Source organism: Paenibacillus sp. H1-7 (genome assembly GCF_022354825.1).
In the GTDB taxonomy this organism is placed as follows: domain Bacteria; phylum Bacillota; class Bacilli; order Paenibacillales; family NBRC-103111; genus Paenibacillus_S.
On sequence record NZ_CP031168.1, the window covers coordinates 3,340,766 to 3,571,451 of the forward strand.

The 230,686-nt window shown below is 51.0% G+C and carries 217 protein-coding genes, 1 pseudogene and 2 riboswitches (2 of these 220 cut by a window edge); of the genes and pseudogenes, 170 read left to right on the plus strand and 48 right to left on the minus strand.

What is annotated here, in order from left to right; all coding sequences use genetic code 11:
• Nucleotides 1–471, plus strand: the 3' portion of a protein-coding gene (locus tag DVH26_RS14875; RefSeq protein ID WP_239634453.1) for a bifunctional 5,10-methylenetetrahydrofolate dehydrogenase/5,10-methenyltetrahydrofolate cyclohydrolase. Its footprint begins 384 nt before the window's first position; the window shows 471 of its 855 coding nt (coding positions 385–855); its start codon lies off the left edge, out of view; it ends in the stop codon at nucleotides 469–471.
• 166 nt (nucleotides 472–637) lie between these two features.
• Here the strand turns inward: DVH26_RS14875 and DVH26_RS14880 are convergent, their stop codons facing one another.
• A complete protein-coding gene (locus tag DVH26_RS14880; protein WP_239634454.1) occupies nucleotides 638–862 on the minus strand; it encodes a hypothetical protein in 225 nt (74 codons plus the stop codon).
• A 197-nt stretch (nucleotides 863–1,059) separates the two neighbouring features.
• Here DVH26_RS14880 and DVH26_RS14885 point away from each other — a divergent pair, with 197 nt between their 5' ends.
• Together DVH26_RS14885 and DVH26_RS14890 are read left to right on the plus strand one after the other, a co-directional pair.
• Nucleotides 1,060–1,788, plus strand: coding sequence for an ABC transporter ATP-binding protein (locus tag DVH26_RS14885; protein WP_239634455.1), 729 nt, complete (start codon nucleotides 1,060–1,062; stop codon nucleotides 1,786–1,788).
• A gap of 35 nt (nucleotides 1,789–1,823) precedes the next feature.
• Nucleotides 1,824–2,579, plus strand: a complete 756-nt coding sequence (locus tag DVH26_RS14890; protein WP_239634456.1) for an ABC transporter permease — start codon at nucleotides 1,824–1,826, stop codon at nucleotides 2,577–2,579.
• A 122-nt stretch (nucleotides 2,580–2,701) separates the two neighbouring features.
• Here the strand turns inward: DVH26_RS14890 and DVH26_RS14895 are convergent, their stop codons facing one another.
• From DVH26_RS14895 to DVH26_RS14905, 3 genes are all read right to left on the minus strand, one after another.
• A complete protein-coding gene (locus DVH26_RS14895) occupies nucleotides 2,702–3,409 on the minus strand; it encodes an RluA family pseudouridine synthase (RefSeq protein WP_239634457.1) in 708 nt (235 codons plus the stop codon).
• Between the two features lie 3 nt (nucleotides 3,410–3,412).
• On the minus strand, nucleotides 3,413–4,276 hold the full coding sequence (locus DVH26_RS14900) for a class I SAM-dependent methyltransferase (protein WP_239634458.1): 864 nt from the start codon (nucleotides 4,274–4,276) through the stop codon (nucleotides 3,413–3,415).
• A gap of 181 nt (nucleotides 4,277–4,457) precedes the next feature.
• Complete coding sequence (locus DVH26_RS14905; protein WP_239634459.1) at nucleotides 4,458–5,585, minus strand: peptidylprolyl isomerase; 1,128 nt, start codon at nucleotides 5,583–5,585, stop codon at nucleotides 4,458–4,460.
• Nucleotides 5,586–5,841: 256 nt separating this feature from the next.
• Between DVH26_RS14905 and glgB the strand changes: the two genes are divergently transcribed.
• The 5 genes from glgB to DVH26_RS14930 all read left to right on the plus strand — a co-directional run bounded on the left by glgB (nucleotide 5,842) and on the right by DVH26_RS14930 (nucleotide 12,606).
• Nucleotides 5,842–7,773, plus strand: coding sequence for a 1,4-alpha-glucan branching protein GlgB (glgB, locus tag DVH26_RS14910; protein ID WP_239634460.1), 1,932 nt, complete (start codon nucleotides 5,842–5,844; stop codon nucleotides 7,771–7,773).
• A gap of 5 nt (nucleotides 7,774–7,778) precedes the next feature.
• A complete protein-coding gene (locus DVH26_RS14915; RefSeq protein ID WP_239634461.1) occupies nucleotides 7,779–8,942 on the plus strand; it encodes a glucose-1-phosphate adenylyltransferase in 1,164 nt (387 codons plus the stop codon).
• Nucleotides 8,943–8,948: 6 nt separating this feature from the next.
• Entirely contained in the window at nucleotides 8,949–10,058 is a 1,110-nt protein-coding gene (glgD, locus tag DVH26_RS14920) for a glucose-1-phosphate adenylyltransferase subunit GlgD (protein WP_239634462.1), read from the plus strand.
• 172 nt (nucleotides 10,059–10,230) lie between these two features.
• Nucleotides 10,231–11,658, plus strand: coding sequence for a glycogen synthase GlgA (gene glgA / locus DVH26_RS14925; protein ID WP_239634463.1), 1,428 nt, complete (start codon nucleotides 10,231–10,233; stop codon nucleotides 11,656–11,658).
• Nucleotides 11,659–11,769: 111 nt separating this feature from the next.
• On the plus strand, nucleotides 11,770–12,606 hold the full coding sequence (locus DVH26_RS14930; RefSeq protein ID WP_239634464.1) for an HAD hydrolase family protein: 837 nt from the start codon (nucleotides 11,770–11,772) through the stop codon (nucleotides 12,604–12,606).
• A gap of 49 nt (nucleotides 12,607–12,655) precedes the next feature.
• Here DVH26_RS14930 and DVH26_RS14935 read toward each other — a convergent pair whose 3' ends face one another.
• Together DVH26_RS14935 and DVH26_RS14940 are read right to left on the minus strand one after the other, a co-directional pair.
• Nucleotides 12,656–12,880 (minus strand): hypothetical protein, encoded by a 225-nt coding sequence (locus tag DVH26_RS14935; protein ID WP_239634465.1) that lies wholly within the window; start codon nucleotides 12,878–12,880, stop codon nucleotides 12,656–12,658.
• Nucleotides 12,881–12,995: 115 nt separating this feature from the next.
• Entirely contained in the window at nucleotides 12,996–13,610 is a 615-nt protein-coding gene (locus tag DVH26_RS14940; protein ID WP_239634466.1) for a TetR/AcrR family transcriptional regulator, read from the minus strand.
• Nucleotides 13,611–13,839: 229 nt separating this feature from the next.
• Between DVH26_RS14940 and DVH26_RS14945 the strand changes: the two genes are divergently transcribed.
• Nucleotides 13,840–14,592 (plus strand): SDR family NAD(P)-dependent oxidoreductase, encoded by a 753-nt coding sequence (locus DVH26_RS14945; protein ID WP_239634467.1) that lies wholly within the window; start codon nucleotides 13,840–13,842, stop codon nucleotides 14,590–14,592.
• Between the two features lie 114 nt (nucleotides 14,593–14,706).
• Here the strand turns inward: DVH26_RS14945 and DVH26_RS14950 are convergent, their stop codons facing one another.
• Both DVH26_RS14950 and DVH26_RS14955 read right to left on the minus strand, forming a co-directional pair.
• Complete coding sequence (locus DVH26_RS14950) at nucleotides 14,707–16,206, minus strand: HAMP domain-containing sensor histidine kinase (protein ID WP_239634468.1); 1,500 nt, start codon at nucleotides 16,204–16,206, stop codon at nucleotides 14,707–14,709.
• On the minus strand, nucleotides 16,203–16,922 hold the full coding sequence (locus tag DVH26_RS14955; RefSeq protein WP_239634469.1) for a response regulator transcription factor: 720 nt from the start codon (nucleotides 16,920–16,922) through the stop codon (nucleotides 16,203–16,205). Before DVH26_RS14955 ends, DVH26_RS14950 begins: the two co-directional genes overlap by 4 nt.
• Before the next feature lie 256 nt (nucleotides 16,923–17,178).
• Between DVH26_RS14955 and DVH26_RS14960 the strand changes: the two genes are divergently transcribed.
• Nucleotides 17,179–17,400, plus strand: a complete 222-nt coding sequence (locus DVH26_RS14960; protein WP_239634470.1) for a hypothetical protein — start codon at nucleotides 17,179–17,181, stop codon at nucleotides 17,398–17,400.
• A gap of 248 nt (nucleotides 17,401–17,648) precedes the next feature.
• Here the strand turns inward: DVH26_RS14960 and DVH26_RS14965 are convergent, their stop codons facing one another.
• Together DVH26_RS14965 and DVH26_RS14970 are read right to left on the minus strand one after the other, a co-directional pair.
• A complete protein-coding gene (locus DVH26_RS14965; protein WP_239634471.1) occupies nucleotides 17,649–18,257 on the minus strand; it encodes a nitroreductase family protein in 609 nt (202 codons plus the stop codon).
• Between the two features lie 486 nt (nucleotides 18,258–18,743).
• Nucleotides 18,744–18,992: a hypothetical protein gene (locus DVH26_RS14970; RefSeq protein WP_239634472.1), complete on the minus strand. Its 249-nt coding sequence runs from the start codon at nucleotides 18,990–18,992 to the stop codon at nucleotides 18,744–18,746.
• A gap of 139 nt (nucleotides 18,993–19,131) precedes the next feature.
• On the opposite strand from DVH26_RS14970, the gene DVH26_RS14975 reads away from it, so the two are divergent.
• The 10 genes from DVH26_RS14975 (at nucleotide 19,132) to DVH26_RS15020 (ending at nucleotide 26,497) form a co-directional block, all read left to right on the plus strand.
• Nucleotides 19,132–19,830, plus strand: a complete 699-nt coding sequence (locus DVH26_RS14975; protein ID WP_239634473.1) for a PIG-L deacetylase family protein — start codon at nucleotides 19,132–19,134, stop codon at nucleotides 19,828–19,830.
• A 29-nt stretch (nucleotides 19,831–19,859) separates the two neighbouring features.
• The gene (locus DVH26_RS14980) at nucleotides 19,860–20,030 is read left to right on the plus strand and encodes a hypothetical protein (protein ID WP_239634474.1); all 171 of its coding nucleotides are present in this window, start codon (nucleotides 19,860–19,862) and stop codon (nucleotides 20,028–20,030) included.
• Nucleotides 20,031–20,277: 247 nt separating this feature from the next.
• Nucleotides 20,278–20,454, plus strand: coding sequence for a hypothetical protein (locus tag DVH26_RS14985; RefSeq protein ID WP_239634475.1), 177 nt, complete (start codon nucleotides 20,278–20,280; stop codon nucleotides 20,452–20,454).
• 36 nt (nucleotides 20,455–20,490) lie between these two features.
• Complete coding sequence (locus DVH26_RS14990) at nucleotides 20,491–21,051, plus strand: GNAT family N-acetyltransferase (protein ID WP_239634476.1); 561 nt, start codon at nucleotides 20,491–20,493, stop codon at nucleotides 21,049–21,051.
• Between the two features lie 155 nt (nucleotides 21,052–21,206).
• Nucleotides 21,207–21,653: an 8-oxo-dGTP diphosphatase gene (locus tag DVH26_RS14995; protein ID WP_239635379.1), complete on the plus strand. Its 447-nt coding sequence runs from the start codon at nucleotides 21,207–21,209 to the stop codon at nucleotides 21,651–21,653.
• Nucleotides 21,654–21,688: 35 nt separating this feature from the next.
• A complete protein-coding gene (locus tag DVH26_RS15000) occupies nucleotides 21,689–22,240 on the plus strand; it encodes a GNAT family N-acetyltransferase (protein ID WP_239634477.1) in 552 nt (183 codons plus the stop codon).
• A 34-nt stretch (nucleotides 22,241–22,274) separates the two neighbouring features.
• Nucleotides 22,275–22,994 (plus strand): FAD-dependent thymidylate synthase, encoded by a 720-nt coding sequence (gene thyX, locus DVH26_RS15005; RefSeq protein ID WP_239634478.1) that lies wholly within the window; start codon nucleotides 22,275–22,277, stop codon nucleotides 22,992–22,994.
• A gap of 88 nt (nucleotides 22,995–23,082) precedes the next feature.
• Nucleotides 23,083–23,520 carry a GNAT family N-acetyltransferase gene (locus tag DVH26_RS15010; protein ID WP_239634479.1) on the plus strand — a complete coding sequence of 146 codons (438 nt, stop codon included), beginning with the start codon at nucleotides 23,083–23,085 and terminating at the stop codon, nucleotides 23,518–23,520.
• 284 nt (nucleotides 23,521–23,804) lie between these two features.
• Nucleotides 23,805–25,994 carry an ABC transporter ATP-binding protein gene (locus DVH26_RS15015; RefSeq protein ID WP_239634480.1) on the plus strand — a complete coding sequence of 730 codons (2,190 nt, stop codon included), beginning with the start codon at nucleotides 23,805–23,807 and terminating at the stop codon, nucleotides 25,992–25,994.
• Nucleotides 25,994–26,497 (plus strand): DUF1854 domain-containing protein, encoded by a 504-nt coding sequence (locus DVH26_RS15020; protein ID WP_239634481.1) that lies wholly within the window; start codon nucleotides 25,994–25,996, stop codon nucleotides 26,495–26,497. Before DVH26_RS15015 ends, DVH26_RS15020 begins: the two co-directional genes overlap by 1 nt.
• Before the next feature lie 72 nt (nucleotides 26,498–26,569).
• Here the strand turns inward: DVH26_RS15020 and DVH26_RS15025 are convergent, their stop codons facing one another.
• Complete coding sequence (locus DVH26_RS15025; protein WP_239634482.1) at nucleotides 26,570–28,282, minus strand: methyl-accepting chemotaxis protein; 1,713 nt, start codon at nucleotides 28,280–28,282, stop codon at nucleotides 26,570–26,572.
• A gap of 81 nt (nucleotides 28,283–28,363) precedes the next feature.
• Nucleotides 28,364–28,447: riboswitch (cyclic di-GMP riboswitch) on the minus strand.
• A 277-nt stretch (nucleotides 28,448–28,724) separates the two neighbouring features.
• Here DVH26_RS15025 and DVH26_RS15030 point away from each other — a divergent pair.
• From DVH26_RS15030 to DVH26_RS15060, 7 genes are all read left to right on the plus strand, one after another.
• On the plus strand, nucleotides 28,725–29,756 hold the full coding sequence (locus DVH26_RS15030; RefSeq protein WP_239634483.1) for a BMP family protein: 1,032 nt from the start codon (nucleotides 28,725–28,727) through the stop codon (nucleotides 29,754–29,756).
• A 459-nt stretch (nucleotides 29,757–30,215) separates the two neighbouring features.
• Nucleotides 30,216–30,638: a VOC family protein gene (locus DVH26_RS15035; protein WP_239634484.1), complete on the plus strand. Its 423-nt coding sequence runs from the start codon at nucleotides 30,216–30,218 to the stop codon at nucleotides 30,636–30,638.
• A gap of 140 nt (nucleotides 30,639–30,778) precedes the next feature.
• Nucleotides 30,779–31,300 (plus strand): DUF4241 domain-containing protein, encoded by a 522-nt coding sequence (locus DVH26_RS15040; RefSeq protein WP_239634485.1) that lies wholly within the window; start codon nucleotides 30,779–30,781, stop codon nucleotides 31,298–31,300.
• Nucleotides 31,301–31,474: 174 nt separating this feature from the next.
• Nucleotides 31,475–33,115 (plus strand): helix-turn-helix domain-containing protein, encoded by a 1,641-nt coding sequence (locus DVH26_RS15045; RefSeq protein WP_239634486.1) that lies wholly within the window; start codon nucleotides 31,475–31,477, stop codon nucleotides 33,113–33,115.
• A 144-nt stretch (nucleotides 33,116–33,259) separates the two neighbouring features.
• Nucleotides 33,260–34,240: an ABC transporter substrate-binding protein gene (locus tag DVH26_RS15050; RefSeq protein WP_239634487.1), complete on the plus strand. Its 981-nt coding sequence runs from the start codon at nucleotides 33,260–33,262 to the stop codon at nucleotides 34,238–34,240.
• 83 nt (nucleotides 34,241–34,323) lie between these two features.
• Entirely contained in the window at nucleotides 34,324–35,349 is a 1,026-nt protein-coding gene (locus DVH26_RS15055; protein ID WP_239634488.1) for a FecCD family ABC transporter permease, read from the plus strand.
• The gene (locus DVH26_RS15060) at nucleotides 35,346–36,386 is read left to right on the plus strand and encodes a FecCD family ABC transporter permease (protein ID WP_239634489.1); all 1,041 of its coding nucleotides are present in this window, start codon (nucleotides 35,346–35,348) and stop codon (nucleotides 36,384–36,386) included. Before DVH26_RS15055 ends, DVH26_RS15060 begins: the two co-directional genes overlap by 4 nt.
• Nucleotides 36,387–36,464: 78 nt before the next feature.
• Here the strand turns inward: DVH26_RS15060 and DVH26_RS15065 are convergent, their stop codons facing one another.
• The gene (locus DVH26_RS15065) at nucleotides 36,465–36,866 is read right to left on the minus strand and encodes a substrate-binding domain-containing protein (RefSeq protein ID WP_239634490.1); all 402 of its coding nucleotides are present in this window, start codon (nucleotides 36,864–36,866) and stop codon (nucleotides 36,465–36,467) included.
• Nucleotides 36,867–37,188: 322 nt separating this feature from the next.
• Here DVH26_RS15065 and DVH26_RS15070 point away from each other — a divergent pair, with 322 nt between their 5' ends.
• The gene (locus DVH26_RS15070; RefSeq protein WP_239634491.1) at nucleotides 37,189–37,872 is read left to right on the plus strand and encodes a DUF7002 family protein; all 684 of its coding nucleotides are present in this window, start codon (nucleotides 37,189–37,191) and stop codon (nucleotides 37,870–37,872) included.
• A gap of 9 nt (nucleotides 37,873–37,881) precedes the next feature.
• Here the strand turns inward: DVH26_RS15070 and DVH26_RS15075 are convergent, their stop codons facing one another.
• The 3 genes from DVH26_RS15075 to DVH26_RS15085 all read right to left on the minus strand — a co-directional run bounded on the left by DVH26_RS15075 (nucleotide 37,882) and on the right by DVH26_RS15085 (nucleotide 39,784).
• Complete coding sequence (locus tag DVH26_RS15075) at nucleotides 37,882–38,091, minus strand: hypothetical protein (protein WP_239634492.1); 210 nt, start codon at nucleotides 38,089–38,091, stop codon at nucleotides 37,882–37,884.
• A gap of 12 nt (nucleotides 38,092–38,103) precedes the next feature.
• On the minus strand, nucleotides 38,104–38,595 hold the full coding sequence (locus DVH26_RS15080; protein WP_239634493.1) for a GNAT family N-acetyltransferase: 492 nt from the start codon (nucleotides 38,593–38,595) through the stop codon (nucleotides 38,104–38,106).
• Nucleotides 38,596–38,665: 70 nt separating this feature from the next.
• Nucleotides 38,666–39,784 carry an AraC family transcriptional regulator gene (locus tag DVH26_RS15085; RefSeq protein ID WP_239634494.1) on the minus strand — a complete coding sequence of 373 codons (1,119 nt, stop codon included), beginning with the start codon at nucleotides 39,782–39,784 and terminating at the stop codon, nucleotides 38,666–38,668.
• 236 nt (nucleotides 39,785–40,020) lie between these two features.
• Here DVH26_RS15085 and uidA point away from each other — a divergent pair, with 236 nt between their 5' ends.
• The 4 genes from uidA to DVH26_RS15105 all read left to right on the plus strand — a co-directional run bounded on the left by uidA (nucleotide 40,021) and on the right by DVH26_RS15105 (nucleotide 45,597).
• The gene (uidA, locus tag DVH26_RS15090) at nucleotides 40,021–41,814 is read left to right on the plus strand and encodes a beta-glucuronidase (RefSeq protein WP_239634495.1); all 1,794 of its coding nucleotides are present in this window, start codon (nucleotides 40,021–40,023) and stop codon (nucleotides 41,812–41,814) included.
• 44 nt (nucleotides 41,815–41,858) lie between these two features.
• Nucleotides 41,859–43,271 carry an MFS transporter gene (locus DVH26_RS15095; protein WP_239634496.1) on the plus strand — a complete coding sequence of 471 codons (1,413 nt, stop codon included), beginning with the start codon at nucleotides 41,859–41,861 and terminating at the stop codon, nucleotides 43,269–43,271.
• Nucleotides 43,272–43,904: 633 nt separating this feature from the next.
• Nucleotides 43,905–44,384: a DUF6530 family protein gene (locus tag DVH26_RS15100; RefSeq protein ID WP_239634497.1), complete on the plus strand. Its 480-nt coding sequence runs from the start codon at nucleotides 43,905–43,907 to the stop codon at nucleotides 44,382–44,384.
• A gap of 1 nt (nucleotide 44,385) precedes the next feature.
• Nucleotides 44,386–45,597 carry an MFS transporter gene (locus tag DVH26_RS15105; RefSeq protein ID WP_239634498.1) on the plus strand — a complete coding sequence of 404 codons (1,212 nt, stop codon included), beginning with the start codon at nucleotides 44,386–44,388 and terminating at the stop codon, nucleotides 45,595–45,597.
• A 63-nt stretch (nucleotides 45,598–45,660) separates the two neighbouring features.
• On the opposite strand, the gene DVH26_RS15110 is transcribed toward DVH26_RS15105, so the two are convergent.
• The 4 genes from DVH26_RS15110 to DVH26_RS15125 all read right to left on the minus strand — a co-directional run bounded on the left by DVH26_RS15110 (nucleotide 45,661) and on the right by DVH26_RS15125 (nucleotide 47,293).
• Nucleotides 45,661–46,527, minus strand: coding sequence for a DUF4405 domain-containing protein (locus DVH26_RS15110; protein WP_239634499.1), 867 nt, complete (start codon nucleotides 46,525–46,527; stop codon nucleotides 45,661–45,663).
• 189 nt (nucleotides 46,528–46,716) lie between these two features.
• Entirely contained in the window at nucleotides 46,717–46,878 is a 162-nt protein-coding gene (locus DVH26_RS15115; RefSeq protein WP_239634500.1) for a hypothetical protein, read from the minus strand.
• Between the two features lie 26 nt (nucleotides 46,879–46,904).
• Complete coding sequence (locus DVH26_RS15120) at nucleotides 46,905–47,063, minus strand: hypothetical protein (RefSeq protein WP_239634501.1); 159 nt, start codon at nucleotides 47,061–47,063, stop codon at nucleotides 46,905–46,907.
• A 65-nt stretch (nucleotides 47,064–47,128) separates the two neighbouring features.
• The gene (locus DVH26_RS15125; RefSeq protein ID WP_239634502.1) at nucleotides 47,129–47,293 is read right to left on the minus strand and encodes a hypothetical protein; all 165 of its coding nucleotides are present in this window, start codon (nucleotides 47,291–47,293) and stop codon (nucleotides 47,129–47,131) included.
• 203 nt (nucleotides 47,294–47,496) lie between these two features.
• Between DVH26_RS15125 and DVH26_RS15130 the strand changes: the two genes are divergently transcribed.
• A complete protein-coding gene (locus DVH26_RS15130; protein WP_239634503.1) occupies nucleotides 47,497–48,372 on the plus strand; it encodes an AraC family transcriptional regulator in 876 nt (291 codons plus the stop codon).
• A gap of 152 nt (nucleotides 48,373–48,524) precedes the next feature.
• Here the strand turns inward: DVH26_RS15130 and DVH26_RS15135 are convergent, their stop codons facing one another.
• From DVH26_RS15135 to DVH26_RS15145, 3 genes are all read right to left on the minus strand, one after another.
• A complete protein-coding gene (locus DVH26_RS15135; RefSeq protein WP_239634504.1) occupies nucleotides 48,525–51,464 on the minus strand; it encodes a stalk domain-containing protein in 2,940 nt (979 codons plus the stop codon).
• The gene (locus tag DVH26_RS15140; RefSeq protein ID WP_239634505.1) at nucleotides 51,445–52,788 is read right to left on the minus strand and encodes an ABC transporter substrate-binding protein; all 1,344 of its coding nucleotides are present in this window, start codon (nucleotides 52,786–52,788) and stop codon (nucleotides 51,445–51,447) included. The genes DVH26_RS15135 and DVH26_RS15140 overlap by 20 nt, the downstream gene beginning before the upstream one ends.
• Nucleotides 52,789–53,141: 353 nt before the next feature.
• On the minus strand, nucleotides 53,142–53,351 hold the full coding sequence (locus tag DVH26_RS15145; RefSeq protein WP_239634506.1) for an alpha/beta-type small acid-soluble spore protein: 210 nt from the start codon (nucleotides 53,349–53,351) through the stop codon (nucleotides 53,142–53,144).
• Between the two features lie 239 nt (nucleotides 53,352–53,590).
• On the opposite strand from DVH26_RS15145, the gene DVH26_RS15150 reads away from it, so the two are divergent.
• The 6 genes from DVH26_RS15150 to DVH26_RS15175 all read left to right on the plus strand — a co-directional run bounded on the left by DVH26_RS15150 (nucleotide 53,591) and on the right by DVH26_RS15175 (nucleotide 59,378).
• Complete coding sequence (locus tag DVH26_RS15150; protein ID WP_239634507.1) at nucleotides 53,591–53,860, plus strand: spore germination protein; 270 nt, start codon at nucleotides 53,591–53,593, stop codon at nucleotides 53,858–53,860.
• 287 nt (nucleotides 53,861–54,147) lie between these two features.
• Entirely contained in the window at nucleotides 54,148–56,229 is a 2,082-nt protein-coding gene (locus DVH26_RS15155; protein WP_239635380.1) for a thioredoxin domain-containing protein, read from the plus strand.
• Nucleotides 56,230–56,301: 72 nt separating this feature from the next.
• Nucleotides 56,302–56,495: riboswitch (cobalamin riboswitch) on the plus strand.
• Between the two features lie 139 nt (nucleotides 56,496–56,634).
• Nucleotides 56,635–57,405 (plus strand): energy-coupling factor ABC transporter permease, encoded by a 771-nt coding sequence (locus tag DVH26_RS15160; RefSeq protein ID WP_239634508.1) that lies wholly within the window; start codon nucleotides 56,635–56,637, stop codon nucleotides 57,403–57,405.
• Nucleotides 57,402–57,686: an energy-coupling factor ABC transporter substrate-binding protein gene (locus DVH26_RS15165; protein WP_239634509.1), complete on the plus strand. Its 285-nt coding sequence runs from the start codon at nucleotides 57,402–57,404 to the stop codon at nucleotides 57,684–57,686. Before DVH26_RS15160 ends, DVH26_RS15165 begins: the two co-directional genes overlap by 4 nt.
• Nucleotides 57,683–58,477: a cobalt ECF transporter T component CbiQ gene (cbiQ, locus tag DVH26_RS15170; protein ID WP_239634510.1), complete on the plus strand. Its 795-nt coding sequence runs from the start codon at nucleotides 57,683–57,685 to the stop codon at nucleotides 58,475–58,477. The genes DVH26_RS15165 and cbiQ overlap by 4 nt, the downstream gene beginning before the upstream one ends.
• Before the next feature lie 10 nt (nucleotides 58,478–58,487).
• A complete protein-coding gene (locus tag DVH26_RS15175; RefSeq protein ID WP_239634511.1) occupies nucleotides 58,488–59,378 on the plus strand; it encodes an energy-coupling factor ABC transporter ATP-binding protein in 891 nt (296 codons plus the stop codon).
• Between the two features lie 65 nt (nucleotides 59,379–59,443).
• On the opposite strand, the gene DVH26_RS15180 is transcribed toward DVH26_RS15175, so the two are convergent.
• The 3 genes from DVH26_RS15180 to DVH26_RS15190 all read right to left on the minus strand — a co-directional run bounded on the left by DVH26_RS15180 (nucleotide 59,444) and on the right by DVH26_RS15190 (nucleotide 62,301).
• Nucleotides 59,444–61,375 carry a glycosyl hydrolase family 18 protein gene (locus tag DVH26_RS15180; RefSeq protein WP_239634512.1) on the minus strand — a complete coding sequence of 644 codons (1,932 nt, stop codon included), beginning with the start codon at nucleotides 61,373–61,375 and terminating at the stop codon, nucleotides 59,444–59,446.
• Nucleotides 61,376–61,560: 185 nt separating this feature from the next.
• Entirely contained in the window at nucleotides 61,561–61,836 is a 276-nt protein-coding gene (locus tag DVH26_RS15185; protein WP_239634513.1) for a YxcD family protein, read from the minus strand.
• A gap of 24 nt (nucleotides 61,837–61,860) precedes the next feature.
• On the minus strand, nucleotides 61,861–62,301 hold the full coding sequence (locus DVH26_RS15190) for a hypothetical protein (protein WP_239634514.1): 441 nt from the start codon (nucleotides 62,299–62,301) through the stop codon (nucleotides 61,861–61,863).
• Nucleotides 62,302–62,455: 154 nt separating this feature from the next.
• Here DVH26_RS15190 and DVH26_RS15195 point away from each other — a divergent pair, with 154 nt between their 5' ends.
• From DVH26_RS15195 to DVH26_RS15215, 5 genes are all read left to right on the plus strand, one after another.
• The gene (locus DVH26_RS15195) at nucleotides 62,456–62,992 is read left to right on the plus strand and encodes a DUF309 domain-containing protein (protein WP_239634515.1); all 537 of its coding nucleotides are present in this window, start codon (nucleotides 62,456–62,458) and stop codon (nucleotides 62,990–62,992) included.
• Nucleotides 62,989–63,732 (plus strand): response regulator transcription factor, encoded by a 744-nt coding sequence (locus DVH26_RS15200; RefSeq protein ID WP_239634516.1) that lies wholly within the window; start codon nucleotides 62,989–62,991, stop codon nucleotides 63,730–63,732. The genes DVH26_RS15195 and DVH26_RS15200 overlap by 4 nt, the downstream gene beginning before the upstream one ends.
• Nucleotides 63,725–65,164: a sensor histidine kinase gene (locus tag DVH26_RS15205; protein WP_239634517.1), complete on the plus strand. Its 1,440-nt coding sequence runs from the start codon at nucleotides 63,725–63,727 to the stop codon at nucleotides 65,162–65,164. The genes DVH26_RS15200 and DVH26_RS15205 overlap by 8 nt, the downstream gene beginning before the upstream one ends.
• Before the next feature lie 130 nt (nucleotides 65,165–65,294).
• Nucleotides 65,295–65,912, plus strand: coding sequence for a hypothetical protein (locus DVH26_RS15210; protein ID WP_239634518.1), 618 nt, complete (start codon nucleotides 65,295–65,297; stop codon nucleotides 65,910–65,912).
• Nucleotides 65,913–66,063: 151 nt separating this feature from the next.
• The gene (locus DVH26_RS15215; RefSeq protein WP_239634519.1) at nucleotides 66,064–66,618 is read left to right on the plus strand and encodes a beta-class carbonic anhydrase; all 555 of its coding nucleotides are present in this window, start codon (nucleotides 66,064–66,066) and stop codon (nucleotides 66,616–66,618) included.
• Between the two features lie 87 nt (nucleotides 66,619–66,705).
• Here DVH26_RS15215 and DVH26_RS15220 read toward each other — a convergent pair whose 3' ends face one another.
• The gene (locus DVH26_RS15220) at nucleotides 66,706–67,029 is read right to left on the minus strand and encodes an iron-sulfur cluster biosynthesis family protein (protein WP_239634520.1); all 324 of its coding nucleotides are present in this window, start codon (nucleotides 67,027–67,029) and stop codon (nucleotides 66,706–66,708) included.
• A 130-nt stretch (nucleotides 67,030–67,159) separates the two neighbouring features.
• Between DVH26_RS15220 and DVH26_RS15225 the strand changes: the two genes are divergently transcribed.
• The 21 genes from DVH26_RS15225 (at nucleotide 67,160) to DVH26_RS15325 (ending at nucleotide 93,069) form a co-directional block, all read left to right on the plus strand.
• The gene (locus DVH26_RS15225) at nucleotides 67,160–68,680 is read left to right on the plus strand and encodes a carboxypeptidase M32 (RefSeq protein ID WP_239634521.1); all 1,521 of its coding nucleotides are present in this window, start codon (nucleotides 67,160–67,162) and stop codon (nucleotides 68,678–68,680) included.
• Between the two features lie 196 nt (nucleotides 68,681–68,876).
• Nucleotides 68,877–69,884, plus strand: a complete 1,008-nt coding sequence (locus DVH26_RS15230) for a FecCD family ABC transporter permease (protein ID WP_239634522.1) — start codon at nucleotides 68,877–68,879, stop codon at nucleotides 69,882–69,884.
• Between the two features lies 1 nt (nucleotide 69,885).
• Nucleotides 69,886–70,929, plus strand: a complete 1,044-nt coding sequence (locus DVH26_RS15235) for a FecCD family ABC transporter permease (RefSeq protein WP_239634523.1) — start codon at nucleotides 69,886–69,888, stop codon at nucleotides 70,927–70,929.
• A 24-nt stretch (nucleotides 70,930–70,953) separates the two neighbouring features.
• Nucleotides 70,954–71,823, plus strand: a complete 870-nt coding sequence (locus tag DVH26_RS15240; RefSeq protein ID WP_239634524.1) for an ABC transporter ATP-binding protein — start codon at nucleotides 70,954–70,956, stop codon at nucleotides 71,821–71,823.
• A gap of 144 nt (nucleotides 71,824–71,967) precedes the next feature.
• Entirely contained in the window at nucleotides 71,968–72,981 is a 1,014-nt protein-coding gene (locus tag DVH26_RS15245; RefSeq protein WP_239634525.1) for an ABC transporter substrate-binding protein, read from the plus strand.
• A 55-nt stretch (nucleotides 72,982–73,036) separates the two neighbouring features.
• Nucleotides 73,037–73,828, plus strand: a complete 792-nt coding sequence (locus DVH26_RS15250) for an ABC transporter ATP-binding protein (protein WP_239634526.1) — start codon at nucleotides 73,037–73,039, stop codon at nucleotides 73,826–73,828.
• Nucleotides 73,821–74,687, plus strand: coding sequence for an ABC transporter permease (locus DVH26_RS15255; protein WP_239634527.1), 867 nt, complete (start codon nucleotides 73,821–73,823; stop codon nucleotides 74,685–74,687). The genes DVH26_RS15250 and DVH26_RS15255 overlap by 8 nt, the downstream gene beginning before the upstream one ends.
• 172 nt (nucleotides 74,688–74,859) lie before the next feature.
• On the plus strand, nucleotides 74,860–75,825 hold the full coding sequence (locus DVH26_RS15260) for an aromatic acid exporter family protein (protein ID WP_239634528.1): 966 nt from the start codon (nucleotides 74,860–74,862) through the stop codon (nucleotides 75,823–75,825).
• Between the two features lie 160 nt (nucleotides 75,826–75,985).
• Entirely contained in the window at nucleotides 75,986–76,552 is a 567-nt protein-coding gene (locus DVH26_RS15265; RefSeq protein ID WP_239634529.1) for an outer spore coat protein CotE, read from the plus strand.
• A gap of 145 nt (nucleotides 76,553–76,697) precedes the next feature.
• The gene (locus DVH26_RS15270; protein ID WP_239634530.1) at nucleotides 76,698–78,137 is read left to right on the plus strand and encodes a putative amidoligase domain-containing protein; all 1,440 of its coding nucleotides are present in this window, start codon (nucleotides 76,698–76,700) and stop codon (nucleotides 78,135–78,137) included.
• Between the two features lie 212 nt (nucleotides 78,138–78,349).
• Nucleotides 78,350–81,163 carry a DNA mismatch repair protein MutS gene (gene mutS / locus DVH26_RS15275; RefSeq protein WP_239634531.1) on the plus strand — a complete coding sequence of 938 codons (2,814 nt, stop codon included), beginning with the start codon at nucleotides 78,350–78,352 and terminating at the stop codon, nucleotides 81,161–81,163.
• Nucleotides 81,164–81,191: 28 nt separating this feature from the next.
• Nucleotides 81,192–82,646 (plus strand): S41 family peptidase, encoded by a 1,455-nt coding sequence (locus DVH26_RS15280; protein WP_239634532.1) that lies wholly within the window; start codon nucleotides 81,192–81,194, stop codon nucleotides 82,644–82,646.
• 6 nt (nucleotides 82,647–82,652) lie between these two features.
• A complete protein-coding gene (gene mutL / locus DVH26_RS15285; protein ID WP_239634533.1) occupies nucleotides 82,653–84,737 on the plus strand; it encodes a DNA mismatch repair endonuclease MutL in 2,085 nt (694 codons plus the stop codon).
• Nucleotides 84,738–85,535: a class I SAM-dependent methyltransferase gene (locus tag DVH26_RS15290; RefSeq protein WP_239634534.1), complete on the plus strand. Its 798-nt coding sequence runs from the start codon at nucleotides 84,738–84,740 to the stop codon at nucleotides 85,533–85,535. It abuts the gene before it with no gap.
• Complete coding sequence (gene miaA / locus DVH26_RS15295; RefSeq protein WP_239635381.1) at nucleotides 85,529–86,500, plus strand: tRNA (adenosine(37)-N6)-dimethylallyltransferase MiaA; 972 nt, start codon at nucleotides 85,529–85,531, stop codon at nucleotides 86,498–86,500. The genes DVH26_RS15290 and miaA overlap by 7 nt, the downstream gene beginning before the upstream one ends.
• An 11-nt stretch (nucleotides 86,501–86,511) precedes the next feature.
• Complete coding sequence (hfq, locus tag DVH26_RS15300; RefSeq protein ID WP_239635382.1) at nucleotides 86,512–86,751, plus strand: RNA chaperone Hfq; 240 nt, start codon at nucleotides 86,512–86,514, stop codon at nucleotides 86,749–86,751.
• Between the two features lie 235 nt (nucleotides 86,752–86,986).
• Nucleotides 86,987–89,797 carry a transglycosylase domain-containing protein gene (locus tag DVH26_RS15305; RefSeq protein ID WP_239634535.1) on the plus strand — a complete coding sequence of 937 codons (2,811 nt, stop codon included), beginning with the start codon at nucleotides 86,987–86,989 and terminating at the stop codon, nucleotides 89,795–89,797.
• A 270-nt stretch (nucleotides 89,798–90,067) separates the two neighbouring features.
• A complete protein-coding gene (locus DVH26_RS15310; RefSeq protein WP_239634536.1) occupies nucleotides 90,068–90,772 on the plus strand; it encodes a peptidylprolyl isomerase in 705 nt (234 codons plus the stop codon).
• A gap of 310 nt (nucleotides 90,773–91,082) precedes the next feature.
• Complete coding sequence (locus DVH26_RS15315) at nucleotides 91,083–92,039, plus strand: ADP-ribosylglycohydrolase family protein (protein ID WP_239635383.1); 957 nt, start codon at nucleotides 91,083–91,085, stop codon at nucleotides 92,037–92,039.
• Entirely contained in the window at nucleotides 92,039–92,437 is a 399-nt protein-coding gene (locus tag DVH26_RS15320) for a VOC family protein (RefSeq protein WP_239635384.1), read from the plus strand. Before DVH26_RS15315 ends, DVH26_RS15320 begins: the two co-directional genes overlap by 1 nt.
• A 2-nt stretch (nucleotides 92,438–92,439) precedes the next feature.
• The gene (locus tag DVH26_RS15325) at nucleotides 92,440–93,069 is read left to right on the plus strand and encodes a YdcF family protein (protein ID WP_239634537.1); all 630 of its coding nucleotides are present in this window, start codon (nucleotides 92,440–92,442) and stop codon (nucleotides 93,067–93,069) included.
• A 79-nt stretch (nucleotides 93,070–93,148) separates the two neighbouring features.
• On the opposite strand, the gene DVH26_RS15330 is transcribed toward DVH26_RS15325, so the two are convergent.
• Nucleotides 93,149–93,958 carry a GNAT family N-acetyltransferase gene (locus DVH26_RS15330; protein WP_239634538.1) on the minus strand — a complete coding sequence of 270 codons (810 nt, stop codon included), beginning with the start codon at nucleotides 93,956–93,958 and terminating at the stop codon, nucleotides 93,149–93,151.
• Nucleotides 93,959–94,271: 313 nt separating this feature from the next.
• Between DVH26_RS15330 and DVH26_RS15335 the strand changes: the two genes are divergently transcribed.
• From DVH26_RS15335 to glnA, 7 genes are all read left to right on the plus strand, one after another.
• Nucleotides 94,272–95,483, plus strand: a complete 1,212-nt coding sequence (locus DVH26_RS15335; protein ID WP_239634539.1) for a GTP-binding protein — start codon at nucleotides 94,272–94,274, stop codon at nucleotides 95,481–95,483.
• A gap of 181 nt (nucleotides 95,484–95,664) precedes the next feature.
• Entirely contained in the window at nucleotides 95,665–96,333 is a 669-nt protein-coding gene (locus DVH26_RS15340) for an HAD family hydrolase (protein WP_239634540.1), read from the plus strand.
• A gap of 274 nt (nucleotides 96,334–96,607) precedes the next feature.
• On the plus strand, nucleotides 96,608–97,606 hold the full coding sequence (locus DVH26_RS15345) for an AAA family ATPase (protein ID WP_239634541.1): 999 nt from the start codon (nucleotides 96,608–96,610) through the stop codon (nucleotides 97,604–97,606).
• A complete protein-coding gene (gene hflX / locus DVH26_RS15350; RefSeq protein WP_239634542.1) occupies nucleotides 97,603–98,925 on the plus strand; it encodes a GTPase HflX in 1,323 nt (440 codons plus the stop codon). Before DVH26_RS15345 ends, hflX begins: the two co-directional genes overlap by 4 nt.
• Nucleotides 98,918–100,165: a methionine gamma-lyase family protein gene (locus tag DVH26_RS15355; protein ID WP_239634543.1), complete on the plus strand. Its 1,248-nt coding sequence runs from the start codon at nucleotides 98,918–98,920 to the stop codon at nucleotides 100,163–100,165. Before hflX ends, DVH26_RS15355 begins: the two co-directional genes overlap by 8 nt.
• A gap of 96 nt (nucleotides 100,166–100,261) precedes the next feature.
• Nucleotides 100,262–100,672 (plus strand): MerR family transcriptional regulator, encoded by a 411-nt coding sequence (locus tag DVH26_RS15360; protein WP_239634544.1) that lies wholly within the window; start codon nucleotides 100,262–100,264, stop codon nucleotides 100,670–100,672.
• 41 nt (nucleotides 100,673–100,713) lie between these two features.
• A complete protein-coding gene (gene glnA, locus DVH26_RS15365) occupies nucleotides 100,714–102,093 on the plus strand; it encodes a type I glutamate--ammonia ligase (protein WP_239634545.1) in 1,380 nt (459 codons plus the stop codon).
• 155 nt (nucleotides 102,094–102,248) lie between these two features.
• Here glnA and lexA read toward each other — a convergent pair whose 3' ends face one another.
• A complete protein-coding gene (gene lexA / locus DVH26_RS15370; RefSeq protein WP_239634546.1) occupies nucleotides 102,249–102,872 on the minus strand; it encodes a transcriptional repressor LexA in 624 nt (207 codons plus the stop codon).
• 145 nt (nucleotides 102,873–103,017) lie between these two features.
• Here lexA and DVH26_RS15375 point away from each other — a divergent pair, with 145 nt between their 5' ends.
• The 5 genes from DVH26_RS15375 (at nucleotide 103,018) to DVH26_RS15395 (ending at nucleotide 106,128) form a co-directional block, all read left to right on the plus strand.
• Nucleotides 103,018–103,386: a LysM peptidoglycan-binding domain-containing protein gene (locus DVH26_RS15375; protein ID WP_239634547.1), complete on the plus strand. Its 369-nt coding sequence runs from the start codon at nucleotides 103,018–103,020 to the stop codon at nucleotides 103,384–103,386.
• Between the two features lie 130 nt (nucleotides 103,387–103,516).
• On the plus strand, nucleotides 103,517–103,711 hold the full coding sequence (locus DVH26_RS15380; RefSeq protein WP_239634548.1) for a DUF896 domain-containing protein: 195 nt from the start codon (nucleotides 103,517–103,519) through the stop codon (nucleotides 103,709–103,711).
• An 18-nt stretch (nucleotides 103,712–103,729) separates the two neighbouring features.
• Nucleotides 103,730–104,719 (plus strand): aldo/keto reductase, encoded by a 990-nt coding sequence (locus DVH26_RS15385; protein WP_239634549.1) that lies wholly within the window; start codon nucleotides 103,730–103,732, stop codon nucleotides 104,717–104,719.
• Nucleotides 104,720–104,756: 37 nt separating this feature from the next.
• Nucleotides 104,757–105,260 (plus strand): hypothetical protein, encoded by a 504-nt coding sequence (locus DVH26_RS15390; RefSeq protein ID WP_239634550.1) that lies wholly within the window; start codon nucleotides 104,757–104,759, stop codon nucleotides 105,258–105,260.
• 52 nt (nucleotides 105,261–105,312) lie between these two features.
• On the plus strand, nucleotides 105,313–106,128 hold the full coding sequence (locus tag DVH26_RS15395) for an HAD family hydrolase (protein ID WP_239634551.1): 816 nt from the start codon (nucleotides 105,313–105,315) through the stop codon (nucleotides 106,126–106,128).
• Nucleotides 106,129–106,199: 71 nt separating this feature from the next.
• On the opposite strand, the gene DVH26_RS15400 is transcribed toward DVH26_RS15395, so the two are convergent.
• Nucleotides 106,200–106,742, minus strand: coding sequence for a 1,2-dihydroxy-3-keto-5-methylthiopentene dioxygenase (locus DVH26_RS15400; protein ID WP_239634552.1), 543 nt, complete (start codon nucleotides 106,740–106,742; stop codon nucleotides 106,200–106,202).
• Between the two features lie 261 nt (nucleotides 106,743–107,003).
• Here DVH26_RS15400 and metH point away from each other — a divergent pair, with 261 nt between their 5' ends.
• A complete protein-coding gene (gene metH / locus DVH26_RS15405; protein WP_239634553.1) occupies nucleotides 107,004–110,447 on the plus strand; it encodes a methionine synthase in 3,444 nt (1,147 codons plus the stop codon).
• 80 nt (nucleotides 110,448–110,527) lie between these two features.
• Nucleotides 110,528–111,487: a ribonuclease Z gene (gene rnz, locus DVH26_RS15410; RefSeq protein ID WP_239634554.1), complete on the plus strand. Its 960-nt coding sequence runs from the start codon at nucleotides 110,528–110,530 to the stop codon at nucleotides 111,485–111,487.
• A gap of 65 nt (nucleotides 111,488–111,552) precedes the next feature.
• On the opposite strand, the gene tlp is transcribed toward rnz, so the two are convergent.
• On the minus strand, nucleotides 111,553–111,774 hold the full coding sequence (gene tlp / locus DVH26_RS15415; RefSeq protein ID WP_239634555.1) for a small acid-soluble spore protein Tlp: 222 nt from the start codon (nucleotides 111,772–111,774) through the stop codon (nucleotides 111,553–111,555).
• Between the two features lie 137 nt (nucleotides 111,775–111,911).
• Here tlp and DVH26_RS15420 point away from each other — a divergent pair, with 137 nt between their 5' ends.
• The 6 genes from DVH26_RS15420 to DVH26_RS15445 all read left to right on the plus strand — a co-directional run bounded on the left by DVH26_RS15420 (nucleotide 111,912) and on the right by DVH26_RS15445 (nucleotide 116,258).
• Complete coding sequence (locus DVH26_RS15420; protein WP_239634556.1) at nucleotides 111,912–112,268, plus strand: CidA/LrgA family protein; 357 nt, start codon at nucleotides 111,912–111,914, stop codon at nucleotides 112,266–112,268.
• Nucleotides 112,255–112,947, plus strand: coding sequence for an LrgB family protein (locus DVH26_RS15425; RefSeq protein WP_239634568.1), 693 nt, complete (start codon nucleotides 112,255–112,257; stop codon nucleotides 112,945–112,947). Before DVH26_RS15420 ends, DVH26_RS15425 begins: the two co-directional genes overlap by 14 nt.
• A gap of 211 nt (nucleotides 112,948–113,158) precedes the next feature.
• Complete coding sequence (locus DVH26_RS15430) at nucleotides 113,159–113,932, plus strand: GNAT family N-acetyltransferase (RefSeq protein ID WP_239634570.1); 774 nt, start codon at nucleotides 113,159–113,161, stop codon at nucleotides 113,930–113,932.
• Nucleotides 113,933–113,978: 46 nt separating this feature from the next.
• The gene (locus tag DVH26_RS15435; RefSeq protein ID WP_239634572.1) at nucleotides 113,979–114,956 is read left to right on the plus strand and encodes a lysophospholipid acyltransferase family protein; all 978 of its coding nucleotides are present in this window, start codon (nucleotides 113,979–113,981) and stop codon (nucleotides 114,954–114,956) included.
• Nucleotides 114,957–114,967: 11 nt separating this feature from the next.
• Entirely contained in the window at nucleotides 114,968–115,936 is a 969-nt protein-coding gene (locus DVH26_RS15440; RefSeq protein WP_239634574.1) for a metal-dependent hydrolase, read from the plus strand.
• Nucleotides 115,937–116,045: 109 nt separating this feature from the next.
• Nucleotides 116,046–116,258 (plus strand): hypothetical protein, encoded by a 213-nt coding sequence (locus DVH26_RS15445; RefSeq protein WP_239634576.1) that lies wholly within the window; start codon nucleotides 116,046–116,048, stop codon nucleotides 116,256–116,258.
• Nucleotides 116,259–116,460: 202 nt separating this feature from the next.
• Here DVH26_RS15445 and DVH26_RS15450 read toward each other — a convergent pair.
• The 3 genes and pseudogenes from DVH26_RS15450 to DVH26_RS15465 form a co-directional block, all read right to left on the minus strand.
• A pseudogene (locus DVH26_RS15450) lies at nucleotides 116,461–118,755 on the minus strand (Gly-Xaa-Xaa repeat protein); the annotation flags it as partial.
• Nucleotides 118,756–119,461: 706 nt separating this feature from the next.
• Nucleotides 119,462–121,549 carry a sensor histidine kinase gene (locus DVH26_RS15460; RefSeq protein ID WP_239634578.1) on the minus strand — a complete coding sequence of 696 codons (2,088 nt, stop codon included), beginning with the start codon at nucleotides 121,547–121,549 and terminating at the stop codon, nucleotides 119,462–119,464.
• Entirely contained in the window at nucleotides 121,527–122,219 is a 693-nt protein-coding gene (locus DVH26_RS15465; RefSeq protein ID WP_239634580.1) for a response regulator transcription factor, read from the minus strand. The genes DVH26_RS15460 and DVH26_RS15465 overlap by 23 nt, the downstream gene beginning before the upstream one ends.
• Before the next feature lie 308 nt (nucleotides 122,220–122,527).
• On the opposite strand from DVH26_RS15465, the gene DVH26_RS15470 reads away from it, so the two are divergent.
• The 12 genes from DVH26_RS15470 (at nucleotide 122,528) to DVH26_RS15525 (ending at nucleotide 133,110) form a co-directional block, all read left to right on the plus strand.
• Nucleotides 122,528–123,442, plus strand: coding sequence for a DUF4097 family beta strand repeat-containing protein (locus DVH26_RS15470; protein WP_239634581.1), 915 nt, complete (start codon nucleotides 122,528–122,530; stop codon nucleotides 123,440–123,442).
• 133 nt (nucleotides 123,443–123,575) lie between these two features.
• A complete protein-coding gene (locus tag DVH26_RS15475; RefSeq protein ID WP_239634583.1) occupies nucleotides 123,576–125,828 on the plus strand; it encodes a DEAD/DEAH box helicase in 2,253 nt (750 codons plus the stop codon).
• 102 nt (nucleotides 125,829–125,930) lie between these two features.
• Nucleotides 125,931–127,373, plus strand: coding sequence for a ribonuclease H-like domain-containing protein (locus tag DVH26_RS15480; protein ID WP_239634585.1), 1,443 nt, complete (start codon nucleotides 125,931–125,933; stop codon nucleotides 127,371–127,373).
• A gap of 165 nt (nucleotides 127,374–127,538) precedes the next feature.
• Entirely contained in the window at nucleotides 127,539–128,348 is an 810-nt protein-coding gene (locus DVH26_RS15485; protein ID WP_239634587.1) for an Fpg/Nei family DNA glycosylase, read from the plus strand.
• Between the two features lie 12 nt (nucleotides 128,349–128,360).
• The gene (locus DVH26_RS15490) at nucleotides 128,361–129,200 is read left to right on the plus strand and encodes a deoxyribonuclease IV (protein WP_239634590.1); all 840 of its coding nucleotides are present in this window, start codon (nucleotides 128,361–128,363) and stop codon (nucleotides 129,198–129,200) included.
• A 118-nt stretch (nucleotides 129,201–129,318) separates the two neighbouring features.
• On the plus strand, nucleotides 129,319–129,660 hold the full coding sequence (locus DVH26_RS15495) for a cyclic-phosphate processing receiver domain-containing protein (protein ID WP_239634591.1): 342 nt from the start codon (nucleotides 129,319–129,321) through the stop codon (nucleotides 129,658–129,660).
• Between the two features lie 13 nt (nucleotides 129,661–129,673).
• Nucleotides 129,674–130,444 (plus strand): ABC transporter ATP-binding protein, encoded by a 771-nt coding sequence (locus DVH26_RS15500; RefSeq protein WP_239634593.1) that lies wholly within the window; start codon nucleotides 129,674–129,676, stop codon nucleotides 130,442–130,444.
• The gene (locus DVH26_RS15505; protein WP_239634595.1) at nucleotides 130,444–131,478 is read left to right on the plus strand and encodes an SAM-dependent methyltransferase; all 1,035 of its coding nucleotides are present in this window, start codon (nucleotides 130,444–130,446) and stop codon (nucleotides 131,476–131,478) included. The genes DVH26_RS15500 and DVH26_RS15505 overlap by 1 nt, the downstream gene beginning before the upstream one ends.
• Nucleotides 131,479–131,561: 83 nt before the next feature.
• On the plus strand, nucleotides 131,562–131,720 hold the full coding sequence (locus DVH26_RS15510; RefSeq protein WP_239634597.1) for a hypothetical protein: 159 nt from the start codon (nucleotides 131,562–131,564) through the stop codon (nucleotides 131,718–131,720).
• 84 nt (nucleotides 131,721–131,804) lie between these two features.
• Nucleotides 131,805–132,539: an MBL fold metallo-hydrolase gene (locus tag DVH26_RS15515; protein ID WP_239634599.1), complete on the plus strand. Its 735-nt coding sequence runs from the start codon at nucleotides 131,805–131,807 to the stop codon at nucleotides 132,537–132,539.
• A 15-nt stretch (nucleotides 132,540–132,554) separates the two neighbouring features.
• Nucleotides 132,555–132,818 (plus strand): hypothetical protein, encoded by a 264-nt coding sequence (locus DVH26_RS15520; protein ID WP_239634601.1) that lies wholly within the window; start codon nucleotides 132,555–132,557, stop codon nucleotides 132,816–132,818.
• 22 nt (nucleotides 132,819–132,840) lie between these two features.
• A complete protein-coding gene (locus tag DVH26_RS15525; RefSeq protein WP_239634603.1) occupies nucleotides 132,841–133,110 on the plus strand; it encodes a hypothetical protein in 270 nt (89 codons plus the stop codon).
• Nucleotides 133,111–133,180: 70 nt separating this feature from the next.
• Here the strand turns inward: DVH26_RS15525 and DVH26_RS15530 are convergent, their stop codons facing one another.
• Nucleotides 133,181–133,648 (minus strand): hypothetical protein, encoded by a 468-nt coding sequence (locus DVH26_RS15530; RefSeq protein WP_239634605.1) that lies wholly within the window; start codon nucleotides 133,646–133,648, stop codon nucleotides 133,181–133,183.
• A 364-nt stretch (nucleotides 133,649–134,012) separates the two neighbouring features.
• Between DVH26_RS15530 and DVH26_RS15535 the strand changes: the two genes are divergently transcribed.
• From DVH26_RS15535 to DVH26_RS15590, 12 genes are all read left to right on the plus strand, one after another.
• Complete coding sequence (locus DVH26_RS15535) at nucleotides 134,013–135,149, plus strand: AAA family ATPase (RefSeq protein WP_239634608.1); 1,137 nt, start codon at nucleotides 134,013–134,015, stop codon at nucleotides 135,147–135,149.
• On the plus strand, nucleotides 135,136–136,356 hold the full coding sequence (locus DVH26_RS15540) for a TadA family conjugal transfer-associated ATPase (protein WP_239634610.1): 1,221 nt from the start codon (nucleotides 135,136–135,138) through the stop codon (nucleotides 136,354–136,356). Before DVH26_RS15535 ends, DVH26_RS15540 begins: the two co-directional genes overlap by 14 nt.
• A gap of 37 nt (nucleotides 136,357–136,393) precedes the next feature.
• Nucleotides 136,394–137,326: a type II secretion system F family protein gene (locus DVH26_RS15545; RefSeq protein WP_239634612.1), complete on the plus strand. Its 933-nt coding sequence runs from the start codon at nucleotides 136,394–136,396 to the stop codon at nucleotides 137,324–137,326.
• A gap of 22 nt (nucleotides 137,327–137,348) precedes the next feature.
• Nucleotides 137,349–138,206, plus strand: coding sequence for a type II secretion system F family protein (locus DVH26_RS15550; RefSeq protein WP_239634614.1), 858 nt, complete (start codon nucleotides 137,349–137,351; stop codon nucleotides 138,204–138,206).
• Between the two features lie 35 nt (nucleotides 138,207–138,241).
• Nucleotides 138,242–138,469, plus strand: coding sequence for a Flp1 family type IVb pilin (locus DVH26_RS15555; RefSeq protein WP_239634616.1), 228 nt, complete (start codon nucleotides 138,242–138,244; stop codon nucleotides 138,467–138,469).
• Entirely contained in the window at nucleotides 138,435–139,511 is a 1,077-nt protein-coding gene (locus DVH26_RS15560) for a hypothetical protein (protein WP_239634618.1), read from the plus strand. Before DVH26_RS15555 ends, DVH26_RS15560 begins: the two co-directional genes overlap by 35 nt.
• A gap of 49 nt (nucleotides 139,512–139,560) precedes the next feature.
• Nucleotides 139,561–141,831 carry a hypothetical protein gene (locus DVH26_RS15565; RefSeq protein ID WP_239634620.1) on the plus strand — a complete coding sequence of 757 codons (2,271 nt, stop codon included), beginning with the start codon at nucleotides 139,561–139,563 and terminating at the stop codon, nucleotides 141,829–141,831.
• A gap of 53 nt (nucleotides 141,832–141,884) precedes the next feature.
• Nucleotides 141,885–142,553, plus strand: a complete 669-nt coding sequence (locus DVH26_RS15570) for a TadE/TadG family type IV pilus assembly protein (protein ID WP_239634622.1) — start codon at nucleotides 141,885–141,887, stop codon at nucleotides 142,551–142,553.
• Nucleotides 142,550–143,074 carry an A24 family peptidase gene (locus tag DVH26_RS15575; RefSeq protein ID WP_239634624.1) on the plus strand — a complete coding sequence of 175 codons (525 nt, stop codon included), beginning with the start codon at nucleotides 142,550–142,552 and terminating at the stop codon, nucleotides 143,072–143,074. The genes DVH26_RS15570 and DVH26_RS15575 overlap by 4 nt, the downstream gene beginning before the upstream one ends.
• A gap of 25 nt (nucleotides 143,075–143,099) precedes the next feature.
• Complete coding sequence (locus DVH26_RS15580) at nucleotides 143,100–144,773, plus strand: DUF6382 and FHA domain-containing protein (protein ID WP_239634625.1); 1,674 nt, start codon at nucleotides 143,100–143,102, stop codon at nucleotides 144,771–144,773.
• A gap of 66 nt (nucleotides 144,774–144,839) precedes the next feature.
• Nucleotides 144,840–145,664 carry a PP2C family protein-serine/threonine phosphatase gene (locus DVH26_RS15585; protein ID WP_239634627.1) on the plus strand — a complete coding sequence of 275 codons (825 nt, stop codon included), beginning with the start codon at nucleotides 144,840–144,842 and terminating at the stop codon, nucleotides 145,662–145,664.
• 96 nt (nucleotides 145,665–145,760) lie between these two features.
• Complete coding sequence (locus tag DVH26_RS15590) at nucleotides 145,761–146,051, plus strand: Dabb family protein (protein WP_239634629.1); 291 nt, start codon at nucleotides 145,761–145,763, stop codon at nucleotides 146,049–146,051.
• A 43-nt stretch (nucleotides 146,052–146,094) separates the two neighbouring features.
• Here DVH26_RS15590 and DVH26_RS15595 read toward each other — a convergent pair whose 3' ends face one another.
• Both DVH26_RS15595 and DVH26_RS15600 read right to left on the minus strand, forming a co-directional pair.
• The gene (locus DVH26_RS15595) at nucleotides 146,095–146,571 is read right to left on the minus strand and encodes a DUF2269 family protein (RefSeq protein ID WP_239634631.1); all 477 of its coding nucleotides are present in this window, start codon (nucleotides 146,569–146,571) and stop codon (nucleotides 146,095–146,097) included.
• 60 nt (nucleotides 146,572–146,631) lie between these two features.
• Nucleotides 146,632–146,964, minus strand: a complete 333-nt coding sequence (locus DVH26_RS15600; protein WP_239634633.1) for an ASCH domain-containing protein — start codon at nucleotides 146,962–146,964, stop codon at nucleotides 146,632–146,634.
• A gap of 101 nt (nucleotides 146,965–147,065) precedes the next feature.
• Between DVH26_RS15600 and DVH26_RS15605 the strand changes: the two genes are divergently transcribed.
• The 3 genes from DVH26_RS15605 (at nucleotide 147,066) to DVH26_RS15615 (ending at nucleotide 151,820) form a co-directional block, all read left to right on the plus strand.
• Nucleotides 147,066–148,121, plus strand: a complete 1,056-nt coding sequence (locus tag DVH26_RS15605) for a M42 family metallopeptidase (RefSeq protein ID WP_239634635.1) — start codon at nucleotides 147,066–147,068, stop codon at nucleotides 148,119–148,121.
• Nucleotides 148,122–148,136: 15 nt separating this feature from the next.
• Nucleotides 148,137–150,059 (plus strand): ABC-F family ATP-binding cassette domain-containing protein, encoded by a 1,923-nt coding sequence (locus DVH26_RS15610; protein ID WP_239634637.1) that lies wholly within the window; start codon nucleotides 148,137–148,139, stop codon nucleotides 150,057–150,059.
• Between the two features lie 147 nt (nucleotides 150,060–150,206).
• Nucleotides 150,207–151,820: an ABC-F family ATP-binding cassette domain-containing protein gene (locus tag DVH26_RS15615; protein ID WP_239634639.1), complete on the plus strand. Its 1,614-nt coding sequence runs from the start codon at nucleotides 150,207–150,209 to the stop codon at nucleotides 151,818–151,820.
• Between the two features lie 99 nt (nucleotides 151,821–151,919).
• Here DVH26_RS15615 and DVH26_RS15620 read toward each other — a convergent pair whose 3' ends face one another.
• Entirely contained in the window at nucleotides 151,920–152,129 is a 210-nt protein-coding gene (locus tag DVH26_RS15620; RefSeq protein WP_239634640.1) for a hypothetical protein, read from the minus strand.
• Between the two features lie 106 nt (nucleotides 152,130–152,235).
• On the opposite strand from DVH26_RS15620, the gene DVH26_RS15625 reads away from it, so the two are divergent.
• The 9 genes from DVH26_RS15625 (at nucleotide 152,236) to DVH26_RS15665 (ending at nucleotide 159,002) form a co-directional block, all read left to right on the plus strand.
• Nucleotides 152,236–152,754: a hypothetical protein gene (locus DVH26_RS15625; protein ID WP_239634641.1), complete on the plus strand. Its 519-nt coding sequence runs from the start codon at nucleotides 152,236–152,238 to the stop codon at nucleotides 152,752–152,754.
• A gap of 79 nt (nucleotides 152,755–152,833) precedes the next feature.
• Nucleotides 152,834–153,145 carry a thioredoxin family protein gene (locus tag DVH26_RS15630; protein WP_239634642.1) on the plus strand — a complete coding sequence of 104 codons (312 nt, stop codon included), beginning with the start codon at nucleotides 152,834–152,836 and terminating at the stop codon, nucleotides 153,143–153,145.
• 25 nt (nucleotides 153,146–153,170) lie between these two features.
• Nucleotides 153,171–153,554: a kinase-associated lipoprotein KapB gene (gene kapB / locus DVH26_RS15635; protein WP_239634643.1), complete on the plus strand. Its 384-nt coding sequence runs from the start codon at nucleotides 153,171–153,173 to the stop codon at nucleotides 153,552–153,554.
• A gap of 39 nt (nucleotides 153,555–153,593) precedes the next feature.
• Nucleotides 153,594–154,964 carry a sensor histidine kinase gene (locus DVH26_RS15640; protein ID WP_239634644.1) on the plus strand — a complete coding sequence of 457 codons (1,371 nt, stop codon included), beginning with the start codon at nucleotides 153,594–153,596 and terminating at the stop codon, nucleotides 154,962–154,964.
• Nucleotides 154,965–155,618 (plus strand): response regulator transcription factor, encoded by a 654-nt coding sequence (locus DVH26_RS15645; protein WP_239634645.1) that lies wholly within the window; start codon nucleotides 154,965–154,967, stop codon nucleotides 155,616–155,618.
• 207 nt (nucleotides 155,619–155,825) lie between these two features.
• Nucleotides 155,826–156,899: a Gfo/Idh/MocA family protein gene (locus tag DVH26_RS15650; protein ID WP_239634646.1), complete on the plus strand. Its 1,074-nt coding sequence runs from the start codon at nucleotides 155,826–155,828 to the stop codon at nucleotides 156,897–156,899.
• Nucleotides 156,900–156,909: 10 nt separating this feature from the next.
• Nucleotides 156,910–157,566: a trimeric intracellular cation channel family protein gene (locus DVH26_RS15655; RefSeq protein ID WP_239634647.1), complete on the plus strand. Its 657-nt coding sequence runs from the start codon at nucleotides 156,910–156,912 to the stop codon at nucleotides 157,564–157,566.
• A 24-nt stretch (nucleotides 157,567–157,590) separates the two neighbouring features.
• Nucleotides 157,591–158,097: a hypothetical protein gene (locus tag DVH26_RS15660; RefSeq protein WP_239634648.1), complete on the plus strand. Its 507-nt coding sequence runs from the start codon at nucleotides 157,591–157,593 to the stop codon at nucleotides 158,095–158,097.
• A 170-nt stretch (nucleotides 158,098–158,267) separates the two neighbouring features.
• Nucleotides 158,268–159,002, plus strand: a complete 735-nt coding sequence (locus DVH26_RS15665; protein WP_239634650.1) for a YhcN/YlaJ family sporulation lipoprotein — start codon at nucleotides 158,268–158,270, stop codon at nucleotides 159,000–159,002.
• Between the two features lie 93 nt (nucleotides 159,003–159,095).
• Here DVH26_RS15665 and DVH26_RS15670 read toward each other — a convergent pair whose 3' ends face one another.
• Nucleotides 159,096–159,779, minus strand: coding sequence for a response regulator transcription factor (locus tag DVH26_RS15670; protein ID WP_239634652.1), 684 nt, complete (start codon nucleotides 159,777–159,779; stop codon nucleotides 159,096–159,098).
• 264 nt (nucleotides 159,780–160,043) lie between these two features.
• Here DVH26_RS15670 and DVH26_RS15675 point away from each other — a divergent pair, with 264 nt between their 5' ends.
• Together DVH26_RS15675 and DVH26_RS15680 are read left to right on the plus strand one after the other, a co-directional pair.
• A complete protein-coding gene (locus DVH26_RS15675; protein WP_239634654.1) occupies nucleotides 160,044–160,241 on the plus strand; it encodes a Spo0E family sporulation regulatory protein-aspartic acid phosphatase in 198 nt (65 codons plus the stop codon).
• Between the two features lie 85 nt (nucleotides 160,242–160,326).
• Nucleotides 160,327–160,482 (plus strand): hypothetical protein, encoded by a 156-nt coding sequence (locus DVH26_RS15680; protein ID WP_239634656.1) that lies wholly within the window; start codon nucleotides 160,327–160,329, stop codon nucleotides 160,480–160,482.
• A 100-nt stretch (nucleotides 160,483–160,582) separates the two neighbouring features.
• Here the strand turns inward: DVH26_RS15680 and DVH26_RS15685 are convergent, their stop codons facing one another.
• On the minus strand, nucleotides 160,583–160,900 hold the full coding sequence (locus DVH26_RS15685) for a winged helix-turn-helix transcriptional regulator (protein ID WP_239634658.1): 318 nt from the start codon (nucleotides 160,898–160,900) through the stop codon (nucleotides 160,583–160,585).
• Nucleotides 160,901–161,167: 267 nt separating this feature from the next.
• On the opposite strand from DVH26_RS15685, the gene DVH26_RS15690 reads away from it, so the two are divergent.
• The 16 genes from DVH26_RS15690 to DVH26_RS15765 all read left to right on the plus strand — a co-directional run bounded on the left by DVH26_RS15690 (nucleotide 161,168) and on the right by DVH26_RS15765 (nucleotide 179,931).
• On the plus strand, nucleotides 161,168–162,091 hold the full coding sequence (locus DVH26_RS15690) for an ATP-binding protein (protein WP_239634659.1): 924 nt from the start codon (nucleotides 161,168–161,170) through the stop codon (nucleotides 162,089–162,091).
• Nucleotides 162,092–162,138: 47 nt separating this feature from the next.
• Nucleotides 162,139–164,079, plus strand: coding sequence for a vWA domain-containing protein (locus DVH26_RS15695; RefSeq protein WP_239634660.1), 1,941 nt, complete (start codon nucleotides 162,139–162,141; stop codon nucleotides 164,077–164,079).
• 52 nt (nucleotides 164,080–164,131) lie between these two features.
• Entirely contained in the window at nucleotides 164,132–165,319 is a 1,188-nt protein-coding gene (gene purT, locus DVH26_RS15700) for a formate-dependent phosphoribosylglycinamide formyltransferase (RefSeq protein ID WP_239634662.1), read from the plus strand.
• 35 nt (nucleotides 165,320–165,354) lie between these two features.
• The gene (locus DVH26_RS15705; RefSeq protein WP_239634664.1) at nucleotides 165,355–165,849 is read left to right on the plus strand and encodes an acyl-CoA thioesterase; all 495 of its coding nucleotides are present in this window, start codon (nucleotides 165,355–165,357) and stop codon (nucleotides 165,847–165,849) included.
• Between the two features lie 68 nt (nucleotides 165,850–165,917).
• Nucleotides 165,918–166,706, plus strand: coding sequence for a TIGR00266 family protein (locus DVH26_RS15710; protein WP_239634666.1), 789 nt, complete (start codon nucleotides 165,918–165,920; stop codon nucleotides 166,704–166,706).
• Nucleotides 166,707–166,753: 47 nt separating this feature from the next.
• Nucleotides 166,754–167,026, plus strand: a complete 273-nt coding sequence (locus DVH26_RS15715) for a hypothetical protein (protein ID WP_239634667.1) — start codon at nucleotides 166,754–166,756, stop codon at nucleotides 167,024–167,026.
• Nucleotides 167,027–167,107: 81 nt separating this feature from the next.
• Entirely contained in the window at nucleotides 167,108–168,817 is a 1,710-nt protein-coding gene (locus tag DVH26_RS15720) for a sensor histidine kinase (RefSeq protein ID WP_239634669.1), read from the plus strand.
• A 3-nt stretch (nucleotides 168,818–168,820) separates the two neighbouring features.
• Nucleotides 168,821–170,344 (plus strand): response regulator, encoded by a 1,524-nt coding sequence (locus DVH26_RS15725; protein WP_239634671.1) that lies wholly within the window; start codon nucleotides 168,821–168,823, stop codon nucleotides 170,342–170,344.
• A 96-nt stretch (nucleotides 170,345–170,440) separates the two neighbouring features.
• Nucleotides 170,441–171,142: an ABC transporter ATP-binding protein gene (locus tag DVH26_RS15730; protein ID WP_239634673.1), complete on the plus strand. Its 702-nt coding sequence runs from the start codon at nucleotides 170,441–170,443 to the stop codon at nucleotides 171,140–171,142.
• Entirely contained in the window at nucleotides 171,126–172,169 is a 1,044-nt protein-coding gene (locus tag DVH26_RS15735) for an efflux RND transporter periplasmic adaptor subunit (protein WP_239634675.1), read from the plus strand. Before DVH26_RS15730 ends, DVH26_RS15735 begins: the two co-directional genes overlap by 17 nt.
• Before the next feature lie 11 nt (nucleotides 172,170–172,180).
• Nucleotides 172,181–175,120 (plus strand): ABC transporter permease, encoded by a 2,940-nt coding sequence (locus DVH26_RS15740; RefSeq protein ID WP_239634676.1) that lies wholly within the window; start codon nucleotides 172,181–172,183, stop codon nucleotides 175,118–175,120.
• 2 nt (nucleotides 175,121–175,122) lie between these two features.
• Nucleotides 175,123–176,040: an ATP-binding cassette domain-containing protein gene (locus DVH26_RS15745; protein WP_239634678.1), complete on the plus strand. Its 918-nt coding sequence runs from the start codon at nucleotides 175,123–175,125 to the stop codon at nucleotides 176,038–176,040.
• The gene (locus DVH26_RS15750) at nucleotides 176,018–178,144 is read left to right on the plus strand and encodes a hypothetical protein (protein WP_239634680.1); all 2,127 of its coding nucleotides are present in this window, start codon (nucleotides 176,018–176,020) and stop codon (nucleotides 178,142–178,144) included. Before DVH26_RS15745 ends, DVH26_RS15750 begins: the two co-directional genes overlap by 23 nt.
• Before the next feature lie 98 nt (nucleotides 178,145–178,242).
• Complete coding sequence (locus DVH26_RS15755; protein WP_239635385.1) at nucleotides 178,243–178,731, plus strand: metallophosphoesterase family protein; 489 nt, start codon at nucleotides 178,243–178,245, stop codon at nucleotides 178,729–178,731.
• A 31-nt stretch (nucleotides 178,732–178,762) separates the two neighbouring features.
• Nucleotides 178,763–179,104: a bacillithiol system redox-active protein YtxJ gene (gene ytxJ, locus DVH26_RS15760; RefSeq protein ID WP_239634683.1), complete on the plus strand. Its 342-nt coding sequence runs from the start codon at nucleotides 178,763–178,765 to the stop codon at nucleotides 179,102–179,104.
• 23 nt (nucleotides 179,105–179,127) lie between these two features.
• Entirely contained in the window at nucleotides 179,128–179,931 is an 804-nt protein-coding gene (locus DVH26_RS15765) for an alpha/beta hydrolase (protein ID WP_239634685.1), read from the plus strand.
• Here the strand turns inward: DVH26_RS15765 and DVH26_RS15770 are convergent.
• Together DVH26_RS15770 and DVH26_RS15775 are read right to left on the minus strand one after the other, a co-directional pair.
• Nucleotides 179,928–185,078, minus strand: coding sequence for an AAA family ATPase (locus DVH26_RS15770; protein ID WP_239634687.1), 5,151 nt, complete (start codon nucleotides 185,076–185,078; stop codon nucleotides 179,928–179,930). The genes DVH26_RS15765 and DVH26_RS15770 overlap by 4 nt on opposite strands.
• Before the next feature lie 136 nt (nucleotides 185,079–185,214).
• On the minus strand, nucleotides 185,215–185,658 hold the full coding sequence (locus tag DVH26_RS15775) for a MarR family winged helix-turn-helix transcriptional regulator (RefSeq protein ID WP_239634689.1): 444 nt from the start codon (nucleotides 185,656–185,658) through the stop codon (nucleotides 185,215–185,217).
• Between the two features lie 197 nt (nucleotides 185,659–185,855).
• On the opposite strand from DVH26_RS15775, the gene DVH26_RS15780 reads away from it, so the two are divergent.
• The 3 genes from DVH26_RS15780 to DVH26_RS15790 all read left to right on the plus strand — a co-directional run bounded on the left by DVH26_RS15780 (nucleotide 185,856) and on the right by DVH26_RS15790 (nucleotide 189,412).
• Nucleotides 185,856–187,991 (plus strand): S-layer homology domain-containing protein, encoded by a 2,136-nt coding sequence (locus DVH26_RS15780; protein ID WP_239634692.1) that lies wholly within the window; start codon nucleotides 185,856–185,858, stop codon nucleotides 187,989–187,991.
• Between the two features lie 163 nt (nucleotides 187,992–188,154).
• On the plus strand, nucleotides 188,155–189,063 hold the full coding sequence (locus tag DVH26_RS15785; protein WP_239634694.1) for a TIGR01777 family oxidoreductase: 909 nt from the start codon (nucleotides 188,155–188,157) through the stop codon (nucleotides 189,061–189,063).
• A gap of 34 nt (nucleotides 189,064–189,097) precedes the next feature.
• Nucleotides 189,098–189,412 (plus strand): hypothetical protein, encoded by a 315-nt coding sequence (locus DVH26_RS15790; RefSeq protein ID WP_239634697.1) that lies wholly within the window; start codon nucleotides 189,098–189,100, stop codon nucleotides 189,410–189,412.
• Nucleotides 189,413–189,525: 113 nt separating this feature from the next.
• Here DVH26_RS15790 and DVH26_RS15795 read toward each other — a convergent pair whose 3' ends face one another.
• A complete protein-coding gene (locus DVH26_RS15795; protein ID WP_239634699.1) occupies nucleotides 189,526–191,679 on the minus strand; it encodes a DNA topoisomerase III in 2,154 nt (717 codons plus the stop codon).
• 104 nt (nucleotides 191,680–191,783) lie between these two features.
• On the opposite strand from DVH26_RS15795, the gene DVH26_RS15800 reads away from it, so the two are divergent.
• Nucleotides 191,784–193,355: a diguanylate cyclase domain-containing protein gene (locus DVH26_RS15800; protein WP_239634701.1), complete on the plus strand. Its 1,572-nt coding sequence runs from the start codon at nucleotides 191,784–191,786 to the stop codon at nucleotides 193,353–193,355.
• A gap of 94 nt (nucleotides 193,356–193,449) precedes the next feature.
• Here DVH26_RS15800 and DVH26_RS15805 read toward each other — a convergent pair whose 3' ends face one another.
• Nucleotides 193,450–194,286: an AraC family transcriptional regulator gene (locus DVH26_RS15805; RefSeq protein WP_239634702.1), complete on the minus strand. Its 837-nt coding sequence runs from the start codon at nucleotides 194,284–194,286 to the stop codon at nucleotides 193,450–193,452.
• 135 nt (nucleotides 194,287–194,421) lie between these two features.
• On the opposite strand from DVH26_RS15805, the gene DVH26_RS15810 reads away from it, so the two are divergent.
• Nucleotides 194,422–195,426 carry a Gfo/Idh/MocA family protein gene (locus tag DVH26_RS15810; protein WP_239634703.1) on the plus strand — a complete coding sequence of 335 codons (1,005 nt, stop codon included), beginning with the start codon at nucleotides 194,422–194,424 and terminating at the stop codon, nucleotides 195,424–195,426.
• Between the two features lie 15 nt (nucleotides 195,427–195,441).
• Complete coding sequence (locus DVH26_RS15815; protein ID WP_239634704.1) at nucleotides 195,442–196,368, plus strand: aldo/keto reductase; 927 nt, start codon at nucleotides 195,442–195,444, stop codon at nucleotides 196,366–196,368.
• 127 nt (nucleotides 196,369–196,495) lie between these two features.
• Here the strand turns inward: DVH26_RS15815 and DVH26_RS15820 are convergent, their stop codons facing one another.
• Nucleotides 196,496–196,642 carry a DUF4023 domain-containing protein gene (locus DVH26_RS15820; protein WP_239634705.1) on the minus strand — a complete coding sequence of 49 codons (147 nt, stop codon included), beginning with the start codon at nucleotides 196,640–196,642 and terminating at the stop codon, nucleotides 196,496–196,498.
• Between the two features lie 239 nt (nucleotides 196,643–196,881).
• On the opposite strand from DVH26_RS15820, the gene DVH26_RS15825 reads away from it, so the two are divergent.
• From DVH26_RS15825 to DVH26_RS15885, 13 genes are all read left to right on the plus strand, one after another.
• Nucleotides 196,882–198,456 (plus strand): response regulator transcription factor, encoded by a 1,575-nt coding sequence (locus DVH26_RS15825; protein ID WP_239634706.1) that lies wholly within the window; start codon nucleotides 196,882–196,884, stop codon nucleotides 198,454–198,456.
• Nucleotides 198,457–198,461: 5 nt separating this feature from the next.
• Nucleotides 198,462–200,261: a cache domain-containing sensor histidine kinase gene (locus DVH26_RS15830; RefSeq protein WP_239634707.1), complete on the plus strand. Its 1,800-nt coding sequence runs from the start codon at nucleotides 198,462–198,464 to the stop codon at nucleotides 200,259–200,261.
• Between the two features lie 100 nt (nucleotides 200,262–200,361).
• Nucleotides 200,362–201,327 (plus strand): ABC transporter permease, encoded by a 966-nt coding sequence (locus tag DVH26_RS15835; RefSeq protein ID WP_379451440.1) that lies wholly within the window; start codon nucleotides 200,362–200,364, stop codon nucleotides 201,325–201,327.
• Nucleotides 201,321–202,181 (plus strand): carbohydrate ABC transporter permease, encoded by an 861-nt coding sequence (locus DVH26_RS15840; protein ID WP_239634709.1) that lies wholly within the window; start codon nucleotides 201,321–201,323, stop codon nucleotides 202,179–202,181. Before DVH26_RS15835 ends, DVH26_RS15840 begins: the two co-directional genes overlap by 7 nt.
• Nucleotides 202,182–202,299: 118 nt before the next feature.
• Nucleotides 202,300–203,790, plus strand: a complete 1,491-nt coding sequence (locus DVH26_RS15845; protein WP_379453533.1) for an extracellular solute-binding protein — start codon at nucleotides 202,300–202,302, stop codon at nucleotides 203,788–203,790.
• A gap of 47 nt (nucleotides 203,791–203,837) precedes the next feature.
• The gene (locus tag DVH26_RS15850; protein WP_239634713.1) at nucleotides 203,838–204,668 is read left to right on the plus strand and encodes a phytanoyl-CoA dioxygenase family protein; all 831 of its coding nucleotides are present in this window, start codon (nucleotides 203,838–203,840) and stop codon (nucleotides 204,666–204,668) included.
• Between the two features lie 215 nt (nucleotides 204,669–204,883).
• A complete protein-coding gene (locus DVH26_RS15855) occupies nucleotides 204,884–205,534 on the plus strand; it encodes a class I SAM-dependent methyltransferase (RefSeq protein WP_239634715.1) in 651 nt (216 codons plus the stop codon).
• Nucleotides 205,535–205,560: 26 nt separating this feature from the next.
• Nucleotides 205,561–206,424 (plus strand): carbon-nitrogen hydrolase family protein, encoded by an 864-nt coding sequence (locus DVH26_RS15860; RefSeq protein ID WP_239634717.1) that lies wholly within the window; start codon nucleotides 205,561–205,563, stop codon nucleotides 206,422–206,424.
• Nucleotides 206,425–206,439: 15 nt separating this feature from the next.
• Nucleotides 206,440–207,108 (plus strand): GNAT family N-acetyltransferase, encoded by a 669-nt coding sequence (locus tag DVH26_RS15865; protein WP_239634719.1) that lies wholly within the window; start codon nucleotides 206,440–206,442, stop codon nucleotides 207,106–207,108.
• 75 nt (nucleotides 207,109–207,183) lie between these two features.
• A complete protein-coding gene (locus DVH26_RS15870) occupies nucleotides 207,184–207,819 on the plus strand; it encodes a superoxide dismutase family protein (RefSeq protein ID WP_239634720.1) in 636 nt (211 codons plus the stop codon).
• 124 nt (nucleotides 207,820–207,943) lie between these two features.
• The gene (locus tag DVH26_RS15875) at nucleotides 207,944–209,032 is read left to right on the plus strand and encodes a DUF3900 domain-containing protein (RefSeq protein WP_239634722.1); all 1,089 of its coding nucleotides are present in this window, start codon (nucleotides 207,944–207,946) and stop codon (nucleotides 209,030–209,032) included.
• 44 nt (nucleotides 209,033–209,076) lie between these two features.
• Nucleotides 209,077–209,727 carry an HAD family hydrolase gene (locus DVH26_RS15880; RefSeq protein WP_239634724.1) on the plus strand — a complete coding sequence of 217 codons (651 nt, stop codon included), beginning with the start codon at nucleotides 209,077–209,079 and terminating at the stop codon, nucleotides 209,725–209,727.
• A gap of 20 nt (nucleotides 209,728–209,747) precedes the next feature.
• Nucleotides 209,748–210,365, plus strand: a complete 618-nt coding sequence (locus DVH26_RS15885) for a pyridoxamine 5'-phosphate oxidase family protein (protein WP_481857594.1) — start codon at nucleotides 209,748–209,750, stop codon at nucleotides 210,363–210,365.
• Nucleotides 210,366–210,416: 51 nt separating this feature from the next.
• Here the strand turns inward: DVH26_RS15885 and DVH26_RS15890 are convergent, their stop codons facing one another.
• Together DVH26_RS15890 and DVH26_RS15895 are read right to left on the minus strand one after the other, a co-directional pair.
• Nucleotides 210,417–212,129, minus strand: coding sequence for a vWA domain-containing protein (locus tag DVH26_RS15890; RefSeq protein WP_239634728.1), 1,713 nt, complete (start codon nucleotides 212,127–212,129; stop codon nucleotides 210,417–210,419).
• 25 nt (nucleotides 212,130–212,154) lie between these two features.
• The gene (locus DVH26_RS15895; protein ID WP_239634730.1) at nucleotides 212,155–213,456 is read right to left on the minus strand and encodes an AAA family ATPase; all 1,302 of its coding nucleotides are present in this window, start codon (nucleotides 213,454–213,456) and stop codon (nucleotides 212,155–212,157) included.
• 200 nt (nucleotides 213,457–213,656) lie between these two features.
• Here DVH26_RS15895 and DVH26_RS15900 point away from each other — a divergent pair, with 200 nt between their 5' ends.
• The 6 genes from DVH26_RS15900 to DVH26_RS15925 all read left to right on the plus strand — a co-directional run bounded on the left by DVH26_RS15900 (nucleotide 213,657) and on the right by DVH26_RS15925 (nucleotide 219,540).
• On the plus strand, nucleotides 213,657–214,133 hold the full coding sequence (locus DVH26_RS15900; protein WP_239634732.1) for a glutathione peroxidase: 477 nt from the start codon (nucleotides 213,657–213,659) through the stop codon (nucleotides 214,131–214,133).
• A gap of 176 nt (nucleotides 214,134–214,309) precedes the next feature.
• Nucleotides 214,310–216,004 carry a putative bifunctional diguanylate cyclase/phosphodiesterase gene (locus DVH26_RS15905; protein WP_239634734.1) on the plus strand — a complete coding sequence of 565 codons (1,695 nt, stop codon included), beginning with the start codon at nucleotides 214,310–214,312 and terminating at the stop codon, nucleotides 216,002–216,004.
• Nucleotides 216,005–216,178: 174 nt separating this feature from the next.
• Nucleotides 216,179–217,018 (plus strand): ATP-dependent sacrificial sulfur transferase LarE, encoded by an 840-nt coding sequence (gene larE / locus DVH26_RS15910; RefSeq protein ID WP_239634736.1) that lies wholly within the window; start codon nucleotides 216,179–216,181, stop codon nucleotides 217,016–217,018.
• 54 nt (nucleotides 217,019–217,072) lie between these two features.
• Entirely contained in the window at nucleotides 217,073–218,047 is a 975-nt protein-coding gene (locus DVH26_RS15915; RefSeq protein WP_239635387.1) for a 2-hydroxyacid dehydrogenase, read from the plus strand.
• A 115-nt stretch (nucleotides 218,048–218,162) separates the two neighbouring features.
• Nucleotides 218,163–218,804: a Type 1 glutamine amidotransferase-like domain-containing protein gene (locus DVH26_RS15920; protein ID WP_239634737.1), complete on the plus strand. Its 642-nt coding sequence runs from the start codon at nucleotides 218,163–218,165 to the stop codon at nucleotides 218,802–218,804.
• A 94-nt stretch (nucleotides 218,805–218,898) separates the two neighbouring features.
• Nucleotides 218,899–219,540: a DedA family protein gene (locus DVH26_RS15925; protein WP_239634739.1), complete on the plus strand. Its 642-nt coding sequence runs from the start codon at nucleotides 218,899–218,901 to the stop codon at nucleotides 219,538–219,540.
• 49 nt (nucleotides 219,541–219,589) lie between these two features.
• Here DVH26_RS15925 and DVH26_RS15930 read toward each other — a convergent pair whose 3' ends face one another.
• Nucleotides 219,590–219,748, minus strand: a complete 159-nt coding sequence (locus DVH26_RS15930) for a hypothetical protein (RefSeq protein ID WP_239634742.1) — start codon at nucleotides 219,746–219,748, stop codon at nucleotides 219,590–219,592.
• A 109-nt stretch (nucleotides 219,749–219,857) separates the two neighbouring features.
• A complete protein-coding gene (locus tag DVH26_RS15935) occupies nucleotides 219,858–222,014 on the minus strand; it encodes a HelD family protein (RefSeq protein ID WP_239634744.1) in 2,157 nt (718 codons plus the stop codon).
• Between the two features lie 194 nt (nucleotides 222,015–222,208).
• On the opposite strand from DVH26_RS15935, the gene DVH26_RS15940 reads away from it, so the two are divergent.
• The 6 genes from DVH26_RS15940 to DVH26_RS15965 form a co-directional block, all read left to right on the plus strand.
• Nucleotides 222,209–223,165 (plus strand): ABC transporter permease, encoded by a 957-nt coding sequence (locus tag DVH26_RS15940; RefSeq protein ID WP_239634747.1) that lies wholly within the window; start codon nucleotides 222,209–222,211, stop codon nucleotides 223,163–223,165.
• Between the two features lie 30 nt (nucleotides 223,166–223,195).
• A complete protein-coding gene (locus tag DVH26_RS15945) occupies nucleotides 223,196–224,065 on the plus strand; it encodes a carbohydrate ABC transporter permease (protein ID WP_239634749.1) in 870 nt (289 codons plus the stop codon).
• 114 nt (nucleotides 224,066–224,179) lie between these two features.
• Nucleotides 224,180–225,754, plus strand: coding sequence for a type 2 periplasmic-binding domain-containing protein (locus DVH26_RS15950; RefSeq protein ID WP_239634751.1), 1,575 nt, complete (start codon nucleotides 224,180–224,182; stop codon nucleotides 225,752–225,754).
• A gap of 73 nt (nucleotides 225,755–225,827) precedes the next feature.
• Entirely contained in the window at nucleotides 225,828–226,847 is a 1,020-nt protein-coding gene (locus DVH26_RS15955) for a response regulator transcription factor (protein WP_239634752.1), read from the plus strand.
• Nucleotides 226,847–228,664 (plus strand): cache domain-containing sensor histidine kinase, encoded by a 1,818-nt coding sequence (locus tag DVH26_RS15960; RefSeq protein ID WP_239634754.1) that lies wholly within the window; start codon nucleotides 226,847–226,849, stop codon nucleotides 228,662–228,664. The genes DVH26_RS15955 and DVH26_RS15960 overlap by 1 nt, the downstream gene beginning before the upstream one ends.
• A 172-nt stretch (nucleotides 228,665–228,836) precedes the next feature.
• Nucleotides 228,837–230,686: the 5' portion of a DNA topoisomerase 3 gene (locus DVH26_RS15965; RefSeq protein ID WP_239634756.1), read on the plus strand. Its footprint extends 568 nt past the window's final position; 1,850 of the gene's 2,418 nt are visible here — the first part of the coding sequence; it begins with the start codon at nucleotides 228,837–228,839; its stop codon lies beyond the right edge, outside the window.

The following is a 230,686-nucleotide window of genomic DNA, read 5'->3' on the forward strand; positions in this document are numbered from 1 at the left end:
TTCGCCCAGACTGCTTTCGGTTTCGGTCTGTATCCATCGTGTACGCCAGCGGCAATACTGGCTATCTTGGATGCGTATCAGCTGCCGTTGGAAGGAAAGCATGCCGTCGTCATCGGTAGGAGCCCTATTCTAGGCAAGCCCGTATCTCTTATGCTGCTTAACCGGAACGCGACGGTGACGATATGCCATTCCAAAACGAACGGCTTGGCTGATATCGTCAAGCAGGCGGACATCGTTGTGGCTGCCGTCGGCAAGCCGAAATTCGTTCAGGGCGATTGGATCAAACCGGGCGCGGTCGTCATGGATGCCGGGTATAATCCGGGTAACGTCGGGGATGTCGACTATGACGCTTGTCTTGGCAGGGCGAGCGCCATAACACCGGTCCCTGCAGGAGTCGGTCCTGTGACGATTGCCACGCTGCTCAAACATACAGTGGATGCGGCGGAGAGAGCAAGCGCGCGTGCCGTATAACTACTTGCCAAGCAACACTCAAGCCTTCGTGCGGTCGTTCGGATCCGGGCAAAGGCTTGGGTGTTTTTTCTGTTGTGGGAGATACGTCATGAACTGAATCTTGTTCGGCTGCCGCTATCGCTGGGCGGTTCGGTCGGCTCGATGGCCATTCGGCTCCCATGGAAGCTCAGCTCCCGGGCACACCGTGAACCAGGCTGCGTAACCGTTCAATCTCCCTATCTTTTTCGGTTATGGATTGGAGAAGCCGTTCAACCGCAGATTCCGCTTCCACCGCGCGTTCCACGGCCTCTAGCCAGGCTGCCTGCGCTTTCAGGGGATATTCGCTGCCGGGGTTCCATTTGACTCTTAAACACAACAAATCCTCTATCAAGTTTCTCTTATCATTAGCCATCGCTTGTTCCTCCTAAGCTTGGGAAGTCTTCTGACGAATCGTCGGATTATTATATCATTACCCTATCCGCCGCAGTTTGAGTCGTATTCAACTTCTCATGCACCAAGTGTTGGAAATGCGCTATAATAGACAAGTCGTCAAACGGACGCAAGGGTGCGGACACTATTGAACAGAGGGAATCGGGATGTGAACGATACATGTTACTGGAAATTCGGAAGCTGGAGAAAAAGATTCGCCAACAAGAGGAGCAGCGCCTATTATTTGCCGATGTTAACGCGCAAATCATAGCGCCTTCCATCGTAGCTCTGTTAGGCTTGTCCGGACAAGGGAAAAGCACGCTGCTGCGAATTATCGGCATACTGGATGCAGCCGACGAAGGGACGGTATGGTTCAAGGAGAGGAGCCAGCAGCAATGGACGCCCCAGGAGTGGAGGAAGCAGGTTTGCTATGTGGCCCAGCACGCCGTCATGCTACACGGCAGCGTGGAGGATAATTTGCGGGCGGTAAGCCAGCTTCATCGGCAGCCATTCGAGGAAGCCTTGGCTCACAAGCTGCTCCAAGACGTAGGACTTGGCAGCATGGATTGGGGCAAGCGTGCATCCGACCTGTCCGGAGGAGAGAAGCAGCGCGTGGCGCTCGTTCGCTCACTGCTTCTCAGGCCGGAGCTGCTGCTGCTGGACGAGATCACGGCATCCCTGGATTTGCACAGCAAGCAGGCTGTAGAACAGACGCTGCTTGCGTGGCATCGGAACGAAGGGACCGCTATGATTTGGGTGACTCACGATCTGGAGCAAGCGCGTCACACCAGTGACCGGGTATGGTTTATGGCTGAGCATACGCTGATGGAGAACAGCGAAACGAGTATTTTCTTCAACCAGCAGGTGACGGAGGCGGCCAGGCAGTTCATTCCGCGGGACGATGAATAACCGTCGGGGTACGGAACAGGAAGGAAGAGAGCGGCATGTCCAATACAGCACTAATATTGACTCTGCTATTTATTGCGATTACTATCCTTATATCCATGTGGCAAAAGCTTGGCCTCAGCAAGGAGATTACGATAGGCACGGTACGTTCCGCCGTTCAGCTGCTGCTCATCGGCTACGTTTTGCAATTTGTGTTTAACGCGCGAAATCCTGTTTTTCTTCTTCTTATTTTATGCTCCATGATTGCCGTAGCCTCATGGAATGCGGGGAGCAGAGGGAAGGGGCTTCAGGGCATCCGCTGGAGAATCGCCATCGCCATTACGATTACCGAAGCGTCGACTATGGCACTGCTGCTTGGGCTGCGGATCATCGAAACGACTCCTCAATATATTATCCCTATGAGCGGGATTACCATAGGGAGCGCCATGATCGTTTCCGGGCTGTTCATTAACCAAATGATACGGGAGGTGGACGCCTCCAAAGGAGAGATCGAAGCGCTGCTGTCGCTTGGAGCGACGACGCGTCAAGCGATCCATGAGCCATTGAAGCGCTCGGTCAAAGCGAGCATGATCCCTACTATCGACGGAATGAAGACGGTAGGACTCGTACAGCTGCCCGGCATGATGACCGGGATGATCGTGGCGGGCGCGAACCCGGTTGAAGCGGTCCGATACCAGATCCTCATTATGTTTGCGCTGGTGTCGTCGGCTGCGCTGACAAGCATTGTGCTCAGCTTGATCAGCTACCGGCTGTGGTTTACGGAGGGTGACAGGCTGAAGCCGATGAGCTCGTGAATAATTTGGAGCCTTTTGCCGCTATTCGTCGAAAAGGATTGTCGAATTGAAAAAGCCTAACGAAGCCGAAAAGGCTGTCGTTAGGCTTTTTTTCCGCTATGGGGCTGCGGAGCATAGTTTTCTCATTGCAGCTGCATTCGTTCGGCCCACAGAAACCACGGATAAGCTTTAGGCGGCTTGGAGCTGAAGCGAAGCGTTTCTTTCGTCGTAGGATGCTCGAAGTTGAGCTCCGTTGACCAAAGGGCGATCTGCTGTCCCGGCTTGGTCAAATGTGCTCCGTACCGCTGATCCCCTACGAGCGGACAGCCGATAGCGGCGAACTGCACGCGGATTTGATGCGGTCTGCCTGTATGCAGCTCGACTTGCACTAGCGAGAGCCCTTCTTGATGATCGAGCACCTGGTAATCAAGAACGGCATCTTTAGCGCCGGGCTTGTTCGGCGGTACGACCGAAACCATATTCGTCTTCGGATCCTTGAGCAAGTAGTGGGTCAAGGTGCCTTGCGGCTGCTTCGGCTTGCCGTTGATCACCGCCGTATAAACCTTGCGGATGGACCGGGTACGAACCGCATCGGACAGCCGGGAAGCGGCCTTCGACGTTTTGGCGAATACCATCACGCCGCCTACCGGACGGTCCAGGCGGTGGACGAGCCCCAAATACACGTTGCCCGGCTTGTGGTGCCGGTGCTTCAGGTCCTGCTTGATCATCGTAAGCAGGTCGGGATCGTGGGAGTTGTCCTCCTGCGTCGGAACATTGACCGGCTTGACGACGACGATGATATGGTTGTCCTCATACAGCACGGGAACGGAAGGAAGAGAGGCCGGCGCCATCGGCTACGCCTCCCAACGACCCAAAATGCCGCATGGCAGCATCAGCTTGGATGCGGTGATCGGCAAGCCGATCTCTCCGCAAGTAATTTGACCGCCGTAGGATCTGCCCATCGACATGGCCAAAATATTTTTCAATACCGTAGCGGAAATTCCCGTCGTATACGAGTTGATCAGCATGAACAAAGGCCTGTCCGACATGATCTGCATGCAGGACTCCACGAACGGATACAGATTCGTCTCGAGCTTCCACGTCTCTCCGTTCGGGCCCCGGCCGTAGGAAGGAGGGTCCATGATGATAGCATCGTACTTGCTTCCGCGACGCTGCTCGCGCTGGACGAACTTGAATACGTCGTCCGTGATGAAGCGAACGGGACGGTCTCCGAGACCCGACAGCTGCAGGTTATCCTTGGCCCATTGAACGACCCCTTTGGATGCGTCAACGTGGCATACTTCCGCTCCGGCATAGGCGCAAGCGACGCTTGCCCCGCCGGTATAGGCGAACAGGTTCAGCACCTTGATCTTGCGGCCTGAGCCTTGAATTTTGTCGATCATCCATCTCCAGTTGGCGGCTTGCTCAGGAAACAGACCGGTATGCTTGAAGCTGGTAGGCTTAATGTGGAACGACAGCTTGTCGTACGAAATCGTCCAACGCTCCGGAATTTCCTTCTTGTACTCCCACTGGCCGCCGCCGCTGGAGCTTCTATGATAGTGAGCGTCGGCGCCCCGCCATTGGCCTGTCTCTTTAGGCAGCGGCCAAATGATCTGCGGGTCCGGCCGGCGGAGCACAATGTTGCCCCAGCGCTCCAGTTTTTCTCCATCCCCTGTATCGATTAATTCGTAATCCTTCCAATCGTGTGCAGCAAACATGAATTCGGGTACCTTCTTTCTGTCAATATACATCTACCACATTTTACACTAATTGCACGTGCAATGCCATGACGAAGAGACCGGAGGGAGACCGCCGGTCTTTCTTACCAATATAAGCAATGGATTCGGATTGATTCCCAAGCCAAGGCTTTCCTCTGCGGGAGTTCTTAAGCGCAAGCCGTTATTTCGGTATTTCCACGATTTGCAGGAGGGAAGGCAGCTCGCTATTCATAAACTGCTGGTAATGAGAGTCCATGATGGTCTCCGCCAGCTGGGTATCGTTAAATTGGGCATAGGGGATGAAATCCCGCGCTTCCACACGCATAATATGGGTGCCGTATTCCGTCTCAATCGGATCGCTGACGGTATTCAGCGCAAGCGTATGGGCTGCCTTCTTGAACGCTTCCACCCAGCGGGTTATCGGTTCGTCCTTGTAGAGGCCTCCGTTATCCTTCGAGCCCATATCCTCCGAATACTGCTTCGCCAGCGCTGCGAAATCTTCGCCGTTCCGAAGCTTGTCCTGCACTTCTTTCACGATTTGGGCCACGACTTCCTTGGTGCGCGGTTTTTTATCTTTATCCGTGTTCATAATGAGAATATGGCGGACCGAAGCCTTCACGACACTCTCATCATTAGCGGCAACCATTTTATCGTAAGCGGCTCTAAGTCCGGCTTCGTCAGTAAACGACTGCAGCCACTTGTCGAGAATAACTCCGTCGCGAACATACAGTCGGATGTCTTCCTCGGTAACGCCGTGCTTGCTCATCTCTTCGGCGTTCGACTGCAGGAAGTTAGCGGCTCCTTTCATTTGTGCATCCACCGCGGAAGGAATCGCCGCCTTCGCTTCTTCGCTTAGCTTGTCGAGCAGGATTCGCGAGCCGGCAATGCGGTTAATAACACTTTGCTTGTAGGCGTCGGTTTGCTCTGCGCTTTTTTGCTGCGGATCGGCCATTTGGATGATGGCCAAATATGTTTCATAATCGCCACGGGTCACTTGGCCCCCCGGGTAAGTAGCGATAACCGCGCTTCTGTCGATTTTTCTCCCGATCCATGCAGTCTGGGTATCGCCGTCCCACTGAACCTCCTTGCCAAGCGCTTCGCTCACAAACCGGAGAGGAACATACGTGGTGCCGTTGTAAATAAAGCCTTGTCCTTGATCTTCGGCCGGTTTTTTCTCAAAACCGTCAAACATATATTTGATGTTCTGAAAATATACTTCAATCTGGGTTCCGCTCGCATAGGCAACCGTTCCTGTCAGCAGCGTGCCTAGCGATAGTCCAAGCAGCAATCCTTTTACCTTGTCGTTCATGTGACTTTCTTCATCCTTTCCAAGCTCATGTACTTGCAACTGTTGCGTCGAGTATGTCGATGTCAGTTGTCAAAGTTGTGATATGGTCTTCTACAAGTTATTCTAAGTGGATTAGGAATCTCCTGCCTGGAATGGAAAAAGAGGTCGAATTTAGAATTACAAAACAATTTAAAATTTGCGGAAAGGAATTTGCTGCCCGATGTAGTATTTGATTTATAGAGGCCGCAAAATTGAACAATAAGGGGATGGATGACCTATGATGAGCGTAATCCCCGGTCCGGAAGATCTTTACCTGTTCCATGAGGGAAATTTATTCCGAAGCTACCGGGTGTTGGGAGCGCATTTTACGGAACATGAAGGAACCCTTGGCGTTCGGTTTACCGTCTGGGCGCCGCACGCTCGCGAAGTACGGCTTATAGGGGATTTCAACTTCTGGAACGGAAGCCAGCATGTACTTCGCAAAATCAGCACTTGGGGTGTATGGAGCTTGTTCGTTCCCGACGTCAAGGAAGGCGAGTATTACAAGTACGAAATCGTCACATCCCACGGGACGCTGGTATGGAAGGCAGATCCGTATGCTTTCTATTCCGAGCTGAAGCCTGGAACGGCATCGCGAGTCTATTCGCTGGAAGGCTATGAGTGGCAGGACCAGGCTTGGCAGGAGCAGGCCGCAAGGCAGACGCCTTACGACAAGCCGATGAATATTTACGAGGTTCATGCCGGAACATGGAAGAAGAAGACGGGGGACGAATACTACACCTATCGGGAGCTGGCCGATGAGCTGGTCGATTATGTAGTCCATATGGGGTATACCCATATCGAGCTCATGCCCTTGGCAGAGCATCCGTACGACCGTTCCTGGGGCTATCAGGCTACGGGTTACTACTCGGTGACGAGCCGCTTCGGAACGCCCAAAGATTTCATGTATTTCGTCGACCGGTGCCATCAGAACGGCATTGGCGTCATTATGGACTGGGTCCCGGGTCACTTCGTCAAGGACGATCACGGCCTGCGCCATTTCGACGGACAACCGCTCTTTGAGTATAACGATCCGTCGCAGGCGGAGAAGGAGCAGTGGGGTACGCTGTCGTTCGATTTCTCGAAGCCCGAGGTCGTCAGCTTCCTTATTTCCAACGCGTTGTTCTGGATGGATATGTTCCATATCGACGGCTTGCGAGTGGATGCCGTTGCCAGCTTACTGTATTTGAATTTCGGCAAGCCGCGAGAGAAATGGGTCAAGAATGCGCGTGGAGGGGACGAGAATCTCGAGGCCATCGAATTTTTGAAAAAGCTGAACGTCACGGTATTCTCCAACTACCCGCATGCACTGATGATGGCGGAGGATTCCAGCGACTGGCCGCTTGTCACCGCACCGGTTCATGACGGAGGTCTCGGTTTTAACTACAAATGGAACATGGGTTGGATGAACGACATGCTGCGCTATATGGAAACCGATCCTTACTTCCGCAAAGGCCGGCATAATCTGCTTACGTTCTCGTTCATGTACACCTACTCCGAAAATTACGTACTGCCGTTATCTCACGACGAGGTCGTGCACGGCAAAAAATCGCTTCTTAACAAAATGCCGGGTGACTACTGGCAAAAATTCGCCAATCTTAGAGTGCTCTACGGCTATATGATGGGCCATCCAGGGAAAAAGCTGCTGTTCATGGGCGGCGAATTCGGGCAATTCGACGAATGGAAGGATCTTGAAGATCTGGATTGGGAGATGCTTGGCTATGACAGTCACCGGGGAATGCACCAATACGTCCACGATTTAAACCGCCTTTATTTACAGGAAAAGTCACTCTGGGAGCTTGATCACCGGCCGGAAGGCTTCACCTGGATTGATCCGCACGACCGCAACCAGAGCATCGTATCTTTTATCAGACAATCGAACGACCCTAAGGATTTTCTTATTATCGTATGCAACTTCACCCCGGTAACCCATGCAAAATACCGGATTGGCGTGCCGTTTGCGGGTGAATATTCGGAGTTATTTAACAGCGATACTCCTGTGTATGGAGGCTCGGGACAACTGAATACAGGAAAGCTGAAGACGGAAAACGTTACATGGCATTTTCAACCGTGCAGCCTGCATATTACGATTCCTCCGTTAGCAACCGTCGTATTGAAGCCTGTCAAGATCCGACGTAAAGCAACTACTGGAAAAAGAGAAAGGGGATAGGTTCGATGCGCAAAAAAGAATGTGTAGCGATGCTGCTCGCAGGGGGTGAAGGGCGGCGTTTGGGGGTATTGACCAATAAGCTGGCGAAGCCGGCGGTGCATTTTGGCGGCAAATACCGGATTATCGATTTTACGCTCAGCAATTGCACGAATTCGGGGATAGACACGGTGGGTGTGCTGACTCAATATCAGCCTCTGGTGCTTAATACATACATAGGCATTGGGACGCCATGGGATCTTGACCGGAAGAACGGGGGAGTGACCGTGCTTCCGCCTTATATGGAGCAGCAGGGAGGAGATTGGTACAAAGGGACCGCGAACGCGATTTACCGTAATATTTCCTTCATTGAACAGTTCGATCCCGAGTACGTACTCGTTATTTCCGGCGACCATATTTACAAGATGGACTATGATCTCATGCTGGATTTTCATAAAAAGAAGGGCGCGGACGCGACCATTGCCGTGATCGAAGTGAAGTGGGAGGAAGCCAGCCGCTTCGGGATCATGAGCACGGACGATAGCGAACGAATTACCGAATTTGCGGAAAAGCCGAAGGAGCCGAAGAGCAATCTGGCCTCCATGGGCATTTACATATTTAACTGGCAAGTGCTGAAGGCGTACTTGACCAAGGATGAAAGCAACGAGGAGTCGAGCAAGGACTTCGGAAAAGACGTCATTCCGCTCATGCTCCGGGAAAATTTGAAAATGTATGCCTACCCGTTCGAAGGGTACTGGAAGGATGTCGGCACGATCGAGAGCTTGTGGGAAGCCAACATGGACCTGCTGGAAAATGAACCGCAGTTCAACTTAAACGATCGGGAATGGAGAATTTACTCCGTGAATCCGTGCCAGCCAGGGCAGTATGTAGCGCCGACAGCACAAATACGCCGTTCATTGGTTAATGAAGGATGCTGCGTATTTGGTGAAGTGGATCATTCCGTTTTATTCTACGGCGTACAGGTAGGCGAGGGAAGCTTCATTAAAGATTCCGTCATCATGCCGAATGTGCGTATCGGGAACAACGTCAAAATATATAAAGCGATTATCGGTGAAAACACGGTTGTGGAAGACGGCTGCGTCATCGGAGATCCGGAGGACCAGTCCCACATCGTCTTGATAGGCGGCAACGAAAACATCAGTGTGGCGACGATGGCCAACGTGAAAGGGTGAGCTCGTATGAAGCGAATGATGGGCGTTATCAATCTGGTGAATGAGCCGGATGAATTGGAAGAATTGACCTATTCCCGATGCGTGGCCTCGGTTCCGTTCGGAGCGAGATACCGGCTGATCGATTTTACGCTGTCCAACATGGTCAACTCGGGAATCGAGAATGTAGCCGTGTTCACCCAGCACAAGTACCGATCGCTGATGGACCATCTTGGCTCCGGCAAGGAATGGGATTTGGACCGCAAGCGCGGAGGACTGTTTATTTTGCCCGCCATTTTGCACGAAACAACCGGCATGGCCCGCGGCGATTTGTTCCAATTCTACAGCCACCGCGATTACTTCTATCGCGCCCGCGAAGATTATGTCGTCATTTCCCGCAGTCACATCGTCTGCAACATCGACTTGAATGAGGTTCTGGATTACCATCTGGAGAAAAATGCGGATATCACCGTCGTCTACAAGCGTGCCGATGAAGAGGAATTCGCTAAGTTCCGCCGATTGGCCGTCAAGGAAGACGGGCAAGTTACGGTCATGGAGGACCACTCGGGACGGCTGCGCAACGACAACATTTCGATGGAAATTTTCGTCATGCACAAAGAGCTGCTGCTGGATATGGTCGAATCGTGCCTCGCTCAGGGCTATGATCACCTCGTTCGCGACGGCATCATGAAGAATATCGACAAGCTCAGCGTGTACGGTTATTTGCATGACGGTCACACCGGCATTGTGAATACGATTCAAAGCTACTATAAGCACAGCATGCAAATGCTGAACCCGAAAGTTTGGCGGGAGCTGTTTTTCCAAAAGAACCTTATTTATACCAAGGTAAAAGATGAGCCGCCGGCGAAATACGCCGACAACGCGCATGCCCGTAATTCATTGATTGCCAACGGCTGCGTAATCGAAGGCAAGGTGGAGAATAGCATCTTGTTCCGCGGTGTCAAAATACGCAAAGGCGCATATGTAAAAAATTGCATCATTCTGCAAAACTGCGAAATTGAAGAAAACGTCATTATTGAAAATGCCATCCTGGATAAGGACGTATTCATCAGCAGAGGCCGGGTGCTCACCGGTGACAAACAAGCACCGTTTATCGCTTCCAAAACCAAAGTAATCTAATAGGAAATCAGCTTGTTGGGGGATTTCTCCCAACAAGCATAAAAATGAGGGTTCAAAAAGTAGGGTCGAAGGTGAACGGAAGATTCGATGTCGAAATAACTTCATGACCTGCTCCGTGATCAAAAGACTACTTTTTGAACAACCTCTAAAAATAAAGGAGTGGTAGGAAGCCATGAAAGTGTTATTTGCCGCATCGGAAGCCGTACCTTTTGCCAAGACCGGAGGCTTGGCGGACGTAATAGGTTCGCTGCCGAAGGAATTGGCCAAGCAAGGAATCGACGTCAGAGTCATACTCCCCAAGTATGAAGACATACCGGCAGCTTATACGCAAGCCATGGAGACCGTCGCCACGTTTACTTTAGAAATGGGCTGGAGGAAGCTGTACTGCGGGATTTTGAAGCTCGAGCACGAAGGCATTCCGTTTTATTTCATCGACAACGAATTTTACTTTCATCGCCGCGGCTGCTATGGCTACGGGGATGACGCCGAGCGATTCGCGTACTTTTGCCGTGCTGTCATGGATTCCATCCAGCACATCGATTTCATGCCGGACATCATTCACTGCCACGATTGGCAGGCGGGGATGATCCCGGTGCTGTACCGCGCTCATTTCAGTTATCAGCCGGAGTACGCGCATATGAAAACTGTGATGACGGTCCATAACCTGAAATATCAAGGCGTCTTCGCCAAAGAACAGTTCAAAGATTTCTTTGCATTGGGTGACGAGCATTTCACCGGATATGCGCTGGAGCAGTATGGCGGTGGGAGCTTCATGAAGGGCGGACTGCTTTATTCCGATGCTATTACGACGGTCAGCCCGACGTATGCGGAGGAGATCCAAACGCCGTTTTACGGCGAGTATTTGGACAGCCTGATGCGAAGCCAAAGCCAAAGGCTGCACGGGATCGTCAATGGCATCGACTACACGGAATTCGATCCAATGACCGACCCTCATCTGGAGGTGAATTATCGGGATTCCCTGGTGAAGAAGCAGCAAAACAAGGTGAAGCTGCAGGAGAAGCTCGGTCTTCCCGTCAACAAGGACATTCCGATGATAGCGCTCGTTACGAGATTGGTTGAACAGAAGGGGCTTGCTCTAATCGACCGGGTAATCTCCGAGCTGATGGCTCTGGACGCGCAGTGGGTCATCTTGGGGACAGGTGAGCACCGGTATGAGCAGTTGTTCCGTTGGGCGGCCGATCAATATCCGGACAAGCTGTCTGCGAATATTTTGTTCGACGAAGGCTTGGCGCGGCAAATCTATGCAAGCTCCGATTTGTTCCTTATGCCGTCCCAGTTTGAACCATGCGGCATCGGCCAGCTGATCGCCATGAGATATCGTTCCGTACCTATCGTGCGCGAAACAGGCGGTCTGAAGGATACGGTGCAGCCTTATAACGAATCGACAGGGGAAGGCACCGGCTTCAGCTTTGCCCACTATAATGCCCACGACATGCTGTACACGGTGGAGCGTGCCATTGCCACGTATCATGAAGAAGAAGCCTGGGGCAATCTGATGGCGAATCTGAAGAAAAAAGACTTCAGCTGGCGCAAGTCGGCCCAGCAGTATGCTTCCTTATACGAGCAGCTGATCAAGTAGTATAGGACTCTTTCGCCGAAATAACGGCAGAGCGCGAGAACCAAGCCAGTGTCTTTGTAGACGCTGGCTTTCTCCATCTTTCTCCATATCAAGAATAGAGGACGGTCGGTTATGAACAAGCATTACCTCGTTACGGACTTGGATGGAACACTGCTTCAACCGGATGCTTCTCTGTCTCCATTCGCAGTCGATGTAGTTAAGGAGGCACTTGGTAAAGGCATGGTCATCAGCTACGCTACCGCGAGAAGCTATATCAGCTCAAACTCGGTGGCCGGCGCCATTCCTTGGAAGCACCCTTTGCTTCTATATAACGGTGCGCTCCTCTTTGACCCGTTGGAACGCCGTGTGCTGGACGGGGCTTTTTTGGATTCCGATATTACCAATGACTTGATCCGCTATGCCAAATCCGGCTATTTGTTATGCCCGTTACTTTTCGCGTTGGATGACATGGATAACGAAAAGGTGCTGCACGAGCCTTTCATACGAAGCGGGGAGCGGCAATTTGCCGCAAGCAGGCCGAACGACAAGAGGTTCCATGAATTAATGGAGCTTGCTTGTCCCGGTTCATACAGAACGCTCCTGCTTACTTTTATCGGAACCATCGATGAACTGCAGCCATTGGCAGACTGCATCCAAAGAGATTACGGTGAACGGGTTCATCTTCATTTGATGCCCGATGCCTATATCGAGAATCATTATTTTCTGGAAATCAGCCATGCCAACGCGAATAAAAGGGACGGGTTGCTCCTGTGGGCGAAGCATGTCGGCTGTAAGCCGGAGGACATTGTTGTGTTCGGGGATAATCTGAACGATATCGGCTTGTTCCAGGCAGCGGGAAAAAAGATCGCGGTGGCTAACGCCCAGCCTCAATTAAAGACGCTGGCCGATGAAGTGATAGCGGCAAATTCCGATGACGGGGTGGCGAGGTTCATCCAGGCGCTGCAGTAAAGGAAAAAGCCCGATTCGCATCGGGCCTTTCATGGAAGCCATTAATGGTCTAGGAATGGTCTCCCGCCAAATCATCATAATACATCGTTTCATTATTAAAAGACCGGTTGATCGATAAGAATGTATGCAGCAGCTCAAAGAGCTCGGCTTGATCCAATTGAAGCGAAATTTTCTCATTATTCGCTGCATTTGTGGAAACATGAAGCAGAATGGATTTATGATCCTGATCGACCTGAATCTCCCATTGCTCCTTCTTTAATACGCTTTCCCACACGCGCAATCAACTCCCCTTCTCACTATAGGCTCATGCTTGTTCCTATTTGGACATGATATTCATTCTATGCAAGACGAGGATGAAATTATGTCTATTTTTTTGTGATGAGAAGAGTTTATTGAAACGGACTATTTAAGTAAGGGCCCTTGATGACAAGCTTCATCAGATTGGCAGCCATATACTTCGGCGAATAAGGCATATCCTGCTCCAGCCACCATATGATCACGCCCAGGAAGGCGGAGGCCGCATAACGCACCGCCATTTCCTTCGGTACGGTAAGATGATACGCTTCCGACTCCGCTTCCACCGCCGAGATGCCTTCGGAAGCAAAGTCGGACAGCACTTCAGTCATACGCGTCATAAAATGCGGGATTTTCTGTTCGGCCAGTATAACCTGATAGTACTTGGAATGCTGTTGGATGTGCTCGAACATGCGGATAAAGGTCGGGTGCGGCTTGTCCTTGCGGAAGTCAACCCGTTCCGATTCCGTTTGGGAGCGGATGTTGTTGACCAGCTGCTGCAAAACTTCATCCATACCTTGCTGCAGCAAATCATGCTTGTCGCGATAATGCAAATAAAACGTCGCTCTGTTCAATGTAGCACGTTCTGCAATCTGTTGAACGGTAAGTTTATCGAAGCCGCGCTCCCGGATCAGATCGAGTAATGCATCCTGCAAGAGCTGATGTGTTCGGGTTATTCTTGGATCTTGCTTCGGTTTATGGGTAGACATAACGATTCTCCTTGTTTAAGTTTCCCGACATGATCGACATTATACGGTCATATGTCAAGTAGTCGACATCTGCAGAAAACGTGTTGGTTGTACATTTCGCGCTATCAGCTATAATAAATATATCGACACTATGTCGATTATACAACATGATGCAAAACCAAACCACACTTCTCTAAGGAATAGCGTCCGATCACCGGACCCAATTCAACTGCAGAAAGGATGAAGATATATGCCGCGTTTAGAAGGAAAAGTCGCTGTCATTACAGGTGCTGCTATGGGACAAGGAGCCGCTGAAGCCAGATTGTTTGCCCGGGAGGGGGCTAAAGTCGTTGCAACGGATTTGCAGCTGGAGAAGCTGGAGCAAGTCGTCGCAGAGATTCAAGCAGAGGGCGGTCAGGCCATCGCCGTTAAGCATAATGTGGCCTCCGAGGAAGATTGGAAGCATGTGATAGAGGAGGGCGTAAGAGCCTTCGGCAAAATCGATATTCTGATCAATAACGCCGGAATCAGCACGGACCAAACCTTGGATAACCTGACGATGGAAAATTGGAACAAAGTCATGGATATCAATTTGACCGGAGCCGTTCTGGGAATGAAGCTGGTAGTACCTGAAATGAGAAAAGCCGGCGGCGGTTCGATCGTGAACATTTCGTCTGTCGCAGGAATCGTGGCCATGAACCGTACGAACGGATATACAGCCTCCAAGGGAGCGCTGCGGGTTCTATCGAAATCAGCTGCAGCGGAGCTGGCCAAGGATTATATTCGTGTCAATTCCGTTCACCCTGGCGTAATCGAAACTCCTATGACCGTGAAGGAAATTGCCAACGAGCAGGTAAAAGGCTGGTTTCAAGCGGAAACCATGCTGCCTCGTCTCGGAACAGCGGACGATATCGCCTACGGTGTCCTATACTTGGCGTCTGACGAGGCCTCATTCGTTACCGGAGCGGAGCTTGTTATTGACGGAGGCTGGATCGCCAAGTAAACTCCGTAAAGCTGCTGGCAAGGTAAACAACAGAATGCAAGCCAGCTATAATAAAAAGGATAGAGTTCAGATACCTTCTGAGCTCTATCCTTTTTCATTTTGTGCTCATAAGAGTCAATACAGCGGTACTGCCTGGCTGGCGGGAAAATGAAGCACGAACGCCGCACCGCCGTCTTTCTGATTGTAAGCGGAGATTTGTCCGCGGCAGCGCTCCACGATGGCTCGCGAGATGGCGAGACCGAGTCCGGTATCTCCGTTTTTCCCTTTCATAAACCGTTGAAACAGCTGCGGCAGCAGCTCCTCCGGAATTCCTTCTCCATCGTCGGCTATTTCAAGGCAAGTTCCTTTATCATGATGCTGGGTAATTTGGATGCGGATCGTATCTTGAGCATATTTGGCAGCATTGCCGACAATATTAATAAGTGCTTGAAGCAGCTTTTCACGATCCGCATCAATAAACAGCGGCTGAAGTGAGGGAGCGGCATTCTTCACTTGAATGCTCAGTCCTTTTTGCATCAGGAGCGGGTTCATGCGCTCGATCGTCTCCGTCACCAGCTCTTCGACCGGAACGGCTGCCGTCTGGAACAGGCCATCCTCGCTTTCCAGCTTGGCCAACAGGATCATTTCCGTAACGATTTTCTTCAGCCGGTCACATTCGTTGACGATAACATCCAGCCCTTTGTCCGCTTGTTCTCCGATAAATATGCCGTCCCGAATTCCTTCGGCGTACCCCTGGATGGACATCAGAGGCGTCTTGAGCTCGTGGGAAGCGTTTTGAAAAAACTGCTTCTGCGTCCGCTGATGCTTATCCAGCTCGCCGGCAAGCTGAAATACCGTCTTTGCCACATCGCCGATTTCTCCGGCAGATTTCACGAGCCGAACGTCGGAGAACCGCCGGTTCTCGACTTTTTTCAATTCTTTTCTAAGCATGATCAGAGGAGTGACGAGCTTCCGTGTAATGATCACGCTGAGAAGGTAGGCAAGCAGCCCGCCTGCGGATAACAAAATCATCATTCTTTTGAACAGCGCGATTTGCATGAGCTTGATTTTGCTGAGCGGTGACGTTAATACCAAGGTGGATGCCGGAACGGCGGATACGGCTGTTGCTGTTGCTGTTGTATTGTGCACCTGCAGCTTCTCTACGATGTATTGGTCGTCGGAGCCTTGCCAGACGTCGCCGCCCGTAGTCATATTTTTCTTTACGATATTGGCCCATTCCAACGATTGATCTTGAGGCAGCGTACTGAACGATACCTTTTGATCCGGTTCTACCAGCAACGCGTTTGTTTTGATATCCAGCTGGATAGCGGAGGGGATCAATTGAGCGGCAGATTCAGCAAGAGCAGGCTCAGGCTTGGTCGGCGCGGACTCGGTTTTGGGAACAACAGGGTCTGTTTCCGTCCAAGGCGTGCGAGTCGAGTAGGGCGTATTTAGAGCAACCGAGGGCTGCAGCTGAACAATCTGCATCAGCTGCGTTCCTTGCTCGCGCATTTCTTTTCGCTGGCCGTCAATTAACGTTTCCATCATCAGGGGGTAGATAACGACTGCGGCCAGCGCTAGAATGCATACAAGCAAAATGGCGAAGGACAAATGGAGCCTGTACATCAGTTTCATTGTAATTCCTCCTCCTTCATTGTACGGAGACGGTAGCCGTATCCCCACACCGTTTCGATGGGAAGGTCGCTCAGCTTGCGGCGCAGCCGCTTAACCAAATCGTCAATAGCCCTGTCGCTGCCGAAATAATCGTTCCCCCATACCAATGTGAGCAGCTCGTCCCGGGAAAATGCGCGGTTCGGCTGTTCGGCCATCGTCTGGAGCAAGGTGAACTCCTTCACGGTCATCTCCGTTTCGCTGCCGCACCAGAACACTCTTCTTTCATCGAGAGACAGGCGCAGGTCTCCGATTTCAAGCTGCTGCTTTTTACCGCCTTCCATCGTCGGCTTTGCAGCTATATCCTTGAAGCCGGCATAACGATGAAACAGACGCTTGACCCGGGCGACCAACTCACGCGGGCTGAACGGCTTGGTAAGATAATCGTCGCTTCCAAGCTCCAAGCCCAATATTTTATCCACTTCTTCATCTTTCGCGGAGATCATGATAATCGGAACCTCGGCTATATTGCGAATTTGCCGGCAAAAGTCGTATCCATTCATGCCGGGCAGCATGATATCCAAGATCCACATATCGGGCGTATCGGTATTCCATAAGTCCCATGCGGCTTCGGCGGAGCCTAGTCCGACGGTTCGATAGCCCTCCTTGCGCAAATAAGCTTCCACGATGTCTCTAATATTGGAATCGTCGTCCACGACGGCGATGAAATATTGACTCATAGCTATAGTCCTCCATGCGGTTTGTACTCGTTCATTGTAGCAGAAACAGGGATACAGATGGGCTTTTACACACTTTTTCCACACATGTTCCTAAGTTTTGCCGACAGCTGCTTCTACAATGAAAGAGAGAGCGGGCTACAGGGAGGATGATCGGTTGAATGCACGAGAAGAGAGGTCAGGGGCACTGGCGCGGTTACCTGGGATGATGCGCGTTCCTGTGTGTGGGATCCGGAAGACGGAGCAGGAGGTTAGCCTCTTGAGGCAATTCGAGGTATACGCTTACCGTGCAGCCTATTACTTGCTTCAGCAGGAGGAAGCGGCCTCGGCAGCCGCAGCGGACGCCTTGCTGCAATCGTTCCATGACGAAGCGTTTCGTAATGGCGATGAGCTAAGCCGACAGCAAATCATCAAGAAGAGAGTCATTCGAAGCTGCTTGAATCACTTAAGAGAAGCACGGCGAGCAAGGATGGCGGAATGATCAGCGTAAACTAATCCCGCCCGCAAAGTGGGAGCATTGGCTTTGAAATCAATCAGATACTTGCGGGGAGTCCCGATATAAACTCTATATATATGGAAAAAAGCCTGTTCCTACGCGGAACAGGCTTAACTGTATTGCGGGAAGCCGACAGTCATGGTTCTATCAACCTATTGTTCGGATGAGATATCTATTTTACACTCAATACATGGATGGATGCTGCTGGAAAAAACTCCGGCGCTGCCGGAAGATTAGAATCCGCCTTGAATAACGACCTCATTTAAAGGCTTACGCTGATTCGGAATTTCGCGCGCTTGCAGAGCTTCGGGAAGGTCTGCCGCATCTCCTTGATATCCAAGTGTGATTACAGCGTGAAGCTCGATATCGTCAGGTACGTTCAGCGAGGTACGCGCCTTGTTCCTGTCGAACCCTCCGATGGCATGAGTGGCCAAACCAAGCAGCTTGGCTTGCAGCGCCAAATAGCCCCATGCGGTACCGCTGTCGAAGGAGTGGGCACCGTTCGGATCCCCGTTGTCTCTCACTTTCTGCGAAGCAACCAGGATGAGGACAGGAGCCTTCTCAGCCCAAGACCGGTTGAACTCGCTCAGAAAATCGTGAAATACGCTTAATTGCTCTTCCGTTTGAGCCACGATAAATCGCCAAGGCTGATCATTGAAGGAAGAAGGTGCCCAATGAGCCGCTTCCAGTACCGTATACACTTCCTGCTCGGATACTTGCTTGGAAGAGTAGGAGCGAGGCGACCAGCGGTTCAAAAATAAAGGATTGATGGGGTATTCGGACTTTCGATGAGCTTGAACCTCTTCATTGACTTGATTTAGTACAGAAATTGCTTGACTCATGTATAAATACCACCTTTCCAATAGGAATTATTTGTAATATATCACACTTGAAAAATGTTAGCAACCTCATCATTTTCTTTCTCTATACTTTCGTTAATGAGCATTGGAGTCGAAAATGGATGAATTGACATAGTACGAGACGGCCAAGACATTTTGACATCATAATTTTACAATTATTTCACAAAAATCGGCATAATGATCATATTTTCTTCATAAAAATAATGATAATTGGAAGTAACGAGGAATTAAGGGGTGCGCCTAATGTACTACTGTATACTTTGTAAAGAGCTTCATCCGCTTTCCTATAAGGAACAGGAAATGATTTTCAAGAGCGGGTTTCATTATTACAGCTCAGATTTGTATCCGGCAGGCTTATGTAAGCTAGAACCTTATCCACAACCCAAGGAGCAGCCGGCAACGGCTTGAGGATTCCCCGGGCAAAAAAAATCCCTCCGTCAGAGGGATGTACGGACCAAGAACGCAGGATTAGAATATTCTGCGCCGGCTATCCAGTAACACAATAACCAGTAAATCGAACAAGACTAGAGGCAGAATAAAAGGGAAGAAAGACACGGTGGCTTTGTTCCGGCCGGTTTTGCGCTGCATCTGAATATATACTTTGTTCCGGTCTAATTTGACGATTTTTCCTTCGATTTTTTGTCCGTCAACGGTCGTAATGCGAACCTTTTTATTCATGTATCGTTTACATAACGCATAGTTTTGCTTGGCAAACATAATGACGCCTCCTTTCCGGTGGACATGTTATACTATATGCGATTCTAGCAATCTTCGTGCGGGCGGGCCGGTTATTCGCCGCTGCACTCTTATCTCCCGAGTGATCTATTGATATAATAGAAGGGAGGAGGAGATTGTGATGAGCCGAACGGCAGCATTTTTATTCGCCCACCCCGATGACGAAACGTTTCTGTGCGCCAGCTTGATCAGTCGGCTTCAACGGTCCGGCGACCGCACTATTCTGCTTTTGGCAACGAGAGGCGATGCAGGGAAAAAGAATGGCGCAGTAAGCCATTTGTCCAACGAAGAGCTTGGTGCGCTGAGAGAACAGGAGATGGAGCGTGCCGCAGCCATTATCGGGCTTCAAGAGGTGACGCATCTGGGCTACCCGGACGGGAAGCTGAAGGAGGTCGATGAAACGTCGTTCGTAAACCGGGTTATCGACTATCTTAACGACCGTAAGCCGGATGTAGCGGTTACCTTTCCCGAGGATGGCGGCAACTTTCACCCGGACCATATGACGATTTCGAAAATCGTAACGGCTGCCGTATTGAGCGGACGATGTCCATCGGTACAAAAGCTGTATTATGTCGCTTCGGACACTTTATTGCAAAGCGGTCGTCTGCCGTCGGTTACTATCGATACCGAGCAGGATTGGCCTATGAAAGCCGAAGCATTGCGCGCTCATCAATCCCAGATTTATGCCATTGAAAGATATTTCGGGGATCTGCGGGAGCTGCCTGAGAACCGGAGGCTGGAGTCCTTTGTCCTGGCATGGGAACGCGGGGTATCGTATCCAAGTAAGGCGGAAGCGGGCCTTTTTGACGGTATCAACTAAGCTTTTTACAATGGGGGAGCGGATTTCATTTGACGAAGCAATATGCCATAGACATGGCCAAGAAGCTATTCAGAGAAACAGACAAAGCGTATTATGTCATTTGTTATCCCGATTCGAATGAATATGTTGTGATGGACGATGATGAGTTTCAGAGAAATGCCGTCGAATTAAACAAGTGGGTCATATTCCAGATTCGCTAAGCGAAAGCTATAGGAGCTTGTTCACGGTACTATAACATACATATTGCAGCGGAGAGCGTATGCCTGGCCGCAAGGGCCGTATCCGCCTTCGCCCGCAAAAGAAAAGGTCTGCATACGTACAAATCCGGAAGAAAAGCCTAATGCTTCGGCATCAGGCTTTTTTGGTCAGGTGTTCAAGCCGGGGAATCCGTATGATAAGATGGAAATGGATCGGATATCCGCACAGAATACAAAGGAGTATCGCTCGATGAAGAATTCCCCCTATTTGGTGGTAAGCATTATTAATCTGCTCGCTGCCGTTGCATTCGTCTTTGCCGGATGGATTTCCAGCTCGAATTTGGTGAAATACGGATTTATGATCGTGGCCGTACTGTTTCTGATCACATGCTTTTTGAATTATAAAAAGTACAAGAGCGGCAAATAAATAGCCTTTCTTCTATTTTAATGAGGTGATATGGCGATGATCCTGTTTCAAAGAGAGAGGCTGCAGGTTCGGCTGCTTCAAGAAGAGGATGCCGGCCTGCTCGTCAAATGGCTATCGGACCCCGAGGTCCTTGCTTTCTACGAAGGACGGGACCGTCCGCACGACCTGCCGATGGTGCTGGACAGCTTTTATACCGATGATGAAGAGGAAACGAGATGCATGATCGAATACGACGGTCAAGCGATCGGTTATATTCAGTTTTATTTGATTACGGAAGAAGAGCGAGTGGAATACGGATATGAGGATTTCGTAGACAGCGTCTACGGTATGGATCAATTTATCGGAGAAGTCCGGTTCTGGAATCAAGGCATCGGTACGCTGCTCGTGAAGTCGATGATAGATTACTTGCTGCATGAGCGCAACGCCGGGAAGATCGTCATGGATCCTCAAGTGAGCAATGGCAGGGCGTTAAGGGTATATGAAAAATGCGGCTTCCGGAAAAAGAAGCTGCTGCGGGAGCGCGAGCTTCATGAAGGAATATGGAAAGACTGCTGGCTTATCGAGTATGATTTGGCCCTGAATGAATCGCTAGAATAGATCTGGAAAAAGTCTAAAATAGAGAAAGAAAATATGGAAGGATTTCTTGTTTTCCTCCCGAATTCTCCATATACAATGGATCGGTGAGGGATCGAGAGGTTCCGGATATTGGAGGGAATGGCGTGTCTTCCGGTGTAACGTACAAGCTGTTGACGATGTGCATGATTCAGGATCGGGAGCAAGTGCTTCTTATTAACCGACCCGATAATAAAGGATTTCCGGGATACATTGCTCCGGGCGGAAAAGTCGATTTTCCGGAAAGTATAGTCGATGCGGCGATTCGTGAAGTAAAAGAAGAAACCGGTCTTCTGGTAACCGAGATCGTGTACAAAGGCTTGACTGAATTTTGCGATCCCGGCGATAATTTGCGGTATATGGTGTTCAATTACTTGGCTACCTCGTTTGAAGGGGAGCTGCTGCCCAATCCGCCGGAAGGCGAGCTGTTGTGGGTAAACAAGGACCAGGCGTTGGAATTGCCGATGCAGGACTGGTTTAAGGAGCGATTTCCGTTATTTTTCCGGGAGGGTACGTTCGAAAAGAGCTCCGTATGGGACTCCGGCACGGATACGACGTTGAAGGAGACCTTTAAGCTCTACCCGTAGCTTGGCTCCAATGGAAGGATGAAGGAGAGACTCTCATGGACATAAGACCGCTGCAAAGCTACAGCCGGGAGGAGCGGGACCGGCTCGAGGGAACAGGCTACGAGTCCCCCAAGAAATACCGGGTTGCGAAAGAAGCGACGGAGCTGACAACGACGATCCGAGTTGAGCTTATCGATTTGGACGAGCCCTACCGGAAACTATGGGAGGCGGATCCCGACGAGCTGCTGTCGTATGAAAAGATGATTCGGCAAGGCTGCTCGCTGGGCTGCTATGTTAACGACGAATTGGTTGGCGCAGCCATTGCCGAGCCTCAGCACTGGAATCATACCCTATGGCTGCATAACTTCCACGTGTCCGATAAGCATAGGCGAAGCGGTATCGGCACGGAGCTGATGAATCGTCTTACGGACGTTGCAAGACAACACAAGTTTAGGGCGGTTGTGCTGGAAACACAGAATACGAACTTTCCGGCGATTCAATTTTATAAGCACTGCGGCTTCGAGCTGGAAGGAATCGATCTGTCCTTATACACCAACAGCGATATGGTTGATGGTGAAGTAGCCTTTTTTATGAAAAAGAAGCTGTAGCCGAGGTGCTCGGCGGTTATTAGGAGATGATATAATGACGTTTCGCCAAGTTTTGGACCAGGGCTACGTCAGGCTGGTAAATCATATGGGATCCGACTTGTCCGTAGTCAATGCCGCTCGCGTGTCATATGCCAAGGAGTCTTCGGCACTGAGCGAGAGAGACATCCGGCTTATAGCCTTTTTGGCAAGGGAAGGTCACACGTCGCCGTTTCGCCATGTGATTCTGCAGTTCGAGATTTACGCTCCGCTGATGGTGGCGCGGCAATGGTGGAAGTATGTTATCGGTTCCGCACATATGGAAGGTACGGGGGACAGCCTGGAGGCGTGGAACGAATCGAGCCGCCGTTATATTACGGAAGAGCCGGCCTTTTATATACCTCAAGCCGGGGAGTGGCGAAGCAAACCGGAGAACTCCAAGCAGGGCAGCGGAGAGGTACTGCCGGCTGAGAGCGGGGTTAAACTGACGGCGGAATTAAAGGAATATATCGAGCTAGGCATTCAAAAATACGAGGAGGCTCTCTCTTCGGGGGTATGTGCCGAACAGGCCAGACTGTTCCTGCCTTCCTACGGCATGTATGTCCGCTGGTATTGGACAGCTTCGCTTCAAGCCGTATGCCATTTCCTGAATCAGCGGCTGGAGCACGACGCCCAGAAGGAGATCCAGGATTACGCCAAAGCGATACTGGAAATAAGCAGGCCGTTATTCCCTGTTTCGATGGACCAACTGGTATCCCTGGCTTCGCCAAAAGAATAGGTTCCACTTTTAGGAAGCTGTGTTATAATGTAACTACTTTTTTGGGCGTGAACGCCTTATACATCATAATACGGGAAGGTGGTTGCGAATGAACGACGGCCCCGCAGGAGAGCTTCGAATCAGCGATGATAAATCGCTGCTGCATCTGGATACGGTGCTCGGCTTCTTATCCCGCAGCTACTGGGCGAGCAAACGGTCCAAAGGGCGGATTATGAAGTCCATCGACAATTCGATCTGTTACGGAGCCTATATCGGGGACCAGCAGGTCGCTTTTGCCCGGATCGTTACGGATGGAGCCACCATGTATTGGCTTTGCGACGTATTTGTCGATGAGCGGTACAGAGGCATGAATATTGGCAAGAAGCTGATCGAGGCGATAGTGCGGTCCGACGAGCTGAAGGATCTGATGGGAATTCTGGGTACGAAGGATGCTCACAGCCTTTATGAACAGTATGATTTTGAGTTGGATCAGGAGCGAATGATGCGAAGGATGCCAGACTTTATCCGGAACATGACTTCGTCTTGATGCTGGCTTTAACTGCTGCAGAAGAAACTTTGTGACGAATTAGGAAAATAATGGTTTACATGTCTGATAGCTAATGGTAAAATAATCGACGGAGAACATATGTTTGTCTTCCTCGATTTTTTTTATTTTAACGGTTCTTTACCTTGGTGTTTTTTACCATCTACCATATGATGGATAAGGTTAAAGAATCACCGCCTCTTGCTCGGTTCGTAGAACCCGCTCCCTGAAGTGACAGCCGAATCGGTAGAAGGGCAGATGCGCTCAATTAAAGGAGAGAAGAGATCATGTCCATTCTGGAAAAGCTTCCGCAAGCGATTGAGGCGAAGGTGCAGGGGAAGCCTTTGTTCACGGCGATGGCAGACGTGGATGAGAAGGGCCAGTCCGGCGAACGCTGGCTCGTCGTTACGGAGAATGCGGTAACCGTCTACCAGACGGATGGAGAATCGTTAACGAAGCTTGGAGTCGAGGAAATCACCGAGTGCCGTGTCGTCTCAGCAATCGGGGGAGGAACAGTGATCGCGGATACGATGAAGGGTCCTGTCGCTCTAGTCAGGTACACTTCCAGTTTTGCCGGAAAATTTGGATTCGCTTCCAAATTGATTAAAGCGCTTTCCGGCAAAGAGGACATTCCGGCCGCATCGGTCAAGGATTTGCCTCGGCGATGTACTCAGTGCGGTACGCCTCTTCTGGAGGGAACGCAAATCTGTTCGATTTGTACCGATAAGGGGAAGGTCGCCGCACGGCTATTAAGCTACGCAAAGCCATATCGCGTCCAGATGACCGCAGCAGCGGTAATGATGATTTTGGCAACACTGATGGAGCTTGTTCCTCCCTATTTGACGAAGGTTATCGTGGATGACGTGCTTCAGCCTAAGAATATTGGTCTGGCCCTGTTATGGTTCGTGCTGGGGCTAGCAGGCGCAAGGGTTATGCTGTCGCTGATGCAGACGCTGAGGGGATATGTCGGCGTATGGGTAGGCGGCAAGCTGATGGGGGATATACGGAAGGATATTTATTCTTCCTTAATGAGATTGTCGCTAGGCTTCTTCGATCGCAGGCAAACCTCGCAGTTTATCGGCAGGGTGAATAGCGATGCCGAAGCGATGAGGCAATTTTTGACCGATGGGGTCATGTGGATTTCGGGGCAAGTGCTCATGCTGGCGGCCGTCATTACGATGATGGTTAGTCTCGACTGGAAGCTGGCTATATATGCTCTCTTGCCTACGCCGCTGATTGTATTCACATCCATGATCATTTGGCCGACGATCCGCTCCCGCTGGTACCGTCATTGGCGGGCGATCAACCGCCTGAATATGCTCGTAGGCGACGCTCTTCAAGGCATTCGTGTAGTAAAGGCCTTCGGCCAAGAGCCTACGGAGATGTCGCGGTACGGCGATGCCAACAAGGAGCTTGTCGTGCAAAATATTCGTGCGGACGGCATGTGGCAAGGGGTATTCCCGCTGTTCGCGCTAATATCCACATCCGGCGCTATTCTCGTCTGGTATTTCGGGGGCTGGATGGTGCTGCGGGACCAAATATCGCTCGGTACACTGATGGCCTTTTCCGCGTATCTCGGTATGCTGTTCGGACCGCTGCAATGGTTCAGCCAGGCGCTGAACTGGACCAGCCGAGCGATGGCTGCCGCCGACCGCGTATTCGAAATTATGGATACTCCGTCCGATGTGCCGGACGATCTGGAGCCGGTATCGATGGACTGGGTTGAAGGACGCGTCGTGCTGAACCAGGTATCCTATGGATACGAAGCGCATCATCCCGTATTGAAGAATATCGACTTGAACGTCGCTCCAGGAGAGATGATTGGACTGGTGGGGCATTCCGGAGCGGGGAAATCGACGCTGATCAATATGATCTGCCGGTTTTACGATCCGAATCAAGGCACCATTACCATAGACGGCGTGCCTTTGAAGAAGATCAAGCAGGAGGATCTTCGCAAGAAGATCGGCGTCGTGCTGCAGGAAACATTCCTGTTCGACGGGACGATTACCGAGAACATCGCTTATTCCAAACCGGACGCTACGCCGGAAGAAATCATGAGGGCGGCGAAGATCGCCAACGCCCATGATTTCATAGTCAGGCTGCCGGACGGTTACGATACGAAGGTCGGCGAGCGGGGCCATCGGCTCTCGGGAGGGGAGAAGCAGCGGATTGCGATCGCGAGAGCTATCGTTCACGATCCCCGCATCTTGATCCTTGACGAGGCTACGGCTTCCGTAGATACGGACACGGAGCGGCAAATTCAGGAGGCGATATCCCGACTGGTCAAAGGGAGAACGACATTCGCTATCGCTCACCGATTGTCTACGCTGCGCAATGCGGATAGACTCGTCGTGCTGGATAAAGGACAAATTGTCGAGATCGGAACCCACGAGCAGCTGCTGGATAAACAAGGCGCTTACTTTAAGCTGGTGGAAGCACAGCGTGAGCTGTCCAAGATCAAGGGGGTGCAGAGCTAATGCGCGAGCGCGATCCATATGAGATTGTGTTACTCGACAGCCACAACGTGTGGCTGGGACGCAGTCCGGGAGGCGTACTTCAAGCCGTTATCGAAGGTGTGGAGTATCCGGAGGTGCTCCTATACCGGACATACCCCTTCTCCAAACCGACGGAATATATCTCGGTCCGCAATCCGAAGGAGGAGGAGATCGGGATTATCCGCAGCCTTCAAGAGCTCGAACTAGCGAGCAGGGAGGAAGCGGAGAGGGAGCTCAATCTGAGGTATTTGATTCCGAGAATTACTCATATCGAGAAAATTCAGCAGAAGCCGGCTCTATGGATATGGAAAGTGGAGACGACGCTGGGGCCGATGACATTGGCGCTGAGGAATTTGCACGAGCACTTGCAATCCCCGGCACCCGGCAGGTACTTGATATCCGATATCGAGGGCAGACGATGCGAGATCGTAGACATTAACGCGATGGATGCACATAGCCGTAAGCAGTGGAACAAGATCTTGTAATAGCGAAAGACCGCCGTTGGAAGGAACCAACGGCGGTCTTCTGTTTTACAGCTTCCGGTAAACGGGGGGCTATCAGCTTTTGAAACGCAAGGTGATTTCATGCAGCTCTTGGGCCATCCGTGTCAAGGCGTTGACGGATTCCGCTATTTCTTCCATAGTAGCCAATTGTTCTTCCGAAGCTGCTGCTACGCTCTCCGTCTTGGAGAAGGCGGCTTCCGTAATGCTGCTCATGTCGTGGAGCGAAGCGGTAATTTCCTCGGTGCCTGCCGACATTTCCTCGGAAGCGGCAGAAACCTCCTGCATCTGATAAGCGACCTGCTGTACAGCGTTCAATATGTTGCGGAACGCTTCGCCGGCTTCCTGCATGATCACGGTGCCTTGCTCGACTTCTCGGCTGCCTTTTTCCATGGCGATCACCGCGGAGCGAGTCTCGCCTTGAATTTGCTGGATGATCTCCGCTATCTGTTCCGCCGATTGTCTCGACTGCTCCGCCAGCTTCCGGACCTCGTCGGCTACGACGACAAAGCCTCTTCCGTGCTCGCCGGCCCGAGCGGCTTCAATCGCGGCATTCAATGCAAGCAAATTCGTCTGCATCGAAATATCGGTAATTACATCGACGATTTGACCGATTTCATTGGAACGTGTGCCCAATTGATTGACAACCTTGGATGAATCATTGACCGACTCGCGGATTAAGTCCATTTGGGACATTGCTTTCTGAATCGAAATATTGCCCTCTTCAGCTTCTTTGGAAGCCTCCATGGACATGGCGGATACATTGCCCGAGAATTCTGCAATCCGGTTAATACCGGTCGCCATCTCTTCCATAGCTCGTACGCTTTCGGTAGTGCTCTGCAGCTGCTGATCCGCGCCTCCGGCAATGTCCTGAATGGCCGCAACAACGTGATGGGTAGTCTGGGTGGATTGTTCGGAGCTCGCTGCCAATTGCTCCGAGCTTGCGGACAAGTTTTGCGACTCAAGGACGATCTTCGCGATGATTTCTCTCAAGCTTCCGATCATTCCATTGAAATCCTTCGAGAGAAGACCAATTTCGTCTTTGGATTGGTATGCAGCGTTTACGGTTAAATCCCCGTCCTGCGCTTTGGCCATCAATTGCTGGATGCTGCGGACAGGTCTTGTGATCATATTGGCAATGCCATATCCGATCAAGGAGCATAAAATGACGGCTAGCAGCGTTGCGACAACGATGATGGAGGTAGCCATCTTGGAGCTTTCAATGCTTTTCTCGTAAAAGACTTTTGCGTCTTCTTCGTTGAACTTAACAACGTTCTCCAGGCTCTTGATCATTTCCGCACGAATCGGCTTGAACGAATTCACATACTCTTTATGCGCCGCTTCTTTCTGATTGGCAACTGCCAAGTCGTCGACTTTCTTCTTCGCTTCGTTGTTTTTCGGGATTAAGTCGATGAAGTTTTTGTACTGCTCTTGTGCCCTCGGAGATAATGTAATCTGCTCGAGCGTTTTTCGAGTCGCCTGATTTTTGTCGCGAGTCTGGACTATTTGATCTTGGATTTGCTTAATAATCGCTTCGTCTTTGGCCAGCAGCAATTCAAGCTGCAATGAATCCATTTGCGAATTTCCGAACAGCAGTCCCTCAACGAGACTGTTCGGGATTAAAGTTTCCTCGTACATAGCACGGGCATTGCTAGCCATTTTGTCCATAACAAGATAGCCTGTAATGCCGATAATGAGCAGGAACACAATGGAAAGTCCAAGCATTCCCCCAATTTTCGTTTTGATTCGCAAATTTCGGATATACTTCATGCTCCAAGCATCCCCCACCTGAGATAATGTGAAATAAAAAAAGTCCACCCCCAAAAAAAAGGGATGGACGCCCCCCCAATTTTCGGTGGCCCGGCTGCCATAGATCAAATCCTTAGGCCCGTAGCTTTGCGTCCTTCTCTTTCGAGAAGTTTGCCTTTATCGTAATTCCGGGTGTATCTTTTTGCCAAAGTATAATATAGCATTTTGAAAAAAACAAGACCTCTTTACTAAAACTAAATACTTACTTTACGTACCGGAATGTCGGAATTTAGTGCGTTTGTCATGGACGATTTTGCAGGAATAGGTCTGTAGGCGGCGCCACTACACGAATTTTGGATTTATTCCCCATATTTCTTTTCGGCATAATTTGACAAAAAATGAAGTCTAGTTTATTCTCTGATTTGTCCGGACAAAACTACTAATTGGAAACGAGGGGTACATCTTGAGAAAACTTCTTTCGAAATTGGCTTTGTCGAGCTTGGCGATGGCACTTGTATTTTCATCCGGTTTGTCTACTGCAGAAGCTAGCAAGGACCCGTCACACACCAATAATAAAAAAGCAAAAGTCGCCTTGTTGATTCCAGGTTCCTCCAAGGACGGCGGTTTTATGGAATCCGCTTATACCGGTTTGAAGAAGGCGGAAAAGGATTTCAGAATCAAAGCGACGTTTGTGGAAAATATCCCGCATGATACAGCTAAAATTGCGGATGAGCTGAGAAAACTGGCTAAGAAAAAGCCGGATATGATCATTGCCCATGCAGGACAAAGCTCGGAAGCTGTGAAGCTGGTAGCCAAAGAATATCCAAAAATTAAATTTGTTAACACTCAAACGAATTTGACCGGCGATAACCTGTCCAGCTATCAGGTGAAGCAGGAAGAATCCGCATGGCTTGCTGGCGCTGCGGCAGGATTGTTGACCAAAACAAACGTGGTTTCGCATATTTCCGGTGCACGCGTAGGCCCTGGTCTGTTGGGACGCGCGGCCTATGCCGACGGTGTGAAATACACAAACCCTAACGCAAAGCTGCTCACTACGTTTACAGGCAATCAGGAAGATGCCCCTCTGGCGAAACGAGTTGCGCAAGCTCAAATTAACGCCGGATCGGATATGATCTTCACAATGCTGAATACGGCTCGTTCCGGTGTTACGGAGGCAGCACGCGAGAATGGCGTATATCAATTCGCTAACGTTCGCGATTACTATGCCGATGCTCCAGATGTGTTCATCGGATCTGCGATTTCGGACGCCAGCTTGACGGTTTACGGAGCGATTAAAGATTTGACCGAGGGAACCTGGAAGCCGAATACCGTGAAAAAAATCGGACTTGAGAATCCGGATGCCGTTCGGCTTGCTCTGTCACCTAATGTTCCACAAGACGTGAAGGATAAAATCGCTGCGTTCGCAGAAAAAATCAAATCTGGTGAGATTGTTATTCCTTCGGATTATACAGGACCTGAATTTACGAATTATTAAGCCTGGACTCGGGCAGTGATACTATTATAGATTCAGAGTTCGGAGAATGAGTTTAAGCACTTCTTTGCTCCCAAGGGGCAGAGAAGTGCTTTTTTCCTTAGTATGGATAAGTACCTAATTCGGCATCGGGCCGATAATGACAGATTGCGTGATAGGTGCGAACGTCTCTTTCACTTTCGTTTCGAGTCCACACATTGGCAGGGTCAGGCGTAACATGTCGGAGCCAAGAATAACTCCGGAACGGGAGTTTCGAAAATAGCGAGTTTAGGTGCGTATAATCCTATTCCAATTTATGGGATGAATTGCGTTCAACGAGGGGGACATGGATCATTCAGGTGGACTTGGTAGAGGTTGTTTTGTTAATTTTGCATGAATAATAGCCTGTCTATATGTACATACAGTATACTGAGTCATAGAGGTGTCCTTGATTGGCACCATCTTATTGAAAGGGTGATATGCATGTCAGTTGATGTTTATGTTAACTTTAATGGGAACTGTCGCGAAGCCGTGGAATTTTACGCAGAAGCATTTGGTTCGGAGAAGCCGAAGATGATGACATTCGGAGAGGCTCCTCCTAATCCGGAATATCCTCTCCCGGAGGAAGCGAAGAACCTGATCATGCATACGCGCCTTACCATTAGCGGCAGCAATGTCATGTTCTCGGATGTATTCCCCGGCATGCCTTTCACTGCAGGAAACAACATCAGCCTTTCCGTAGTTTCAGAAAGCAAGGAAGAGATCGAGTCCGCATTCAGCAAGCTGAAGGAAGGCGGAACGGTGATCATGGAGTTGCAAGAAACCTTTTGGAGCAAAAGTTACGGCAGCCTGACGGACAAGTTCGGAATTATATGGCAGTTCAATCTCGGAATGGGCGGAATGTAAACTGCCACCCTTAAGTGCTGCAGATACAACACCCAGCTTGGCTGAAGTAGCCAGGCTTTTTTTTCGTTGATATGTTGATTCCATTCGGATTACAATGGATTCATATAGTAGATATGAGAGATAATCGGAGGAGTAACGGGATGATTCGTTTGGGAAGCTTTGAAGTAGGTTCCGGATCCTTAATCGTTTCGGATCCATGCTACGATCACAATGTGACGGCGATGATCCGAGGAGTTATTGATCAAGTTCTGAATGGAACCTGGATCGGTTATGTAGAGAAGCAGGACGTTAGAGATTGGGGCGAAGCTTGTTCGAGGCTAGTGGCTTGCCACGCTTCCTTAGATGAACGAAAGGACGACCTACACTGGATGAAATGCAGCTTTATCGTTGGTGTAGATAGCGGTCAAGCCGGAATCTTCGATATCGCCAAGTATAGAATCCCTGACGTTGAAGGTCAGGATCAAGCTGCTTCGGAAGATAGCGAATGGTACCAGACTTGCTGCGATATAACGGAGAGCGCGGTGGAAGCCGGGGTCATGGACGGTGGCGTCGTTTCCCGTACAGGCATGGGGGACGGGGCGTATGGAGCTTATTTGGCTGTGAATGAAAGCAATCAGGCTATCGGTGTGAAGATTATATTTATTAGAGGCTCTGAAGTGTAGAGCAGCTTTATTACAACAGCATAGGTTTAATTAGATAACCCGGATGGAAGGTGTAGCTGATATAACTTAACCTTCTTCCGGGCTATTTGCGTGTACTTTTTAATTGATAGTGAGAATCGTTATCATTATAATAAGTTTATATCAACACAACTTTCAGCGAAAGGATAAGTGCGCATGGAGAACAGCTTAGACTATGCAAAGCAGCTCGCCAGTTATTCGTATAAATTGGAAAACGTCCAGCACTTGACTTTGAATGAAGTTTATTTTCAGCAGGATTCCTCTTTGAACGGGATGCTGATTTTCCTGGAGGGAGAAGGGGACCTGACGATGGACGGGAGAAGCTACCCGCTGCAGCAGCAGAAAGTATTTTTTCTCTCCCCCAATTCTGACGCAAAACTAAGCGTCCCCCTCAGCCGGCGGGCGGACTACTATTACATCCAATTTTATGTGCTGCAGGCTGCGGATAGAGGACTGTTCGTACCTATAGATATGAATGCTCCCTACGAGGTGTATCCTCCTCATTTTCATATACTGATCGATAAAGTCCAGGAGATGGACACTTGCAATCATAGCTCCGACAGCTGGGAGAACATGAAAGCGGCTATGCTGCTGCAAGAGCTGATTGTCATCTTATTCAAAGAATCCGTTGCAAAAGAAAAGCGGGAGTCGAGCGAGGCCATACCGCTAACCTTGGAGTATATGGAGCGGAACTACCCGCTGGCCATTACCCGGGAGAAGCTGGCGGAAATCGCGGGATTGAATGCGGACTATTTCTCAAGGGCTTTCAAGAAACAGTTCCATAAGAGCCCCATGGAGTATTTGAATGAAATCAGGATCAATCAAGCCAAGCAGCTGCTGGTGCAGTCCGGTGAATCGCTCAGGTCTATTGCCCAGAGCGTCGGCTTCAGTGATGAATATTATTTCAGCCGGAAATTTAAAGAAGAAATCGGCTGTTCCCCGAGATCCTACAGTAAAAAAATGAAAGAAACGTACAAGATCGCATCATTAAATCATCAAACGACAGGCCATTTGATTGCGCTAGGCATTGTGCCTTACGCCGCTGTCATCAATCATGCCTATCCTGTTACATCACGGCTTCGTAACACGATTGCGCTCGGCCGCACTGCGCCTGACCTGGATAGACTGGTGACGTCCAATCCCGACATCATCGTAATGAGCGGTACCCGTCAAGCGGTTCCATCGCCGAATGAGAGATTAATGCTGCAAATCGCCCCGACCATTACTCTGCAGTATGGCCTCGAATGGCGGGCGCATTTTTTGAGTGTGGCCAAGCTTGTCAATAAAGAGTCGGAAGCAATTCGTTGGCTGGAGAAGTATGAAAGTAAAGCATCCATGATACGAAGCTCGATTCGCAGCCGAATCGGCGACGAACCGATACTGATTCTCGGGGTCGGAGAGGGCACATTGTGCGTGTACGGCCACAGGAACTTAGGGTCCGTGCTGTACGGAGATTTGCAGATGACGGCTCCGGAAGGCGTGCGCGGTATAACCCACTTCATGGAGGTTTTGCCGGAGCATTTGCACAAGTTTGAGGCGGCGCGAATTCTTGTAACGAGCTTTAGGCACAACGGAACCGCCCATATGGACCAAATGATCCGCCATGAAGTAAAAGCGCTCTATGCCAACCCTCACTGGCTTGATCTCAAAGCTGTCAGAAATAAAAGGGTCTACGGCATGTATGATAGCCATCATTTGTACACGAGCTATAATCCGCTATCGCATCAGTTATTTTTGGACAAGGTTCATCAATTGCTGATGTCGGAGTCAGCGGATCCTCTCCTTTTAATGAGATAAACAACGTGATCTTCCATCGCCAATGACGTCGGAATTATACAAAAAAGTGGTCGTAATTATCCATGTTCATTGCGAGCCACATTCGTATAATAGGAATGAGAATCATTATCATCATTGGTGTTCAGAGAAGGGGAGGAAAGAAACATGGTACGGCCCAACAGAATATCACTTATATTGGCGGTGACGCTGCTTATTGCCTTCGTTATCGCCGGTTGTCAAGGGCAACAGCAGGCAGGAGCAGGAACGGCTCCTCAGCCGGCAAAAGGAGCGGATACGCCGAATCAAAGCGTCCGAGTCGTGAAGCATGTTATGGGGACTACCGAAATTAAAGGTACGCCGCAAAAGGTGGTCACGCTGTTTCAAGGAGCTACAGACGCTGCACTTGCACTTAAGGTGAAGCCTGTAGGTGCGGTGGAAGCATGGATTGAGCAGCCTTGGTACAATTACATAAAGGCGAAGATGGAAGGCGTAACGAATTTGGGCTCAGAAAACCAGCCGGACCTGGAGAAATTGGTAGCTCTTCAACCGGATTTGATTATCGGCGCCAAAACGCGTCACGAGAAGATCTATAACCAATTGTCGGCTATTGCACCGACGGTTATGCTGGACGAGGTACATATATGGAAAGATACGCTGAAAGTATCGGCGGAAGCGTTAAACAAGCAGGAGGAGGAGAAAGCGTTCCTTGCCGAATGGTCACGTAAAGTAGCCGATTTCAAAGGGAAGATGGGGGATAAGCTCAAATTGGAAGCGGGAATCGTTGATTTCCGGGTCGATCATGCACGGATTGTGTATACCGGCTTCTCCGCTCTAGTACTGGAAGAGCTAGGCATTCCACGTCCTGCCAGCCAGAGGGGGACGGAGTGGGGCGTACAGCTCACCTCCAAGGAAAATATTCCGAAAATGGATGCCGACATTATCTTCGATCAGACAAGCACGACGAGAAATGACGGCCGACTCGATTTGCGAAAGGCGTGGAGCGAGCATCCGTTGTGGAGTCATTTGAAAGCCGTTCAAAACAAACGGGTATTCGAGGTGGATGCGGCCGTATGGAATAATGGCTCCGGTCCATTGGCAGCGGTAGAAATGGTAGATGATCTCTATGGATTCTATGGGTTGAAATAATATCGTATCATCCGGAGGGCTGTTGATCCATAGGGTCAACAGCCCCGGTGAGTTTGCCGCAAAATTGAAAGAGGAGGAGCATCGTGAGACCATTGCTGCACCAGACACCACTGAAAACCATCGGTTTGGTGTTCGGATTTCTTCTTTTCATCGTATCCTTTATCCTAAGCATCGTCCTAGGGACGACAGACATCGGCTTCCTAGAGGCAATGGATGCATTCATCCATTATGATCCAAAATCGGACGAGCACGTAATCATCCTGACGACACGGCTTCCGCGTGCGTTATTCGCTACCATGATCGGAGGGAATTTGGCGATAGCCGGAGCTCTGATGCAAGCGTTGACCCGCAACCCGCTGGCTTCTCCAAGTATTTTCGGTATCAACGCGGGGGCTGTTTTTTTTGTCGTAATGGATTTAACTTTTCTTCCCATTGCCTCATTGGATCAATTGATCTGGGTTGCTTTTATTGGCGCAGGCATCGCTGCCATAGCCGTGTACTTCCTTGGTTCTCTTGGAAGGGACGGATTAACTCCAATGAAGATTGTATTGGCCGGCTCCGCTATGACGGCTTTGTTCTCCTCGTTTACCCAGGGTATGCTGGTGCTCAATGAATCCGGGCTGCAAAACGTCATGTTCTGGTTAGCCGGTTCCGTTGCTGGCAAATCGGCGGAAGGACTGGTTCCGGTCTTGCCTTATATGCTGTTCGCGGGTATAGCGGCATTGGTTATGGCACACCATGTCAACATTCTGGCCTCCGGGGAAGATATCGCCAAAGGGCTGGGGCAGCGAACGGGACTCATGAAAATGGCCGTAGCGGTGACGGTCGTCTTATTGGCGGGAAGCTCCGTGGCCGTAGCCGGATCGATCGGCTTCGTCGGGCTGGTCATTCCGCATATCGCCAGATTCCTCGTAGGCGTCGATTACCGTTGGATCATTCCGTATAGCGCCATCCTGGGTGCCATCCTGCTGCTGCTGGCCGATATTGTGGCCCGTTTTGTCATTATGCCAGGGGAGCTGCCGATAGGGGTCATGACAGCTATTATCGGAGGACCATTCTTTATTTACTTCGCTCGGAAGGGGATTCGCTCGAAAGGGGTTTCGCAATGAAGCAGCTGCTTGCAATAAGAAGCAAGAAGGGGACAGTCTCCTTTCTAATCCAAACCAAAACGGTGATAGTGATCGCGGTACTATTGATTCTGATCTTCGTTTGTTTTGTCCTTAGTACCGGGCTCGGCAACAAATTCACTTCTCCCGTTCAGGTGCTTCAAACGATACTGGGACAAGGGACGCCACAAAACGCGTTAATTATCGGGACGCTGAGACTTCCGCGGATCATTGCTGCCGTGCTCGTCGGAGCGGCGCTGGGTGTATCCGGCGCCATTCTTCAAGGTATTATCCGCAATCCGCTTGCCTCGCCCGATGTGATAGGGATAACGGGAGGCGCTTCATTTGCGGCCGTTGCCTTTATTACTTATTTTGCAGGGACGGTTAATATTCAGTGGCTTCCATTGGCTGCGTTTGTGGGGGCAGGTCTAGTCTCCGTCATCATTTATTTGTTGGCTTGGAATAAAGGGGTTACTCCGACGAGATTGGTACTGGTCGGTATCGGGATTTCGGCAATCATGAGCTCTTTGACGATGCTGATGCTCGTTTTAAGCCCCATTAAAGCAGCTGGACGGGCTTTTGTGTGGCTGACCGGCAGCATTTACGGGACATCATGGGAAAATGTATACGCTATGCTGCCATGGGTCATCATTTTCATTCCATTAACGCTATACTACTCCAGACTTGTCGATATTCAAGCATTGGGGGACGATCTCGCGAGAGGATTGGGAGCCCCGGTCCAGCTTCACCGCTGCATGCTGCTGCTGGTCAGCGTAGCATTGGCCGGATCGGCGGTTGCTATTGCCGGAGCGATCGGATTTATCGGGTTAATTGCCCCGCATATCGCTAGAAAGCTAGTAAGCTCTACGTTTGTAGACTTGATTCCGGTTTCGGCTTTAATCGGCAGCCTGTTGCTCTTGATAGCCGACACGGTGGGCAGAACCGTGTTTCTTCCGCTTGATATACCGGCAGGCGTGTTCACGGCAGGTATCGGCGCACCGTTCTTTATATTTCTATTGTTTAAAAATCGGAATAAATAATGCGTCTTGCTCTGCTTCGTCTGAACAAGAAAAAGCCGATCGGATCCAATAGGGTCCGGCCGGCTTTTGCAATTTCTTTTATTTTAACTGACCGCTTGTAAACAGCTGGTTCATATAGTCCAGCCCTTTCCATTGTCCCATGGCAAGCGGCCCGAGAATTTCCGTATCTGCAACGAACATCTTCTTGTTTTTTACTGCGTCAAGCGAGTTCCAGACGGGATCCTTGGCTAAATCCTCAAGCGTGATTTCGCTGGCGTGAGCATAGTCCTTCCCGATAAAAAGGAACTCCGGATTCAGCTTGCTGATGCCTTCCAGCGTAATTTCGCCGACATTTTGCATGCCCTCGAACGGCTTGAACCCGAGCTTCTCGTAGTAGAGCGACATTCTGGAGCCGCTCCAGTAGGTGAACCCCTTTTTCCACGGCATAATAAATAAGGCTGTTTTTCCTTTTGCTCCGGATTTCTCCATCATTGCGGCCATTTCAGACTGCTTCTGCAGGAATTGACGTATATACTCCTCGGCGGATGAAACGTGCTTCGCACCGGAAGAACGGCTTTAAAAACACCGGCGACAGAAATAAGCCTGCCCGTATATTGTCCTGCCAACGCATTAATGTCGATCATGAATAACACCTCTTTTTCGTAGGGTGTACCGTGTTCTTGTATGCTGAGAACGATTATCGCTAGTGAACAGCATTCTACTTGAAGAAGGAGGTTTATTCAATGACCCAGTGTCATTTCCGGTATAATGGTTATGCTAGTTGGGTAATTAAGTGACGATTATGGTTGGAAGGAGCGGTCGGATGAGGGATGCGATTGTAGCGGAAATTACGAAGGGGAGGACGAGAAAATGTCTGTATCACTTCACAAGAGCCAAGAATTTGCCGATCATTGACCGGTTCGACGCTTTGTTATCCAGTTATGCATTGTACCCTGAAAATGCCGGTGAGCGCCGAACCGAGGCTAAACTAGTGAACTATCGCGGTTTTGAGGTTACTCTCAATTCGCATCTGCGAATTCCCGAATCGATGATAGATGCTTCCGTCACACTGGAGCAGTTTCGTGCCAGCTTGGACCGGCATGTTTTTTTCTGGCCGACCATTAGAGACTGCCGGAAAATGATCGAGACTTATCAACGCAGAGAGCCGGAGGAAGAGTTCGCCGTTCTGGAATTTGATGCGTATTCTCTAATGCTGGAGAATGGATCCTCTGTGAAGCTGTCCAAATACGATTCAGGAAGCGCCCCGAGATTTCCGGCGAGCTGCACGTATAAGAAAAGTCCGTCGATGTTTCTGCCATTGGACAGCTTCAGGAAAGTGGTGAATCATACGGTGCCAGCGAAGCCGTCCGAAATTAAAGAGGTACTAATTGAAGAACAAGTACATCCCATATCCGACTATTTACGCGCTGTATACATCCAACATCGCCATGCAGTTCCTGAACGTTGGAGCCATCTGACGAGAGCGCTGGCTGAGCTGATGACTTAACGCAATAGCCTAAGGATTCTTAGAGAGCAGTTCGATTAATTGGTCGAGCTTCTGATTGGTTAGCATCTGCTCCTCTACAAGCCTCGAATTGGAAGGGTTTGAAGCTTCGATAGAATACTTGTTGGCAATGACACACGATCCAAGCAAAATGCAAATGCCTAGAAACACAAGGGAGCCTTTTAAGGTAAAAGAAGATTTATCCGGCGGTTGTTGTAGCATAGCATCTCCTTACTATAGTTTATATTCCAAAAAAGAAGTAGGGTATTTGCCGAACATCAGCCGTTCGTTTACTTTTAGAAAGCCTTGTCTAGTATAAAATGAAACTAAGGCCGGCCTGTCCGCGGCGCAGTCGAGCTTTACATAGCGTTTACTCGCTTGCTTGGCCTCAAGCTTCGCCCAATCTATCATCGCTTGGGATATTCCGGTTTGGGCAAAGCTTCTGCGGACGCACAGCTTATGAAGATATAGAGCTTCGCCGGGCGGGTCTTCAGGCCACATAACGGCATCTGCTTCCTGAAGGATCATGACGGCAGCGGATTCACCGTCATAATAGCCTATCATCATTTCATGCATACGATGATTCTTCATTAGCTTCTCCGCGGCTACTTGTTCTTCGCTCCACATGGTCATTCCGCGTTCAGCTAACCAACGAGCTCCTTCCAAGAGGATGGAGGAGAAGAGAGGCAGCTCGTCTTCTTGAATGGCTCGGATCGTTACTTCCATGACTAACCTCCTTCACTCAGTTTTTCGAATACGCCTCGCACGAAGTGACGGTTCCTTATTTTACCATTTGTTAATGAAATTTGCGATAATCCGAAGGGCTGGTGCCTTCGAGTTTATGGAACACGCGGCCGAAATAGCCAGCATCATCGAATCCGACGTAGCTTGCAATCCATCCGATAGAAGAAGGGGATGTCTTTAACAGCACCTTCGCTTCTTCGATTCGCTGCTTTTGCTGAAAATCCGTGAGCGTCATTCCGGTTTCCTTCTTAAATTGTCTGGACAGATGGGTCGGATGGACAGCGCATAAGGAGGCGAGATGCTGTAAATTCAGCGGCTTGCTGAAATGAACGGTCAAATACTCCGCGGCTTTTTGCACCACAAGCGAAAATCCGTATTTGGCGCGGTCGCGTACCAAATCGCAGTATTCGTCAACCATAACGTCCATTAAACCCGTTAGGGAATGAATGGTATCGAATCTTTCGATTTGCTTGGCGAATTTCTCGGATATTTGATGAAGGAAGAAGGGCTGAACCTTTCCTCTCTCCGCCGAGATTCGAAACAGAGTATTTAATATAATAAGCGAGTTTCTCATCGTTCGTATCGGCTGGTTGGGGAACCGATCGGAGAAATCGTACAGATTGCTAATTTTGGCATGCAGCTTTCTGAAAGCTTCTTTATCCCCGGTTTCCACCGCGCGCATCATTTCTTTTTCCATTTTGTAGCGAACATCGATGATCAGCGTGCTTTCTTCGTCGGTTTGCTCCAAAATACGCTCGACATTCGTTTTGGCAGATCCCCGCGCTGTCTGAGGAGTCGTCTCCACATACCGGAAGGAAGCCTGCCGGAAGGTCCCTGCGTGCTCCAGTATGTTCACGATACTATGCATTTTGGAGGTACTGATCAGCTTCAACCCCCGATAAAATTCCTCCAGCTCCATATGCTTTCTTTGCTCCATGCCGGTATGCGAGTTCACGTCCGGTGTTTGAATTAAGAAAGGACCGAGAATGAGTACCTTTGCATCCGCTTCGTCCTCCATTTCAAATCGGCGGGACAAATAAGATAATCCCCATTCGTTAGTCAGCATTACACATTGTTCCGGATCCTCGTTCGCTTCGCGGCACAGCTTCATCCAATCGTGTTGCTGCTCCTTGAGCAAAAACTCCGGTAAATGATCACGGATATGAGCCATCAGTACTTTTCCTTGTAAATCCAAGAGGCATGTATTGATATCGGTTAATTGAAAAAAGGTTATACATACGGTAGTTAGAGGAAGCGAGATCGTCGCCATTTCCGTTCATCATCCTTAATTTCTGTTATTGTAGTCCTATTAATGCAAATGGAATCCTACGACAGGTGGAGCAACCTTAGTATAATACTATATGTAAGTGCTTACAACACAATCGTTCGAGAAAGGGTGTTATATACATGCTATATCCAATCGTAACGGAAAGCCGCACTATTATCGATTTGAGCGGGATATGGAATTTTAAATTGGATACGGGAGTAGGATTTGAACAAAAGTGGTATGACGAGGGTCTAACCGAGGGCATGTCTATGTCCGTACCAGCGTCTTTTAATGATCTTGGGGTGACAGCAGATATTCGCAACCACGTAGGCTGGGTATGGTACGAAAGAACATTTACGGTTCCCCGAACGCTGTTCTTGGAACGGATCGTGCTGCGATTCGGGTCGGCGACGCATACCGCCAAGGTTTACGTGAACGGGCAATTTGTAATGGAGCACAAAGGCGGGTTCACCCCATTCGAAGCCGAAATCAACTCGTTCTTGCAGTCAGGTGCTAATCGCTTGACGGTAGCAGTGAACAATATTGTGGACCATACTACTCTGCCGGTCGGGCATTATACGGAAAAGGAAATAGAAGGGGTAGGCAAAGTCGTTAGAAACAGTCCGAACTTCGACTTTTTTAACTATGCCGGCATTCACAGACCGGTGAAGATCTATACGACACCATCGGTTTACATTAAAGATGTAACCGTAGTAACCGAGCTTAACGGAACAACCGGCGTTGTCGGCTATGAAACGGAAATTGCCGGAGATGCTGAGGTAAAGGTAACCGTCCTCGATCCATCCGGTGCTGTCGCAGCGGAGCATAGCGGGCGGAACGGTGCTGTGAGAATTAACGATGTGAAGTTATGGGAGCCGCTCAACGCACACCTGTATACTTTGAGAGTCGAGCTCATTCAAGCCGGAGATGTCATCGATGTGTATGAACAACCTTTCGGCGTAAGGACCGTTGAGGTGAAGGACGGGAAATTCCTGATTAATGATAAGCCGTTCTATTTCAAGGGCTTCGGCAAGCATGAAGATTCTCCGATTCACGGAAGAGGCTTTAACGAAGCTGCCAATGTTATGGATTTCAAGCTTATGAAGTGGATTGGGGCGAACTCGTTCCGTACCGCACATTATCCGTATTCGGAGGAATTGATGCGTCTGGCAGATCAGGAAGGCTTGGTTGTGATCGATGAAACACCTGCCGTCGGGCTGCATCTGAACTTTATGGCCATGTTCTCGGGAGGCGCCAAACGGAAAACATGGGAGGAGCTGGAGACACAAGAGCACCATAAGGATGTCATTCGTGAGCTGATCGCTAGAGACAAGAACCATCCTTGTGTCGTTATGTGGTCCATCGCCAACGAGCCTGCTTCGGAAGAGGAAGGAGCCGAGCACTATTTCAAGCCGCTCGTCCAACTAGCCAAGCAGATGGATCCGCAGCGCCGTCCTGTCACGATCGTTACTCATCTAATGTCCACCCCTGAGACGTGCAAAGTAGCGGAGCTGGTTGATGTGCTTGCGTTGAACCGCTATTACGGCTGGTATGTAGACGGAGGCGACTTTGACGCCGCGAAGGTGAAGCTTCGCAAAGAGTTCGACGGCTGGCGTAAGCGCTGCCCTGGCAAACCGATTATGATGACCGAATACGGTGCCGATACGATAGCCGGGTATCACGACATCGATCCCGTAATGTTTACGGAAGAATATCAGGCTGAATATTTGCAGGCCAATCACGAGGTGTTCGATGAATTTGACAACTTTGTAGGCGAGCAGGTGTGGAATTTCGCCGATTTTAATACCAGCCAAGGCATAATTCGCGTGCAGGGGAACAAAAAGGGTATTTTCACAAGAGACCGCAAACCAAAGCTGGCCGCCCACGAGCTGCGCAAAAGATGGCTTTCCATACCAGAGTTCGGATACAAATGATCCTGCCGCGCGGTGTTAACTTCATGTCTTTGGAGGGGTAAGCTATGAGTCAAACTGTGTTCCGAGCTTCGAAGGAGACCCATGTAGAGAGATCAACCGTTCATCCCTTCGGATGGAGAGACAAACTCGGTTATTTGTTCGGCGATTTCGGCAATGATTTCTTCTTTATTCTTGTCAGTTCTTTTCTGATGGTGTACTATACGGATATTTTTCATATCAGCGCGGCTACGGTAGGATTGATGTTTCTGATCGCCAGATTGTGGGACGCTGTTGCGGATGTGTTATGGGGACGGTTCATCGATACGAGATCATCAGGTACAAACGGCAAATTCAAGCCCTGGATATTCAGAATGTCGTTTCCTCTCGTATTGTCGGGCGTGCTGATGTTCGTAAAAATCCCGGGTATGTCCAACGGTTTTTATTTGGCTTACGCCTTTATAACGTACCTGGTTTGGGGTACTCTATATAGTACCGTCAATATCCCTTACGGGTCTATGGCTTCGGTCATTACTAGCGATCCGGTTGAACGGACTACGTTATCTACCTTTAGAACGATGGGGGCTATGCTGGCAGGCTTGATCATTAATGTGGTCGGCCCCCTGATGTTTTTCGTGGACAATAAAGCGGATGCCGGGCGATTTTTATGGGCGGCCATTATATTTGGGCTTTTGGCTATTTCTTGCTACATGGCCTGCTACAAGCTGTCGACCGAACGAATTACCTTGTCAGGGTCATCCGGGACGAAGATGAATGCTGGCAAAACAATCAAAGGCCTTCTCGCGAACAAGCCGCTCATCTGGATTCTTGTCGCCTCGCTGACGTTCATGGTCTGCTTTATGCTGATCGGTGCCGTTAACGTCTATTTGTTCAAGGATTACTTCGGCAATGCCAAAGCACTGAGCTTGGCAGGTTTTATCCAAACGATTACCGTGTTCATCGCCATTCCGATGGTAAAACCGCTTGTAGCCAAATTCGGCAAAAAAGAGACTGCCGCTGCAGGAATCCTGCTTGCCGTAGTAGTGTATGCGCTTCTTTATTTTCTGCCGCAGCTGAACGCTATCCAATTTATCGCCGTATCTTCTGTTGCTATGTTTGGATACGCTTTCTTCAATCTTGTCGTGTGGGCTTTCGTCACGGATGTCATCGACTATCACGAGTACGTAACGGGAATGAGAGAGGATGGCACCGTATACTCCATCTATTCCTTTGCGCGTAAAGTAGGTCAGGCACTCGCCGGCGGTCTTGGCGGGTTCGCGATTGCCTCAGTCGGCTACGACGCCACTTTGAAGGTCCAGTCTTCAGAGGCCCTCGCCGGTATCCATACGCTGGGGACTTTAGTGCCTGCGGTCGTGCTGTTAGTTATTTTCTTGATCTTGGTATTCCTGTATCCATTGAATAAGCAGCGGACCATCCAGCTTGCCAATGATTTAAAAGAGAAGAGAAAAGAGCTGCAGTGAGAGCAGAATAACGGCCGGTGTCCCATGGGGCGCCGGTTTTTTTGTGTATGCATGTTTCTGTGAATGAATTTATGCTTTATCATCACCCCAACTTTCTATATATTTATAGGTGGTAAGATTCTTTGAGGAAATGGAGCTGAATAGTTTGCTGATATGGGGCGTTGTTATTATTGGAGTGATAGTATCTTGTATATACATTCCACTTTTCATGAAAAGTCTGAGACTTATTCGTCATTGGAATGAGGTGGACGAGCAGGACAGAAGGAAGCAGCTGAGAACACTTATGCCCAAATCGTTAAACGATGACGCTCTTGGGTATTTGGATAAGCCTAAATTCAAAACGTATACCTATACTAAGTTTGGGATATTAGCGTTAGTTGTTGTCGGTGCTGTGGTTTTTGCGGCTCTTCGGTAGGCAGGTAAACATTCATCATTTTACCATAAAAAAAGAAAGATCAGCCCGTGTCCATAGGATACGGGTTATTTTTTTGGCCTAAAAACCATTTGTAAAATTGCTACAATCCGTATTTGTGTATTGACTTAAAAAATGTGATGGGATATGATGTGGTTGCGAGTCAGTAATTTAGTAAATTAGTAAATTAGTAAAAGTTAATATCGGAAGGAGATCAAAAAATGAAAATACCAACTTCGCTAATGCATAAACCCGTTATTGTTTCCGAGAATTACGAAAGAGTTGATGGGCGAAGTGCGAACCATTCGGATGCTAAGGGATTGTCTCTTGGGTTAACCCAGTGCAACGATAGAGAGAAAGTCGATGTATCCGCTCAAGTTTGGAGGTATACAGAAGAGAAGGGGGCCGGACAATCGGAGGAGTTACCGCTTCACCGAGTGCTTGATCTTACGCTTCTTGTATGCAGGAGCATGCTTCATTTTCGCGAGTCGTATAGGTACCAAGACTTGTATGACCCGGAGAATCCGGTTGTTGACCGGATAGGCTTGCAAGGAGACGCTATGACGGTAGCCGTCTGCACCGAGAACGACAATATTAAGGAAGATATCAAACGGTTCAACCAAGCGTTGAGCGACAATGATGAGCTGATGGGAGAACGTCTGCGGGCGCTTTCCCGAATTCTTAAAGATATGGGGTATTAACATGTTTACGAATCGATATGTTCGAACGATTATTTTGTCCCGGGTGTTTTTGCAGCTTGGGATATGGATACGTAACTTTGCCGTCCTGTTATATGTAACGGAAATAACCAACAATGATCCGCATTATGTATCGCTAATTTCCGTTGTTGAATTTGGGCCTATATTTCTGTTCGCTATTATCGGCGGAACGTTTGCGGATCGATGGAAGCCCAAGCGAACGATGGTTTGGAGTGATCTGTTATCCACCGTTTCCGTTGTGGCGGTAATCATTGCCCTTGTCATGGGGCATTGGGTCGGGCTTTTGTTAGGAACGCTGGTCTCGGCGAGCTTATCCCAATTTTCTCAGCCCTCTGCGATGAAGCTGTATAAGAAGCATGTGCCGAACGAGCAATTGCAGAGCGTGATGGCCTTTTCCCAATCCTTGGTAGCTATATTCACCATTATAGGTCCCGTTGTCGGTACGTTTATCTTCGTGCAGTTTGGTATTACCGTTTCCCTTGTTCTGACGTTAGTATTTTTCATGCTGTCGGCCATTATACTATCGTTACTGCCTCGTGACGCGGAGGAAGGGAAGCTTCAAAACAGCGGGAGTTTTTTGTCGGAGATGAAGGCTGGAATTCAATATATGTGGGCGAACCGCTCGTTAAGAACGTTGAGCGCTACCTTTGCCGCTACCGGCCTGGCTTCGGGAATGATTCAACCGCTGCTGATATTCATTACCATGGAGCAGTTAGGACAAGACAAACAGTTTATACAGTGGCTGCTTATGGCTAATGGCGCGGCGATGCTGATAGGCGGGATTGCGTTGATGGGAATGACCAAAAAGGTTCGCCCGCAGGTTTTGCTTGCAACAGGTTTACTAGTTAGCGCCATATGTACCGTTATCGTGGGCGCCTCCACATCGGTTGTGCTGAGCGTTACGCTTCAAGTGATCAGCGGATTATTTTATCCATGCGTTCAAGGCGGAATTCAGGCACTTATTGTGAGAAATACAAAAGCTGAATTTATGGGACGCGTCGGTGGAGCGATCACTCCTGTTTTCATGGGGATGATGGTTATAGGGATGTCCGTCTCGGGATATCTAAAAGATCTATTCTCTTTATTCGCTGTATACGCCGCGAGCGGAGCCTTGTTGATCATAGGCGTCTTGCTGTTGACTCCTCTTTTACGGGAAAACAGATCAAAACGTCGGGAAGTATCCGGACTGCAATAGCGAGCACGCCACATATAATTTAAAAAGAAACTCCAACCCTTTTCAGGATTGGAGTTTCTTTTCTCATGCGACGGAAATTCTCTTTTTTCTTCCCGCCCATTTATCCATATAATAAGTAAGTCCTGCAAATACCGCCATAATTCCAGAATAAGTTGCAATAACACTGACGAAATTCGGACTTATTCGGCCTCCGCCCGGAGCTCCTCCGCCGCTAGCGCCTTCTGCAGGCTTCATCGTACGGCGTTCTGGATTATCGCCTTGCTTCATCCCTTCAGGCCTACCACTTTCGGCACGCAGGCTCCTGCCGGATTCCGCACGATGCACACCGCCTTGTCCCGTTGGTGCGGATGAGCCGGTGAATACAACTTCCATCATCTCAAGCTTGGAAATAAAATGGGTCGAGTATGTTTGGTACGCTCCGAATAGCAAAACGATCGCTGCCGCACTCGTCATAAGAATGCGGGTACGTGCCCTAGAAAGCTTCAAGTTCAGTAGAAGTTGTGTTACCTTCATAACCCAATGCCAGTGGAGCCCGATATGAATACCAATTAAAGTAAGGGTGAGGTATGAAACACCCATATGGGAGAGCTTGAACCAATTTTCGTTCCCGTATCGGAATTCCGGTAGAACAACTCTGGAAATCAAGAGCCCGCTTACGATCACAAAGGTCATGGAAATAAGCAGCAGCACATTCAGCCCGTAGCTCAAGCGTGTTTTACCAGGCAGGCTTTTGTCCAAAAGTCTAAACGTAATTTTCTTAACAAACTGTACATTTAATAAAATGTGAGTAAGAATGGCAAAACCGATGGCTGTTCCGGCTATTTCGTGAAAAGCAAGGCCGCCCATAACCATTTTATTAAATAACAGAGCAAAGGTAATTCCCATAGCAGCATCATGGGTAAGCTTCACATACGATTTCTTTTTTGTCATAATTCCGGTCTCCCATCTGATCACTGTTTCTGTTCCGTATTGTCACACGGAAAGCTGAAACACACATGAGAAACGACTGAACATTTGCTGAATGTTTGAGCTTCGATACAAGGTTTGCTCTTGACGGCTGCAAGCTTTGAAGATACTAAAATGCCAAGTAAAAAACCACCTAAGAGGTGGTTCTTTGGTTTACTCGTCGAGTCCGGCTCGGCAAGTTTCGGGTGCTGTATATTCGGCATCGTTCAAGTGCTCATTGTATTGCTTCATAATTTCGGATGAAAGCTCAAGATCTTCGGCTTCCATATTGCTTGCCGAGCTTTCCGAATCATTTTTATTTCTTAGATCGGACATGGGTAACACTCCTTTGGATTGAACGTCTATCGTTCAAAGTTAGAAGCCGGATTACCGTATGCATCGATGTTCTCATCGCCAATGATATCGACAAAATCTTTTGCCCCTTCAGGAACACCTAGCAAATCGGATGTTTCTACAGCCCGATCCAGATTTTCCATGTCTTTATTCTGATTGTTCTCCATTGTGTACCTCCGATGTTATCGTCTAAAATGAATGGTTTGAATGAAAAAACTCTCTAGTCAGAGAGTTAATCAAGCTTATCTTCGCCTGTTATAAGGCTTTCTATCTCATTGTTAGTATCGACAGGGAGCCTCGTTTTGAAATATCCTACTAAAGCATCAACCGCTTTCTCTGCTTGAGGTTCCGTTATTCCTGCTTCTTCTGCAACCTGCTTAGTGATAATATGTTTCATCAGTTATCCTCCATTTCATTACTGAACCGTATTATTTGCAGTAAAAGGAGTATTATTCATGATAAGTAACCTCTCTTTTTAATAATCGAAATGATCGCCATTATACGGTCATACCGCGGAAACGGCATGGTCAGCCAACCGAATCATGGTATAATAAAATAGGTGTGGATGTAATCGCGTACGCTTGGAGAGGAGGTCGGCCGATGCTTGCTGCGGCAAACAAGAAGGTTGAGTCTTTTGAAAGTAAGCGCTTCCCTTTTAAAATGAGCATTCAGCAGGGCCGTCATTTGCTAGTTTCTTCCCATTGGCATGATCACTTGGAGTTTGTGAAAATTTTACAAGGGCCGGTCCGTTTCCAAATCGATCATCACAGCTTTGACGCGCAAACCGGCGACATTTATTTCATTAACAGCCGCCAAATTCACTCGGTCACATCGTTTCCGGGAACGGAAGGCGCCATTAAAGGGATGGTGTTTGACAAGACGCTGCTGTATTCGCAGGAAAATTTGGAAATGAGGCATCTGCTCTCCCTGTTCTTCAGATCGGACAAAGTGGCGAATCAATATGTGCGAACCCACCCGCTTTGGAACGAACTGAGTCAGGAGATAGACAAAGCTTACGAGGAATACTCTCGGGCACAGGCAGGGCATGAATACAGCATCCTTTCCAGCGTATACCGGATCATCGTACCGCTGCTGCGTTTGTATGAGCAGGACTTGAACAGCAGTCCTCCGCGACTGTACGCGAATCACTACATGCGGCTGAAGCCGGCCATCGATTATATGGAAGAGCATCTGCCAGATAGAGTGTACATGGAAACCGTTTGCGAAAAAGTGAACATGAACTTGTATTATTTCTCCAGCCAGTTCAAAAAAGTGTTCGGCATGCCGCCGGTTCAATATTTGATACAGCTGCGCATCGATCACGCCAAACGGCTGCTGCTGGATGAGGAAAAGTCGATTACGGAAATCGCAGAGCTGTGCGGATTTTGCAACATCAATTATTTTGACAAAGTGTTTAAGGAGAAAAGTGGGGTTACGCCGATGGATTTCCGCAAGCGTTACCTCCATCAAGACTAGTATTGCTTATGCAGCATGCTGCTTAAGGTTAGGGTCGCTCTAGCAGTAAAGATTAGAGCGTGGAGATAAAAGAGAAGGAGGCTGCCCCAACGGCAGTCTCCTTCTTGTGTCCATCCGGAACCGTATCGGTCCGGAATGTTGCAGGCATAAGCTTATTCGACGAATGTCGTCACGCTTAGCGGCGCAAGCGTATAGGTGAAGCTTCCGCCATCCGTGGCGAAATTTCCGACCGATGCAATATTTTCCGTTCCGCTCGTCCGGTATACGGCGACCGATGCTGCGGTTAATCCGTTAATGGTCACGGTTACGGGCTCAGAAGAGCTGTTAGCCGCCACAAGCGCCGCTTTGTTCGAATCCGTGTTTTTGGCAGCACTCACGGTAATGGAGCTGTTGCCGCTAACTGCTTGCACCTTACGATCGCCGGGCCGAATAAAGCGGCTGAACTGTCCCATCGTGTACAGCCTCTTGTTGATCGTATACGTGCCGTCCACATTCAAGTTGACGAGTCCTTCTCGCAGAACAGAGGTCGAGTTGGCGGGTCTTGTCACAAACAGCCAATACAAGTAGGAGCTGTAGCCTTGTTCCAGCGCGGCATTGATTTGATCGGCAACCGCCAAGCCTCCCGTAATCGAGGTGTCGTTAGGCTCCGGCATGCTGTATTCCATCATAAAGAGCGGCTTGTTATAGCTGCGTAAATCGTAATTATAAGTGTCGTAAGTTTCCCACCTATAGAAGTGAGTTCCGATATAATCGAGCTTCTCTACAGATGCAGGGTCCATCTGACCGATCAGCTTAGACGATGAACCGAGATGTCCGCCCTCAGGCGCTCCGAGCTGGACAGCGATACCGTCTTGCTTGAACGCGTCGTATACGGCGGATACAACACTGCTTAGCTCCGAACCGGTATAAACTGCCGATGCATAATCCATGGCCGCTTCAGGTTCGTTCTGGATGCTAAGCCAGTCGACGTCATATCCATAGTCTTCCTTGTACTTCTTAACCCAAGTCAGCAAGTATTCGGCAAAATCGTCATAGTACTCCGGCTTCAGATGGCCGCCGTACATCGCAGACTCGTTATCCTTCATCCAGGCGGGCGGGCTCCAAACCGACCCTGCGAACCGCATAGCAGGGTTGCGGCTGATCGCTTGATCGGCAAACCATCTTTGATGAGCGTCCGTATTAAAGTCCCATACGCTAGGCGCAGGGTGAATCGAAGCCTGCAGGGCATTTCTTACATTTGGATCGCTTTTCGTGAAAGGATTGACTTCCAACCGGATGATATTGAGTCCAACTCCGTCGTTTTGCATACCGAAAAAGGTATCGAGAAGCGTTTGCTGCGCTGCCGCATTAATGCCCATAAGTTCGTTGACCGGGTCGTTGGCTGAGGCGCCGAAGCCCCATATTTCCTGCTGCACCGCATTTTTGTTCACCTGAATGACGTTCACTTTCTTGGAGACGATCGATACGATCTTGTCATCCGCATTCCACGAGACGGTCGCTTCCAAGGCATCGGCAATATATTGCGCAGGCACCATCAATACGCCGTCCTTCATATACGCGGGAGCGGCAAGCGCCACACTCGCGCCGTTCACAACCGCAGACGATTGGCCGGCTGTAATCTGGCTCGTTCTGCCGTCCTTCTCTGCCACAGCAGTCTGTGTCTGCTCATTCCACGTCACATTGGCCCGCAGCACGGAGAAGGTTTTGGAAAGCGGCACGAACGGAACGCCGTCTACCGTCTCCGGCTTTCCGTTAAGGTAGACGACTTGCTTGCCGTCTACAACGGCCTGCATCGTTTTCGGTGGAATTCGGGAAGGGGGGATTTCCGTCGTCGTACCGGTCTTCACCACTTCCACATCGTCGATATACAGCTTGCCGACAACGTCCGCATAGCCCGGCATCGACATCTGCTCGATAGCGATGCCGTAGACCGGGTCGTAACCGATCGTATACGGCAGTGTAATTTGCACCCAGTTCTGGTCTGTAACGAGCGCCCTGTAGTTAGCTTTATCGCTATAATACGCCGTGCTCGTTATAGTGCCGTCGATATCGATGACAGACAAGAAAAAGTAGCCGGCTTTGACGGGACTGGTAGAGTCTACCCTCGCATAGAGGGACACGTTGTACTGAGTGCCGGGGGTCGTATCGAGCCCTGTAAACGCATCATTCATTTTGACCCGGTTATACAGTTCCGTGCGCCCGACAATGTGAACGCTTTTGCCGCCATATACGCCGTGCACGACCGTGCTGTCCAAAGATAAATTCCAGAGCGCTTGCGCGCCTCCGACACCGATATTGGCGTTTTGTATGCTGGTCGCACTATCGTATGTAATACGCTTCGAAGTCGGAGGGGGGACTTCCGTGACCTCCACATCGTCGATGTTGAACACCGGCACGACTTGGGTTAAGCTGCCGGAGGCAATCTGCTCGACGGCAATGCCGTATACCGGGCGATCGGAAGCTGCGTACGGCAGCGTCAGCTTCGTCCAGCCGTCCTGGCCGACCAGAAATTTGTAGTTGGCTGTATCGAAATAATAATTCGGGTCCGTCGGCTGCTTGGCCCCTGGATAGGTTACGACGGACAGAAAGAAGTAGCCGCTCTGCACGCTGCTGCTTGCGTCGACTTTGGCCCACATAGAAATGTTGTACTGTTTGCCTGCTTGCATATGGAGACCGTCAAATGCATGCGGTATTTTCAGCCGGCTGTACATTTGCTTGCGTCCGCTAATTTTTACGCTTTTCCCGGCATCGCCATGGTATACAGCGGAATCCAAGCTGAGGTTGGACAGGCTCAATGTGCCGCCGACATCCAGATTCGCCTCGGAGATGTTCGAGTACACATCGAACGATACGCTGACGGACGGCAGCGGGGCGCCGGGTTCTCCGGATTCTTCCGCCTGCGCAGCGGGGAGGAACCCGAACGTTTGCAGCACTAAACAGAGTAAAAGACCTAAGCGCAAATAATGTGCGGATTGGCTCAGCCTTGCTCGTGTCATGACAATAGCTCCCTTCAAATTGGCAAAAATGGTGTACCCGCGAACTTGACCGACACCGGCACCTTGCAGCAGCTCGTTATTTCTTCGCGTTTGCATCCAATCGCTTGTTTACGTTGGCTTCCGCTTCCCGCAGAGCGGTGTTGAGGTCTTTGCCGTTCATATATTCCTCGAAGCTTTTGAACACAAGATCTCTTACAGACGTATTGAACTGCGAATATTCAGGCGCAGGGGGAGAGGAGCTTTTGAAAATGGATTGCAAATTTTTTCCTTGGAGAAAAGGCATATCCGCTCCGAGAGCCTTCTTCATCTCGGGATTTTTCAGAGAGGATAACCGCGCGGTCGCCCTTGCGCTCTTCATTTGCACCTCATCCGATGACATGATGCTTAGCAGTTGAGCCGCTTGGTCTTTATATTTACTCGTTTTGGCAATGACAAAATTTTGCGAGTCAACATGGTTGTACAAATTCGGCTTCTCCTTGTAGCTCGGATATTGGACCAAATCCCAGTTCAGCCCAAGCTTGGTAGCTTCCTCGAGACCGATATTAAGCAGATTGTTATACGGAAGCATGGCGATGGTCTGGTCTTTCATAAACCAGTTGCGGGCTTGGAAGGAGTTCAGCTTCTCCGGCCGGTTGTGAGGGATGTTCCAAATTTCTTTGCCTAAAGTAAAGACTGTACGCCATCCGTCCGTATTGACCGAAGCGCGGCTCGTCTTGGGATCGACGAAGGTGAGCCCGAGAGGCATCGCCATACGGGCGATCGTATCAGGATCTAGCCCTCTATATTCCACTCCGTTGTCCAGGCGCGACACTTTTTTGGCGAGCTCGATCGTATCTTCCCATGTCATGCCGTCCTTCGGGTAAGGGACCCCGAACTTGTCGAAAATGTTCTTGTTGTAGTAAAGCGCGCTGAAATGGGCGAAGAAAGGCAAGCCGTACAATTCGCCTTTATCCGATCTGGCGCTGGCGAGCAATTCCGGATCGAAGCGATCCAGGTCCACTTGGTGCTTCTTCATCAGCGGAGTCATGTCTTCGAGCAAATCCAGCGTCTTGTACGTGCCGAAGTCGAGATTGTTCGTATAGATGATGTCCGGCGGCTGTCCGGCTACGACCAGCTCGGCAATCGTTGTTCCTTTGCCCGGCATAATTGCTTCAACAGAAATTTGCGGAAATTTCTTCTTCAGCGGTTCCGCGATCAGCGTGTTCAAGTCTTGTGCTGTTAGCGAGCTGTTCGACAGGTATACTTTTAAGGTTATGGGGCTCGCATCGATAACCGGTGCATTAACGGGTGCATTGTTGCCGGAAGAGGTGCCGCCTGGGCCAGAGCCAGAGCCGGCGTCCGTTTGGACTCCTCCGCAGCCGGCCAGTGCTGTGAATACGGCGAGTATGGATAATCCCGCTGCTGCTTTGCTTACACTCATTCGATTGTCCTCCTTGTGAACCTAAAAATAGACACACTTTTAGTGAAGCGCTTTCATTTAACGAACTTTTTAATGGCCTCCCTTTAGTTTAAAAGAACGTTGCAGACAGCCGACTCTGCTCCAGAAATTAACAGCCTGCACTGCAATTACATTATAATGGATGGATATTTTGAGATTCTACCTAACATTATGGAACAAATTTATGTTTTTTTGTGATTTAGGGTACGAATCCGATAAACGAAAAAAAGCCGATCTTATGTATCGGCTTCGAGATTCCATGAAAAACAGCCCCTTTGCCACTTAAGGAGGACTAGAAAGTGGTAAGGGGCTGTATGGCTGAATTCATTAAAGCATTATCGTTTGTAACCCGAAAGCTGCTGTTCAGCAATTTGGACTAGGCGACGAGTAATGTTTCCACCAATTGCACCTGCATCGCGTGTTGCGAGGTTGCCGTTGTAACCAGTTGGAGATAGCTGAATACCTAATTCTTGGGCTACTTCATACTTCAGTTGATTCAATGCTGACTGAGCTTGTTGTACTACTAAAGAATTGTTGTTTGCCATTGGTAATCACTCCTTTTTTATTGGTGTAACTGTATTATGTGAAGGAAGTAATTAGATATACGCAACAACGATTTGGTAAATAAATCCGGTCACTAAATTACATAGACTTGGAGTTTGACCGCCTCTTAGCTTTCGCTAAGAGGCTCTTTTTTGTAACAGAATTGTTTACTTTTATTGGAATAAGCAGCAGTAAAGCACACAAAATAATACCAAAATTATGGAAAGGGGGAGTAAGTGACATGGAGCTAAGCATTCCAGCGGATGTGAACGAAAATGTTAAGGTCAACTACGATACTTTACGACATATTTTTCATAATTGTGCTGATATCGTATTTAGATCGTTAAAACTTACGGATCAATCAGAGATTCTACTCGTTTATATAGAAGAGCTGACAGACTCGAATAAATTGGAACAGATTATTTCGACTTGTATGATTAGCCGTGATTTTGATCGACTGACACAATCCTTGATTGGCGTCATTACGGCAGTCTGGGTTATTGCGAACTAATATCGGATCCACCTTAATCTTTCCGTATTTTAGGATGGTCCGATTTATAAATTATTTAGGATTTCATTCAAAACATGGATGTCTGGATTATGTTCATTTGGATATTTAACGTATTCGTAAAGCTAGCCATTTACTTGTTCATCAACCATAGACAGGCTATAGAAGAAGCAGCGGTAATCAAACCGATACAGGATGCTAAACCTGTGCCTTTATTGCATGGGTTTTTCCTTTTAGCTGATTATGTTAAACTCGATACATAAAATCCAGCTGCCAAAGAGGTGATTCCTATAACCACACACAACACCACCAACAGATTAGCCAACGAAAAGTCTCCCTACCTGCTCCAGCACGCCTACAACCCGGTCGATTGGTTCCCTTGGTCCGAAGAGGCATTTGACATAGCCAAACGCGATAACAAGCCTATCTTCCTATCTATCGGCTACTCCACCTGCCATTGGTGTCACGTCATGGAAAGAGAGTCCTTCGAGGACGAAGAAGTAGCCGGGCTGCTGAATCGGGACTACATATCGATCAAGGTCGACCGGGAGGAACGGCCGGATGTCGACCACATTTACATGACTGTATGTCAAGCTCTGACCGGACAAGGGGGATGGCCGCTTACGATCGTCATGACTCCGGACAAAAAACCGTTTTTTGCCGGGACGTATTTTCCGAAGCACAAACGATATGGCCGTCATGGCTTAATGGATTTGTTGACACAGCTTGGCAGCTTGTGGAGAAACAATCCGGACAAGGTGCTCGAGACTGGCGAGCAGATCGTACAGGAAGTGGAAAAAAGTATGCTGGCCAATCTCAATGGGTCTATCTCCGCCGAAACGCTGGATCAAGCATTTGAGATTTATGAGCAAAGGTTCGATCCGGAATACGGCGGATTCGGGAATAAGCCCAAATTTCCGACCTCACACAATCTCTCCTTCCTGATGCGGTATTATCAAAGGTCGGGAAACGAGAAGGCACTGCAGATGGTGGAGAAAACATTGGATTCCATGCATCGCGGCGGCATGTATGATCATGTCGGATACGGCTTCTCCCGATACTCGGTGGATGAGAAGTGGCTTGTGCCGCATTTCGAGAAAATGCTGTACGATAATGCGCTGCTCGCGTGGACTTACATCGAAGCTTACCAATTGACCGGCAAAAAGAAATATGCCGAAGTGGCGGAGCAGATTTTCGCATATGTTCTGCGGGATATGACCGATTCGGAAGGGGGCTTTTATTCGGCGGAGGATGCCGATTCCGAAGGCGAGGAAGGCAAGTTTTATGTCTGGTCCCCGAAGGAAATCGTTGAAGCTTTGGGGGATGAGGACGGGGAATGGTACTGCGATTTATTCGATATTACCGATACTGGCAATTTTGAAGGACGCGGCATCCCTAACTTGATCCATCAGGATTTGGAGACGGCGGCGAGCCGCAAAGGATTAGCGCTCCACGAGCTAAAGGAGCGTGTCGAGCGCTGCAGTCAGCAGCTGTTCGCTGCACGAGAGAAACGGATTCATCCAGGCAAGGATGATAAAATATTGACCTCATGGAACGGTCTGATGATTATGGCATTGGCGAAAGCATCCAAGGCTCTGGGCAACGAATCGTATTTGCAGGCTGCCGCCAAAGCGGCCCAATTTATTACGATCAACTTGCGAAGAGAAGACGGACGCTTGCTAGCCCGTTATCGCGATGGAGAAGCGGCGTATCCAGGTTATGTGGATGACTATGCTTTTCTGGTATGGGGGCTGATCGAGCTGTACGAAGCGGCCTTCGACATCCGTTATTTGAAGCTGGCTGTTGAACTGAACGCCCAGATGATCGACCTGTTTTGGGATGAGGAGCGGGGAGGGCTGTATTTCTACGGGAATGACGGCGAGCAGCTTATCTCCAGAAATAAGGAAATTTATGACGGTGCGTTGCCTTCAGGCAACTCGGTTGCCGCTATGAACTTATTGAAGCTGTCCAAGCTGACATACGATGCCAAGCTGTCGCGGATTGCCGATACGCAGCTGGAGGCGTTCGCAGGCTCTATTGAGCGCTATCCGGCAGGCCACTCGATGTTTCTGATCGCCTTGGATTTTGCCTACGGCCCGACAAGCGAAATTGTTATAGCTGGCCGCAAAGGGTCGGATGAGATTGCCGAAATGCTCGAGGAAGTGAGAAGCGGTTTTCGCCCCAACGCTATTACCGTATTCGTGCCCGATGGTGCCGAAGGCGAAGAAGTCGGGCGGCTGATTCCGCTGGTTCAGGATAAAAGAGCCATAGGCGGACGGGCAACGGCATATGTATGTAGTGATTTCGCCTGCCAATCGCCCACGACGGATTTAGAGGAGCTTAGAGAGCTTCTCCAGCCGGAACAGGAGTGATTGAAATTTTTTTCGGATAAAAAAGGAATTTGAGTCTCAGCGACGAATATGGATTATTCGGCATCAATACAACTACATACGAAAACGTCAGGTGCCTTTGTGAAGACAAAGGGTAACAGGGAATCGGGTGCAAATCCCGAGCGGTCCCGCCACTGTATACGGGGAGTTTCTTTCAATACGTCACTCGAGCTGCCACGCAATTTGGGGAAGGCGAAAGAATACATCGATCCGTGAGCCAGGAGACCTACCTGATGTGTATGCACCATATTGCCTTCGAGGAAAGGAGAGGTGTACGAACGATGAAGCGACAACGCCTTTTTTGTTTGTCGTCTATTGATACGTACCCATGACCAATCCGACACGGATTGGTTTTTTTGTTTGAACAAAGGTAGGAGGGGTATAAATATGAAACGCAAGAAAACATGGATGAGCACGCTGCTCCTGGTCGCAGGCTTCGTGCTGTATTTGTCGGTCAATGAACCGCAATCCGCTTACGCAATGCACATTATGGAAGGGTTTCTTCCTTTAGGGTGGGCGATTTTTTGGTGGGTATTATTTATTCCATTTTTTATTATGGGGCTTCGCGCGCTGATTCGCATTACGAAAGAAACTCCGGAGCTTAAGATGATGCTCGGATTGGCCGGTGCCTTCACGTTCGTGCTGTCCGCTCTGAAGCTGCCTTCGGTAACGGGAAGCAGCTCGCATCCGACCGGTACCGGTCTTGGAGCAGTCATGTTCGGCCCGCTGCCTATGAGCGTGCTGGGGTCCATCGTACTGCTGTTTCAAGCGCTGCTCTTGGCTCACGGCGGTTTGACGACGCTCGGCGCCAACGCTTTTTCCATGGCGGTTGCGGGACCGATGGTAGGTTACGCCGTGTACCGTTGGATGATGGGGGCGGCCGGAAAGCAGAAGCTGTCCATCTTTATGGCGGCGGCGATGGCTGACCTCTCCACGTATGTTATGACATCCGTTCAATTGTCGTTGGCGTTTCCGGCGGAGCAAGGCGGTATAGCGGCTTCGTTTATCAAGTTTGGCGGTATATTTGCTATTACTCAAATTCCGCTTGCTATCAGTGAAGGACTGCTGACCGTTCTGATCTGGAACTGGCTCCAGTCTTACAATTCCAATGAATTGTCCGTATTGCAGCGCAAAATGAAAGGGGCACGCGAACAATGACAACAACGACTAAAAATATATTGCTGCTGACGGGCGTCATCTTGCTCGCAGTCATTCCTCTATTGTTCGTCAACGGCGAATTCGGAGGAGCGGACGGAGCTGCGGAGGAAATGATCAAGGAGCTGCATCCTGCTTACGAGCCGTGGTTCTCGTCGCTGCTCGAGCCGCCTCCGGAGACGGAGAGCATGCTGTTCGCGCTGCAAGCCGCATTGGGGGCAGGCTTTATCGGATACACGATAGGCTTATTCAAGGGAAGGGCCTCCAAGTCGAAGTCCCAATGATGAAGACCATCGATCGTTTATCTTATGGCAATAAGCTGCGGGCCGTTTCTCCCATGTGGAAGTGCGGCTTCGCAGCTCTTCTTCTGCTTATTGCTTATGTGGCGCATCCGTGGATTCAGCTGCTTATTTTCCTGTGGATGCTGATTTGGCTTATCGGCTATGCGGCCATTCCCGCCAAGCAGGTGGCTTTGATGCTGGGCGCTTCTTGCCTGTTTTTCATCGGAAGCTTGCCGGCTTTGATAATAGAAGTACGGAACATGGATTTCGGTCATGAAATGGCTCACGGTATCGTATTATTTTCGTTATCCCACTGGACAATCTATATGAATTTGACGAGCCTGATGAGTGCGGGGCAGCTGCTGATCCGCATTATGGCCTGCGTGTCAGCAAGCTTTTTCGTCATTCTTACGACGCCGATGTCCGAGCTATTCCAGGTCATGAAGGTACTAAGAGTGCCGACTCTGGTCCTGGAAATCATGATGATTACCTACCGGTTCCTATTCTTGCTGTCCGATACGGCTCATGATATGTATACAGCGCAGCAATCGCGGGGCGGCCAGTCCGGCTTCGCAGGCAAAATCCGTGATACCGCGACGCTTATAGCCCGGCTGTTTGTCAAAACAATGCAAAGGTACCAAGGACTCACGAATGGTTTGATTTCGAGAGGCTTTACAGACGAGCTCCGGCTGCCTCCTTATGTAAAAAAGGCTGTTCCTGAGCGGTACAAGGTGGAAGCCTGTATGGGAGTAGCAGTATTAGTCATATTGGAGTGCTGGATTCGATGGGGGTGAAGGGGAAACGATGAAGCGAGAATCCATACAACTTGAATCGATGTTACCTGCGATACAATCGCAAGATGTGGTTTACAGCTATCCGGGAACGAGTGTGCATGCGCTTCGGCAGCTGAATATAGCCATACCAACGGGGAAGAAAACCGCGATCTGCGGGCATAACGGATCGGGAAAATCGACGCTCTTCCTGCAAGCTATCGGCATTCATCGTCCGGATGAAGGAACGATGCTCCGGCGGGGCGAACCTTTGTCCTATGACCGCCATTCGTTAAAAACGTTGCGGCAGCAGGTAGGACTCGTATTCCAGGATCCGGAGCAGCAGCTGATCCTTACTACGCCGCGTGAAGATATCTCTTACGGCTTGCGCAATGCCGGAGTGCCCGAGCAGCAATTGCAGGAACGAACCGCACAGATGCTCATGACGATGGGGCTGGAGGAGCTGGCCGATACTCCTATTCATCATCTGAGTCTCGGGCAGAAGAAACGGGTGGCGCTCGCAGGGGTACTGGTGCTAGAACCAGAGGTCGTGCTGCTTGACGAGCCGACAGCTTACTTGGACCGGCGCTCGGAGCAGCAGCTCATTCGGGAGCTGGATCGAATCCACGGGCAAGGGATCACGGTTGTTATGGCTACGCATGATATGAACTTGGCCTATGCATGGGCGGATTGGATCCTTGTTATGGATCGGGGGCAGTGTGTGAAGGAAGGCACACCCTATGAAGTATTCAACGATGAGGGACAGCTTCAAGCAATGGGCCTGGAAATGCCGATCGTTCTTGATATATGGAATTCATTGCCGGAGAGGCTTCGTAGGGACTGTACGCCTCCAAGAGACGTAAACGCTCTGAAGCAGTGGCTGCAAGAGACCGATGAACTGGCGATACATCATCATGGAGTGTAGGGAAGCAAATAGAAAAATCCCCGTTTAACCTAGCAGGTTGTACGGGGATTTTGCGGTTTCTTAGCTTATTTTTCCTGAATCATCATCTTCCATAAATCGGCTGAATCGTAGCCTAATCTCCAAGCGGCCACGCCAGCCAAATTGTACTTCTTGGCTATATCAAGACGCGCCTTCACCGTGCTCTCATCCTCGAGCCAGAAGATATAGTTGTACCCGTCCTGACTGTATTCCACACGGTATTGATTGAAGTTGGCGTCCCATGTCTTGGTTGCGTTCTTACTCGCAATTAGCGCAGGCAAATCCTTCATCAGGAGCGCCCGGTTGCTCACGAGATTGCCGGAGCCGTCTATCTGCCATTCGCGGACATAGAACGGAATGCCGATGATCAATTTGTCTCGCGAAATGCCGTAGGAGAGGAACTCCTTCACGCCTTCCTCAACCCACTGCAGTCCCGCTACGGAGCCGGCTTCCGTACTTCCTTTCCAATGCTGATCGTAGGTCATTGTAATAATGTAGTCGACGATATTGCCGAGCTTTTCATGGTCATAGGCGGTTTGCGCATTCCATTTGACGCTGCCTCGCGGCAGATCGATGGAGATCAGCAGCCCTTTGTCGTGCGCTGCTTTCGTCAAATTCGTAATAAATGCAGTATAGGCTGCACGGTCTTTGCCGGCCAAGCTCTCGAAGTCCATGTTCAGCCCGTCGACGCCGAGCGCAGCGCCTTTTGCAACGAGCGCTTCAATGAATTTGGTCTGTGCTTCGGCGTTCGACAGAAAGGCGGAGGTCAATGCCGCATCGAACTGATTGTTTACCAGCGGCTGTACCGAATAGCCTTGCTGCTTCAGCCAAGCTACCGTATCCTTATTCGAAGTATCCGTCAAAGCGCCGCTCGCATCCGCCAAAGTAAAATACGTAGGCGATACGACATCCAGACCTGCTGTATTGTTCACTTGTGAGCGGATCGTATCGTTGCTGGAGCTTCCGTTCCAGCCCCAAAATTGCAGCTTGCTGAAATTGTCCCACAGAATGCTGTTCCCGCCCAAAGGACGAATCGATGCGTTACTGTAGCCCATTGCATAATTCAGGGCATTCGGGATGGTAGAGAAGTCGGAGATCCAGCTGTCGTTCTGATACACCTGATAATAAGGATAATTAGTCCATAGGGATAACGATTTGCCGCCGTTCGGGCTCTCGTTATAAATAGCTGTATGATCGAACTGCTTGGCATAAGCGATCGCTTCATCCACATGAAGGAAGGAGTCCAAAGGCTTGTTGTATTGATAGACCCGGTAAGACTTCACGTTCGAGAAGACGACCTCATTGCTTTTCTCGGTGCTTTTGACCGTAGAATTGCCCCATTTGAGAGATTCGTTGACAGCATCCTCAAGGTAAGCGAATGACCAGCTGTCGCTCGTAAACGTTCCTTGGTATACCTGATACGTGTTGTTCCCGGAAGCCCTCAGCTCGGCCTTGGTCCCTGCCGGAATGTTATCCCACACCCATTGATGGGTGTTAAGATCGATGATGTGGGCGTTGCCCCATTTGGCCGCTTCAGCCTTGGCTTCATTTAGAGTAGCGAAATCCCAAGAAGGAAGCGTTGCGTCACCCTGGTATACTCGATAATTCGGATAATTGTCCCATACCCAGCCGTCTGACTGAAGATCCCGAATGCTGGCATGGCCCCACCGGCTTGCTTCGCGGATAGCTTGATCCAGCGTTGCGAATTCCCATGCGGAGCTGCTGTAGCCGTTCTGGTATACCTTATACCGTGGATAATTGTTCCACAGCCATTTGCGCGTGGCGATTTCCTCGACATGACTGCTAGCAAACTGTTTGGCGTAATTTTCCGCCGATTTGTAATCCGACGTTTCCAGCAAAATATGATTATCTTGATAGACGCGGTATTTGGACGTTTTGTCCGCGGCCAGAGCCGAACCGCCGGAAGAGAGGAGCAGCGTCATGATGGATACTATCATTACGGTTTTGCGATTCAACATGCATCAGCCTCTTTCTACTAAATCTATCCTATTAAACGCAAAAAAAACAATATAGTTGCGAAGGAAAATAGTAGAAAATAGACTTAAGCTTTTAAAAGAACAAGAGAATGTACGATATCAGGGTGATTTCATAGGAAAAACCCCCTGGAGTGCGGATTTTTCCGACTTCAGGGGGCTTTACTTTATTAGGCGATATCCGCAACGATTTCATCTTCCAGCTTCAGGTGGATCTGGTCGCGGAACACCCGGATATTCATTTGTGTCAGCAAATATCGCTCGATGGCTTCCAGCATATTCGCTGCGATGATGATCTGGCTGCGGCCTTCGGCATGAACCTCTGCGGAGAAGCCGTAGTCTTCGTCCCACATCAGCTCCACTTCGACTTGACTCGGATGAAGCTGCTTGCGTTCGCCCATGTGCAGGCAAATCGCGTTAATAATGTCCTGCTCGGTTAATCTCATCTCTTAATTCCCTCTGTATCTTCATTAGAATCGTTTCGGCTCTTCCTTGAACTTGCGCTTCTCTCTGAAATAGTGAACGAGTCTGATGACCAGGACTACTACGGCAAAGATCGCCATCATGTTAATCAGGAAGCCCAGGATGTTGCCGAGCATGCCCAAGTTGCCGAACAAGCCGCCGAACAGCATACCTGCGATACCGCCGATCAGCAAGCCCTTCATCAAACCGCCGCTAAAAAATCCCGGCTTCGTTGCCGTAGTCGGATTCGTTGCGCCAGGCGTCTTGGTCGCTGCAGCAGGATCCGCTTTATTGACACCGCTGTTAGGAGTCTGAGTGGTATTGCTGCTAGGATTGAAGCTTTTCTTCGACGACTTGTAGCCTTTCGCATCAGCAACGCCGGCACCGGTGGCACTGAAAGAGAAGGCGATGACAAAAGCCATCATGATGATAGATAATCGTTTCAACATTGTCTTGACCCTCCAAGTCATAATAAAATATAGCGATGCTAAAAGTTACTACGAATAACTTAGACAAAGGTTTCAGTTTTTATCCCTTCTTGATACAATAGATACAAAGAAAATTGAAAATCAAATTATGTATCTAATAGAGGCGGTTACTTTCATGTCAGCATACCCTCAGGCTTATATTGATTATTTGGTTTATTTTCACGCGGAGCGGGATTATTTCGAATGCCACGAGGTGATGGAGGAATATTGGAAGGAGCATCCCGGCGATCCTCTGGCTTCGAATTATGTAGGATTGATTCAGATCGCGGTTGCGCTGTATCACCATCGGAGAAATAATCGTACGGGCGCCAAGAAGATGCTGGCGAGCTCCTTGAACAATTTGACAGACACCGGTATGAACTCTCTCGGTATTCATTCGGAAGAGCTGCGCACTAGGATCGCGGCCCGTTTAGAGCAGCTGTCGCAGCCTGACAGCGTATACGAGGACATGAACCTGCCATTGTCCGATCCGCGATTGGCAGCGGCCTGCATGGCTGAATGCGCCCAAAAAGGCAAGACGTGGCTGGGCCCGATCGATACGAGCGACACGTTTCTGATTCATAAGCACCGGCTGCGAGACCGCAGCTCGGTATTGCACGAGCGGGAGCAGAGCCGGCTCCGCAAAGCTGAGCAGCGGGGGATGGAGCCATGACAAGCGCTGCGAAGCTGGGGAAAGTGGTCGTCGTCGACGATGAGCCGAACATTGTGGAAGTGATCCGGCTGTATCTCGAGCATGCGGGATATGAGCCTTTTATCGTGTATAGAGGCAACGAAGTGATGGACATGATCCGGAACGAAGCTCCGGACCTTGTGCTGCTCGACGTGATGCTGCCCGATTGCTCCGGCTTTGAGCTGTGCAGCGCTATTCGCAGCGAGAGCGGGCCGATATCCCAGACTCCGATCATCTTCCTGACAGCGAAAGGCGAGTCGATAGACAAGCTGCGCGCCTTCAATCTGGGCGTGGACGATTATATCGTCAAGCCGTTCGATCCTAATGAGCTAATAGCGAGGATTAAGGCCGTTCTGCGCCGAACGAGCCAGCAGCAGAGCCTGCCCGCCGCCGCGGCTGCAGTGAAGACGGTCAAGAGCATTCTCCGCATCGGCTCCCTTATGATCGACCCTGAGCAATACAGAGTTGCGATTCAGGGAGAACGGATCGATCTGACGCCCAAAGAGGTGGAGCTGCTGCATTTTTTGGCTTCCAATCCTGGACGGGTATACTCCCGGGAGGACCTGCTCGGCTATGTGTGGAACTTTGACTTTAGCGGTGGAACCCGAACGGTGGACGCACACGTGAAAAATTTGCGGAAAAAGCTGGGGGCCAATACCGAATGGGCGATCCAGACGCTATGGGGCATAGGGTATTTCTTCGAGGTATCCCGGCATGCTTAAGCGGTGGTACACCAGCTTTTATTTGAAGATCTTTTTATCCTTCTTGGCGACATGTATTTTGTTTTTCCTCGGACTCGCCTTGTTTTGGAACAACTATTTTACAGATCTATTTTATAAGGATAAAAAAGAGCTGCTCTCCTCCCGTCTGGTAGAGGTAGCCAAGCTGCTGCCGTCCGTTCAGGAAGGAACCATATCGACAAGAGAGCTGCGTTTCGGGATCCGTATCATAGCAAGAGGCATTAACGGGCAAATTTGGCTTATTGATGCCAAAGGCAACGTGCTGAACGGCTCCTCCGAGCGGGAAGGCACCGTGATTCCGAACGCGATGGACGAGCTGTTCATCGACGGTCTCAAGGGGCAGACAGGCTTCGTTGTCGGCGAATACAAGTTTGAAGACAGGCCGCGGGAAGGTCTGCTCACGTACTATGCCCCCGCCCAAATGAACGGGCAGCCGATCGTTATTTTCTTGAACGTGCCTGTACTCGAAGTGAGTCAAGCGTTGGCTGCCGTTCGATGGAATATTATCGTCCCGCTGCTGTTCTCGCTCCTTGCGGTCGCCATTATTCTATTTATTCTGTCCCGAAAGCTCGCAGGGCCTCTGCAGCAAATGAGCAGGGCGGCGCTGGAAGTGGCCGGAGGGGATTTCACGACACGGGTGCCGGTGAAATCGGAGGATGAGGTCGGAGAGCTGGCCAAAAGCTTCAATTTTATGATTGACCAATTGGTGCAGTGGGAGGATGCGCGCCAGGACTTTTTGGCTAACGTATCCCACGAGCTCCGCTCGCCGTTAACGACGCTGAGAGGCTTCATTATTGCGATGAATGATAAGGTCATTCCCGAGGACAAGTATGAGCATTATTTGAAAATATGCGATTATGAAGTGCAGCGGCTGCAGCGTCTTGTGAATGATCTGCTTGATCTGGCCCGCATCCAGAACGGCGCCGACGCATTCAAGTTCGATCCCGTGCCGCTCAAGGAGCTGCTCGAGCAAGTGCTGGCGTTAATGAAATCGCCAATTCATGAAAAAGGTCTGGCGCTGCGAGAGAAGCTGCCGGATGACGATGAAACGATCGCCGCCGACCTGGATACGGACCGGTTCATTCAAATCATGCAAAATTTAATCTATAACGCCATCCAGTTCACGCCGTCCGGAGGGACAATCACTATAGGACTTCACCAAGACGGTGACCAGGCTGTAATCTCCGTAAGCGACACGGGGATTGGCATGGAGCAGGAGCAGCTGCAGCGGATATGGGACCGCTTTTACAAGGTGGAGCATTCGCGGAATCATACTGCCGGCGGGACGGGGCTTGGTCTTACCATTGTGAAGCATCTGGTTAACGGGATGAAAGGTACGATATCGGTAACAAGCGAGCCCGGCAAAGGAACTCAGTTTGTACTCACGTTTCCTCTCCGATTGCCTGAGGAATGATTTTACACTTTTTTTACAAAAGACTCATCAATGGTTCAAAGTTTAGAAGTATTCTGTCACTATACGAATAGAGACGGAGTGCTTCTTCTCTTTTTCGGGAAGCGGCTTATGACGCAGGGGAGGTTGGCTTGTGAGACGCGGATTGCCGATAGCATGTGGTACTATTACAATCGCATCAAGTCTTTTGCTTGGCGGGTGCAATACGTTGAAGACCGTTCCTCCACAGCCTGTGCCACCGGCGGCAGCGCCAGCGCCAGCGGAAGATGAAATCCAGAGGGAGACGGAGCGGGATATGGTGATCCTGTTTCAAGGCCTGATACAGCTGGACAAGCAGCAGGCTCTCGTCATAACCAAGACGCAGGCGGAAGCTATGCTGCCTGTTGTAAAGCGCAATAGCAGCAAAGGTGAGCTGACTGCGGGGGACCAGCAGCGAATCATTGCCATGCTGACCACGGAGCAAAAGAAGTTCGTCATCGAGTATCGAGATCGTATACTAACCCGGATGCGTGTTATGATGGAGAAGAAGGAGCCGGAAGGTCTTACCGCTGAGGAGCGGGAGAGGATGGTTCAAGAGTTTCAAAAAAAACGGCGTCTCGAGCATGAGGCAGGAGATCCGGATATGGTGCCTAGGGATGCGCCGGAATCGGGTCCGACCCTGGTTCCCAATGCGGATCAAAGACGCGCCAACAATGTGGAACAAAGGCTGATCCGCCTTCTCGAAGGGAAGCTTGCCGTTCCGCCGGAGTAAGAAACTAGCAAGAGTTTGTACTAAATAGTGTTGAAAAAAAATGAAAAAAAAGATAAAGTTGCTCTAGCGGGTTATGTTGATAGTACATAGCTGCATAGAGCCTTTTTGATACAGATTCAAAAAGAGAGAGCATCGAAGGGTGGAGATTGCCATGAGCAAATTACTAAACGATATTTTGGAGTACAACCGTCATTTTGTCGAAGAAAAGAAATACGAGCCGTACTTGACCTCGAAATTTCCGGATAAAAAGTTCGTTATTTTATCCTGCATGGATACCCGGTTGATCGAGCTGCTGCCAGCCAGCATGAACATCAAGAACGGTGACGTCAAAATTATTAAAGCTGCGGGCGGCGTCGTTTCGACACCTTTCGGGGGCATTATGCGAAGCATCATCGTAGCCATTTATGAATTGGGTGCGGACGAGGTATTCGTTATTGGACACCACGATTGCGGGATGAGCCACCTGAATCCGGAGAAGACGAAGCAGAAGTTCATTGAGCGCGGCATTAAGGAAGAAACGATTAAGACACTTGAATATTCGGGGCTTCATATCGAAAGATGGTTAAGAGGCTTTGACGATGTGGCGGAGAGCGTGAAAAACAGCGTCAACGTCATTAAAAACCATCCGCTGGTTCCGGACATTCCGGTACACGGCTTGATCATTGACCCTGCTACCGGCAAGCTGGATGTAGTATCGGCCGATTGATTCACGAGTAATACGGCAGCTCGACCAGCCTCGGCATCCGGTATTTGCCGGGGAGACTGGTCGTGCAGGCTGCCGGCTGTTCCAAGATTATCCTCGTTTATCGACTAACCTCATATTGGCATTATAGATTTGTCCGCTGCTCTTCAGTACGTACCCGCTGCCGCTCCGGTAGTCCAGCGTCATCCGATCCTCGAAAAAAATCTCGTCCTTCTTATCGTACAATAATGAGAACGGCTCTCCTGAAGCGCGTAAATCGCGTTCTCCAGCGCCGCTTACAATCCACAATGTCGGCACTCCGCTAACCGAGCATCCGCACCCCTCCGAATCAAAGGCAAGCTTCAACTCCTCATTCCCGTTCAACGTTTGCTTATGCAGCTGTTCTGTCGCTTGTTCTGTAAATGTAATATGCATGGATGTCCTCTCCTTTGTCTCTCTGTTATGCACTCCTCATCATACCACACAATAATTTTCAAATGTCATTTGATTCTCTATTCCGGACGAAGTATGATTTAAGTAATTCGCCTGGAAAGGGGTGCCATTCATGACTGCACTATCGTTCGAGCAGAAGCTGACAGATTTCAAGGAATATTTGAAAAAAATGAAAAGCTATGAGGAAGCTATCGGATTGTTGTATTGGGATATGCGCACCGGTGCGCCCAAGAAGGGGATAGCTACCCGGTCCGAGGTCGTTGGCGTCTTGTCGGGAGAGCATTTTGCCATGGCGGTTTCCGAGCAAATGGGAGAGATGCTGGACTATTTCACCGAAGCGGAAACGTTCGGCAAGCTTGACGCCGTTGACCGCGTGATCGTGACCGAATGCAAGAAGGATTACGACCGCAGCAAAAAAATTCCTCCGAAGCTGCATCAGGAATACGTCGTGCTGACCTCGCAAGCGGAGTCGATATGGGAGGAAGCCAAGGAAGCTTCCGATTATAAGAGATTCCAGCCTTACTTGGAGAAAATTGTAGCGACCAATCTGGAGTTCATCTCCTTATGGGGATACGAAGGGCATAAATACAATACGCTGCTCGACATGTATGAGCCGGGAATGACCGTAGCCAAGCTGGACCAAGTGTTCGGCGCCTTGAGAGAGAAAGTCGTTCCGCTGTTGGCCGCCATTCAAGCTTCTCCCGACAAACCGGAAACGGGATTTCTTCGTCAAACGTTCGAGAAGGAGAAGCAGAAGCAATTCAGCTTGTTCATCCTGAAGCAAATGGGATACGACTTTGAAGCGGGACGATTGGATGAAACCGTCCATCCTTTTGCAACGGGGCTGAACCCGGGCGACGTAAGGATTACGACGCGTTACTTGCTGGATGATGTGAACAGCGCCTTGTTCGGAACGATTCACGAGGGCGGACACGCCTTGTATGAGCAGAACATTTCCGAGAAGCTTATCGGAACGCCTCTCTGCACCGGGACCTCGATGGGGATTCATGAATCCCAATCGCGATTCTGGGAAAATATGATCGGTAGAAGCCGTCCGTTCTGGAAACGGTATTACTCCGATCTGCAAAACAATTATCCAGGGCAATTCGATTCGGTTCCGGTGGAAAACTTCTACCGTGCGACGAATGAAGTCAAGCCGTCGCTTATTCGGATCGAAGCGGATGAATTGACTTACAACTTACATATTATGGTGCGCTATGAGATTGAAAAAGCCTTGTTCAGCGAAGCGGTGAAAGTGGCCGATCTTCCGGAGGTATGGAACGAGAAGTATAAGGAGTACCTGGGCGTCGTTCCCGCCAATGACGGGGAAGGGGTGCTCCAGGACGTACATTGGTCCGGAGGGGCATTCGGCTATTTCCCTTCGTATGCGCTCGGGAATATGTATGCCGCACAAATTACGCGGACGCTCCGCGGCCAACTGCCTGAGTACGATCAGCTGATCGAAAGCGGCAATTTGCTGCCGATCAAGGAGTGGCTGACGGATAAAATTTATCAATACGGCAAGCAGCTGACACCGAACGAGATTATTATGCAGGTGACCGGAGAAGAGCTGAATCCGGACTATCTGGTGCAATATTTGAAGGAGAAGTACAGCGATATTTACAAGCTGTAAGCTGATACACGATTCAATGGAGCTAGGATGAAAAGCCTTGGGAGCGATCGGTTTCGCGTTCCCGGGGCTTTTTTTCGATAAATTATTGATAATGATTTTCAAAATCGTTGACAACTGATAACGATTCTCATAGAATAAAAAAGTACTTTAATTCCTTTATCAACTTATCAATCGCTAGAAAAGCAGAAGAGGTCATATGAAAGCTTTACTTTCATCAAATCAAGCCAAGATTTGGGGTCTTATTTTTTTCGTTATTGTATGTGCGGCATCTTTTGCTTGCAGCGTCATGTTCGGAGTGAACAACTACTCCATTCAGGACGTCATCGACGCGTATACGGCGTTTAACGGCTCGAATGAGCATCTGATCATTCAGACGGCGCGGATCCCCCGCGCATTCATTGCCATCGCTGTAGGAGCGAGCCTGGCGGTTGCAGGAGCCTTCATGCAGGCGCTCACCCGGAACCCGCTGGCATCGCCCAGCTTGTTCGGCGTCAATTCGGGAGCCGCATTTTTGATCGTATTGCTGGTAGCCTTCGGGTCTTCGGCATCGCTTATGACGTTAACCTGGGTCGCATTCGCTGGCGCGGCAATGAGCGCAGGCATTGTTTATTTGCTCGGTTCGCTTGGGAGAGACGGTTTGACTCCCGTGAAGGTCACACTGGCCGGATCGGCTGTCACGGCGTTCTTCTCCTCCATGACGCAGGGCGTATTATTGACGAACGGCAAGGCGTTCGATCAGGTGTTGATCTGGCTTGTCGGATCGGTTGCGGGCCGTGAGCTGAAAATGCTTCTCGCCGTAGCTCCGTACCTTGTCCTTGCGATGATCGGTGCCCTGCTGCTGAGCCGGCACATCAACATTCTGGCTATGGGCGATGATGTGGCCAAGGGCCTGGGTCAAAAAACAGCATACATAAAGCTTGGCGCCGCTGTAGTCATCGTGCTTTTGGCAGGCGGATCCGTTGCGGTTGCCGGGCCGGTTGTCTTCGTAGGCATTATCATTCCGCATATCGCGCGATACCTGATAGGCACGGACTACCGTTGGATTGTGCCCTATTGCGCGGTCTTGGGAGCCATCCTCATCCTATTGGCGGATGTAGGATCCCGTTTTATCGCGATGCCGAAGGAAGTGCCTGTTGGAGTAGTCACCGCATTGCTCGGAGTTCCTTTCTTCGTGTATATAGCACGGAAAGGAGCGAAGTCGTAGGATGAGCAAGTATTTGACAGTTCGCGGGAAAAGTTCCTGGTTTTCGTTTCTAATCAGTAAAAAGATGCTTTGGGTTATAGCAGGCCTGCTTATCGTGAATGCCGCCGTTTTCATTGTCGGCACGGGTATCGGTTCGGTGAAGGTCACGCCGGTGGAGGTTATTAAAGTCCTGCTCGGTACCGGCTCCGAGATGCATACGGTCATCGTGAATACGCTGCGGCTGCCGCGGATGATCGTAGCGGTGCTCGTTGGGAGCTCGCTGGCGGTTTCCGGCGCGATACTGCAGGGACTCATACGCAACCCTCTCGCTTCTCCTGATATCGTAGGGATTACGGGAGGAGCAACGCTCGGCGCAGTTTGCTTCTTCTTCTTTCTGGGGAGCGCCATCAGCATTACATGGCTGCCGTTGTGCGCCATTATCGGAGCGTTCGTTTCGACGCTGATTATATATTTGCTCGCCTGGAAGAAAGGCGTATCCCCATTACGAATGGTAATGATCGGAATCGGGATGTCGGCCGCTTACAGCTCGATTTCTTATATGCTGATGATATCCGGTCCAATTATTTTGGCTAACAAGTCGATGACGTTCATGACCGGGAGCATCTACGGCGTTTCTTGGGAAAAAGATGTGCTGGTCATGCTGCCTTGGGTTCTTATCCTGCTGCCGTTAGCACTGCTAATGGCCAGGGAAGTGAACGTGCAGGAGCTCGGGACGGATATTGCGGCGGGAGTAGGAAGCGCCGTTCAAGTCAAGCGCGCATTATTGATTCTGCTAAGCGTTGCGCTGGCCGGAGCGGCGGTAGCTATCGGAGGTGCGATCGGATTTATCGGTCTTATGGCTCCGCATATTGCCCGCAAGCTGGTCGGTCCCGCGTTTGGTGGCGTGCTGCCCGTATCCGCGTTGATCGGATCTCTCATTCTTCTGGTCGCCGATCTGGCGGCAAGAACGCTTTTTACCCCATTAGATATACCGGCAGGCGTATTTACGGCCGTTATCGGAGCGCCATTTTTCGTCTATTTATTATACAAAAACCGTCATGCATGATGATATTGAAGGAGATGACTTCGGATGTACGCTTTGGAAGCGAAAGGCTTAAGCTTATCCTATGGAGCCGTGCCCATTTTTAAAGATTTGAGCGTGAACATTCCAAAAGGAGAAATTACGGTACTGATCGGCAGCAACGGCTGCGGCAAATCTACACTGCTTCGCTCGCTTGCCCGATTGTTGAATCCGCAGCGCGGCACGATTGTACTGGATGGTCATGAGCTAGCCAAGCTTCCTACCAAAGAAATTGCCAAGAAATTGGCGATTTTGCCGCAAGGACCGACCGCCCCTGAAGGGCTTACGGTGCTGCAGCTGGTAAAACAGGGGCGTTATCCGTACCAAAGTTGGCTCCAGCAATGGTCGGAAGAGGATGAACGGATGGTGCGGCTCGCGTTGGAGGAAACGGGGATGACGGAATTTTCCGAGCGAACCGTCGATGCCTTGTCCGGCGGACAACGGCAAAGAGCCTGGATTGCTATGACGCTGGCTCAAGGCACGGATACGGTGCTGCTGGATGAGCCGACAACGTATCTGGATATGACGCACCAGATCGAAGTGCTGGATTTGCTGTATGAGCTGAACGAGAAAGAAGGCCGGACGGTCGTCATGGTGCTTCACGACATTAACCTGGCGTGCCGGTACGCCCATCATATGATCGCAGTGAAGAACGGCGCGATATGGGCGCAAGGAAAGCCGGAGGATATCGTTACGGAGTCGATGATCCGTTCCGTGTTCGATCTCGAGAGCCAGGTGCTGAAGGATCCGTTTTACGGAACGCCTCTGATCATCCCGTACGGCAAGGGCAGAACCGTAGGTCTTGAGCAAGCGGTAGAGGCTAAGAGTAAGCCGGAGCCGAAGAAGGAAGCCCCTTCCCGTGTCCCGACCATAGCGTAAATTATGAAGTAAAAGCCGTCTGGAAGCAGACGGTTTTTTTGCGTTTTCGCTTGATGCTTTGACGGCTGCGGCATGACGCTCTCACCATTCTCTGGGCTGGCGCATAGACTATCGCATCAACGAAAACAAATGGAGGGACTTGCTATGAAAAGGATCAAGTGGGGCCGCATTGTCGCCATTCTGCTAGCCATGGCATTGATGCTGACGGCCTGCGGACCCGGCAAGAAGGAGGAAGTGACGAAGGTTCGCATCGGGGAAGTAACACGGTCGATTTTTTACGCTCCTCAATATGTGGCGATTTCCAAAGGCTTCTTTAAAGAACAAGGGCTGGATGTGGAGCTCACTACAACCGCCGGCGGCGACAAGACGATGACGACTTTGTTGTCGGGGGGCATCGATGTGGCATTGGTCGGATCGGAGACATCCATATACGTAACGCAGCAAGGCAGCGGCGATCCGGTAATCAACTTCATGCAGCTAACGCAAACGGACGGTACGTTTCTTGTATCCCGTAAGCCGGTCACAGGCACATTCGACTGGAACACGCTGAAGGGGACGACGTTCCTGGGGCAGCGCAAAGGCGGGATGCCGCAAATGGCGGGAGAATTTACATTGAAAAAGCATGGCATCAACCCGCAAAAAGATATGAATTTGATCCAGAACATCGATTTTGCCAACATCACGTCGGCCTTTGCCTCGGGAACCGGCGAATATGTCCAGCTGTTTGAACCACAGGCAACGGTAATTGAAAAGGAAGGCAAGGGGTATGTTATCGCCTCGTTCGGAGTCGAAAGCGGCAAGCTTCCTTACACCGTATTTATGTCCAAGAAAAGCTTCATGGATAAAAACAGCGGAACGGTCCAGAAGTTCGCCAATGCCGTTCAAAAGGCGCAAAACTGGGTTCAAACTGCTAGCGTAGATGAGATTACGGATGCCGTAATAACGTTCTTCCAGGATACGGATAAAGAAATCATTAAAAATGTCGTCAAGCGCTATAAAGATCAAGGCTCGTTCGCTACCGACGGATTGATCGACGAGCAGGAATGGAACAATCTGCAGGACGTTATGGAAAGTGCAGGAGAATTGAAGCAGCGGGCGGATTATAAGGCACTCGTGAACAACCAGTATGCGGAGAAAGCGAAGCAATCGGTCAAATAATACGCAGGATGTATACAGTTCGGAATCAAACCGTAAGCCGGAAGGGGGTTCTACAATGCAAACGGTGGTGGAGCTGCAAGATCTTACCCATGTTTATGTAAACGGGCGCGGCGCTTCGCTTGCACTGGAGCAAATCAGCTTGCAGGTGACGCAGGGGGAGTTTATCAGCTTGATCGGACCGAGCGGGTGCGGCAAAACGACACTCTTGTCTCTGATCAGCGGTCTGCTGACGCCTACAGCCGGAACCGTACGTATTGCAGGCGAACTCATCAAGCGCCCGACACCGAAGGTAGGGTACATGCTGCAGCAGGATTACTTATTTCCATGGCGCACCATCTATGAGAATGCATCCATCGGCCTTGAGCTGATGGGCAGGAAGGATCCGGCCGCCCGTTCCTTCGTGCTGGAGCTGCTGGACGATATGGGGCTGTCCGATTATGCCGACAGCTATCCTCAGCAGCTGTCCGGGGGAATGCGCCAGCGTGTGGCTCTGGTGCGCACTCTTGCTACCGAGCCCGACATCTTGCTGCTGGATGAACCGTTCTCGGCATTGGATTATCAAACAAAGCTCCAATTGGAGGATCTCGTTGCGGTAACGCTCCGCTCCCGCAACAAGACGGCGATCCTGGTGACGCACGATATTTCGGAGGCTATCGCCATGAGCGACCGTATCGTCGTGCTGCAGCCGAGACCCGGGCGCATCCGGGCAACCGTCGACGTACCTGAGCCGATTCGTTCGGCTATCCCGCTGAAAGCGCGGGAGGAAGCGGGGTTTCATAACTTGTTCCATCGATTGTGGGGGTTGTTCGAGGAGATGGACGGGGATGGGGTGAGCACCAATGGATGAATCGAAGACTATAGAAGCCGAAGGGACGGTTACGATTTCAGGAGGGCTGCATTCGCAGCAGCTTGCACAGAAGGAATACGACCGCTTCTTGAAGGCGGAGCGTAAAACGACGCATCAAGTGTGGCTGACCCAAGCGGCCATTCTGCTCTTGTTTCTCGCGCTCTGGGAAGTAGCGGGGCGAAATCAGTGGATCGATGCGTTATTGTTCAGCTTCCCGAGCCGGATCGGCGCATTGCTGTATTCGAAGTGGGTGGACGGAACGCTGCTCATTCACGTTGGGGTCACTTTGTGGGAGACGGTGGTCGGATTTCTCCTGGGTACCCTAGTCGGAACGGCCGTGGCAACAATGCTCTGGTGGTCGCCGTTCCTGTCCAAAGTACTGGACCCGTATATCGTCGTGCTCAACAGCTTACCCAAAGTGGCGCTAGGTCCGCTTTTTATCGTCGCTTTAGGACCCGGTGTTTTGTCTATCATCGCAACCACCTTGTCGATAACGGTTATTATTACGATTTTGACCGTATACGGCAGCTTCAAGGAAGTGGATGCGAATTATACGAAGGTCATTCGAATTTTCGGCGGAAGTAAGAGCACCGTGTTTCAGAAAGTGATTTTGCCGGCATCTTACCCGACGATTGTATCGACGCTGAAAGTGAATGTCGGCCTTTCCTGGGTAGGGGTAATCGTAGGCGAGTTTCTGGTGTCGAAGGAAGGACTGGGCTATTTAATCATTTATGGCTTCCAGGTATTTAATTTTACGCTGGTTATCGGCAGTGTCCTGCTGATTGCCGTTGCGGCTACGGTCATGTACCAGGCGGTCGCTTATCTGGAAGGCAAATTGATAGGTAATAAAAGGAATTAAGTCTCATAGGGAGTATGAAGCTTCTATATGAAGCTTCGTGCTTCCTCTTTTCCTATTGGACAAGCTGTGTGAAGGCTCATGATCATCCGCATGGAGAATATTGTCGAATGAATCGAAAGAAGATAAGATAGGGATACATTTACCAAGGAACTAATTAAAGTGGGGTTTGACTATGGGGATTCGCGTCATCAAAACAGCCGTTGCCGTGTGGGCATCGATTACATTGGCCGGCTTGCTGGGCATTCCATCTCCTTTGTCCGCAGGCTTGCTTGCTATTCTCGGAATCGATGTGACCAAGAAGAAAGGATTGCGAACTTCGATCCAACGCATTGCCGCGTCGATGATTTCACTGGTATTATCCGCGTTCCTGTTCGGCTTGCTCGGTTTTCGCATTGAAGTCATAAGCTTATGTATTCTTATCTTATATCCGGTATTGACGCGGCTGAAATTGAAGGAAGGGGTCGTCACAAGCTCGGTTGTCATGTTTCACGTATATACTGCCCATGAATTATCGGCGGCTCAGCTGTTGAACGAGGTTTCGCTGCTTCTGGTCGGACTCGGGACGGCTACCGTTATCAACATCATCTATATGCCGCGAGCGGACAAGAAGCTGATGGAGCTGAAAGGAAAGCTTGAAGCGTGCTTTTCACAAATCTTCGTACAAATATCCCGGCATTTGAAAGAACCCGACTACATATGGAGCGGTAGCGAGCTGCTGGAGGGTCAAGAGCTGATCCGATGCGGATTGCAGGAAGCCGAGCGGTCCAAGGAGAATGCGCTGTTCCTTCAGGATGATCCGCTATGGACGGTCTACTTTTTGATGCGCAAGCAGCAGATGGAATCGATCGACCGCATGATTCAGCTTGTTGCCCAGGTTTATCAGACGCTTCCTCACGGGGAGCTGCTTGCTTCGGTATTCGAAGGGCTGAGCGAGGATGTGAAGGTGGATTATTACACGGGCCGTGCGGAAAAGGCGCTGGAGTCACTAGAGGTGGGCTTTCGCCAAATGCCTCTGCCCGACAGCCGAGAAGAGTTCGAAGTCCGTTCCGCTCTGCTGCAGCTGATGATGGAGCTGAAGGCTTACCTCGCGGTTGCCAAACGAAGGAAAAAGCAAAAAGAAGCCCATCCCGGTCACTAAGGAATGGATTCTATTAATCGCTTTTAATTTCTATGCTTGGAAACAGGCATTTCACAAAGCATTTACGAATAATATTAATTCACGTGAATTTGTTTTATCAACATTTGCCTATGTCCTGCATACAAATGTAATGAATGATTGTATGGAGGAGGTTGAACAGATGTCATTAGATAAAGATTTGCAGTGCAGAGAGATCTATACGAAGGCTGTATGCGGCAAAGGACGTAAATTTTCGCAAGTAACTAATACGGTCACTCCGCCTCATGCTCCGACGAGTATTTTGGGTGCTTGGATTATCAACAACCAGTATGATGCGGTGAAGTCGGGAGAGCATGTGGAAGTAGTAGGTACTTACGACATCAATATTTGGTATTCTTACGACAAAAATACCAAAACGGATGTTGCGAAAGAAACGATTTCTTATGTTGAGGCGGTAGGGCTCTCTTATCTCGATAAGAAGCACAGACCGTCGACAGCCGAGGTGACGGCTTTCGCCACCCAGGAGCCTAACTGCGTGGAAGCCAGCATTTCCTCACGCGGGGATAGTGTAGTGATTCGCGTGGAGCGCGAATTCAAGGTGGAAATGATCGCTGAGACCAAAGTTTGCGTAGTGGTGTGCGCGAACGGCTGCGGTGATTTCGACGATAAGCAGGTTGACTTGGCGAGCGTTGACGACGGCGACTATGAAGATCTCGATCCCGATCTCTTGGATGACGATTTGAACTGATTTCTGCTTTTAGTATATGCCAACAAGGTTCAATTCGGCAGAGGGCGTCAGCCCTCTTTTTTGTTTCAAATGGTTGTTCGCCTGAAAATAGGCTCTTGGCCATCCCGGGCCAAATTATCCGATGGTAAAGGGGGCTGCACTCAAGATGCGCGTTTATTTGCTGCATTCCAATGAACCGACCCTGCATTTGCTGCTCGAGCGGATCCATCTGCCGCATGGAACGCAGCTGCCTGCTCAACACGCTCAATCCTGCATTATCCATTGGGGCTGCTTTCATGCGGCGAAGGCGGGCCGGCTGTCGTTTCAGCCGGTCAAATGCATGCTCCGCGCGGCCAGCCCCCGCAAATCCGCGGAATTGCTGAAGCTTCACGGAATTCACCTGGCGTCGGAATCCGAGAAGCCTTCGCTGCGTTTCTCATATGAGTATTTAATCCCCGTATTTCATCTGCAAGCACTGGCGCTGTTTCAAAAATCACAAACGGTCTTCTTCGGCAGCAAGCGGCCGCTGCAAAAGGCCGAGGAGCCCGATTTTACGGAAGTATTGGCGGAAACGCCGTCTTATCATGCCGTTCGGGCAAAGCGTGAGGCAGTTAAGGCCATCTATGCGCTTGGGCTGGATTACGGCGTTGTGAAGGTTGGAGTGCTCCCGAACGGCGAGCTCGTCGTTCTTGAGGTGAATGCCGTGCCGAAGCTTACCGACCGGCTTGCGGAGCTGTTTGCCGAAGCGATGCATCAGCTGGAGCAGGAGCTGGCCCATGACGATCCGGAGTCACGGCAGGAAGCGATGCTTGGGGCGGATCCTGAATTTTTGCTTCGCAACGAAAGAGGAAAAGTGGTCTTTGCTTCCAATTATATGGAAAAGGAAGGGCCGATCGGCTGCGATGCGATCGTACTCCCGAGCTTTCGCAAAATTTATCCGTTGGCCGAGCTTCGCCCGGAACCGAGCAAAGACATTAAGCAGATGATCATCAATCTGCACCGGACGATGCAAATGGCCTCGCGCCGCATTACGGACGGCTCGCTGGAATGGATTGCGGGAGGCATGCCGGTCAGAGGCTTTCCGCTCGGCGGGCATATTCATTTCAGCGGAATCCCGCTAAGCGGCGAGCTGCTGCGGGTGCTGGACAATTACTTGGCGCTTCCGCTGGTGCTGCTGGAGGATGCGACGACAGGTAACCGCAAGCCCCAATACGGCTTCCTGGGCGACTTTCGGAGGCAGCGTCACGGCGGCTTCGAATACCGCGTACTGCCGAGCTGGATGATCTCTCCCTCCATTGCCAGAGGCGTGCTTACAATGGCGAAGCTGATCGCCGATCATTACCGCCACCTGCCGGCAAGACCGCTCGATGAGCAGGATATGCAGGAGGCTTATTATGCTGGAGATAAGAAAGCGATACGCCCCCTGGTTCCGAGCCTGTGGGGAGACCTCGTAAGGCTCCGTGATTTTCGCCAATACGAGCCCTATTTGATTCCGCTCAAAAACCGGCTGCTCCGCATGGAATCCTGGAACGAACAGGAAGATATACGCCGCAATTGGAAAATAGGGCCTTTTCATAGAAAAGAAGAATCGCCTGTTAATTCGTGATATAATAGACAAAATGATAGAGGAAATCATAGTTGCGGCTGGCAAGCAAGGAATGGACCCGTCGCCGGATATTGGCTTGGACGCAGAGGGTCAGAGGATCCCGGCTCCTACAGTCGAAAACGGATAGCAAAACGCTGCGGTTCATTCCTCTGCTTGAAGGTTCGCGTTTTTTTTCCTCACAGGCATATACGAATTAGCATGGAGGAGCAAGCATGGCCAAATATACGCCGATGATAGAGCAATACCTTGCCATCAAGGCGGAGGTGCAGGACGCTTTTTTATTTTTCCGCTTGGGCGATTTCTACGAAATGTTCTTTGAAGATGCAATCAACGCTTCGCGGGAATTGGAAATAACGCTGACCGGACGCGAAGGGGGAGCCGAGGAGCGGATTCCGATGTGCGGAATACCCTATCATTCGGCAGATAACTATATTGCCCGTTTAATAGAAAAAGGGTTCAAGGTGGCCATCTGCGAGCAGGTGGAGGATCCGGCGCAGGCCAAGGGCGTCGTCCGGAGGGAAATCGTCCGGATTATTACACCCGGAACCGTTATGGATGCCAGGTCGCTCGGAGAGACCAGCAACAATTATATGGTGTCGGTGACGGATACCGGACGCGGCACCTACGGCTTCGCCGCATGTGACATCTCGACGGGGGAGCTGTTCGTCACCCGTCTCGAAGGAACGCTGGCGCTAGTGATCGACGAGATGAACGTGTATCATCCGTCGGAGCTTCTGGCCGCACCTGAGCTGCTGAGCAAGCTTCAAGAGCATACGGCAGCCGCGTGGTCCGGTACCATCGTGGTGACGCCGCGGTCCGATCGCAACGTACATACGAACGTGAAGCTTGGAGATTATTTTGCGGAGACGGAGCTGGCCGCTCTGCACGGTGAGGGCAAGGAGTGCGTACAGCAGCTGATGTCGTACCTGCAGGAGACGCAAAAGCGTTCGCTGTCCCACATTAAGCATATACGCGTATATGAGCAGAACCAGTATATGATTATGGACCCGTTCACGCGCCGCAACCTGGAGCTGGTGGAAACCGTGCGCGACAGAGCCAAAAAGGGCTCGCTCTTGTGGCTCCTGGATAAGACGGTTACCGCCATGGGCGGACGTCTGCTGCGCCGGTGGATCGAGAAGCCGCTGATGAGCGAGACGGCGATTCAAGAGCGTCTGGAGGCCGTGGAGCGGCTGTACCATCAATTGATCGTGCGCGACGAGCTGAAGCAGTCGCTGAAGGAAGTCTACGACCTGGAGCGGCTCGTGGCGCGTATTGCCTACGGCAACGCCAATGCCCGCGACCTGGTCGCGTTGAAGGCGTCGCTGCAGCAGGTGCCGCAGCTGAAGCAAATATGCGAGGCGTCGGGCTCCGCGACGCTGTCGGCTCTTACGGCACGGATCGACCCGTGCCAGGATATTATGGCGTGGATCGAGGACGCCATTACGGAGGAGCCGCCCGTCTCGATTCGCGACGGCGGGATGATTAAGGCGGGCTACCACGATTACCTCGACCAGCTGCGCGAAGCCAGCACGAACGGCAAGCAGTGGATCGCCGAGCTGGAGAGGCAGGAGCGGGAGCGAACCGGCGTCAAGTCGCTGAAAATCGGCTATAACAAAGTGTTCGGCTACTATATTGAAGTGACCAAAGCGAATCTTCCTTCTCTGGAGGAAGGCCGCTATGAGCGCAAGCAGACGCTCGCCAATGCCGAGCGGTTCGTCACGCCGGAGCTGAAGGAGAAGGAAGGCTTGATTCTCGAGGCTCAGGAGAAGATGGTCGATCTGGAGTATGAGCTGTTCATGCAGCTGCGCGAGAAGCTGTCCGTGCATATTTCCCGGCTGCAGCAGCTGGCCGAGCTGATCGCAACCATCGACGTCTACCAGTCGCTGGCCGCCGTCAGTGCGGCAAACCGCTATACGCGCCCTCAGATCGGAGAGTTCTACGAGCTGATGATCGAGGAAGGCCGCCATCCCGTTGTGGAGGCGGTGATGCTCGATGGAGTCTTCATCGCTAACGATACGAAGCTGAGTGCAGAGGAAGGCAGCATGCTGCTTATAACCGGGCCTAACATGGCCGGGAAAAGCACCTACATGCGGCAAGTAGCCATCATTTGTCTTATGGCGCAAATCGGCTGCTTCGTGCCTGCGCAGTCGGCGAAGGTGCCTATCCTCGACCGGATCTTTACGCGTATCGGTGCTGCCGACGATTTGATCGGTGGTCAAAGCACCTTCATGGTCGAAATGATGGATATTCAGGTCATGACCGAGAAAGCGACGGACAGGAGTCTTGTCATCATCGATGAGCTGGGACGCGGTACGTCCACCGGCGAAGGGATGGCGATCGCTCAGGCGGTTATCGAGTTTCTCCACGACCGGATCGGCTGCAAAACGCTGGTCTCGACGCATTTTCACGAGCTGGCGCATCTGGAAGAGACGCTCTCCGGCCTTCGCAACTGCTGCATGGCGGTCAAGGAAAGCGGCCGCCAGGTGACGTTTTTGCGCAAGCTGATACCAGGTGCAGCGAGCACCAGCTACGGGATTTACTGCGCGCAAATCGCAGGTCTGCCGGGAGACATCATCGACCGCTCCTACGACCTGCTGAGCGCATTCGAAGCGCGGGCCGAGCTGCTGCAAGGCACGGATCAGATTGCAGCCGGTAGCGGACCGGCAGGAGCCGGACAAGCTTCACCGGTTCAGGAGCGGACTGCAGCTTCGAACAATGTAGATGAAGCCCAGCACCCGGTCACACAGGCTAACGCTCCGGAGACCGAAGAATCGAAGCAGGAGCCTCAGCCGGTTATGAACAGCCGGTCATCGGAGCAGCGTCAGCCGGATCAAGTCAAGGAAACGGCGGCCTACGTTCAGCTGAGCTTGTTCCAGGAAGCCGAGCCTGCATCCGACCGGTCGAAGAAGAAATCAGATCCTCGGCTGGAGCAGCTAGCAGAGCAGGTGAAATCCGCCGATCTAATGAATATGACGCCGATGATGGCGATGAACTTTTTATTTGAATTGAAAAAGCAATTAGGATAGCTTCCAAATGCGAAAGGATGAACCTTCGATGAAAAAGAACGGCTACCGTGCAGTGATCCGGCAAACCGCTTCCGCTCTATTATCTCTTTCTTTATTGTTTCCGGCGGCTACTGCCGTTCTGGCCGCCGATAAGCCGGACGCCGATTCGGCCCGGATGAACGAGGTTCTTGATTTGATCGAGCAATATCATGTCAGCGCTCCGTCGAGGGAAAGCCTGACGGATATTGCGATCCAATCGATGGTCCGCTCGCTAGACGATCCGTACACCGTTTATTTTACGCCGGAGGATTACAAGAAATTTTCCAACAGTCTTGAAAATTATTACGTCGGCATCGGTGTACGGGTAAGAGCCTTCAACAACGGCGCTTATATTAACGAAGTGTTCGACGGTCCGGCCAAAAAAGCGGGGATGCTGCCGGGCGATCGTATTATCGAGGTGAACGGAGAGTCGACGGAAGGGCTCACCATTGATGAGATATCCCAAAAAATCGTCGGTCCCGAAGGAACGAAAGTATCCGTTACGGTTGAACGCGACGGACAGAACGTCGTATTGAGCATGTCGAGACAAACGTATCAGGCTCCTGTAGTCACTCACAAGCTGTTCGGCAAAGACGTAGGGTACATCCGGGTAACCAGCTTCTCCAGCGAAGCGGATGAACAGACGGCTGCGCAGCTGGCTGAGCTGAAGCAGCAGGGGATCGGAAGTCTCGTATTGGACTTGCGCTACAATCCCGGAGGTCTTAACGAAACGGCAATCAATATGGCGAAGTTGTTTGTCAAGCAAGGCATCCTTATTCATACGAAGGACAAGAACAATGTCGATGTGCCGGTCAAATTTTCGGGAGGTACGACGCAGCCGTTCCCTCTGTATATTTTGGTAAATGAATACAGTGCCAGCGCATCCGAGGTATTGACCGGAGCGCTTCAGGATTACAACGTCGCTACCAAGGTCATCGGGACCAATACATACGGCAAGGGCAGCGTTCAATCCCTCATTCCTTTGTCCAGCGGCGGAGCGTTGAAGGTTACGATTGAGGAGTATTTGACGCCGAAGCTGCGCAAAGTGAACCATATCGGCTTGAAGCCCGATATCGAGGTGGAAGGGGAGCTGTCGCAGCTCATAACGGCGCTCCATGAAGCGGGGATCAAAGAAATCAAGGTAGGATTGGACCGGCAAGGGGTATCTGTCAACCAAATGTATGTTGAGGACTATTTCGATGTCATTCGCGATCAAGGCGATCTCTATGTGCCGTCAAGACTGCTGAGCACGCTTGTGGACGGACTTATCCGCTGGAATGGCGAGGCTGAAGCTATTGAAGTGACCGCTGCCGGGGAGACTCATACTTACCGGACCTCCGACGGCAGTGTCTTACTGAAAAACGGTACAAGCTATTTAAACATAAGCAAGTTTAAGGAAGCCTTCCCGCAGCTGAAATGGTCGGACAACGGAGTAGAGGTCGATTTGAGCGCTTCAAAGGGGTAATGAACGATGGGCAGAATCAAAATATTGGATGAGCATATAGCGAACCAGATCGCAGCGGGGGAAGTGGTGGAACGCCCTTCTTCGGTTGTCAAGGAGCTGGTGGAAAATGCGATCGACGCCGGGAGCACGCGCATCGACGTTGCGATTGAAGAGGGCGGGCTCGAGCTCATACGCGTTACGGATAACGGCTCAGGCATGGAGCGGGACGATTGCGAGGTTGCATTTTTCCGTCATGCTACGAGCAAGATCGCAAGCAGTCAGGATCTGTTCTCTATCCGGACGCTCGGCTTTCGCGGAGAGGCGCTGCCGAGTATTGCCGCCGTCTCCAAGGTGACCTGCGTCACTTCTACCGAGCAGACCGGTCTAGGCTACAAAATGGTCATTGAAGGCGGCACCGTCAAGACGTTTGAGGACACGGCTTCTCCCCGTGGAACGGACGTCCAGGTAAGGGAGCTGTTTTATAATACTCCGGCGCGTTTAAAGTATATGAAGACGATTCAGACGGAGCTTGGCCACGTCTCGGATTATATGTATCGTCTCAGCCTGGCGCACCCGGAAATCGCGTTTACGCTCAAGCATAACGGAAGCCAGCTCTTTCAGACGCTCGGCAACGGAGATATGCTGCAGGTCATCGCGGCAATCTACGGTACGGCTGTCGCCAAGGGCATGCTTCCTATCGAAGGAGAGCATCTGGATTATACGATCCGCGGCTATATCGGCAAACCGGAGACGACACGTGCGAACCGCAACGCGATATCCACGGTTATCAACGGGCGGTATATCCGAAATTACACGCTTATCCATGCCCTCCTTCAGGGGTATCATACACTGCTGCCGATCAACCGATATCCGATCGCGGCATTTCATATTCAGACGGATCCTACGCTGATAGACGTGAATGTGCATCCGGCCAAGCTGGAAGTACGATTCAGCAAGGAGCAGGAGCTCATCCAGTTCGTTGAGCAGCAGGTTCGTCAAGTGCTGAACCGTCAGATTCTGATTCCGTCGGCGGCGCAGGCGAAGCCCAAGAAAGAGGCGCTGATCCAAGAGCAGCTGGAGCTGTACCGTCCCGCAGCGCAGGCAGCGGAGCCGCAGCGGGATCAAGCTTCGCCTTCCAATTCGCATAGAGTGGGCTCGTACGGAGATAGTGACGAATTATCCGCATCGGCAGGGAACAATGCTGTGCGGAATGAACCGTCGCAAGCTGCGGCTCGCTCCTATGAACAACAGCGTGAGTCCTCGTACAGCGATGATAGGGCACTCCGAAGCTTATACGATTCCATAGGCTCTATGGATTCTTATCAGCCGCCGCAGCAGCAGCCTCCGGGCGGCGCCGAATTTGGACAGACGCGTGCCTCCGGGCCGCCGGCAAGCAATTCGTCCAAGCGGGCGGATAGCTTAGACTACCGCCAGCGGGAGAAATCGCCGAAAGAGCAGGCCGCCTCGAATGCCGCCTTTCTCCGTTCGGCTATTCCTGATGAAGAGGAAGCGCCGCCTTCGTTGCCTGCGTTCCCGAAGCTGTTTCCGATCGGACAAATGCACGGCACGTACATCGTCGCCCAGAACGAAGAGGGCTTGTTCTTAATCGATCAGCATGCGGCTCATGAGCGCATTAATTATGAATATTACTACGAGAAGTTCGGCAAGCCTGCCGAGGCCAGCCAGGAGCTGCTCGTTCCGATAACGCTGGAATTTACTCCTTCCGAGTCGGAGAGATTGAAGGAGAAGGTGCCTCTGCTGGAGCAAGCTGGGGTATATATGGAACCGTTTGGTGGCAATGCTTATTTGGTCAGAGCATATCCGCACTGGTTCCCCCAAGGGGAAGAGAAAGCGCTGGTGGAAGAAATGACCGAATGGCTTCTGTCCGAGCGCAAAAGCATCGATCTCGGAAAAATGCGCGAGAAGGCGGCGATCATGTGCTCCTGTAAAGCCTCGATCAAAGCCAATCAAAGCCTAAGTACGCTTGAGATGGAAGGGCTGCTGGACCGGCTGGCGGCATGCCGTAACCCGTACACGTGCCCGCATGGGCGGCCGATTGTCATCAGCTTCTCCACCTACGAGCTGGAAAAAATGTTTAAGCGGGTGATGTAGTTGCTGATAACGACCTCCTATGAACCGCTTTCCTGGCAGCTCGAGCTTGCTTCGACACTCATGGAGCAGGTTCAGTCGCTGGAGGAAATGGAGACGCCGGCACGAATTGTAAGGCGGGGGAAATTGTCGCTGCCCCAGCTTCGCGATCGATACGGGGACTCACAGATCCTGCTTGTATCCAGGGAGCGAATAGAGTATTATCATGAACAGCAGCCTGCATTGTTCTTCCATCCAAGCACGGCGGCTATTCGCGTCAAACGATTGATAAACGGCGAGAAGGATACACTGCTGGAGTTTGCCGGCTTGGAAGCCGGGGATTCCGTACTGGATTGTACGGCGGGTCTAGGATCCGACTCCATCGTGTTCTCTTTTGCTACGGGTGAAGCCGGAAGTGTAACCGCTTTGGAAACAAGTTCCATCCCGTATATGCTGCTTCATAACGGATTGCGCAGCTATGAATCGGATATTCCCGGATTGGAAGCCGCTATGCGGCGAATCCGTGTGCTGCATCAGGATCATCTGACGTATTTGCGTCAGCAGGAGCCGGGATCGTTCGATGTCGTATATTTCGACCCGATGTTCCGCAAGCCGATCCACGAATCCAGCTCGATTCGTTCGATTCGGGGGCTTGCCGACTCCAGGGCATTAACGGAGGAAGCGGTCAAGCTGGCTCAGAAGATAGCCCGGCGCGCCGTAGTGATGAAGGAGCACAGGGACAGCGGAGAATTCGAACGGTTAGGCTTTCACGAGGTTCACCGATCTACAACGAAAATTGCTTACGGAGTGATAAGATTGTGACTCAAGCTTTAAGTAAGCCAAAGCTGCTCGTCCTGATCGGACCGACGGCGGTCGGCAAGACGAAGCTTAGCCTAAGCTTGGCGGCGGAATACGGCGCCGAAATTATTTCGGGAGACTCCATGCAGGTTTACCGCGGGATGGATGTTGGTACGGCTAAGGCGACTTTAGAGGAGAGGGAGGCCATCCCTCATCATCTGATCGACATCCACGAACCGGATCACCCGTTTTCGGTTGCTGAATTTCAAGAGCGTTCGCGTTCTCTGATAACGGAAATTCATGACCGCGGCCATTTGCCGTTTCTCGTAGGAGGCACCGGACTTTACGTTGAGTCGCTATGCTACGATTTTCATTTCAGCGAGCATGGGTCGGACGAGGCGTTCCGGGAAGAGATGCGCCAGTATGCCGAGCTTCATGGGAACGAAGCGCTGCTGGAGCGGCTGCGCGAGGTAGATCCGGAGATGGGCGACAGACTGCATGCGAACGATCAACGCCGAATTATTAGGGCATTGGAAGTATACCATTTATCCGGACAGCGGCTCTCCGAGCAGCTGAAGGTACAAAAAAAACAGTCCCCGTACGAACTATGTATCGTCGGGTTGACAATGGACAGAGCTTTACTATATAAACGTATTGAAGAGCGTATCGATCTCATGGTCGAGCAGGGCCTTGTAGAGGAAGTCCGCCGTCTGAAGGAAATGGGCTACGGGTTGCAGCACATAGCCATGCAAGGGCTGGGCTACAAGGAGATTTTGGGCTATTTGGACGGAGCTCTGACCTTGGAAGAAGCGATTGTACAGCTTAAACAGGATACGCGGCGATTTGCCAAACGCCAGCTCTCGTGGTTTCGCCACATGAAAGATATTGAGTGGGTGGATGTCACCGATTTGGGAAATTTTTCTGCCCACTTGGACCAGATTCATGCTATAATAGCAGATAAGCTAAAAATCGAACGTCAATATCATTGAGGGGGCCCATGATGAATAAAACCATCAATATTCAAGACACATTTTTGAACCAGCTGCGCAAGGAAACCATTCCGGTAACCGTCTATCTGACCAATGGGTTTCAAATCCGCGGAGTCATCCGTGCGTTCGATAATTTTACAATCATCATCGATAGCGAAGGCCGTCAGCAAATGGTTTACAAGCATGCGATTTCGACCTTTACGCCGCAGCGGGCCGTTTCGTTAATGCAGGATAACAGCTCGGAAGGTTAATATCTTGACGGAAGGAGCCGGGCTCTGACCGCAACATTTTGGCTCCATCTCCCGTCTAATTAAATAACGTCCATAAGAGCAACCCGTTCCCTTAGGGTTGTTCTTTTTGTAGAAGTACCTAGAGAGAAGCATCTGGCAGACGTGAGAGGTTTTCTCGTTAGCGCTGCTCCATTTGAAACCTGAACATGCACTTGCCGTAAGCGTTCTAGAGAGAGTAAAGGGGTGACAGATGAGAATGTCTACTGCGAAGAAACCGACCTCGGGGAAACCGAAGAAAAAGAAGAAGAGCAAATTTAGTGCCGGAAAAGCGTTTATGTTCGTCTTTATAGCAGCCGTAATGGCTCTGATATGTGCAATGGGCGTTTACATTTTTATTATCATTAACGGTGAAAAGCTGCTGAAGGAAAACATCAACAAGCTCGATATGTTCGAAGCCTCCCATATTTACGATGCGGCGGGCAATGAAATCACGACCTTATCCCGCGAAAACCGCGAGGTGGTTCAGCCGGAGGACATACCGCAAAAGCTGAAGGAAGCGTTCATCGCGACGGAGGACCGCCGGTTCGGACAGCACTCCGGGATTGATTTCCTCGGCATCGGCCGGGCGCTGGTCAAGGATGTTATCGCGCGAAGCGCTGTTGAAGGCGGCAGTACGATAACCCAGCAGCTGGCGAAAAACGTCTTCTTGTCCAGCAACAAAACGTTCTTCCGCAAAGCGACGGAAATGTCGATAGCGGTGGCTTTGGAGAACAATTATACGAAAGACCAGATTTTGACGATGTATATGAATCGGATCTTTTTCGGTAATCGTGCCTTCGGCGTGAAGGTGGCGGCCAAAAAATATTTCAACGTATCCGATCTGAACAAGCTGGAAGTATGGCAGATGGCGACTCTTGCGGCTATACCGAAAGCGCCAAGCACTTATAATCCGATATCGAATCCGGAGAAATCGAAGGAACGGCGAAGCGTCGTATTGAAGCTGATGCTGGATCAAGGCTATATTACCGAAGCCGAGCGCGCTCAGGCTGAAGCTGTAGAGTATGTGCCACCGAAGGCGCCGACGGGAAGCAATAACGATTATTTGGCCTTTATCGATTATGTGTTGGACGAAGCCAACGACATGTATGGTTTAACGGAAGACGATGTGCTTACCAACGGATACAAGATCTATACGACGATGGATGCCAACGCGCAAAAAATAATGGAGCAGACGTTTGCCAACGACAAGCTGTTCCAGAAGGACGGTCCCGAGCAAAAAATGCAGGGGGCCATGGCGATCATCAACAATGAGGATGGCGGTCTCGTCGGGATTATAGGCGGGCGGGATTATGTCGCACGGGGCTTGAACCGAGCTACGGTGCCGCAGCAGCCCGGTTCTTCGATGAAGCCGATCATTTCGTACGCACCAGGTATCGAGTACAAAAATTTAACGCCATACAGCATGCTGCAGGATAAGGAAACATCGTACAGCGGGTATTCTCCTCGAAACTACGATGGCGTTTACCGCGGTCAGGTGAGCATGCTTGAGGCTGTCAAGCTGTCGATCAACGCTCCGGCCATTTGGCTCTTGAACGATATCGGCATTAAGAAAGCAATGGACTTTGCCATCAATATGGGCATTCCTCTGGATCCGCAAAAGGACCGGAACCTGGCTATCGCTCTCGGCGGATTGACTCGCGGAGCGAGTCCCGTACAGATGGCAACGGCGTATGCCGCTTTCGCCAACAACGGGAATTTGAACAAAACGCATTCGATCGTGAAAATCCAAAACGGCAAGGGCGAGGACATTCATACGTTCAAGCCGGAAACGAAATCGGTCATGAGCCCGAAAACGGCATACTACATGACAAAGCTGATGCAAGGCGTCGTAGAACCTGGCGGTACAGGGGCGGCGGCCCGATTCGACCGGCCGGTCGCCGGGAAAACCGGATCGACACAGAACGTCATCAAAGGGCTGGAGAAATATAACCGCGACCTATGGTTCACCGGGTACACGCCGGAATGGAGCGCGGCGGTCTGGCTCGGGTTCGATAAAAATGACGCGAAGCATTATGTAACCATGAGCAGCGGTGCGCCGGCGGTTATCTTCAAAGAGGTTATGCAAAAAGCTCTAGCGAAAAAGCCGATGACGCAGTTCAAGAAGCCGGATAATGTTCCGGAGCTCGGAGCGCCTCCGAAGGGGATCGCCGATTTAAAGGCGGAATACGTGAAAGAGAAACGTTCCGTAGTGCTGAAATGGACCGGGGCAGGCGACAATGTCTCCTACCAGGTATTTCGTAAGGGAGAGCAGGATAAAGACTTCCCGACGGAGCCGACCTTCATGTCGGCGGCAACGGAGACGCAGGATATTGTGGCTCCGGGAACGTACAGCTATATGGTTGTTCCCGTCAACTCCGATAGCGGAAACGCCGGCGCGCAGTCGAACGTTGCCACGGTAACCGTACCATCGGAGGAAAGTGGTTCTGGCCAGCAGCCGGGCCAAGGTCAAGGACAGGGTCAGGGCCAAGGGCAGGGCCAGAATGGCAGCGGCAACGGATCGAATAATGGCAAGCCGGGAAATGGCGGTACCGGAGCCGGAGGCAGCGGCAACGGCAGCGGGAACGGTACCGGAAGCAATGGTACCGGGACTGGCAACGGCGGCACGGGCAACGGCAGCCTGCCGGGGCAAGGCAATGGCCAGCCGGGTAACAACGGCGGCACAGGACAGCAGCCGGGCGGCACCGGGAAGCCCGGCGGCAGCACCGGCGGTGCCGGCACAGGCACCGGAAACACGGGTGCCGGCAATAACGCCGGCACGGGCAACGGCAGCGGTACCGGAGCGCCTGACGGCGGTACCGGAACCAGCCCCGCTGCCCCAGGCACGGGCAGCGGCGGTACGCCATTACCAGGCGGAGTAACGCCTGGTAATGGCCAGCAAGGCACGGGGGCGGCCGGCAGTACGCCCCCGCCTAGAGGCGGCAGCGGCGCCGGAGCGGGCGCCGTGCCGGGCAGCACCGATACGTCTGCGGGGAAACCCGCAGACGGCGGTGCTGCCGGTACGCGCTAGCGGAGCGCTCAGCGCGTCGGTTATGGCAGGGCGGCGGGGATCATGATCGATCCCCGCCGCCCTGTTTGCTTTTGCAGCTGCGCTATCAGTCAGCTGCGCAAGCTTATGCATGCACCTCACTGGCCGCATATGGCCATCCGCGGCGCATGTTCTTGCGTTGTTCCATCGCCGGATGCTGAGGCAGGTTTTGTTAATTTTTCCCCTGTCGTAGTATAATACTTCATATGGACTTGTCCATAAATTACGAACAATGGAGTTGAAGTAATAATCATGAAAGCATCATTCGCAGCATTGACCGCCAAATGGACTGCCGTAGCCGTAGTATGCACGCTCCTGCTTTCCGCTTGCGGCACCAAGCCCGCTGAAAACAGCAATGCGGCAGGAGGAAGTCAGCCTCCCGCATCCCAACAAACTCCGGCGCCTACCAGCAGCCCGCAAGCCAAGAAGAGCTGGTCTGCACCGCCTGAAATGAAAATCGACCAAAACAAAACATATCAAGCTACGGTGACGACCTCGAAGGGAACGTTCAAAATCGACCTGTTCGCCAAGGATGCTCCGAAAACGGTTAACAACTTCGTGTTCCTGGCTAAGGAAGGATTCTATAACAATGTCGTGTTCCACCGCATTATCCAATCGTTCATGGTCCAAACCGGTGACCCGGAAGGGACGGGCCGCGGAGGTCCGGGATACAAATTCGAGGACGAGCTGAAGAAAACGTACAGCTACGAGCCGGGAATCGTTGCCATGGCCAATTCCGGTCCTAACACGAACGGCAGCCAGTTTTTCATCTGTACCGGTGAAGACAGCAAGGGCTTAAATCGCCAGCCGAACTATACGATTTTCGGAAAAATTTCCGAAGGCATGGATGTGGTGAACAAGATCGCTGCAACGCCGGTTAGCGTAGGAGCCTCCGGAGAGAAGAGCTCCCCTACGGAGAAGGTAACGATCCAGTCCGTGACGATTACAGAGAAATAATTTTCTGCAAACGCGAGCAATTTGCCGTAAGACTTGCGAAGATTAAGCATACATTTTAATGATGACGGACAGCGTGGTAATTCCACGCTGTTTTCATTGACCACATAGGAAAGTTTAAGATCGGTAAAGCGATAAAGTGCATCAAAGATCTTTCCTATTGGCGATAAAACCTACCATTGAACGCGGTCGCTCATCTTTGAAAGGCCTCGATAGAGGTTTTCTCACGAGCAAGGTTTTCGTTTTGCTGATGCAGGGGAATTTGGGGAAGGAATACAATCGCATAGCGGGAAAGGGGAAATTTCGCATGACGATGAATGTTACGAGATTGGATAGATATCAAGGATGTTTGCTCGGACTTGCCGTCGGGGATGCATTGGGAACAACACTGGAGTTCAAGACTCCGGGCTCGTTCGAGCCTTTGCGGGATATGGTGGGGGGCGGTCCTTTTCAGCTGGAGCCGGGCGAGTGGACCGACGATACGTCGATGGCCCTTTGCTTGGCGGAAAGTCTTCTGACCTGCGAATCGTTTCATCCGCTCGATCAAATACAGCGGTACGTCAAGTGGTACCGTGAAGGGTACTTGAGCTCTACCGGCGTTTGCTTTGATATCGGCAATACGGTGCGCATGGCGCTCGAACGATTCGAGCAGTCGGGTGAGCCGTTCAGCGGCTCCTTGAAGCGAGCGGCTTCCGGCAACGGTTCCTTAATGCGGCTGGCGCCGGTCCCAATGTACTACGCAGCGAATGCTCAGGAAGCTATCACCCGCTCAGGCGACAGCTCTTTGACAACCCACGGCTCTATAATCGCCGTAGATGCATGCCGTTACTTCGGAGGACTGTTGGCCGGCGCTCTGCAAGGAGCAGGCAAGGAGGAGCTGCTCTCCAGCTTATATTCACCTGTTCCGGACCTATGGAAGCGAAGAAGGCTTGTACCCGAAATCAGTGAAGTGGCCGATGGCTCATTCAAAGCAAAGCAGCCTCCGGAAATCCAGGGCTCCGGTTATGTAGTGCAATCGCTGGAGGCTGCGCTGTGGGCGTTTTACAACAGCAGCAGTTTTGAGGAAGGCTGTCTGATGGCGGTCAATCTCGGAGACGATGCGGATACGACCGGTGCGATATACGGTCAGCTGGCGGGTGCCTACTACGGGGTTAATGGGATTCCTGAACCATGGCGCAGGCCTATTATAATGAGAAGCTATATCGAAGATACGGCTGCACGGCTTTTGCAGGCTTCCGATCGTCTCTCGAAAGGGCAAGAACTACGATGATAAAGGTAAGAGGAATAAACCACGCCACTTTGCAGGTAGCCAGCTTGGAGCGTTCGCTGCCCTTTTATGTGGACTTTCTCGGCATGTCCCTAGTTCATCGCGGCAGCAAGGATGTATATCTGGAATGGGGAAGTGCATGGATCTGCTTGCTGGAACGCCCTGTTTCACCGCGCTCAGCTGAATCGGTTAATACGGCCGGAATGGATCATATGGCCTTTTCCATAGAAGAAGCGGATTTCCATGAAGCGTCGAAGAAGCTGCTGGATGCCGGAGTTTCTGTTGTCCGAGGCCCTGTATATCGCGGGGGCGGTTGGAGTATCAATTTCCTTGATCCTGACGGAATCGAGCTGGAGCTGTTTACCGGCTCATTGGCTGAAAGAATGAAGGTGTGGACATAACGATGAAGCGAAAAAGCGCGAAACGGACGCTAGCGCGAATCGTGATCGCCTTATGCTGCGCTGCATTGCTATGGATCGGCTATTTGCTATGGCTGATGGGGTCGCTGACTGACAATCCGGAAACAAAAGGGGATGTCGGTATCGTGCTTGGCGCCGCTTTGTGGGGGGATAAGCCGAGCCCCGGCTTGCGGGAACGGTTGGACAAGGCGGTAGAGCTGTACCGGACGGGACGTATTCCCGGTCTGATCGTTTCCGGAGGAGCCGGGTCCGCTCAAGAGATTGGAGAATCCAGGCTAACGGAAGCTGAAGGAATGAGAAATTATTTGCTGGAGCAAGGGATTCCGCGCGATGTCATTTGGATGGAAAATCAGTCGACCGATACCTACGAAAACTTATTGTTCAGCAAGTCCATCGTTCAAGAACATCATTGGAGGAAAGTGGTCATAATTACGCATCAATATCATGCTGCACGGGCTTTGGATATGGCTGAATTTCTCGGTTACGAGTATCCTGCAGCTGCTCCTGTTGCGAGTAAGGTGCTTATGATGTCATGGCATAAGAGCCGGGAGACATTGGCATGGACCAAATGGACGCTCGATAAGCTTCTGTTGACGGTGGGATTCAAAGGATAAAATGGCTGGCGAAGCTCCTCATTGGAGAGCTTCACCGGCTTTTTTGGCCTTACGCGCACGCAGTGAAGGTAGAGACTGTTCAGCTCTGCAATGGTTCACGCCGGTAATGATATTCGTACAAGGGAGTAAAACCGGCCTTCGTATACAGCCTCCACGCCGGAATGTTATCTTGAACAACTTGCAGATACAGGTGATGCGCGCCCTGATCCTTGCACCAAAGTGCTAACTCATGCAGCAGCACGCGTCCGATTCCTTGACCGCGCCGTTCGGGAACTACAGCGACATTGGTAATGCCCGCCCAGCCTTCTTCCAGTACGACGGTTGCAACAGCGGCGCATTGACCGTTGATTTTGAAGGAGAAGAAGCCCTTGAGCGGCTGAATGCGGCTTAACACCTTTTCATAAAACGCCCGTTTGGATGCGTCGAATTGTTCTGCAAGAAGAAACTCGTCGATCCAAGCGGAATTGGCATGAGGCGTGACCGTGATTTCCCATTCGTCATCGGAAGAGTCACTGTCCGGCGTATTTGCGATGACTATAGCCGTCTCACCGGTAAGTACCGAACAGGGGGCTTCCACTATATATCCTGCATCGGCCAGCTGCTTATCCAGCCCCGGCGGGGATACGTTGCTAATATGGAATAGCAAAGGGAGAGTGTGCCGTTCATAAAAGTGTTTCGCTTGTTCCAGCCAATTGCTTTCGGGAAACGGGCTGCCGGTAGATGTCCATACGCTGTTGGCCCTCTTCGTTATCCCTTGCGAGGCGCGAAATACAAAGTCTCCGCACTCGATGGTTTCTTCGGCAGGCCAAGTGCGGAAAGCGAGACGCTCAATCAGCTTGATGAGATTCCACGAATCGGTTGTCAATGGAGTATCTTGTTCTTTTGGCATACGCGGGACATCCTTTCTTACTTACGAATAAATAACCAAATTTATGAATAAAAATACATCATTTTGGCTCTACGGTCAATCGTTTTTTATCCGCCGAATTATGAAGATTATTTAAACCGCCTCCTGTTACAGCATTTCACAATGTGGTTGACAAGGGGGAAACGGAGTAGTAAACTGATTAAACGTAATTATTACAATTAAAAGGAGCTATCCATTAAACCAAACTGGATAGACTACGGAATAAAAGCGTAATGATTACGGTTAGATAAGTTGTTTTATCGTAAAAATTACATATAAAATGGAGGGCTTTTTAATGAATCAGCTTCAAAGCAAGATCAAAATTCCTGTCACTGTATTAAGCGGTTATTTGGGAGCGGGGAAAACAACCGTTCTGAACCATGTCCTGTCGAACAGGGACGGGTTGAGAGTCGCCGTTATCGTTAACGACTTGAGTGAAGTGAACATTGATGCGGAGCTTGTACGGAATGGCGGCGGTTTGTCTCGTACGGAGGAGAAGCTTGTAGAAATGTCCAACGGCTGCATTTGCTGTACGCTTCGTGAGGATTTGTTGAAGGAAGTAGAGCGTCTTGCGCTGGATGGACGATTTGACTATATCCTCATCGAGTCTACTGGGGTTGGAGAGCCGGTGCCAGTTGCTCAGACATTTACTTATATCGATGAGGAGCATGGAATCGATTTGTCCGCTTTTTGCCGGTTGGACTGCATGGTTACTGTTGTAGACGCCAATCGTTTCTGGCATGACTACAGCTCGGGAGAGACCCTTCTCGAGAGGCAGCAGGCGGTTGGAGTAGACGATACTCGCGATGTTGTAGATTTGCTGATCAGTCAGATTGAGTTTTGCGACGTGCTTCTGCTCAATAAATGCGATCTTGTTGACGAAGAGGAGCTCGCCCAGCTGGAGCAGGTGCTGCGCAAGCTGCAGCCTAGAGCCAGGCTGATCCGTACAACGGAAGGCAAAGTAAACCCTCGCGATATCTTGAATACGAACCTGTTCAACTTCGACGAAGCGAGCCATTCCCCCGGTTGGATACAAGAGCTGCAAAGCTCGCATCACACTCCGGAAACGGAGGAGTACGGTATTTCCTCGTTCGTCTATGAGCGCAAGCGTCCGTTTCATCCGGGCCGGATTAAAGAGTGGATGGAAATGTGGCCTGCGGAAATTGTACGTGCCAAAGGCATCGTATGGCTGGCTACCCGCAACACGTTCGCCCAGAGCATTAGTCAAGCGGGACCGTCCATTCAGTTCGGGCCGGCAGGATATTGGGTAGCCGCGTTAAGCGAAGAAGAGCGCAGTGCTTTGCTTGAGGAGGATCCTGCGCTTAGGTCCGAATACGACGAGCAGTTTGGTGATAGGATCAATAAAATTGTGTTTATCGGAATAGACATGGAGAAAGAGCAGCTGATCGCTTCACTAGATGACTGTCTTCTTACTGAGGCTGAAATGACGGCAGACTGGAGCTCATTCCAAGATGGACTCCCCAATTACGAACCGGCCGTGGTATAATATGGAAGCGGATGGTTCTGCTGCTGTGTAAATTCGCAGACGGTTAAGCTGAATAGGCTCCTTTTGCTCGAGCAGCTGCAATTAGTATAAGCCGCTTGAGCGAAAAGGGGCTTGTCTTCGTTCATGCTCAATGCCGCTAATGATTAAGGATATGAATGATTTTCGGATGGGGGAATACGGGTTGATCAAAGCGATTGTGTTTGACTTTGACGGATTGATTCTAGATACGGAGACACCGGAGTATGAATCGTTTCAGGCCATGTATCAAGAGCATGGTGCCCAATTGCCGCTAGAGGTATGGGGAAGACATATCGGAACGGACGGCTCCTTATTCGAGCCCTATCAATATCTGGAGGAATGTATCGGCAAGCCGATTGACCGGGAGAGCGCTCGCTTGCTGCGCAGAGAAAGGTATGCCGAGCGGATGCGAGGAGAGCTTCCTCGCCCGGGCGTCGCCGATTACTTGGTACGAGGCAAGGCGTTGAATATCGGCATCGGACTCGCATCCAGTTCCTCTAGAGCGTGGGTTATCGGCTATTTAACGGAGCATCGGCTTACCGATTCTTTTCACTGTGTCCGTACCCGGGATGATGTGGCCAAGACGAAGCCGGATCCGGAGCTGTATTTGCGCGTTCTTGAAACGCTTGGAGTGCAGCCTCATGAAGCGGTGGCCTTCGAGGATTCGCCGAACGGTGCGCTGGCGGCCAAACGAGCGGGTATGCATTGCGTCATTGTTCCAAATTCCGTTACTCGTCAGCTCAAGTTCGGCGAGTTCGATTTGCGGCTCGATTCCATGGCCGATATGCCGTTGGATACCGTGTTCGAGCGGATTGCGGGTATCCGGGGATAGCTCCTATGAAACGGCATCGCATTATTATGATGCTGCCCGTTTTCTCCTTAGAAATATTGCCTTACAGTTATTTTCTACCTCTACTAATTCTCATAACTCCTTTATAATAAGACACAAGGTCGTCTTAGTTCCTGCGCAATGAGCGCCCATACCTCCCACTTTACGAAGCTGATTTTGAAATTTCATGAAATGGCTATACAATAAGATAAGAAAAAGAGCACATTCGACTGGGCACTTGCGTATACTGCTAACACCAAGTAAAGAGGTGATACGCATGAGTGGACGTGTCGTACCGACAGATCAGATACAGATTACGAAAAATGCCAACCAATTGAACGTGGTATTGCGTAATCCGGATCCGGTAAGCATGAGCGCCGAGGCGGAGCCCCATTATCGCGGCAAACCGTTGTCCCAGCAAGGACAATTCGGGGAAATCATGAAGGAGCTCGATCGGATGGTCGGTTTGGACAACGTGAAGGAGCTCGTATTCGAGATTTATGCGCTGCTGCGCATCGGCGGATTCCGGGCTGAAGTTGGCTTAATGGCCAATAGTCAGGTGTATCATATGGTGTTCAAGGGCAACCCGGGTACGGGCAAAACGACGGTAGCACGAATCATCGCGAAGCTGCTGCAGACGATGGGTGTGCTAAGTAAAGGTCATTTGATTGAAGTCGAGCGTGCCGATCTGGTAGGCGAATACATAGGTCATACGGCATTGAAGACGCGAGAGCTTGTGAAAAAAGCACTGGGAGGCGTGCTGTTTATCGACGAGGCTTACAGCTTGGCGCGCGGCGGCGAGAAAGATTTCGGCAAGGAAGCGATCGATACGCTGGTGAAGGCGATGGAGGACCACAAGAATCAGTTCATCCTTATCCTGGCGGGATATTCACAGGAGATGGAGCTGTTTCTCCAGACGAATCCGGGCTTGCCGTCCCGTTTTCCCATTCAGCTCGACTTTCCGGACTATACGGTCGATCAATTGATGCAAATAGCGGAAATCATGATTAAGGAACGGGAATATGCTTTAATGCCTCAGACGGAGATGAAAATCAGACAGCAAATTATGACGGAGAAGCAGCAGAGCGATCCGGAAACGGCGTTCAGCAATGCGCGCTATGTCCGTAATCTCATCGAAAAGGCGATGCGCAACCATGCGGTTCGTCTATTAAATCAGCATACGCAGCAGCCGAGCAAACAGGATTTGATGAACCTTCGTCCCGAGGATGTAAAGCTGGAGCGAAAACCTGCAAAGGAGATATACAAAACTTTATGAAACCAACGACGCACACGATTGAACACGAGCAGGAGCGGGCTGTATTAGTCAGCCTTGTTACCCCTCAGCAAAAAAGGCAGGATGCCTATTCTCCGGAATATTCGTTATCCGAGCTCGTAAGCTTGGCCGAAACGGCCGGTGTAGAGGTATTGGATACGTTAACGCAGAATAAAGAAAACGTAGATTCCAAATGGTTTATAGGAAAAGGCAAGGCAGAGGAGCTGAAGCAGCTGCTCGAGCAGCATGATGCGAATACGGCGATATTCGATCAGGAATTGTCCGGTGCGCAGGTTCGCAATCTGGAGCAGTTTCTCGATGTAAAAATTATCGACCGCACACAGCTGATTCTCGATATTTTTGCCGGACGCGCCAAAACGCGCGAAGGGATTATTCAAGTCGAGCTCGCTCAGCTGAGCTATTTACTGCCGAGATTGTCGGGGCAGGGCAAAAACTTATCCCGGCTCGGCGGAGGCATCGGTACCCGCGGTCCGGGGGAAACGAAGCTGGAGACGGACCGCCGTCACATCCGCAACCGGATCAACGAACTGAAGCAGCAGCTGCTAGAGGTTGTCCGTCACCGCAATCTGCATAGAGAGCGCCGGAAAAAAACAGGCGTGTTCCAGGTCGCGCTGGTAGGCTATACGAACGCCGGCAAATCGACGCTGCTCAAACAGATGACGCAAGCCGATGTGTATGTCGAGAACCAGCTGTTCGCCACCTTAGACCCGACTTCCCGCACGCTGGAGCTGCCAAGCGGCAAGGAGATCGTGTTGACGGATACGGTAGGATTCATCCAAAACCTCCCGCATGATCTGGTCGCCGCGTTCCGCGCCACGCTGGAAGAGGCTAACGAAGCGGATCTTATTTTACACGTAGTGGACAGCTCCTCCGAGATGATGGTAACGCAAATGAAGGTCGTCGACGAGGTGCTGGAGGAGCTTGGGGCTCACCAGAAGGAGCAGATTACTTTATTCAACAAAATCGATTTGTGTTCACAGGAACAGATCGAGATGCTGACGGCCGAAGGGGACTATTTGAAAATCTCCGCTTACCGGGATGAGGATCTGCAAAAAATCCGTGAGGTTATCGAATCGCGGCTGATGGGGGACTGCAAGACGTTCCGCATTCCGGCGGAAAAAGGCGACGTCATATCGCTCGTCTACAGAGTAGGAGAAGTGCTGGAAAACGAAGTGGACGGCGACGATATGCTGCTTCAGGTCAGAGTAAACAATAAGGAATACGATAAACTGGGCTATTTGCTGGCTGCTTACGCCATGGATCAGGCACAAATCAAGGGAGAGAATTCGGAGCATGTTTAATGAACGCATTACGGCATGGATGGAGCGTGCCGAGCAGGTTATTGAGGGGAAAATCAAAGAAATCGACCGCATTATCGACCAAAATCAATGGAAGGTCATTAGGGCCTTCCAAAATCATAAAGTAAGTGACTATCATTTCTCGGGCTCTACGGGTTACGGCTATAACGACCGGGGCCGGGAAGTATTGGATCTGGTGTATGCGGAAGTGTTTGGAACGGAGGCCGCCTTGGTGCGGCCGCATTTTGTGTCTGGGACTCATACGATTGGAACGGCGCTTTTCGGCGTACTAAGACCGATGGACGAGCTGTTGATGATTACGGGAAGGCCTTACGACACGCTCCACAAGGTAATCGGCAAGCCTGGAGACGGGAAGGGCTCACTGCAGGATTGGGGCATCGCCTATGGCGAGGTTGCCCTGCTAGATGACGGGGCGCCGGACTTTGAAGCGATCCGCTCACGAATTAACGTGAAGACGAAGGTTATCGGTATCCAGCGTTCCCGCGGCTACTCGTGGAGACCTTCCTTTACGGTCGAGCAGATCGGGGAGATGGTCCGATTCGTCAAGGAAATCAAGCCGGATGTCATCGTCTTCGTAGATAACTGCTATGGCGAATTTACTGAGCTTATAGAGCCGACTCAGGTCGGCGTCGATTTGATGGCGGGCTCCCTGATCAAAAATCCGGGAGGCGGCCTTGCTGCCACGGGCGGATACATTGCTGGAAAAAGCGAATACGTCGAGCTCGCTTCGTACCGGTTGACCGCACCGGGGATCGGCGGGGAAGTAGGCGCCATGCTCGGTACGACTCGCAGTATTTATCAGGGGTTGTTTCTGGCGCCCCATCTCGTCGGACAAGCAGTCAAAGGCTCGATTTTTGCCGCTGCGGTATTCGAAGAGCTGGGCTTCGTCACCCATCCGCACTGGAACGATCCGAGAACCGATCTGATTCAGGCGATCCGCTTCACGAGCGATAAGCATCTGATTGCATTCGTACAGGGCATCCAGCAGGCGGCCGCGGTTGATTCTCATGTGGTTCCCGAGCCGTGGGATATGCCGGGATACGAGCATCCGGTCATCATGGCGGCAGGGACTTTTATTCAAGGAGGAAGCCTGGAGCTGTCTGCCGATGCGCCGATCCGTGAGCCTTATATCGCCTACATGCAAGGCGGGTTAACGTATTCCCACTGCAAGTTAGGCGTGCTGACAGCACTGCAGAACATGATCGATCGCGGTTTGTTGTAGCACCCTATACATCGCATAAACCTAACATAACTTGACACGTTTATGTAGCGAGGTTACAATGGGGTTAGGTTTTCTGTTAACAGGGGTGAAAAGGTCATGAGTGATGATATTCGCCGCAATATGGCACTGTTTCCGATTGGGATTGTAATGAAACTTACCGATTTGACGGCAAGGCAGATCCGGTATTATGAACAGCATGAACTTATTATTCCTGCCCGAACCGGCGGGAATCAGCGGCTCTATTCGTTTAACGATGTGGAACGGCTGCTGGAGATTAAAGATTTGATCGAAAAGGGAGTTAACATAGCGGGCATCAAGCAAGTGCTGCTGCCGGTTTCCAAAGACTCCGAGGAAGCAACGGTCCTCAACGAGCAATCGGAAGTGAAGCGAAGAGAGATGACCGATTCCCAACTTCACCGTATGCTGAAGCAGCAGCTGCTGGGCGGAGGTAAGCGGGGGCAAGTATCTTTGATTCAAGGAGAGCTTTCACGTTTCTTCAAGAAATGAAAAGGCTTCATCAGAGCAAGGGTTAAGTTCGTCTTTCGAACATGCTCTGTCATTTTAGTGATACCAAGGAGGAGAAATCGACCGTGACAGATAAAACATACACAAAAGAGGACATTTTACGCATTGCGAAGGAAGAAAATGTACGCTTTATCCGACTTCAGTTTACCGACTTGCTGGGCACGATCAAAAACGTGGAAATTCCGGTAAGCCAGCTGGAGAAAGCATTGGATAACAAAATGATGTTCGACGGCTCCTCCATCGAAGGCTACGTTCGTATTGAAGAATCCGACATGTATTTGTATCCTGACCTGAGCACATGGGTCGTATTCCCTTGGGTAACAGAGGATCGCGTCGCTCGTCTGATTTGCGATATTTACTTGCCGGACGGCCGTCCGTTCCCTGGGGACCCGCGCGGCATTCTGAAAGCTGCGCTGAAGGAAGCCGAAGAAATGGGCTTCACAGATATGAATGTTGGTCCAGAGCCGGAATTCTTCCTGTTCAAAACCGACGAGAATGGCAATCCGACGATGGAATTGAACGACCAAGGCGGATATTTCGACCTGGCTCCTATGGACTTGGGCGAGAACTGCCGCCGCGAAATCGTATTGACTTTGGAGGAAATGGGCTTCGAGATCGAGGCTTCCCATCACGAGGTAGCTCCAGGTCAGCACGAGATCGATTTCAAATACGAGAGTGCGATCAAAGCGGCTGACCAAATCCAGACGTTCAAGCTGGTCGTTAAGACGGTAGCCAGACAGCACGGTCTTCATGCGAGCTTTATGCCGAAGCCTTTGTTCGGCGTGAACGGTTCGGGTATGCACTGCCACCAATCGCTGTTCAACGGCAAAACGAACGTGTTCTATGACGAAAGCGACAAGTTGGGCCTAAGCGCCACAGCAAGACAATATATGGCCGGTATTTTGCGTCACGCCCGCGCATTCGCAGCGATTACGAACCCGACGGTTAACTCTTACAAGCGTCTGGTTCCAGGCTACGAAGCTCCATGCTACGTCGCATGGTCTGCGAGCAACCGCAGCCCGATGATCCGTATTCCTGCTTCCCGCGGCTTGAGCACACGTGTAGAAGTGCGGAACCCGGATCCGGCGGCGAACCCTTATCTGGCTCTGGCCGTTATGCTGAAAGCGGGATTGGACGGCATTAAGAATAAAATGCAGCTTCCTCCTCCTACAGACAGAAACATCTATGTGATGTCCGAGGAAGAGCGCGAGGAACAAGGCATTCCTAGCTTGCCTGTTGATTTGAAGCAGGCCCTGGATGAGCTTCTGCGAGACGATGTGATCTGCGATGCTTTGGGCGATCATGCTCTGGCGCATTTCGTAGAGCTTAAAGAAATCGAGTGGGACATTTACCGCACGCAAGTCCATGCTTGGGAGCGCGAGCAGTATTTGACTCTGTATTAATAAGGAACGACCCGGTGCCGGATGGCGCCGGGTTTTCTTTTTGTCTAAAGTTTGAGTGTGTTAATAAGCAGGATGCAGCAACGGTAATGCTTATGAAAGAAGAAAAAACAGCCGGGATCAGGAGCGAAGGCTCCGTGAATCCCGGCTGTTTGATGTTAATGGATGTCGCGAAATACCCCGACAACTCGTCCCAGTATGGTAACTTGATTCAAGCGAATCGGTTCCATGGTAGGATTCTCCGGCTGCAAACGGAAATGATCCTTCTCCTTGTAGAACCGTTTCACGGTTGCTTCATCATCCTCCGTCATGGCTACTACAATGTCACCGTTGTTCGCAGATTGCTGCTGGCGCACGATCACGTAGTCTCCGTTATGGATCCCGGCTTCAATCATACTATCGCCGATAACGCTGAGCATGAACACATTGTGGTCGCCGACGTAGTGGCTTGGCAGAGGGAAGTAGTCCTCGATGTTCTCCGTAGCTGTAATCGGTACACCGGCCGTGACGCGTCCGATCAATGGCACCCGGGCAACGGACAGGTCGAACTGGCTGCCTTCGGTAGAGGAGCCGTCAGTGATCTCTATGGCTCTCGGTTTAGTTGGATCGCGGCGGATGAGGCCCTTCTTCTCAAGACGCTCCAGATGTCCGTGCACAGTAGAACTGGAAGCAAGTCCGACGGCTTCACCGATTTCTCGAACGGAAGGCGGATATCCTTTATCTTTTACTTCATTCTTTATAAATTCCAGTATCGCCAGCTGCCGATTGGATAGTTTGCTCATCACGATCACTCCAGTATTGGTAATTATTATCCAAAGTATAACACAGAACCGGAGTTCGTACAAACATAAGTTCGAAAAAACGGTTGACACAAACATTTGTTCGTGTTAATTTAATACCAGAACAAATGTTTGGGGGTCGTTGAACATGTATATGAATGAACAATTAATCCGCAGCACGGTATCTACTCACAACCGCAACCATAAGGCAAATAAGAAGTCTATGAATAAAGTAAAGCTAGCCAGGCTAGGCGCTTTGCTGGCCGCAGGGCTGTTGATAATCATACTAAGTCTTTTTATCTCCCTGTTCGGTGGAGATCAAGACGCGTTAGCCGCGGCTAACGGAAGCGCGTTGAAGTCGACGGTAGAAGTCGATAGAGGCGACACGCTCTGGAGCATCGCGAACGAGCACCTTGAGCAAGGGCAGAATGTTTCGGAATACATATATGAATTGAAGCGAGTGAATCAGCTTAAATCGAATGTGCTGCATGAAGGACAAATTCTCGTCTTACCCTAACGTTTGAGTACGGATCTGTTCCTGCTCTTGACAATCGAATCCTGTAATGTCAAAGTATAATTTGATGCATTTGGCGCTGTCTGTTCTTGTGCTTTCATGTACCAGACACGAGATAACCAGGAGGATTGGAATGAACGAATCAGAACACGATCAATACATCAAGCGAATTAATGAACTGGCACGAAAAGCGAAGTCGTCTGAACTGACTGAAGAAGAGATTGAAGAGCGCAACACATTAAGAAAGCGTTATATAGAAGCTTTCAAGAGCAATCTCCGCAATCAGCTGGATAATATTAAATTTGTGGACGATGAGAACAAGCAGTAATCGGGGGAGAAGAGTATAATGCAGTATCGGGTTTTGGGGAGAAGCGGCATTGCCGTCTCCGAGCTGTGCTTGGGGACAATGACTTTCGGTAATACCACGAACGAGTCCAACTCCATTCAGATGATTCATCGGTTTCTGGATGCCGGAGGGAACTTCATAGATACTGCAGACGTTTACGTTTCCGGTCAATCGGAAGTCATTGTTGGCAAAGCGATAAAGGAGCGCCGTTCCGATGTTATATTGGCTACAAAGGTTCGGTTTGCTACCGGTGACAATGTGAACCATGTCGGTTTATCGCGCAAACATATTATGGATGGTGTAGAAGCGAGCCTGCGGCGTTTAAATACGGATTACATCGATTTGTATCAGCTGCATGTATGGGACCAAATTACACCGATTGAAGAAACGCTTCGAACGTTGGATGACCTGGTGACATCTGGTAAAGTCAGATACATCGGTTGCTCCAACTTTTTGGCGTATCAGCTGATGAAATCATTAAGCTATAGTGATTTTGCAAGATATGCCAGATTCATATCCATTCAGCCGCAATATAGTTTGGTTAGCCGTCAAATGGACCGTGAAGTCATTCCGCTCTGTCTTGAGGAACAGGTTGGTGTCATTCCATGGGCACCGCTCGGCGGCGGATTTCTAACCGGAAGATATGTAAGAGGCCAGGAGCCGGTTGAGGGAAGGTTATCTTCTAAGGCCGGGGAGAGCCGATGGGAGCTCCGAAATACGGATAAAAACTTCCGCATCCTGGACGAGGTGACCGCTATTGCCGATGAAATCGGCAAAACTCCCGCTCAAGTGGCGCTGAACTGGCTGATTAATAAGAACGGCATAACATCCCCGATCTTTGGCGCCCGCACACTTGAGCAATTCGAGGAGAATATGGGGTCCGTAGGCTGGAGACTCACGGACGAACATTGGACAAGACTCGACCGGGTCAGCGCGTTGGAAGACGATTACCCTTACCGTTTTATTGAAAAATTCGCACGTCGAGTATAATGAGGGTCGTAAAGACTTCTATAAGGAGATAACAAGCATGTCTCGTAAGTGGGAACGAATGGTTCAGAAAAACTCCAAAGCTGCCAATAAAGTAAGAACGAAGCAGGGCAAGCCGCTGGTAAACGAAACGGCATCCGACGGCACGGTGACTATCCGCGGACGAAGCTGGGTAATGCCGATCGTACTGTTTTGCATAGGGATTTTTTGTTACATTGCATTCAGGGACACTTACCAGAGCGATAATTTGTATTGGGTAACCGGGGGCAGTTACATGGCTCTAGGTTTGTTCATCTTTTTTGTTCGCCGCCCATTCTTAAGAATCGGGAAAAACTATTTAGTGTCGCGCAGATTCTCAGGGGATAAAAGAGTCGATGCCGCACACATTCAAGAGATTGAGATATTGAAAGACGCGGTTGTCATTTCAACCACTAAAACCCGATGGGTATTCACGAAATTGTATCACCGATTCGATATGGCAGCACTGACAGAGCATCTGCAGGAATTCGCTGAACATAATGCCGTAAAGCTAAAGATAAGTTAAAGATCGGACAACATGGCCGTATCATACTTCATGGGAAAAGGATGGAATGAGAATGAGCATACAAGCGGTACTTTTTGATTTGGACGATACATTGCTGTGGGATGACCGCAGTGTGAAGGAAGCGTTTCAGGCTACTTGCGAAGAAGCTGCAAAATATTACGATATTGACCCGTCGGAGTTGGAAACGGCGGTACGCATAGAAGCTCGCGCGCTGTATGAGTCATATGAAACGTTTCCGTTCACCCAAATGATCGGAATTAACCCTTTTGAAGGCCTTTGGGCTAACTTCACCGAAGGGGAGAATGACAATTTCCGCAAGCTCGAGCAGCTTGCGCCAGGATATCGGACGCAATCCTGGACCCTAGGTCTTAAAGCGCTAGGGATCGACGATGCGGAGCTCGGCTACAAGCTCGGTGAGTTGTTCCCGGCAGAACGCCGGAAGCGCCCTTTTGTATATGAGGAGACATTCGAGGTGTTGAAGCAGCTGAAGGGGAACTACAAGCTGCTTCTGCTCACGAACGGTTCACCTGACCTGCAAAAGGAAAAATTGGCTGGAGTTCCGGATCTTGCTCCTTATTTTGATCATATTGTTATTTCAGGGAACTTTGGTGAAGGAAAGCCTGCTTCGTCGATTTTCCATCATGCTATGGAGCTTCTCGGTATTACTCCTGAGCAAGGGGTTATGATTGGGGATAAGCTGACAACGGATATTCTGGGCTCCGGACGAGTAGGTATGCCTAACATGTGGATCAATCGCCATGCTGTATCCCGGACGGATGAAATCGTTCCGGCTTATGAAATAACGAACCTTAGAGAAATCCAAGGTGTTATTGATACTATTAATCATTCTATTAATACAGTTAAGTAATAGATTTAAGCTAACAAGATTAAGAAAAAGACCCTTCCGCTTTACGACTAAGCAGAGGGTCTTTTGTACGATTAGGCTTGTTGGAAGTTTGGATCCGCGAAAGGATGAGCGATCCAGCCTTCGGTTTCGATGAACAAACGAACGGCAACGATTTGACGATTTTCCATAAGTGTGAAAAAGTGCGGTTTATGTTCCGGAACGGAGATTACATCGCCGGCTTCCAGCTCAACATCAAAGTATCCAACATCGTCCGTACCTTTGATGATGAAAATGCCTTTACCAGCCGTAATTGCGCGAACTTCATCTTCAGTGTGGGTATGAACCTGCTCGAATTTTTTCAACAGTTCATCCAAGTTAGGAGTAGCATCGGACAAGGCAATCAGATCCCAAGTCAAGTAGCCGCGGCGGCTTGCCAAATCTTTGATTTCCGGTTCGAAGGTTGCCAAAATTTCCGCTTTTTCTTCGTCAGACAATGTGAATTTATTTTGCAGCGATGCAGGAAGCTTGTTGGCATCCCAGTGCTCATACAATACTTCTTGTTTGTCTAAAAATGCTTTTACATTTTGTTCGCCGGAGATGCGCTCGTTGGTGTTGCGAATGCGAATTTCTGCCATGCTAATCCCTCTTTCGAATAAAAATAGTTGCTTCTTTTATTATAGATGAAATAACAGCTTCTGTCGATGGCCTATTCACGACAAAACCAATAGGAATTATAAAGATTATTCAAAGGAAAACGGTTGGAATTGCTTTTCAATAGGTAATGTTTCTGGTAAACTTAAGCTTACAATATTCGACTTTTTGTGGTGTATATATAGGAAAATGGGCCATACATCCAAGATATTCATTGGAAGGGCGTCGGTGAAAGGAAGATTGGGATGAGTAAAACATCATTGCAGGAACAGTTAGAGAAGAAAATTATGATTTTGGACGGCGCTATGGGTACGATGATCCAACAGGAAAATTTGACCGCCGAAGATTTTGGCGGAGAGGATCTGGACGGCTGTAACGAATACCTGGTTGTCACTCGGCCCGATGTTATATCCAAGATTCACGAGGCGTATTTTGCCGCGGGCGCCGATATTATTGAGACGAACACGTTCGGAGCAACAAGCGTAGTATTGGCTGAATACGATCTACAAGATCGCGCACGTGAAATCAACCTGCTGGCTGCCAAATTGGCTGTAGATGCTGCGAAAAAATTCAGCACGCCGGAATGGCCGCGTTATGTTGCCGGTGCTTTGGGTCCTACAACGAAGACGCTTTCGGTTACAGGCGGTGTAACGTTTGACGAGCTGGTCGACAGCTATTACGAGCAAACCTTGGCATTGATTGAGTCCGGGGTAGATGCCATTTTGCTGGAGACTTCCCAAGATACGTTGAATGTTAAAGCAGGCAGTATTGGTGTCCGTAAAGCTATGGACACGCTGGGAATTCAGCTTCCGATCATGATTTCCGGCACGATTGAGCCTATGGGAACGACGCTCGCAGGGCAAAATATCGAATCGTTCTATATTTCTTTGGAGCATTTGAAGCCGATTTCCATTGGTCTTAACTGTGCTACAGGGCCGGAATTTATGCGTGATCATATCCGTACTTTGTCCGAGCTAGCTACAACAGCGGTAAGCTGTTATCCGAACGCCGGACTTCCGGATGAGAACGGGAAATACCACGAATCGCCGGAATCGCTTGCCAAGAAGCTGGCCGGCTTCGCAGAGCAAGGCTGGCTTAACATTGCGGGCGGATGCTGCGGAACGACGCCGGATCACATTCGGGCAATGGCTGAGACATTATCTGAGTACAAGCCGAGAGTCAAGTCCGAAGGCCATTTGCCGGCCGTCTCCGGTATTGAAACAGTATATCTCGAAGATGCCAACCGCCCTTACATGGTCGGGGAGCGTACGAACATTTCCGGTTCCCGGATGTTCAAGCGGCTGATGAAGGAAGGCAAATTCGAAGAGGGCTCAGAAATTGCCCGAGCTCAGGTGAAGAACGGTGCGGCGGTTATCGATATTAACGTACAGGATACGGATATCGATGAAGCGTATACCATGGAAAACTTTTTGAAGGAAGTCGTCAAAAAAGTAAAGGTTCCGCTGATGATTGACTCGACCTACGATCATATCATCGAGCTTGGATTGAAATATTCCCAAGGGAAAGCGATTATTAACTCCATTAACCTTGAGGACGGAGAAACGAAGTTCGACAACATCGTACCGCTTATTCATAAATATGGCGCAGCGGTAGTCATGATCTTGATCGACGAGCGGGGCCAGGCGGTTTCGCGGCAGGCGAAGATGGAAGTGGCGGACCGGGCGTATGAGCTTCTTACCAAGAAGCACGGCTTGAATCCGTCGGACATCATTTTTGACCCGAATATGTTCCCTGTAGGCTCCGGTGACCCTCAATATATCGGATCGGCTGTCGAAACGATTGAAGGCATTCGGATGATCAAGGAGAAATATCCTGAATGTAAGACCATTCTTGGCTTAAGTAACATCTCTTTCGGCTTGCCGCCGGCAGGACGCGAAGTTCTGAACTCGGTTTACTTGTATCATTGTACGAAGGTCGGCTTGGATTATGCGATCGTCAATACGCAAAACCTCGAGCGCTACGCATCCATTCCGGAGCACGAGAGAGAGCTGGCCGAAAGGCTGATTTTCAATACGAACGACGAGACTTTGGCTGAATTCGTAGCCCACTTCCGCGAGAAGAAGGTGGAGAAGAAGGAAGTCATCTCGAATTTGACCTTGGAAGAACGTCTCGGGTCCTATGTAGTCGAGGGAACGAAGGAAGGTCTCATTCCGGATCTGGACGAAGCATTGAAGAAGTATGCTCCTCTCGATATTATCAACGGACCGTTGATGAAAGGGATGGAAGAGGTCGGCCGCTTGTTCAATAACAACGAGTTGATTGTCGCCGAGGTTCTGCAAAGCGCTGAAGTAATGAAAGCGTCGGTTGCTCATCTGGAGCAATTCATGGAGAAGTCGGAGAGCGCCGTGAAAGGTAAAATCATTCTCGCCACCGTTAAGGGCGATGTTCACGACATCGGTAAAAACCTGGTGGAAATCATTTTGTCCAATAACGGCTACAAAATTATTAACCTGGGTATCAAAGTACCGCCGGAGCAGCTGATCGAGGCGTACCGCAAAGAGAAAGCGGATGCTATTGGATTGTCCGGTCTGCTCGTAAAATCGGCTCAGCAAATGGTCGTGACGGCTCAGGATTTGAAAAATGCCGGCATCGACGTGCCGATTCTGGTCGGCGGAGCGGCGCTTACCCGTAAATTTACGAAAACACGGATTGCACCTGAGTATGAAGGCCTTGTATTATATGCAAAAGATGCGATGGACGGGCTGGATATCGCTAATAAGCTGAGCGACCCTAAACAGAGGGAGCAGCTTGTGAGGGAATTGCGTGAAAGCATGGAATCCGACGTGATGGAGGCCGGCAAGAAAGAAGATTCGATGCCGGAGCTGACTCGCGTCAGAACCTCGACTGTCGACCGTACGCTGCCGGTTCAGGTTCCTCCAGATCTGGAGCGCCGTGTAATCCGCGACTATCCGATCAGCCATGTAATGCCTTACATCAACATGCAGATGCTGCTCGGACACCATCTCGGCTTGAAAGGCAAAGTTGAGAAGCTGTTGGCGGAAAAGGATCCGAAAGCCGTTCAATTGAAGGAAACGGTCGATCAAATCTTGGCCGAAGCCCAAAAGGAAGGCATCATCAAAGCGCATGGTATGTATCGTTTCTTCCCGGCGCAATCGTCAGGCAACGATGTTATCGTGTATGACCCGAATGATGTCACCAAGGTGCTCCAGAAGTTCTCCTTCCCGCGGCAAACCACAGAGCCGTATTTGTGTCTTGCGGATTACTTGAAATCGACCGACAGCGGAGAGATGGATTATATCGGCTTCCTGGTTGTAACGGCAGGCCATGGAATCAGCGAGAAAGCGGCCGAATGGCGCGAGAAAGGCGATTATCTTCGCTCGCATGCTCTGCAGGCAACAGCTCTTGAAACAGCTGAAGCGCTGGCTGAGCGAGTACACGAAATGATGCGCGACACATGGGGCTTCCCGGATCCAGCGGAGATGACCATGCAGGAGCGTTTCGGCGCGAAATATCGCGGACAGCGTTTCTCCTTCGGTTATCCGGCATGTCCGAATCTGGACGATCAGCAGCAGCTGTTTGCCTTAATGAACCCGGAGGATATCGGAGTCCATCTAACGGAAGGCAGCATGATGGAGCCGGAAGCATCGGTTTCGGCCATTGTATTTGCCCATCCGCAGGCACGTTATTTTAATGTTGATAAAAGTTAGGCATCTTATTAGAGTGGAGTTCCTATCGGACTCCGCTCTTTCCCTATAAACTTAGAATGTGATGAAACGGAGAAGCGGTAGTGGAGCTATATTTTCTCGGTACGGGGGCAGGCATGCCTTCCAAAGAAAGAAACGTTACATCCGTCGTCCTGAACTTGTTGTCCGAACGGAACTCGTACTGGATGTTCGATTGCGGCGAAGGGACTCAGCATCAAGTATTGCGGTCGCCTATCAGAATAGGCAAGCTGGAGAAGCTGTTTATTACGCATTTGCATGGCGACCATTTGTACGGCTTGCCCGGCTTGCTGACGAGCCGCTCTTATCAGGGTGGTGATACAGGAACTCCTTTCACGATCTACGGCCCCAAAGGGACGGAGCGCTTTGTACGGACCGCGTTAGAGGTAAGCCAGGCACATCTCGGATATGAGCTTGAAATCGTAGAATTCAGCGTCCAGGAGGAGTCTCTGCTGTTCGAAGACGAGCAGTTTATCGTCACGGCTGCACCTCTGGTCCATAGGGTCGAGAGCTACGGGTACCGGATCGCGGAGAAGTCGCAAACCGGCAGACTTCAGGTAGAGAGACTCAAGGAGCTGGGGCTCGCTTCCGGACCTGTATTCGGCTTGATCAAGCAAGGGATCGATGTCGTGCTGGACGACGGCAGAGAGCTTAAGGCGAGCGAGTTTATCGGTCCGTCTTACCCCGGCAGAATCGTGACGATACTTGGCGATACGCAGCCGTGCGAGTATTCATTGAAGCTGTCGGTAGATGCCGACGTTCTCGTGCATGAGGCAACTTTTGCGGAACAGAAAAAAGATCTGGCCGTGGCGTACGACCATTCTACGGCGAAGGATGCGGCGCGAACCGCCAATGAAGCCGGTGTTGGAGCATTAATCCTTACGCATATCAGCTCGCGTTATCAGAAGGATGAGGCGGAGCTGCTGGTGGATGAGGCGAAAGAGATCCATGCCGAAACCTATTTGGCGCGGGATTTATGGTCCTTTGAAGTACCAAGGAAGAGACATGCTGTACTTGAAAACTAAGTGCTTGCAGGAAAAAGCCCCGTTCTGTCAAGGACGGGGCGGCTTCGTTATGAATACAACTAAGGCTACTCTTGTTGATTAGCTTCGTCCTTGATCTCATGACGGAAGGAATCTAGGCTTTTTTCTCTGCGTTCATTTTTCGTTTCAATGTCTTGTTTCTCTTGAGGGCTGATTTCGTCGGCATGCTCGGCTAAGTATTGTTCAGCCTCTTCCATGTTTTCAATGGTGTTGTCGATGCTTTTTTGCAAATGCTCTACATTGTCTGCACGATTGTCCGGTTTGGCCATGGTGGTTAACAGCTCCTTTAATTCATATAGTAAGTCATCGGACACACGGCTATATGCCGTTCGCCAAGGTTTACAATCCCTCACGGGACGTGAAATTATTCATGATGGATCATAATCTTTCGAAGGATGGGGAACGAATGATCGGTTTATCCATATTGATCGGGTTTTATTTGCTCGGATCAATTCTGCATGAAGCAGCTCATATCCCGCTTCCGGCCAATGTGATCGGACTGATTTTATTTACCGCGAGCTTGTTTTTGAAGCTGGTGAAGCTCGAATGGGTGGAGGATGCGGGACAATTTCTGATTAAGCATATGCTGCTCTTCTTTATTCCTTTTGTCGTGGGCACGATGGTTTTTTTTCATTACATAGGCGTCTATGCCGTGCAGCTGCTTGTCAGTTTGTTTGCCAGCACAGCGGGAGTACTCCTAGTCACCGGCTGGTCGGTGAAGCTGTGGAAACGAAAAGGAGGCGAGCAGCATGAGTCCCGATGAATTTGTCGCACAGCCTTTGTTCGGAATTGCACTATCCGTGATCTGCTATTCAATCGCGCTGATTGTCAATCGCAAACGGCGGTGGCTGCATCCGTTATTTTTAAGCTCAGGGCTTGTGATCGCGTTCTTGCTGGCAGGAGATATCCCATATGAAGCTTATAGGGTCGGAGGAGATATGCTGATCTTCTTCCTGGGGCCAGCAACGGTAGCGCTTGGAATCCCTCTGTATAAAAATGCCCGGCGCATCCAAACCAATTTGGCTGCCATCTTGGGCGGCATCACCGTCGGATCCGTCAGCGCGCTTATTCTGTCTGCGGCGTTCGTATGGAGTCTCGGCGGCTCCAAAGAATTGATGCTTACGATGATGCCCAAATCGGTGTCGTCACCGATCGCATTGGAAATATCCCGTCAGTCCGGGGGAATTCCCGAATTAACAGCCGTGCTGACCGTGTTAACCGGCTTAATTGGAAGCATGTTCGGCCCCGCGTTATTAAGGCTGAGCGGTGTACGTGATGACATATCGATTGGTACGGCTATCGGCACCGCGGCGCATGGAATCGGGACGGCCAGAATCATACGCGATTCGGAGCTCCAGGGCAGTGTCAGCGGGTTTGCGATGGGAGCGGCCGCCATCATCACATCCATTTTGTTCATCCCGCTTTACTCGTTGTTCCGTTAACCGATCGGCTTGAACCCTAAAGCCAGTTTACAAATAAAACATGATTACTATTCAAAGCAGAGTGCATGGCGCTCTGTTTTTTTTCTATTTTCCGATTGGACAAGCAGCCGTAATCCTTACAAAACATTAACAACGCGCAAACGTTATCATAATAATCATTTGCTACGCTTACAAGGTATTCCACTCCACTTTCCCTGAGAAAGGCGTGTTGATGATGATTCAAACGGCTACTCAAGCAAGCCATTCGCAGTCTAACCTGTGCGTGAGGCTGGCTGCCAATTCGGAAGAAATAGAGCAGGCCATGCGCTTAAGGTATCAAGTTTTTGTCGAAGAGGAACGGAACATGATGCTGCTGAACGAGAACGGCTTGGAGCAGGATCCGTACGATACCTATTGCGATCATTTGATAGTGAAAGATCTGGATAGTGATCATGTGGTAGGGACTTACCGTTTGCTGCCAGGCGAGCGGGCTATCAGCAACATTGGCTTTTATTCGGAGACGGAATTTGATTTATCCGGTATTCAAGAATGGAAGAGAGATGCATTGGAGCTGGGGAGAAGCTGTATCGATCCGGCGTACCGGAGCGGAAAAGCGATCCAGATGCTGTGGGAAGGAATAGCTTCTTATATTACCGAGTATGATTACCGGTTCCTGATCGGCTGCGCCAGCGTTCATATGCAGTCTATGGAAGAAGTGAACTTCATCTACAGCCTGCTTAAGCATAAACAAGTGATTACAGATCGTTTTGGGATCCACCCGCATCCGACGCATCAGATCCAGGGGTTACAGCAATTGGAATGCGATTTGAATGAAAAAGAGCTGTTTCGCAAGCTGCCCCCGCTTATGAAGGGCTACCAGTGGCTTGGAGCTGAAATCGGCGGAGATCCGGCTTACGACGCTATTTTTGATACGGTTGACTTTTTTATCGTTTTGGAAAAGGATCGCGTTACCCGCAAATATAAGAAGCATTTTTTGAAGCGGTGAACCGGGCTATGAACGTATACCATGTTCGAAAAAGGGGAGGGTGACTTTGTACGAGTGGATTGGAGCTATAACCGGAAATCGAAAAGCGCTGCAAACTATGGCTTCTTGGAGCCGCTTGATTCCGCGTCCGGTCATCCTGCTGCTGTGCCGCTGTGTAGGTATAATGCTGTTTGTGGCTGCGGGAAAAGGGCTTCGCGATAATATTTTACGCAACATGATGGATATGCTCCCAGATCGGTCCAGGAAGGAAATCGCGAGCTGCCGGTTTCAATTTTATCAAAATCTCGTTATCACGCTCTATGAAATCATCATCGATTCCCACAGGCTCAGCGGCAGTGAAGATTGGCGGTTTCGCGTCGACGGCGAGGCTCATTTGGAGGAAGCGCTGCGTCTGGGGCGCGGTGCTATTGTGTATACGCCTCACGAAGGGAATTTCTTTTATTACTATTGGTATTTATGTAAAAAATATCCATGCTTAACGATTGCAACAGCCGGGAGTCCGGAGCTGCGTCCGCTGTATTTCCACTTTCGGGATATGGGCTGTGACGGGCTGGACTATGACAGCACGCCTCCGCTGGAGCTTGTACGAAAGCTTCGACAACATATAGCGGCCAACGGTGTCGTTTTTATTTTAGGTGATTTTTACCGCGAGTCGTTTCCGATTTCCCGGTTTTTCGGACGGGTGACACGGACACCGGAGGGCGCTGCTTTGCTGGCGATCGGCGACGAAGTGCCTGTAATCCCTTTTTACGGCAGGAGGGAGAAAGGGTTTGTCCATCGTCTGACCTTCGAGCAGCCGTTGCATTTGTATGCTTCCTACCAGAAGACTCAGAGAAGGGAAGCTACCAAGCTGTTGAACCGATTCATGGAGCAGGTGATACGCAGCTATCCGGCGCAATGGTTTTATTGGTTCAATGCAGAGGAGCGATGGCAGGAAGATCCAACGGCCCATAATTCGAACGGGAACTCCCCGGGAAATACGCAAAGCCGGACGGAAGGCAAGCAAGCATCCCATTCAGCTTAGGAGGGAAGACAATGGATACGGGAAGTCATTTGCTGTTCGGTGCGACTCTGGCCGGCTTGGCTGCGCTTCACCCGGTCATAGCCCATCAGCCCGAGCTCAGTCATGCTATTATGGCGGCAACCTTAATCGGCTCGCATGCTCCGGATTTCGATACCATTGCCCGTCTGAAAGGATATTCCGCCTATATACGAATTCATCGCGGAATAACCCACTCGCTGCCTGCGCTTTTGATATGGCCTGTTGTCCTTTCCATTCCTGTGACTGCGGTGTTCGGAGTATGGGAGCATGCTCATTTGGTTTGGCTTTGGGCTTTTTTCGCAGTCGTGTTTCATGTATTTCTGGATTGGTTTAATGCTTATGGGGTCCAGTGCTTTCGGCCTTTTTCGCAAAAATGGCACCATCTTGACGTGCTCTCTTTGTTCGAGCCGGGGCTGTTCCTGCTTCACTCCGCAGGGCTGCTGCTGTGGCTGCTGAATGTGCCGGGAATTCCATTCGGCTGGATGTTTGCAGGGATTTATGCGGTGACCTTCATGTATATCGGGGTGCGCACGGTACAGCATCGTCAGGCGGTGGAGGTCGTTCGCCGGCATGTAGGCTTCGACGGAGTATGCCATGTATTGCCGGGAATGTTGTGGTACCGGTGGCAGTTCGTAGTGGAAACAGAGAGCCATTTTACAACAGGAACGCTGCATCGGGGTGTTGTGTCGATCAAGGATGTGTATCGCAAAGATGCGGCGGATTCGATTGTTCAGGCAACGATGTCGACGGACGGAGTCAGAGCTTTTTTGCATTTTGCCCAGAGGGTGTATGTCATCAGTACGGAGCAAAACGACGGATATGTCGTTAAGTGGCGCGATGTCCGCTTTTGGCATAATCACCAGCTCCCTTTCGGAGTCGATGTGTACTTGGACCGTAATTTGAATGTCGTCGATCAATCCCTAGGATGGCGAAAAAAAGTGTGGGACCCGCCGTTTGTTTAAAAGAAAATGAGGCGAAGAGGCCGTAATTCGGCCTTTTCTTTGTATGAATATCCTCAATATGGGATATACTAGTCGGGTGTGAAAAACGATGCTCAGGGGGGATGCCAGCATGAACTTCACAAGTCAGGATATTGCCGTGATCGAGCAAGCTTTACAATTAGCGATTCAAGCGGAGGCCAAAGATTCAAACGTCAAGCAATACCGGGAAGTGCTGGGCAAGCTGCAGAGCAAAGCAGAGGAAGCAATGAGCAAACATACTACATTGACGGTGGATCGTGATGAATTAAGGTTCGATTACGACGATTCGTCGGACTTGCTGTAAAAAACTTTCCCGGGAAAGCGCAGGAAACGACATTAATTTTGCTGATACAATGAATTTTTGATAGATTTTGTTATGTAAAGACGAACTGGTGATTTACTTGAGTGGAATAGAGAATAATATTAGGTTGCGATTGTGTGTCACAACCAGTAAATAAAAAGGAATGGCGCCCGTGAGGGTGTCATTCCTTTTTTATTTAAGCTTATTATACAGGAACCGTTCCGGTCGTTGCTGTCAGGGAGGAGTAAGTGATAGCTGCGGTGGTAGTTCCGATGACTATAGTGATACCTGTTACGGTAACTCTTAGTGTATAGGTGTGAGTGCCATCAGTAGCTGAATTGAAATAAGTCATTGGAATGGTTCGTTGGTAATTAAAGACGCCTGCTCCAAGCGACAATAGATCCGAGTTAACAGTAGTTGCAACTACTGTAGCTCCATCAAGCAATTCAACCGTAATTGTAGGGCTTGCAGCTAGCGCGACTAGAGTATTAAAGCTAATGTTAACCGTAACAACGCCATCCACAATAACTTGGTTAGAACCGGCGTTTACAGGAATGTTGAGGGTTGCTGCAGTTACTGGTGTACCTACTGTCGGGATGTTAGTAGGAATTGTTCCTTGTAAGCCGGTAGCTGCTGAGCCAGGTCCGGTTGGCCCTTGTGTACCCGTAGCGCCCGTAGCACCGGAAGGTCCTTGATCACCTTGAGGTCCTTGATCGCCCTGAGCACCCGTAGCGCCCGTAGCACCGGAAGGTCCTTGATCACCTTGAGGTCCTTGATCGCCCTGAGCACCCGTAGCGCCCGTAGCACCGGAAGGTCCTTGATCACCTTGAGGTCCTTGATCGCCCTGAGCACCCGTAGCGCCAGTAGCCCCCGCCGGTCCTTGATCACCTTGAGGTCCTTGATCGCCCTGAGCACCCGTAGCGCCAGTAGCCCCCGCCGGTCCTTGATCACCTTGAGGTCCTTGATCGCCCTGAGCACCCGTAGCGCCTGTAGCACCGGAAGGTCCTTGATCACCTTGAGGTCCTTGATCGCCCTGAGCACCCGTAGCGCCCGTAGCACCGGAAGGTCCTTGATCACCTTGAGGTCCTTGATCGCCCTGAGCACCCGTAGCGCCTGTAGCACCGGAAGGTCCTTGATCACCTTGAGGTCCTTGATCGCCCTGAGCACCCGTAGCGCCTGTAGCACCGGAAGGTCCTTGATCACCTTGAGGTCCTTGATCGCCCTGAGCACCCGTAGCGCCTGTAGCACCGGAAGGTCCTTGATCACCTTGAGGTCCTTGATCGCCCTGAGCACCCGTAGCGCCTGTAGCCCCCGCCGGTCCTTGATCACCTTGAGGCCCTTGATCGCCCTGAGCACCCGTAGCGCCTGTAGCCCCCGCCGGTCCTTGATCACCTTGAGGCCCTTGATCGCCCTGAGCACCCGTAGCGCCCGTAGCACCGGAAGGTCCTTGATCACCTTGAGGCCCTTGATCGCCCTGAGCACCCGTAGCGCCCGTAGCACCGGAAGGTCCTTGATCACCTTGAGGCCCTTGATCGCCCTGAGCACCCGTAGCGCCTGTAGCACCGGAAGGTCCTTGATCACCTTGAGGCCCTTGATCGCCCTGAGCACCCGTAGCGCCTGTAGCACCGGAAGGTCCTTGATCACCTTGAGGTCCTTGATCGCCCTGAGCACCCGTAGCGCCTGTAGCCCCCGCCGGTCCTTGATCACCTTGAGGTCCTTGATCGCCCTGAGCACCCGTAGCGCCCGTAGCTCCCGCCGGTCCTTGATCGCCTTGAGGTCCGGGAGCGCCCGTAGCGCCAGTAGAGCCCGCCGGTCCTTGATCGCCTTGAGGTCCAGGAGCGCCAGTAGCCCCCGTAGAGCCCGCCGGTCCTTGATCGCCTTGAGGTCCAGGAGCGCCTGTAGCGCCAGTAGCCCCCGCCGGTCCTTGATCGCCTTGAGGTCCAGGAGCGCCAGTAGCCCCCGTAGAGCCCGCCGGTCCTTGATCGCCTTGAGGTCCAGGAGCGCCTGTAGCGCCAGTAGCCCCCGCCGGTCCTTGATCGCCTTGAGGTCCAGGAGCGCCTGTAGCGCCAGTAGCCCCCGCCGGTCCTTGATCGCCTTGAGGTCCAGGAGCACCCGTAGCGCCAGTAGAGCCCGCTGGTCCTTGATCGCCTTGAGGTCCAGGAGCGCCCATAGCGCCAGTAGAGCCCGCTGGTCCTTGGTCACCTTGAGGTCCAGGCGCGCCTGTAGCGCCAGTAGAGCCCGCTGGTCCTTGGTCACCTTGAGGTCCAGGAGCGCCTGTAGCGCCAGTAGAGCCCGCTGGTCCTTGATCGCCTTGAGGCCCAGGAGCGCCCGTAGCGCCAGTAGAGCCCGCTGGTCCTTGATCGCCTTGAGGCCCAGGAGCGCCCGTAGCGCCAGTAGAGCCCGCCGGTCCTTGATCGCCTTGAGGTCCGGGAGCGCCCGTAGCCCCAGTCGGTCCAGGAGCACCGTCAGCTCCAGCAGGTCCGACAGGTCCCGTCGGTCCAGTAGGACCGGTTGGACCGGTTGGACCGGTTGGACCCGTAGCGCCCGTAGCGCCCGTAGCTCCAGTATGTCCAGTATAGCCAGTATATCCCGTCATTCCAGTAGGTCCCGTCGGGCCCGTCGGGCCCGTTGGCCCAACAGGTCCAACAGGTCCGGGAGGTCCCGGAGGTCCAGGTGTAAAAGCCATGAATCAATCTACTCCTTTCAATTTGGAATATTAAAGTATATGATGAAGATTTTAACGGGTAACGGCAATTGTTACCATTTTGTGCCTTTTAATAGATAAATAGTTAAACAAATCTGCTAGCAACTATAAGCTAGAATAGTAGCGAACGTAGGTAATTAAAAACTTTTCCCGGGAAAGCGCAGGAAACGACAAAATATTCAGAAAATTAAAATAACAACGTCATCCAATGGTTCAATTCAATTTCGATCCATACCGTGTATCTGCCCAAGCAATGGAGATGTGATTATTGCTTTGTTCTTTTCCAAGCAATCAGATTAAACAGAGGAACGAATGTTCTGTTAACAAAGAATTCAATGAGGATGCAGACCAGAGAGTATTTAGATGACACTAAAATCAATAACAGGGGAGGTTGGAAGAAAAGCCGGCAAAGCATCAAGAAGGCCGCCAACGAATTTCTCGCTGACAGCCTCCAGATAAGTGAGGGTCAAATCCTGCACAGCTTTAGCTCCTGTTTAGCTCTTCACCTTTGCGACACTGCCGGATTCTTGCTCAACGTTACGATAACCTTGAAATAATCGCCATCTATCTGGATCAAAAGCTCGCCTTCATGCAGATCAATGATGCTTTTGGCAATAGCCAGTCCAAGTCCCGAGCCTTCCGTATGTCTGGAAGCGTCGCCTCGCTTGAACCGCTCCAGCAGCTCCGAAGCTTCAAACTCAATTTCATAAGCAGACACATTATTAATGCTGAATGTGATTTTATCGGTACTTTCCGTTAAGGTAATGTGCACACGGGTATTCGGCGTGGAATATTTCAATGCGTTGCCGATCAGATTTTCGAACACACGCCATATTTTTTTGCCGTCCAGGACAGCTTCGACTTTTTTGTCAGGTACGGTTATTTTGAAACGTAAACCGGAGGCTTCGATTTGCTCACTGAGCTCCGCCAGCGTTTGTCTTAGAAGCGATGTGACATTGACGTTCTCAAGGGTAAGCTCTGTGGCCCCGCTTGCCATCTTGGAAGCCTCGAACAAATCGTCGATGAGCGCCTTCAGACGTTGAGCTTTTCGATCGAGCACTTCGATATAGTTATCCCGCTGGTCTTGGGTAAGGTTCTCTTGCTTTAACAAATCTACGTAATTAATGATTGAAGTAAGAGGCGTCTTGAGATCGTGCGAAACATTCGTAATCAGCTCCGACTTCAGTCTTTCGCTTTTCATTTGCTGTTCCAGAGAGGACTTGAAGCCGGCTTTCATATTATTCAAATGGTTTGCCAGAGCTGCCAGATTGCCGCGTCCCTTAGGTTCGATGGGTTGGTTGAAATCACCTGCAGCAATGGCCTCCGCACCGGCCAGTATGGAGCTGAGCATCGAGATGCGTGTAAGGATGTAAGGCAGGATAACAACCAGATACAGCAAAATGTATAGAGCCGAGACGACAATCGCACCGCCGGCGCCGTCATCCAAGCCGATGATGCCAACAACACTAAAAATAACCAGCAAAATAGAAGCGCCAAAGATCAGAGCAGCCTTAACAAACAAATTCCGGTTAGCCACACTGCCGCCAATGAACTGTCTAAGACGAAAAATGTAAGTTTCCTGCCACTGACGCTTAAGCTCCGGTTTGTTGCGATAAAGCAATAAGACTTCCTGCCACTGAAGGATCAATAGAGCTGCAACCACGGCAAGGAAAACGACCGGCAGCACCCGCACGGGATCAACCGGTATGCGGAACAGCTCAGACGGATGAACGTAAGAGAAGGAGACTAAACAGATGATTAGCAGGACGGCAAACCGTGCATCGAGCGGAACTTGCCTGAATCCGTTCTGGACACTCGAAGCGAAGCTCAAAGCCCAGCCCGATTTCCGGATGACGGCAATCAAAATGAGTGTCAAAAGCAAGGAAACACCAAACAAGACGCTTTCCTTAATGATCCTCTCGCGAATCGCCAAGTAGTACGCATAGTCCGAGTGGATCTGGCTGTGCTCATTTACGGTCTCGGGAATGAATAGCGTGCCTGTCAGCCGGTTTTGCTGAAAATATCGGTTGATCGGCTGCAAAGCCTGATTCATCAATTGATTCGTTGGAAGCTCGATTCGGTAAAGAGCTGGGTACAGCTTAACCCCCTGCTCTGATGAATTGGGAATATTCGTGTATACTTCTCCGGAACCGACGTCTTTTATGTAATATTTGAAAACGCCGCTGCGGCTGTCGAGGCTTTTTTTCACTTGGTTATATTCGTGTTCCTTATAAGCTAGATATTGATTTATATCTTTTTCGAGCATAGCTTCGATTCGCGAGCCTGTATTCATGTTCATTTGCTTTTGTTCGTCATAGCTTTTTTTCAAATAGAGGATCCAATCATCATTCAATTTATCCTCACGAGGTAATTGAGGGTAATTTTTATTATCCAGATGTATATATTTGATCAGCTTCCAATGAGTTTCTATTTGGTTGTAAAAAGCGTTGCTTTTAAAATAGTAAGACGTATCGAAAAATGCCCGGTGAGTAACCACATCCCATCCCGACAAAAAGGCGGCTGATGTGAACGCAAGCAGCAATGCCCAGGCGATCAAGGGCGTCGCCTTACTTTTCAATTTTGTATCCAATTCCCCACACCACCTTTAAATATTGAGGCTCCTTCGGGTTGACCTCGATTTTTTCCCGGATTCGTCTTACGTGAACCGCAACGGTATTCTCCGCGTTGAAGTAGGGCTCTTTCCAAACGTTTTCATAGATTTCCTCTATGGAAAATACTCTGCCCCGATGCTCCATCAGCATCTCCAGAATTTTGTATTCCGTAGCCGTGAGCCTGATTTCTTCCCCGTCCAGTGTGACGGTTTTCATCCGCTTATTGAGCGCGAGACCCCTTACTTGAAGCTCGTCGTCGTTCGGTTTGTAGGTACCGAGATGCGTATATCTTCTTAATTGGGACTTCACCCGCGCCACCAGCTCCATGGGGTTAAACGGTTTACTCATGTAGTCGTCCGCACCGACCGTAAGGCCCAGTATTTTGTCCGTATCCTCGGTTTTGGCCGAAAGCATCAGGATCGGAACGTTATGTAATTCTCTGATCTTATATGTTGTCTTCACACCGTCGAGCTTGGGCATCATAACATCCATGACGATCAAGTGGATCTCCTCGCGTTCAAGCAGCTGCAGCGCCTCTTCGCCGTCGTTCGCTTTAAATACGTTCATCCGTTCGTTAGTCAAATAAATCTCTATCGCCTCTTGAATTTCCAATTCGTCGTCCACGACGAGGATATTGTACGTTTGCACTTCTACGACTCCTTTGTCCTAACGGGTTCTTTCCTTTGGCTTTTCGCGAAAAACTTAAGTCTATACTACAAGATACTTTTTACAAATAACTAGACAAAATCCTTACAAATTTATGAAGACTTTAAACGGAAGCCGGCCGATATCTAGGTGACTCGGTGTATCCATACTGCCAAATATCCCCCTAGACTATAGTCGGGTATGATTCTGTTCGGCGGTCCAGTGTGTCACCATGAGTGTTCATGATAAATTAAACATGCGAGTCAAGCAAATAAAAAATAAATCAAATGGGATCGATTGGAGAGAAAAACATGAGTAAAGGATCAGGAATGGGCAAGCTTTTCATTACGGCAGGGCTTGTCATTTTACTGGGTGTATTTATAAGCGAGCAGGGCTTTGCGGCAAATGTGTTTTCCTGGAATACGAAAACGGTAGATATAGAGAAAACGGTAAAAGCAGAGGGCATCCGCAGTGTGAATATCGATGGAGGAAGGACGGATGTGAAAGTTGTACGCGGACATTCCGAAGCTATCGAAATTCGACTGGACGGCCGGGTGAAGCGGGACGCTGCCGATAACATTCAGCTGCAGGCAGACCCTCGGCGCGATACGCTGGAGCTAAAAGTCGAGATTCCGGAGCGCTTCCCGTTCGGCATGAGCTTCTCGGATCTGAACTTAACCGTAGAGCTTCCGGAGCAAGTATGGGAGAACGTCAAGGTCCAAACCGTATCCGGCGATGTAGACATAGAAGAGCTGAAAGGGACGAACATAGACGTACATGCTAATAGCGGCGATGTAACCGCAAACGATATTGAAGCAGGCCAAGTTACGCTGCAAGCGGGTTCGGGAAATATCGAATCGAATGCATTCAGAGCCAAAAACCTGACTTTTCATGTAGGGAGCGGAGACGTGAGCTTGTCCGGAGGGCAGGCCATCATTAAAGGAGAGACCAGCTCGGGAAATATTGATGTTGCAGTGAACGAGCTGGATCAAGATATGGATTTAAAAGCCGGCAGCGGCGATGTTACGGTGAAAACTGCTAATGAGCCCAAGTCGTTGACGGTTCAATATAACGGTGGTTCGGGCAGCGGAAACATAGAGTGGGATAATGTAACGTATAAAGAAAAAGGCGAGGACGGCCGTACGCTGAAAGGCGTCTTCGGCTCCGGTACAACTCAGCTGAAGGTTCGCACCGGCTCGGGGAACTTTACTCTGGGGCAGGATTGAAAGGAACGAATGACGGTGCTGAATCCGTCAGCCTTATGAACATCATTGAAAGCCCTGGACAAGGGGCTTTTTTATTTTTCCATACAAGTTTATAATAGGGGAACAGTAGTTCTTAATAAGGGGTGACCCAATCATGTTCCGTAAGAAAAATTTGTCCCAATTGATTGAAGAATTGAGAGGGAATGGAAATATCATCAATTGGCACGAGGTCGAGCCGCAAGAAGCCAAAACCAGGCCGATACCGGAAAGCGTAGACCCGAGAATTAGAGCCGCATTAGCCAAACGCGGAATTGAGCAGCTGTATACTCACCAATATACCGCCTACGAAACAACCGTACTAAAGGGGGAACATATCGTAGCGGTAACTCCGACCGCATCGGGCAAAACGCTGTGCTACAACCTTCCCGTGCTGCAGACGATAGCCAATGACGACGTTAGCCGGGCGCTGTACTTGTTCCCGACGAAAGCTCTGGCGCAAGACCAAAAAAGCGAGCTGAACGAAATTATCGCGGAGATGGGAATCGATATCAAAAGCTTCACCTATGACGGCGATACGTCCCCGGCGATTCGGCAGATTGTAAAAAGCGTCGGGCATATCGTCATCACCAACCCGGATATGCTGCATTCCGCCATTCTTCCCCATCATACGAAGTGGGTCAGTTTATTTAGCAATCTTAAATATATTATTATTGACGAGCTTCATACATATCGTGGCGTATTCGGCAGCCATGTTGCGAATGTAATACGCCGCTTGAAACGAATCTGCAAATTTTACGGAAGCAATCCGATTTTTATTTGTACCTCTGCAACCATCGCTAATCCTAAGGAGCTTGCCGAGCAGCTGACAGGGAGTCCCATGCGGCTAATTGACGATAATGGGGCGCCGCGCGGGAGAAAGCACTTTGTTTTTTATAACCCTCCGATTGTGAACAAGCCGTTAAACATCCGGAAAAGCGCGACAGCCGAAGTGAACCACGTGGCTAAGGAGTTTTTGGCGAATAAAATACAGACGATCGTGTTTGCCCGCAGCCGGGTGAGGGTCGAAATTATTCTAAGCCATTTGCAGGAGCTTATTAAAAACGATATCGGAGCCAAATCGATAAGAGGCTATCGCGGCGGCTATTTGCCGAATCAGCGGCGCGAAATCGAAAGAGGGCTGAGAAGCGGGGATATTTTGGGCGTCGTAAGCACGAACGCTCTGGAGCTGGGTGTAGACATCGGACAGCTTCAGGTCTGCATTATGACGGGATATCCCGGAAGTGTCGCAAGTACATGGCAGCAAGCAGGCCGGGCCGGAAGGCGGCATGGGGAAGCCCTGGTGGTGATGGTTGCCGGCAATACGCCGATAGACCAGTATATCGTACAAAATCCGGAATATTTCTTCGACCGGTCTCCGGAATCCGCCAGAATCAACCCGGAGAACCTGATTATTTTGGTCGATCATTTGCGGTGTGCGGCGTATGAGCTTCCTTTTAAAAAAGGGGAGGAATTCGGCCCGCTCGAAATCGAGGAGCTATTGGAATATTTGGTAGACGAGAAGGTGCTCCATTATGCAGGGGATACGTTTTATTGGGCGAACCAGTCGTTTCCGGCCAGTGAAGTGAGCTTGCGTTCGGCAGCGCAGGAAAACGTAGTGATCGTCGATCAATCCGACGTAGCCAACGTAAGAATCATCGGGGAAATGGACCGTTTCAGCGCGATGACCCTGCTGCACGATGAGGCGATCTATTTGCACGAGGGGGTACAATACCAGGTCGAGAAGCTGGATTGGGACCACAAGAAGGCTTACGTAAGGGAAGTCAGTGTGGAATATTACACGGACGCGAACCTGGCTGTAAAGCTGAAAGTGCTGGACACGGACCGGACGGAGCATAGGAGAACCGCTTCGCTGCATTACGGCGACGTGGTTGTTAACGCCATGCCGACGATTTTTAAGAAAATCAAGCTGACCACGTTTGAAAATATCGGATACGGCCCTATCAGCCTTCCCGAAGAGGAGCTGCATACCAGCTCGACCTGGATAGAATTGAAGGAGACGGACCCGGGCATAGGCACGAAAACGCTGGAGCAGCTGCTTCTCGGGATTTCGAATGTGTTGAGGCATATCGTTCCCATTCATGTCATGTGCGACCGGAGCGATATTCATGTCGTATCGCAAATACGAGCCGAGCATACGCAGCTGCCTACGATCTTCATCTATGACCATTATCCCGGCGGGATCGGATTGGCCGAGGACGTGTACAAACGGTTTGACGAAATAAAAGCATCTGCAAGAAATTTGATTCGAAGATGTCCATGTGAGGACGGCTGCCCTTCATGTATCGGCACGGAGATCGAGGGGCTGAGCGCCAAGCAAAAGAGCATTGAATTGCTGGCGGGACTATGACCTCATCGAAGGGGCGAACTTGAAAGGGAGGCTGAACGAGATGATGCAATGTCGGTTATTGCCCGTGGCTGAGCAGCTGCCCGATCCAACGGAGGTGCCGCGATGAGCGGGCTTCGGGAGCGGCTGCTGAGGCATAAGAAGACGGAACAGGCGGCACCATCCGCTGCTGCGCCTGCCGAGATTAGCAGGGAGGCGGACGAGCAAGGGGAGTGGAGCTTCATCGGGGCGCAAATGGAGCATAACGAGCGCGGTTCGTTTGTGCTGAGGCGAATCCGTTACGGAAATGACTTCCGTCATGGCCGGTATGCTATTGGAGACCTGGAAGGGCAGGCGGACGAGCTGCTGTCGATCTTGCTGCCGGGAGATGTCGAGGCTGCGGCGGAAGGGATGCCGTACGACAAGCTTTTGTATTTGGATACCGAAACGACGGGATTGGGAGTTGGAGCCGGCAACGTAGCATTTATGATAGGAATCGGCTTTTACGAGGACCGGCAGTTCGTCGTGGAGCAAATGTTTATTCGTAATCCGGCGGAAGAGCTGGCCATGCTTCATCATTTGCAGGAGAGGCTCCAACGGCATCCGTATTTGGTCTCTTATAACGGCAAGACGTTCGATTGGCCCCTTATCAAAAACCGGTACATATTGAACCGCATCCCATCGGAGCCGGATATCGCGGGCCATCTGGATTTCTTGTATCCGTCCCGCAGCTTGTGGAAGCACACTCTGCCGTCGTGCCGGCTGGGCAAAGTCGAGGAAGACAGGCTTCACGTGGAAAGGCAGGACGATCTTCCCGGTTCGATGGCTCCGGCGCTATATTTTCAATATTTGGCGGACAAGGATGCAACGGTCGTAAAAGGCATATTTATCCATAATGAGCTCGATATATTGTCATTGGCCGGATTGTCGATTCACTTCGCCCGAATTCTTCGCGGCGAATTCTCGCTATCCGAAATGGGCCTGGAAGAACATTTCCGCCTGGGGCTCTGGTTCCTTAAGCTGCAGCTATCCTCCTACGCAGAGGACGTATTGGATCAGCTGAAGGAGCGCCTGCTTCAAGACGATTCCGGAGAGCAGGAAGAAGACTATTTATTGCCGCTGGCGCAAGTATATAAGCAGACGCACGACTATGAGACCGCCTGCCGGTTATGGACCGCTTATGTGCTGCGTAAAGGACATCGAAGCATGGCTTCGGTCGAGCCGTATATCGAATTGTCGATGCACTATGAGCATCGGGAGAAGCGGCTTCTGCTCGCTCTGCAGTACGCAGAGGAGGCTTTGAACAAAGCGCGGCAGCGCAAATCGCTGGCCAGGCCGGGACTCCTTGGGGCTCGAGGTCGAAAAGGAATGACCAGTGAGGAAAAAAAGCAGAACGATCAGACGGCTGAGCTGGAGAAACGCCTGGCACGGCTCAAGTCCAAAATAGAGCGCTCAAATAACGTTAATCCAGCTGCCCGTAAGGCGAGCGAAGCTTCGGGCCGTCGGTCCGGAAGCCGAAGAAGGGCTGCAGGCGGCGAAACCGGATATAGCATGGACAGCTTAATCTGAGATGAAGATAGCCTTATTTTGGTCAGCTGAGGCGAAAAGAAGCGCTGAACGGCATAAAACCGCTCCTTTTTGGAAATATAAGGAGATATTGAAGAGGCTTTTCTGCGAGGCCTGAAGGACCTTTCTTGGTCTTATTCTGTATCGTCTTAAGAAGGAGTGCTGCTTATGCCGGAGCTGCCGGAAATGGAGAATTATAAGCTGCTGCTGAATCAGCGGCTGGTCGGACACCTCATCACCGATGTCCAGGTAGAGCGGGAGAAGTCGATTAACGTCCCCGTCTCCCAGTTTAGAAACGAGGTAATCGGAACATCAATCCAGAGGGTGGAACGGAGAGCGAAGCATCTGTTGTTTCATTTGAGCAACGCTCGGATTTTACTGCTCCACTTGATGCTGGGGGGCATCATGTTCTATGGCTCCAAGGAAGACAAACCGGATCGTACTGTACAAGTGACGATGAGCTTTCATGATATGAACCTTTTTTTTATCGGACTCAGGCTTGGTTATTTGCATTTGTACAGTCCCGATGAGGCGGATCGGTTCTTGCAAAAGCTCGGACCGGAGCCGACGGACCGTTCCTTTACCGCGGAGCGGTTCGCTTCCTTGCTGCACAAGCAGAGCAGGACATTAAAGGCGACATTGCCTGACCAAGCCGTAATGGCCGGTATCGGCAACTGCTACTCCGATGAAATCTGCTTTGAAGCCGGGCTGCTGCCATCCCGGAAGTGCGATCGATTGTCAGTGGAGGAGTCAGCGCGATTGTACGATTCGATGCAGCATGTTCTATCCGAAGCGACGCGATATGGCGGGTACATGGACATGCCTTTGTATGCCGGCGATGAGTTGACAGGCGGTTACGACAGCCGATGCAAAGTTTACGACCGGGAAGGCGAGCCCTGCGTCCGCTGCGGCCATCCGATTGAACGACGAGATGTTTCTTCAAAAAAATCTTTTTGCTGCACGCACTGTCAGCATTAGGAGGCGGACACGATGAACATCGGATGCCACCTCAGTATTCGCAATGGCTTCTTGGAAGCGGCTAAGCTAGCGAGTAAGCTCGAAGCTTCGGCTTATCAATATTTTCCCAAAAATCCGCGCAGCTTGTCCGTGAAGCAGTGGAATCCCAAAGATGCAGAAGCCTGCATGGATTATTGCAGGACGCACCGTATGTATTCGATCGCCCACTCCCCCTATCCCACCAACCTGGCAATCGAAACGCCCGAGCTTAGACAGGCGACCGTAAGGTCGCTTCGCAACGATTTGGCCATTGCCGAGGCTTGCGGCTCGGTAGGGGTCGTGGTTCATTTTGGCAAATATAAAGGGGCGGACCCGTTACAAGGCTACAAAAATATTATACAATGTCTTCATGAAGTTCTTGAGGGCTGGCATGGTGCGGCCAAGCTGCTGATAGAAAATCAGGCCGGTGAAGGCTCTGCGATGGGGACGACCTTGGAGGAGCTGGTTCAAATCCGCTCGTTATCCGACTATCGCGAGCATATCGGGTTTTGCTTCGATACGTGCCATGCCTACGCATGCGGTTTGTGGTCCTCAGCACCAGGCGGCTGGGCGGAGCTGGACAAGAAGGCTGCCCGTCTCGGGTATTGGGACCATTTGCTCGCCGTTCATCTGAACGACTCCCTTTACGAGGGGGGAATGGGCAAGGATCGCCATGCTATAATAGGAACAGGCAGCATTGGAGCCGACCGGTTTCGTCAATGCTTGAAGACGTTCTCGGCGATGGATATTCCTGTCGTATTGGAAACTCCGGTGCCGCGGGGGGGCGATCATGGACCGGAAATCCGCTTTGTTAAAGAGCTGTCCCCTACATAATAGGCAAACCATTCTACTATCGCTCCATCGGCGGCTTCTACTATTTCCCTTGTCTGAATCCATGGCGAAGGACCGATCTACAAGATGGAAGCGGGAGCGGGAGGGGAGAAGCATTACCATGATCAACGTTTTTTTGGATGATTACAGAGCCTGTCCAGCCGGCTTCGTGTTGGCACGCAGCGCTGACGAATGCATTATGCTTTTGCAGGAGTGCGACATCGCGATCTTATCGCTTGACTACGACTTGGGATGGGATCAGCCGACCGGCATGGATGTTGTGCGATTCATCATCGCATCGCAGCGTTTTCCTCAGGAGATTTATATGCATAGTTCAAGCTTCGAAGGAAGACGAGGCATGTATGAGCTGCTGTACCAGAGCAAGCCGGATAAGGTAGAACTGTACGGCAGCCCCGTTCCTTATGCCAGACTTACCGCTATAGCAAATACTAGAGAAGAATAGGTTGTGATTTTTCGTGCAGGTCTTATCTTTAGAGCATATTCATTTTATCCGCGAAGAGCGGAATATTTTATCGGATGTGGGAATACAGGTCAATGCAGGGGAGCACTGGGTTATTCTCGGCAAGAACGGATCGGGAAAAACAACTATCCTCGAGCTGATCAACGGCTATCAATTTCCGAGCAGCGGTAAAGTCGAGGTGCTTGACCATATTTACGGGCAAGTCGATGTCAGAGAAGTCCGCAAACAGATCGGTTACATCAGCCAATCCTTGTACGAGAAACTGACGCCGGCCGATTCCGTATGGGAAGTCATTGCTACCGGCGAATACGGGTTTCTGCGTTTCTATGAGGAGATACCGTCGGAAGTGCAGCAAAAAGCGCTGAGCATGCTCGAGCGTGTCAACCTGCGGCACTTGGCGTACCAGCCTCTAGGAACATTGTCTCAGGGCGAACGGAAAAAAGTGATGCTGGCCCGCGCGCTGATGACGGAGCCGAAAATTTTGATTATGGACGAGCCTTGCTCCGGTCTGGACTTATATGAACGCGAGCGGCTGCTCGAAAATATCAATGAATTGGGCAAGCAGAAAATAACGGTGATTTACGTAACACATCATATTGAGGAAATTATGCCTATGTTCTCGCACGTAGCGTTGATCGACCAGGGTAAGATTATCGCTTCTGGCCGAAAAGAAGACGTATTGAACGAGGCCAACCTGCTTCAAGCGTTCCAGGTTCCGGTTTCTCTGGAATGGTATAACGGCCGTCCATGGATCAAGGTGCTGTAATGACGGAAACGATTATATCTGCCGCCGCTTTTATCGGAACGGCCAATCATGGATTCGGTCAGCACGCCCAGGAAGAAATTCGCCGTCTGTTCCAGACCGGCACCCAGTTTCGGCATCTGATTCCGTCGGAGGTGTTCTGGTTCTCGATACCGGAGAGCAAATCGGCCGCCACTCAGACGATTCTGGATCAGGAGCCGATGTTTTTGCGCCATATGCAGCCGGTCGATGCGGAGCTGGAGTGGGACGGAACGCTGTCCGGTCTTCGCGATTTCGTGCGCAGCCGGTTAGAGGTTGAGGCTGGAGCCAAGGTCGCGGTGCAAGTTCGCAAGACCGAATCCGTAGGAGGCGACATTACAACTGCAGCTTGTAAACAAATGGTCGACGAGCTGCTAGTTAACGAGTATGCGGCTATGCCGGTAGCCAAGGACGCGGACTTCGTCATTTCGCTCTTTTTAACCGAGGACAACGCGTACTACGGGATCTCGAAGCCGGAGCATAATGTGAGCGATTGGTCGGGAGGAGCGATCCGCTTCCGCAAGGAAGAAGGACAAGTGTCCCGCGCCAAGTTCAAGCTGCTAGAAGCGGAACGCACATTTGGCTTGGACTTCTCCCAGTACCGGTCTGCCATTGATATCGGCGCAGCACCCGGCGGCTGGACGTCGCTCTTGCTGGAGAGGGGAGTCAAGGTTACGGCCGTCGATCCGGCCAAGCTGGATGCAGGGCTGCTGAAGCATCCCCGGCTCACGTTCCTTCAGAAAAACGCGGGAGAGGTATCGTTCCCTCCTCAGTCGTTTGATTTGCTTGTCTGCGACATGAGCTGGAGTCCGCGCCAAATGGCGAAGCTGATCAAAGGATTATTGTACTCGCTGCAAACAGGCGGATCGGCGATCATAACAGTCAAGCTGATGCATAAGAAGCCGTTCCAGACGGTCCGTGAGCTTACTCAGGATCTGTCTCCGGAGCTGGAGCTGCAAAAAGCGAAGCAGCTGTTCCATAACCGTGAGGAGCTGACTTTATTCCTGATCAAATCATAAGTTAACATCGTTAAAGATCTCGAGCGTGTCCTGCCAGTCCTAAAAAGAAGAAGCCCAAACCATACTAAAGGGGAGGCTATCCTGTGAAAAGGCTGCTTGTGCCGATTGGATTATTTCTCGTGATTGCCGTTTTGGGCTTGCTGTTTCTGCCGCGTGATACAATACAGCCGCATCGTGCGCAACCGGGCGCGACATCCTCGATTACGCCAGTGCCATTGCCGGACAGCACGATCAATACATAGCTTGCATTCATTGCACAGCGGTACCATTCGTGAATGTGCTATTTCTGCTGGTTATAGATCATTGAAGGAAGTGGAGGAGAGCTTGTGAAAATAACGATCTTAGGTCCTTGGGGAGCCTATCCCGCAGCAGGGGGAGCAACGGCAGGCTATTTGCTGGAATTTAACGGAAACCGCGTGCTGCTCGATTGCGGAAGCGGGGTTCTTTCTATTTTGCAAAACTATATGCCGTTGAATGAGCTTGGGGCTGTGGTTATAAGCCATACACATCATGATCATGTCGCCGATTTGGGCTGCTTGCAGTATGCATGTATCATCGATACGGATTTGAACAAGAGAACGAAAGCACTTCCGATCTACGTGGCTGGCTTGCAGCCTACGGGGCATAACCCGTATCCATCGATGGAAGGCTCCGAAGTCGTGCCGTTTTTTGAAAAAGAGATTTTGCATTTGCACGGCATGACATTCTCATTTCTTAAGACCTTTCACGGGGCATATTGTTTAGCGATGAAAATCCAGAGCGGATCTGCCACCATTGTCTACACAGCGGACACGTATTACGACGATTCGTTAATCGGTTTTTGTGCCGATGCTGATTTGCTCATTGCGGAAACTTCCTTTTACGCCGGTCAGGACGCCAAGAAATACGGGCATATGAACTCGGAAGAGGTCGGGCATTTGGCTCAAATGGCCAAAGTAAAGAAAGTTGTACTGACCCATTTGCCGCATTTCGGTGATATTGCCGATTTAGAGGATGAGGTCCGGGTGAAGTTCCGCGGCGAGGTCGTTCTGGCCGCAACCGGTCTACAATTTGAAGTATAAAAGAGGTTAGTCATAGTGGAAGATCGTAAACAACAGGGACAAGAGTTGCGCCATTCACTGCAGCAATTATTTGCCGAGTCTGAGCAGGATGGCGTTGCCTATGCGTTGCTGCTCCGTTGTATAGAGGCATACGAGCAAGAACCGGAGAGACTGGAACGGATTCAACGTCTGGAGGCGGACAACGTAAAGCTTAAGGAGCAGAATCGCAAGCTTCGCGCTTCCTCCTCTGCCAAAGAGAACGGCATGTCCAGCAAGCTGAGGGAAGCGTTACGGGAGTAGCCGGAAAGAAGGGGGCTTGAAGGTGCAAGGTTGGATGACAATGGGAATTTTGGTTCTGTGCGCATTGCTTCTGATCGTATGGTTCCAATACCGTGCCCGCTCTCAACGTCAAGGCAAAGTCGTTCGGATGGATAAATTCAAGAAGCAGCCCGACAAGCGGGGCCAAAAATGCTCTTACTGTAAAAAGAAGTCGGACCGTCTGACTTTTTATGCCGGCGTCCATGGCTCGGCGGTTGGTGTTTGTAAAGACTGCAAGCCGAAAGCGGAAAAGCAGGATTTAATGCCGATCTAGATGTTCTAACCGTCTGTGATGCAAAAAAAGGCGCAACCTCGAAGGTTGCCGCCGTGGTAGTACCGCACTATTATTGTAATTGATTCGACTGAGAAGCTTGACCGTACGGATCGGACTGATTGGAGTCGGATTGATTCGATTGCCCTTTGGAGCCGGGTTGTCTGGATACAAGGTCCATACTCCAGTCAATCATGCCGTTCATCATGCTAAGTACAAGGTTAATCGCGTCTTCATCGCTTAAAGGTTGGCTTTTCGAATTTTTGGATATGTAATCCTGCATTTTGGTTTCCAGCTTGCTTGTCAAATCCTTCAGTTTGAGAAAATCTTTGGCGATATCGGAAAATGTATTGGATCCGCTGCTGTTGTTTTGCTGCTGCTGTTGTTGTTGCGATTGGCCGTCGCTGGACTGCTGAGTTCCTTGGTTGTCGGAATGACTTTGCTGCAGCAGATCTTTAATTTGCTGCAATTCATCCGTCAAGGATTGCTGCTGCTCAGTAATTTGCTCAATTTGCCCCTTTAATTCGCGATTGCTAATCATGTCCAATGCTCCTTCATTTCTGATTATGAGGATAGTATATCCATGGAAGCAATTATTAACCTGATTCTACATTTGCTTAACAAAAATTGATAAAACAGTTGTAAATTCCATTTATTATGATATAATAATGGCAAATATGTAATCGTAAGCGGAAGCACCGCTGAGCAAGAATCTTTTCTTGTTCAGTCGGTGCTTTTTTTGCGTGCAAATGCAGGGAGGCGATATGTTATTACGAACAAAGGGAAGGTTGCTGTCGTCATCGCTATTTTATCGTTGGTGCTGATAGCAAGCGGAGTTTTGCAGATCATGGGGGTGATGTAACCTACGCGTTTGGGATTCATGGTTAGGGAGGGGCGAGGCTGTCATGCCGAAAATGAAGCTGGTGTTATTAGATACCGATGCCTATTTCATCGAGATGGTAACATCTTATATCCGAGCTACCGATTATTCGGGAACATTTACCGTTTCTGCATTTACTACGAAAGAACATGGTTTTGCTTTTATCGAGCATTCCAACGAGCCTTTCATTCTATTGGTGCATGAGAGCTTCATGCCGCTGCCCGAGAGAGTGTATCAAAGAGAACACGGGTGCATGCTTATCGTCAGCGATCTCCAGGTCGTCGCCGATATCGTTGAATACCCGATTATTTGTAAGTATCAGCCGTTGAATCAACTCATGTCGGTCGTCATTTCACATTATAACGAGTTTACCAGAAGCCGAATTTTGAAAGGAAACCGAAGCTCAGAAGTCATCTCCATTTATTCCGCTGCAGGGGGAAGCGGCAAGACGCTAACCGCCATGCATTTGGCGCGAGAGCTTGTCCTAGCCGGGCAAAGAGTATTTTATATTACGCTGGAGGAGCTTCCTTCGGCCAGCTGGATAGGCTCTGCTTCCAACGAGGAGAGCGGTCATTTCTCCAGAATGCTGTTTTACGGCAAATCGGACCGCAAGCTTCAAAGCGCCAAGGTGGAGAGAATGAAACGCAAGCATAGCCTGCTCGGATTCGACTATTTTCCCGGTAACGAAGAGGCTGCGGAACTGGCGGAAATGCTGGAGTCCGATACGGAAGCATTGATCGGCGCTCTTCAGGCTACCGGGTCCTACGACTATATATTGCTTGATCTGGATTCCGCCTCACATCCTCGTGTCCGGTCAGCGCTCAAGCTGAGTGATCACATTGTCTGGCTGGTGGTGGACGAGCGTGTTCAGTGGGAGAAGACGCGGATGAGAATGCGGCCGGCGGCCTCAGGCTTTTCAGAAACCGAGCGATTGGGAAAGGTGACCCTGCTCGTTAATAAGTTCCACGGCTCCTTGTCCAACAATGCCCACGACTTGCCGGTTCCCATTCACGGTTATTTGCCATACATCCCGGAATGGAAAACATTCAGCCGGATGGAGGGGGTACTGTCCCGTTCCGCATTCAGTGAAAGCCTGGCTGCGCTTCCCTGGTTTCAAGCATTAACCGGAGAAGCGGAGGTACAGCGGCATGTGGTCGGATGAAACGGTTGCTCAGCTGAAGCAGCTGGTAAAGGATAAGCTGGATCTGTCGGTATCACTGACCGATGAGCAGCTCATGGAGATGATTGAGCACGAAGTGTTTGCCTTTCCGTTCCAGTCTTACTTGACGGCGGGCCAGAGACATCAGTTAACGATGAGACTGTTCCACTCGTTTCGCGGACTGGACATGATTCAGCCCTTGGTGGATGATCCGTCGGTAACGGAAATTATGATTAACCGGTATGACCGGATATTTATTGAGAAGGAAGGGCGTGTCTGCCTGACGGAGGTGAAGTTTGAAAGCAAGGAGAAGCTGGAGGACGTCATTCAAGCCATTGTATCCCGAGTGAATCGTGCCGTGAATGAAGCGAATCCGATCGTGGATGCAAGACTTTTGGACGGCTCCCGTGTCAATGTCGTCCTGTCGCCGATCTCACTCGACGGTGCGGCTATGACGATCCGTAAGTTTCCGGAAACTCCGTTGACCCTTAACGATTTGGTAGCCAAGGGGGCGCTGACGGAAGAGGCCGCTTCCTTGTTAATTAAGCTGGTAAGAGGGAAGTACAATCTGTTTATCGGAGGTGGGACGGGCTCGGGCAAAACGACTTTCCTTAATGCGCTATCGCAATATATCCCTGATGACGAACGATTGATAACAATCGAAGACTCGGCAGAGCTGCAGATCCGCACGGTACCGAACTTGATTCGGATGGAAACGCGCAACGCCAACACCGAGGGTAAGGGCGAAATCACGATTCGCGATTTGATACGTTCCTCCTTGCGTATGAGGCCAAACCGCATCATTGTGGGCGAGGTTCGGGGATCGGAAGCGTTGGACATGCTTCAGGCGATGAATACTGGACATGATGGGAGCCTCTCAACCGGACATGCTAACTCGACGGAGGATATGCTAAGCCGGCTTGAAACGATGGTATTAAGCGGTGCTGCTCTTCCGGTTGAAGTGATCCGCAAACAAATTTGCTCCGCTATTGACGTCATGATTCATTTGCAGCGGCTAAGAGACCGTACGAGACGGGTAGTCGAGATCAGTGAAATCATCGGCATGGAGAAGGGGGAAGTGAAGCTGAATCGTTTGTTTCAATTTATAGAATCGGGAGAGGACGAATCCGGGAAGGTGCTGGGAGAACTGCAGCCGTCAGGACAGCTGCATCATTCCGAGAAGTTGGCCATGGCGGGAATTCAACTGTGAAGAATACTTGTATGCGTGAAGGAGGTGATGATGGCTGTTGACATTGCTGGTTATTATTCTAGTCATAGTTGGCTGCTGCTGCTGGTTCGTCTTATCCGCATCCAACCGATTCCGGTCCGCTAATAAAGCAAAAATGGAGTTAAGCTCCAGCTCCAAGGCTGGCTGGATGGCTCGATTAAGTTCTCTTCAATTCGGCTCGCGTAAACCGGCAAAGCCTCCCAAGTCTTCACTCACACGTTACGGTGAATACGAGATGAACTCCGGAGAAATCATTACGTCTGCTGCAGCGGGAGCCGTCCTGCTAGGGATGATTGGATTTATCTTTTATCAGAATGTATTTGCCGTACTGGTGCTGGCTTGCGGGGGTCTGTATGCGCCGGTCCTTTGGAAACGGGAGCTCATTCGCAAACGAAAAACCCAATTGCAGCTGCAGTTTAAGCAAGCATTGTCTTCGTTATCGTCCGCCCTGGGTGCGGGCAATTCCGTCGAGACCGCATTCAAGGAAGCATTGAACGATTTAAGGCTACTGTACCCGGATTCGGATGCTTTCATCATCAAGGAGCTGGAGACGGTGAACCGGCGGATCGAAAATGGCGAAACGATTGAGCTTGCATTGAAGGATTGGAGTGACCGGGCGGAGGTGGAAGACATCCAGCAGTTTACCGAAGTGTTCATGACCTGCAAACGAACAGGCGGGAATCTGGTGCATGTGATACGGAGGACAGCCTTGATCATCCAGGAGAAGCTGGACATTCAGCAGGATATTCATGTCATGATGTCGCAAAAACGGTTTGAATCCAAGGTGCTGACTTTTGCGCCGCTGGTTGTTGTCGCTGTATTGAATTTGAGCTCGCCGGACTACATGGAGCCGTTGTATCAGGGCTCCGGTCTTCTGACTATGACGGTGGCATTGCTAGTTCTCATAGGCTGCTATGCCATTACAAAATGGATTATGGATATAAAGGTGTGATGATTTATTGGGTTTGTTCTTAATGATGTTAATGGTTTTGGAGCTGGTCATCGGGAGCTTGATTCTCTGGAGAGCTTATCCGCGGTACATCGGCTTTGTCAAAGAGAACCAGAGCAACATGAAGCTGGTGTTAATAGCTCCCTTATCCTTATGGTTGACGGATCGTTACCAGTTGGCCGACCGGTTGTCCGGGGCTGTTTCTTACATACATCAGCAGATGATCGGACTATATGGTGCCAAATCAGCTCTTATCCGAACCAAGTGCTTTATTGCCGATGTGCTGTCTCTTAGTGTGGCCATGCTTGTTGGATGTACCGTCCTGTCCGCGGTTGCCGACGGGAACGCAGAGCTGCTGCTTTATGGCTGCTGCTTGACGTTATTTTTGCCGTTCGTGATGTATAAGGAGCTGTCCGGCAAGCTGCGGCGGAGGAAACGGCAAATGCTGCTGGAGCTCCCCGAAATATTGAATCAGATCGTCTTGCTGGTCAATGCCGGAGAAACGGTTCAGAAGGCGCTGCTGAGATGTATTGAACGCAGGTCTGACATTGCTCAAAGTCCCTTATTAACGGAACTGGCCATTACCGCGCACGAAATAAGAATGAATGCCTCCTTTTCCAAATCGCTGGAGGATTTCAACAAAAGGTGCGGTGTCCAGGAGGTTTCCTTATTTACAACCACTTTATTGTTAAACTACAAGCGTGGCGGCGACGAGCTGGTGATGTCGCTTAAGGAGCTGTCCAACACATTGTGGGAGAAAAGAAAGTCGTTAGCTAAAACGTTGGGTGAAGAGGCCTCGTCGAAAATGGTCTTTCCCATGGTAATTATTTTCATGGTTGTCATGGTTATCGTTGCCGCGCCTGCATTAATGGTCATGGGGTGACAGGCAATTAGTTAATTTGAGGGGGAGAGGCAGAGATGAGTTCGGTTTTTCAATTTATGAAGAAGCTCTGGGAAGATGAGGATGGATTGGGCACGCTGGAAATATTGTTGATTTTGGCGGTGCTGGTGATTATTGCGATCGCGTTCAGAAAGTGGATTATGAAATGGGTAAAAAGCTTGTTTGATTCCGCGAATACAGAAATCACGAACCAGTCCGGATCGATTACCGATGATGCCAAAAATATTAGTCCTGCTGCGCCATAATCACGTTGTGAGCCGATACCGTGTCGGGTGGCAAGAAAAGATAAGGCTTGTATCCGGAAGCAGCTTGATTCGCAGCACTCAGGGCAGCTTTACGATCGAAGCGAGCTTCGTGCTGCCTATCGTTTTATTGAGTACGATATCGCTATTGTTTTTGGCATTATTCGTGTTTCAAACGTCGTCCGCATTTCATAATGCGGGACTAGCTGCGGACCGTGCGGCATTCGTATGGGATAACAGCAGCAAAAATCCTGTTACAGGGGACGTTGACATCCAAGCGAGCGACGGCCTCTATTGGAGACTGCATAGCGACAGTATGTCCGATTTGTTCAGGTTCCTTATTCCCAACACATCGGCTTCTGTTGAGCTCCCGACTTCCGGTAATGAGAACGTCGGTGGTCCAGAGAAAAAAATGATTAACGTTGGACGTACGATTCCTCAAGAATGGAGAGGAAGCATGCAGTACGTGAACAACGGGATAGCAAGAGAGGTTAAGGTACAGCTGCAAAAGCCGTTTCGTTCACCGCTGTTCGCGTCGGACAAGCTTCAAAAGCAAGTCGAATCCGGTGCGCATGCTCAAGTAATCGACCCTGTGGAATGGATTCGACTTGTCGATTTGACCCGTACGTTCATTCAGGAAATTCAGGGTCGAATCAATCCGAAGGAAGCATTGCAAACGATGGTTGAGCCGAATACGGTACCCGAACCGTCCCCTGTCATCAACAGCCATCAGAGCGCTGCGGCGTACTTGCGGACTCTGGTTAACGGGCAGGAGCAGATCATTCAGGTGAATCCTTCTACGAAAAGAACGGTGGATGCCATGGACGCGAACCAGGTAGCGCATCAAGCCTACTACAGCTTTAACGAGAAGCAGCTGAGAGAAGTGCAAATGCCGAAAGATGTAGAGCTGTTGAGGGAGGGGACTCATGTGAAAGGGATCGTCTGGCATTTTTTTAAGCTGTCCAAGCAGGACAAGGTGAAGCTAACCGGTGCGCTAAGACAGGAGCTGGAGCGACAAGGCATTGTCGTCGTTATTCATGAATGATCGAAGTTATGGTTGGCACCCTAGCTTCTGAACGAAAGGAGAAGGGCTTGTGAAGCTGTTGCGGCGGCTGATTGCGGAGCAGCAGGGAGCGGTCTCATTATATTTGCTGCTGCTGTTGGTGCCGATATTTTTATTTTGTGCGCTTCTTATCGATTTCGCGCGCATTAAGACATCCGAGAAGGAAGCGGAGAATGCCGTGAAAACCGGGGTTCGCTCGACCTTATCGGCATTCTCGCCTTCTTTGCATGCATATGGTCTGTATGCATTAACCGATGACCGGGAGAAGGCACAGGGGTTGTTTATGCGCACCGTAAACGGGAATGTATCCGGGAACCTGCCGTCCTCCAGATTTCAATTTATTGATCTTCGTGTTGAGGAGGAGGGGTCCAGCCTGACATCCATGTATTCGCTTGGTAATCATGCGGTAATGAAGAAGCAGATCATGGAGGAAATGAAGTACCGCGCTCCGATGATCTATTCTTTGGAAATAGCGGATGCATTCAAGAAGACAGGAATAGCCTCGTTGATGGGACAGGCGTCCCAATTTTCCAAAAATGCCGCTCATATCGAGAAGCTGCTTGATGAGCGTGATTCGTACCTGGATAAGGCATGGAAGGAGTGGACGGCCATCTATCAAAAGGCGTCTGTCCTGCACCCGTTTTATACGGCACAATTGGCTGATTTGAATGGCCTTAGCAGCAAAATCGGCATTCATACTGTGGATGAGGTTCGACGAACGATACAAGAGACGGAAACAGAAATAAACAATTTGAAAAAGGAACTCGACCGTATAGATAACAGAATCGATGCGCTACATCAAGCGGGGGCGTCCGCAGGCTCTCTACTTGATAAAAGAAGACAACTGAAGGAGCAAATGAACGATATGAAGTCGATCCTAAGCGATCTCGAGCAGCTGCTTCAATATATTTTGGATTATGCCAAGCTGATCGCGATGCTGAAGCTGAAATCGACTCAGGATTTGGATGAGCTGAAAGACCGTTTGCAACGATTTCAGGATGCGTTGGAGCAAGCGAAAAAGAGCAATGATGAGCTAAATGCGCAGCTTCGCGACGTCCAATCGCAAAGCTCGGCATCCGGAGCATTCGACGCGGAGAAAGCATTTCAATCGATCCATTTGATCACCCGAGGAGAATTGGATGAATACGGCAGTAAAGCTTCTTCCTCTGTAGCCATGTTCTCCGGACTTCAGTCTCAGCTTGCCAATGTGTTATTATTCGATGCGCAAAATTATGCCAATGCGGATAGTACGCTGCAGTCGTTTTGGAAGCAGGTTCAAGATCTATACACAGCCCAGAGCGCCAAAGAAGCAGAGCGCAACAAGAACAAATCGGCTGCTAACACCTCCAGACAGGAGCAAAGAAAGAAGGCTCAGCCTTATCTGGATCAAGCGATGCGAGCCATAGCCGGATGCAGCTTGGCAGGAAGCGTCGATCCGTCGAAGGAGCATTATATAGCTTTGCAGGGAGATCCGTCCAAAGGCAACAAAGGCTATTATCAAGCCTATATGGAAGCGAATCAGGAGAAGAACAGCTCTCAACCGGTTCCTGTCATCGATCTGGACAATGCGGATAAGGCCGGATCCAGTGCGTTAAGCTTGATTTCCGCTTTTTCCGATCTGCTTGTCGATGTCCGTGATGAGTTTTACTTGGATGAATTTGCTGTAAGCAAATTCAATTATCGTACGTTGGGGATGGAAAAAGACATTCACGGACAGCTCAAGACTTCCAAAGAGCTGTCTCAGCCGGAAAGCCATTTGCTGATCAATCAGGAGCTGGAATATTTGCTGTACGGCGCCAACTCTTGCGTCAGCAATCAAACGATGGCTTACGCGGAAATGTTTGCATTCCGATTGGCGGTAGGTACGACAGAAGCGCTTTTGGAGCCGGATAAAGCCATGCTGAATCTCGGTTCCCCGCTGCTTGTGTTTTTGGCGGCTGTTGCCGAGGGTGCGGCCAAAGCTCAGCAGGATATGGCGAAGCTCGTCCAAGGAGAAGCCGTACCGCTGTCCAGCAAGCTTGGGCAATGGCTTCACTTGAACTATAAAGATTATTTACGCGTTTTTTTGCTGCTGCACAGCCGCGATAAGGTTTTGTTGTCACGGATGCAATCGTTAATCCAGCTGAATACGGGGCTAGATTTGCTCCAAAGCTCTACTTATGTTTCAGGTACAGCAACCACCTCGATTAAGCTTTGGTTTTTGCCGGGATTAATGAAGCAGCTCGGTAAAACCGGTTTGAACTCCTGCAAAGTGGTGGAAGGAAGATGTCAAATTACGAAAACAGGAGTGATGGGCTACTGATCCCGATATTCATTACGGTTTTAAGATTACGCTGTAAATCCAAGGCTCGTTCAGTGGCGAGGCAGGAGGATGGAGGAATCGTACTGGAGGCGGCCCTTGTCCTGCCTTTGTTTCTTTCTTTCATTGTAATGCTGATTGCCTTCATCCAGGTTTCACTGGCCGAAATGGCTCTCCAGTCCGCTGTCTCGGATACGACGAAGGTGGTTGCGGCGAACATGTATCCGGTCGATTTGCTGTACCAGCAAGCGAAAAGTCAATGGGGCCAAAGTGCGGCCGCAGGCTGGGTGGATCAGGCGTTAAGCCAGATTCAAGCGGCAAAGCAAAGGGTTGAAGACACGGAGAAGTTCGTTGAGGATTATGAAAGCTGGATTCCCGATGTTGTAGTACAGCTAGTAGGCTGGGAGAAAACATACCGGACTCATTTGGAGGAGCTTGGCCAGGCTACGACCGATGATGCTAGAAAGAAGCTTGAAGAAGCATATAAACCGTTGGTGCATAAGGCCTTCACGCCGATTGTTGCTATGTATGCCAATAAAACCAGATTGAAGAAAGAAAGATTAAAGGTAACGGACGTTATGTTTCCGGATTTGAACAATAAAGAAAATGCTTTTATCGGTATCGAAGCGGAATACGAGCTGCCGTTAGCCGTTCCTTTCTTCAGGAAAACCGTCACGATTCGTAAAAAAGCATATGAACGTGCATGGGTAGGAGGGGTTGGATGATGGCTGCGATAATGATTGCGGCTGTTACTGGCGGTTTGATTGTCTTTGCATTCATTACGGACATCTGGAGAAGGAGAATTCCGAATGCACTGACGTTAACCGGATGGCTTGCAGGACTTGGCCTGCATGCCGTTTACTCCGGTGGATCTGGCGTTCTACATGCGGTGATAGGAACGGCAATAGGATTTATTCCTATGCTGCTGCTATATCTGATCAAGGCGGTAGGAGCGGGGGATGTCAAGCTGTTCGCAGCCATAGGCGCATTGACCGGCGGGGAAATGGTACTGCAAAGTATGCTGTATTCGTTGTTCTATGCTGGCTTGGTCGGCTGTCTTATATTACTGTGGCGGCAAGAGTGGAAGCAGACGAGCCAACGGATCGTCATGATGCTCATAGGCTTCCTTGCTTTCAAAGACATGGCTCAATGGAAACCATACATTCGTTCGGGCCATCATGTGAGGTTTCCGTTCATGTGGGCGGTCTTGCCTGCGGTAGCCACCGTCTATTTACAGTTTCCCTAATCCCCGCGGAAAGGAGGGATCATGAGTGTTTGCGGAGCTATACGGCTTAAAAGTGGATTATGTGAATCAACAAGGCCATTATATGGTGCTATCGACAGAAAAAGGTCTGGATCGAGACGAATTGTCTGCTTTTCAGCTCAATATGCTGCTGGCCAATCGCATTCCGCATCTTTTGGAGCTTCAAGTTGAGGAGCTGAATCGGAAGATGAAGCTCTATTATCATATTACGGATAAACGCATGCTCTCGCATTGGTTAAGGATGCACAATCTGACCATGAAGCATTTTTATCATTTGATGTACACGATTGCAGATACGCTGTCGGAATGCGGCGTAAATATGCTGCAGGAACGAAGTTACATCATTCATGAAGATTATATTTATTGTGGGAGCGATTTAACCGATATATATATTACATACATTCCGATGGAGCTTGCCGAACCGCATTCCGTCCAAGAACGGCTGCAACAGCTGGCGTCCCGTCTAGTGCATAAAGTGACCGAGCTGGCAGGCAGCGGCTATCAAGAGCTTGTAAACTACCTGATGGACGAATCGTTCCATCTGTCCACGTTGAAGCAGTTACTGCTGAGGCATATGAACGGTCCAGCCAGCGACACCGGGAGCAGAGAGAGTTCAGCTATTCCGGAGAAATCCATGGATTCTTCCGGCTTCGGGGAATTAAATGTTACGCAGCCGGCTTTGCATAAGGCAGCTGCGCTATTCCATGCCGCACCAGATGGTGCGGACACTGCACCTGCCATTGCACCTCGCGGTGCTTATGATGAAATAAGCAGACCGGATGGACAGCCATTGTTCGCCGGGCCTGAAATAACAGAAGCCGGAGATACGAGCAAGCCTGCTAATAAAATGAAGCTGCCGATGATGCTGATCGGAGTTCTTGGGATATGCCTTTCATGGAAGCTTTATCTGGATCACCCTTCGGAAGGGTGGTTATACATTAGCTCAGGATTGTCTTTACTGACAGCCGATTTGGTTTATGTCATGATATGGCTTCGGAACCATACAGGTAATGCATCCGGACGAATCGCAGAAGACGGGATAGTTGAAGCCAATAAGCCTATGGCCGATGATCTTCCATCTCCGGAAGCTATCCTTTCCCGACTGATAGCACAGAAGCCTGTGGAAGCTTCATCGCCGCTGGCATCGTTCTTAATGGGGGAATCGCAAAAGAATGCTACCTCAGCCGTTTCCGGTTTGAGCCGCAATGCGGAACTTCGCCCGGCGGTGCAAAGTCCATTTGAATCCATGTCAAACCATGCTCATGCTCTAGCACCCGATCCGTACTATCAGTCCCTTGAGCAAAGGACCACCCTTCTATCCCAGCCTGATGCTACCGTTCTGCTCAGTTCGCCTGACAGCCACAGCAAGATACAAGCACCGCTTCCTTACATGGAGCTGCTTGATGCAGGTACCGTACGGAAAATCAGCTTGGACAAGCCGTGTTTTGTTATTGGCAGAGGGGGGAAGGGCGTCGACTACGAGCATCAAGAGCATGGCGTGTCCAGACTTCATGCGGAAATCGTCAATCAGAACGGCACTTTTGGGGTGAAGGACTTAGGGTCCCGTAACGGAACGCGTATCAACGGAGAATGGATGGCTCCCTATAAAGTGTATGAGCTGAAAGAAGGAGACAAAGTGACGATAGTAGGTACCGACTTTACTTTTAAAATGGGGTTGTAAAAGGTGCGAACAACATTTGCCGTAAACTGGCATTACGGAGTTGCGACTCATTCGGGATGGTTTCGGATGATGAATGAAGACCGCTCCATGCTTAGGATAGGAACGACGAAACGAGGTGAGCCCTACGCTGTGGCAGTGATTGCCGATGGCGTAGGAGGAAGCGGGGACGGGGAGAAAGCGAGCGAAACCGCCTTTGAAATAATCAGAGGATGGCTCGACAGAGAACTGAAGTCCGTACTCCGCGATCCTGTAGATTGGGACAGGCTGGACTATTCCGTCCAGCGATTGTTTCATGCAATCAATGAGAAACTGTTAATGATCGGAAATCGTGCAGGAAGTCAGGTGAGCACCACACTGACCCTGCTTTTTCTGCTGAATGAAACCTTTTTCTTATGCCATACCGGAGATTGCAGAATTTATCGCTTTAACGGGAGTCGTTTGAGGCAAATAACAAAGGATCAGTCTTGGGTTTCCAGTCAAGTCCGCTTGGGACGGCTGACGCAAAAGCAAGCGCAGGTCCACCCGAAACGCCATATTCTTCTCCATTGTTTAGGAGTAAGTAAGGAACTGAATTTATACCGCCGGACCGGATTTTATACGAAAAACAGCTTGTTCCTGCTTTGTAGCGACGGCTTGTACAACCGGCTGTCCGACTTGGAGGTTGAACGCTTTTTGACCGAACAGCTTCAATCTGGTGCGGATATGCAGCTCATTTGCGATAAAATCGTCGATAAAGCGCTGGATAAACGGTCTCCGGATAATATAAGCGCCGTGCTTCTTCAATCTCTTGACAGCCATTTCAATCCGCTGCAAAGGGCATGGCACAGGGCGAAAAATATTGATAAGCTATTTCCAGTTGAATGGAGAAAATGGTATAATAAGCTGTCATGAAACGATGGGCGACAGCGCGGAAGAGCAAACAGGCAACTACGATAAGGAAGTCTATCGGGAACATTGAATTCGAGACCACAAAGGAGACATTGTACAATGCTAACTCATATCGTTTTTTTCAAGCTTAAAGATCGCAGCCCGGAATCTATACAAGCTACTGTTGACGTATTGGAGAATATGGACGGTAAAATTCCTGTGCTGAAATATATTGAGGTTGGCACGGACGTTCTCCATTCGGAACGTTCCTACGATATCGCCCTTATCACGAAATTCGATTCGCTTGAAGATTTAAGCGTGTATGACAACCATCCGATTCACGTGGAGGTCAAAGCACATATGAAGCAAGTGCTGGATGGAACGAGCGTTTGCGTTGATTTTGTCTCTTAATAGCTGCATCATTACAACGAAAACCGGCTCGGGTGAACGATGGTCACCACAGAGCCGGTTTCATTATCATAAGCCACAGCATTAGGAAGAGAACGAATAGATAAAGATACAACGCGCGGGCCAGCTTATCCACGAGCCGTGTTCTGTCATGATCGGGCTTACGCAATTGACGGATGGTCGGGGAAAACGCCCTGGCCATGAATAGCAGGGAAGCGAACAGCACGACGAACGTTCCGAATAACCATGGAGTATTCCATGGCCAATCACCGAGCCACATGAGCAGCAATCCGGAGAAAACCAAAACATGGCCGCAATGCTTGGAAAGTCGGACGACGAAGTGAAAGGAATCCAGGTATGCGCTCAACAGCGGCTCTTCGGCCGTGCGAAGCTTGGCTAGCATAGGAATAAGGACGAAGAATGGACCGATGGATACCATCGCGCTTACAGCATGGATAAAAACGAGCCAAGGATACAAAATGAAGCCTCCAAACTTGAAAAGGTGAATAAAACAGTGTAGCATTCATGTATTGAAGGCTACACTGTTTTTGGCATGCAACTGGCCTTAGGAGCCAACGTGCACTTATTGCACTGGACGGAATTCGTGAACCCACACTTTCATGTGCGGTAGCCAAGGCATGCCGGCATGCATGGAAAGGATGTAGTTCTTGTATTCTTCCACACTGGCGTAGCCTTCCATTTGAACGGCTTCATCCGTAAGCTCGCCGAGCGATTGCTGGTACACTTTGTGCACCTCAAATTTGTGGCCGTTAAGCTCCATGATTTCACCCGGATCGGCGTAACGACCGTTACGGCGGGTCGCCGTTTTTTCGCCTTTAATGACTTTTTCCACGTCAGCGGCTACGGTCACGAGGCGTTCGATGGTACAGGTTTTTGGCGGCAATGCTTCAGACATGATGGTAATACCTCCCTGATTTTATTCATTTGATAGCTTACACGAAATAAATAACGATAGCAAATGCTTCGTAATCAATAGAAGAAACGGAGTGCAGTCCAATGAAAAAGCAGATCAATCAAGAATATGTTTTGCGTCTTCTAGAACAGCTGCTTAATACGCCGAGTCCGAGCGGATTTTGCAGCACAATCATGAAAGTCATAGCCAAGGAGGCCGAGGCGCTCGGATACTCGATTAGCTATACGAAAAAAGGCGGAGGCCTGATAACCGTTCCGGGCAAGCAGCCGAATCGCGTCGTCGGCTTGTCCGCTCACGTCGATACGTTGGGAGCTATGGTGAGAGCGGTCAAAAAGAACGGCTTCCTGCGCTTCACATCGGTTGGCGGTTATATGATGGGAGCGGTGGAAAACGAGTATTGCAAGGTGCACACAAGAGACGGGCGAACCTACGAAGGCACGATTTTGACAATCAAGCCTTCCGTGCATGTATACCCGGATGCGAGGGAGTTCAAACGCGAGGAGTCGGTTATGGAAATTCGCCTGGATGAGCCGGTGAAAAGCGATGAGGACGTCAAGAAGCTGGGCATCGGCGTCGGCGACTTTATTTCTTTCGATCCGCGGGCGCGTTTTCTGGATAGCGGATATATTAAATCGCGGCATCTGGATGATAAAGCCGGTGTAGCGGCGTTGTTCGGTCTTCTGGAGCTGTTGAAGCGGGAGCAAATCACACCGGAGTATACCCTTCAGCTTGTAATCAGCACTTACGAGGAAGTTGGACACGGAGCGGCTTATTTGCCGCAAGAAATCGACGAGCTGCTCGCTGTGGACATGGGTGCGATGGGAGACGATCTGTCCTGCACGGAGCGGGATGTTTCCATCTGTGCCAAAGATTCTTCAGGTCCATACGATTACGAAATGACCTCCAAATTGATTGAGCTGGCCAAACGCGAGAAGCTGGATTATGCCGTGGACATTTATCCGCAATACGGTTCCGATGCGTCGGCTGCGCTTCGTGGCGGAAGCAATATTCGAGCCGCATTGATCGGTCCGGGCGTACACGCATCGCACAGCATGGAAAGAACCCATCAGGACGCTGTTTGGAACACGATCGCACTGCTCACGGCTTACGTAACCGAAGCATGGGGAACCAACGCATAAAAGGGGCTGGTATCATTGAATATTGTAACGATTGAGCATTTTTGCAAAAGCTACGGCGACAAAGTATTGTTCGACGACATTTCATTTCAAATTAACGAAAAGCAGCGGATCGGCCTTGTCGGAGTCAATGGAACCGGAAAATCGTCGCTGCTCAAAGCGATGGCGGGACTCGAATCCGTCGATTCGGGCAAGCTGATTCATTCCAATCACTTCCGGGTGGAGTACTTGCCGCAAAATCCCGAGTTCGACGGAGAGTCGACCGTGCTGGAGCAGGTGTTTTACGGCGATACGCCGCTCATGCAGGTGCTGCGCGATTATGAAGCGGCATTGTCGGAGCTGCAGCTGGCTCCGGAAGACGAGAAGAGACAATCCCGGCTGTTCGCCGTTCAGCAAAGAATGGACGCCATGAATGCATGGGAAGCCAATACAACCGCCAAAACGGTATTGACGAAGCTAGGCATTCATGATTTTTCGCAGAAGGTGGGGGTACTCTCCGGCGGCCAGCGCAAAAGGGTTGCAATGGCTAGGGTGCTGATCCAGCCAGCGGATCTCCTTATTCTCGACGAGCCGACGAACCATATTGACCATGATACGGTCGAATGGCTCGAGGAGTTTTTGGGGAAATGGAAGAGCGCGCTTCTGCTCGTTACGCACGATCGTTATTTCCTCGACCGCGTAACGAATCGCATTATCGAGCTGGATCACGGCAAGCTGTACAGCTATGAAGGTAACTATGCGGCATTTCTGGAGAAAAAAGCGGAGCGCCTCGAGCGCGAGGCAGCGGAGGAAGACAAGCGGCAAAACATGCTGCGCCGGGAGCTTGCCTGGCTGCGTCGCGGAGCGAAAGCACGGACCACGAAGCAAAAAGCGCGCATCGACCGCGTTGTCGAGCTTAGAGACCGCAAAGTCGACGGACCTGCAGCCAAGCTGGAGATGGCCCTTGGAGCGAGCCGTTTGGGCAAGAAGGTGATTGAGCTGGAAGGCGTGAGCAAATCGTTCGACGGACGCAAAATGTTCGATCCGTTCAGCTATATTGTACTTCCGGACGACCGGATCGGGATCATCGGCCCTAACGGGAGCGGCAAGTCGACGATGCTCAACTTGATAGCCGGCAGACTGCAGCCGGATGAAGGCACGATAGACGTCGGAACGACCGTCAAGCTAGCGTATTATACGCAGGAAAATGTAGAAATGGACCCTAAGCAGCGGGTCATCGAATATATCAAGGACGCGGCGGAAGTGATCCGCCTGGCTAACGGAGAAGCTGTGACGGCGGCGCAAATGCTGGAGCGCTTCCTGTTCTCCCCGGCGCTGCAGTGGACCCCGATCGGCAAGCTGTCCGGCGGTGAGCGCAGACGACTGTACTTGCTGCGCACGCTGATGGGCGAACCGAACGTGCTGCTGCTCGACGAGCCGACGAACGATCTCGACATCCAAACGCTGACGATTTTGGAAGAGTACTTGGAAGACTTCCCGGGTGCGGTCATTACGGTATCCCACGACCGGTACTTTTTGGACCGTACGGCGGACCATTTGTTTGCATTTGAAGGCGGAGGGCATATCCGCCACTTTTTCGGAAACTACACGGAGTATATGGAAGCCGTTAAACAAGAGGAGCAGGCGGAAGCGAACGACCGCAAGCTGCAGGCACCATCTGCCCAGTCCACCGTGGAAGCGCCGGAGCGAAGAGAAACGGCGAGAGCTCGCAAGCTTTCCTTTAAGGATCAGAAGGAATGGGATGAGATCGAAGGCAAAATTGCAGCGATTGAGGAGCGTCTTGCCACAGTTAAATCGGAGATTGAACGGGCGGGCAGCGACTATGGCAAGGTTCAGGAGCTGTACGTGGAAGAGCAGAAGCTCACCGAGCAGCTTGAGCAAACGATGGATCGTTGGGCGGAGCTGTCTGAACTGGTGGAGCAAATTTCGGCAGGCAAATAGACAGGACGGTACTTAAGCTCATGCCCGGCGCATGCTCCATAGCATTTTTTGCAATGTAATGGGAAATGCCAGCCGGTTTGTGGTATAATCTGTGATTGGAAGCTTTGAGGGCGTTATCGTACTAAAATGAGAGAGTAGGTTGTATCGATGATTACAGTTAATAATGTCACTTTACGATACGGAAAAAGAGCGCTGTTCGAGGATGTAAACATCAAATTTACACCGGGTAACTGCTATGGTTTGATCGGCGCGAACGGCGCGGGCAAATCGACATTTCTGAAAATTTTATCCGGTGAGATGGAAGCGAACAAAGGAGAAGTCAGCATCACCCCGGGCGAGCGGATGGCAGTATTGAAGCAGAACCATTTCGAATACGACGAAGTGGAAGTGCTGAAGACCGTAATGATGGGTCATGTGCGTCTGTTCGAGATTATGGAAGAGAAAAATGCGCTGTACGCCAAGCCCGACTTCTCCGAAGAAGACGGCATGCGCGCAGCGGAGCTTGAGGGTGAGTTCCAGGAGCTGGACGGCTGGCAGGCGGAATCCGACGCAGCTGAGCTCCTGATCGGTCTCGGAATCGGCAAAGAGCTGCATGAACAGAAGATGAAGGAATTGGGCGGTAACGAGAAGGTACGCGTATTGCTTGCGCAAGCGCTGTTCGGAACGCCGAACATTCTGCTTCTCGACGAGCCTACCAACCACTTGGACATCGAATCTATCAACTGGCTGGAAAACTTCTTGGCCAAATTCGAAGGCACCGTTATCGTGGTATCCCATGACCGTCACTTCCTGAATCAGGTATGTACGCACATTGCGGATATCGACTTTGGTAAACTCCAATTGTACGTAGGTAACTACGATTTCTGGTATGAATCCAGCCAATTGGCTTTGAAGCTGACCCGCGAGTCGAACAAGAAGGTGGAAGAAAAGCGTAAAGAGCTTGAGGCGTTTATCCAGCGCTTTAGCGCGAACGCATCCAAGTCGAAGCAGGCTACTTCCCGTAAGAAGCAGCTGGAGAAGCTGACACTGGAAGACATCAAGCCGTCCACGCGGAAATATCCGTTTATTAAATTCCAGCCGGAACGCGAAGCGGGCAAACAAATTTTGACCGTGGAGAAGCTGAACAAATCCGCTGAAGGCGAGCAGCTGCTGAATAACATCAGCTTCACGCTGAATAAAGGCGATAAAGTAGCTTTGGTCGGTCCGAACGGTCATGCCAAATCGACGTTGTTCCAAATCCTTACGGGTGAGGTCGAAGCGGATTCCGGGGAGTACACATGGGGCGTTACGACGACTCAAGCTTATTTCCCTAAAGAGAACTCGGCATACTTCAATAGCGATATGAACCTGGTGGATTGGCTGCGCCAATATTCCAAAGATCAGGACGAATCGTATCTCCGCGGATTTTTGGGACGGATGCTGTTCTCCGGCGAAGAAGCGCTGAAGAAGGCAAGCGTATTGTCCGGGGGAGAGAAAGTGCGCTGCATGCTCTCCAAAATGATGATGAGCGGAGCGAACGTGCTCATTCTCGACGAACCGACGAACCACTTGGATCTGGAGTCGATTACGGCTCTGAACAATGGAATGGTCGATTTCGACGGAACGATGCTGTTCGTATCGCATGACCACCAGTTTATCCAAACGGTTGCTAACCGGATCATGGAGATCACGCCTAACGGTCTGATCGATAAAATGATGACGTACGACGAGTACCTGGAAAGCGAAGAAATCAAGCAGCTGCGCGCTAAGCTTTACGCTTAAATGAAATGAAAAAGGATGAGCTTCAATATAAGCTCATCCTTCTTTTCGATGTAAAAAGGTATCTTTGTGGCGAAGCAAAACGTTCCGCCTAAGGCCCGCTTAGCTCCCGCCGGTACGGCGACGCTGATTGTTAGGCTTTTTATTGTTTTGGCTTCTCATCACAGCGCTGTTGCCGCCGCGCAGTTGTGGGTTCGCTTTTGCATCGTGCTGCTCTTGCTTCTTCTGGGCAAGCTTGTTTTTAATAGCGTCAGCCAGGCTGACCTTCTTAGGCTCTTGTCCGGATTCGACGTTCTGATTCTCGTCAGACATTGATGTAACACCTTCCTTGAATTGGATGATTTCATTGTACTGATTTGTCCCATAGGAAGCAAGTGAAAAATATAATATAATCAACTTACCAGATATGAGGAGCGTTATGTTCGACCCTACGATTTTTGACAATTTAAAGGTAGTATTTGAAGGCGCCATGTATGACTTGGACCTCGGAGGATCGGTGCAAATCGTGAATCGGCTCGACAGGGTGGAGCTGTCTACGATGTCCCGCAGCTTCAGCATGGAAGCGGTAAGACGTCCGGGCGGAGTAGTGAAGGGCAGCTTTGTATTAACCGCATCGTTGGCGGATTTGTCGGCGGAGCTGCTGGCGGAGCCGGGGAAACAGCCAGGCTGCAGTCTTGAGCTTGCCTTCACGTTTCCCGTCAGCGATATAGACAAGGATTGTGCCGAAGCGGAACAGCTGATGCGCTCCATTTGGGGCGAAGGGCCGGTCATCCGGCAGACGGTGCATACGGCTTACGGCGAGCAGCCGAGACAGCTCCGTAATCATCTGACCGTTCATTTTGTCAGGAAGCTCGACGAACGGCAAATCGAGGATATTCCCAGCTTGCTGGAGCATATGGAATCCAGTATGGAGCAGCTGGATCAATCTTTCAGGTAATTTGCGCATAAGGCCGGGGCAAAAGAAGCCGGTCATCGCGACGGATTCGGTATCGTCAGAGGAAAAAGGGGGGCCGGCTGTGGAAGATTGGACGGAACAACAGGTGAAGCAGCTGTCAGCTCATCCTGGCAAGCGAATGTTTATTTATTTTTATACCCCCATGTGCGGAACCTGCAAAGTAACGGAGCGAATGCTGCAGGTAATTTTGGCTATGAAGCCAGAGCTTCCTATCGTTAAGTGCAACATTAATTTCAGCCCCGACCTTGCGCAGCGCTGGCAGCTGGAGAGCGTTCCCTGCATTGCCTACGTTGTAGATGGGGAAGCGGCGGATAAACGGTATAGAATGCAATCCGTAGACGATCTGCTCCGATGGTTCCAGCACAAGGAGTAGCACAATTCGACAAGGAGGAATAACTATGAATCATAGCTTCGAGATCGGCAGCATCGTGTCAGCCGAATATAAGACCGGGGAGTACGTAGGTGAGGTAGTGGAGCTGACCTCGTCATCCAAAGCGGCTGTTAAAATTTTGGCGGTCCGGAAGCATCCGACCCAAGGCGATTTGCACAATCCGATGAACCCGAACGTTGCCTTTTTTCACCAGCGCCGTGCGCTTGCGTTCCAGGAAATCGCGTTGATGCCGTTGTATACGATCAAACCATTCCACGGAACGGTTCCGGAATATAAAGCGTCCTTGGAACAAGCTCTTTTGTCTGAAATTCAAGGGCTCAAGCAAACGATTCAATGGGCGGAACGCAGCGTTCAGGAGCTGGAGCAATTGAAGAAGGATTACGCCCAGTAGCAAGACGATAATCAAGACGGAACTGGAGAGTCGGCTTCGATGATGTTTGTTCTTATTGGGTTATGGACGATCGGGCTTCTGCTTATAGTGACGGACCCGAAACGGCGAACGACCCGTTGGATCGCTTCCATTGCGTTTACCGGGGGCTCCGGAGGCTTATCGGCGGTCATTGACGACACTCTTAAGCCTCTTTTTTACGATAAGGGATGGCTAACGGAGCCTGTTGCCAAGATTCTCATCCAGATTGAAACTACCTGCTCGCTCATTTGCTATTACGGGCTGCCCTATACGTTTCTGATGTTCACGATTGTGTATCATCCGAATTATGCCGTATGGTCCTCGCGGAAAACCTGGGTTCCCTGGGCGCTATTGGTTCCAGTACTCCTATCCTTCGGCTTTGATCCCGTTAAGGACGACCCTATCCCGTACCGCTATGTTACCTTGTGGACGACGCCCTATATTATGGCGGGTATCGCGATCTTGGTGCATGCGACGTTGAAGGAGCGCAACACTTTTTTTCGCAAGCACAGGATACTGACCACATTAGCCGCGGCGCCCACTTTGTTTTTTGCCTTATTTACCTTATATGTGCTGCCTACTTTTTTCGGACTTTATGAAATGTGGCGCTACAATTCGTGGCTGATCGGGTTTACGCTGGCTGTCATCTTGATTTCCAGCTTCCGTTACGGCTTTATGGGCTTGCAAATCTCGATTCAAAATCAAAAGCTCGATTATACGTTGAGAGCGATCACTTCAGGAACGGCCATCTTGAATCATGCGATCAAGAATGATGTAGGCAAAATTCGGCTGTTCAGCGAAAAAATCCAGTCCGAGGCGGATCAGCCCGATCCGCACCAGCTTCGTGACGATATTCGGGTCATTATTACCGCTTCTCAGCATATATACGATATGATCTACCGGATTCAAGGGCAGACGCAGGATGTGGAGCTGCATCCAGACAATGTTCACCTGGATCAGCTATTGGAGCAATGCGTAGCGACGCTGCTGCCGGCAATGAATGAGATCGAGGTTGAACGGGACTTCCGCTACACCGGAACGATATGGGGCGATAAAGCGCAGCTGGCCGAGGTGTTCACCAACGTCCTTACCAATGCTGTAGAAGCTATGCCAGGCGGAGGGCTGCTGACCGTCAAGCTGACGGAAACCAAACGCAATATTACGGTGGAAATCAAGGATACGGGCATCGGTATGGATAAAAAGCAGCTGAAGCAGGTGTTCGATCCTTTCTATACGACCAAGGGCGGCAAGAAATTCAATTTCGGCCTGGGGATGTCTTATTGCTATCACGTCATTCAGAAGCACAAAGGGTCTATGCATATTCACAGCAAGCCGGGCGAAGGCACAGCGGTGTTTATTAACTTTTCCAAAAAAGAGAGGGGGAAACGCTAATTGAACCGGATTCGAGTGGTCATCGTTGAGGACGATCAGGATTGGCTGAGGGGATTGTCCAGCTATTTGAACAAGCAGGAGGACATCGAAATCGTCGGCACCGCTTCGTCCGGACAAGATGCCGTAAGCCTGCTGGAGCAGGTGGAGGCGGACGTCGTATTGATGGACATTATGATGTCGGACAGTCCGGAAGGGATATGGGCTGCGGCCGAGATTGTGCAGTGTACGGGCGCAAGGGTTATCATGCTTACCTCAATGGAAGAGAAGGAGCTGATCTTCGAGGCGTTCAAGGCGGGAGCCGTCGATTACATGGTAAAATCGAATTTTACGGAAATTCCCCAGTCGATCCGCAGCGCGTACGCCAACCGGAGCTCGATCTCACCCGGCGCGGCTGCCCAGATGAGGGAGGAATTCCGGCGCCTGAAAAAGCTGGAGCAGGAAATTCGCGTCAAGGAGCTGCGAGATCTGCTGACCCCGACGGAAATTCAAGTGCTGGACCTGATTGAAAAAGGATATACGCAAACACAAATTGCGGATAAATTCGTAGTATCCATTCGAACGGTCAAAGTGCATGTCGGCAATATATTGCGCAAGCTCGGAGGCAAAAGCAGCAAGGAAGCGGCGCAAAAAGCAAAAGATATGGGTATTTTGTAACGGCGGAACGGTCATCCATGACGGTTTTGGCCGTTTTTTTGTGTATTATCGAATTATTAAGATCGATGGCTCCAAGCATAGAATTGGATAGAATTCAACGTCATAGCTCCGTCAGGTGGAGGCATTTTACGATAGCGTAAATCCGCACGCATATGGTATATTTAATGTCGGCTTGACTAGTGACAATGAATGGAGGAACCCGTGAACATGAGTGCTGACAGCCAGCTTCATATTGGCGTTATCGGGGCCGGAAATATCGGCAACGTGCATATTAATGAGTTTAAGAAACTGCCTGACACGAAGATTACAGGCATCACCGACGTTTTTCTGCCTTCCGCAGAAGCCAGAGCGAAAGAACACGGAATTCCTAATGTATATGCGAACTACGAGCAGTTGCTCCAGGATTCGAGTATCGACGCGGTAATCGTTGCGGTTCCCAACCAATTTCATGCGGACATTGCAATCCATGCATTGAAGGCTGGGAAGCATGTATTGCTTGAGAAGCCTATGGGGATCAATGCTGCAGCCGCAAAGGCGATAGTCCAAGCTCATAAGGAAACCGGCAAAACGCTGATGATTTCACATCAAATGCGCTGGGAGTCGATCAACCAGCAATTGAAGGAACAGATCGACAAAGGCGCTTTAGGACATATTTATAACGTTAAGACGGGTTGGCTCCGCCGCAAAGGGATCCCGGGCTGGGGCACATGGTTTACGCAAATGTCCAAATCCGGCGGCGGTCCGTTAATCGATATCGGCGTTCATATGCTCGACTTGTCGCTGCATCTGATGGGCAATCCAAAGCCGGTTTCGGTGTTCGGAACGACCTATGCGGAGTTTGGACCGAAACGCCGCGGCATCGGAACATGGGGCACGCCGGATTGGAACGGCACCTACGATGTCGAGGATTTGGCTACCGCATTGATAAAAATGGATAACGGCAGCACCCTGACACTTGATGTTAGTTGGGCGGCGCATACCGATATGCTGGACAACCAGCCGTATATTTACTTGATGGGGACGGAAGGCGGAGCTTCGCTTCGCGGCGGCAAAGGGAAGCTGTTCACCGAAGTGTTCGACCGGACAGCCGATGTCGAGCTGACTCAGCCTGCCAACGATGCAGGTCCGCGCGTCCGGATGAGCCGTCATTTCGTGGATTGCATCCGGGAAGGCAAAGAACCGCTGACCTCAGGTTTAAGCGGCTTGACGAACAATTTGGTGCTGGAAGCCATTTATGAATCGTCCCGAACGGGCAACGTCGTAACGTTGGATTGGAATTGATGCGCACAACATGAGCGAGCTACTCGAATTGAATTTACAGCTGTTCAGCATAATCGGCACGATAGCTTTTGCCGTTAGCGGCGCCGTAGTCGCCATGGAAGAGGATTACGATGTGCTAGGGGTGTTCGTTCTTGCCTTGGTAACGGCGTTCGGTGGGGGCGTCGTCCGAAATCTGCTCATCGGGATTCCGGTGACGACCTTGTGGGAGCAGGGCTTATACTTGAAGACCGCGCTGATTGCGGCGGCGCTAGTGTTCATCGTACCTACAAGCTGGATCAAGCGCTGGAAGACTTGGGAATCGCTGTTCGACGCGATTGGGCTGGCCGCCTTTTCCATACAGGGAGCCTTATATGCGACGAATATGAACTCGCCTATCAGTGCGGTTATCGTTGCGGCGGTCATGACGGGAATCGGCGGAGGTATTATCCGCGATGTGCTCGCCGGTCGCAAGCCGCTTGTGCTGCGCGATGAAATATACGCCGTATGGGGCATGCTGGCAGGCCTTCTGATAGCGCTCGGATGGTTCCAGGGATCTTATCCGTTGTTAGTTTTATTTGTGTTGATCGTTGTGCTGCGTATGCTTTCCGTTGTATTTAAATGGCGTTTGCCGCGGCGCTCGCTTCGTTTGGCGGATGAGACCGTAACTCCGGCCAAATGGCACGGGTAACCGCAGGCAATTCAATAGGAGTGAATGATGATGGTCATGTCGTTCGTTGAAATGAGACGAATTCCTTCCGATTGGCTCCAGGAGCGGCTGGAGACGGTCAAGCCGTTGAAAGAAGAGGCGCTGGAAATGTATGAGGTCGCCAAAGATAAATTGACCGGGGAGCATTATTTGCACTATGCTTACCTGCATAAGCAGATTGCCGCTGTCGGACCGGAGAGCAACGGGGAAGAAACGTTTCACCATTTAATGCCTCTGACAAGCGACGATGTTCTCGGCTTGGTATTCGGTGAGCAATCCTACGAGTATCCGGAGAACTGGTCGCAATCGTTTTTGCGCAATGGTCCGGACGGCGATTACGTATGGTTCGACCCGTCCTATACCGATCAGGAAGCGGAGAGCGAGGAGATGGGTGTGAACCTGCAGGAGCAGCTGCTCCGGTTCAAGCAGTCGTCGGACCGGTCGGAAGAAGCCGTTCGTAAGCTGTTGGAGGAGCTCGACCGGACATTAGGGAAAGACGATAACGGATCATAAAAGCAAAAGAGGGAGCCCGGCTGATGCTGTCATGCATGCGGGTTCTTTTTTTGTGCAGAGTAACAGCTCCAACCGAAGGAATGGCTGAACTTCGTTCAGGGCAAGCGTATATTTTCCTGCTCATAACTCATCCTAACCATAGAAGGATGAGACATTTGAGGAGGTTCACCATGCGCAAGATGCACTTACGGAGTGTCATTTGGAGTATAGCGATAGCCGCGGCTGTAATGGTTCTCATGGCCGGCTGCAATCAGAACAAGAACAAGCAGCTGGGAGCCGGCTTGCAATCGGGCGACCACCACGCTTTATATGACCGGAGCAGCTTGAATAACGAAGATAATACGCTGGGTGTCAAGCCGAAGTGGGAGAAGCAGCAGGTTTCGGGACCTGAACCGGACAATCCGGGCGCGTTCCGGCAGCTGGATATGAACAATCCGCATTTGACCAAGACGTTTCGGTTCGCGCCCGAAATTTCAGCGAGAGTAGAGCAAATGGCCGGGGTTGATAAGTCAACCATTATCATTACGGAGAACAATGCGTATGTTGCTCTGGTGCTGGACGGACATCAGCCGGACAAAGAAGCGCATCCGGAAATGATGGCCAATTCCATTACGCCGAAAGGCGGAGTAGGACTATTCGGTACGGACAAAGGCTCTCACCGGTTGAATTGGTCCGATCCGGGCGGATTAAGCCATGCCATGTCGAATCGCATTTCCGGCCATGTGCTTGCGATGTCCCAGCCCGGTGTACAGCGGGTATTCGTATCGGCGAACCCGAATTTCGTTCAGCGAATCCGGTTCTACTCGATGGAGAACGATCGGGGAGTCGATTTGTCAGTGTATATGAACGAGTTCAACACGATGATACAACGGGTGTTTCCGAACGATCACAATACGCGTCAATAATGAACAAAACTCCTGAACTAGGCTTGCTGCCGGTCAGGAGTTTTTATTTGGAATCGTTCATTTCCAAGACAAGCTTATCCGTTAGAGACGGATTTATGACTCGAATTTATATCCGACACCCCAGACGGTTTTAATATGCTTCGGATCCTTGGGGTCCGACTCGATTTTTTTGCGAAGATTCGTAATATGTACGTCTACGGAGCGCTCGGTTACGAAGGAATCGATGCCGCGAATTTTATTTAACAGTTCTTCTCGGGAAAAAACTTTGCCCGGATGGAGCCAAAAATGTTTCATTATCTCAAATTCCGAGTAAGTTGTTTCTACAAGCACATTATGGACAAACACGCTTCTTTTCTCGATATCCAGCTTCACTGCCTGCGGCGGCTCAGGCGGCGGTGACGCGGCTGCTTTGGACATTGCCGACCTTCGGACCAGGGCGCCGGTTCTTGCTGCCAGCTCTCTCATACTGAACGGCTTGCACAAATAATCGTCAGCGCCGATCACAAGCGCTTTCACCCGTTCGGAAACTTCGCTTTTGGCGGATATCATCATGATCGGTATCAAAGAATTCGCGCGAAATTCTCTGCAGAGCTCAATTCCGTTCATATCGGGCAGCATCACGTCGAGGATAATGACATCAGGGTCTATCGTCTGAAACAGCCGCTTGCCTTGTTTGGCATCGGAAGCGCTGTGCACCGTGTAACTTTCTTCGGATAAATAAATGGAAATCATATCCGCAATGCTTTGATCATCTTCAATAAGTAATATGGTCGACATGAACTCCTCCTCCTTGATACATATGGGGAATAGTGAGAAAGGCAAACTATAAAGTTGCCATCGAATGTTAAGAAAGTATTAGCAAAATCAGTCGAAACGGGCTGTTTTTTTACCAAAGTCTACAACTTTTTTAAAACAATTCCGTCATAATAGGAAGTGTAGAAAACACAAGTATTTTTACTGTAACTGAAAAACAAGTGCAGGACAAGCTTCAATTTTCCTATGAATCGTGTCAAATTGATGAACAACAAGGAGGTTGGTTCCATGAAATTGCCAGTACGATTGGAACATAAAATCCGCTTGTGCATTGATGCATTGGAAGAGATGGTTACAGTGAAGGGATACGATCTGACGAATCCGGACGTCGTGAAAAAGAGCAAGGAGCTCGATCGTTTAATCATCCGCGCGATGCATCTGCAGAGGGAGAATAGAAAGCATCGGGAGGAACCTGTCAATACATAAATCGGCTTTGCCGTCAAAAGCTTTATAGAAGATGGGGGATTTCACAGGGCATGGCGCGGCGGTTTGGATTATCGGAGAATGATAGGTGGAAATCGCCAATAAGATAGGAAACGCTTATTTTCTGACACTCGTCAAGGTAAGCGGCAAAATAGACGAACACCTCGGGTGCTCGTCTATTTCTTTTTTGCTGGAAGAGGATAAAATGAACGGGGCTTGGCATCCGGATATCATGCTCACGTAAGCGAAGGGCTATACGCGAATGCACAATCGGTTCAGATGCCAAGCCCTCGAAATAGGTTCACTGCTCGATGCTCTACAGTCATTGGGTAAGTCAATGTCGATTATTTGACCCACTGCTCGCCCCACTGACCTACTGCAACCATAACAGGCTGTAGAGCCTTGCCTTTGTCCGTCAGTTCATACTCAATTCGCACGGGTGTCTCCGGGTACACATGCCGGTTAATAATGCCAGCTGCTTCCAGCTCCTTGAAACGCTCGGCCAGCATGCGATCGCTCATTCCGGGAATCATTTCGGAAATATCCTTGAACCGTCTAGGTCCATGCAGCAGCGATTGAATAATCAAGCCTGTCCATCGTTTCCCCAAAAGCTCGAAAGCCGCTTCAAACTTGGGACATAGCTGATAATCGTGATCGGCCATGTTTGATCATCTCCTTCTTCTCTATAGTTTAACATAAGTTACTTGTCAAAAGTAAGCCCTTTTCTACAATCCGATGAAATTCCGTTATTGTGATGGTTGTTGCTCCTATTATACTCCTTATCTTATGCTTTCGCATACATCGGTTTGATTAAGTAAAAAGTTGGTATGTGGCGCTAGGCGGTTTTGGGTAAACCGATCCGATTAGGTGTTGAAAAATTTCACATAGTAAAGTATAACAACGATAGGTAACTTAGGAGAATGCCTTGAATGGAAAGGACAGATCACATGATTGAAGTAGAACCATTAACGCGCTCGAAGCTTCCCGCCCCGCTGCTTAAAAGAATATTGGAGAAGCGGGAGTTTCTGCGGCATTCGTTGGATGCCGAAGCTTTGAGCTTAATCGGAGACGACGGATACCGGGCGCCGGACGAGCATGTGCTGGACGATGCGATAGTATCTATGGCGTTGGGCAAAAACGTGCTTCTTAAAGGGCCTACAGGCTCGGGAAAAACCCGCTTGGCCGAAACGCTGTCGTATTTGTTCGGCCAGCCAATGCACGCCGTCAATTGCTCGGTGGATTTGGATGCGGAAGGGCTGATCGGCTTCAAGACGCTTGAGGTCGAGCAGGGGCAATCCGCCGTCCGGTTCGTTCCCGGACCCGTCGTCAAGGCGATGACGCTCGGGCATTGGCTGTATATCGACGAGATCAATATGGCAAAGCCGGAAACGCTGCCGCTCATTAACGGCGTGCTGGATCATCGCCGGACCATTACGAATCCTTTTACCGGCGAGATTATTCGCGCCAAGGAAGGCTTCGGCGTTATAGCGGCCGTCAATATAGGCTATGTCGGCACGGTTCCAATGAATGAAGCGTTGAAAAACCGTTTTGTTGTCGTAGACGTCCCTTATTTGCAAGGGGATAAGCTGCTCGAGCTGCTAAAAGAAAAAGCGCGGTTTACGAATGGTTCTGTGCTGGAACGTTTCGTCCGTTTGTCGTCGGATTTGCAGGAGCAGATCCGCTCGGGACAGCTTTCGGATGAAGCTGCATCCGTACGGGCGCTTATTGATGCGTGCGATTTGGCCGCTTATATCCCAACGTTGCGTGCAGTGCAGCGCGCCATTGCAGACAAGCTGGACGACGAACGGGAAAAGGCGCTTGTGATGAATTTGGCGGAGACTTATTTTGATTAACGAATGCATCTTAGGCTCTGCAACAAGCGATATGAAGGAGTACGGATATGCGATTTGTTGAGAATGAAGTGGACGCTTTCTTACGCATGCAGCTTCTTGATTTGGCCAAGGCGCTCACAGGCATTGAGGATCTCGGGCTGGAGCTATCGTATTTATCTTATTATAATCATCGGGAAAAATTGCTGGCGGTCAGCCAGTTTTGGAGCTATTACCCGGAAGAGATCAAGCTTACAGGCATGAAGACGGACGTCTATTTGCGCGGAATCGGCAGCTCGTGGTTCACGGATTCTACCGTTATAGCCTCTTATTTGGATTGGATCAAGTCAATCCGGCTGCCGATGCTGGCCAAGCAATGGCTTGCGCTTTGCGAGGAGAGGCGGCTGATGTCGCTATGCCTCCGTCATCGGCCTGGTACTGCAAGCAGCTTATCGATGCGCAGCGCGATGTATGCGAAGCATTTTGCCGGCAAGCGCGCCTCACATTCGGATCGCGGCGAGCAGGCGGATGCGCTGCTCAGCGGATTTGCAGAAGTAATCTATCGCAATCGCAATCTCGATGCGTTGGAAGGGCTGGACGGACAGTTGGCTAAGCTGCCTGGAGATGCACGTCCAGCGATTGAGCGGCTGCTAATTGATTTGAAGAACGATCAGTTTAAGAGCACGCAGGAGCTGGCAGAACGGTGTAAGGCCTTATTCACGCTATTGGACGATTGGAACGGTTTGGGCGGCGACACTCGAGCACAATATTTTTCCTTGCAGAAGGATTCCGGGACGGACGAGCCATTGTCCTGGGAATATATCGGCGAGCTGAAGCGCAAAAAGAAAGGGATGCACGAGTCCGTGCTCCCGATGAAGCAAGAGGAAGAGCACCCTCAGCAGGGCGAGAGGCTCCCGACCTGGCACCGGGAAACGAAGAAGCAGGAGGAGAGCCTGCTTCGATTCGACAGCGAGCAGGGCTCGAAGGCCGGTCTGCTCAGCGATCATGTGCGCGAAGCCGACAGCGGGGATCAAGCCTTGGGAATTGTGCAGGGCTCATCACAGGCGGCTCAGCGTAATGAGCCCGAGCTTCCTGCTACTCAGCCGCTGGAGCGGATGGACACCGGGCTGAACGGGAAAGCGGACGCTTACGGGGCGTTGAACCGGAAAGCGGTGCCGGTGTTTCGTCCTGCGGAGCCGCCCGATGCCGATGCTTATATTCGCTATAACGAGCTGCATAAGGGAATCGCTCCCTTGATTCATAAGCTGAAACAGACCATTCGCATGACCATGGAGCAGAAGCGGATCGCGCCACGGGATGAGCTGTTGTCCGGCAGACTGAGCCGGAAGCTCGTGAGGGCCGCGTGGGAGCCGTTTCCGCGATTGTTTTACAAAAAAAGCAGCCCTTCGACAGAGGTCGACGCCGCTTTTTGCCTGCTTATCGACTGTTCGGCTTCGATGTATGATAAAATGGAACAGGCTCATCAAGGGATTGCTCTGTTCCATGAGTCACTTCGAGCGCTGCGTGTGCCTCACGAGATCATAGGCTTCTGGGAAGACGCCGACGAAGTGACCGAATCGTCCAGCCCCAATGTGTTCCATGTCGTCACGGACTATATCAGCAGTTTGACGGACAGTGCGGTTGGACCTAAGCTGCTGCAATTACAGGCGGAGCAGGACAACCGGGACGGCTATGCCATCCGCATCGCTTCCGAGAGACTGATGCTGCGCCCAGAGAAGCAGAAGGTGCTGCTCGTGTTCTCGGACGGGGAGCCATCCGCATCCGATTATCATGAGGAAGGCATCGTTGACACGTGCGAAGCCGTTCTGCGTTCGAGAAGAAGCGGAATAGAGGTCGTGAGCGTATTTCTCGGTAACGGCGAGATCAAGGATACGGAGCGCGAAACCATGCGGAACATTTACGGTAGACACAGCGTGCTTGTTCCTGATGTTGCCGATATTACGGCACAGCTCGGTCCTTTGCTGCGAAAAATGCTGTTAAGCAAGCTCTAAATGATTTTTGCCTGTTATGCAAGTTATTTCAATTTGGGAGGAACGATAGTACATGTACGGATCGCCATTATCAGGTCAAGCCAAAAAAATGATGCTGCTGGGCTCGGGAGAGCTGGGGAAGGAAGTCGTCATCGAAGCGCAGCGGCTAGGGGTCGAGACGATTGCCGTGGATCGCTATGGACACGCTCCGGCGATGCAAGTCGCGCACCGCTCTTATGTCATTAACATGCTCGACGGGGAGCAGCTGCGCGAGCTGATTATGAAGGAGCAGCCGGATTTGATCGTGCCGGAGATCGAAGCTATCGCAACCGAAGTGCTTGTGGAGCTCGAACAGGAAGGCTTCCGGGTCGTTCCGACGGCGACAGCGGCAAGACTGACGATGGACCGCGAGGGCATTCGCCGTCTTGCGGCAGAGACGCTGCAGCTTCCTACGGCCAAGTTCGAATTTGCCGACAGCCTGGAGGAGCTGAAGCAAGCCGTCGCCAAGATCGGTACGCCTTGCGTGATCAAGCCGATCATGAGCTCGTCCGGCAAAGGCCAGAGCGTATGCCGTTCGTTCGATGACGTCGAGACGTCGTGGAACTATGCGATGGAAGGCGGACGAGCGAAGAAGACGAGAGTTATCGTGGAGGAATTCATCCACTTCGAGTCGGAAATTACGCTGCTGACCGTCCGCTCCGCATCGGGAACTTCCTACTGCGCTCCTATTGGCCATGTGCAAAAGGACGGCGATTACATAGAATCGTGGCAGCCTCACCAAATGACCGAGGAACAAATTGCCGAGGCGCAGCATATCGCCAAAACGATTACCGATGCATTGGGCGGCGCGGGGATTTACGGCGTCGAGCTGTTCCTGGGCAAAGATCGGGTCTATTTCAGCGAAGTATCTCCAAGACCTCACGATACCGGAATGGTCACGATGGTGACGCAGGATCTCTCGGAGTTCGCGCTTCATGTGAGAGCGATTCTCGGTTTCCCGATTCCGACGATCCGTCTGCTGACTCCGGGAGCGTCCCATACTTTGAAAGCGGCGGAAGAGCGGCAGGATTTCACGATCGAAGGGCTGGAGCAGGCGCTGGCGCTGCCTAACACGCAAGTCAGAGTATTCGGCAAGCCGGAGACGAAGGTTGGCCGGAGAATGGCCGTCGCGCTAAGCAGCGCCGACGATGTGGAAACAGCTCGCCGAATCGCGGAGGAAGCGGCAGGCAAGCTTAAGCTGGTCTATCCTTCCGGCGAGTGACATATCCGAATGAGCAGCAATGGAGGAGAAGATGGATGGAAGCAAAGGCAGCCAGTTTATCCCGCACGACGATGAGTGACATCATATTCCCTTCCGATACGAATTATCATGGTACGATGTTCGGCGGCGTCGTGATGCGATATATCGATAAAATTGCTACGATTGCAAGTATGCGGCACTCCCGCCGCGGTGTGGTGACCGCTTCGAGCGACAGCCTGGACTTCCTGGCGCCGGTTCGCGTCGGGGAAGCGATCCTGCTGGAAGCCTTCGTATCCTGGACCCACCGCAGCTCCATGGAGGTTTACGTCAAGGTGGAGTCGGAGAACTTGTTCACCGGGGAGCGGAAAACGACGGCCACGTCATTTCTGACATTCGTCGCGCTGGACGATGAAGGGAAGCCGACGCCGGTGCCCGCGGTCATCCCCGAGACCGAGGAAGAGCGCAAATTGTACGCCAGCGCCCAGGAGCGGTACCAGGCGCGCAAGAAGCGCAAGGAAGAACGGGCGGCAGAGTCGTCCAAACAGGCATGACGATGCAGCCGCATTTCAGGTATGATATAGTGTACGTATAGTGTAAAGTAATGGGAGGGATTGCCACTATGAATGCTCACGAAATTGATTACCGGATTTGCGGTTCGGAAATGCAATATGTCGAGATTGAGCTCGACCCGTCCGAGAGCGTCGTTGCGGAAGCGGGAAGCTTGATGATGATGGATGCCAACATCCAGATGCAGACGATCTTCGGTGACGGCAGCGACGATAACAAAGGATTTATGGGCAAGCTGTTCGGTGCGGGCAAGCGGCTGCTGACAGGGGAAAGCCTGTTCATGACCGTATTCACGAATCAAGGCTACCAGAAGGAAAGAGTTACGTTCGCGTCGCCATATCCCGGCCAAATCCTGCCGATGGATCTATCCCAGCTCGGCGGCAAGCTCGTGTGCCAAAAAGATTCATTCCTGTGCGCGGCTAAAGGCGTATCGGTAGGAATCGAGCTGCAGCGCAAGCTGGGTGCAGGCTTTTTCGGCGGCGAGGGCTTTATTATGCAGAAGGTCGAAGGGGACGGACTGGCCTTCGTTCATGCCGGCGGCGCCATTTGCGAGAAAGTGCTGCAGCCGGGCGAGCTGATCCGGGTGGATACAGGCTGTCTCGTAGCCATGACCCAAGATGTCGATTACGACATTGAGTTCGTAAAAGGCATCAAGACCGCGATATTCGGCGGCGAAGGCCTGTTCTTCGCTACGCTTAGAGGTCCGGGGCGCGTATGGATTCAGTCGCTTCCATTCAGCAGGTTGGCCGACCGTGTATTGTCCGCATCGCGTGCCGGAGGCCGCAAGGAAGAAGGCAGCATCCTCGGAGGACTCGGCAATTTACTTGACGGGGATAAGTAAAACAAGCTATTATTCAAGATACAATACATAAGAGAGGTGCTGAAACAATGGCATATCAACCACAAGTCGTCGATGCCAAAATTGTCAGCAACAACCCGAAAAACGGATTGTTTGAAATTGTGGTCAATTTGAAGGATCGTACATCCTGCCGTCTTATCTTCGAGAAGGACGGAGAATCCGGCGAAGCACGCGTAACGCATGTGAATCGTCTGCTGAAAGAGCCTTGCCCGATTTGCCGCAAAGACTTTTTGTGCAATTGCATGGCTAGCTATAAGGAAGAGCTTCAGGCGCAGGCTTTGCAATTAGTAGGCACGCCGTAAAAGAACCCGTGAACCCGTGGGCCTCCAAGCCCATGGGTTTTTTTCCAAACAAATATGGATCGCCCCAGGTGATAAACGACGATGATTCGTTTGCTGATTTACTTGATTATGGTCTGCTCCTTGTCTATTACAGGTACGTTGATGTTCTATTCTTACAACCTTTCGTCGGGCGAACGGCGCGAAATGTCGGATCAGGTGAGCCGGCTTCACGAGCAAACGCTGCAGAGGCTCCGGCAAACGTTCAATCAAATCGACTATATGGCGCGTAATGTCGGGAACGACTACGTCATCCAGCGGCTTACCGAGGGGCAGGCTGCAAGAGACTCCGCCGAAGAAAGGTCAATGCGCGATTATGCGGATATGCTGATCAAACAGCAAACATCGCAGCTTCCTTATATTACGGACGTTTGTATTACGGTCAGCGACAACCCGTTCATTCTATGCACGAACTCCGACGCGGCCTCTTCGCTTCTGGATACGCAAAGGCTGATCATGCAAAGACAGGACAGGCTCATTGTGCCAAGAGTAAATGAAGGCGCCGCCAGCTCCCCTTATGAAGTGATCTTCGTATCGCCGCTTGTCGACCGCAAGACGAATGTCGTCCGCGGCTCGATCCAATTCATGGTCTCGCTGGACTCTATCATGAAGGATATCTACGGCAAATGGCCGTTGACCCGCCATCAGCTGATGAATTCGGATGGCGATGTAATGTATTTGCGGATTCCGCCCGGGGGCCCGGGGAAACCAAACGATTCCGATTGGAAATGGTCGGAAACATCGCAGCTGCAGTGGAAGGATGACACCGTCATATCCCAGCAGTCCGTCGATCTGCAGGGAACCTTATGGATATCGAGAATCGAGGCACCGCAGGTGTTGGAAAAGGCGCACAGCACGACGGTTCAGCTGACGGTACTGCTAGCCACCTTCATTTTGCTGCTTCTAGGCATCGTCAGCACGTATTTGTTCAAGCATTATCTTACGAAGCCGATGGATCAATTGCGGCGGCTCATGAATAGGGCGGAGCTCGGCGATTTCAAAGCTTATTGGGTCAGTAAAACAAGCAAGGAATGGAGCGAGCTTGGGGAGAGCTACAACCAGATGCTCAACCGGCTGGAAGAGCTGATCAAGCAGGTCAAACGGGAAGAAGCGTTGAAGAAGGAAGCGGAAATGGAAGCGCTGCAATACCAGCTGAATCCTCATTTTCTGTACAATACGCTCAATACAATCAAATGGGTAGCCAAAATGCACCAAACCCCGCAAATTGCCGAAGTGGTCACGTCCTTGGTCCGGCTGCTGCAGGCGAGTCTCGGGAAGAAAGGCGACTTTATTACGATCCGCGAGGAGATCGGGCTCATTCACGATTATATGGAGATCCAGTCGTTCCGTTATGGCGACCAGGTTCAGCTGGAATGCAGCATCGATCCGATGGCCAACCAATGTCTGGTCCCGAGAATGATTTTGCAGCCGCTGGTCGAGAACGCCATTATTCACGGCATCGAGCCCGGAAGGCGATCCGGCTGCATCGTGATCCGCATTTGGCTGGATGTACCAAGAGATCTTCTGTATTGTCAGGTCGAAGACAACGGGGTAGGGATGGCCAGAGAATCGTGGGATAATGAGGCGTCCGCCGCTTCCGTAAGAGAGAGGATGAGCGGGATCGGACTTCGCCACATTCGTGAAAAAATCAAGCTGTATTACGGAGAAGGCTACAGTATGCAAATGATGAGCAAAGCCAGGGAAGGCACGACGATCCGGCTTACAATGCCTGTACATCAAAGCGAGGTAGGATAATCTATGATGAAAGTGCTCATAGTGGATGACGAGCCGATCATCCGCAAAGTCCTTAAGTCGATGATCCGTTGGGAGGAGCACGGTCTGCAGTGGGGCGGTGAGGCCGTCGACGGAGAAGAGGCTTGGGAAGCCGTGCAGCAAGGCGGTATTGATCTTGTCGTGACGGACATATTGATGCCCCGGATGGACGGACTGGAGCTGGTCAAACGTTTGAAGCAGACGGGGGCCGATGTTGCGGTTGTCGTGCTGAGCTGCCTCGACGATTTCACCTATGTGAAGGAAGCGATGAAGCATGGTGCGCATGATTATATTTTGAAGCCGACCATGGAGCCGGAGCAGCTTGTTCACATTTTGACCGAAGCGAGAGACGGCCTGCTGCTGCAGCGCAAGGATCGGGAGCAGAGCGAGCAGCTGAAGCGCCAGCTGATGCTGTCCAAGCAAGCGCAATGGGGCCAGCGGCTGCAAAAAGCATGGGTGACCGGAATGCCGGACGAGGAGCTGGAGGCTGCCTGGTTCCGGGATGGCGGGGAAGTCGCCAGCTATTTGATTCATTTTGCTCCAGGCTCGCAAATGCCGCTGCTCGGGTGGCAGTGGCCGGATGCGCTTGCCTATATTTCCTTGTCGGACCAGCGTCTCCTATTAATCTATGAGGGGCCGTCCCGATCGGAAGAAATCCGCCGGTTTTTATTGCACGAGTGCAATATACCGGAAGCATGCTTTTTCATTACCGATATCGCGGCAATACGCGGCGTCGAACAGGTAAAGCAGACTCTCGGACAGCATGAAGCTCTCCGGAGCCGCTACTTTTATTCGGACATCGACGGAACTATGATGGAGCCGGAGCCTTTCTCCCTGCCTGCCGGGAGCGGTGATACGCTGCCTCTGGAAGAGAGGCAAAATCTGCTGAAAGCTATCGCAGGCCGCAACGAGGAGGCGATTCACCATTGGGCGCGGCATATTTGCCATCGCCTGTATCGTGAGAAGCCGCCAGTAGATCAAGTGTATAGCTTTCTCTACGAGCTGCTTGGGCTTGCAGCGGCATTTGCCAGACAGCAGACGGAGACTGCTGTGGACACCTTCGAGCGCAAATATGTCTCGCTCGCTGCCGTTCAGAGCCGTCTGCGGATGCAGGAGCTGACGGAATGGTTCGACGAAGCCTGCCGCGAGCTCGCGGCGATGCTGCAATCCCGCTCGGAGGCCGCTACCCGCAATCCGTTCGTGCGTAAGGCTATCGAATATATGAGGAATCACTACCGGATGCCTATCAGCACGTCGGATATTGCCGAGCATGTCAAGCTGAGCCGCAGCTACTTAAGCGACCTGTACGGCAAAGAGACGGGAGAGTCGCTGATCGAAGCGCTGACACGCATTCGCATTGAGGAGGCGAAGCGCCTGCTTGCCGGCCGGGAACGGAAAGTGTATGAGGTTGCCGAGGCGGTCGGCTTTATCGATGCCAAGACGTTCGCCAAAACGTTCAAGAAAATGGTCGGCTGTACTCCGACGGAATACGAGGAACAGAACAAATAGACACCATTATCTAACAGATTGGTGTCTATTTTTATGTCAAGGTAACGATTACATTTAATATAGATAACGCTTTCATTGAAGGGGAGTAGAGAAGCAATGAATGTTCCTATGAAAAGGGATGAACCGATTATCGAGGCGGTAAGCGTTAAGCGCACATTCGGTAAAGGAACCGGCGCCGTACACGCGCTCCGCGGAGCGAACCTCAGCATTCCTCACGGAAGGCTGGTAGCTCTCAGAGGAAGATCCGGCTCCGGCAAGACAACGCTGCTGAATATGCTGGGCGCGTTGGATCGCCCTACCGAGGGAGCCGTTTACTTCATGGGACAGGACGTGACGGTCATGTCCGACAAGAAGCGCAATGAGCTTCGCCGAACCAGGCTGGGGCTTATCTTCCAGTCGTTCGCGCTTGTGCCGTATATGTCGGCCTACGAGAATGTGGAATTCGGTCTGCGTATTGCGGGAGTATCCTCCTCGAATTACCGGGAATATTCGGAGCAAGCATTGGATTTCGTAGGCCTTAAGCCAAGGATGAAGCACCGGCCCTACGAAATGTCCGGTGGGGAGCAGCAGCGCGTTGCTATCGCCAGGGCGATCGCGCACCGTCCGAAGCTGCTGCTGGCCGACGAGCCGACGGCGGAGCTCGACAGCCGCATGGGTTTGCAGGTCATGAAGGTGTTCAAAGACCTGGTCCAGCAAGAAGGGATGACGATTATTTTAACAACACACGATCCGGCGATTATGGAAATTGTCGATCAAGTGTATGCATTGGAGGATGGACACATTGTGGAAGAAAGTTAGCAAACGCCGTAGCACATTAGCCATCGCAGCGTTGACAGCATCCGTTCTGGCCGTATTGCCCGGCTGCAGCCTGCTGCCCAAGGAGGAGCAAGCGCTGCAGCCGCCTCTCGTGAAGCCGGTGAAGGAAAATTTCGAGCTGTATGAGGTCAAGAAAGGGACGATTACCAAGCAGGTCAGCGGGGTCGGAACGTTCGCTTCGGACCGATTGCAGTATTTGTCTTACAACGAATCGGGCGGCCGATTTTCGTCCATGAACGTCAGTATGGGCTCCAAGGTGGCCAAAGGCGATGTGGTGGCTCAACTGGATAAAGGTGAGGTCGAGGGCAAAATCCGTCAGCAGGAAATCGTGCTGGAGAAAGCGAAGCTGGCGCTCGAGCAAGCCAAGGAAGATCAGCGCGGCGACGCCATTGCCATCAGGATGAAGGTGCTGGACGTACAGAAGGAGCAAATTGCGCTGGACATGCTTCGTCAGCAGCTGGAACGTACGAAGCTTGTGTCCAATGTGGACGGTATCGTTACGTTTATGGATCCGATCAAGCAGGGCGATGCCGTTACGGCATACAAAACGCTGCTCACCATTTCCGATCCAAAGTCGATCAAGCTTGTGTATGAGACGGCCAATTCGAATGACTTGACCGGAATTCAGGTGGGCATGGCCGCCGATTTGAAAATTAAAAATACAGCCTTGAAAGGGAAGGTCGTGCAAATACCGGCTACGGCGCCGCAATCCGATGTTAAGGCGATTCAGGATAAGAATGCCAAATCCATTGTCATCGTGCCTGACGAGCTGCCGGAGACCGTGACGATCGGAACCAACGCGGATATTACGATCGTAACCGAGAAGCGCGACAATGTGCTGCTTATTCCTAAAGTGGGGCTCCGTTCGTACATGGGACGCGATTACGTGCAGGTGCTCGAAGGCGAAAGCCGGAAGGAAGTGGACGTAGAGAAAGGCATCGTATCGGCCACGGAAGTGGAAATCCGCAAAGGGCTCAAAGAAGGACAAAAGGTGATTTTAAACAATTGAGGTGACGCTTCGTGGCAATACTTGTGATGATCATGAGGAAAATGATCAAAAACAAATGGCTAGAACTCAGCCTGCTGCTTGGCTTGATCATCTCGGTCGGGCTTGTCAGCAGCATGCCTATATATACGAATGCCATTCTGCAAAGGCTGCTGGTGAAAGATCTGGAGCTTCTGCAGGACAATACCCAGCAATATCCCGGCATTTTTTGGACGTCGACCTTCATTACGGGGGAAATCCAGCCCGACGCCGCCAAGCAAGCAATCATGGCGACGGATGAGTACATGGTGAAGACGGCGCAGCCCGGATTCCACTTGCCGATCAAATCCTATGTCATCGAGCGGGCTACCGATAAATATAATCTGGTCCCTGCAGACGGCGACAAGGTGGACGGCACGGTCAAGCGCTTGTCCGATATTACGTCCTTGAGCGGTCTCGAGGATCACGTTCGACTGATTGACGGCAAGTTTCCTTCCGCCGAGCCGGTGAACGGAGTCGTTGAAGTGGCGGTCGTCGACCAGGCGCTCACGAATCTGAAGATGGTCGTCGGACAGGAGTATGTTATCGAGGATGAGACGGTGAAACTGCCGTTCAAATTTAAAATCGTCGGCGTCATCGACCGCAAATCGTATGACGACGTGTATTGGTACAATGCTTTATCCAGCTATAACGCGAGTTTGTTGGCAGCGTTTCCATGGTTTGAGAAAACCGTCACGCAGGAGCAGCAGCTCATGCTTCGCTCCAGTATATGGTACAGCACTGTAGACTACACTCAGATGAAGCTGGATTCCATATCCCATTTCCTCCGGACGTATCAGCAGACGGAGAACTTTCTTAGCGAGAAGTTCCCAAGCTACTCTATGAAAGCGCCGGCGATGCAGACGATCAGCGGCTATTTCGTCAAGGAAGAGAAGCTGCGCACGATGCTCTGGTCGTTGAACGTGCCGGTCATGATCATGCTCGCTTACTATTTGTTCATGGTATCGAATCTGATTACCGAGCGCCAGAAAACGGAGATCGCCGTGCTGCGAAGCCGCGGGGCAAGCCGGCTGCAGATTATTCTCGGCTATGTAGTGGAAGGGCTGCTGCTGGGAGGCATAGCCATCATCCTCGGTCCGTTCTTCGGATTATCGCTGACGAAAATGCTTGGAGCGTCAAACGGGTTCCTCGAATTTGTGCAGCGTGCGGCACTTGATGTCCGTCTGAACAACGATGCTTATCAATACGGCCTGATGGCGGTGCTGTGCTCGCTGGTCATGACCTTGCTGCCGGTGCTGCTCGCTACAAGAACGAGCATTGTCGGACATAAGCAGCAAATGGCCCGTCAAACGAAGCTGTCGTTTTGGCACAAATATTTTCTCGATGTGGCGCTTCTCGGCGTATCGCTGTACGGGTTGCTGCAGTTCCGCCGCCGTATGTCCGACATGCAGGCGCTGGGGCTTGAGGCAAGCGATTTGCAGATGGATCCGCTATTGTTCCTCGTACCGGCCTTATTCATATTAGGCGTCAGCTTTATGCTGCTGCGTATTTATCCATGGATCATCAGGCTATTGTACCAAGCAGGTAGGCGCTGGTGGTCGCCGTCGTTGTACTCGACATTGCTTCAAGTCGGCCGTTCGACGACGCAGTATCAGGCGATTATGGTCTTTTTGAGCGTCACACTGGCAACGGGGCTGTTCAGCGCCAGCGCGGCGAGAACCATTAATAAGAATGCCGATGAGAAAATTATGTACTCCAACGGCGCCGACATTTCGATGCAAATTCAATGGGAGGACGATGCCCCTCCGCCAGGGATGGAGTCGGATGCTGCCGGCGAAGAAGGCTCGGACGAGGAAGGTGCCGCGCCTGCCGCTAACGCTCCGATCGTGCCGGTTGTAAAGAAAAAGATCCAGTATTCGGAGCCGCCGTTCCTGCCGATGACACAGCTGCCGGGAGTCGAGCAAGCGGCCAAGGTGTTTACGAAGAACGATGCTTCGTTTACCGTCGGCAAAGAACGCGGAACCGCAACGTTGATGGGGATCGATACTGATGAATTCGGCAGAACGGCCTGGCTGCGCAACGGGCTCTTGGATCACCATTTCAACGAATATTTGAATTTGCTCGCATCCAACCCTCAAGCGGTGCTCATTTCGAGAACGCTGGCGGATCAGTTCAACTTGAAGGTGGGCGATCCGTTCTATGTCGGCTGGAACGGAGTAGAGAATACGATGTTCAACATCTTCGGCATCGTCGACTATTGGCCTTCCTGGAACCCGAACCCCAGCTTCTCGGCCAAAAGCTCTGCTCCGGCAGCGACCGGCAGCAATGCCAAGGGCAAGAAGGTGCTTGCGCCGATGCTGATCGTCGGACATCTGTCCTATATTCAAAACAATATGGCGCTGGAGCCGTACGACGTATGGCTGAAGCTGAAGTCCGGCGCTTCGAGCCAAGAGCTATACACGGCACTGGAAGAGAAGAATATTCCGGTAACGAAGCTGAAGGATGCGAAGCAGGAGCTGATCCGCTCGAAGAACGATCCGTTCCTTCTGGCGATCAACGGGGTTATGACGTTGGGCTTCATTATTTCTATCGTAATCAGCTTTTGCGGATTTTTGCTGTATTGGATCTTGTCGCTTTCCAGCAGAGTGCTTCAGCTCGGTATATTGCGGGCGATGGGGATATCGTTCCGTCAGCTCATCTTCATGCTCATAGGAGAGCAGCTGCTTACGTCCGGCGCCGCCATTGCGATCGGCCTGCTTACTGGAAGTCTGACGAGCCGTCTGTTCGTTCCGATGTTCCAGCTGTCCCTGCAGTCGACCAGTCAAGTGCCGCCGTTCCAAGTCACGTTCGATCCGCGGGATCAGTTCCAGCTGTATATTATTGTCAGCATCATGCTGGTATTGGGCTTGTTCATTCTCGGAACGATGCTCTCGAGAATTAAAATTCATCAGGCTGTGAAGCTCGGGGAGGACTGAACATGATTCATTGCGACAACCTTGTGAAAATTTATAAAGTCGCTGATCTGGAAGTTGTTGCTCTTCAAGGACTGGACCTTCACGTTGATCCCGGAGAGCTGATGGCGATCATCGGCAACAGCGGCAGCGGCAAATCGACCCTGCTCAATATGCTCGGGGGGCTCGACCGCCCCTCTGCGGGCCAGCTGCTTGTAGACGGCAAGGATCTGCTGAAATTCGCCGAGAAAGATCTCGTGAAGTACAAACGCGAAACCGTCGGCTTCGTTTGGCAAAATAACGCGCGGAACCTGATTCCGTATTTGACCGCGCTGGAGAATGTAGAGCTTCCGATCCTGCTGCAGGGCAAAAGGAGACGCGAAAGAGCGCTTGAGCTGCTCGATGCTGTAGGCTTGAGCCATCGCGTGAAAAACCGGCTGCATCAGCTCTCCGGAGGCGAGCAGCAGAGGGTTGCTATCGCCATCGCATTGGCGAACAATCCGAAGATGCTGCTTGCGGATGAGCCTACCGGTTCTGTCGATACCAAGATGGCGAATCAAATATTGGATTTGTTCCGCGACCTGAACCGGCGGATGGGGCTGACCGTCGTTATCGTTACCCATGATCCGCTTCTGGCCAAGAAGGTGGATCGTGTCGTTGCGATACGCGACGGCAAAACGTCATCGGAAATTATTCGGCGCAAATCGTACGCCGACGAGCTTGCGGAGCTTGAACAAGGCGCGCAAGCGGAAGAGGAAGATTCTCACGTGGAGTATGCCGTACTGGATAAATCCGGCCGCTTGCAAATTCCAGCCGATATGCTGCAAACCATAGGCGTTCAATCATCGAATAAGGTTAGGGTCCAAGTGGAGGATGGAAAGATCGTACTGCTGCCTCCGGAGGAGAAAGGGGAAAAGAAACATGAGGTTGTCCTTAAAGGCTAGAATCATCTTACTAATGGCTGTGGCCATGACAACGGCTTGGGCGGCTCCGAGCCGAGCCGTCTTGGCTGACGGCGAAATATACCAGCGGGATGAGCTGGAGTCGTCCTCCCGGCTTGCATCCGTCACTATCGCCAACCGGAGCTACATCGATCTGAAGAGCGCGACGGTCATGCCTGGCGATAACGGGAATATGCTGTATTTCACTCTAACCGTAACGAACGGAACCGGCGGCACGCTGTCCTTCCTCGATTACTGGGTTAAGGTTTACAATAAATCGGGTGCGGAGTTCAAGCCCGAGCTGATTCCGCAAGACAAGCTGAAGAAAGAAATTCCAGCCGGTCAGCAAGTCGACTACACCTTTTATGCTCCTGTGAATGATGCGACCGTACTCCAGGATCTGTGGTTTCAAATCACCCGCTGGGATTACACCAGCGCCGAGCTCGAGAAGCCGATAGGCAGCATTCAATTCCCGCAGGAGGCGGCCGACGTCTGGGCGCCGGAAACTAATCTCAAGACGGTGCAAATGGGCGGAGTGCCCGTTCAATTGGAAATTACGAGATGGACGGCGCAGGCAAACGACAACTACATCTCGCCCAAGCTGACGCTAAAGATGACGAACAAAGGGTATGCGAGCATCAAGCTGCCGGGCTATCAATACGCCCTGCGCGCTGCTAACGGCGCCATGTATCCGTTGGAAATCGCTGTGAACGGCGACAAGCAAACGCTGCAGCCCGAAGTTCCGGTCGAGCTGCAGCTGAAGGCGGTGAAGCTGCCTGCAACGGCCGGTGCGGACGGCTGGGACCTGGTGCTTACCCAAACGTTGACCATTTCGAACGAACTGAAGCTGAATGCGCCGGTCACAGCGTTAAAGGTCATCGCTGAGCAGCAGGATGCAGCGCTCGTTGGCGCTACAGTGGACTACGCCAACGAGAATGGCGTGTACGAGCTGAAAGTAGATAAGCTGGATCGGATGCCTTGGGAGGACCAGGACGTCCTCAGCACGAATTTATCGATCTCTCATAAGGAGGCCGATGCACTGCCTTTTCCGAACATCCAAGCCTATTACGAGCTTGACGGCGGCGTAAGGGTCGACGCCAAGCTTATCAAAACCGACCAATCCGTCGGTGTCCCGCCGGGTACCGACGTTCATTTCCAGCTGATCGGGAAAATCCCGTATACGTATTCTTTTGCTTCGACCAAGCTGTTCCTTGTAGAGAAGGTCAGCGAGAACGCAACGGAGGAGATGGCCCAGTTCACGCTGCCGCCGTTTGAAATCAATATGCCTGTCATCCCGTACGGCAAGACGCAATCGATCTCCGGAATAGGCCGTAACACGCAATTTGCTCCGCGTTGGATCAATATGTTTACAGACGGCAAGAGCAACCTGCTCGAGGTGCAGCTGGAAACGTCCAATCTGGAGAAGCGCTCCAGTACGATTCCTAAGCTGACGGCTTACTTCAAGACAGCCGATCAATCGCTATATCCGACCAAAATCCGGGAAGTGAAGCAGAAGCTGAATCCGCAAGGAAAAGCCCTGATTTCCTTCACAGGCAAGCTTCCCAAAGGGGTGGACTCGGAAGGGCTGAGACTGGTTATCGGCGAATCCATTACGGACCAGCATTTGAGCGTGGGGGATGAGAAAGCCGATGCTTACATTAACGCTGTCGAGATGGAGCTGCCGAGAGAAATCGACGGCCCGAATCCGACGGTGAAGCAGGTGAACTTTTATCCTTATACCATTTCATTGAGTAATATCAGCACTTGGCTGGACAGCAAAGAGCTGCGGGTAAATTTCCTGTACAACCTGGAAAAAGACAGCAATTATGAAACGAACAACGAAGGCAGCAAGCTCGTTATTCAGTTCCAGGACATCAGCGGCAATATGACCTATGAGCAGAAGTTTTTCCTGGAAACGGCGTCGGATAAAGACGACCTGCGTCTGGAGCTTGGCGAGCATAGCTACAAAATGACCGTCAAGGATACCGATCTGCTTGGCAAGATCCAATCGCTGAAGCAATACCGAATTAACATCTATCACGAATTCCAAGGCATGAGAAAACAGCTGGCGACCCAAACGATGGATTGGTTTGGCGTTACCGAATAAATGGAGAAGAAAAGCACCCTGAGCCGGTGCTTTTTTCTTTATTGTTTTTTATGGTAAAATGGAGGAATGAGCGGTATACGAGAGAGGAGGGGAATCCTATTCGGATTGGCGTAGTCTCCGATACACACATGTTCGGCCGTGCCAAAAAGCTTCCGGATGCATTGCTGGAAGGGCTGCAAGGGGTGGACATGATCCTTCACGCAGGCGATTGGGTGGACGAAGCGGTTGTCGGCTTATTCGAGCAGATAGCTCCTACCGACGGAGTCGCCGGCAACAATGACGGGACCGACATTATCGAACGCTTCGGGAGCCATAAAGTGCTGAACCTAGCCGGGTTCCGGATAGGACTGGTCCATGGAGACGGCGGCCGCAAGTCGACGCTGGAGAAGGCTATCGATGTTTTTCGCGATTTGAACGTCGATGTCATTGTGTTTGGCCATTCCCATATTCCGTATCAAGGAATGCATAACGGCGTTCTGCTGTTGAATCCGGGTTCTCCTACCGATAAACGCCGCCAGCCCCGCTATTCATATGGCATTATGGAGTTGGGATCTACCGTTGAAGCCGCAATATATTACTACGATTAACGATAAAGCACTTTATGTGGAGGGATTACTAATGGCACAATGGAAAGAAATTACAACACAGGATCAATGGAACGAGCAATTTGAAGGGTCTGCGAATAAATCCAAAGTGATTTTGAAGCACAGCACGGCATGTCCGGTAAGCTTTAACGCTTTGAAGGAATATGAGGCTTATTTGCAAAACGAATCGGCTGCCGACGTCGATTATTTATTGGTGAAAGTGATCGAATCGCGGCCTGTATCCAATCAAATTGCGGAAGATACAGGAGTCAAGCACGCATCGCCGCAAATTTTGTACATCAAAAACAAAGAGACGATCTGGAATACGTCCCACTGGGCTATTACCGAGGAGCACATAACGGCGGTTCTTAACTAAGAAGGCGGTAGGAGGAACTCTATATGAGCGTTCGGCCGCATCCATTTTTTTCCGGGGCTTTATATGCCCGCAAATCGTGCTTCGTTTATGTCCCGGAAGGCTATGATCAGGGAGAAGAGCGGTATCCGGTCATTTATTTGCTTCACGGGATGTATCAGAGCGAATCCAATTGGCTGCTTAAAGGAAACGCCGAGCAGACGCTGGATCGCATGATGGATGAAGGGACGCTTCGCAAATGTATCGTCGTTATGCCCAATGACGGGGGATATGGAACGGGTACGTTTTATGTGAACTGGTATGACGGAACCGGCAATTTCGAGGATTACATGCTGTATGATCTGGTTGGCGAGATCGACAAGGCGTTTCGGACGATTCCGGATCGAGAACACCGTGCTGTTTGCGGCTTATCGATGGGAGGCTTCGGAGCGTTCTCGCTAGCGCTGCGGAATCCGGAGGTGTTCGGCGCAGCGGTGAGCCTGTCCGGCGCGCTGACTTCAACAGAGCTGATAGGGCCTCAATATGCACGTTCGGATATCAGCCGCATGATAGGCCCGCTGAATGGACCGTATGCGCAAAGCCTCGATTTGCAAAAGCTTGCCGAGCGCAGGCTGCACGATGCCCATCCTCCCGCACTATATTTCCACTGCGGAACCGAGGATTACCTGTATTCGATGAATGAGGCATTCCATGCGCATTTGAATCGAATCGGCTATACCCACCGATATGAGACCTATAGCGGAGAGCATAATTGGGATTACTGGACGGGGCATCTGGCCAGATCGCTCTCGTTCATGGATTCCTTCTTTGCGGCACCAAAAAACCCTTAAGACATCGTCTTAAGGGTTTTTGAATGGGAAGGAGGGAGAGGGGCTGCGTTCTGCTTCAGTAAGGAGACGGTAAACGTCGTTCCCTCCCCCTCAACAGAGCTGCACTCTATAGAGCCGTTGTAATGCTGCAGGTAGGTGTGAACAATATTCAAGCCCAAGCCGGAATTGGTCGTGTCCGATTTGGTGGAGAAGCCTTTGTCGAAGATTTTCAGCCGGTTAGCTTCCGGAATGAAGGAGCCGGTATTGAATACGATCAGCTTGTACTGGTCGTCGTCCTCTTCAATCGTAAGCCGCAAGGTTCTCAGCGGGTCATCGTCCGGAATCGCTTCGATAGCGTTCTTGAGCAGATTGTGCACGATACTCGAGAAATAGCTGATCGGCAGCGTTATCCCTTCGAACGTACAATCGAGCTTGCCTGTAACCTGGAGCTCGATTTTATTCGAGATACAGGGTAGGCTGATGTTGTTCAGCACGACGCCGAGTACAGGGAATTTGACCGAGTTGACTACCGACTGCTGGACGATTTCCTTACACCAGACCGAGATGTATTCTTTGGCCATATCGTATTTGTTCATCATCAGCAGGGCGTGCACCGTCTGAACATTATTGATCAGCTCGTGCTGCGCTTTACGAATATTGAGCATGGTGGCCTCGGACGATTGAACCCAGCGCTCCTTCTCGTCCAGCTGCAGCTGAATGTTTTTCTCCCGTTCCTCCAGCAGCTGAAGCTTGTAATCCTTGTATTCGAGATTCGTATACAGCTTCGCATTTTCGATGGTGCTTGCTATTTCCGAGGTCAACAGCTTCAGCGTATCCAGGCGCTGCTCCTGAAAGACGTGCGTCGCAAGATTGTTTTCCAGATACAACGCTCCGATCATTTTGCCCAGCTTGATAATAGGCAGGACCAGGACCGATTTCGGCAGCTGCGTACGGATGTATACGTCCTTCGGAAACATATCCGAGCTTGCCGCGTCGTGAAGCAGCAAGGGCTCTTCCTTGCGGACGGCGTATTGGATGGCCGAGATGGCGGCATGGCCGTAATCTTCCATAGGAATGGCATGCTGAGCCTTGAACGGCTGGTCCGGCAGCTTCTCCACTTCCACATACAGCCGGTGATCCCTTACGAGGACGAGCAATCCTTTTTCCGCGCCGGCATTTTCCATTACGATATGCATGAAGCTTTCCAGCAGTTTATGGAATACGGCTTCATTCGACAGCGCCTGCGATGCTTTCATAAAGGTAGATACATCAATCACGGATTGGGCGGACGGCGTTCTGCTGATCAGATAAGGATGCTTATCCTCCAACTGGGCGACTTTGCGCTGCGCTCCCCATTTGGTATACAGCTGTTTGGCTTCCATCCAATACGAGCGGGCAATTTTCATCTTGCCGGTTTGCATATAAAATTTGGCGGCGCATTCGTTGGCCATCGCTTCGATATGAACGAAATGCTGCTTGCCGGCGTGCAGGATCGCCTGCTCATACTGTTCAGCCGCCAGGCTGCTGTTGCCGGCAATCCGGTTCATTTCCGCCTCTATGAGCAGCTGCTGATGCAAGAACGTCTCAGGGGCATGGGCGCTCCATTTTTTTAACACCTTCAAGTTCTTTCGGAGCTTCCTCCAGTACACGCTCTGCTCCGCCTTGCTTGCATCGGGATAGAGGGCGCAAAGGACAAGAGAGCTCGTAAAATGATACATTTGCACATGAATCAGACCGAACACCGAATGGATGCTTTCTTCCATTTGCTCGAGCAATTGTTTGGCTTCCTGGATCCGGTCGAGCATATAGAACGTTTGGAGCTGAAGCGCATAATACGTATGAACGACCGCTTTATTCGAAAAGCTGCCGAGCTGCAGCCGCTCGTCCTCGTTCATAAAAGGCTCGAGGAGCGCGTCCTGGTTCATTTGGCTCTGAGGAGCCGGTTCGTCCTTCATAAACAGCATGAACCGCTGCAGGACAAGCAGGATATAAATCGTATCTTTGTCCTGGGACCGGTCAACGAACGAATGATACAGCTCCGTCTCGGTATATACCTCTCCCAGATGGTCGCCCTTATACAGCCGAAGGAAAAAGCTGAACGTAATGGAGTACCCTCCGTACACGAAATCCCCCGATTCGACGCCGAACTGATACGCCTTTTTCAAATAGAGCACATTGGATTCGATGTGCTGCGTCACGTTGTTCGTAAAGGCGCCGAAGCCGAAGTACACCTTGCATTTGATAGGCAAATGGTCGAAGCTGTCGCACAGCAGCAAGCCTGCTTTGCCGAATTTGGCGCCGCCCTTCACATCGCCGAATAGAGAGCTGATGATAACACCGTAGGTGGAGTAGGCCAGCGACGAGCCCTCGGAGTTCCCGTATCTGAGCGAGAAGTTAAACAGCTTCATCATCAGAAACACGTATAAATCCGAGTTCAAGAAATACGACGGCGCGATCAGATTGATCATCAGCCTGACCACCGCTTTATGATCGGGATCGATCATTTTGGGCAGATCGAACAAATCCTCCGGCTGCTTGGCGATCATGTTCCATTTGGTCTTAGCCAGCTCAAGCAGGATGGAGGAGCGGCTAATGGTCGACTGAAGCGGGATGCCGAACAGGCGCAGCCCTTCGAGGCCCATCTCCAGAGCTTGCTCATGCAGCCCGAGATTCGTATAGAGCACCATCATCAGGTTGTAGGCGTCGGCTTTTTCCATTCTTGTGCTGGCATGGCTCAAAATGAGCTGGAACGAACGTTTCGCCTCTTCGAAATGGCCGCATAAATATTCCAGCTCGGCAAGCTCCAAATAGATCGAGAACGTCAGATCATATTGATGGTTCCAGCTATTCGTATCCAGTAATTGGACACTATGGGTGACGTACTTCAAGGCGGTCTCATAGGCGGTATTCGCCTTGGCCTTCCGGCTAGCGCGAACGTTGAACTCCGCAAGACGTTCCCGGTCCCTGGTTGTCGTCAACAGCTCCTTCCCCTGGTTAAACTGATTGGCTACATCGAACAGATGCTCTTCCAGCTCTTCTGGGGAGAGAGTAGTGTACAGCAGCTTGCCGACATGGTAATGGAGCTCCTTCTTCTGGAGCTTGGGCACCATGGAATAGACGGCTTGATGCACCCGGTCGTGCAGGAAGCTATACTTGCCCGCCGACCCATTGGCCTCATCGGCTTTGACGGGCATCAGCAAGCCTTCCTTTACCGCCTGCTGTAATGCGGCGTCGACGGCCGAAGCTTCCTGTGAGGCAGCCAGCGCAAGCAGGTCGGTATTGAATATGTGGCCGATACAGGCGGCATGCATTAACAGCTGCTGTACTTGATCCGGCAGCCGGCGAATTTTGTTAATCATGAAATCGACGACGTTGTCGGTAATGTGGAGCTCCTGGATTTTGCCGAGATCCCACTGCCACATGCCGATTTCATAGTTGAACTGCACCAGCTGGTGGTCGTATAGCGAGCGGAGGAACTGCTTCGTAAAGAACGGGTTCCCTTTCGTTTTCTCGATGATGATGTCTGCGAGCTCGTTAACCTGGTCGTCGGACACTTTGCGCAGCGTATCGTGCAGCAGGTGCCTCACATCGAGGATGTCCAGCGGCTCCAGCTCGATGTTCACCAGCTGGATATGATGCATGCGATCCAGCTTGTCGATTAACCAGCGCAGCGGATGAGCCTCCGTCACATCGTTGCTGCGATAGGTGCCGATAAATAAGCAGCAATTGGTGCTGGGCTGTGAAGACAAGTCCTGCAGCAGTTGAAGGGAGGCCGGGTCCGCCCACTGCAAATCGTCGATAAAGACAATGAGAGGGTTCTCTTTCGTCGCAAACACGGAGATGAACTGCTGCACCGTAATCAGAAAACGATTATGCATCTCGGCCGGAGGGAGCTTCGATAGAAGCGGCTGCGGGCCGATCACCTTTTCCATTTCCGGAATTACATCGATCAAGATGTGTCCGTTCGGGCCGACAGCATCCAATATTTTTCGTTTCCATATTTGAAAAGGCTCATCGCTTAGCGACAGCAAATATTGAATTAATTGCAAGCCTGCTTGAGCAATCGCCTGAAAAGGAGTATCGCGTTTGAACTGCTCGAACTTGCCGGAAATAAACAGTCCCTCTTCCTTGAGAATGGACTTTTGGAATTCCTGAATCAGGTACGACTTGCCGACTCCGGACAAGCCGGATACGAACACCATCTCGTTGCTTCCGAGCAGTGCGCGGTGATAAGCGTTGCGCAGGTCCTGCAGCTCCTGCTCCCGTCCGTACAGCGAATCGGAAATTTTGAAAATATCTGCCGCCTGACCGACTTCAATAGGTGACTGGTCAAGCTTTCCTTCCTGAAGCAGTATCGTCAGACACGCCTCGAGATCGCTTTTTAAGGCGAACGCGCTTTGATACCGGTGCTCGGGGTGCTTGGCGAGACATTTCATCACGATATCCGATACGGGCTTCGGAATGGAAGGGATGGCTTTATGAGGCGCGACGGGCTGTTTCGCCATATGGTGATGGATCCATTCTGTGGTATCGTTTGCAGAAAAGGGCCGTTCTCCCGTGAGCATTTCATAGAAAACGACGCCGAGAGAATACACGTCGGTTCTATAGTCGATATTCCGGTCCATGCGTCCGAATTGCTCGGGTGCCATAAACGGCAAACGGATGCCTCTCAGCTCGGCCGTAGGCTTGAGACCGGCCGCTGAATCGAGAGAATATGCTGCATTCAGATCGGTCAACTGTACTTTATGGTAGGCAGGCTGGACGACAAAGGCGTTCGACGATACATTCAAATGAACGTATTTGAGCTGATGCAGCTTGCGGATGATTTCAGTCATCGAAACGGACAAAAACAAAAAGAGCTTCAATTCCATCGGACCCGAAGCTGTAAGCTGAGAAAGCGGTTGTCCTTCCGAGTGCTCCATTACCAGCATCATCGTACTATGATAAGAATCAAGCCGGAGCGGCTGGAGCAGCTCCTCCAGTCGGATGCGCTTTCCGTTCTCGTATTCGTTTGTAATCCATTCGATCTCATGCTGCGACGGATACTCATCAGTAAGCATCTTGATCCAATACTTCTGACCCGTGGAAAGGTTGAGGCCGCGGTAGATAGTGAACGGCTCGTGATCGTACCATTTTTGCATTTGAATATTGTTTATGGTCAATAACAAGCGGGTATCCTCCGATTACTTCCAATTAATTATATTTTACCGATTACGCGAAAAGGTAGCAACAGGAAAATGTAAAAAAGGACACTATTCGACCCGTTTCGCACGTAATGCAGTAACCGTTTCAAAAGGAGAATCGTTAGTTCCGCATGTTTTTGCACAATTGTCCTGTCAGCCGCTCCATATACCCGATCAAATCTGCTTTTTCCTGCTCCGTGAACTGGTTGAACGAATCGTTCAGGGCTTCCATCCAGAGCGCTTCCTTGCTTCGGATCATTTGTTTGCCTTCATCGGTCAAGGCGACATTCTTTACCCTGGCATCCGGCTGGCTGCTCTCGCGATAGACAAGCGTTGCTTTTTCCAGCCGGTCGATCATTTGCGACATGGTACTCGGTCTTACGTCGAGATGAACGGCAAGCTGGCCGATCGTGCGTGTGCCATGCCGGTCAAGATGCTTCAGCAGCATCCATTGGACGCGCGTGAGGGCATCCGGCTGCTGATCGAACACCTTGGACCGCAAATGGCGATTTATCGTTTGCATATGGGAAATGAACTGCTCCAGCGATTCATTGTTTTTATTCATAGACTACCCTCCGTTTAGTCCTATTATATAGGTAGGCGAAATAATATGACAACTGCGTTTGCCCTGCCCGGCAGTCGAATGAGCGGTCATAATGTTAACTTTACCACAAAATGAACGAAACCGATTGATAGCTTGAAAAATCCTGTAATATAATGTCGATGCATTGACTACATAAACACATAAGGATGGATGAAGGGATGCAGCCAAGACTAAGAAAAGCGTTGGTTTCCGCAATTGCATGCTGTATTACGATCGGTTCAGGCTGGTCGGGGGCGCTGGGCGCCGAAGCGTCTAAGGCGGCTTTTGCCGATGCGGAAGGCCATTGGGCCAAGGAATACGTCGATTATTTATCGGCGAAAGGCATTGTCGACGGGGTGGAGAAGGACGGGAAACGATGGATCTTGCCCGACCAGACCATTACGAGAGCGGAGTATATGAAAATTCTGGTCGGTGCGCTCAAGAAAGACGGTGCAGCCGGGCAAACGGCTTCGTTCCAAGATGTAGGCGCAAGCCATTGGGCTTACAAGTATGTGGAAACGGCTAAAAAAGAAGGATGGGTCGACGGCTACGAGGACGGCAATTTCAGGCCGGATTCCCCTATTAGCCGTGCCGAGCTTGCAACTATGCTGGTTCGTGCCTACAAGCTTCAGGAGAAGCAGGGCGAGACCTTGTCCTTCGCCGATGTAGCGTCGGATTATTGGGCGTACCCTACGATTAAGACAGCGGCTTCCCTGAAGCTGGTGGAAGGCGTTCAGGAGCAAGGCAAGACTTGGTTTAAGCCGGCGGCTTCGGCTACACGCGCCGAATCGATGACGGTTATCGCCAGATATATGAAAAGTCAGGAAGGGTCGGCTGAAGCTCCCAAAGAGGAAGCCGGCAAGACTGACCCTGTAGTGACGCCTGAACCGCCGGCTGCCGGCGCTGGATCCGGCTCGGGCGGCGGAAGCGGGAGACGCGGCGACAGCGGCGTAACGATCAGCTTAAGCGGAGCCGATCTTATTGCTTCCGTGGGCAAAGGCAGCCCGATAGCGGGTACGGACGGTCAAGGCAACAAAGTCGAATTGACCGGTTTGAATCTGACCGGCTTCACGGGGAATGCTGCCGATATCTCCGTTACGGCCGAGCCGCAGGAAACTACGTTCCGCACCGCGGGGATCGTCGTGCCGGGGATTACAGGCCCGGTTCTCGAGTTTACAACGAACGGCAAGACGTTCTCCAGCGCTACATTGAGTGTAAATGTAGATTCCAGCGTGAACAAAGCGAATCTGGTTGCAGCGTATTTTAATGAAACGACGCATTCCTTCGAGTTCCTGCAAACCTCCTACGACAATGCTACCGGATCGATCAGCTTCACGACGAATCATAACAGCAAATATGTGTTGATCGACAAGCTGGCTTGGGAGCAAGCGTGGAAAAACAGCCTTTCCGTCTCCGAGGGCGTGTACAAGCCCTATGTTGACTATGCCTTCATTATCGACAGCTCGGGAAGCATGACGTGGAACGATCCCGACGATTTGCGGAAGAAGGCGGTAACGGGTCTGGTATACAGCCTCAATTATAACCCTTCGTCTCCACTCCGTACGGAGACCGTAACGGTATTGGGCAGCGTATATACGAATAGCGTTCATTCCGAGTCGGACCGCGCGGCTATCATCGATTTTGACAATGCCGCCCGGGTTTTCGCCACCTTCTCGGCGGACGGGGCTACGGTTGCCAGAGCTGTATATAACATCGACAGCTCCGGCGGAACCAATATTTTCTCGGGCTTGAAGCTTGCATTCGAGCAGTTCGCCAGCAACGGCGATCCGAATCACCGTTATGTTGCCGTGGTTCTGACGGACGGTCAGGATTCCGATCAGATGGAGAAAGACTGGAACATGATACAAACGGCGTACGGAAGCGGAGTGACGCTTGTCACGATGGGCTTAAGCAGGGAAGTCGACCAGGCGTATTTGCAAAAAATGGCGTACTTGGGAGGCGGCCAATACTTCCAGGTTCTGACGGCCGAAGAACTGGAAAATTCGTTCCGTACCGTTGTGGAAACAACCCGCCACAATGAGCCCGTAGATACGGACAACGACGGTCTCGATGATTATTACGAAGTAACAGGTATGCTCCTTGCCAACGGGATGCTGGTCAAAACAAGCATCGATCCGGTGACTGGAAGAGATACGGATGGAGACGGATTTACGGACGGGGAAGAAATGGGACAGCCTGAAGAGGTGCTGATCACGGCGGAGATGGTTCCTCAAGGCAGTGATCTTGTAGGCAAAACCGTGAAGATGTTCAAGCACATGAAGAGCCTCCCGACAGACCCGAACGATAAACCTTAAGGAAATCCATCATTAAAGGGTATTAGATGGACTGACGAAATGTAACGACAAAAGGCACAAGCCGAAGCGATTCGGTTTGTGCTTTTTTTTTTGCTTATGGGCGGGTTTGGTATATAATGATGGTAACTTATTCAAATTTATTGGTGAAGGTGAGTAATCCTACATGAAGATTGCCATTGCAGGCGGTTCCGGGTTTATCGGACAGCATTTGATTCGATATTTTTTGGAACGGAAAATATCCCTGATCCTCATATCGCGTCAGCGTCGTGCGTCCAATCATGCGTTAATCCGCAATGTAACCTGGTCGGACCTGAAATCCGACGTTAAGGTGATGGAGGGAACCGATGTTATCGTGAATTTGGCCGGGGAGACTATTAACCAGCGATGGACGAATGCAGCGAAAGAACGGATTCTGCAGTCGAGACTCGAATCCGTAGCACAAATAGCCGATATCGTATCACGAATGGAGAAGAAGCCCGAAGTCGTTGTGAACGCATCCGGCATTTCCATCTACGGAACATCGGAAACCGAATCGTTCGTAGAGCACAGTGAGCCGCGTGTCATGGACTTCCTGTCCGGAGTGGTTCAACAGTGGGAGGAAGCAATGAAGCAGATTCGGGGTACCCGTCTCGTGAAGCTGCGGCTCGGTCTCGTTCTGGGGAACGACGGAGGCGCATTCCCGCGGATGCTGCTGCCGTATAAGCTGGGCGTCGGAGGAAGAATAGGCAGCGGCAAGCAGGTGATGTCCTGGATCCATATTCATGATCTATGCCGTTTGATCGAGTTCTGTATACAGAACGACGATATCATAGAGCAAGTGAACGCGACGGCTCCGCATCCGGTGACTAACGACGAGTTCGGCCGGACATTGGGCAAAGTGCTGCATAGACCGCATTTGTTTCCGGTGCCGGGGTTTGTCATGAAGCTGCTGTTCGGAGAACTGTCGACACTGATATTGGAAGGGCAAAAAGTATTCCCTTATTTGGCGACCGAATACGAGTTCCATTATCAATTTCCATATATCGATATGGCGCTGCAAGATCTTGTAGGCAAAAAAAAGGCGTTGAAATGAGCGCAGGCTTGGCTTGTAGGAAGAGGTGGATTGCATGATAGCGTACGGCTCCGTAGATATTCGAGAGCTGAGATTTATGAATATGCGCTCGACCATCGATTTGCGCGACGAGCAATGGATCGATGTGGAGGTCCGGTTTGATCTGCCGGATCGTGGCGAATTGCCCGAAGATATTAGTGACTTGAGCGCGCTGCTTATCTGTACGTACTCCGGCGATATCGTCCAGATCGTTCCTCAGGACGAAGGACGCGATTGCGAGTATCAATTCACGGAAGCGGAGAAAAACCAGCTGCGCGATTATTACGAGCGGCAAGCGAAGCAGAAGCTGCTGAGCGCTGCGGGAATTTAGCTCAGGATAATAGCGCGGTGGAGTGCAGGGCTTGATTTCCCTTGATTTCCCTTGTTTTGCCTTGCTGCAAAGGCGCCTATAGAAAAGGAAAAAGAAGATTGGGCATGAGAGCCTCAATCTTCTTTTTGTTTATTGAGCGCAGCTTTGAGAGCATCCCCAAGGCTGGACCCGATATTCACATTATCGCTGAATTGTTGAATCATTTGCTTGCTGTTCCGTTTGGCGGCTTTCCCGCCTGCGCGCGATTCGTCATTCAGCATCTCGATCACGTTGCAGGATCGGCATTGCGCGTATTTCCCGGCTTTGCCGGTATGGATTTCCATCTTTTTATGGCATTGCGCACATCTCTTATTGGAGAGCATCGGCTCGCCCGCCCGTTTGTACCCGCATTCCCGGTCGATGCAGACGAGCATTTTCCCTCGCTTGCCCTTGATTTCCTGAAGTGCTTTGCCGCATTCCGGACATTTGGAATGAGTGAGGTTATGAGGCTTGTACTCGGTCGTGCTGTTCTTAACCTCGCGAACCATCGATGTCGCCTGCTCGCGTATCCCTTGAAGGAAAGTCTTCATATTGCCGTTTCCTTTGGCAATTCTCTCCAGCTCCTGTTCCCAGCGGGCCGTCAATTCCGGCGAACGGAGCGTTGGAGCCACAAGCTCAATAAGCTGGGCGCCTTTGCCGGTAGGCTGGAGCGTGTTCATCTTGCGCTCGATCGTATCCGTCTGAAGCAGCTTCTCGATGATGTCGGCGCGGGTGGCCGGCGTACCGAGGTTATTCTTTTCCATCACCGATAGCAAGGCGGCTTCCGTATATCGGGCGGGAGGCTGAGTCTGGCGCTTTTCCAAGCTGCACTGGGCTTCACGAAGCGTTTCGCCGAGCTTCAGCGCCGGCAGCGATTGCCGCTGCGAATCGAGCTCATTGTCCTCATCCTGATCGTTATCGGAGGACGTTGATGCCGTGTCCTGACCGTAGAGAGCTTTCCAGCCGGCATCCTTCGTAACCCTGCCTTTGGCATAAAAACGCTCTCCGCCCAGCTCTACTGTCACAGAAGTCTCGTCATAGCGGAATACGGGATAAAACAATGCGATGAAGCGGCGCACGATCAAATCGTACAGTTTGCGCTCATCCGCACTCAGCGTATGAAGAAGAGGCGCTTGCTCCGTCGGGATGATGGCATGGTGATCGGACACTTTGCTGTCATCGACAATCCGCTTGGTAACCGGCAGCGGCTTGCGGAGCAGCGGCTTGACGAGTGGTGCATACGGCTGCACCGTAAGACTTTCTAGACGCGCCGGCAGGGTCGATACCATGTCCGAAGTCAGGTAACGCGAATCCGTCCGCGGATAAGTAACCAGCTTATGCTGCTCATACAGCTTCTGCAGCACGTTCGACGTCTGCTTGGCAGAGAAGCCGTACTTCTTGTTGGCGTCCCGCTGCAGCTCCGTCAAATCATAGGCCAGCGGCTGCGGCTCGGTCTTCTCGGATACTTTCAATTCCGCTACGACAGCCTTGCTCTTCTGAAGACGCTGCACCATGGCGTCTGCCGCTTCTTTATCGTACCAGCGTCCGTCCGGCTGCTGCTTGCTGCGCCACCACGCCTGGAAGCCCGGAAGCTGGGCCTTCAGCAGCCAGTAATCTTTGGACTGGAAGCTTCGAATTTCCTTCTCTCGATTCATCAGCATCGCCAGCGTAGGCGTTTGTACGCGCCCTGCAGCCAGCTGTGCATTATATTTGCACGTCAGCGCCCGCGTCAAATTGAGTCCGATCAGCCAATCCGCTTCTGCGCGGCAAACGGCGGATTGGAACAACGCATCGTAATTGCGTCCCGGCTTCAGGCTGGCGAAGCCGTCGCGGATCGCTTTATCGGTTTGGGACGAAATCCACAAACGCACAAACGGCTTGCGCCAGCGAATGAGCTCCATAATCCACCGGGCTACGAGCTCGCCCTCGCGTCCGGCATCCGTGGCGATAATGAGCTGCTCCAGATCGCTGCGCTGAGCCAGCTGCTGAATTGCCCGGAATTGAGGCGTCGTTTCCTTGATGACCTTCAGCTTCATCCGCTCGGGCAGAAGAGGGAGATCTTCGAGATTCCATGCTTTATATTTGGCATCGTAATCCTCGGGCTCGGCTAACGTGACCAGATGGCCCAGCGCCCAGGTAACTACGTGCTTGGGACCTTCCATGTAATGCTTTTGCTTTTGGTTGCAGCCTAGGACCCGCGCTATTTCTTTAGCGACGCTCGGCTTTTCGGCAAGTACAAGTGATTTCATAACGGGATTAGGGACTCCTTTGTCAAATGTTGTTGAAATGTACCTAATACTTTCCTAAAAAATCGGTGATACGATGGGAGGAAAGCTGCTGAGAGGTGAGCCGTATGACCAAAGATTTGATTGTCAATTTGGCATTATTAACCGCATTTATTTTTTTGTCAAGCAGACTGCTTAAACCGGCGGCACCGCTTGGCCTGAACGACAAGGCGTACCGATGGAAGGTAGGAGCGCTGCATGGCCTATTCGGCATCGTGCTCATGTATTTCAGCGTCCACATTGACAACGTAACCATATTGGATTTCAGGCAAATCATTATTTTGGCGGCGGCGCAATTCGGCGGCATTCACGCTTCCCTGCTGTCAGGCATCATTATCGGGTTAGGCCGAATCACGTTGTTCGGCGGGATGAACAAGTCGTCCCTCACCGCTGCGGCAACGGCCTTGATCGTCGGAGCGGGCAGCGGAATCATCGCCCATTACATACAACATTACTGGAAAAGATGGATGATGTCCATTTTCATGAGTGCTTTGGTCATATCGGGAAGCCTCTTCTGGCTGTTCGACATGAATCCGGCCAGCCATATTATCGTGTCCTTCACGACGTTAATAACGCTCGGCGGACTCTTTGTCGCCGGGTTGATCCGACATTTGCACAATGCCGACGAGCTGGTCGTTCAGCTGGAGCGAAGCGAAGCAAGGTACCGGCGGCTCGCGTCTTTGCATGAAGCGATTTTTCATGCCCCTTCGGATTTGGCATTCCTTGTTACGGATGAACGCGGGAAGGTCACGATGTTCAACAGCGGAGCGGAGAAGATGCTGGGCTATCGGGCACAGGAGACGGTGGACAAGCTGACTGTCGTGCTGCTTGCGCAGGATCGGGAGATCGCGCTGGTGCCCGAAGACGAAGCCGGGTATGGGGAACGGCCGAAGTATAGGAGTATCGTTCCTACGGCTCCATTGATGGAGACGGAGATACAAGGGGAAGCAGCGGAGAAGGAATGGACGTTCACGAAGCAGGGCGGCCAATCGATCGATGTGAGCGTGATGTTCAGCCATGTCAGAGAAAATGGCAGCAGCTTGAACAGCTACTTATTGGTTATAACGGATGTGACCCAGAAAAAGCTCGCAGAAGCGAAGCTGATGGAGGCCAACCGGATGCTGTGCCAATTGTCAAGATTGGACGGACTGACGCAAATTCCGAATCGTCGCTCCCTGGACGAATCGCTGAGGGAGTGCTGGGATCATGCCGTTAGCCATTCGCAGGCGTTATCCTTCATTTTGCTGGATATCGATTATTTCAAACGATACAACGACACGTACGGTCATTTGGGAGGAGACCAATGCCTAAAGCAGGTGGCTGCGGCCATTGCAGCGTCCGTCCGGCAGGAGAACGATTATCCGGCCCGGTATGGAGGCGAAGAATTCGCGGTTATCCTGCTTGCGACCAAGCTGGAGCAAGCGATGCAGGCTGCAGAGAACATCAGGGAGGCTGTCGCAGCCTTGCACATTCAGCATATCGGCTCCAAGGCGGGGCAGCATCTCACGGTCAGCCTGGGAGTGGCCTCGATCATTCCGTACCCGGGAGCGGAGCCGCAGGATATCGTGTCGATGGCCGACAAAGCGCTGTACCGCGCAAAGCAAGAAGGAAGGAACCGTGCGTGCCGCTATCATCCTTAAGTTATCCATAAGTCATTCGGAACGCGTGGAGATGCACCGCCACCTTAGCTTTATCCTGCTTCGTTTCGGCAGCAGGGAGTGTGCCAGGTCATGATCATTTCCAATACAGCTCCCGGTACTCCGTCGGCGTCATGCCTTCTTGTTCAAGAAACCTTTTGTTAAAATAGCTTGTGCTGGGATAGCCGGCATCCAGAGCGATCTGCCGAATCGGCAGGTCGCTTTTTTCCAATAGCCACTGCTTGCTGATCTGCAGCCTGCATAACGTGACGAACGTCATGGGGGTCATTTGCGTAACCTTCTTAAACAGCTTGCAAAAGTAATAAGTGCTGATCCCGGCCTGCTGGGCCCAATAATCAAGCTCGAACGGCTTGCATGCCTCCTGCTGGAGCAGAGGGAGCAGCTGAACAATCCGGTCGGTCGTCTCCATGCTTTTATTCGAAGTAAGCGGAGCGGCTTGATTGACGAACTCGGCGATAACGGAATAAGTCAAAGTCGACAGCCTGGTGAGCTGGAAAAAGGTGTTTTCCTCCGCTTCCAGCAGCAGATCGTGCAATGCCTGCTCCAGAGGCTTCCATTGGCGGAGGGTCCATAGATGAGAGCGGTGCAGGCCGCTTTCCAACAAATAATCCTTCACCTTGGAGCCGTAAAAATGAACCCAGCGGACGTCCCACGGATCATCCGGGCAGGAATAGTACGATTGCTCCTGCAAGGGGAAATACAAGAAGGCGTCGCCCGTCTGCAATGTATATACCTCGTTGTCCGTCTCCAAATAGCCTTTGCCTCCGACAATCAGATGGATGCTGAAATTATTCAAGGCTCCTTCCTGGCGGGAAACCGTGTGTCCGGGCTCGTCCTTGTACCAGCCGACGGATTCGGGCAGGCAAAAGTATGCATGCTCCGTCAAGGTGGGGAGCAGCCGTTGTCTTCTCATTATTTTCAGCTCCAGTGATGACAATATTGTTATATCGATGTGCAAAAAGCTACTATTTTCATTTTAATTATAGTTCAATATAATAGCAATAAAGTACTACATATTCTTTCTTCAAAAAAAGGAGCTGGAATCGTAATGAGTCAAGGGAAATTGCGTTGGGGCGTTCTGGGATGCGCCGGAATTGCAAAAAGGGCGGTCATTCCAGGCATTCAACAATCGCAAACGGGTGAGGTTACGGCAATTGCCAGCCGTGACGAGCAGAAAGCGAGAGAGACTGCAGCGCAGCTTAACATTCCGAAAGCGTATGGAAGCTACGAGGCGATTTTGGCTGATGACACAATTGATGCCGTTTACATTCCGCTTCCGAACCATTTGCATAAGGAGTGGACAATCCGTGCGGCGGAAGCAGGCAAGCATGTGCTGTGCGAGAAGCCGATTGCTTTGAATGCGGAAGAAACCGAAGAGATGGTTGCTGCATGCGCCAAAGCAGGCGTGAAGCTGGCGGAAGCGTTCATGTACCGTCATCATCCGCGTTACGAGATGATTAAAGAGATTATCCGTTCCGGGGAGATCGGGACGATTCGGGGCATTCACGGAGCTTTCACCTTCAACAACGCGAAGGACGCGAACAATGTCCGCTACAAGCAGTTTATGGGCGGCGGATCCTTGTACGATGTCGGCGTGTATCCGATCAGCGCAGCGCGCTTCCTGCTTGAGCAAGAGCCGCAAGCCGCTACCGTTCATGCATTCTTCTCGCCGGATCATGATCACGTCGATATGATGGCAGCCGGCTTGCTGGAATTCCCTGACAGCGTAGCGCTGACCTTCGATTGCGGGATGTGGGCGGCAGGACGCAATGTGTTGGAGGTTATCGGGACCGACGGACGCATCGAAGTGCCTAGCGCCTATGTCTCCCGTCAAAATGCCGACGATCACTTCTTTGTCATCGCCAAGGGTGAGCGCAGAGAGGTAGCCGTTCCTTACGTGAATCAGTATGCGCTTCAGGCTGACGATTTGGGCCGTAGTGTTCTGGAAGGAACGCCTCAGCGGTTTGAGCCGTCCGATGCCGTTCTGAATATGAAAGTCATTGATGCTTGCTTGAAATCCGCACAAGAACGCGTACGCGTTGTATTGTCCTAAGGAGGAGCCGTATCCATGGAAACCATTCAAATTCAAGGTTCGCGTAAGCCCGTATCCAACCTGATTCAAGGTACTGATTTTTTCACTCATGACGTATACGATACCGTCTGCAATGTGTTGGACAATTATTTCGAGATCGGCGGCAACACGATCGATACGGCGCATATATATTGCGGCGGGCAAAGCGAAGAGACGATCGGCAAATGGATGAAAGAGCGGGGCAACCGGGATCAGGTCGTCATCTTGACCAAAGGGGCTCACCATAATGCGGATGGGCCGCGCGTGAATCCCGAAGCCATCGCAAGCGATCTGGCTACAAGCTTGAAACGGCTCGGAACCGATTACATCGATTTGTATGCCCTTCACCGGGACGATGTGGAAGTACCGGTGAAGGTGATTATCGACTGCTTGAACGAGCATATTCAAGCGGGACGCCTTCACGCGATCGGCGCCTCCAACTGGACGCACGAAAGAATGCAGGAGGCGAACGATTACGCCGCCGCCAACGGCCTGCAGGGCTTCACCTTCAGCAGCCCTAACCTGAGTCTTGCCAAGCCGAACGAGCCGCATTGGAAAGGCTGCGTATCGGCCGACACGGAAACCTGCGCCTGGCATGAGCGGACACAGATGCCGCTGTTGTCCTGGTCCTCGCAGGCAAGAGGCTTCTTCACCGGCCGATTCTCGCCGGAAGTGCTGGACAACAAAGAGATCGTGCGCGTCTATTACAGCGACGCGAACTGGGAACGCCTTCGCCGCGCCCAAGAGTTGGCGGCGCAAAAGGGAGTCTCCATGATCCAGATTGCTCTGGCTTATGTGATCAATCAGCCGTTCCCGACGGGGGCGCTGATCGGAGCGAGAGACCGCTCCGAGCTGGAATCCTGCCGTGACGGCGCGCTGATCCGGCTCACTCCGGAGGAGCTTCACTGGCTCGAGCATGTATAAATAGAAGAAGCACCCCGCGTTCGGGGTGCTTCTTTGCTTGTTCGTGCGGGAATGGCGGCCTAGGCGGCTTCCCGAGCGGAACCGATCGCTCCACGTGTAATTCGTGGAATCACGATTTCGCAAGCGGCTAGTTGCCCTTGCGGTGCTGCTCGGTCGGCAGCGCCTTTTCGGGATGGCCGCTTCCTTGCTGCTTGCGGTTTTTTTCGTCTTTTTGCTGGGTGTCGTGAAGCTTGTTAACCCAACTGGTCGTATCTCCGGTTAAGTTGTCATTCATAGGGAAAGAACCTCCTTTCACGGTTCGTAGTATGCCCGACCAAAACGGTAATTATTTCAACGCATGGGTTCGCGAAATGCCTGCTGCCGCTTGCTTCGGTCTGTGTTCTATCTGCCATGAGCCGCTGTTTTTTATACATTTTCGCAAAATTCCTGTATAAGTTATCCCTTCAGGGTGTGTTATCATTATAGTGTAGATCGTTGAAAGCGCTTAAATGTAATGGAATGGGGGCAAAGCAGATGATGGGTCAATCCGGTTCGCTGCCATTGAACGTATTGGTTGTAGATGACGAGCTGCCGCTTCGTGAGGAGCTTCGATCGTTTCCATGGCGGCAGCATCACGCCGAGCTTGTAGGTGAAGCCGAGAACGGCGAAGAAGCGCTGGACCTGTGCCGCAAGCTGACGCCGGATCTGGTTATAACCGACATTACGATGCCGGTCATGAACGGACTGGACTTGTTCCGCAGCATCAAACAGGAATTTCCTTATACGCAGGTCGTCGTGCTGACATGCCACAGCGATTTTGAATATGCGCGGGAGGCATTGAAGTGGGGCGCATTGGAGTATTTAATCAAAGTGTCGCTGCTTGATTCCGACATGGTTCAAGTGCTGGATAAAGCCCGGCTCGCGATAGCGCGAGAGCGCAATCACCGCCACAATGAGTCGGACCGCCTGCGATGGGACATCTCCAAATGGCTCACGCATTATTCAGGCATGGAGGTGCTGGATGGCGGCATCGAGCGTGAGGATACCGGTCCCCTGCAGCAGTGGGGCGTAAAGTGGCCGGCGACTATTGTGCGGCTGTGCGTCTGTGTCCGGGAGGCCGATGAGCTGTATGTCCAGCGTGAGCTGCAGTCCTTACTGGGAGAATGGAGAGGCACAGAGGGATTCATCCGCCACTGGATTCCATTGGAGAGCATGAACTATTTACTTTTGGCGGAGCGTGAAGAGTCACCGTCCCGAGCGGAGCTTTTGTCAAAAGTAAAGGAGTTTCTAGCCAAGCTTCAGGAGGAAATGGAGCGCAGGCTGTCTTATATCAGCGACGCAATCCGCTATTATGCTCTGCTGGGGCCCGAGATCGACGGCTCAGACAGCTTGCTGCGTTCAGCAGCCGGAACCCAAATTCCGGGTGGCGTCTTATTTTACGACCGGTCGGGAACGGTCTACGACATCGAGCGGGGCTTTCAGAGCGGCACCCGGGATGCAGCGGATAAAGAGAAGCTGACGACATCGATCCGTAAAGCGGCGGCTTCCTCCGGACAGCTGGCGCAATTTTTCCGCCAATCGTTCCCTACATGGGCGGAGCAATGCCGCCCGGAGCCGGAGCAGCTTAAACGGTGGATACTAAAGCTCCGCACGGAGTGGTCCAAGCCGGAGGAGGAAGAAGGCGGAGCCGATGATGCGGCTTCGATGCACAGCATATTGCTGTCTCCAACGCTCGAAGAATTAACAGCGCATATATCGAGAGAGCTGGAGAGCGTTCCGGTCTCACAAGGCAAATGCCGCAAGGAGATTGTCCTGGCGAAGCAGCGGATAGCCGATCGGCTTGCGGAGCCGATCACACTTACGCAAATTGCGGAGGATGTCGGACTGAGCTCGTTTTACTTCAGCCGTCTGTTTCGGGAGGAAGTGGGGGAGTCGTTCAACGAGTATGTGACGCGGCTTCGGATGGACAAAGCGGTGCACTTGCTGAAATCAACGACATTGAAAGTATATGAAGTAGCCGAGCAGGTTGGAATTCCAAGCTACCGATATTTTTCGGTTCTATTCCGCAACCGGACCGGGGTTTCTCCGACGGAGTACAAGAAAGGTTGAATGCGATGATACAACGGGGACTTCGATGGATTAACGGCTGGAGCATGGCGATGAAGCACTTTCTGTTTCTGTTTATGGGAACGTCAGTGCTTTTTGGTCTGCTTGCATGGAACAATTTGCAGGATGCGGAGCAGCTGTTCCGCAAGCAGGTGCTTTCGGACGCACAGATTATTATCGACCGGACCAATTTGTATTTGAACGCCTATTTGGACAATGTACAGAACATTTTGCTCCTGTTGTCTACAAGAGACGACCTGCTTGACGAAGGGCACGAGGAGGAGGCGGTCCGTGTGCTTCGCCAATATGCGGAGAAGAACAGCACGCTGTACCGAACGTTGTACCTTGTCCGCTCCGACGGCAAAGCGCTGTCCAATACGCAGGTCTATTTGGATATTATCGGAAATCCGTATTTGACCAAGCTGTATTCGCAGGCGCAAAGAAGCTACGGCGTCTTCATCAGCGAGCCCTACGAATCCCCCTTGTCAGGCAGAACGGTAGCCTTTGTCCTTCCTATTCATTCCAAATCAGGGGGAGCCATGAAAGGCATGGCTGTCATCGAAATCGACCTGGTGAAGCTGACGAATACATTGGCGCAGTTCATGAATTCCAAGGATCAGACGTTTACGATCATTACGAACAAGAGCAACGTCGTCAATACGTACGATTCCAGCTGGCCGCTGTTTTATTACACGCTGCTGCCTTACGACACGACGATGTTCCCTCCTGAATTGAAGGAGGACTTCGTAACGGAAATTAGTGATTTGCCTATCGGGATTACCGAAATGGATGGAGCCAAAGATAAGCTCATCGCCGTCAAATCGGGAATGAACCGGCTTGGCTGGTATTTTATCGCGTTCATAGAAGACAGCTTCTTTTATCAAAACGTGATCATTTTGTACAACAACTATAAGACGGCGGCGCTCGTTTGGCTGTTGATTTTGCTTGTGAGCTCGTATATGATGAGCCGCTTTGTTACGTATCCGGTGCGGAAGCTGGTAGCCAAAATGGACCGGGTGCACGATATGGAGGTGCTTCCCACGATATCCGTTCAGCAGGACGATGAAATAGGCCGGCTGGCCAAAAGCTACAACGCGATGATGGAACGGATTCATCACCTGCTGACCGAGACGAGAGAGATGGAGCAGCGAAAGAAGCAGTATGAGCTCAAAATGCTGCAAAGCCAAATCGCGCCGCACTTCTTGTACAACACACTCGCATGCATCAGCAGTCTAGCCAAGCAGCGAAAAATTGACGAGGTGAGGGAAACGATCCGTTCCTTGGTCGGCTTGCTCTCGTTCAGCTTCGACAAGAGCGATGAGTTCGTCAGCCTGGAGGAGGAGCTGGAGGGCTTACGAATGTATGCTCATATTCAAACGGTCCGCTACGGCAATAAGTTTACGATTGAGCGTAGCATCGACCCATTATCTCTTTCTTGCAAGGTACTGAAGCTGACGCTGCAGCCTTTGGTGGAAAACGCGATATTTCATGGCATTGTACCGAAAAAAACGGAAGGACTCATCAGCATTCGAACCGTGGTTCGCCGGGGAAGATTGTACATTTATCTGCGCGATAACGGCGTGGGGATGAGCGGAGAGCAGCTCGACGGCGTATTCGCCGAACGCAGAAAAGCGCCCAGCAAGCACCGGTTTACCGGTATCGGAATCATGAATGTCCAGGAGCGGATTCAGCTGCATTACGGGGCGGAATACGGCCTTCGAATTTCGAGCATCCCTCAGTCGGGCACGTTGATACGCATCGTCCTTCCGGTGCAAAGCGTCGAGGAAATGAAGGTTAGCAACAATTGAAACACTTTCGCAGGATCACTGCATATCTCTCGTTGTAAGCGCTTGCTATACTACAAATATAGAAATGCTAGCCGCTGACAATGGAGAAGAGGTGATCAATGTGGAGCAGCAATGGACCGCTCAAGACTTGCCGGCGTCCCAATCGGGAGTGGCAAAGTCGAAGTGGCCGGGAAAGCAGATTTGGGCCTTTCGGGCCTTCTACGCTATGCTACTGCCCGGGGTGCTATATTACGTAATTTTCAAGTATATCCCGATGTACGGCGTCATTATTGCGTTCAAAGATTTTCAAATGCTCGAGGGCATTATGGGGAGCCCGTGGGCAGATCCATGGTACAAGCATTTTGAGCTGTTTTTTAACTCGCCATATGCTTCGCAGCTGATGGTGAACACCATCCTTATCAGTGTATACAAGCTTGTCTTCGGGACGATACCGCCGATCCTGATGGCGCTGCTGCTTAACGAATGCCGTGTCCGCTGGTTCAAGACGGTCGTGCAGACGCTGACGTATATGCCCCATTTCTTATCGTGGGTCATCATTTACGGTATCCTGATAGCGCTGTTGTCGCAAAACTCCGGTCTGCTTAACCGGTGGATCGAAGAAGCGGGAGGGCAATCAATCGGATTCATGACCTCCCTCGATTATTTCCGGATCATCCTCGTCGGCTCGGAAATATGGAAGGATCTGGGGTGGGGCGCGATCATCTATTTGGCGGCGATGACCTCGATCGACCCTACGTTATACGAGGCGGCGCGAGTGGACGGGGCCGGCCGGTTACGGATGATATGGCACATTACGCTGCCGGGTATCCGGCACGTGATCGTGCTGCTCCTGATCCTGAAGCTGGGTCACATAATGGATGCCGGCTTCGATCAAATCTACATTTTATACAACATTCAGGTCTATCAGGTCGCCGATATCTTGGACACCTGGGTATTCCGTACCGGCCTGCAGCAGTTAAACTTCAGCCTGGGCGCGGCTGTAGGGCTGTTCAAATCGCTGATCGGCATGGCGCTCGTGATCGGTTCGAACCATTTGTCTAGAAAGTGGGGTGAAGGCATATGGTAAAAAGCTTCGAGGAGCGTTTGGTCGACACGGTAGTTTACATCATCCTCGGCCTCGCCGGCTTGGCGGCGGTATTCCCGCTCATGTACGTCGTGTCCGTATCGATCACCCCTTTCTCTGAAGTATTGAAAAACGGCGGCTTCATCCTGATCCCCCAATCCGTCACCTTTACCGCCTATCACAAGCTGTTTACCGAATCCGCCATTCCGCGGGCCTTTTGGGTGACGATCTTCATTACGATAGTTGGAACCGTTATCAATCTCGTATTGACCGCACTGATGGCCTATCCGTTGAGCAGGAAAGCATTGCCGGGACGATCCATGTTCCTGATGTTGGTCGTCTTCACGATGCTGTTCAGCGGAGGCATTATTCCGACGTATCTTATCGTCAAATCGCTCGGATTGATCGATTCCGTGTGGGCGATGATTTTGCCTAATGCAGTGTGGAGCTTCAATGTGCTTGTGATGAAAAGCTTTTTCGAAAATTTGCCCGAGGAGCTGTTCGAATCGGCCCGAATGGACGGAGCCAGAGAGTTTCGCATCTTGCTTCAGCTGGTCGTCCCTTTATCGGTTCCTTCGCTGCTCACTATCGGCTTGTTTTATATGGTAGGTCACTGGAACGAGTTTTTTCAGGCGATCATGTACGTGACCGACCGCACGCTGTTCCCGCTGCAGGTTGTCATCCGGGAGCTGTTGATGCTGACCCAGCAGCCGCTGGAAAATGCGGAGAACATGCTGCCTACCGAGACAATGCAGATGGCTTCGGTCGTGACGGCGAGCTTGCCCATCATTGTGATTTATCCTTTTATTCAAAAGCACTTTACCAAAGGGATGCTGCTTGGTTCAGTCAAAGGTTGAATGACGGTCAGCCTGAGACGGACTGCAGCCGGACCCGGGCGACCGCTTCAATATAACAAGAAAGAAGGGGATTTCAGTGAACAAAAGAAGCCAATTCGCAGGGCTGCTTGCATTGTTGATGCTGGGGGGCGCTACATTGGCGGGATGCTCCGGCGGCAAGCCGGAGTCAACTACCGCTTCTGGCGGCAATACCGGGACGAGTACACCAGGCAAGCCGGTCAAAATCGACATTATCGAAACCGGCAACGGCCTGCCTTCGCCGGATCAGGACATTATCAAGCAGGAGCTGGATAAAGCGCTGGGCACGGATTTGAACCTGACCGTCTACGCTTCCGGCGACGATTACAAGAACCAGCTGAATGTGCGCATGGCGTCGGCCAATTTTCCCGACTTGTTCGGAGTGGACCGGCAGCAGCTCAAGCAGTTTTCCGAGCAGGGTCTGCTTCTCGATCTTACGCCTTATATGGATAAGCTGAAGCCGGCCAAAGATTTCATCGGCGAGGAAAGCCTGAAGAAAGGAACGATGAACGGCAAAGTATTCGCCATCGCCAAATCGCCGACGATTCCGTACAATACGTATTTCATCCGCAAGGATTGGCTCGATAAATTAGGGATGAAGCTGCCGACGACGATCGAGGAGCTGCTGGAGGTGGCGAAGGCATTCAGCGAGAAAGACCCGGATGGCAACGGGAAGAAGGATACGATGGGGATTACGGGCCAAAAGCTGGATACGTTCAGTACCGTATTCGGTGCATTCGGGGTCGGATTCGAGGGCGGTAGTCCCAGCATGTACCTCAAGGACGGCAAGCTGGTGAACGCGTTATACGATCCGGGAATGAAGGATGCGCTCGGCTTTATTAAGAAGCTGACGGACGCCGGAGCGGTCGATCCCGAGATCATGGCGAACTCAGGCTTACAGCACCAGCAAAAGGCGATTAAAGGGCAGGCAGGCATCATCTATATCGATTGGCCGAACATGACCAAGGATCAATTCGTCGAGCAGATCAAAGCTGTGAACCCCAATGCGGAATGGGTGCAAATCGGGGCGCTGAAAGGACCGGGAGGCCAGTTCGCGAGCGCATGGGACATCGGGAAAACCGCGGGCTTGTATGCGATTCCGAAAGCACTGGAGAAAAATCCGGAGAAGCTGCAAAAGGTATTCGACTTGATCAACTACGTCTCCGGCAAAGACGGCTCCAATCTGGTTCAGTACGGCGTCAAAGGCAAGCATTACAATGTGGAAGGCGGCAAAATTGTACCTACCGATCTTATGGGCAAAGAAGGCGGATATTTCTGGCTGTATCAATTCACAGGGCGGCCCGAAATGGATTACTTGCAGGTGAAATTCGCCAAGCAGGCTTCATCCATCGAATTTTCCAACAAACAGCCGCGAATTCAATCGCTCGTAGGGTTTGTCGATTATCCGACGGGATACAACGCAGCGGACGCAGGACGATATATCGAAGAAGAGCTTGCCAAGTTCGTGTACGGCAAAAGACCGCTTAGCGAATATGACGCTTTCCTGAAAACGCTGGAGGGGTCTATGAATTATAAAGCTTACTTGGATGCGGCGCAAAAGCAGCTGAAGGATCTGGGGTATTTGAAATAACCAGTGTTCCGGCAAAGAAACAATAAGAGTAGAGAGGGGAAATTCCAATGAGTTCGTCATCGCTTTCAATGGATCAATTAACGGAGCAGTTTCAAGAGCAGGGCTATTTGCTGCTGCGCGGCGTGCTGTCGCCTGAGAAGGTCAAACGGCTGAATGCAGCCATCGACAGCATCATTGCAGAGGAGCCGGAGGCACTTGCCTACAACATTTATAACAGTGTAGAGCGTCATGAGGAGATCGCCTCCCTCATCGACGAGCCGACCATACTCCCGCTGATGGTCCAGCTGCTCGGCTATAACATTCAGCTGCACATATCGCACTTGACGATCCGCAAGCCGAATCCTAACGATGAGCAGACGACCTCTCAGAGCTTCATCAACTGGCATCAGGACGGCCCGCACCCGCAATTCCCGCGTATTAACGGCATTACGTCCACATATTACATCAAGAGCTGCTACATTTTGAGCGATATGTCGCAGCCGGACCGGGGCAATACGAAAATTGTTCCCGGTTCGCACAACCGTCCGTTTCAGCCTGATCACCACAACGTGAACGATAAGCTGCCGGGGGAAATCCAAATTTGCGGCGAGCCGGGGGATGTGTTCCTATTTGCACAGAACTTGTGGCACGCCGGAGCCCCGAACCGTTCCTCGTTTACGCGCAGGCAGCTGTTCCTGGGATACAGCCCGATCTGGGTACGCCCAATCGATTACAGAACGGCTTCGGATAAGCTGCTTCAAGGCGCCAGCCCGGAACGCAAGCAGCTGCTCGGCGTCATTGACGACAATCCGTTCAAATATTACGTCCCGAATGACTCCATGGTCCCTTTGAAATCGTATTTCAAAGGCGATGCCGGAAAAGGCGGGTACGCTCATTAAGCGATGGCGGGCGTGAATGAGGGGTTAATTTTCAAAATATACATTTCTAAACAAGCTTGCCGACCGGCTGACCGAGCCGGCCGGTTTTTTGTCATTTCGGGGAATAACTGGCGGTAAACCGCGCCGAAAGCCGCTCCTGTCGTGGTGTTCTATCCCTGTAGATGGTATAATGACAAAAAAAAATAGAATGTTTTGGAAGCGAGCTGATACGGGGAATGAACCCTCGCGAACTATTCGGCGAAATCGATATTTATTTATTCGACCAGCTGTTGAAAGGCCGGATTGCCGAAGACATGAGAATATTGGATGCCGGCTGCGGCACCGGCCGGAATTTGACTTATTTTTTGCGCAGCGGCTATGAAGTGTATGCGGTGGACCGGTCGGAGGAAGCCATCGAAGCGGTCCGTAAGCAAGGGCGTGCTTTGGCCGCGGACTGGTCGGACGATCAGGCGAGAGTGGAAACGGTTGAGAAAATGAGCTTTGCCAACGACAGCTTCGAAGTCGTCATATGCAACGCCGTCCTTCATTTTGCTGCGAACGAAGCGCACTTTCAACAAATGGTGATGGAGCTGTGGCGCGTGCTTCGTCCGGGCGGGCTGCTGTTTGTGCGACTGGCGTCATCAATTGGCTTGGAGAAGCTCCTTGTGCCGCTAGGAGATTACCGCTACAAGCTGCCGGACGGAACGACCCGCTTTCTTATCGACGAAGAGCGGCTCGTCAAGATGACCGAGAAGCTGCAAGGCATGATGCTGGAGCCTATCAAGACGGTCAACGTCGCTAATGAACGGTGCATGACAACCTGGTGCGTGAAGAAGCCGCACATCCTGTTTTTTGACCCGATTGAGGAAGGTCCTGCGGACAAATAGAGACATAAGATAGGAGAGAGAAACCGATGAAATTAAGAGTTTCCGCTGTACAATATCATCTGCATACGATCGCAAGCTTCGAACAATTTGCCGCCCAGGTAACTCATTATGTGAAAACGGCTGAAGAATTCGAAGCCGATTTCGTGTTATTTCCCGAGCTGTTCACTACCCAGCTGATGTCCATAGGCGGCGGCAAGCGGCATCCGGAAGCGCTGACGATCGAAGAGCTTCCTCAATATACGGAGCAGTATAAGGAGCTGTTCGTTTCTTTGGCACGAAGCACGGGCATGCATATTATCGGCGGCACCCATATTGTGGAGGAAAATGGGAAGCTGTACAATACCGCCTTTCTGTTCTATCCTGACGGTCGAATCGGAGAACAGCGCAAACTGCACATTACGCCTACGGAAGTAAAGGAATGGAATATGGAGAAAGGGGATGCGCTGCACCTGTTCGATACGGAGAAGGGGCGCATTGCCGTGCTGATATGCTACGACATGGAGTTTCCGGAAATCGTTAGAATGGCGCGTGCCCGCGGAGCCGACGTAATCTTTTGTCCATCCTGCACGGATGACCGCCATGGCTTCCACCGCGTCCGGTATACATGCCATGCCAGAACAATCGAGAACCAAATCTACGTAGTAACTACCGGAACGATCGGCTCTTTGCCGACGGTCGATTTTATGCGGGGGAACTACGGGCAGGCTGCGGTCATAACGCCGAATGATGTACCGTTTCCTCCTGCAGGCTTAATGGCTGCAGGCGAGATTAACCATGACATGGTTATTACGGCGGATTTGGATTTAAGCCTCCTGCATCAGGTGCGCGAGAAAGGGTCTGTGACCACATGGCGCGACCGCAGAACCGACCTGTACACTGATTGGAGCTGACAAGGGGGGAGTCCGGTGTATCGCAAACAGCTGTATGTTTTTGATGAGGAGCGTCCTGTCCAAGCCGTTGTGCGTTCTTATACCGAAGCGGATTTCGCCGATCTGATTCATATTCAGCAGGAGAGCTTCCCGCCGCCGTTCCCCTCGGAGCTATGGTGGAATGAAGAACAGCTGACCAATCACACTACGCTTTTCCCGCAAGGGGCCTTGTGCGTCGAGATCGGAGGGCGTGCCGTCGCCTCCATTACCGGTCTGCTCGTCGATTTCGACCCGCAGCAAGCGGATCATACTTGGGAGCAGGTGACCGATCACGGCTACATACGCAATCATAATCCGGACGGGAACTCGTTATATATCGTCGATATTTGCGCGCTGCCGGAATACAGAAAGCTGGGCCTTGGGAAGCTGCTCATGCAATCCATGTACGAGGTTGTTGTTGAGCTAAAGCGGACAAGATTGCTCGGCGGAGGCCGGATACCGGGCTATCATCGGCATGCTTCTACCATGACTGCAGATCAGTATGCCCAAGCGGTTGTCAAAGGCGAACTGAAAGATCCGGTCATGACCTTTCTGCTGCGCTGCGGGCGCACCCCTGTTAAGCTCGTCGCCGATTACCTGGAGGATGAGGAATCGCTGAATTATGCGATGCTGATGGAGTGGCGGAACCCTTTTATGGAACATTAAGGAAACGATGTTTAATTCTACTTCAATAGGAAAAACTGTATGGGGTACATTCAGACTATTGAAGGAGTGCACAACATGAGAAAATTGATGAATCGCGGAGCTGTTCTTCTTAGCTTCACGCTCCTACTGACGTCCGGCTGCGAATGGAGAACCGTCGCTACGAATGTGATGGCCGGCCATAGCCACCCGGGGCATCAGGAGGAGACTGCAGCAGAAGGGACCCCTTCCGGATCCGCGGACGAGGGAAGACACGAGCCTTCCGCCGTAGAGAAAACGATCGACATGATTAACAGCAAGGGAGTCAAAATCGGAACCGCCAAGCTCTCTCAAGTTGCGGAGGGAGTGAAGTTCCAGGTGGATGTATCCGGCTTGACCGCCGGCAAGCATGGCATTCACATCCATCAAACCGGAGTATGTACGCCTCCTGATTTCAAAACCGCAGGCGAGCATTTTAACCCGGAAGGCAAGCAGCATGGCTTTGATAATCCGAAAGGCTATCATGCCGGTGATTTGCCGAATCTGGAAGTTGGCTCCGACGGCACGGCGAGGGCGGAATTCGTTGCTCCCAAGCTGACCTTGGAGAGCGGCAAGGCGAACTCGCTGCTGCAGCCGAATGGCACCGCGCTGGTCATTCACGAGAAGGTGGACGACTATAAGACGGATCCGTCCGGCAATTCCGGCAACCGCATTGCATGCGGCGTCATCAAGTAGACGTTATTTGCTTGAAGATGAGCATTGTCGGCAGACGGAACCTGTGATACGATGAAAAGAACCCGCCTTAGGGGCTGATAAAGCCAATGGGGTGGGTTTTTATTTGTCATGGGGGAGTCTGAAGATGAAATTTGACGTCGAATATATATCTTTCTTTGTCATCCAGGTGGATGGGGAGGACAATCAGGGAAACAAACGGTGCAAGCACTATCAAACGCTGGATGGAGACGACTATGCGGAAAGCGAGCTAAGCTCGTTTCTGGGCAGCGAGTTTACGAAAATCGCCAAGCGGAACGCGGAACGGAATCCGAAGGCGGAGCAGGTTCCGACGAAGATCGGCCGTTTTGGCGCCGAGCCGGGCTACGATCTGGACAGCAACCCGAACTACAATTTGTTTGCGAGGCTGCGTACAGCGGAAACGATGGATTTGTTCCAGGAGCATGCCGAGGCAATGGTACAAGCCTATATGGACACGAGCGCTATTCGCGGAGGAGCGGTATTCATCGTCCGCGCTAAGTATAACAAGCTGTTCGACGAGCCGTTTATTTTTGTACTGAAATGCGATTTCGAGCAAAAAATCGCGCGCATTACGGATGAGCGAAGCCTTCTGAACAAAGTAGAAATGGCGATAAACGCCAAGAACATGAAATCGATCATGTACCCGCACATGCCGGAGGAAGGGATGCTGGAGCTGTGGGAGCTGAAAATTCATCAGTCGTCGCATGCCCGGTATTTCGAGGACTTCCTGAAATACGTCGAATATGAAAAATCGATGCCGGAAATGATGAACGAGCAGGTGCTCGGCTTCGTCCATCAATATATCGATCAAGTATTCGAGGATAACGAGGAGGCGAAGGAACGGGAGACCCAGGAGATGGAGCTGTGGGCGTGCAGCGAGCAGCGCGAGCTCCAGCAGAAATGGACGCCGGAGCAGGTCGTGGAGGCATCCAATATATTGATCGAGCAGAAGCCGGATATCGAAATGAAGCTGAAGCTCGGAAATATGACCGTCAAAGCGCTGCTGGCCGATTTCGGGGATCGCCTTCATATCGCCAAAATGGGCAGCCGGTACGTCATCGTGATGGAAGGCGACGGCTTGCTGTTCGATAAAGGCATATCTCCCGTGGAGCTGCTGGATCCCGAACCGTTGGAGCAAATTGTTGAACGGATCCAACGCAAGGCCGAAGAGGAAGAAGCGGTGGAGGTTTGGTAAAAGCAAGCAGTTTTGAACATATATGACTAAAGGGGGAGAGGAGCATGCTGGAAGCCGTAATTTTTGATATGGACGGAGTGCTGATCGACAGTGAACCGCTGCATTTCCTGGTGGAGCAGCAGGCATTCGCGAAGCTGGGACTGCCGGCGACCAAGGAGGAGCTTGATCTGTATGTAGGGATGACCAATCCCGACATGTGGGCCAAGGTAAAAGAGAGGCATGGTGTGGAGCTCCCTTTGTCCGAGCTGATCGAATGGCAGGTGGAGATGAAGCTGTCTGCGCTTAAGAAAAGCGAAGAACAAGCTATCGACGGCGTTACCGGGCTGCTGGAGCAGCTGAAGGCGGGCCGCATAGCCGTAGGGTTAGCCTCCTCATCGCCGAAGGTGTTTATAATGGCCGTGCTGGAGAAGCTGGGCATTTCGGAATATTTCGATTGTGTGGTCAGCGGCGAGGAGGTGCCGAAGGGCAAACCGGAGCCGGATGTGTTTCTGAAAGCGGCCGAGCTTCTGAACAAGCCGCCACATAGCTGTGTGGTTATTGAGGATTCGCGCAACGGGACCCGGGCGGCCAAAGCGGCGGGGATGAAATGTATCGGATTTCAAAACGTCAATTCGGGAGAACAGGACCTGTCTGCAGCCGACAAGATCGTTCATTCGATACGTGAGATTACGCTGCCGGTTCTCGAAGCGCTGTAACAGGATCAGGAGGGATGGAAATGGCTTTTCATGATGTGTTAACTAGCGAGGAGGAGCTGAGGGAGCTGCTCGGCTATCCGAGCGACGTCGTAACGCGCAAGGTAATAGGCGCTATGGATGCGCATTGCAAGGATTACATAGCCCAATCACCGTTTGTGATGGTGGCCACTTCCAATCAGGACGGCTCCTGCGATGTATCTCCTCGAGGCGATGCACCCGGCTTTGTGCTTGTTCTCGACGATCACCGTCTTGTCATCCCGGAGCGGCCGGGCAACCGCAGAATCGACTCCTTACGCAATATTATATCGAATCCGCATATCGGGCTGATCTTTCTGATCCCCGGTATGGAGGAAACGCTCCGCATCAACGGCCGTGCCTATGTAACTAGGGATGAAGAGCTGCTGCAGCAAATGCAGGCCATGGGCAAAACACCCCAATTGGCTATAGGCGTTGTGGTGGAGGAATGCTATATGCACTGCGCCAAAGCCTTCAAGCGTTCCGGCTTATGGAATGCCGGCAGCTGGCCGGCCAAGGAGGAGCTTCCTTCCGCAGCTCGGATTATTGCGGCGCATACGTCTTTGGACGAGTCGCAGATCGTCCGGGGTTTGGAGGAAAGCTACACGAAGCGATTATATTGATGAAAGTGCAGGAAAAAGGTGTCCCGGTCTGTGCCGGGACACCTTTATTAGTTAGCGCTTGCGGAATACGTCAAGCAGCAGCTCGTTTTTGACGGGATCCTGCGTCTCCCAAGTCGTCGCAAAGCGCACTTGGTGGGACACGCCCAGGATCTCGTATTGATTCGCCAAGTGCTGGCGCGCGTTCCCGATAATCAGCGTGTGCAGCCGCACTTGCTTGCTCTTGCCGAGCTCGGCCAGCTGCTGCCGAACGGGCGCTCCAATGGTCCCGATGCCGTCGGTGACCATTACGAAGTCGGCATCCTTGAACTGCGGATGCCCGTTCACGATGTCGATGCCGCGTTTGATCGGCGCATCGAAATGGGTGCCGCCGCCGAAGGCGAGCTGCGACAGCGCGTAGAACGCCGGCCAGTCCGGCTTGCGCCAGTAGAGCTGCCGCTCTACGAGCTCGCCGCGCGCGCCGAACAGCAGCAGCGTGAAGTCGCGGCGTTCGAGCAGGCTGAAGGCGGCGAAGGTGGCGACAAACACCTGCGCGAGCCGCAGCTTGCTGCCGCGCATCGAATGCGACGTATCCAGCATGCAGATGACCGGGCCCTTCTGGGGCTCGTCGGTATGCCCGGATACATTGTAGGTCAGCAGCTTGCGGTCGAGCCATTTGACCGTGAAATACATCTCGTAATCTTCGTCCGCAAGCAAGCTGGCTTCGCTCGGCAGCATGTGGGTGATGTCTCCCGATTGCCGCAGGTCGTCGAAGGCTTCCGGAATGTGCGGGGAGCGCATTTGCTTGCGCTGTACCTTCAAATGCTGCAGGTTGCGGCCGATTTGCTGCAAGAAGGCAAGCAAATCCGGATGGCGCTTCAGCTTCTCGAGCCATTGCATGTAATTGGCGAACTGCTGGCGGTGCAGCCGGCCGAGATCGCTGCCCCAGCGCCGGTTGGCGACTCGCTGGCTCGCCTTGATCAGCTCATGCAGGTCCAGGCTTTCCGCCTCCTGCTGGCCGAGCGTCTCCTTGAGCGAGCGGTTCAGCCATTGCCCCAATTGCTCCTCCAATTGCTGGATCATTTCCCGGTCCCGCTTCGTAAACCGCTCCAGCTGTCTCTCCCGCTGCTCCAGCTCCGCTTCGGTCTTCTTGAGCTTCTGCCGCGCTTTCTCCCGCCGCGTAAAATCGGTCCGCATCTGCTCCTGCAATTCGACGATGCGCTGCTTCAGCTGCGCAATCTCGCTCTCCACCAGCGGCCGGGTATCCAGGGCCGACTGTTTGTCCTCGACGTTCCGCTTGCCCTGCTGCAGCGTGTAGCCGACCAGCTTCAGCTTCTCAATCTGCTTCTCCGACAAATGCTCATTGATCTGCGTCTGGTCCTGCCCTTGCTGAGGTTTCCGTTCATTCAGGCCGACGGCGGCGAGCACCTTCTCGTCCTGCTTCCGCTGCTTCACTTCCTCCGCATAGCTGGTCGTCAGCCACATCAGGCTCTTGAGCGCCGTCTTGAACGCGGCATTCACTTCGCCGATCGTCCGGGGATGGATCGACCGGTAAAAATACTGCTTGCGAAGCTCGCCGATGAGCCAGCGCTGGAAGGGCGTAGCGTCTTGGGAGCGGTCGACCTCCGGCTTGGGCAAATAAAAGCACATGAAAAAATCGGCAAACAGCTCGATGGAAAACCACGACGTCGTCGCTTGCGCCTCCCGTATCCACTCCTGCGCGGTACGGGAGGAATGAACGTATCCGTCAAAGACGTACCTGTCGATTCGGGCGCATTGAATGATCATTTAAGTTCACCGCCGATGTATGAAATTACAACGTGTAATCGTACTGGACTCCCGGGATTTCCCGATCGAACAGCGTCCGGTACAGCCCTTGAACGGTCTGCAGAATGCGCTCGCCCTGGATACGCAGATGGGTATATTTGACCGCGAACCGGTCCGTTTGATTCAATAAGTAGTTCTGGTTGCGGATATAGCCCGGCAAATCCTTCTCGCGCTGCTGCCATTGCACCAGCTTGCCCCGGAGCGTCCGAGCGGTTTCCTCCAGCTCGATGCGGCAGCTTTCGAGCTTGTCTCGCATTTGCTCCTGAGCTTCCTTGCTCATGCCGCCGCCGACTTCTTTTTTGAACTGGAAGGCATGCAGCTCATCCTCCATCCCGAGCCAATGCTTGGCTGTCTGATCGTAGGTACGCAAGGGGAGCTCGCGTTCGGATTCCTGCTTGAGCGCCTCCTGGAATTCCTTCTGGAACAGCTCCTGCAGCACGGCCAGATCCTCCGGCACATCCCAAAGCATATGCGGAGTATAGACGGTATCCCATACGTTGACCTCACTTCGGCCGTTCAGTGCGGCCGACGTCTTCCACACTTGGCCGATCTTGCGCCATCTGCGGTCCGAAATGGTGAACTCGTGCGCTTCCATTTCGGTTTTGAGGCGGTATAGCAGGTAGATCATGCTCTCCGGAATTTTAACTTGCTCAACCGCCTGGCGGACGGTATGGACATCCTTCAGAGACAGAAGGGCGGGCAGCGGCTCGACAGGGAGCTGAAACATTTGCTCATAGCTCGACATATGCTTCAGGAAGCCGACCTCGTAACGGATGAGGAACCGATCATACAGCGCCGTGAGCTGATCGTTCTCCTCGGGCAGCTCGTTGGACGCGGCCATCAGGAAGACGAGAGGAACGTTTTCCTTTTCCCGGCCGTTAAAGAAAATCCTTTCATTTAATATCGATAGCAGCGCGTTTAAAATCGCGCTGTTCGCTTTAAAAATTTCATCGAGAAAAGCAAAGCTTGAAGACGGCAAATATCCCGCGGTTTGCCGGACATATAGATCCTGCTTGAGCTGCTGAAGAGAGACGGGACCAAACATTTCATCAGGCGTTGTAAAGCGGGTCAGCAAATAATCGAACCATTCGCTTGTGCCGAACAATTGGGAGATCGCCCTCGCCAATTGCGATTTGGCGGTTCCTGGAGGGCCGATGAGCAGCACATTCTCGTTGCTCATTAAACCGAGTAGCAAAAGCCTTATCAGCTCTTCGCGTTCCAGAAACCGGCTCTCCAGCAGCCGGATTGCCTGCTCCATTTTATTTTGAATCGTTTGCATATCGTTCATCGCGTCAAGTCCTCCTACCGTTGATGCATGGATTAGCTCTTGCATCCCCATAGCTTCGTTCCTGTCATTCACCGAATCGATTCAAAAGGTGAACCTTTTTATTGTAACAAAATTACATCGGATATTCGAATGAAAGAAGGGTTTTTATTCCAACTTTGTTCATGATAAGATGACAGTAAACCATTTAAGGAGGAGCTAATATGTCATCCATTTATGAGCTATCGGTACAAACAGCGGATGGAGCAAGCCGCTCGGTGAGCGAATACAAGGGGAAGGTGCTGCTGATAGTCAATGTGGCCTCCAAGTGCGGCTTCACTCCGCAATATGCCGGACTTGAGAAGCTGAACCAGCAGTGGAAGGACCGCGGGCTCGTCATTCTCGGCTTTCCGTGCAACGATTTCGGCGGGCAGGAGCCGGGGACGCTGGAGGAGATTCAGCAGTTCTGCAGCTTGAATTACGGAGTAACCTTTGAAGTGATGGATAAGGTCGCCATTTTGGGCGAGGACAAGCATCCTTTGTACCGTTATTTGACGGAGCACTCCCAGCCGCAAGGGGATGTGAAATGGAATTTTGAGAAATTCCTTATCTCCCGTGACGGGGATATTGCCGGGCGGTTTTCGAGCAAAGTGGCGCCGGAAGATGAAGAGCTGCAGCAGGCGATAGAGAAGCTGTTGTAATAATACGGATCGCGGGGCTCTAGTCCTGCGGTCTTTTCTTTTTGGCCGCTCATCCTGGGCACGCCGACAATGGGTTTTCCCGGAACAACTTTCCATAAGGTAGACCACTAAAGACGCAACCTATGGTATAATAAACCAAACATTCATTGCACGGCTAGTTGGGGAGTGAACACACCATGACCAATCCGGAAACGATGAGCGCTTTGGCTCTGCATCCGTTATTCAAATTCAGCGCAGATGCTATGCTGATCCTCGACTCTGATGGTTTTATCCGTTTTACAAATGCCCGATATAGCCAGCTGACCGGCTATGATCCGGTGAATCATCCTCATACGCCATTGGCCTCATTGGTTGAATCCGTTGGTTCCTCTCCTTTGGTCGAACATCTACGCAGCCAGCCCGGTAAAGAAGCGCTGGAGCATGAGACCGAGCTTCGGCACCGCTCCGGACATATGCTCAAAATTCATCTGAGGATGATTCCGATGCGCGTGGAGAACGAGGGGCTCTGGTATGTCGTAATAAAAGATATTACGGAACAAAAGCTGGCAGCACAGCTAATCGAGCATATGGCCTATCACGATACTCTGACAGGGCTGCCGAACCGCACTTTGTTCCAGATACAGCTGACCCAGACTCTCGCGAGCGCGGGCAGCGAGAAGCCCCCGAAGCCTTTTGCCATCATGCTTGTTAATCTTGAGCGATTCCAAATTATCAACGAATCTCTGGGTCTGAACTGGGGCGATTTGCTGTTAAAGCAAGTCAGCGAGCGTCTGATGCGCTTCAGCGGGCAGGTGGACTTGATCTGCCGGCTGGGCAATCACGAATTCGCCCTGCTGTACAAGCAGCTTGACGATCAACAGCAGGTTGTGGAGGATGCCAGAATGATTCAGCAGAAGCTGATGGCGCCTTTCACAGTCTATGACCGAGAGCTTGTTATTCCGGGAAGCATCGGAGTGGCGTTCTATCCCCAGGACGGAACCGATATGAACAGCCTGATGCGTCATGCGGCCCAGGTGCAGACCGAGGAGAAGGAAAAAGGACAGGGGCTGTTCCGGCTGTCCCCTGAGGAATTGGTCACCAATCCGCTCCAACGGCTGGAGCTGGAGCACGATTTGCGCAAGGCGCTGGAGCGCAATGAGTTCGAGCTCTACTATCAGCCGCAATACGATATACGGGATAACCGGCTTATCGGCATGGAGGCGCTGTTGCGATGGAATCATCCGAGACATGGTATGATCCCGCCGTCGCAATTTATTCCGTTGGCGGAGGAAACCGGACTGATCGTGCCGATAGGGGATTGGGTGATCCGCACCGCCTGCGCGCAAAATAAAAGCTGGCAGCAAGCCGGGTTGCTCCCGTTGACGGTGTCCGTCAATTTATCCATCCGGCAGTTTCAGAAGCATAATCTGGTCGGAGAGATGATGGCGATGATCCAGGAAAGCGGCCTCGATCCGCGGTTCTTGGAGCTGGAAATTACGGAGAGCATGGCGATGGACAATGTAGACCGCGTCATCCAGAAGCTGAATCAGCTGAAATTGTTCGGCATTCGCATTTCCATGGACGATTTCGGAACCGGCTACAGCTCGCTGCATTATTTGAAAAAGATTCCGATACATAAGCTCAAAATCGATCAATCGTTTATTAAGGACATAACTACTGATACGGACAGCGCGGCGATTGTCGCTACAATTATCGCTATGGCGAATCATTTGAAGCTTGAAGTGGTCGCCGAAGGAGTGGAAACGGCGGAGGATTTGCAGTTTCTGCTTCGTCAAAACTGTGCGCACGCACAGGGGTATTTTTTCAGCAAGCCCTTATCTCAGGCGGATTTCGAGAACCTGCTGCGGCATGCCTCTCTTGAGAAGCTCTGAGCTCTGTCCCGCTATACAAAAGGTAACCTCTTTTTCAATTCGTGAAAAAAGTCTATAATGGATGAATCCAGGTAGTCATTATTTTTTCTCATGCACACGATTGCATAGCTTGCGGAAAATTGCCGGGACTAGATGATTCGGTTTCTTGCGAGAAACCTTCAGGAGGGATATACGATGGAGAGCATGGAACAGAAGTACGAGAAGCTGGGGGACATTTTGCGATCCATGGGCAAGGTCGTCGTAGCCTTTTCCGGCGGCGTTGACAGCGCATTTTTATTAAAAGCCGCTTTGGAATTTCTCGGTCCGGAACGTGTATTGGCCATCACGGCGGATTCGGAAACGTATCCGGTGAGAGAGAAGGAAGAAGCGATCGCACTGGCCAAGGAGCTGGCTGCGCCCCACGTCGTTATTCATACGAGCGAGCTGAATATTCCGGGATATGCGGAGAACCCGACGAACCGCTGCTATTTCTGCAAAAACTCGCTGTTCGATCATTTGATTCCGATCGCTAAGGAGCGCGGCTACGATCACGTTATCTTCGGCGCTATCGCGGATGATCTCGGAGAGCATCGGCCCGGATTGCAGGCAGCCCACGAGCAAGGAGTAAGAGCGCCGCTCTTGGAAGCCGGCATCAAGAAGTCCGAGATCCGCCATATGTCGCGGCAGTTCGGCTTGCGCACATGGGATAAGCCGTCGTTCGCCTGTCTGTCTTCAAGAATTCCGTACGGCGAAGCCATTACGGCCTTGAAGCTATCCATGATCGATCAGGCGGAAGACTTTTTAATCCAGCTCGGCTTCAGACAAGTACGGGTGAGACAGCACGAGAATTTGGCCAGAATCGAAGTGCCGGCTACAGAACTGGCGGAGATGATCGCCGTTGCCGATACGGTTCATGCCAAGCTGAAAGAAATCGGATATGCTTACGTAACGCTGGATCTAAAAGGGTATCGCTCGGGAAGCTTAAACGAGGTGTTGAGTCCCGAACAACAGGCGGTACATGCCGAATCCGTATAAACTACGCTTGGAAGAGGAAGGGAGCAATGAGAAGTGGCGCATAAACCGAAGGTTATGATTACCCGCAAGCTGCCGGATCCCGTTCTGTCCTATTTGAACGAGCATCTCGACTGTACCGTATGGGAAGGGAAGGGCTCGATACCGAGGGAAGAGCTGCTGCGGACGATCCGGGATTACGAAGGGCTGCTGCTGTCGGCAGGGCCGGTCAATGCGGAGCTGCTGGAGCATGCTCCCTCGCTGAAAGTCGTCAGCTCCGTTTCCGTAGGATATAACCATTTTGACATTCCCGAGATGAGGGCCAGAGGTGTTATCGGGACCCATACTCCTTATGTGCTGGACGATACGGTAGCCGATTTGGTGCTGGCTCTGATGCTGTCCTCCTCCAGAAGAATTGCGGAGCTGGATTTGTTCGTGAAGCAGGGCAAGTGGCAGCGCGGCTCGGTAAAGGAAGAAGAGCTGTTCGGGATGGACGTTCACCATGCAACGCTAGGCATTATCGGAATGGGACGGATCGGTGAAGCCATTGCGAAGAGGGCCGTACACGGGTTCGATATGAACTTGCTGTATTATAACCGCAGCCGCAAGCCGGAGACGGAAGAACGCTTCGGAGCGACCTATTGCTCGGTGGAGGAGCTGCTGCGCCTATCCGATTTTGTCGTGCTGATGACGCCGTTGACACCGGAGACGACGCGATATATTCGCAAGGAGCATTTCGAGATGATGAAGCCTTCGGCGTTCTTCATTAATGCTTCTCGAGGTCAAACCGTAGACGAGCAGGCGCTGATCGAAGCGCTGCGCAGCGGGACGATCCGCGGTGCGGGTCTGGACGTATTTGAAGTGGAGCCCGTTTCGCCGGACAACCCGCTGCTCCAAATGCCGAATGTGGTGACACTGCCTCATATCGGCTCGGCGACGTCTAGAACGCGCTTCGACATGGCTATGCTGGCCGCACGGAACCTCGTCGGCGCCTTGACCGGAGGTCAAGCCCATATTGTCCCAGAGCTCAAGGATCTGGCCGTACGAAGCTAACCTTGAAGATGTTGATACAAAAAGATCGTGAAAGTACCGTAGGTGTAACAAGGAACGGTACGTTTTCCGATCTTTTTGCATATTTACTCTACCATCGGATGGGGACGGGTGAACTATGAAGCTAATATTGACCTCTGACGGCATCGGCAATGAGATCGCTCAACGGAAGCTTGCCGAGATGGTGGACATGCCCTTATCTTCCTGCAGTGGCTGCATTGTCACCACCGCTTCATCGAAGAAACAGCATAGCGAGACGGCCCTCGAGACCAAAGCCGTTCTCGAACGGATGGGTTTTGCTGCTATCGATTTCTTGGACATTGAGTATGAAGACAGTGCAAAATTGAAAGACTACGGTCTGATATACTTGAATGGGGGCAATCCGTTCTATTTGCTGAACCAGCTTCGAAGCAGGGAATGCATTCCTATTCTTCGTCAGCTTGCAGTCCAAGCAGTGATCGTTGGAACCAGCGCAGGAGCAATGGTACTCGCCCATTCCTTGGCCCATGTGAATGAGCTCGATGTCATTGCCGGATACCGTCCAATGGATATAGAAGAGCTGAACAAGGATTATGAAGCCGTCGGCTTGACGGATATAACGGTCATTCCGCACTATAATCGTTTCATTGATAAGGATCCGGATTTTGAAAATAAGCTCGGGCAGCTTGAAGATAAATGGAAAATGTCGTTCGAACGGGTCAATGACGGTGAAGCCGTCATCGTCAATGGTTTGGCGATAGAACGGATCCATGCATCCTGATCCGAGCAGCCGCTTTGATGATGAAACGCGAGGAGGCACCAATCGTATACCAAATAGGCAATAGTTTGAATTGGTTTGAATGAGGAGCGTTAGTATGAAATTGCTGCAGGTTATCGAACAACTATTTGCACAGTACGGCTACTGGGTGCTTTTGATCGGGCTGCCTCTCGATGCGATCGCATCGCCCATTCCGCCTGGAAATACGACATTAACGTATACCGGGTACTTGGCCTATAAAGGTGTCCTTAAATGGCTTCCAGCTGTGGCGGCCGCGTATGCAGGAGCGGTCATAGGGATGACCGTAACGTATTGGATCGGCTATAAGCTCGGGGTGCCGCTTGTTGAGAGGTACGGACGATGGCTGCTTTTGAAGCCGGACCATCTGGAGAAAACCCGCAAATCGTATGGCAAATACGGTAACAGGCTGTTGTTCATCAGCTACTTTATGCCGGGAGTGCGGCAATTTATAGGGTATTTTGCAGGCATCATCCGGGTTCCTTATTCGACCTTCGCTTTGTACGCCTATACGGGATCGGCTCTTTGGGTCATCGTGTTCATTGGCATCGGGTTTATATTCGGCGACCAATGGCAGGCTGCCTTTACATGGATCGAACGGTTTTTCAAATATATTTTCATTGGAGCGGCGGTTGTCGCTGCCGTAGTCTTGCTGGTTCGATGGCGCGGAAAAGCCGGTGCCCGGGTTAGAGCGAACAAGCCGGACCGTGAGACGGAATAATCATCGTGCCGTATACAAATAAGAAGAGGCTGCTCATCGGCAGCCTCTTTCATTTGGGGTTCAATACCGTACAACTTCCGGGATACCCGTCATCTTGCACTTGATTCTGCAATTGCTCGCGTACGGCTTCGTCTTCGGGAATATCCGCAACCAGCTTGGCGGCAGGCTGATGAAACTCCACAAGGCCTTTTCGTTTTGCTTTCGGCATATCGTTCTCTCTCCAGTAACGGATAATGGTTGCAAGCTTATTATCCGATAGGAAGCCGTACAATATGCTTGAGAGCGGACATGTATAAATTAGCAGCCGGCCTGCGCGATTAAACCCAAATCGCGAAATCGCCCCGAATGTGAGAGAGGAGCGGCGAAGGAGCGTCATTGTACCATAATTGCAGCGAGTGGAGGGCGCGGGTGCAGCTGACATACAGCAGCTTGGCGTCCTGCGGGGTTGCTTCATAAGTGGCTTCATCTGCGTCGGCAACGATGACCGCATCGAACTCCAAGCCTTTGGCCATGAACGACGGCACTATGGACACGCCTCCTTCATAATGCTGCTGGCCCGCCGCGATGAGGTTGGCCTTCATGCCCGCCTGGGTCAACTGCTTGTGAAGCGCCTCACAGCGGGCTTCCGTTCTCGCCAGCACGGCCACGGTAGCGATATCGTCGGATTGGAGGCGGCGGATTTCGGTCTGCAGCCGGGAAATCAGCTCCGTCTCCTTGACTTGTCTTACGTGCACCGGATCTCCGCTGCGAAATACCGGAACCGCCAGCGCCGCCGGGTTATCTAGACCGCGGCTCAGTACTTCGTTGGCGAAATATATAATTTCCATAGTCGAGCGATAGCTTCGATTCAATTGAAAATAGGACGATTTGTCTTCCTCGAACAGCCTGGAAAATTCGTTCCAGTCTCTAATGCCTTGATAAGCGTGAATCCCTTGCGATAAATCACCTAATATCGTAAAGGACTGGTTTCTGGTATGCATGTTCAACAGTGCAACCTGAAACGGGGAGAAATCCTGTGCTTCATCAATCACTGTATGATCGAAGGTCAAATCGCCGTGTATGCCGTGGAATTTGGCTCGAATATACAAGAGAGGCGCCAGATCCTCGGGCTGGACGATTTTTTTCTTCAAGTGTGCTTGGGTCGCCGCCATCATTTCGTCCGGCCATGCGCCGCGCAGCTCGTCGGACAGGTAGGAAGCTTTGCTGTCTGCCGCAAACAGTTCTTTATAAAAAGTATAAGGGGTGTAAGCGGTCCAATGCTTCGTATAGTCGCGAAGCTTTTGCGACGCTTTCTTCTTGTAATCCTTCTTCAGATGGACTTCCCATACCTTCTCAAGCTCCATCTCCTGCCAGCGCTTAATCCTGGCAATAACCCGATCCCGCCGTTTCATCAACGGTTCATGCTTGTTCTCCACATCATACCACTTGCGAATGGTCGCTGAAGAAAGCTTGGCGCCTTGCCATGGCATGTAATCTGCGTCCGGAACGGCGGTTTGTTCATATAGAAGCAGCGCCTTGTCGAGCCACTGCATATAAGCGATGGAGCCTTTGATCCGGCCCGGAGCCGTGTCATCCATGGCAGGGCGCTTCGGCCCGGTCTGGAACCAATAGCGAAGACGCTCTGCCGGATCAGCCGGCTTCACTTCGTTCTCCAGCAGCTCCAGCGCCCAATCCGTAAAAGTCGTCTGTTGGATATGGCCTACGCCCAACTCGGGGAGAACGCCGGAAATGTAGTCGAGGAACATCCGGTTCGGAGCCAATATGATCATCCGTTCCGCCTTGACTTGATCTCGATATTGATATAACAAGAAGGCCAGCCGATGAAGGGCGACGGTCGTCTTCCCGCTGCCTGCAACCCCTTGTATGATGAGAGCGCTGTTTTTTACCGCCCGTATGATTGCGTCCTGCTCGGCTTGAATCGTAGAGACAATGTCCCGGAGCTTATTATCTTTATTTTCGCCCAAACGGTATAACAGAAATTCGTCGGTAACGGCCATAGAGTCTTCCGAGCGATCGTACGTATCGACGACCCGCTGCAATATTTGCTTGCGGATCACTAAATTTCGTTTCAAATAGACGAGCCCCTCCACGGTGCCTTCAGGCGAATCATAGGAAACGGCATCCGTACCGCCCGTAAAGGAATAAAACAAGCTGGCTACCGGGGCGCGCCAATCGACAACCATTAATTCCAGCGTGGGATCCTTCTCCACGCCGACCTTTCCAATGTATAAGGGTGATGGAGCGGAATGTCCGGTTTCCTGGAAGTCCAGTCTCCCGAAATACGGTTCCGTCTGCGCTACCGCCAGATTGCGCCGTCTGGAATCGCGGATTGACTCCAAAACCTGCTCCGTGTGGTCTTGCCCTGTATAGGGCGGAATGCTGCGAAGCTCGATTAGCTGCCGGTCAATTTCGTCTAACGTTTCCTTAAGCCTGCTCATTTCTTCGTCATATGCTTGCTTTATGCTGGACTCCACTACATAAACCTCCATTCGTTCCATCCTGGTATGAAGACAGGGACGTATACTATATCATACTTGCTCTGGGAAATGCAACCAAAAGCAAAACGTAAAAAAACACAACTGACTACAAGCCAGTCCATTGTTGGATACATGGTTCGACAAGTAAAATCAAAGTACAAAATAAATCATGACTAGAGGAGGGGTGTAGAATGGCAAGCAAGATTCAAGCTGCAGATAGCGTGCAAGTTCAATTCGGCTCGAAAAAAGCGAAGAGAGCATTCATTAGAAAATACGCTGCATTATATCTGATTTCCATTCCGGGCATTATCTATTTTTTGGTGTTTAAATACGTACCGCTGCTCGGTTCCGTAATTGCCTTTCAAGACTACAACATTTTTAAAGGGGTAACGGGAAGCGAATGGGTTGGTCTCGATCATTTTAAACGGATGTTCGAGTACGATGAATTTGTAATTATACTTAAGAACACGTTGCTAATCGGTTTATACGATCTGGTATTTGCTTTTCCGGTTCCGATCATTCTGGCGCTTCTTCTGAACGAGGTGCGCATTCAAGTATATAAAAGAATTGTGCAAACGGTCATTTATATGCCGCACTTCCTGTCCTGGGTTATCGTAGGCGGGATTGTAGCCGGATTGCTTTCTCCGAGCAGCGGCTTCGTCAATCATATCCTTGGTATGTTCGGTATTGAACCGATCTACTTCCTGGGTGAAAATTCGTACATTCGTACGATTCTGATCTCCTCCGGCATTTGGAAGGACAGCGGCTGGGGAACGATTATTTACTTGGCAGCCATCGCCGGCATTAACCCGGATTTGTACGAGGCGGCTCAAATCGACGGTGCGAATCGTCTTCGCCAGACGTTCTCGATTACCATTCCAACCATCATGCCTACCATCACGATCTTGCTGCTGCTTCATATGGGTAACTTCCTGGACTTCGGCTTCGAACGCGTATACATTTTCTTGAACCCGCTGAACAGCGAGAACGGGGAAATACTCGACACCTATGTGTATAGAGCGGGCTTGGTGGACCGACAGTACAGTTATACGACAGCGATCGGCTTGTTCAAATCTCTTGTCGGCTTGGCTCTTATTATGATAGGTAATACTTTCAGTAAAAAAGCAACTGGAGAAGGTCTCTACTAATACATTAGAGCAACATGGAGGTGAAACGAAATGATCATGACGAAAAGCTACAAAACATTTAATGTAATCAATATTATATTTTTGACGGTGTTAGGATTGACCATGGTGCTGCCGCTGCTGCACGTAATCGCTCAATCGTTCAGTAACAGCGTTGCCATCAATAAAGGCGAGGTGTTCTTCTGGCCCGTCAATTTTACAACAGCCAACTATGCGAGTATCTTGAGCGACGCTTCCATCTGGACAGCGTTCCGTAACAGTATTATTATTACGGTCGGAGGTACGCTAATTAACCTGATCGCTACCGCGTCCTTGGCTTATCCGCTATCCAGACAAGAATATTTGGGACGCAAAGTGATTTTGATCATGGTTTTGGTTACCCTAATCTTCCATGCTCCGCTGATTCCTAACTATTTGGTTCTCAAACAATTACAGCTTTTGAACACCTTGTGGGTATTGATGATTCCGACTGCGATCAGCGCCTATAACTTGTTCGTTATGCGCTCGTTCTTCATGAACCTTCCTAACGAGCTGTTCGATTCGGCCCGTATTGACGGCTGCAGCGAGGTTGGCATGGTATGGCGAATCGTGCTTCCATTGTCCAAACCGGCTATGGCTACCATGGGTATTATGTACGCCGTTAGTAACTGGAATACGTATTCCGCTGCAATTTACTATATCAACAACCGTGCGTTGATTCCGCTGCAAGTCCGTCTTCGCGAAATGATCATTACCGACCAGTTCGGCGGGCAGGATTCCGCGTTGGATTCCATTGTGAACTTGTCGCCGGAAGGCATGAAGATGGCTGTTATCGTTATTGCAACAATCCCGATTATGTTGGTGTATCCGTTCCTGCAAAAGCATTTTATCAAAGGGATGCTTGTTGGTTCGATAAAATCATAAATAAACACAACCTTCCGTAAGTTTAACAATTCTGCTAAGCTTACGGTTAGGTTATGATAACAATGTAAACGCAACCAAACAAATTACACAGATTATTAAGGGAGAAGGGGTAACATGAAAAAGACAATAGGCGTAGTAATGGCATCCGTACTGGCTGTTGGCTCTCTTGCAGGCTGTGCAGGCGGCAGCGGAACCAAGGAAGGCGACAAAGCTGGCGGACAAGCAGCAGCAACCGGTCCTACGAAATTTTCCATTTCGTTTCCTACAACAACAGGCGACGGATACGGTCAAAAGCAGCCGGATCTGAAAAATGAAAAGTGGGTTCAACGGTTAAATAAATTGACCAATACCGAATTGGATGTTAGATTGGTTCAAAGGGAGAAAATGAGCGTTCTGTTCGCCGGTAACGACATTCCGGACGTTCTGGGAAGCCTTGACACTCCGACAGGTAAAGACATGGCAGGATCCGTCGAAGCAGGCGTATTCCAGCCGCTGGACGAAGCACTGAAGCAATATGCTCCGAACCTGTTGAAGAAAGTTCCTAAGTCCGCATGGGATGCCGTTTCCTACAAAGGCAAAATTTACGGTATTCCGGATTACTTGACGAACCCGTCCCGCCGCGGTACGTTCATTCGTACAGACCTGCTGGAAAAAACGGGCCTTCCGGTTCCGAAAACCGTTGATGATTTCATCAACGTAATGCGCGCATTTAAAAAGCTGGGTGTAGAAAATCCATATCAAATGCGTGAAAACTTCAAGTATGCCGATGTCATCCTGGGTGCGTACGACGTGCTTCCTTATAAAGACCAGTTCGAGAAACAAGGCGACCAAATCGTTCCTAAGTTCTTCGATGTAGAGAATATGCAAAAAGCGCTCCAAGCTTACAAAACGATGTATGATGAAGGCTTGATCCCTAAAGATTTCGCTACCATCTCTTCGACAGACTACAGCAAAAACATCAACGCGGGTAAATCCGGTATGTGGTCTGCCAACGTTGGCGGCGGCTTGCCTAACTTCAGAACAAACATTAAAGCTGTAGATCCTAGTGCAAAAGTGGACGTTATCGCATCTCCTAAAGGGCCTGAAGGCAAAGGCGGATACTTCTTGTACTCCCCAATGGTTCGTGCGTTCTATATCAACAAAAGCGTAGACCAAGCGAAATTGGCAGGCATCCTGAAATTCTTCGACTGGATGACTACGGACGAAGCGGCTAAATTCTTCAGCCTTGGCGTCGAAGGCGAGAACTACACGGTAGATAACGGCAAAATCAACTACAAAGTTCCTACAAACAAAGATGAGAGTGGAGAAGAAGGCTGGCGCGCAGGTACGCTGTGGGTAGGTCAAGACGCAACGTACAACAAGCTGCACCTGCAATTGAACCAAGACGGTCAAGATACTTTGAAAGCATTTGACACTATCTTGTCCACCGAAGGCTTGGGCGGCTTCGGCTACGCTCCTGACCTGAAAGCATTCTCCAAATATCCTGACTTGACTCCGCTTGGCGACGTAGGTCCTAAACTGATCGTTGACCATATGGTCAAAATGATCTATGGTAAAGAGCCTATCTCCGACTGGCCGAAGGTTATTGAGGAGTACAAAGCAAAAGGCGGTAACGAGATTATCAAAGAAGCAACAGAAAGATATAATAACAAAGACGGTCTCGTAACATTTACTAACCAAAAACAATAATGAATCGAGCATCTGCCTTGACTGTTCAGGGCAGATGCTTTTCCCGTTTTTTCATCCAAAGGGGGATAACAGCATGCAATTGCTTATCGTAGATGACGAACCAATCATTCGCAAAGGATTGGCACGAATGGCAGAACAATACCCCCTGCCGTCATCTCAAATTCATACGGCGTCCAACGGTGTTCAGGCTTTGGAAATGATCGAGGAGAACATGCCCGACATCATTTTTACCGACATTCGGATGCCGAAAATGGACGGGGTAGAGCTCTGCAAGCAGCTCCATGAACGATACGACCATATTCCCGTCGTCGTCATATCCGGTTATTCGGATTTTGAGTATGCTCAAAAGTGCATGTCATATGGAGTGAAGCACTACTTATTAAAGCCCGTGACGAAAGCCGATGTCGCCGACGTTCTGAATTCCTTGATAAAGGCCAAGCCGAAAGGCGTTATTTCCTTAACTAAGTACGAGGAATGGATCGAGAAGGTGGAACAGGCCATCTGGCTGCTCAAGCTGGATGAAGTGAGTCAGCTGACGGAAGAATGGAAGAAATATTGTCTGTCGTCGGATATGAATGCGGCTCAGCTCAAAGAGCTGCTTGAGGAATGCATCAACCTGCTTGTAAAACGGCTGGAGCGAAAGTCCATGGCAATCGTTCCCGATAAGTTCGACGACCGGATGATGACCCGTGAGGAGGCGTTCCAGGCATTCGACAAGCAGCTGCAGCAGCTGATCTCCGAGCTGATGATGAAGCGGAGCGGCAATTACAAGGATCCGATGAAAGAGGCCAAAGCGTATATCGACAACCATCTGTCCGAAGAAATTACGCTGGAGGAAGTAGCCGAAATGGTGGGACTTACTCCGACCTATTTCAGCTCGCTGTTCAAAAAAATGACGAACGAAACGTTCGTGCAGTACCGCATTAAGAGACGGATCGAGCTGGCGCAAAAATTAATGGCGGTGCCTCATTTGAAGATGAGCGACATTGCGGCAGAGGTCGGCTACGAGGACTACCCGCATTTTACGAAAATGTTCAAGAAAATGACCGGCTATTCGCCGTCCGAATATCGGAATATACTGGGGATTAAATAATGAAAGGAAATTTGTCTCGCAAGCTGGTTACGTACTTTCTGGTCGTCATTGTGCTGTCGTTGACATCGGTAGGCGTCTTTACGTATACACGCTCCTCCGAGGAACTGGATAGGCAGAGCAGCCGCCATATGTCGCAGATTGTCAATAATGCCATGTACCAGACGGATTTGTACTTGCAAAACTATGAGCGCTCCATGTCGTCGCTGTTATCCAATCAGGACGTGAAGCAGTTCGTCGATATGCCGCGCATTGAAGGCTATGAATATTACAGCTTCTATTCGTCGATCCGGGACTACGGAATGAAGCCGATATTTATCCGGAATCCGGAAGTGGCCAGTATTTATATTATCAGCAATAACGAAAATGCGATTTTCGGTTTTAACGGCAGCGGACCCGATCAAACGTTGAGCCCACCGGAAATTACAGACAGGCTGGCCTTTCTGAAAGAGCGAACGAAGGACAACGGTCAGCTAAGTCCGCTCATCTCAAGCATTCAAACGGAACGGAAGAACAGCTACATTACTTTGGCGCGAAAAATCAGAGGGTTGGCATCACCGAATTTCAACGGAGTCCTGGCGTTTGAAGTACAGTCCAAGGAGCTGTCCACGCTGTGGGGCGGCATTGATTTAGGTGAGGACGGCTACTTTTTCATAATCGACGAATCGGGAGAGATCGTGTACCATCCGCAATGGGAACGAATAGGATCGGTTCTGGAAGCGGATATGATGTCGCAGATCAATAAATCCGATGCGCAAATGTTCGAGAAGCGGGAAGGAAACGAGAAGCGTATGTTCGTCAGCCGCAAGTCCGCTTATTCAGGCTGGACGCTTGTCGTTTCGATGCCGCTCGACGAATTGAAAAAACCGATTGCCAGCATCCGTACGACGACGATTATCGTCGGTTTGATCACCTTGGTTGCGGCAATTTGGCTGTCGCAGCGGTTCGGCATGTCGATTGCCCGTCCGATCCGTGTCCTGAAGAACGGAATGAGGCAAACCGAGAAGGGGAACTGGATGACGATTCCGGTGAGCCACCCCGAGCCGAAGGATGAGATTGACGAGCTGACATTCAGTTATAATCTGATGGTCAAGCGATTGTCGGAGCTGGTCAAGCAGGTGTACGAAGCCGAGCTGCAGAACAGGGAAACGCAGCTGGAGCGCCAAAAGGCCGAATTCCAATCGCTTCAAATGCAGATCAATCCGCATTTCTTGTACAATACGCTGGAAACGATAGCCTGCTATGCTGCGCTGAAGGATTCCGATGAGATATCGGAAATCGTAAAATCGATGGCTTACATGCTGCGTTATTCGGTGCAAACGAATCTGGAGGAAATTACGGTAGCGAATGAGCTGAAGCATGTGCTGACGTATATGATTATTTTGCGCCACCGGATCGACCATGAGTTCGAGATCGAGGCAGCGGTCCCGCCGAAATATTTGCTTCATAAAATGGTCCGGCTGACGCTCCAGCCGCTGGTGGAAAACGTATTCCAGCACGCGTTTCCGGACGGCGTGGAAGATCATCATTATATACGTATCGACGCAGGCGTTGAGGACGATATATTTTGGGTGAGCGTAGAGGACAATGGTGTCGGCATACCCGAGAGCAAACTTGCGGAATTAAATGAAAAGCTGTCCACGTACCGGCTGACCGACGAAATGGACAAAAATGAAAAAATTACAAGCGGAATCGGAATCATGAACGTGCACCGGAGAATCCAAATGGTATTCGGTGAGAAGTACGGTCTTCGCATAGAGAGCGTAGAGGGTGAAGGCACCAAGATGTTCATGGATATGCCGGTTTCCAATTCCAAATAAATCAATCTGTACTCAGGCGGACGGCTCCGATCAGATTCATTCGGGAGCCGTCTTTTTTCGCTTACATACTATGAAAAACGATGTCTGAAGGCAGCTATGGTAGTTTACAAAGATGCTGTTTTTCGTTACGATGAAGGAATAACTTCTTTAATGATTGAGGAGCTAATTGCATTTGAAGACGCTTATTATTGCCGAAAAGCCTGATATGGGAAGAAATATCGCGGCTGCGATCGATCCGAAAGCGAAAAATCACCGCACCTATATCGAAGGCGAGCAGTACATTATTACGTGGGCTATCGGACATCTAATCGGGTTGGCCGAGCCGGATGCTTACGACGATAAATATAAGAAATGGAATTTTAATGACCTGCCGATAATTCCGGACAACTTCAAGCTGGTCCCTAACTACAAGACCAAGGATCAGTTAAAGGTCATTGCGGATCTTGCCAAGCGAAGCGATAACCTCGTTAACGCGTGCGATGCGGGGCGGGAAGGGCAGCATATTTTCTCATTGATTCAACGCCATTTGAAGCTGCGTCATCCCGTGAAGCGGCTGTGGATTTCGGACTTGACGCCGGAGACGATTCGAAGAGGCTTTGCAGAGCTGAAGGACGGCAAGGATTACGACAACTTGACGAAGGCGGCCAGAGCGCGAAGCGAGGCGGATTGGCTGATCGGGATGAACGGATCGCGCGCATTTACGACGAAGCATAATGAACTGCTGTCCGTCGGCCGTGTACAAACCCCCGTGCTAGCCATATTGTATGACCGCCAAAAGGAGATCGAAGCGTTCCAGATCAGCAAGTATTACGATGTGGAAGCTCAGTTCAAGCAAGGTGAGACGGAATATAAAGGCATGTGGCAGGGAGAGCGGATCACCGATCCGGACAAAGCGAATGCTCTGGTCACCAAGCTGAAGGGCAAACAGGGCCGAATCAACAGCTACGACGTGAAGGATACGAAGGAGTATCCGTTCAGGCTGTACGATCTGACTCTGCTTCAACGCGAAGCTAACGCCAAGTACGGCTATTCCGCCAAAAAAACGTTAGACCTGGCCCAGGCCTTGTACGAGAAGCACAAGGTCATCAGCTACCCAAGGACGAATTCGAACTATGTGACGGAGCAAAATATCGCGGAGATGCACCGTTCCCTGGATCAGCTCCGCAGTAACCCGGCTTATAGCACGCTGGTAGTGAATGCCGATAAAAGCCGTGTACACAAAAACAACAAAGCGGTATGTAACCCGGCCAAAGTGGAAGACCACCACGCCATCCTGCCGACACACAAAAAAGCGAGCGGCTTATCGGCAGATGAGCAGCATATTTACGATTTGATTGTGCGGCGGTTTTTGTCCCATTTTTACCCTCCGGCGGAATATAAGGTGCATACGATACTGACTGAAGTGGAGCAGGAGCTGTTCAGGAGCACGATCAAGCAGCTGTTGTCCGAGGGCTGGAAAGTCATTTACACGGACCAGAAAAAAGAAAAGCCGAAATCGCGCGGGAAATCTGATAAGTCCGATGAGGAGGAACAGGAGGAGGAAATCAGCACTCCATTCACCCTGGAAGTGAACGTCCCTGTCCGGTGCGCCAAAATTGCCGCTAAGGAAAAGGAGACGCAGCCGCCGAAAGCTTATACGGAAGGAACGCTCCTGAAAGCGATGGAAGGGGCGGGCAAGCAGGTCGAGGATGAAGAGCTGCGGGAAGCGATGAAGGATTCAGGCCTCGGCACACCAGCGACGCGAGCATCGGTAATCGAGCGGTTGAAGCAGGTAGGCTACATCGTCATGCAGGGGAAGAAGATCGTCATCGCGCAGAAAGGCCGCACTGCGGTCGAGCTGATCCGCGGCGCGGGCGTCGATCTGCTGACGTCGCCCGAAATGACCGGTCATTGGGAACGCCGTCTCAATGAGATCGCCCGCGGGTTGGCCTCGGACGAGGCGTTCATGGCCAACGTGAAGAAGTTCACGAACCTTATTATCGATAAGGTTCGAGTGCAGTCGAAGGCAGCGAAGCAAGCCTT

Bases quoted from the DNA above. Each gene is read 5' to 3' on its own strand.
- DVH26_RS15870 (WP_239634720.1), top strand. From the start codon at position 207,184: ATGAGAAAATTGATGAATCGCGGAGCTGTTCTTCTTAGCTTCACGCTC.
- DVH26_RS15665 (WP_239634650.1), top strand. From the start codon at position 158,268: ATGCGCAAGATGCACTTACGGAGTGTCATTTGGAGTATAGCGATAGCC.
- DVH26_RS15070 (WP_239634491.1), top strand. From the start codon at position 37,189: ATGAGGGATGCGATTGTAGCGGAAATTACGAAGGGGAGGACGAGAAAA.
- DVH26_RS14950 (WP_239634468.1), bottom strand. From the start codon at position 16,206: ATGAAACTGATGTACAGGCTCCATTTGTCCTTCGCCATTTTGCTTGTA.
- DVH26_RS15305 (WP_239634535.1), top strand. From the start codon at position 86,987: ATGTCTACTGCGAAGAAACCGACCTCGGGGAAACCGAAGAAAAAGAAG.
- DVH26_RS15900 (WP_239634732.1), top strand. From the start codon at position 213,657: ATGTCATCCATTTATGAGCTATCGGTACAAACAGCGGATGGAGCAAGC.
- DVH26_RS15595 (WP_239634631.1), bottom strand. From the start codon at position 146,571: ATGCTACACTGTTTTATTCACCTTTTCAAGTTTGGAGGCTTCATTTTG.
- DVH26_RS15325 (WP_239634537.1), top strand. From the start codon at position 92,440: ATGAAGCGAAAAAGCGCGAAACGGACGCTAGCGCGAATCGTGATCGCC.
- mutS (WP_239634531.1), top strand. From the start codon at position 78,350: ATGGCCAAATATACGCCGATGATAGAGCAATACCTTGCCATCAAGGCG.
- DVH26_RS15830 (WP_239634707.1), top strand. From the start codon at position 198,462: ATGATACAACGGGGACTTCGATGGATTAACGGCTGGAGCATGGCGATG.
- DVH26_RS15650 (WP_239634646.1), top strand. From the start codon at position 155,826: ATGAGTGCTGACAGCCAGCTTCATATTGGCGTTATCGGGGCCGGAAAT.
- DVH26_RS15720 (WP_239634669.1), top strand. From the start codon at position 167,108: ATGATTCGTTTGCTGATTTACTTGATTATGGTCTGCTCCTTGTCTATT.
- DVH26_RS14895 (WP_239634457.1), bottom strand. From the start codon at position 3,409: ATGGCGCCGGCCTCTCTTCCTTCCGTTCCCGTGCTGTATGAGGACAAC.
- DVH26_RS15165 (WP_239634509.1), top strand. From the start codon at position 57,402: ATGACAACAACGACTAAAAATATATTGCTGCTGACGGGCGTCATCTTG.
- DVH26_RS15425 (WP_239634568.1), top strand. From the start codon at position 112,255: ATGAGTCCCGATGAATTTGTCGCACAGCCTTTGTTCGGAATTGCACTA.
- DVH26_RS15795 (WP_239634699.1), bottom strand. From the start codon at position 191,679: ATGAAATCACTTGTACTTGCCGAAAAGCCGAGCGTCGCTAAAGAAATA.
- DVH26_RS15495 (WP_239634591.1), top strand. From the start codon at position 129,319: ATGATCAACGTTTTTTTGGATGATTACAGAGCCTGTCCAGCCGGCTTC.
- DVH26_RS15130 (WP_239634503.1), top strand. From the start codon at position 47,497: ATGCTTGCTGCGGCAAACAAGAAGGTTGAGTCTTTTGAAAGTAAGCGC.
- DVH26_RS15225 (WP_239634521.1), top strand. From the start codon at position 67,160: ATGACTGCACTATCGTTCGAGCAGAAGCTGACAGATTTCAAGGAATAT.
- DVH26_RS15805 (WP_239634702.1), bottom strand. From the start codon at position 194,286: ATGAGAAGACAACGGCTGCTCCCCACCTTGACGGAGCATGCATACTTT.
- DVH26_RS15690 (WP_239634659.1), top strand. From the start codon at position 161,168: ATGGAAAGGACAGATCACATGATTGAAGTAGAACCATTAACGCGCTCG.
- DVH26_RS15075 (WP_239634492.1), bottom strand. From the start codon at position 38,091: ATGCTACAACAACCGCCGGATAAATCTTCTTTTACCTTAAAAGGCTCC.
- DVH26_RS15660 (WP_239634648.1), top strand. From the start codon at position 157,591: ATGATGATGGTCATGTCGTTCGTTGAAATGAGACGAATTCCTTCCGAT.
- DVH26_RS15145 (WP_239634506.1), bottom strand. From the start codon at position 53,351: ATGGCAAACAACAATTCTTTAGTAGTACAACAAGCTCAGTCAGCATTG.
- DVH26_RS15745 (WP_239634678.1), top strand. From the start codon at position 175,123: ATGATTCATTGCGACAACCTTGTGAAAATTTATAAAGTCGCTGATCTG.
- DVH26_RS15390 (WP_239634550.1), top strand. From the start codon at position 104,757: ATGTCTCGTAAGTGGGAACGAATGGTTCAGAAAAACTCCAAAGCTGCC.
- DVH26_RS15420 (WP_239634556.1), top strand. From the start codon at position 111,912: ATGATCGGTTTATCCATATTGATCGGGTTTTATTTGCTCGGATCAATT.
- DVH26_RS15675 (WP_239634654.1), top strand. From the start codon at position 160,044: ATGAAATTGCCAGTACGATTGGAACATAAAATCCGCTTGTGCATTGAT.
- uidA (WP_239634495.1), top strand. From the start codon at position 40,021: ATGCTATATCCAATCGTAACGGAAAGCCGCACTATTATCGATTTGAGC.
- DVH26_RS15095 (WP_239634496.1), top strand. From the start codon at position 41,859: ATGAGTCAAACTGTGTTCCGAGCTTCGAAGGAGACCCATGTAGAGAGA.
- DVH26_RS15555 (WP_239634616.1), top strand. From the start codon at position 138,242: ATGAGTTCGGTTTTTCAATTTATGAAGAAGCTCTGGGAAGATGAGGAT.
- DVH26_RS15875 (WP_239634722.1), top strand. From the start codon at position 207,944: ATGAAATTTGACGTCGAATATATATCTTTCTTTGTCATCCAGGTGGAT.
- DVH26_RS15815 (WP_239634704.1), top strand. From the start codon at position 195,442: ATGGAAACCATTCAAATTCAAGGTTCGCGTAAGCCCGTATCCAACCTG.
- DVH26_RS15750 (WP_239634680.1), top strand. From the start codon at position 176,018: ATGAGGTTGTCCTTAAAGGCTAGAATCATCTTACTAATGGCTGTGGCC.
- DVH26_RS14880 (WP_239634454.1), bottom strand. From the start codon at position 862: ATGGCTAATGATAAGAGAAACTTGATAGAGGATTTGTTGTGTTTAAGA.
- DVH26_RS15050 (WP_239634487.1), top strand. From the start codon at position 33,260: ATGGTACGGCCCAACAGAATATCACTTATATTGGCGGTGACGCTGCTT.
- DVH26_RS14930 (WP_239634464.1), top strand. From the start codon at position 11,770: ATGAACAAGCATTACCTCGTTACGGACTTGGATGGAACACTGCTTCAA.
- DVH26_RS15600 (WP_239634633.1), bottom strand. From the start codon at position 146,964: ATGTCTGAAGCATTGCCGCCAAAAACCTGTACCATCGAACGCCTCGTG.
- DVH26_RS15250 (WP_239634526.1), top strand. From the start codon at position 73,037: ATGCAAACGGTGGTGGAGCTGCAAGATCTTACCCATGTTTATGTAAAC.
- glnA (WP_239634545.1), top strand. From the start codon at position 100,714: ATGCTCTGTCATTTTAGTGATACCAAGGAGGAGAAATCGACCGTGACA.
- DVH26_RS15270 (WP_239634530.1), top strand. From the start codon at position 76,698: ATGCGCGTTTATTTGCTGCATTCCAATGAACCGACCCTGCATTTGCTG.
- DVH26_RS15255 (WP_239634527.1), top strand. From the start codon at position 73,821: ATGGATGAATCGAAGACTATAGAAGCCGAAGGGACGGTTACGATTTCA.
- DVH26_RS15240 (WP_239634524.1), top strand. From the start codon at position 70,954: ATGTACGCTTTGGAAGCGAAAGGCTTAAGCTTATCCTATGGAGCCGTG.
- DVH26_RS15215 (WP_239634519.1), top strand. From the start codon at position 66,064: ATGAGCAAATTACTAAACGATATTTTGGAGTACAACCGTCATTTTGTC.
- DVH26_RS14915 (WP_239634461.1), top strand. From the start codon at position 7,779: ATGCGCAAAAAAGAATGTGTAGCGATGCTGCTCGCAGGGGGTGAAGGG.
- kapB (WP_239634643.1), top strand. From the start codon at position 153,171: ATGAATCATAGCTTCGAGATCGGCAGCATCGTGTCAGCCGAATATAAG.
- DVH26_RS15625 (WP_239634641.1), top strand. From the start codon at position 152,236: ATGTTCGACCCTACGATTTTTGACAATTTAAAGGTAGTATTTGAAGGC.
- DVH26_RS15820 (WP_239634705.1), bottom strand. From the start codon at position 196,642: ATGAATGACAACTTAACCGGAGATACGACCAGTTGGGTTAACAAGCTT.
- DVH26_RS15615 (WP_239634639.1), top strand. From the start codon at position 150,207: ATGATTACAGTTAATAATGTCACTTTACGATACGGAAAAAGAGCGCTG.
- DVH26_RS15375 (WP_239634547.1), top strand. From the start codon at position 103,018: ATGTATATGAATGAACAATTAATCCGCAGCACGGTATCTACTCACAAC.
- DVH26_RS14900 (WP_239634458.1), bottom strand. From the start codon at position 4,276: ATGTTTGCTGCACACGATTGGAAGGATTACGAATTAATCGATACAGGG.
- DVH26_RS15335 (WP_239634539.1), top strand. From the start codon at position 94,272: ATGAATCAGCTTCAAAGCAAGATCAAAATTCCTGTCACTGTATTAAGC.
- ytxJ (WP_239634683.1), top strand. From the start codon at position 178,763: ATGGCACAATGGAAAGAAATTACAACACAGGATCAATGGAACGAGCAA.
- DVH26_RS15955 (WP_239634752.1), top strand. From the start codon at position 225,828: ATGCAATTGCTTATCGTAGATGACGAACCAATCATTCGCAAAGGATTG.
- DVH26_RS15775 (WP_239634689.1), bottom strand. From the start codon at position 185,658: ATGAATAAAAACAATGAATCGCTGGAGCAGTTCATTTCCCATATGCAA.
- DVH26_RS15185 (WP_239634513.1), bottom strand. From the start codon at position 61,836: ATGAGATTAACCGAGCAGGACATTATTAACGCGATTTGCCTGCACATG.
- glgA (WP_239634463.1), top strand. From the start codon at position 10,231: ATGAAAGTGTTATTTGCCGCATCGGAAGCCGTACCTTTTGCCAAGACC.
- DVH26_RS15480 (WP_239634585.1), top strand. From the start codon at position 125,931: ATGAGCGGGCTTCGGGAGCGGCTGCTGAGGCATAAGAAGACGGAACAG.
- tlp (WP_239634555.1), bottom strand. From the start codon at position 111,774: ATGGCCAAACCGGACAATCGTGCAGACAATGTAGAGCATTTGCAAAAA.
- thyX (WP_239634478.1), top strand. From the start codon at position 22,275: ATGACGTTTCGCCAAGTTTTGGACCAGGGCTACGTCAGGCTGGTAAAT.
- DVH26_RS15015 (WP_239634480.1), top strand. From the start codon at position 23,805: ATGTCCATTCTGGAAAAGCTTCCGCAAGCGATTGAGGCGAAGGTGCAG.
- DVH26_RS15110 (WP_239634499.1), bottom strand. From the start codon at position 46,527: ATGACAAAAAAGAAATCGTATGTGAAGCTTACCCATGATGCTGCTATG.
- DVH26_RS15140 (WP_239634505.1), bottom strand. From the start codon at position 52,788: ATGAGTGTAAGCAAAGCAGCAGCGGGATTATCCATACTCGCCGTATTC.
- DVH26_RS15060 (WP_239634489.1), top strand. From the start codon at position 35,346: ATGAAGCAGCTGCTTGCAATAAGAAGCAAGAAGGGGACAGTCTCCTTT.
- mutL (WP_239634533.1), top strand. From the start codon at position 82,653: ATGGGCAGAATCAAAATATTGGATGAGCATATAGCGAACCAGATCGCA.
- DVH26_RS15535 (WP_239634608.1), top strand. From the start codon at position 134,013: ATGCCGAAAATGAAGCTGGTGTTATTAGATACCGATGCCTATTTCATC.
- DVH26_RS15360 (WP_239634544.1), top strand. From the start codon at position 100,262: ATGAGTGATGATATTCGCCGCAATATGGCACTGTTTCCGATTGGGATT.
- DVH26_RS14975 (WP_239634473.1), top strand. From the start codon at position 19,132: ATGAGCCGAACGGCAGCATTTTTATTCGCCCACCCCGATGACGAAACG.
- DVH26_RS15640 (WP_239634644.1), top strand. From the start codon at position 153,594: ATGATGTTTGTTCTTATTGGGTTATGGACGATCGGGCTTCTGCTTATA.
- DVH26_RS15785 (WP_239634694.1), top strand. From the start codon at position 188,155: ATGAAGATTGCCATTGCAGGCGGTTCCGGGTTTATCGGACAGCATTTG.
- DVH26_RS14990 (WP_239634476.1), top strand. From the start codon at position 20,491: ATGATCCTGTTTCAAAGAGAGAGGCTGCAGGTTCGGCTGCTTCAAGAA.
- DVH26_RS15125 (WP_239634502.1), bottom strand. From the start codon at position 47,293: ATGAAACATATTATCACTAAGCAGGTTGCAGAAGAAGCAGGAATAACG.
- DVH26_RS15790 (WP_239634697.1), top strand. From the start codon at position 189,098: ATGATAGCGTACGGCTCCGTAGATATTCGAGAGCTGAGATTTATGAAT.
- DVH26_RS14985 (WP_239634475.1), top strand. From the start codon at position 20,278: ATGAAGAATTCCCCCTATTTGGTGGTAAGCATTATTAATCTGCTCGCT.
- DVH26_RS15940 (WP_239634747.1), top strand. From the start codon at position 222,209: ATGGCAAGCAAGATTCAAGCTGCAGATAGCGTGCAAGTTCAATTCGGC.
- DVH26_RS14885 (WP_239634455.1), top strand. From the start codon at position 1,060: ATGTTACTGGAAATTCGGAAGCTGGAGAAAAAGATTCGCCAACAAGAG.
- DVH26_RS14905 (WP_239634459.1), bottom strand. From the start codon at position 5,585: ATGAACGACAAGGTAAAAGGATTGCTGCTTGGACTATCGCTAGGCACG.
- DVH26_RS14970 (WP_239634472.1), bottom strand. From the start codon at position 18,992: ATGTTTGCCAAGCAAAACTATGCGTTATGTAAACGATACATGAATAAA.
- DVH26_RS15470 (WP_239634581.1), top strand. From the start codon at position 122,528: ATGAGTAAAGGATCAGGAATGGGCAAGCTTTTCATTACGGCAGGGCTT.
- DVH26_RS15490 (WP_239634590.1), top strand. From the start codon at position 128,361: ATGAACATCGGATGCCACCTCAGTATTCGCAATGGCTTCTTGGAAGCG.
- DVH26_RS15400 (WP_239634552.1), bottom strand. From the start codon at position 106,742: ATGGCAGAAATTCGCATTCGCAACACCAACGAGCGCATCTCCGGCGAA.
- DVH26_RS15220 (WP_239634520.1), bottom strand. From the start codon at position 67,029: ATGCATATTACATTTACAGAACAAGCGACAGAACAGCTGCATAAGCAA.
- DVH26_RS15045 (WP_239634486.1), top strand. From the start codon at position 31,475: ATGGAGAACAGCTTAGACTATGCAAAGCAGCTCGCCAGTTATTCGTAT.
- DVH26_RS15550 (WP_239634614.1), top strand. From the start codon at position 137,349: ATGATGTTAATGGTTTTGGAGCTGGTCATCGGGAGCTTGATTCTCTGG.
- DVH26_RS15905 (WP_239634734.1), top strand. From the start codon at position 214,310: ATGACCAATCCGGAAACGATGAGCGCTTTGGCTCTGCATCCGTTATTC.
- DVH26_RS15065 (WP_239634490.1), bottom strand. From the start codon at position 36,866: ATGGCCGCAATGATGGAGAAATCCGGAGCAAAAGGAAAAACAGCCTTA.
- DVH26_RS15715 (WP_239634667.1), top strand. From the start codon at position 166,754: ATGGCATATCAACCACAAGTCGTCGATGCCAAAATTGTCAGCAACAAC.
- DVH26_RS15150 (WP_239634507.1), top strand. From the start codon at position 53,591: ATGGAGCTAAGCATTCCAGCGGATGTGAACGAAAATGTTAAGGTCAAC.
- glgB (WP_239634460.1), top strand. From the start codon at position 5,842: ATGATGAGCGTAATCCCCGGTCCGGAAGATCTTTACCTGTTCCATGAG.
- DVH26_RS15035 (WP_239634484.1), top strand. From the start codon at position 30,216: ATGTCAGTTGATGTTTATGTTAACTTTAATGGGAACTGTCGCGAAGCC.
- DVH26_RS15695 (WP_239634660.1), top strand. From the start codon at position 162,139: ATGCGATTTGTTGAGAATGAAGTGGACGCTTTCTTACGCATGCAGCTT.
- DVH26_RS15845 (WP_379453533.1), top strand. From the start codon at position 202,300: ATGCTGGGGGGCGCTACATTGGCGGGATGCTCCGGCGGCAAGCCGGAG.
- DVH26_RS15085 (WP_239634494.1), bottom strand. From the start codon at position 39,784: ATGGCTCATATCCGTGATCATTTACCGGAGTTTTTGCTCAAGGAGCAG.
- DVH26_RS15120 (WP_239634501.1), bottom strand. From the start codon at position 47,063: ATGGAGAACAATCAGAATAAAGACATGGAAAATCTGGATCGGGCTGTA.
- DVH26_RS15100 (WP_239634497.1), top strand. From the start codon at position 43,905: ATGAAAATACCAACTTCGCTAATGCATAAACCCGTTATTGTTTCCGAG.
- DVH26_RS15205 (WP_239634517.1), top strand. From the start codon at position 63,725: ATGCTTAAGCGGTGGTACACCAGCTTTTATTTGAAGATCTTTTTATCC.
- cbiQ (WP_239634510.1), top strand. From the start codon at position 57,683: ATGATGAAGACCATCGATCGTTTATCTTATGGCAATAAGCTGCGGGCC.
- DVH26_RS15260 (WP_239634528.1), top strand. From the start codon at position 74,860: ATGGGGATTCGCGTCATCAAAACAGCCGTTGCCGTGTGGGCATCGATT.
- DVH26_RS15475 (WP_239634583.1), top strand. From the start codon at position 123,576: ATGTTCCGTAAGAAAAATTTGTCCCAATTGATTGAAGAATTGAGAGGG.
- hfq (WP_239635382.1), top strand. From the start codon at position 86,512: ATGAATAAAACCATCAATATTCAAGACACATTTTTGAACCAGCTGCGC.
- DVH26_RS15200 (WP_239634516.1), top strand. From the start codon at position 62,989: ATGACAAGCGCTGCGAAGCTGGGGAAAGTGGTCGTCGTCGACGATGAG.
- DVH26_RS15235 (WP_239634523.1), top strand. From the start codon at position 69,886: ATGAGCAAGTATTTGACAGTTCGCGGGAAAAGTTCCTGGTTTTCGTTT.
- DVH26_RS15485 (WP_239634587.1), top strand. From the start codon at position 127,539: ATGCCGGAGCTGCCGGAAATGGAGAATTATAAGCTGCTGCTGAATCAG.
- DVH26_RS15860 (WP_239634717.1), top strand. From the start codon at position 205,561: ATGAAATTAAGAGTTTCCGCTGTACAATATCATCTGCATACGATCGCA.
- DVH26_RS15445 (WP_239634576.1), top strand. From the start codon at position 116,046: ATGAACTTCACAAGTCAGGATATTGCCGTGATCGAGCAAGCTTTACAA.
- DVH26_RS15560 (WP_239634618.1), top strand. From the start codon at position 138,435: ATGATGCCAAAAATATTAGTCCTGCTGCGCCATAATCACGTTGTGAGC.
- DVH26_RS15855 (WP_239634715.1), top strand. From the start codon at position 204,884: ATGAACCCTCGCGAACTATTCGGCGAAATCGATATTTATTTATTCGAC.
- DVH26_RS14965 (WP_239634471.1), bottom strand. From the start codon at position 18,257: ATGAGTCAAGCAATTTCTGTACTAAATCAAGTCAATGAAGAGGTTCAA.
- DVH26_RS15810 (WP_239634703.1), top strand. From the start codon at position 194,422: ATGAGTCAAGGGAAATTGCGTTGGGGCGTTCTGGGATGCGCCGGAATT.
- DVH26_RS15915 (WP_239635387.1), top strand. From the start codon at position 217,073: ATGATTACCCGCAAGCTGCCGGATCCCGTTCTGTCCTATTTGAACGAG.
- DVH26_RS15895 (WP_239634730.1), bottom strand. From the start codon at position 213,456: ATGAACGATATGCAAACGATTCAAAATAAAATGGAGCAGGCAATCCGG.
- DVH26_RS15160 (WP_239634508.1), top strand. From the start codon at position 56,635: ATGAAACGCAAGAAAACATGGATGAGCACGCTGCTCCTGGTCGCAGGC.
- DVH26_RS15345 (WP_239634541.1), top strand. From the start codon at position 96,608: ATGAGTGGACGTGTCGTACCGACAGATCAGATACAGATTACGAAAAAT.
- DVH26_RS15585 (WP_239634627.1), top strand. From the start codon at position 144,840: ATGATGAATGAAGACCGCTCCATGCTTAGGATAGGAACGACGAAACGA.
- DVH26_RS15960 (WP_239634754.1), top strand. From the start codon at position 226,847: ATGAAAGGAAATTTGTCTCGCAAGCTGGTTACGTACTTTCTGGTCGTC.
- DVH26_RS15925 (WP_239634739.1), top strand. From the start codon at position 218,899: ATGAAATTGCTGCAGGTTATCGAACAACTATTTGCACAGTACGGCTAC.
- DVH26_RS15590 (WP_239634629.1), top strand. From the start codon at position 145,761: ATGCTAACTCATATCGTTTTTTTCAAGCTTAAAGATCGCAGCCCGGAA.
- DVH26_RS15175 (WP_239634511.1), top strand. From the start codon at position 58,488: ATGAAGCGAGAATCCATACAACTTGAATCGATGTTACCTGCGATACAA.
- glgD (WP_239634462.1), top strand. From the start codon at position 8,949: ATGAAGCGAATGATGGGCGTTATCAATCTGGTGAATGAGCCGGATGAA.
- DVH26_RS15000 (WP_239634477.1), top strand. From the start codon at position 21,689: ATGGACATAAGACCGCTGCAAAGCTACAGCCGGGAGGAGCGGGACCGG.
- DVH26_RS15505 (WP_239634595.1), top strand. From the start codon at position 130,444: ATGACGGAAACGATTATATCTGCCGCCGCTTTTATCGGAACGGCCAAT.
- DVH26_RS15180 (WP_239634512.1), bottom strand. From the start codon at position 61,375: ATGTTGAATCGCAAAACCGTAATGATAGTATCCATCATGACGCTGCTC.
- DVH26_RS15655 (WP_239634647.1), top strand. From the start codon at position 156,910: ATGAGCGAGCTACTCGAATTGAATTTACAGCTGTTCAGCATAATCGGC.
- DVH26_RS15885 (WP_481857594.1), top strand. From the start codon at position 209,748: ATGGCTTTTCATGATGTGTTAACTAGCGAGGAGGAGCTGAGGGAGCTG.
- DVH26_RS15825 (WP_239634706.1), top strand. From the start codon at position 196,882: ATGATGGGTCAATCCGGTTCGCTGCCATTGAACGTATTGGTTGTAGAT.
- DVH26_RS15850 (WP_239634713.1), top strand. From the start codon at position 203,838: ATGAGTTCGTCATCGCTTTCAATGGATCAATTAACGGAGCAGTTTCAA.
- DVH26_RS15330 (WP_239634538.1), bottom strand. From the start codon at position 93,958: ATGCCAAAAGAACAAGATACTCCATTGACAACCGATTCGTGGAATCTC.
- DVH26_RS15730 (WP_239634673.1), top strand. From the start codon at position 170,441: ATGAATGTTCCTATGAAAAGGGATGAACCGATTATCGAGGCGGTAAGC.
- DVH26_RS15245 (WP_239634525.1), top strand. From the start codon at position 71,968: ATGAAAAGGATCAAGTGGGGCCGCATTGTCGCCATTCTGCTAGCCATG.
- larE (WP_239634736.1), top strand. From the start codon at position 216,179: ATGGAGAGCATGGAACAGAAGTACGAGAAGCTGGGGGACATTTTGCGA.
- DVH26_RS15950 (WP_239634751.1), top strand. From the start codon at position 224,180: ATGAAAAAGACAATAGGCGTAGTAATGGCATCCGTACTGGCTGTTGGC.
- DVH26_RS15355 (WP_239634543.1), top strand. From the start codon at position 98,918: ATGTTTAATGAACGCATTACGGCATGGATGGAGCGTGCCGAGCAGGTT.
- DVH26_RS14955 (WP_239634469.1), bottom strand. From the start codon at position 16,922: ATGAGTCAATATTTCATCGCCGTCGTGGACGACGATTCCAATATTAGA.
- DVH26_RS15430 (WP_239634570.1), top strand. From the start codon at position 113,159: ATGATGATTCAAACGGCTACTCAAGCAAGCCATTCGCAGTCTAACCTG.
- DVH26_RS15890 (WP_239634728.1), bottom strand. From the start codon at position 212,129: ATGATCATTCAATGCGCCCGAATCGACAGGTACGTCTTTGACGGATAC.
- DVH26_RS15190 (WP_239634514.1), bottom strand. From the start codon at position 62,301: ATGTTGAAACGATTATCTATCATCATGATGGCTTTTGTCATCGCCTTC.
- DVH26_RS15620 (WP_239634640.1), bottom strand. From the start codon at position 152,129: ATGTCTGACGAGAATCAGAACGTCGAATCCGGACAAGAGCCTAAGAAG.
- DVH26_RS15575 (WP_239634624.1), top strand. From the start codon at position 142,550: ATGATGGCTGCGATAATGATTGCGGCTGTTACTGGCGGTTTGATTGTC.
- DVH26_RS14945 (WP_239634467.1), top strand. From the start codon at position 13,840: ATGCCGCGTTTAGAAGGAAAAGTCGCTGTCATTACAGGTGCTGCTATG.
- DVH26_RS14995 (WP_239635379.1), top strand. From the start codon at position 21,207: ATGTGCATGATTCAGGATCGGGAGCAAGTGCTTCTTATTAACCGACCC.
- DVH26_RS15765 (WP_239634685.1), top strand. From the start codon at position 179,128: ATGAGCGTTCGGCCGCATCCATTTTTTTCCGGGGCTTTATATGCCCGC.
- DVH26_RS15920 (WP_239634737.1), top strand. From the start codon at position 218,163: ATGAAGCTAATATTGACCTCTGACGGCATCGGCAATGAGATCGCTCAA.
- DVH26_RS15800 (WP_239634701.1), top strand. From the start codon at position 191,784: ATGACCAAAGATTTGATTGTCAATTTGGCATTATTAACCGCATTTATT.
- DVH26_RS15040 (WP_239634485.1), top strand. From the start codon at position 30,779: ATGATTCGTTTGGGAAGCTTTGAAGTAGGTTCCGGATCCTTAATCGTT.
- DVH26_RS15230 (WP_239634522.1), top strand. From the start codon at position 68,877: ATGAAAGCTTTACTTTCATCAAATCAAGCCAAGATTTGGGGTCTTATT.
- DVH26_RS15380 (WP_239634548.1), top strand. From the start codon at position 103,517: ATGAACGAATCAGAACACGATCAATACATCAAGCGAATTAATGAACTG.
- DVH26_RS15530 (WP_239634605.1), bottom strand. From the start codon at position 133,648: ATGATTAGCAATCGCGAATTAAAGGGGCAAATTGAGCAAATTACTGAG.
- DVH26_RS15020 (WP_239634481.1), top strand. From the start codon at position 25,994: ATGCGCGAGCGCGATCCATATGAGATTGTGTTACTCGACAGCCACAAC.
- DVH26_RS15080 (WP_239634493.1), bottom strand. From the start codon at position 38,595: ATGGAAGTAACGATCCGAGCCATTCAAGAAGACGAGCTGCCTCTCTTC.
- DVH26_RS15840 (WP_239634709.1), top strand. From the start codon at position 201,321: ATGGTAAAAAGCTTCGAGGAGCGTTTGGTCGACACGGTAGTTTACATC.
- DVH26_RS14890 (WP_239634456.1), top strand. From the start codon at position 1,824: ATGTCCAATACAGCACTAATATTGACTCTGCTATTTATTGCGATTACT.
- DVH26_RS15280 (WP_239634532.1), top strand. From the start codon at position 81,192: ATGAAAAAGAACGGCTACCGTGCAGTGATCCGGCAAACCGCTTCCGCT.
- DVH26_RS15705 (WP_239634664.1), top strand. From the start codon at position 165,355: ATGGAAGCAAAGGCAGCCAGTTTATCCCGCACGACGATGAGTGACATC.
- metH (WP_239634553.1), top strand. From the start codon at position 107,004: ATGAGTAAAACATCATTGCAGGAACAGTTAGAGAAGAAAATTATGATT.
- DVH26_RS15025 (WP_239634482.1), bottom strand. From the start codon at position 28,282: ATGAAGTATATCCGAAATTTGCGAATCAAAACGAAAATTGGGGGAATG.
- DVH26_RS15395 (WP_239634551.1), top strand. From the start codon at position 105,313: ATGAGCATACAAGCGGTACTTTTTGATTTGGACGATACATTGCTGTGG.
- DVH26_RS15265 (WP_239634529.1), top strand. From the start codon at position 75,986: ATGTCATTAGATAAAGATTTGCAGTGCAGAGAGATCTATACGAAGGCT.
- hflX (WP_239634542.1), top strand. From the start codon at position 97,603: ATGAAACCAACGACGCACACGATTGAACACGAGCAGGAGCGGGCTGTA.
- DVH26_RS15685 (WP_239634658.1), bottom strand. From the start codon at position 160,900: ATGGCCGATCACGATTATCAGCTATGTCCCAAGTTTGAAGCGGCTTTC.
- lexA (WP_239634546.1), bottom strand. From the start codon at position 102,872: ATGAGCAAACTATCCAATCGGCAGCTGGCGATACTGGAATTTATAAAG.
- DVH26_RS15385 (WP_239634549.1), top strand. From the start codon at position 103,730: ATGCAGTATCGGGTTTTGGGGAGAAGCGGCATTGCCGTCTCCGAGCTG.
- DVH26_RS15135 (WP_239634504.1), bottom strand. From the start codon at position 51,464: ATGCAAACGCGAAGAAATAACGAGCTGCTGCAAGGTGCCGGTGTCGGT.
- DVH26_RS15725 (WP_239634671.1), top strand. From the start codon at position 168,821: ATGATGAAAGTGCTCATAGTGGATGACGAGCCGATCATCCGCAAAGTC.
- DVH26_RS15930 (WP_239634742.1), bottom strand. From the start codon at position 219,748: ATGCCGAAAGCAAAACGAAAAGGCCTTGTGGAGTTTCATCAGCCTGCC.
- DVH26_RS15540 (WP_239634610.1), top strand. From the start codon at position 135,136: ATGTGGTCGGATGAAACGGTTGCTCAGCTGAAGCAGCTGGTAAAGGAT.
- DVH26_RS15670 (WP_239634652.1), bottom strand. From the start codon at position 159,779: ATGTCGACCATATTACTTATTGAAGATGATCAAAGCATTGCGGATATG.
- DVH26_RS15010 (WP_239634479.1), top strand. From the start codon at position 23,083: ATGAACGACGGCCCCGCAGGAGAGCTTCGAATCAGCGATGATAAATCG.
- DVH26_RS15115 (WP_239634500.1), bottom strand. From the start codon at position 46,878: ATGTCCGATCTAAGAAATAAAAATGATTCGGAAAGCTCGGCAAGCAAT.
- DVH26_RS15310 (WP_239634536.1), top strand. From the start codon at position 90,068: ATGAAAGCATCATTCGCAGCATTGACCGCCAAATGGACTGCCGTAGCC.
- DVH26_RS15945 (WP_239634749.1), top strand. From the start codon at position 223,196: ATGATCATGACGAAAAGCTACAAAACATTTAATGTAATCAATATTATA.
- DVH26_RS14940 (WP_239634466.1), bottom strand. From the start codon at position 13,610: ATGTCTACCCATAAACCGAAGCAAGATCCAAGAATAACCCGAACACAT.
- DVH26_RS15195 (WP_239634515.1), top strand. From the start codon at position 62,456: ATGTCAGCATACCCTCAGGCTTATATTGATTATTTGGTTTATTTTCAC.
- DVH26_RS15710 (WP_239634666.1), top strand. From the start codon at position 165,918: ATGAATGCTCACGAAATTGATTACCGGATTTGCGGTTCGGAAATGCAA.
- DVH26_RS15440 (WP_239634574.1), top strand. From the start codon at position 114,968: ATGGATACGGGAAGTCATTTGCTGTTCGGTGCGACTCTGGCCGGCTTG.
- DVH26_RS15880 (WP_239634724.1), top strand. From the start codon at position 209,077: ATGCTGGAAGCCGTAATTTTTGATATGGACGGAGTGCTGATCGACAGT.
- DVH26_RS15315 (WP_239635383.1), top strand. From the start codon at position 91,083: ATGAATGTTACGAGATTGGATAGATATCAAGGATGTTTGCTCGGACTT.
- DVH26_RS15780 (WP_239634692.1), top strand. From the start codon at position 185,856: ATGCAGCCAAGACTAAGAAAAGCGTTGGTTTCCGCAATTGCATGCTGT.
- DVH26_RS15105 (WP_239634498.1), top strand. From the start codon at position 44,386: ATGTTTACGAATCGATATGTTCGAACGATTATTTTGTCCCGGGTGTTT.
- DVH26_RS15605 (WP_239634635.1), top strand. From the start codon at position 147,066: ATGAAAAAGCAGATCAATCAAGAATATGTTTTGCGTCTTCTAGAACAG.
- purT (WP_239634662.1), top strand. From the start codon at position 164,132: ATGTACGGATCGCCATTATCAGGTCAAGCCAAAAAAATGATGCTGCTG.